Annotated in this window: 178 protein-coding genes and 2 tRNA genes (1 of these 180 running past the window's edge); 108 read left to right on the top strand and 72 right to left on the bottom strand. The window is 63.2% G+C overall.

Going from position 1 to position 194,444, the window contains the following annotated elements:
* The coding region (locus GJV18_RS14380; RefSeq protein WP_160346769.1) for a retention module-containing protein at window positions 1-1,192 on the bottom strand (1,192 nt) is incomplete at its 3' end.
* Between the two features lie 324 nt (window positions 1,193-1,516).
* Between GJV18_RS14380 and GJV18_RS14375 the strand changes: the two genes are divergently transcribed.
* Genes GJV18_RS14375 through GJV18_RS14365 form a run of 3 tightly spaced genes read left to right on the top strand, consistent with a single transcriptional unit; the run spans window position 1,517 to window position 6,407 of the window.
* A complete protein-coding gene (locus tag GJV18_RS14375) occupies window positions 1,517-2,857 on the top strand; it encodes a TolC family outer membrane protein (protein ID WP_160346767.1) in 1,341 nt (446 codons plus the stop codon).
* A 30-nt stretch (window positions 2,858-2,887) separates the two neighbouring features.
* A complete protein-coding gene (locus GJV18_RS14370; protein ID WP_160346765.1) occupies window positions 2,888-5,044 on the top strand; it encodes a type I secretion system permease/ATPase in 2,157 nt (718 codons plus the stop codon).
* A gap of 16 nt (window positions 5,045-5,060) precedes the next feature.
* A complete protein-coding gene (locus GJV18_RS14365; RefSeq protein ID WP_218572134.1) occupies window positions 5,061-6,407 on the top strand; it encodes an HlyD family type I secretion periplasmic adaptor subunit in 1,347 nt (448 codons plus the stop codon).
* Window positions 6,408-6,487: 80 nt separating this feature from the next.
* Here the strand turns inward: GJV18_RS14365 and mmsB are convergent, their stop codons facing one another.
* The 6 genes from mmsB to GJV18_RS14335 all read right to left on the bottom strand — a co-directional run bounded on the left by mmsB (window position 6,488) and on the right by GJV18_RS14335 (window position 13,683).
* Window positions 6,488-7,372 carry a 3-hydroxyisobutyrate dehydrogenase gene (gene mmsB, locus GJV18_RS14360; protein WP_160346761.1) on the bottom strand — a complete coding sequence of 295 codons (885 nt, stop codon included), beginning with the start codon at window positions 7,370-7,372 and terminating at the stop codon, window positions 6,488-6,490.
* A 103-nt stretch (window positions 7,373-7,475) separates the two neighbouring features.
* The gene (locus GJV18_RS14355; RefSeq protein ID WP_160346759.1) at window positions 7,476-8,579 is read right to left on the bottom strand and encodes an enoyl-CoA hydratase/isomerase family protein; all 1,104 of its coding nucleotides are present in this window, start codon (window positions 8,577-8,579) and stop codon (window positions 7,476-7,478) included.
* 88 nt (window positions 8,580-8,667) lie between these two features.
* Entirely contained in the window at window positions 8,668-9,486 is an 819-nt protein-coding gene (locus GJV18_RS14350; RefSeq protein WP_160346757.1) for an enoyl-CoA hydratase, read from the bottom strand.
* A 166-nt stretch (window positions 9,487-9,652) separates the two neighbouring features.
* Complete coding sequence (locus GJV18_RS14345; protein ID WP_160346755.1) at window positions 9,653-10,816, bottom strand: acyl-CoA dehydrogenase family protein; 1,164 nt, start codon at window positions 10,814-10,816, stop codon at window positions 9,653-9,655.
* Window positions 10,817-10,822: 6 nt separating this feature from the next.
* Window positions 10,823-12,070, bottom strand: a complete 1,248-nt coding sequence (locus tag GJV18_RS14340) for an ABC transporter substrate-binding protein (protein WP_160346753.1) — start codon at window positions 12,068-12,070, stop codon at window positions 10,823-10,825.
* A gap of 119 nt (window positions 12,071-12,189) precedes the next feature.
* Complete coding sequence (locus tag GJV18_RS14335; protein WP_160346751.1) at window positions 12,190-13,683, bottom strand: CoA-acylating methylmalonate-semialdehyde dehydrogenase; 1,494 nt, start codon at window positions 13,681-13,683, stop codon at window positions 12,190-12,192.
* 170 nt (window positions 13,684-13,853) lie between these two features.
* Between GJV18_RS14335 and GJV18_RS14330 the strand changes: the two genes are divergently transcribed.
* The 5 genes from GJV18_RS14330 to ung all read left to right on the top strand — a co-directional run bounded on the left by GJV18_RS14330 (window position 13,854) and on the right by ung (window position 19,333).
* Window positions 13,854-14,735 (top strand): AraC family transcriptional regulator, encoded by an 882-nt coding sequence (locus GJV18_RS14330; RefSeq protein ID WP_160346749.1) that lies wholly within the window; start codon window positions 13,854-13,856, stop codon window positions 14,733-14,735.
* A gap of 275 nt (window positions 14,736-15,010) precedes the next feature.
* The gene (locus GJV18_RS14325; protein WP_160346747.1) at window positions 15,011-16,924 is read left to right on the top strand and encodes a phospholipase effector Tle1 domain-containing protein; all 1,914 of its coding nucleotides are present in this window, start codon (window positions 15,011-15,013) and stop codon (window positions 16,922-16,924) included.
* Entirely contained in the window at window positions 16,921-17,823 is a 903-nt protein-coding gene (locus tag GJV18_RS14320; protein WP_160346745.1) for a DUF2931 family protein, read from the top strand. Before GJV18_RS14325 ends, GJV18_RS14320 begins: the two co-directional genes overlap by 4 nt.
* A 10-nt stretch (window positions 17,824-17,833) precedes the next feature.
* Window positions 17,834-18,475: a DUF2931 family protein gene (locus GJV18_RS14315; protein ID WP_160346743.1), complete on the top strand. Its 642-nt coding sequence runs from the start codon at window positions 17,834-17,836 to the stop codon at window positions 18,473-18,475.
* Between the two features lie 162 nt (window positions 18,476-18,637).
* The gene (gene ung, locus GJV18_RS14310) at window positions 18,638-19,333 is read left to right on the top strand and encodes a uracil-DNA glycosylase (RefSeq protein WP_160346741.1); all 696 of its coding nucleotides are present in this window, start codon (window positions 18,638-18,640) and stop codon (window positions 19,331-19,333) included.
* Between the two features lie 77 nt (window positions 19,334-19,410).
* Here ung and GJV18_RS14305 read toward each other — a convergent pair whose 3' ends face one another.
* The 6 genes from GJV18_RS14305 to GJV18_RS14280 form a co-directional block, all read right to left on the bottom strand.
* On the bottom strand, window positions 19,411-20,262 hold the full coding sequence (locus tag GJV18_RS14305) for a DUF6279 family lipoprotein (protein WP_160346739.1): 852 nt from the start codon (window positions 20,260-20,262) through the stop codon (window positions 19,411-19,413).
* Between the two features lie 73 nt (window positions 20,263-20,335).
* The gene (locus GJV18_RS14300; RefSeq protein ID WP_160346737.1) at window positions 20,336-21,379 is read right to left on the bottom strand and encodes an AbrB family transcriptional regulator; all 1,044 of its coding nucleotides are present in this window, start codon (window positions 21,377-21,379) and stop codon (window positions 20,336-20,338) included.
* On the bottom strand, window positions 21,372-22,880 hold the full coding sequence (locus tag GJV18_RS14295) for a tripartite tricarboxylate transporter permease (protein WP_160346735.1): 1,509 nt from the start codon (window positions 22,878-22,880) through the stop codon (window positions 21,372-21,374). The genes GJV18_RS14300 and GJV18_RS14295 overlap by 8 nt, the downstream gene beginning before the upstream one ends.
* A 1-nt stretch (window position 22,881) precedes the next feature.
* The gene (locus GJV18_RS14290; protein ID WP_160346733.1) at window positions 22,882-23,325 is read right to left on the bottom strand and encodes a tripartite tricarboxylate transporter TctB family protein; all 444 of its coding nucleotides are present in this window, start codon (window positions 23,323-23,325) and stop codon (window positions 22,882-22,884) included.
* Window positions 23,326-23,447: 122 nt separating this feature from the next.
* Window positions 23,448-24,425 carry a Bug family tripartite tricarboxylate transporter substrate binding protein gene (locus GJV18_RS14285; RefSeq protein ID WP_160346732.1) on the bottom strand — a complete coding sequence of 326 codons (978 nt, stop codon included), beginning with the start codon at window positions 24,423-24,425 and terminating at the stop codon, window positions 23,448-23,450.
* Window positions 24,426-24,454: 29 nt separating this feature from the next.
* Window positions 24,455-25,720, bottom strand: coding sequence for an OprD family porin (locus tag GJV18_RS14280; RefSeq protein ID WP_160346730.1), 1,266 nt, complete (start codon window positions 25,718-25,720; stop codon window positions 24,455-24,457).
* 287 nt (window positions 25,721-26,007) lie between these two features.
* On the opposite strand from GJV18_RS14280, the gene GJV18_RS14275 reads away from it, so the two are divergent.
* Complete coding sequence (locus GJV18_RS14275; protein ID WP_160346728.1) at window positions 26,008-26,679, top strand: response regulator; 672 nt, start codon at window positions 26,008-26,010, stop codon at window positions 26,677-26,679.
* Window positions 26,672-28,066 (top strand): sensor histidine kinase, encoded by a 1,395-nt coding sequence (locus GJV18_RS14270; protein ID WP_160346726.1) that lies wholly within the window; start codon window positions 26,672-26,674, stop codon window positions 28,064-28,066. The genes GJV18_RS14275 and GJV18_RS14270 overlap by 8 nt, the downstream gene beginning before the upstream one ends.
* On the opposite strand, the gene GJV18_RS14265 is transcribed toward GJV18_RS14270, so the two are convergent.
* The 3 genes from GJV18_RS14265 to ygfZ are packed head-to-tail and all read right to left on the bottom strand — an operon-like array spanning window position 28,049 to window position 30,682.
* Entirely contained in the window at window positions 28,049-28,810 is a 762-nt protein-coding gene (locus GJV18_RS14265) for a substrate-binding periplasmic protein (protein WP_160346723.1), read from the bottom strand. The genes GJV18_RS14270 and GJV18_RS14265 overlap by 18 nt on opposite strands.
* 58 nt (window positions 28,811-28,868) lie before the next feature.
* Complete coding sequence (locus tag GJV18_RS14260) at window positions 28,869-29,705, bottom strand: HDOD domain-containing protein (protein ID WP_160346721.1); 837 nt, start codon at window positions 29,703-29,705, stop codon at window positions 28,869-28,871.
* A gap of 35 nt (window positions 29,706-29,740) precedes the next feature.
* On the bottom strand, window positions 29,741-30,682 hold the full coding sequence (ygfZ, locus tag GJV18_RS14255; protein WP_160346719.1) for a CAF17-like 4Fe-4S cluster assembly/insertion protein YgfZ: 942 nt from the start codon (window positions 30,680-30,682) through the stop codon (window positions 29,741-29,743).
* A gap of 256 nt (window positions 30,683-30,938) precedes the next feature.
* On the opposite strand from ygfZ, the gene GJV18_RS14250 reads away from it, so the two are divergent.
* Both GJV18_RS14250 and GJV18_RS14245 read left to right on the top strand, forming a co-directional pair.
* The gene (locus GJV18_RS14250; protein ID WP_160346717.1) at window positions 30,939-31,193 is read left to right on the top strand and encodes an FAD assembly factor SdhE; all 255 of its coding nucleotides are present in this window, start codon (window positions 30,939-30,941) and stop codon (window positions 31,191-31,193) included.
* Window positions 31,177-31,629, top strand: a complete 453-nt coding sequence (locus GJV18_RS14245; protein WP_160346715.1) for a protein YgfX — start codon at window positions 31,177-31,179, stop codon at window positions 31,627-31,629. The genes GJV18_RS14250 and GJV18_RS14245 overlap by 17 nt, the downstream gene beginning before the upstream one ends.
* Here the strand turns inward: GJV18_RS14245 and nadB are convergent.
* Complete coding sequence (nadB, locus tag GJV18_RS14240) at window positions 31,598-33,214, bottom strand: L-aspartate oxidase (RefSeq protein ID WP_160346713.1); 1,617 nt, start codon at window positions 33,212-33,214, stop codon at window positions 31,598-31,600. The genes GJV18_RS14245 and nadB overlap by 32 nt on opposite strands.
* A gap of 366 nt (window positions 33,215-33,580) precedes the next feature.
* On the opposite strand from nadB, the gene rpoE reads away from it, so the two are divergent.
* The 12 genes from rpoE (at window position 33,581) to pdxJ (ending at window position 43,992) form a co-directional block, all read left to right on the top strand.
* Entirely contained in the window at window positions 33,581-34,162 is a 582-nt protein-coding gene (gene rpoE / locus GJV18_RS14235) for an RNA polymerase sigma factor RpoE (RefSeq protein WP_160346710.1), read from the top strand.
* 28 nt (window positions 34,163-34,190) lie between these two features.
* Window positions 34,191-34,778, top strand: a complete 588-nt coding sequence (locus GJV18_RS14230) for a sigma-E factor negative regulatory protein (RefSeq protein ID WP_160346709.1) — start codon at window positions 34,191-34,193, stop codon at window positions 34,776-34,778.
* An 8-nt stretch (window positions 34,779-34,786) separates the two neighbouring features.
* Entirely contained in the window at window positions 34,787-35,734 is a 948-nt protein-coding gene (locus GJV18_RS14225; protein ID WP_160346707.1) for a MucB/RseB C-terminal domain-containing protein, read from the top strand.
* The gene (locus tag GJV18_RS14220) at window positions 35,731-36,204 is read left to right on the top strand and encodes a SoxR reducing system RseC family protein (RefSeq protein ID WP_160346705.1); all 474 of its coding nucleotides are present in this window, start codon (window positions 35,731-35,733) and stop codon (window positions 36,202-36,204) included. The genes GJV18_RS14225 and GJV18_RS14220 overlap by 4 nt, the downstream gene beginning before the upstream one ends.
* Before the next feature lie 14 nt (window positions 36,205-36,218).
* A complete protein-coding gene (locus GJV18_RS14215; RefSeq protein ID WP_160346703.1) occupies window positions 36,219-37,646 on the top strand; it encodes a DegQ family serine endoprotease in 1,428 nt (475 codons plus the stop codon).
* Between the two features lie 150 nt (window positions 37,647-37,796).
* Window positions 37,797-39,596, top strand: coding sequence for a translation elongation factor 4 (gene lepA / locus GJV18_RS14210; protein WP_160346701.1), 1,800 nt, complete (start codon window positions 37,797-37,799; stop codon window positions 39,594-39,596).
* A gap of 5 nt (window positions 39,597-39,601) precedes the next feature.
* A complete protein-coding gene (lepB, locus tag GJV18_RS14205) occupies window positions 39,602-40,456 on the top strand; it encodes a signal peptidase I (protein ID WP_160346699.1) in 855 nt (284 codons plus the stop codon).
* A 94-nt stretch (window positions 40,457-40,550) separates the two neighbouring features.
* Entirely contained in the window at window positions 40,551-40,928 is a 378-nt protein-coding gene (locus GJV18_RS14200; RefSeq protein ID WP_160346697.1) for a DUF4845 domain-containing protein, read from the top strand.
* Window positions 40,925-41,614: a ribonuclease III gene (gene rnc / locus GJV18_RS14195; RefSeq protein ID WP_160346695.1), complete on the top strand. Its 690-nt coding sequence runs from the start codon at window positions 40,925-40,927 to the stop codon at window positions 41,612-41,614. The genes GJV18_RS14200 and rnc overlap by 4 nt, the downstream gene beginning before the upstream one ends.
* Window positions 41,607-42,509, top strand: coding sequence for a GTPase Era (gene era, locus GJV18_RS14190; RefSeq protein ID WP_160346693.1), 903 nt, complete (start codon window positions 41,607-41,609; stop codon window positions 42,507-42,509). Before rnc ends, era begins: the two co-directional genes overlap by 8 nt.
* Before the next feature lie 45 nt (window positions 42,510-42,554).
* Window positions 42,555-43,253 carry a DNA repair protein RecO gene (gene recO, locus GJV18_RS14185; protein WP_160346692.1) on the top strand — a complete coding sequence of 233 codons (699 nt, stop codon included), beginning with the start codon at window positions 42,555-42,557 and terminating at the stop codon, window positions 43,251-43,253.
* Window positions 43,246-43,992 (top strand): pyridoxine 5'-phosphate synthase, encoded by a 747-nt coding sequence (pdxJ, locus tag GJV18_RS14180; protein ID WP_160346690.1) that lies wholly within the window; start codon window positions 43,246-43,248, stop codon window positions 43,990-43,992. The genes recO and pdxJ overlap by 8 nt, the downstream gene beginning before the upstream one ends.
* A 108-nt stretch (window positions 43,993-44,100) precedes the next feature.
* Here pdxJ and cmoB read toward each other — a convergent pair whose 3' ends face one another.
* The 8 genes from cmoB to GJV18_RS18935 form a co-directional block, all read right to left on the bottom strand.
* Complete coding sequence (gene cmoB, locus GJV18_RS14175) at window positions 44,101-45,069, bottom strand: tRNA 5-methoxyuridine(34)/uridine 5-oxyacetic acid(34) synthase CmoB (RefSeq protein ID WP_160346688.1); 969 nt, start codon at window positions 45,067-45,069, stop codon at window positions 44,101-44,103.
* Window positions 45,066-45,809: a carboxy-S-adenosyl-L-methionine synthase CmoA gene (cmoA, locus tag GJV18_RS14170; protein WP_407692364.1), complete on the bottom strand. Its 744-nt coding sequence runs from the start codon at window positions 45,807-45,809 to the stop codon at window positions 45,066-45,068. Before cmoA ends, cmoB begins: the two co-directional genes overlap by 4 nt.
* Window positions 45,810-45,873: 64 nt before the next feature.
* A complete protein-coding gene (locus GJV18_RS14165; RefSeq protein ID WP_160346685.1) occupies window positions 45,874-46,446 on the bottom strand; it encodes a hypothetical protein in 573 nt (190 codons plus the stop codon).
* Window positions 46,447-46,491: 45 nt separating this feature from the next.
* Window positions 46,492-47,142, bottom strand: coding sequence for a lysoplasmalogenase (locus tag GJV18_RS14160; RefSeq protein ID WP_160346683.1), 651 nt, complete (start codon window positions 47,140-47,142; stop codon window positions 46,492-46,494).
* A gap of 93 nt (window positions 47,143-47,235) precedes the next feature.
* Window positions 47,236-47,634, bottom strand: a complete 399-nt coding sequence (locus GJV18_RS14155; RefSeq protein WP_160346681.1) for a protease inhibitor I42 family protein — start codon at window positions 47,632-47,634, stop codon at window positions 47,236-47,238.
* A 58-nt stretch (window positions 47,635-47,692) separates the two neighbouring features.
* Window positions 47,693-48,400 (bottom strand): hypothetical protein, encoded by a 708-nt coding sequence (locus GJV18_RS14150; RefSeq protein ID WP_160346679.1) that lies wholly within the window; start codon window positions 48,398-48,400, stop codon window positions 47,693-47,695.
* Window positions 48,401-48,582: 182 nt separating this feature from the next.
* Window positions 48,583-49,281: a hypothetical protein gene (locus tag GJV18_RS14145; protein WP_160346677.1), complete on the bottom strand. Its 699-nt coding sequence runs from the start codon at window positions 49,279-49,281 to the stop codon at window positions 48,583-48,585.
* A 3-nt stretch (window positions 49,282-49,284) separates the two neighbouring features.
* Window positions 49,285-49,857, bottom strand: coding sequence for a methyl-accepting chemotaxis protein (locus GJV18_RS18935; protein WP_233280191.1), 573 nt, complete (start codon window positions 49,855-49,857; stop codon window positions 49,285-49,287).
* 652 nt (window positions 49,858-50,509) lie between these two features.
* On the opposite strand from GJV18_RS18935, the gene GJV18_RS14135 reads away from it, so the two are divergent.
* The 5 genes from GJV18_RS14135 (at window position 50,510) to GJV18_RS14115 (ending at window position 55,715) form a co-directional block, all read left to right on the top strand.
* The gene (locus tag GJV18_RS14135) at window positions 50,510-51,262 is read left to right on the top strand and encodes a helix-turn-helix transcriptional regulator (RefSeq protein WP_160346674.1); all 753 of its coding nucleotides are present in this window, start codon (window positions 50,510-50,512) and stop codon (window positions 51,260-51,262) included.
* A gap of 179 nt (window positions 51,263-51,441) precedes the next feature.
* On the top strand, window positions 51,442-52,119 hold the full coding sequence (locus GJV18_RS14130) for a methylamine utilization protein (RefSeq protein ID WP_233280179.1): 678 nt from the start codon (window positions 51,442-51,444) through the stop codon (window positions 52,117-52,119).
* On the top strand, window positions 52,106-54,445 hold the full coding sequence (locus GJV18_RS14125) for a putative bifunctional diguanylate cyclase/phosphodiesterase (RefSeq protein WP_160346672.1): 2,340 nt from the start codon (window positions 52,106-52,108) through the stop codon (window positions 54,443-54,445). The genes GJV18_RS14130 and GJV18_RS14125 overlap by 14 nt, the downstream gene beginning before the upstream one ends.
* Window positions 54,445-55,293 (top strand): DUF3034 family protein, encoded by an 849-nt coding sequence (locus GJV18_RS14120; RefSeq protein WP_160346989.1) that lies wholly within the window; start codon window positions 54,445-54,447, stop codon window positions 55,291-55,293. The genes GJV18_RS14125 and GJV18_RS14120 overlap by 1 nt, the downstream gene beginning before the upstream one ends.
* 2 nt (window positions 55,294-55,295) lie before the next feature.
* Entirely contained in the window at window positions 55,296-55,715 is a 420-nt protein-coding gene (locus GJV18_RS14115; protein ID WP_160346670.1) for a group I truncated hemoglobin, read from the top strand.
* A gap of 86 nt (window positions 55,716-55,801) precedes the next feature.
* Here GJV18_RS14115 and GJV18_RS14110 read toward each other — a convergent pair whose 3' ends face one another.
* Both GJV18_RS14110 and GJV18_RS14105 read right to left on the bottom strand, forming a co-directional pair.
* Window positions 55,802-56,017, bottom strand: a complete 216-nt coding sequence (locus GJV18_RS14110; RefSeq protein WP_160346669.1) for a hypothetical protein — start codon at window positions 56,015-56,017, stop codon at window positions 55,802-55,804.
* Between the two features lie 69 nt (window positions 56,018-56,086).
* Window positions 56,087-56,947, bottom strand: a complete 861-nt coding sequence (locus GJV18_RS14105; RefSeq protein WP_233280178.1) for an HDOD domain-containing protein — start codon at window positions 56,945-56,947, stop codon at window positions 56,087-56,089.
* 332 nt (window positions 56,948-57,279) lie between these two features.
* Here GJV18_RS14105 and putA point away from each other — a divergent pair, with 332 nt between their 5' ends.
* The 5 genes from putA (at window position 57,280) to GJV18_RS14080 (ending at window position 65,114) form a co-directional block, all read left to right on the top strand.
* A complete protein-coding gene (putA, locus tag GJV18_RS14100; protein ID WP_160346667.1) occupies window positions 57,280-60,456 on the top strand; it encodes a bifunctional proline dehydrogenase/L-glutamate gamma-semialdehyde dehydrogenase PutA in 3,177 nt (1,058 codons plus the stop codon).
* Between the two features lie 187 nt (window positions 60,457-60,643).
* Window positions 60,644-62,128, top strand: coding sequence for a sodium/proline symporter PutP (gene putP, locus GJV18_RS14095; protein WP_160346665.1), 1,485 nt, complete (start codon window positions 60,644-60,646; stop codon window positions 62,126-62,128).
* Window positions 62,129-63,012: 884 nt separating this feature from the next.
* Complete coding sequence (locus GJV18_RS14090) at window positions 63,013-63,252, top strand: VF530 family protein (RefSeq protein ID WP_160346663.1); 240 nt, start codon at window positions 63,013-63,015, stop codon at window positions 63,250-63,252.
* Between the two features lie 39 nt (window positions 63,253-63,291).
* A complete protein-coding gene (locus tag GJV18_RS14085; RefSeq protein WP_160346661.1) occupies window positions 63,292-63,771 on the top strand; it encodes a hypothetical protein in 480 nt (159 codons plus the stop codon).
* Entirely contained in the window at window positions 63,768-65,114 is a 1,347-nt protein-coding gene (locus GJV18_RS14080; protein ID WP_160346659.1) for a GAF domain-containing protein, read from the top strand. The genes GJV18_RS14085 and GJV18_RS14080 overlap by 4 nt, the downstream gene beginning before the upstream one ends.
* On the opposite strand, the gene GJV18_RS14075 is transcribed toward GJV18_RS14080, so the two are convergent.
* The 5 genes from GJV18_RS14075 to GJV18_RS14055 form a co-directional block, all read right to left on the bottom strand.
* On the bottom strand, window positions 65,115-65,486 hold the full coding sequence (locus tag GJV18_RS14075; RefSeq protein ID WP_160346657.1) for a hypothetical protein: 372 nt from the start codon (window positions 65,484-65,486) through the stop codon (window positions 65,115-65,117).
* Between the two features lie 128 nt (window positions 65,487-65,614).
* Window positions 65,615-66,343 (bottom strand): glutathione S-transferase family protein, encoded by a 729-nt coding sequence (locus tag GJV18_RS14070; protein WP_218572113.1) that lies wholly within the window; start codon window positions 66,341-66,343, stop codon window positions 65,615-65,617.
* Between the two features lie 105 nt (window positions 66,344-66,448).
* A complete protein-coding gene (locus GJV18_RS14065; protein ID WP_160346655.1) occupies window positions 66,449-69,595 on the bottom strand; it encodes an efflux RND transporter permease subunit in 3,147 nt (1,048 codons plus the stop codon).
* Between the two features lies 1 nt (window position 69,596).
* Window positions 69,597-70,676 (bottom strand): efflux RND transporter periplasmic adaptor subunit, encoded by a 1,080-nt coding sequence (locus tag GJV18_RS14060; protein ID WP_160346653.1) that lies wholly within the window; start codon window positions 70,674-70,676, stop codon window positions 69,597-69,599.
* Window positions 70,677-70,682: 6 nt separating this feature from the next.
* Complete coding sequence (locus tag GJV18_RS14055; RefSeq protein WP_160346651.1) at window positions 70,683-71,333, bottom strand: TetR/AcrR family transcriptional regulator; 651 nt, start codon at window positions 71,331-71,333, stop codon at window positions 70,683-70,685.
* Window positions 71,334-71,556: 223 nt separating this feature from the next.
* Between GJV18_RS14055 and GJV18_RS14050 the strand changes: the two genes are divergently transcribed.
* The 4 genes from GJV18_RS14050 to GJV18_RS14035 all read left to right on the top strand — a co-directional run bounded on the left by GJV18_RS14050 (window position 71,557) and on the right by GJV18_RS14035 (window position 77,933).
* Window positions 71,557-71,886, top strand: coding sequence for a hypothetical protein (locus GJV18_RS14050; RefSeq protein ID WP_160346649.1), 330 nt, complete (start codon window positions 71,557-71,559; stop codon window positions 71,884-71,886).
* Window positions 71,887-71,977: 91 nt separating this feature from the next.
* Window positions 71,978-73,228 (top strand): TolC family protein, encoded by a 1,251-nt coding sequence (locus tag GJV18_RS14045; RefSeq protein ID WP_160346647.1) that lies wholly within the window; start codon window positions 71,978-71,980, stop codon window positions 73,226-73,228.
* The gene (locus GJV18_RS14040; protein ID WP_160346645.1) at window positions 73,225-74,757 is read left to right on the top strand and encodes an efflux RND transporter periplasmic adaptor subunit; all 1,533 of its coding nucleotides are present in this window, start codon (window positions 73,225-73,227) and stop codon (window positions 74,755-74,757) included. The genes GJV18_RS14045 and GJV18_RS14040 overlap by 4 nt, the downstream gene beginning before the upstream one ends.
* On the top strand, window positions 74,754-77,933 hold the full coding sequence (locus GJV18_RS14035) for an efflux RND transporter permease subunit (RefSeq protein ID WP_160346643.1): 3,180 nt from the start codon (window positions 74,754-74,756) through the stop codon (window positions 77,931-77,933). The genes GJV18_RS14040 and GJV18_RS14035 overlap by 4 nt, the downstream gene beginning before the upstream one ends.
* 134 nt (window positions 77,934-78,067) lie before the next feature.
* Here the strand turns inward: GJV18_RS14035 and GJV18_RS14030 are convergent, their stop codons facing one another.
* The 5 genes from GJV18_RS14030 to metR all read right to left on the bottom strand — a co-directional run bounded on the left by GJV18_RS14030 (window position 78,068) and on the right by metR (window position 82,674).
* Window positions 78,068-78,487 (bottom strand): hypothetical protein, encoded by a 420-nt coding sequence (locus GJV18_RS14030; RefSeq protein WP_160346641.1) that lies wholly within the window; start codon window positions 78,485-78,487, stop codon window positions 78,068-78,070.
* 20 nt (window positions 78,488-78,507) lie between these two features.
* Entirely contained in the window at window positions 78,508-80,790 is a 2,283-nt protein-coding gene (locus tag GJV18_RS14025) for a heavy metal translocating P-type ATPase (RefSeq protein ID WP_160346639.1), read from the bottom strand.
* A 95-nt stretch (window positions 80,791-80,885) separates the two neighbouring features.
* On the bottom strand, window positions 80,886-81,101 hold the full coding sequence (locus tag GJV18_RS14020) for a DUF2933 domain-containing protein (protein WP_160346637.1): 216 nt from the start codon (window positions 81,099-81,101) through the stop codon (window positions 80,886-80,888).
* Window positions 81,102-81,193: 92 nt separating this feature from the next.
* Window positions 81,194-81,580 carry a hypothetical protein gene (locus GJV18_RS14015; protein ID WP_160346635.1) on the bottom strand — a complete coding sequence of 129 codons (387 nt, stop codon included), beginning with the start codon at window positions 81,578-81,580 and terminating at the stop codon, window positions 81,194-81,196.
* A 176-nt stretch (window positions 81,581-81,756) separates the two neighbouring features.
* Window positions 81,757-82,674: a transcriptional regulator MetR gene (metR, locus tag GJV18_RS14010; RefSeq protein WP_160346633.1), complete on the bottom strand. Its 918-nt coding sequence runs from the start codon at window positions 82,672-82,674 to the stop codon at window positions 81,757-81,759.
* Between the two features lie 198 nt (window positions 82,675-82,872).
* Here metR and metE point away from each other — a divergent pair, with 198 nt between their 5' ends.
* Together metE and GJV18_RS14000 are read left to right on the top strand one after the other, a co-directional pair.
* The gene (metE, locus tag GJV18_RS14005) at window positions 82,873-85,161 is read left to right on the top strand and encodes a 5-methyltetrahydropteroyltriglutamate--homocysteine S-methyltransferase (protein ID WP_160346631.1); all 2,289 of its coding nucleotides are present in this window, start codon (window positions 82,873-82,875) and stop codon (window positions 85,159-85,161) included.
* Window positions 85,162-85,336: 175 nt separating this feature from the next.
* Window positions 85,337-86,338: an alpha/beta fold hydrolase gene (locus GJV18_RS14000; protein WP_160346629.1), complete on the top strand. Its 1,002-nt coding sequence runs from the start codon at window positions 85,337-85,339 to the stop codon at window positions 86,336-86,338.
* On the opposite strand, the gene GJV18_RS13995 is transcribed toward GJV18_RS14000, so the two are convergent.
* Window positions 86,262-87,344 (bottom strand): GlxA family transcriptional regulator, encoded by a 1,083-nt coding sequence (locus GJV18_RS13995; protein WP_160346627.1) that lies wholly within the window; start codon window positions 87,342-87,344, stop codon window positions 86,262-86,264. The genes GJV18_RS14000 and GJV18_RS13995 overlap by 77 nt on opposite strands.
* A gap of 137 nt (window positions 87,345-87,481) precedes the next feature.
* Between GJV18_RS13995 and GJV18_RS13990 the strand changes: the two genes are divergently transcribed.
* Both GJV18_RS13990 and GJV18_RS13985 read left to right on the top strand, forming a co-directional pair.
* Window positions 87,482-88,312: an alpha/beta hydrolase family protein gene (locus GJV18_RS13990; RefSeq protein ID WP_160346625.1), complete on the top strand. Its 831-nt coding sequence runs from the start codon at window positions 87,482-87,484 to the stop codon at window positions 88,310-88,312.
* 38 nt (window positions 88,313-88,350) lie between these two features.
* Window positions 88,351-89,145 (top strand): acyl-CoA thioesterase, encoded by a 795-nt coding sequence (locus GJV18_RS13985; protein ID WP_160346623.1) that lies wholly within the window; start codon window positions 88,351-88,353, stop codon window positions 89,143-89,145.
* 220 nt (window positions 89,146-89,365) lie between these two features.
* On the opposite strand, the gene GJV18_RS13980 is transcribed toward GJV18_RS13985, so the two are convergent.
* From GJV18_RS13980 to GJV18_RS13965, 4 genes are all read right to left on the bottom strand, one after another.
* Window positions 89,366-89,872, bottom strand: a complete 507-nt coding sequence (locus GJV18_RS13980; RefSeq protein WP_160346622.1) for a DUF1993 domain-containing protein — start codon at window positions 89,870-89,872, stop codon at window positions 89,366-89,368.
* A gap of 98 nt (window positions 89,873-89,970) precedes the next feature.
* Window positions 89,971-90,441 (bottom strand): MaoC family dehydratase, encoded by a 471-nt coding sequence (locus tag GJV18_RS13975; RefSeq protein WP_160346620.1) that lies wholly within the window; start codon window positions 90,439-90,441, stop codon window positions 89,971-89,973.
* Window positions 90,438-91,400, bottom strand: a complete 963-nt coding sequence (locus GJV18_RS13970; protein ID WP_160346618.1) for an alpha/beta hydrolase — start codon at window positions 91,398-91,400, stop codon at window positions 90,438-90,440. The genes GJV18_RS13975 and GJV18_RS13970 overlap by 4 nt, the downstream gene beginning before the upstream one ends.
* Before the next feature lie 69 nt (window positions 91,401-91,469).
* Window positions 91,470-92,219, bottom strand: a complete 750-nt coding sequence (locus GJV18_RS13965; RefSeq protein WP_233280177.1) for a substrate-binding periplasmic protein — start codon at window positions 92,217-92,219, stop codon at window positions 91,470-91,472.
* A 153-nt stretch (window positions 92,220-92,372) separates the two neighbouring features.
* On the opposite strand from GJV18_RS13965, the gene fadD2 reads away from it, so the two are divergent.
* The gene (gene fadD2, locus GJV18_RS13960; protein ID WP_160346616.1) at window positions 92,373-94,061 is read left to right on the top strand and encodes a long-chain-fatty-acid--CoA ligase FadD2; all 1,689 of its coding nucleotides are present in this window, start codon (window positions 92,373-92,375) and stop codon (window positions 94,059-94,061) included.
* A gap of 217 nt (window positions 94,062-94,278) precedes the next feature.
* Window positions 94,279-95,967, top strand: a complete 1,689-nt coding sequence (gene fadD1 / locus GJV18_RS13955) for a long-chain-fatty-acid--CoA ligase FadD1 (RefSeq protein ID WP_160346614.1) — start codon at window positions 94,279-94,281, stop codon at window positions 95,965-95,967.
* Between the two features lie 305 nt (window positions 95,968-96,272).
* Here fadD1 and GJV18_RS13950 read toward each other — a convergent pair whose 3' ends face one another.
* The 3 genes from GJV18_RS13950 to dapE all read right to left on the bottom strand — a co-directional run bounded on the left by GJV18_RS13950 (window position 96,273) and on the right by dapE (window position 98,751).
* Entirely contained in the window at window positions 96,273-96,644 is a 372-nt protein-coding gene (locus GJV18_RS13950; protein WP_160346981.1) for a hypothetical protein, read from the bottom strand.
* 2 nt (window positions 96,645-96,646) lie between these two features.
* On the bottom strand, window positions 96,647-97,450 hold the full coding sequence (locus GJV18_RS13945) for a putative RNA methyltransferase (protein ID WP_160346612.1): 804 nt from the start codon (window positions 97,448-97,450) through the stop codon (window positions 96,647-96,649).
* Window positions 97,451-97,596: 146 nt separating this feature from the next.
* On the bottom strand, window positions 97,597-98,751 hold the full coding sequence (gene dapE, locus GJV18_RS13940) for a succinyl-diaminopimelate desuccinylase (RefSeq protein WP_160346610.1): 1,155 nt from the start codon (window positions 98,749-98,751) through the stop codon (window positions 97,597-97,599).
* 158 nt (window positions 98,752-98,909) lie between these two features.
* On the opposite strand from dapE, the gene tcdA reads away from it, so the two are divergent.
* Together tcdA and GJV18_RS13930 are read left to right on the top strand one after the other, a co-directional pair.
* On the top strand, window positions 98,910-99,719 hold the full coding sequence (gene tcdA, locus GJV18_RS13935) for a tRNA cyclic N6-threonylcarbamoyladenosine(37) synthase TcdA (protein ID WP_160346608.1): 810 nt from the start codon (window positions 98,910-98,912) through the stop codon (window positions 99,717-99,719).
* A 112-nt stretch (window positions 99,720-99,831) separates the two neighbouring features.
* Window positions 99,832-100,611, top strand: a complete 780-nt coding sequence (locus GJV18_RS13930) for a substrate-binding periplasmic protein (RefSeq protein ID WP_233280176.1) — start codon at window positions 99,832-99,834, stop codon at window positions 100,609-100,611.
* On the opposite strand, the gene GJV18_RS13925 is transcribed toward GJV18_RS13930, so the two are convergent.
* The 7 genes from GJV18_RS13925 to map all read right to left on the bottom strand — a co-directional run bounded on the left by GJV18_RS13925 (window position 100,608) and on the right by map (window position 108,564).
* Window positions 100,608-101,021: a SufE family protein gene (locus GJV18_RS13925; RefSeq protein WP_160346605.1), complete on the bottom strand. Its 414-nt coding sequence runs from the start codon at window positions 101,019-101,021 to the stop codon at window positions 100,608-100,610. The two genes, GJV18_RS13930 and GJV18_RS13925, sit on opposite strands and share 4 nt — an antisense overlap.
* Window positions 101,018-102,223 (bottom strand): aminotransferase class V-fold PLP-dependent enzyme, encoded by a 1,206-nt coding sequence (locus GJV18_RS13920; protein ID WP_160346603.1) that lies wholly within the window; start codon window positions 102,221-102,223, stop codon window positions 101,018-101,020. Before GJV18_RS13920 ends, GJV18_RS13925 begins: the two co-directional genes overlap by 4 nt.
* Window positions 102,224-102,391: 168 nt before the next feature.
* Window positions 102,392-103,426, bottom strand: a complete 1,035-nt coding sequence (dapD, locus tag GJV18_RS13915) for a 2,3,4,5-tetrahydropyridine-2,6-dicarboxylate N-succinyltransferase (protein WP_160346601.1) — start codon at window positions 103,424-103,426, stop codon at window positions 102,392-102,394.
* Between the two features lie 3 nt (window positions 103,427-103,429).
* A complete protein-coding gene (locus GJV18_RS13910) occupies window positions 103,430-103,813 on the bottom strand; it encodes an ArsC family reductase (protein WP_160346600.1) in 384 nt (127 codons plus the stop codon).
* Between the two features lies 1 nt (window position 103,814).
* Entirely contained in the window at window positions 103,815-105,011 is a 1,197-nt protein-coding gene (dapC, locus tag GJV18_RS13905) for a succinyldiaminopimelate transaminase (RefSeq protein WP_160346598.1), read from the bottom strand.
* A 41-nt stretch (window positions 105,012-105,052) separates the two neighbouring features.
* Window positions 105,053-107,755 carry a [protein-PII] uridylyltransferase gene (locus GJV18_RS13900; RefSeq protein WP_160346595.1) on the bottom strand — a complete coding sequence of 901 codons (2,703 nt, stop codon included), beginning with the start codon at window positions 107,753-107,755 and terminating at the stop codon, window positions 105,053-105,055.
* 26 nt (window positions 107,756-107,781) lie between these two features.
* Window positions 107,782-108,564, bottom strand: a complete 783-nt coding sequence (gene map / locus GJV18_RS13895; protein ID WP_160346593.1) for a type I methionyl aminopeptidase — start codon at window positions 108,562-108,564, stop codon at window positions 107,782-107,784.
* 276 nt (window positions 108,565-108,840) lie between these two features.
* On the opposite strand from map, the gene rpsB reads away from it, so the two are divergent.
* The 23 genes from rpsB (at window position 108,841) to ispD (ending at window position 134,648) form a co-directional block, all read left to right on the top strand.
* The gene (rpsB, locus tag GJV18_RS13890; protein ID WP_160346591.1) at window positions 108,841-109,584 is read left to right on the top strand and encodes a 30S ribosomal protein S2; all 744 of its coding nucleotides are present in this window, start codon (window positions 108,841-108,843) and stop codon (window positions 109,582-109,584) included.
* A gap of 132 nt (window positions 109,585-109,716) precedes the next feature.
* Window positions 109,717-110,580: a translation elongation factor Ts gene (gene tsf, locus GJV18_RS13885; RefSeq protein WP_160346590.1), complete on the top strand. Its 864-nt coding sequence runs from the start codon at window positions 109,717-109,719 to the stop codon at window positions 110,578-110,580.
* 182 nt (window positions 110,581-110,762) lie between these two features.
* Window positions 110,763-111,506 carry a UMP kinase gene (gene pyrH / locus GJV18_RS13880; protein WP_160346588.1) on the top strand — a complete coding sequence of 248 codons (744 nt, stop codon included), beginning with the start codon at window positions 110,763-110,765 and terminating at the stop codon, window positions 111,504-111,506.
* Window positions 111,503-112,060, top strand: coding sequence for a ribosome recycling factor (gene frr, locus GJV18_RS13875; protein WP_160346586.1), 558 nt, complete (start codon window positions 111,503-111,505; stop codon window positions 112,058-112,060). The genes pyrH and frr overlap by 4 nt, the downstream gene beginning before the upstream one ends.
* 15 nt (window positions 112,061-112,075) lie before the next feature.
* Entirely contained in the window at window positions 112,076-112,828 is a 753-nt protein-coding gene (gene uppS / locus GJV18_RS13870; protein ID WP_160346584.1) for a polyprenyl diphosphate synthase, read from the top strand.
* Between the two features lie 8 nt (window positions 112,829-112,836).
* Complete coding sequence (locus GJV18_RS13865) at window positions 112,837-113,652, top strand: phosphatidate cytidylyltransferase (protein WP_160346582.1); 816 nt, start codon at window positions 112,837-112,839, stop codon at window positions 113,650-113,652.
* The gene (gene ispC / locus GJV18_RS13860) at window positions 113,649-114,839 is read left to right on the top strand and encodes a 1-deoxy-D-xylulose-5-phosphate reductoisomerase (RefSeq protein ID WP_407692363.1); all 1,191 of its coding nucleotides are present in this window, start codon (window positions 113,649-113,651) and stop codon (window positions 114,837-114,839) included. Before GJV18_RS13865 ends, ispC begins: the two co-directional genes overlap by 4 nt.
* 18 nt (window positions 114,840-114,857) lie before the next feature.
* Window positions 114,858-116,210, top strand: coding sequence for a sigma E protease regulator RseP (gene rseP / locus GJV18_RS13855; protein WP_160346579.1), 1,353 nt, complete (start codon window positions 114,858-114,860; stop codon window positions 116,208-116,210).
* Between the two features lie 90 nt (window positions 116,211-116,300).
* Window positions 116,301-118,649: an outer membrane protein assembly factor BamA gene (gene bamA, locus GJV18_RS13850; protein ID WP_160346577.1), complete on the top strand. Its 2,349-nt coding sequence runs from the start codon at window positions 116,301-116,303 to the stop codon at window positions 118,647-118,649.
* A 35-nt stretch (window positions 118,650-118,684) separates the two neighbouring features.
* Window positions 118,685-119,188, top strand: a complete 504-nt coding sequence (locus GJV18_RS13845) for an OmpH family outer membrane protein (RefSeq protein ID WP_160346575.1) — start codon at window positions 118,685-118,687, stop codon at window positions 119,186-119,188.
* 2 nt (window positions 119,189-119,190) lie between these two features.
* The gene (gene lpxD, locus GJV18_RS13840) at window positions 119,191-120,249 is read left to right on the top strand and encodes a UDP-3-O-(3-hydroxymyristoyl)glucosamine N-acyltransferase (protein ID WP_160346573.1); all 1,059 of its coding nucleotides are present in this window, start codon (window positions 119,191-119,193) and stop codon (window positions 120,247-120,249) included.
* 47 nt (window positions 120,250-120,296) lie between these two features.
* Entirely contained in the window at window positions 120,297-120,737 is a 441-nt protein-coding gene (fabZ, locus tag GJV18_RS13835; RefSeq protein WP_160346571.1) for a 3-hydroxyacyl-ACP dehydratase FabZ, read from the top strand.
* Window positions 120,734-121,510, top strand: coding sequence for an acyl-ACP--UDP-N-acetylglucosamine O-acyltransferase (lpxA, locus tag GJV18_RS13830; RefSeq protein WP_160346570.1), 777 nt, complete (start codon window positions 120,734-120,736; stop codon window positions 121,508-121,510). The genes fabZ and lpxA overlap by 4 nt, the downstream gene beginning before the upstream one ends.
* A 4-nt stretch (window positions 121,511-121,514) precedes the next feature.
* Window positions 121,515-122,648 carry a lipid-A-disaccharide synthase gene (gene lpxB, locus GJV18_RS13825; protein ID WP_160346568.1) on the top strand — a complete coding sequence of 378 codons (1,134 nt, stop codon included), beginning with the start codon at window positions 121,515-121,517 and terminating at the stop codon, window positions 122,646-122,648.
* The gene (gene rnhB, locus GJV18_RS13820) at window positions 122,648-123,244 is read left to right on the top strand and encodes a ribonuclease HII (protein WP_160346566.1); all 597 of its coding nucleotides are present in this window, start codon (window positions 122,648-122,650) and stop codon (window positions 123,242-123,244) included. The genes lpxB and rnhB overlap by 1 nt, the downstream gene beginning before the upstream one ends.
* 154 nt (window positions 123,245-123,398) lie before the next feature.
* Window positions 123,399-126,926, top strand: coding sequence for a DNA polymerase III subunit alpha (dnaE, locus tag GJV18_RS13815; protein ID WP_160346564.1), 3,528 nt, complete (start codon window positions 123,399-123,401; stop codon window positions 126,924-126,926).
* Window positions 126,927-127,088: 162 nt separating this feature from the next.
* Entirely contained in the window at window positions 127,089-128,039 is a 951-nt protein-coding gene (accA, locus tag GJV18_RS13810; RefSeq protein WP_160346562.1) for an acetyl-CoA carboxylase carboxyl transferase subunit alpha, read from the top strand.
* Window positions 128,040-128,099: 60 nt separating this feature from the next.
* Window positions 128,100-129,422 (top strand): tRNA lysidine(34) synthetase TilS, encoded by a 1,323-nt coding sequence (tilS, locus tag GJV18_RS13805; protein ID WP_160346560.1) that lies wholly within the window; start codon window positions 128,100-128,102, stop codon window positions 129,420-129,422.
* A gap of 176 nt (window positions 129,423-129,598) precedes the next feature.
* Window positions 129,599-131,230: a CTP synthase gene (locus GJV18_RS13800; RefSeq protein WP_160346558.1), complete on the top strand. Its 1,632-nt coding sequence runs from the start codon at window positions 129,599-129,601 to the stop codon at window positions 131,228-131,230.
* A 3-nt stretch (window positions 131,231-131,233) separates the two neighbouring features.
* The gene (gene kdsA, locus GJV18_RS13795) at window positions 131,234-132,079 is read left to right on the top strand and encodes a 3-deoxy-8-phosphooctulonate synthase (RefSeq protein WP_160346556.1); all 846 of its coding nucleotides are present in this window, start codon (window positions 131,234-131,236) and stop codon (window positions 132,077-132,079) included.
* 123 nt (window positions 132,080-132,202) lie between these two features.
* Window positions 132,203-133,492, top strand: a complete 1,290-nt coding sequence (gene eno / locus GJV18_RS13790; protein ID WP_160346554.1) for a phosphopyruvate hydratase — start codon at window positions 132,203-132,205, stop codon at window positions 133,490-133,492.
* A gap of 167 nt (window positions 133,493-133,659) precedes the next feature.
* Window positions 133,660-133,938, top strand: a complete 279-nt coding sequence (gene ftsB, locus GJV18_RS13785) for a cell division protein FtsB (protein WP_160346552.1) — start codon at window positions 133,660-133,662, stop codon at window positions 133,936-133,938.
* A 2-nt stretch (window positions 133,939-133,940) separates the two neighbouring features.
* A complete protein-coding gene (gene ispD, locus GJV18_RS13780) occupies window positions 133,941-134,648 on the top strand; it encodes a 2-C-methyl-D-erythritol 4-phosphate cytidylyltransferase (RefSeq protein ID WP_160346551.1) in 708 nt (235 codons plus the stop codon).
* Here the strand turns inward: ispD and GJV18_RS13775 are convergent.
* Both GJV18_RS13775 and GJV18_RS13770 read right to left on the bottom strand, forming a co-directional pair.
* A complete protein-coding gene (locus GJV18_RS13775; protein WP_160346549.1) occupies window positions 134,641-134,955 on the bottom strand; it encodes an HPF/RaiA family ribosome-associated protein in 315 nt (104 codons plus the stop codon). The genes ispD and GJV18_RS13775 overlap by 8 nt on opposite strands.
* Window positions 134,956-135,048: 93 nt before the next feature.
* Entirely contained in the window at window positions 135,049-135,936 is an 888-nt protein-coding gene (locus GJV18_RS13770) for a LysR substrate-binding domain-containing protein (RefSeq protein WP_160346547.1), read from the bottom strand.
* Window positions 135,937-136,064: 128 nt separating this feature from the next.
* On the opposite strand from GJV18_RS13770, the gene GJV18_RS13765 reads away from it, so the two are divergent.
* The 9 genes from GJV18_RS13765 to rpoS all read left to right on the top strand — a co-directional run bounded on the left by GJV18_RS13765 (window position 136,065) and on the right by rpoS (window position 144,111).
* A complete protein-coding gene (locus GJV18_RS13765; RefSeq protein ID WP_160346545.1) occupies window positions 136,065-137,177 on the top strand; it encodes an S-(hydroxymethyl)glutathione dehydrogenase/class III alcohol dehydrogenase in 1,113 nt (370 codons plus the stop codon).
* 82 nt (window positions 137,178-137,259) lie between these two features.
* Window positions 137,260-138,105 (top strand): S-formylglutathione hydrolase, encoded by an 846-nt coding sequence (gene fghA, locus GJV18_RS13760; protein WP_160346543.1) that lies wholly within the window; start codon window positions 137,260-137,262, stop codon window positions 138,103-138,105.
* 89 nt (window positions 138,106-138,194) lie between these two features.
* On the top strand, window positions 138,195-138,668 hold the full coding sequence (gene ispF, locus GJV18_RS13755; protein WP_160346541.1) for a 2-C-methyl-D-erythritol 2,4-cyclodiphosphate synthase: 474 nt from the start codon (window positions 138,195-138,197) through the stop codon (window positions 138,666-138,668).
* Window positions 138,665-139,723, top strand: coding sequence for a tRNA pseudouridine(13) synthase TruD (gene truD, locus GJV18_RS13750; protein WP_160346539.1), 1,059 nt, complete (start codon window positions 138,665-138,667; stop codon window positions 139,721-139,723). The genes ispF and truD overlap by 4 nt, the downstream gene beginning before the upstream one ends.
* Window positions 139,711-140,460: a 5'/3'-nucleotidase SurE gene (gene surE, locus GJV18_RS13745; RefSeq protein WP_160346537.1), complete on the top strand. Its 750-nt coding sequence runs from the start codon at window positions 139,711-139,713 to the stop codon at window positions 140,458-140,460. Before truD ends, surE begins: the two co-directional genes overlap by 13 nt.
* Before the next feature lie 41 nt (window positions 140,461-140,501).
* Complete coding sequence (locus GJV18_RS13740) at window positions 140,502-141,137, top strand: protein-L-isoaspartate(D-aspartate) O-methyltransferase (RefSeq protein ID WP_160346979.1); 636 nt, start codon at window positions 140,502-140,504, stop codon at window positions 141,135-141,137.
* A gap of 23 nt (window positions 141,138-141,160) precedes the next feature.
* Window positions 141,161-142,099 carry a DUF368 domain-containing protein gene (locus tag GJV18_RS13735; RefSeq protein ID WP_160346535.1) on the top strand — a complete coding sequence of 313 codons (939 nt, stop codon included), beginning with the start codon at window positions 141,161-141,163 and terminating at the stop codon, window positions 142,097-142,099.
* A gap of 95 nt (window positions 142,100-142,194) precedes the next feature.
* Window positions 142,195-143,004, top strand: coding sequence for a peptidoglycan DD-metalloendopeptidase family protein (locus tag GJV18_RS13730; protein WP_233280175.1), 810 nt, complete (start codon window positions 142,195-142,197; stop codon window positions 143,002-143,004).
* A 102-nt stretch (window positions 143,005-143,106) separates the two neighbouring features.
* Complete coding sequence (rpoS, locus tag GJV18_RS13725; protein WP_160346531.1) at window positions 143,107-144,111, top strand: RNA polymerase sigma factor RpoS; 1,005 nt, start codon at window positions 143,107-143,109, stop codon at window positions 144,109-144,111.
* A 512-nt stretch (window positions 144,112-144,623) separates the two neighbouring features.
* Here the strand turns inward: rpoS and fdxA are convergent.
* The 4 genes from fdxA to GJV18_RS13705 form a co-directional block, all read right to left on the bottom strand.
* On the bottom strand, window positions 144,624-144,947 hold the full coding sequence (fdxA, locus tag GJV18_RS13720; RefSeq protein ID WP_160346529.1) for a ferredoxin FdxA: 324 nt from the start codon (window positions 144,945-144,947) through the stop codon (window positions 144,624-144,626).
* Between the two features lie 277 nt (window positions 144,948-145,224).
* Window positions 145,225-147,807 carry a DNA mismatch repair protein MutS gene (gene mutS, locus GJV18_RS13715; RefSeq protein WP_160346527.1) on the bottom strand — a complete coding sequence of 861 codons (2,583 nt, stop codon included), beginning with the start codon at window positions 147,805-147,807 and terminating at the stop codon, window positions 145,225-145,227.
* 149 nt (window positions 147,808-147,956) lie between these two features.
* Window positions 147,957-148,469, bottom strand: coding sequence for a sterol desaturase family protein (locus tag GJV18_RS13710; RefSeq protein ID WP_218572112.1), 513 nt, complete (start codon window positions 148,467-148,469; stop codon window positions 147,957-147,959).
* 34 nt (window positions 148,470-148,503) lie between these two features.
* Window positions 148,504-149,610, bottom strand: coding sequence for an AraC family transcriptional regulator (locus GJV18_RS13705; protein WP_160346525.1), 1,107 nt, complete (start codon window positions 149,608-149,610; stop codon window positions 148,504-148,506).
* Between the two features lie 166 nt (window positions 149,611-149,776).
* On the opposite strand from GJV18_RS13705, the gene GJV18_RS13700 reads away from it, so the two are divergent.
* Window positions 149,777-150,091, top strand: a complete 315-nt coding sequence (locus tag GJV18_RS13700; protein WP_160346523.1) for a hypothetical protein — start codon at window positions 149,777-149,779, stop codon at window positions 150,089-150,091.
* Window positions 150,092-150,094: 3 nt separating this feature from the next.
* Here the strand turns inward: GJV18_RS13700 and GJV18_RS13695 are convergent, their stop codons facing one another.
* Window positions 150,095-150,436, bottom strand: coding sequence for a pilin assembly protein (locus tag GJV18_RS13695; protein ID WP_160346521.1), 342 nt, complete (start codon window positions 150,434-150,436; stop codon window positions 150,095-150,097).
* 139 nt (window positions 150,437-150,575) lie between these two features.
* On the opposite strand from GJV18_RS13695, the gene ppc reads away from it, so the two are divergent.
* The 5 genes from ppc to GJV18_RS13670 all read left to right on the top strand — a co-directional run bounded on the left by ppc (window position 150,576) and on the right by GJV18_RS13670 (window position 156,203).
* Window positions 150,576-153,212: a phosphoenolpyruvate carboxylase gene (gene ppc / locus GJV18_RS13690; RefSeq protein WP_160346519.1), complete on the top strand. Its 2,637-nt coding sequence runs from the start codon at window positions 150,576-150,578 to the stop codon at window positions 153,210-153,212.
* 248 nt (window positions 153,213-153,460) lie between these two features.
* Complete coding sequence (adk, locus tag GJV18_RS13685; RefSeq protein ID WP_160346517.1) at window positions 153,461-154,108, top strand: adenylate kinase; 648 nt, start codon at window positions 153,461-153,463, stop codon at window positions 154,106-154,108.
* Between the two features lie 80 nt (window positions 154,109-154,188).
* A complete protein-coding gene (gene tsaB / locus GJV18_RS13680; protein ID WP_160346515.1) occupies window positions 154,189-154,869 on the top strand; it encodes a tRNA (adenosine(37)-N6)-threonylcarbamoyltransferase complex dimerization subunit type 1 TsaB in 681 nt (226 codons plus the stop codon).
* 119 nt (window positions 154,870-154,988) lie between these two features.
* Complete coding sequence (locus GJV18_RS13675; protein WP_160346513.1) at window positions 154,989-155,330, top strand: hypothetical protein; 342 nt, start codon at window positions 154,989-154,991, stop codon at window positions 155,328-155,330.
* 12 nt (window positions 155,331-155,342) lie between these two features.
* Window positions 155,343-156,203: a DUF72 domain-containing protein gene (locus GJV18_RS13670; protein ID WP_160346511.1), complete on the top strand. Its 861-nt coding sequence runs from the start codon at window positions 155,343-155,345 to the stop codon at window positions 156,201-156,203.
* Between the two features lie 7 nt (window positions 156,204-156,210).
* Here GJV18_RS13670 and GJV18_RS13665 read toward each other — a convergent pair whose 3' ends face one another.
* Complete coding sequence (locus tag GJV18_RS13665; protein ID WP_233280174.1) at window positions 156,211-156,975, bottom strand: hypothetical protein; 765 nt, start codon at window positions 156,973-156,975, stop codon at window positions 156,211-156,213.
* A 106-nt stretch (window positions 156,976-157,081) separates the two neighbouring features.
* On the opposite strand from GJV18_RS13665, the gene GJV18_RS13660 reads away from it, so the two are divergent.
* Window positions 157,082-157,864, top strand: coding sequence for a class I SAM-dependent methyltransferase (locus GJV18_RS13660; protein ID WP_160346510.1), 783 nt, complete (start codon window positions 157,082-157,084; stop codon window positions 157,862-157,864).
* On the opposite strand, the gene GJV18_RS13655 is transcribed toward GJV18_RS13660, so the two are convergent.
* A complete protein-coding gene (locus tag GJV18_RS13655) occupies window positions 157,861-158,496 on the bottom strand; it encodes a TetR/AcrR family transcriptional regulator (RefSeq protein WP_160346508.1) in 636 nt (211 codons plus the stop codon). The two genes, GJV18_RS13660 and GJV18_RS13655, sit on opposite strands and share 4 nt — an antisense overlap.
* A 90-nt stretch (window positions 158,497-158,586) precedes the next feature.
* Between GJV18_RS13655 and GJV18_RS13650 the strand changes: the two genes are divergently transcribed.
* The 5 genes from GJV18_RS13650 (at window position 158,587) to recX (ending at window position 164,962) form a co-directional block, all read left to right on the top strand.
* Window positions 158,587-159,690, top strand: coding sequence for an efflux RND transporter periplasmic adaptor subunit (locus GJV18_RS13650; protein WP_160346506.1), 1,104 nt, complete (start codon window positions 158,587-158,589; stop codon window positions 159,688-159,690).
* A 5-nt stretch (window positions 159,691-159,695) separates the two neighbouring features.
* Window positions 159,696-162,767 (top strand): efflux RND transporter permease subunit, encoded by a 3,072-nt coding sequence (locus tag GJV18_RS13645; protein ID WP_160346504.1) that lies wholly within the window; start codon window positions 159,696-159,698, stop codon window positions 162,765-162,767.
* Window positions 162,768-162,844: 77 nt separating this feature from the next.
* Complete coding sequence (locus GJV18_RS13640; protein ID WP_160346502.1) at window positions 162,845-163,357, top strand: CinA family protein; 513 nt, start codon at window positions 162,845-162,847, stop codon at window positions 163,355-163,357.
* Window positions 163,358-163,445: 88 nt separating this feature from the next.
* Window positions 163,446-164,483, top strand: coding sequence for a recombinase RecA (gene recA / locus GJV18_RS13635; RefSeq protein WP_160346500.1), 1,038 nt, complete (start codon window positions 163,446-163,448; stop codon window positions 164,481-164,483).
* 11 nt (window positions 164,484-164,494) lie between these two features.
* Complete coding sequence (gene recX, locus GJV18_RS13630) at window positions 164,495-164,962, top strand: recombination regulator RecX (RefSeq protein WP_160346498.1); 468 nt, start codon at window positions 164,495-164,497, stop codon at window positions 164,960-164,962.
* Window positions 164,963-165,096: 134 nt separating this feature from the next.
* On the opposite strand, the gene GJV18_RS13625 is transcribed toward recX, so the two are convergent.
* Both GJV18_RS13625 and GJV18_RS13620 read right to left on the bottom strand, forming a co-directional pair.
* On the bottom strand, window positions 165,097-166,167 hold the full coding sequence (locus GJV18_RS13625) for an LOG family protein (protein ID WP_160346497.1): 1,071 nt from the start codon (window positions 166,165-166,167) through the stop codon (window positions 165,097-165,099).
* Between the two features lie 91 nt (window positions 166,168-166,258).
* On the bottom strand, window positions 166,259-167,662 hold the full coding sequence (locus GJV18_RS13620; protein WP_160346495.1) for an MBL fold metallo-hydrolase RNA specificity domain-containing protein: 1,404 nt from the start codon (window positions 167,660-167,662) through the stop codon (window positions 166,259-166,261).
* A 125-nt stretch (window positions 167,663-167,787) separates the two neighbouring features.
* Between GJV18_RS13620 and GJV18_RS13615 the strand changes: the two genes are divergently transcribed.
* A complete protein-coding gene (locus GJV18_RS13615) occupies window positions 167,788-170,190 on the top strand; it encodes a phosphoketolase family protein (RefSeq protein WP_160346494.1) in 2,403 nt (800 codons plus the stop codon).
* A 66-nt stretch (window positions 170,191-170,256) separates the two neighbouring features.
* Entirely contained in the window at window positions 170,257-170,457 is a 201-nt protein-coding gene (locus GJV18_RS13610) for a hypothetical protein (protein WP_160346492.1), read from the top strand.
* A 2-nt stretch (window positions 170,458-170,459) separates the two neighbouring features.
* Here the strand turns inward: GJV18_RS13610 and GJV18_RS13605 are convergent, their stop codons facing one another.
* On the bottom strand, window positions 170,460-170,861 hold the full coding sequence (locus GJV18_RS13605; protein ID WP_160346490.1) for a PA3611 family quorum-sensing-regulated virulence factor: 402 nt from the start codon (window positions 170,859-170,861) through the stop codon (window positions 170,460-170,462).
* Between the two features lie 363 nt (window positions 170,862-171,224).
* Here GJV18_RS13605 and GJV18_RS13600 point away from each other — a divergent pair, with 363 nt between their 5' ends.
* The gene (locus tag GJV18_RS13600) at window positions 171,225-171,941 is read left to right on the top strand and encodes a tRNA-uridine aminocarboxypropyltransferase (protein ID WP_160346488.1); all 717 of its coding nucleotides are present in this window, start codon (window positions 171,225-171,227) and stop codon (window positions 171,939-171,941) included.
* Here the strand turns inward: GJV18_RS13600 and GJV18_RS13595 are convergent.
* Window positions 171,883-172,839: a DMT family transporter gene (locus GJV18_RS13595; RefSeq protein WP_160346486.1), complete on the bottom strand. Its 957-nt coding sequence runs from the start codon at window positions 172,837-172,839 to the stop codon at window positions 171,883-171,885. The genes GJV18_RS13600 and GJV18_RS13595 overlap by 59 nt on opposite strands.
* A 140-nt stretch (window positions 172,840-172,979) precedes the next feature.
* Between GJV18_RS13595 and erdR the strand changes: the two genes are divergently transcribed.
* Entirely contained in the window at window positions 172,980-173,630 is a 651-nt protein-coding gene (gene erdR, locus GJV18_RS13590; protein ID WP_160346484.1) for a response regulator transcription factor ErdR, read from the top strand.
* Window positions 173,631-173,635: 5 nt separating this feature from the next.
* On the opposite strand, the gene GJV18_RS13585 is transcribed toward erdR, so the two are convergent.
* Entirely contained in the window at window positions 173,636-174,562 is a 927-nt protein-coding gene (locus GJV18_RS13585; RefSeq protein ID WP_160346482.1) for a LysR family transcriptional regulator, read from the bottom strand.
* Window positions 174,563-174,670: 108 nt separating this feature from the next.
* On the opposite strand from GJV18_RS13585, the gene fpr reads away from it, so the two are divergent.
* The gene (gene fpr, locus GJV18_RS13580) at window positions 174,671-175,450 is read left to right on the top strand and encodes a ferredoxin-NADP reductase (RefSeq protein ID WP_160346480.1); all 780 of its coding nucleotides are present in this window, start codon (window positions 174,671-174,673) and stop codon (window positions 175,448-175,450) included.
* Between the two features lie 59 nt (window positions 175,451-175,509).
* Here fpr and GJV18_RS13575 read toward each other — a convergent pair whose 3' ends face one another.
* The 6 genes from GJV18_RS13575 to GJV18_RS13550 form a co-directional block, all read right to left on the bottom strand.
* The gene (locus GJV18_RS13575; protein WP_160346478.1) at window positions 175,510-176,835 is read right to left on the bottom strand and encodes a GGDEF domain-containing protein; all 1,326 of its coding nucleotides are present in this window, start codon (window positions 176,833-176,835) and stop codon (window positions 175,510-175,512) included.
* Window positions 176,836-176,916: 81 nt separating this feature from the next.
* On the bottom strand, window positions 176,917-177,333 hold the full coding sequence (locus tag GJV18_RS13570; RefSeq protein WP_160346476.1) for a VOC family protein: 417 nt from the start codon (window positions 177,331-177,333) through the stop codon (window positions 176,917-176,919).
* A 117-nt stretch (window positions 177,334-177,450) separates the two neighbouring features.
* Window positions 177,451-178,143 (bottom strand): tRNA (N6-threonylcarbamoyladenosine(37)-N6)-methyltransferase TrmO, encoded by a 693-nt coding sequence (tsaA, locus tag GJV18_RS13565; RefSeq protein WP_160346474.1) that lies wholly within the window; start codon window positions 178,141-178,143, stop codon window positions 177,451-177,453.
* Window positions 178,144-178,184: 41 nt separating this feature from the next.
* Window positions 178,185-178,955: an SDR family oxidoreductase gene (locus GJV18_RS13560; protein ID WP_160346472.1), complete on the bottom strand. Its 771-nt coding sequence runs from the start codon at window positions 178,953-178,955 to the stop codon at window positions 178,185-178,187.
* Between the two features lie 100 nt (window positions 178,956-179,055).
* Window positions 179,056-179,517, bottom strand: coding sequence for a YehS family protein (locus tag GJV18_RS13555; RefSeq protein WP_160346470.1), 462 nt, complete (start codon window positions 179,515-179,517; stop codon window positions 179,056-179,058).
* 102 nt (window positions 179,518-179,619) lie between these two features.
* Window positions 179,620-180,330, bottom strand: a complete 711-nt coding sequence (locus GJV18_RS13550) for an rRNA pseudouridine synthase (RefSeq protein WP_160346468.1) — start codon at window positions 180,328-180,330, stop codon at window positions 179,620-179,622.
* A gap of 295 nt (window positions 180,331-180,625) precedes the next feature.
* On the opposite strand from GJV18_RS13550, the gene GJV18_RS13545 reads away from it, so the two are divergent.
* From GJV18_RS13545 to GJV18_RS18590, 13 genes are all read left to right on the top strand, one after another.
* A complete protein-coding gene (locus tag GJV18_RS13545; RefSeq protein ID WP_160346467.1) occupies window positions 180,626-181,846 on the top strand; it encodes an aspartate aminotransferase family protein in 1,221 nt (406 codons plus the stop codon).
* Window positions 181,847-182,008: 162 nt separating this feature from the next.
* Entirely contained in the window at window positions 182,009-183,025 is a 1,017-nt protein-coding gene (gene aruF, locus GJV18_RS13540) for an arginine/ornithine succinyltransferase subunit alpha (RefSeq protein WP_160346465.1), read from the top strand.
* A gap of 11 nt (window positions 183,026-183,036) precedes the next feature.
* Complete coding sequence (gene astA, locus GJV18_RS13535; protein ID WP_160346463.1) at window positions 183,037-184,053, top strand: arginine N-succinyltransferase; 1,017 nt, start codon at window positions 183,037-183,039, stop codon at window positions 184,051-184,053.
* Between the two features lie 94 nt (window positions 184,054-184,147).
* Window positions 184,148-185,611, top strand: coding sequence for a succinylglutamate-semialdehyde dehydrogenase (astD, locus tag GJV18_RS13530; RefSeq protein WP_160346461.1), 1,464 nt, complete (start codon window positions 184,148-184,150; stop codon window positions 185,609-185,611).
* The gene (gene astB / locus GJV18_RS13525) at window positions 185,611-186,957 is read left to right on the top strand and encodes an N-succinylarginine dihydrolase (protein WP_160346459.1); all 1,347 of its coding nucleotides are present in this window, start codon (window positions 185,611-185,613) and stop codon (window positions 186,955-186,957) included. Before astD ends, astB begins: the two co-directional genes overlap by 1 nt.
* Window positions 186,958-187,051: 94 nt before the next feature.
* Window positions 187,052-187,336: a topoisomerase II gene (locus tag GJV18_RS13520; protein ID WP_160346457.1), complete on the top strand. Its 285-nt coding sequence runs from the start codon at window positions 187,052-187,054 to the stop codon at window positions 187,334-187,336.
* A gap of 153 nt (window positions 187,337-187,489) precedes the next feature.
* Window positions 187,490-188,497, top strand: coding sequence for a succinylglutamate desuccinylase (gene astE, locus GJV18_RS13515; protein ID WP_160346455.1), 1,008 nt, complete (start codon window positions 187,490-187,492; stop codon window positions 188,495-188,497).
* Between the two features lie 151 nt (window positions 188,498-188,648).
* Window positions 188,649-189,650 carry a low-specificity L-threonine aldolase gene (ltaE, locus tag GJV18_RS13510; protein ID WP_160346454.1) on the top strand — a complete coding sequence of 334 codons (1,002 nt, stop codon included), beginning with the start codon at window positions 188,649-188,651 and terminating at the stop codon, window positions 189,648-189,650.
* A gap of 165 nt (window positions 189,651-189,815) precedes the next feature.
* Window positions 189,816-192,440, top strand: a complete 2,625-nt coding sequence (alaS, locus tag GJV18_RS13505; protein WP_160346452.1) for an alanine--tRNA ligase — start codon at window positions 189,816-189,818, stop codon at window positions 192,438-192,440.
* 111 nt (window positions 192,441-192,551) lie between these two features.
* Entirely contained in the window at window positions 192,552-193,790 is a 1,239-nt protein-coding gene (locus tag GJV18_RS13500; RefSeq protein ID WP_160346450.1) for an aspartate kinase, read from the top strand.
* A 187-nt stretch (window positions 193,791-193,977) separates the two neighbouring features.
* On the top strand, window positions 193,978-194,163 hold the full coding sequence (gene csrA / locus GJV18_RS13495; protein WP_069899380.1) for a carbon storage regulator CsrA: 186 nt from the start codon (window positions 193,978-193,980) through the stop codon (window positions 194,161-194,163).
* 61 nt (window positions 194,164-194,224) lie between these two features.
* A tRNA-Ser gene (locus tag GJV18_RS13490) sits at window positions 194,225-194,315 on the top strand.
* Between the two features lie 107 nt (window positions 194,316-194,422).
* Window positions 194,423-194,444, top strand: a tRNA-Arg gene (locus GJV18_RS18590) (it continues 155 nt past the right edge of the window).

Raw genomic sequence — 194,444 nt, 5'->3', positions numbered from 1 at the left:
CGGAAGCCGGCGTGGCGGTGCCGGTGTCGAGGCTCCAGTTGCCGCTGCCATCGACAGGGACATTGGTGTAGGTCGCGCCGTTGACGGTGACGGTCAGGGTCTCGCCGGCGCCCAGGGTGGCGCTGCCGGTGATGACCGGGGTGGTGTCGTTGGTGACCTGAGTGTTGACCACCGGAATCACGGGCGGAGTTGTATCCAGAGTGAATGTAAGTGTAGAAGGTCCCGAGGTGTTGCCGGCGACATCGGTCTGACGGACCTGAATGCTGTTACTGCCTTCGACGGTGGTGGGAGCGGTGGTACTCCAGGTGCTGCCGTCGGTGCTGTACTCGACCAGGGCGCCAGGCTCGGTGCCGCTGACGCTGTAGGCACCGTTGTTGGTAATCGCATCGGTATTGCTGCTGCCGGAGTCGGTGGTCAGGCTGATGATTGGCGCAGCGACCAGGGTGTCGAGTACAAAACTCAGGCTGCTACTCGGCGACGTATTGCCCGCACCATCCGTCTGGCGCACAAAAATGGTATTCGGGCCTTCCTCGGCTACCGGAAGCGTGGTGCTCCAGGTGCTGCCGTCTGTGCTGTATTCAACGGTGGCGCCGGGTTCGATGCCGCCGACACTGTAGTTGCCGTTGTTGGTGATCAGGTCGCCGGCCAGACCGCTATCTACCAGCAAGTTCAGTGTCGGTGCTGGTGGTGGAGTAATGTCGGTAAACGCGGTGTCGTCGGCATCGCCGCCCAAACTAAGCAGTTCATCCTGCCCGTTACCTCTAACTCCCAGGCCGGAAGTTTCAAAGCCAATGGTCGGATCCAGCTGCCCGCCCACGGTGTCCAGCATCACAAAACTATGGCCGCCACCTGCGCCACCACCCGCGCCGCCGCCGGCGCCTGGGCCCGCAGCGGTGGCCTCAAGGTCGGTGGTGGGGTCGAAGCCGGCGGCCAGGGCCTGTTCAAGGTCGGAATCGACAGCGGCTTCGCCGGTGTCCTCGTCCGCTGTCGGCGCCTGCCAGCTGCTGCCCTGAGCAACATTAATAACCTCGCCCGAAGCCAGTTGCAGGGTGACTTCGCCGCCCAGGCCGGTCATGACCTGTTCGCCGCCGAGCAGGCGTTCGCCTTCGAAGATTTGACGCTTGAGGCCGTCGAGGGAGACGGCGAAGACTTGGCCTACAAGATTCTTAACGATGGCGGCGATGTTGCTCATAGATACGACTCCATGTACTCGGACTTAGGGTATGGGCAAGGCGAGTAAAGCTTTTAGTTCAAATTCTTATGGGTCGCGCGACAAAATTACGTCGCCATAAAATTGGCTTATTCCTTTTGGGAATTACCGCTATGCCAATCTATTGACCGCTTGGTCGCGATCATAAAGAATGCCGCCCGCGATGTCACTTTGATATTGACGGCTGGCTGATGAGAGGTTACGGCCCCCATTCCAGAGCCCCGCGGATGTGCCTGTGCGTGCCTGCAGGTTGTCCTCACTTCATGTAGAACGGGTCTTCCCCGACTTGAGAAGGAACTTTTTTCAATGCGTTTCCTGGCGGTTCTTCCCCTCGCTTTTGCAGTATCCCTCGCGGCCCACGGCCAGACTCTTACTGAAGCCATGCAAAGCGCTCTGGAGGCCCATCCGGAGGTTCAGGCCGGTATCCATGCGCGTTTGTCTGTCGAGGAGCAGATGAAGGCGGCCCGGGGTGGTTACCTGCCGCAGGTGGATGTGCTGGCCGGCTATGGTCGCGAATACACCGACAGCCCTGGCACCCGTGGTGCTACCCACAACACCGAAACCCTGACCCGTGGCGAGTCGACGCTGCGCCTGCAGCAGATGGTGTTCGATGGTTTTGCCACGCAAAGCGAAGTGGGGCGCCAGCGGGCCACGGTCAATGCCCGCGCTTATGAGCTGCTGGGCACCAGCGAGCGCACCGGGTTGAGCGTGGCCCAGGCCTATATAGAAGTGCTCAAGCGCCAGGAACTGGTGCGTCTGGCCGAAGACAATCTGCTCAGTCATGAACGTATCTATGATCAGATCACCTTGCGCAGTCAGAGTGGGGTAGGGCGTACCGCCGATCTGGATCAGGCCGAAGCCCGTCTGGCCCAGGCGCGCAACAACCTGATTACCGAGCAGACCAACCTGGCCGACGCTCAGGTCAACTATTTCAGCCTGGTCGGTCGCGAGGCCCGCGATCTGAGCATGCCTCAGGGCTTGGCTGGCATGCTGCCGCAGAGCCTGCAGGCGGCCCGCGAGGAAATGCTGGCCAACAACCCCTATCTGAGTTCGGCCGAGTCCGACGTGCAGGCCACCGAGCAGCAGTATGCGGCGGCCAAGTCCAGTTTCTACCCGCGCTTCGATGTGGTGCTGGAGCAGAACATTGACAACAACCTCGACGGCACGGCCGGTCACAACACGGGTTGGCAGGCGATGCTGAACATGCGCTACAACCTGTTCGCCGGTGGCAGCAACAAGGCCGACCTGCAGTCCAAGGCCTACCAGACCAACCAGGCCATGGACATCCGCAACAATGCCCTGCGCGTGTTGATCGAGGATCTGGGCCTGGCCTGGAATGCCCTGGAAAACGCTCGTCAGCAACTGCCCATCGCCCAGCAGTATGTGGACTACAGCACCCGGGTGCGCGAGTCATACCAGCAGCAGTTCCAGCTGGGCGATCGCACTCTGCTGGATCTGCTCGACAGCGAGAACGAGCTGTTCACTGCCTCGCGCCGCCTGGAGGAGGTGCGCTACACCGAACTGTTTACTCAGTATCGGATCAAGGCCACCATGGGCTCCCTGCTCAAGAGCCAGGGTGTGGTCGCGCCGATGGCGGCCGCACCGCTGGATGAGGTCAAGGCCAGGGTCAGCCTGCCCGCCTTGTAACTGAGTGCCGCCTGAAATGAGTGAGACCCGGTGACCGTCGACATCAGTCAGACCCAGAACCGTAGCGATCCCCGGGATCGCTACGATGATCCATTGCTCGACAGCCTGCTGTCGCTGTGCAGCCTGCACCAGAAGTCGGTCAGCCGGGCCATGCTCACCGCGGGGCTGCCGCTGCCCGAGCAGCGCCTGAGTCCCGAGTTGCTGCCCCGGGCTGCGGCGCGCGCAGGCTTGCAGGGGCGCTGGCTGCGTCGTGGCCTGCAGCGTATTCCGGAACTGGCCATGCCGGCCCTGTTGCTCTTGCAGGATGGCCGCAGTGCGTTGCTGCTGGGCTGGGATGAGCAGGGTCGTGCTCGCATCATGCCCAGTGAAAGCGAGGGCGGCGAGGTCAGGGTCGATGCCGATGTATTGGCCAAGGACTACAGCGGCCAGGTGTTCTTCGCCCAGCCGCTGCACAAGTTCGACTTCAATCGCGGTGAGCTGGTCCCCCGCGCTGCCTCCTGGTTTCGCGACACCCTCAAGCGCTCACGCTGGCTGTATATCGATGCCGTGGCGGCGAGCTTTCTGATCAACCTGATCGGTCTGGCCACGCCGCTGTTCGTCATGAACGTCTACGACCGTGTGGTGCCCAACCAGGCCGAGGCCACCCTGTGGGTGCTGGCCGTCGGCATCACCGGGGTGTTCTTTTTCGATCTGCTGCTGAAAACCCTGCGTGGCCTGTGCCTGGATCTGGCCGGCAAGAAGACCGATCTGATCATCAGCGCCACGCTGTTCGAGCGCATCGTCGGCATGGCCATGAAGTTCCGTCCGGCGCGGGTCGGCAGCTTCGCGCAGAACATCCATGAGTTTCAGAGTCTGCGCGATTTTCTCGCTTCGCTGACCCTGGCCAGTGTTATCGATCTGCCGTTTACCCTGTTGATTCTGGCGGTGATCGCCATGATTGGCGGCCATCTGGTGTGGATCCCGATCCTAGCCTTCCCCCTGGTGGCGTTGATCGGCTGGCTGTTGCAAAAGCCCCTGGCCGATACCATGCAGCGCACCATGGCCCTGGCGGCCGAGCGCCAGTCCAGCCTGATCGAGAGCCTGGCCGGGCTGGATGCGGTCAAGGTCAACAACGCCGAGAGTGAGCGTCAGTACATCTGGGAACAGACCATCGGCACCCTGGGGCGCCTGGAGCTGCGTGCGCGCATGCTCTCCAGTCTGGCGATGAACTCGACCATGCTGCTGCAGCAACTGGCCGGGGTGGTGGTGATCGTCCTCGGGGTTTACCAAATCATGGCCGGCAACCTGAGCATGGGTGGGCTGATCGCCTGCTATATGCTCAGCAGCCGCGCGCTGGGGCCACTGACGCAGATTTCCGGGCTGCTGACCCGCTATCAGCAGGCCAAGGTGACTCTGGATTCGGTCAATCAGATGATGGAACTGCCCCAGGAGCGTCACGAAGACGAGCGCCCGCTCAAGCGCCAGTCGTTGCAGGGCGCGGTGGAGTTCCGCCAGGTGGAGTTCCACTATCCGGAGCAGCAGCAGGCGGCCCTGCACAAGGTCAACCTGGTGGTCCGCCCCGGGGAGAAGATCGGCATCATCGGCCGCAGCGGCTCGGGCAAGAGCTCCCTGGCCAAGCTGATCGTCGGTCTTTATCAGCCCGACGGCGGCAGCCTGTTGGTCGATGGTATCGACGTGCGTCAGCTGGACGTCAGCGACCTGCGCTACAACATCGGTTATGTGCCCCAGGACATTCAGCTGTTTTCCGGCACCCTGCGCGACAACCTGGTATCCGGTGCCCGTTACGTCGAGGACGAACTGGTGTTGCAAGCCTCCGAGCTGGCGGGCGTGCATGAGTTTGCCCGCCTGCATCCCAAGGGCTATGAGCTGCAGGTGGGCGAGCGTGGGCAGAACCTCTCCGGCGGCCAGCGGCAGAACGTCGCCCTGGCTCGGGCGTTGCTGCTCGACCCGCCGATCCTGCTGCTCGATGAACCCACCAGCTCCATGGACAACACCGGCGAGGAGCGCCTCAAGCAGCGCCTGGGCAAGGTGATCGGCAACAAGACCCTGCTGCTGGTGACCCATCGGGCCTCCATGCTCAGCCTGGTGGATCGACTGATCATTGTCGACCGTGGGCAGATCATCGCCGACGGGCCGAAGGGCAGCGTGATGGAAGCCTTGAAGAAGGGGCAGATCAGTGTCAGCTAATACCTCTGAGAAGGGCTTGCGCCAGGCCATTGGCGCCTACTTCGGCAGCCGCGATGCCATTGGCGACGAGCCTCTGCCCGAAGTCAGCAAGGCGCTGATCGAAGATGCGCCACGGGTGATCCGCCTGACCATCTGGAGTCTGATCGCCTTTGTGGTGTTCTGCCTGTTGTGGGCCCACTTCGCCGTGGTCGATGAGGTGACCCGTGGCGATGGCAAGGCCATCCCGTCCTCGCGCCTGCAGAAGATCCAGAACCTGGAAGGTGGCATCGTCGCCGAACTGTTCGTGCGCGAGGGGCAGATTGTCGAGGCGGGTGATCCGCTGCTGCGCCTGGACGACACCCGTTTCGCCTCCAATGTTGGCGAAACCGAGGCCGACCGTCTGGCCTTGTTGCTGCGGGTAGAACGCCTGAGTGCCGAGGTGCAGGAACGTGAACTGGTGGTCAGCGATGAGGTGCGGCAGAAGGCGCCGGGGCAGGCCGATAACGAGATAGCCCTGTTCAATAGCCGCAAGCAGCAGTTGCTGGATGAAGTGGCGGGGCTGGAGGAGCAACTGATCCAGCGTCAGCAGGAACTGCGCGAGTTTGTCTCCAAGCAAGGGCAGTTTCGCAACAGCCTGAGCCTGCTGCGTCAGGAGATCCAGATGTCCGAGCCCCTGGTGGCCCAGGGCGCGATCTCCCAGGTGGAGGTGCTGCGCCTCAAGCGTTCCGAGGTCGAAGCCCGTGGTCAGCTGGAGGCCACCACCCTGGCCATTCCCCGGGCCGAGTCGGCGATCAAGGAAGTGGAGCGCAAGATCGATGAGACTCGCGGGCGCTTTCGCAGTGATGCCCTGGCCGAGCTTAATGAGGCGCGCACCGAGCTGAGCAAGATCCAGTCCACCGGCAAGGCCCTGGAGGATCGGGTCAACCGCACCCTGGTCACCTCGCCGGTGCGGGGGATCGTCAAGCAGTTGCTGGTCAACACCATCGGCGGGGTGATCCAGCCCGGCAGCGACCTGGTGGAGATCGTGCCGCTGGATGACAACCTGCTGGTGGAAGCGCGTATTCGCCCACAGGACATTGCCTTTCTGCATCCGGGGCAGGAGGCCATGGTCAAATTCACCGCCTATGACTACACCATCTATGGCGGGCTCAAGGCCGAGCTGGAACAGATCGGTGCGGACACCGTAACCGACGATGAGGGCAACAGCTTCTACGAGATCAAGCTGCGCACTGAACGCAGCCATCTGGGCACCGAGGAAAGTCCGCTGCTGATTATCCCTGGCATGGTGGCGTCGGTGGATATCATCACCGGCAAGAAGAGCGTGCTCAACTACCTGCTCAAGCCGATTATCCGCGCCCGCGCCGAGGCCCTGCGCGAGCGCTAGGATGCGGCGCTGTAGGGTGTGCTGTGCGCACCAAGGTGCAGCTGGGTTTCCCTGGCGCGCACGGCGAACCCTACGTCGACCTATTCGACAAACAGCTGTTGCACCACCGAGAAGTCCTGCTTGCCCTTGCCCTGCTTCAGCAGCAGGCGATACAGCTGAAGGGCCAGGGCGCCCATGGGGGTGCTGCTGCCGCTGTGCTGGGCGGCTTCCTGGGCCAGGCCCAGGTCCTTGGCCATCAGCTCGGCCATAAAGCCGCCGCTGTAGCCCTTGGAGGCGGGAGCGTTTTCCATCACCCCGGGCCAGGGGTTGTACTTCTCCAGTGTCCAGTTGCCGCCCGAGCTCTGGCGCATGATCTCGGCCAATACCGCCGGCTCCAGGCCATTGGCCACGCCCATGGCCATGGCCTCGGCGGTGGCGATCATCTGCACGGCGAGCACCTGGTTATTGCACACCTTGGCCACCTGCCCTGCGCCATCGGGGCCGGCGTGGAAGATATTCTTGCCCATGGCTTCGAAGATCGGACGGGCCTTTGCCAGTGCGGCCGCTTCGCCGCCGATCATAAAGGTCAGGGTGCCCGCCGCCGCGCCAGCCGTTCCGCCGGATACCGGCGCGTCGAGTAGTGCGATGCCGCGCGCGCTAGCCGCCTGATGCACCTTGCGCGCCGATTCCGGGGCGATGGTGGAGCATTCCAGCACCAGGGTGCCGGGCTTGAGCCTGGCCAGCAGGCCGTCAGCGCCCAGGTACAACCCTTCCACATGGCGGCTGGCCGGCAGCATGCTGACCACCACCTGAGCGCCCGCGGCCGCCTCGGCGGCGCTGCTGGTGGGCAGGGCACCTTCGCCTGCCAGCTCATCCATGGCCGCCTGGACCAGGTCGAATACCTTGAGGGCGAAGCCGGCCTTGAGCAGGTTGCGGGCCATGGGCAGGCCCATATGGCCGAGGCCGATAAACGCGATCTGGTACATTGTTATTGTTCTCCTCGTAGGGTGCGCCGGACGTAGGGTGGATGGCGCTTCATCCATCCACCGGCTGGTGTGTTATTGGTGGATGAAAAAAACGTCATCCACCCTACAGATCTGCCAGGGGATGCTCACCGTCCCAGACCGGGGCGAAGTGGGCTTCGATCACCTCGTCCGCGATATTCGCCACATCCGGCCAGTGCCAGCGCGGTGTCTGGTCTTTGTCGATCAGACGGGCGCGCACGCCTTCGGGGAATTCCGGGTGGCGGCAGCAGTTCAGGCTCAGGGCATATTCCATGCGAAACACCTCGGCCAGGGACAGTTGCCTGGCGCGGCGGATCTGCTCCCAGACCAGGTGCCCGGTCAGCGGGCAGCCGCCGGCCAGGGTTTTGGCCGCGCGGGCCAGCAGCAGGTCGCTGTCGCCATGCAGAGCGGCGATGGCCTGCCAGGCCTGGGGCAGGTCGGCCACATCCAGCAGCGCGTCGATCTGCGCGCGGCGCGGCAGCCACTGAGCCTGGGGCAACTCGCTGCGCGCTTCGGCCTCCAGAGCCTTGAGCAGGCTATGCAGCTGCAGCTGGGTTTGCGCCTGCCAGTTGAGCTGGGCCAGGCCTTCGATCAGGGCGTCCTGCTGGTCGTCGCGCAGAAAACGGTCGGCCAGGTTCAGGTCCAGGGCATCCGTGGCGTTGATGCTGCTGGCAGTCAGACCGAGGAACAGACCGAGCTTGCCCGGCAGGCGGGCGAGGAACCAGCTGCCGCCGACATCCGGGTACAGGCCGATATTCACCTCCGGCATGCCCAAACGGCTGCTGGGGGTGACGATACGGATGGCCGCACCCTGCATCAGGCCCATGCCGCCGCCCAGCACATGGCCATGGGCCCAGCAGATAAAGGGCTTGGGATAGGTGTGGATCAGGTAGTCCAGGCGGTATTCGTCGGCAAAGAAACGCCGCGCCAGGGGCGGAATTTGCCCCGGGTGCTCGCGGCACTGCTGCACCAGCTGCACCACATCGCCGCCGGCGCAGAAGGCCTTGGGCCCGTTGCCGCGCAGCAGCACGCAGGCGATGGTCGGGTCATTTGCCCAGGTCTTGAGACGGTCGGCCAGGGCCTCGATCATCGGCAGGGACAGGGCATTGAGACTCTTCTCGGCATCCAGGCTGGCGATGCCGATACGCATACCCTGCTGGGCGGGGCGTTCTTCGAATTGCACGTTCATGGGCGGTTCCATCGTAGGGTGGATGGCGTTTTAACCATCCACCGCATGCGGTTCTGGTGGATGTAAAAAGCGACATCCACCCTACGGATCACTTGTTACGCCACTGGGCGTCGCGTTTTTCCAGAAAGGCGTTGACCCCTTCGCGGGTGTCGTCGGCGTCGAACAGGTCGACAAAGCGCTCGCGCTCCTCGCTTAGCCAGCTGTTCGGGCTGCGTTCGCGGGCGCCCTGGATCAGCGGCTTGATGGTGCGCACCGCCACCGGGCTCTGCCGCGCCACCTTGGCCGCCAGCAGCAGGGCATGGCCGCGGGACTCGCCGCTGTCGACCACCTGCTCGACCAGGCCGATGCGCAGAGCCGTCTCGGCATCCACCCGCTCGCCGCAGAGAATCATGCGCTTGGCCCAGCCTTCGCCTACCAGCCAGCTCAGGTGCTGGGTGCCGCCGGCGCAGGGCAGCAGGCCCACCGTGGCTTCCGGCAGGGCCAGCTGGGCCTGGCGCTCGGCGATACGGATATCGCAGGCCAGGGCACATTCCAGGCCGCCGCCCATGGCGTAGCCGTTGATTGCGGCAATCGACACCCCGCGGAAATCGCGCAGCGCCTCGAAGGCTTCGCCAAAGCGCCGGGCCATTTCCCGGGCGCGGGCCTTGTCGCCATCGGCAAACAGCTTGAGGTCGGCGCCGGCGCTGAAGAACTTGCCGCCCTGGCCGGTGATCACCAGGGCGTAGATGTCATCGTCGTGGTTGAGGTGTTCGACCAGTTGTTTGAGGCCGATCAGCGAGTCGCGGTCCCAGGTGTTGGCCGGCGGCTGGTTGATGGTGATCAGCGCGGTATGGCCGTGCTTTTCCACGGTGAGCTTGTGGGTCAGGTCGAATACACCGGGCTTGTAGGGTTCGATGGCAGTGCTCATAAACGTCCTCGTTTCTGCAATTGCTTAGGAGCTATTAAGGATTTAGCGAGCTAGAGCCATGCAAGGCAAAAAGAGGCGAGGAAGCGGAGTGTACTTTTGTACATGAGCATTCCGAGCCTGTTTTTAACGCAGCAGGGCCGACGCGCAGCAAATCCTATGCGGGTTCTTACAGCAAGCGATCCAGCATGCCGCCCTGATCGAGCAGGCGGCGGGCAATGATCACCCGCATGATCTCGTTGGTGCCTTCCAGAATCTGGTGCACGCGGCTGTCGCGCACCCAGCGCTCCAGCGGATAGTCATTGAGATAACCGTAGCCGCCATGCAGCTGCAAGGCCTCGTTGCATACCGTGAAGCAGTGGTCGGTGGCAAAACGCTTGGCCATGGCGCAGTACAGGCTGGCTTCGCCGTGGCCCTGGTCCAGCTTGTGCGCGGCCAGGCGCACCATCTGCCGGCTGGCGGTCAGCTCGGTGAGCATATCGGCCAGCTTGAACTGCAGGGCCTGGAAGGCGCTGAGCGGCTTGCCGAACTGCTTGCGTTCCTCCACATAGCGCAGGCTCTGTTCCAGCGCCGCCTGGGCGGCGCCGAGGGAGCAACTGGCGATATTGATCCGCCCGCCGTCCAGGCCCTTCATGGCGTAGACAAAGCCCTGGCACTCGGGGCCGATGCGGTTGCCAGCGGGGATACGCACGCCTTCGAAGCTGATGGTGCGGGTAGGCTGGGCGCGCCAGCCCATCTTCAGTTCGTTGCGACCGTACTTCACACCCTCGGCATCGGCCGGCACCAGGAAGCAGGACACCCCCTTGGCGCCATCTTCGCCGCTGCGCGCCATCACGATCAGTACATCGGTACTTCCGGCGCCGGAGATAAAGCACTTGCTGCCGTCGATCACGTACTCGTTGCCGTCACGGCGGGCGCGGGTACGCAGGTTGGCGGCGTCGGAGCCGGCATCCGGCTCGGTCAGGCAGTAGGAGGCCAGCAGCTCGCCGCTGGTCAAACGCGGTAGCCAGGCATCCTTCAGGGCCTGATCGGCGAAGGACGCGAGCATCCATGACGCCATATTGTGGATGGTGAGAAAGGCCGTGGTGGCGATGCAGCCCGCCGCCAGCTGCTCGAAAATCAGCGATGAGGACAGCCTGGACAGGCCCAGGCCGCCGTCTTCTTCCTTGATATACAGGGCCAGGTAGCCCTGTTCGGCGGCGCGCTTGATCACCTCCACCGGGAAGTGATGGTCACGGTCCCAGTCGGCGGCATAAGGCGCCAGCTCCTTGGTGGCGAAGGCGCGGGCGCTGTCTACCAGCAGGCGTTGTTCATCGCTGAGTTCGAAGTCCATAAGTCCTCATTGCAGGGTCGGGGGTTGTCCGGCGGCCTTTCGTTCGGCCTGCCATTCGGCAAGGCTGGGGGCTGCCTGGGAGGCGTCGAGGCGATCGACGATGGCGAAATAGTCCTGTTTGAACGGATCCTTCATCACCTCGGCACGGGGTTTGACCTGCACCACATAGACGGTCTGCAGGTTCTGGTGATCGAAGGCGCGCCACTGCTGTTGATCCTTGAGCAGGCTGTAGCTGTGACCTTCCAGGGCCTTGATCAGCGCCTGGCTGTCCAGGCTCTTGGTGCGTTCGGCGGCATCGGCCCACTGCTGGACGATGCTGTAGGCCGAGGCGGCTGAGCTGGACGGGTACATCTGGTAGCGCTGGCTGAACTGCTCGACGAAGGCCTGGCCGCGCTCGGATTTCTCCAGGGCCGGCACGCGCCAGGTCCAGGGTTCGGTGCCCAGCACGCCCTGCATCAACCCGGGACCGGCCTGCTCGACCATATGCTGGGTCAGGTTGGGCGCGACGATCTGCATGCGCTTGGTCAGGCCCAGGTCCTGGGCGATGCGCATGGCGCGCACCAGGTCCTCGCCGAACAGCACCAGTACCAGAATCTGCGCCTTGCTCGCGGCGGCCTGGGTCAGTGCATTGTGATAGTCGGCCATGCGCGCGCCGGGGAAGGGCACCTTGACGCCGGGGTGCTGGCCGAGCGCTTCGCTACCGGTGGTCTGGCGCAGGGAGCTTTCCGTGGTGTGGCCCCAGGTGTAGTCGGCGGTGACGTAGAAGTAATCCTTGTTCGGCAGCTCCTTGTTCAGGTACTGGCCGAGGGCGCGGGCGCTCATCCAGGCGTTGTTGCATTCGCGGAACATATGCCGGTGGCCGTCCTTGCCGGTGGTGTCATTGGAGTAGGTGAGGGTGCCGAAGTACAGCAACCCGCGCTCGGCCGCACGCTTGCTGGCGGCGATGGCCACGGCGCTGCTGGACCCGCCGAACAGCATGGCGGCGCCTTCGGCGGCCAGGCGGTCGACATTGCGCACGGCCTTCTCCGGGCGCGAGGCGGTGTCGCGGCTGGACAGGCGCAGGGGCCGGCCGAGCACGCCGCCGCGCTCGTTGAGCTCGTCGATGGCCAGTAGGGCGCCGCGCATCTGGGCCAAGCCTTCTTCCTTATAAGGGCCGGTGCGCGGGTAGTTGAGCCCCAGGGTGATGGGCTCGGCAGCCTGTGCAACGGCGGTGATCCCGGCCCACAGGGCCAGGCTGGCAGTCAGTTTTTTCATCGCAATCCTCCATGTTTTTTGGTGTGCCGGGGCCGACTGTGAGGCCCCGGCGCGCAGGGAGGCATTGTCTTTTGGTCTAAGGGACCGGGTATTGCAGTGCGTCAATAGAGGGCCAGTTCTTACTTCAACTGAATAGTCATATTCGCCCCGGCCACCGAGTCCTCATCAAACCAGCGGCTGGTCACCGTCTTGGTCTCGGTAAAGAAGCGTACGCCCTGTTTGCCGTAGGCGTGCAGGTCGCCATAGAACGAGCCCTTCCAGCCGGTAAAGGAGAAGAACGGCAGCGGCACCGGCACCGGTACGTTGATGCCCACCTGGCCGACTTCCACCGCGTGCTGATAATGCCGCGCCGCGCCGCCGGAGCGGGTGAAGATCGAGGTGCCGTTGCCGTAAGGGCTGGCGTTGACCAGTTCGATGGCTTCTTCCAAGGTGTCGACCTCCATGCACACCAGCACCGGGCCGAAGATTTCCTCGCGGTACAGGCCCATCTTGGACGTTACGCCGCGGAACAGGGTGGGGCCGACCCAGTTGCCGTTGGGGTAGCCCTCGACGGTGCAGTGCGAGCCATCCAGCAGGCACTGGGCGCCTTCGGCCTTGCCCTCGGCGATCAGGCGCAGCACGCGCTGCTTGGCCTGCTGGCTGATCAGCGGGCCGAAGGCGGCGTGGCCATCGGTCCAGTAGCCGGGTTGCAGATCGGCCATCTGCGCCTGCAGCTCGTCGATCCATTGCTTCGACTCGCCGACAAACACCGCCACGCTGATCGCCATGCAGCGCTGCCCGGCGGCGCCGCAACTGGCGCCGACCAGGTTGCTCAGCACCTGCTGTGTATTGGCGTCGGGCATGATCACCATATGGTTCTTCGCCCCGGCAAACGCCTGCACGCGCTTCAAGTGAGCGGTGCCGGTGCGGTAGATATGCTGGCCCACCGGAACCGAACCGACGAAGGAGATGGCGCGGATATCCGGGTGGGTCAGCAGGCTGTCGACCACCTCGCGGGCGCCGTGCAGCACCTGCAGCACGCCCTTGGGCGCGCCGGCCTCGATAAACAGCTCGGTCAGGCGATTGGGGGTCAGTGGGTCCTGCTCCGAAGGCTTGAGAATAAAGGTGTTGCCGGCAGCGATGGCCAGGGGAAACATCCACAGCGGAATCATCGCCGGGAAGTTGAACGGGGTGATGCCCACGCATACGCCGAGCGGCTGAATCCAGCTGGCGGTGTCGATATCGCGGGCGACGTTCTCCATGGTCTCGCCCATCATCAGGCTGGCGATATTGCAGGCCTGCTCCACCACCTCGATACCGCGCCAGACATCGCCCTTGGCATCGGCCAGGGTCTTGCCGGTTTCCCCGGCGAGAATCTCCGCCAGCTCGTCATGGTGTTCCTTGAGCAGATGCTGGTAGCGCAGCATCACCCGCGCCCGATCCGACACCGGCACCTCGCGCCAGGTGACAAAGGCTGCCTTGGCACTGGCAATCGCCGCTTCGATCTCCTCGGCGGTGGCCTTGGGTGCCAGCGCCAGGACTTCCTGGGTGGCCGGGTCGGTGACTTCGATAAATTCGCGGGCGCGGCTTTCGCGCCATTCACCGTCGATCAGTTGCGGGATTGCCTTGGCCATCGTTGTCTCCACGGGAGTGGTTGTTGTTTTGTCAGTGTTATAGACGCCTGGCGCGGCTTTGTGGATTGACGATCTTGGTCTGACGATGGACTATCTTGGGATTGACTATTGAGTCATAAATCTCTCTTTGACCCTTATCCGGATCAACTTCGGGCTCTTCAGGCGTTCCTATGCAGGCCGATATCCATACCTCCAACTGGCCCTTGCCGGCCAACGGCGTGCGCTTTATCACCCCGCCCAGGCTGCGTCGCCTGCTGGCCAAGCATGCGCTGACGGCGGGCTGCTACCCCCTGGCCCTGGGCTTCTACCCCGACGCCTTGGGCCACCTGATGCAGCGCGCCCAGCCGGAGGATCATCTGCTGATCTACTGCCGCGCCGGCCAGGGTTGGCTGGAAACGGGGGATGGACGATTAGCTGTTAGCGGTGGTGATCTGCTGCTGCTGCCCAAGGGCGCTGCCCACGCCTATGGCGCCGATGCGCACAAACCCTGGACCCTGTACTGGGTGCATTTCGATGGCGAGCTGGTGACGGACTTTCTCAACCCCCTGGGGCCGGGACCGCTCTGGCGCATCGGCGTGCAGCCACGGCTGCTGGCCGAGTTCGATGCGCTGCTTAACCTGCGTAAACAGGGCCTGAACCTGGCCCACTTTATCCACGCCGCCCATCAGCTGCAGGTGCTGCTGACCTCCCTGGCGGTGCTGCCGGCGCGGGCCACCCTGAAATCCGGGCGGGTGCTGGATGTGGACGCGGTGCAGGCGGTGATGCGCGCCCATCTGCACGACAACCTGAACCTGGACGAGCTGGCGGCGCAGTTCAAGCTGTCGCGCTTTCACTTTGCCAAAACCTACCGCGCCCTGACCGGCCATGCGCCGATTCAGGACTTTATCCAGCTGAAAATGGCCCACGCCTGCCGCCTGCTCGACGAAGGCCGGCAGAGCATCCGCCAGGTGGCGGAGCAACTGGGTTATGAGGACGTCTATTACTTCTCGCGGCTATTTCGCAAGGTGGTGGGTATGGCGCCCAGTCATTACCGGGCGCTGCATCGGGGGTAAGTCAGGCATGTGTCACGAAGAAATGGCTACTTCCGGCAAAGCGGTTGTTAGGGGTGAAGTGATTTGGCCATCGTTTCCCTGTCTATACATACGTCCCTTAGTCTGGTCGCATCTTTAGGCTGAAGATGTGCGGTGCTTAGTGTTGTGGCCGACTGCGCAAGACATTGCACATAGGGTGCAGGTTAGGATTCGCACCAGCCCCGAAGTGGGGCACCTAACTCGAATTCAAGGATGCTCGACTCGCGAGAAGCGAGTGACTCACAAGGAGTGTGCACATGAGCGGAAAACCCGCCGCACGTCTATCAGACCCAACGGCCTGCCCGATCCCTGGTCATGGCGTCAATCCGATTGCCAGCGGTTCGCCGAACGTCCTGTTCGATAACCTGAGTGCTGCGCGCCAGGGGGATAGCTCCGCCTGTGGCGGTGCTCTCGTAGGCAATGTAATTCCGAACGTACTAATCAATGGAATGCCCGCCACTACCCTTGGCAGCATCGGCAGCCATGGCAATGTCGTGATTGGTGGCTCGGGGACTGTACTGATCGGTACGACCCACAATGCCGCCGCGTTCAGTGCGCCGGTAGCGCTGGCGATAGGTAGCGGCGCAGCACATGCGTCAGGCACAAGTGCTCCGAATAGCTTAGCCCCGCTCACTGACACTCTCGCGCGAACCTGGCAGGAAGAACCTGGCGACCCCGCGCCACTTGGCCTTGAAGAAGAGGACGAGGAGGAAGAACTGGAAGAACAAACGCAGCAGGGCATTACCTTGCGCGTGGGCTTCTTCTTCGATGGAACCGGCGACAATGCTTCCAACGTTGCACTGGGGGCTCAATGCCGCGCCAACCAACTTGGTTACGATGCAGCCGATGAACAAGCCCTTCTGGATTACTGCCCTCCTCATCAGATGGACCCAATGAGTAGCTATGCACGGGAGCGGACTAACATTGCCCGGCTGCATGATTTATACGGCGATGATGTAACGAGAAGGCTTGCTGATACTGAGCAAAAAGCTGAGCTGCGCATCTATATTGAGGGTGTCGGCACAAGAACAGATCAACCTGATCAGCAGTTCCCAGATATGGCTCTTGGTGCTGGTGATACCGGGGTCATAGCCAAAGTAGAGGCCAGTGCTGAGAGGTGCTCAAACGCACTAAAAACCTTCTTCGATTTAAATCCCTACAAGCAAATTGCCAGCATCGAAATTGATGTTTTTGGCTTCAGTCGAGGAGCTGCCGCCGCCCGCCATTTCGTCAATGACCTTCAACGGGGAGGCTCGTCACTTTTAGCCCAAGCTATGCGCAAGTTTAAAACGCCGCTAACCGGATGCTTTGCCTGGCGGTTTGGTCAGGACATACAAGTGACTCTCGTCGGGTTGTTTGACACTGTTGCAGCCATCGGCGGCCTGAGTGACGGGTGGGACGTGAACGATGACCAGAACGGTGACCTCAAATTGCATTTGGCCAAAGACAGTGCAAAGCGTGTAATCCACTTGGTGGCAGGCGACGAGTACCGCCATAACTTTTCGCTCAACAGTACCCAGCCAAACTTTACCGAAATCGTCCTGCCCGGCTCGCATGGCGACATTGGCGGCAACTACCCACTGGAAGCAGAGGAAAAACTGTTTCTAACTCGCCCCTTCCGCGATGAAATTGATAACCGCTTGCCCAATGAAGAAAGCCAAGCCTGGAAGCAAGCCAGCCAAGCTCTTCAGTCCTGGTTGCAACGGGGCTTGATCGACTTAGTCCATCCTAATGGCAAGCTATTTATCGACTGGAGACAAGTACGTTCCACCGACAATCCTGGCCGCCGAAAAGTGATTTATGCCCAAGTAAAACTTGAGCGAAAAGTGCGTGGTGAATATGGGCGCATTCCCTTGCGCATCATGCATGCCTTGGCTAAAGACACCGGGACACCACTTCGGCCAATCCCTAATACAAGTGAGCTACGGCTACCTGTGGAGCTAACTCTTATTGCGGATAAATTGATGGCCTACGCCCAGGGCAAGACGCCATTAAATCTTGAGTTCGAAGAGCAAGATTTACTCTACGCCCATTTCCTGCACCAAGCGGCGCACTGGAATGTGTACCCCGGTGAGAGTGGCGCATTGAGCGTTCACTTCGTCAATCGCCCAACAAGAGACGGGCAGCGTACCATCCACCCGAACAAACCAGATTCGGTAACCCTGCTATGAAGCATTACCTCTTTATTCTGCTAACCCTTATTCCGTTACTAGCAAGCGCGAAACCGGCCACCGAGCTAGCTGGCCGCTATGTGCTGCAAGGCGCACGAGAAACAGGCTCCACACTGGTCTTGAAAGACAAAGGCCGCTTCGAGGCAACCTTTGCCTATGGCAACTTAGATGGCCGTGTTCAAGGCCACTGGCAACGAAATAAAGACACGGTCACCCTGACTGCCGAAGGGCACTCTGATGTAGCTGAATTATTCAAAAGCGTGCCCCTGGCTATCGGCAAACATTGCTTGATCCGGGATATGGGGGATCACAAAGCCTGTTACCTGCGCCAACCGCAACTACCTTACAAAGCCTGGCATCTAGGTTTCTTTACCCCAGAGCATATGGATATTTGGCTCGAAACCGCCGATGTAACAGATGCTCGTGGTATCACCGTCACTCAAGCGATGTCTGGGACCGTTTCCAGCACGGGCGAAGTATCAGGCTGGCCTACAAAAATCGGTATGGGTTCAGGGAAGTACATGAGTCAACTGGAGCTTCCCCAAAGCATATTTGTCCGCTGGCAGTCTCTATCTGAACCGCAAACCTATCGAGCGACGTTGGAAATCCCCGAGTCAGCTCGCAACTTAATGCTTCAGCAAGAAGAGGTTGACTGCGTCATGGGCGGACGGCAGTCCGCTTATCGAGATGCAGTCGTTATCGGTCTAGCGCCTGGTGGTATCGTAAAACTTTGGGTTAGTGGTTCCTGCTTCAAAGGCTCTGAAGTTTTGCGTGTTCAGGCTGAAATTGAACCAAAGGGACCTGACCAAGGGCAAAGCGATGGGCAATATGCTTTACCACTTGAACCCGCAGCGAAGGCTTATATAGACCAGCACGGCATCCCGTATGGTTCGTGGTAGTGCATAGCCCATGAAGTGTTTGCTACTTGCTGTCGTTTTACTTAGTCAAGTTCCTGGAGTTTGTAGCGGTACCGAGACGCACAGTAGGCCGCAGCTACCTTACAAAGCCTGGCATCTGGGCTTCTTTACACCTGAACACATGGATATTTGGTTAGAGACCGCCGACGTTACGGATGTTCATGGAATTACCGCCACCCAAGCGATGTCTGGCACCGTTTCCAGTACGGGCGAAGTATCAGGGTGGCCTGCAAAAATCGGTATGGGCTCTGGGAAGTACATGAGTCAACTGGAGCTTCCCCAAAGCATATTTATCCGCTGGCAATCCTTGTCTGAACCGCAAACCTATCGAGCGACGCTGGAAATCCCCGAGTCAGCTCGCAACTTAATGCTTCAGCAAGAAGAGGTTGAATGCGTCATGGGTGGACGGCAATCCGCATATCGAGATGCAGTCGTTATCGGTCTGGCGCCTGGTGGTATCGTAAAGCTGCGGGTTAGTGGTTCCTGCTTCAAAGGCTCAGAAGTCCTTCGCGTTCAAGCTGAAGTTGAGCCAAAAGGGCCATACCAAGGGATGTCGAAGGGGAGGCATCGTTCGTTAAAGCCCGCTGCCAAGGCGTACATCGAACAACACGGCATCCCGTATGGCTCGTGGTGAATGTATAGGTCATGAGTCCCTTGCTACTAGCTAGCTGTGCCTGTCTTTATCTCGTTGCGTGCAAGCGGCAAGCCTGACAGCCAAGTCGAACAGCATTCGCCTTGACTTGCCCTGATCCCTTCCTTAGCGTGCCGTCTCCGTTGATATAAGCAGGATTCAGGCATGAGCGCCGCCGATAAGGTCAAACTCGAAGCAGGCTGGAAAGCGGCTTTGCACGAAGAATTCGACAAGCCCTATATGCGCCAGCTGGGGGATTTTCTGCGGGCGGAGAAGGCAGCCGGCAAGGTGATCTACCCGCCAGGGCCGCTGATCTTCAATGCGCTCAACTCCACGCCGCTGGACCAGGTGAAAGTGGTGATTATCGGCCAGGACCCCTACCACGGCCCGGACCAGGCCCATGGCCTGTGCTTTTCGGTGCAGCCGGGGGTGAAGACGCCGCCGTCGCTGGTGAATATCTATAAAGAGCTTAAGCGTGACCTGAATATCGATATGCCCAATCACGGCAACCTGCAGCACTGGGCCGAGCAGGGGGTACTGCTGCTCAATACCTCGCTGACGGTGGAGCAGGGCAACGCCGGCTCCCATGCCAAGATTGGCTGGCAGACCTTTACCGATAAGGTGATCGAGGTGGTCAGCCAGCAGCGCGATCATCTGGTGTTTCTGCTCTGGGGTGCCCATGCCCAGGGCAAGGCCGGGCTGATCGACAGCAGCAAGCACCTGTTGCTGAAATCCGTGCATCCTTCGCCGCTGTCGGCCCATCGCGGTTTTATCGGCAATGGCCATTTCAGCCGCACCAACAAGTTTCTCGACCAGCATGGGCTGGCGCCTATCGATTGGCGCTTGCCGGAACTGAGTTAGCAGGGCTTGCCTGGTGGGAGTAGAGTGCGCTGTGCGCACCCATAAGGGTTGCGAATGATCGGTGCGCACGGCGCACCTTACCCGCAGCGCTGTCCCTCAAGATCCTCGCGCAGATCGGCCAGACGCTTGCTCAGGCGCTGGCGTTGCTCGGGCTCGGCGCTGGCCAGCAGGTCGCTGAACAGTTGGGCCAGGGCCTGGCGGGAGTTACTCGCCGCCTGGCGGTAGGGCTCGGTATAGAAGCGTTCGCGTTCTTCCAACAGCGGTTTTAGACGCTCGGCAAAGTCTGCCTGCTGCCGGCTTTGCAGGGCTTCCAGCAGCAGGGCTTGCCAGTGCCTGCGATTGTCCAGCCACAGCGGGCTCTGGCCTTCCAGGCGCTGCGCCCAGGTCTGCACATGGGCCTTTTGCGTGGCGTTCAGCTTGCCCAGCCAGGGCCGCAGGCGTTTTTCCATGCGCGTGGTGCGCTGGCTCAGCAGGGTGGCGGCTGGCGGCTCGATATAGTCCTGGTGATCTTCCTGATTGCGCTCTTCCATGGCCTGACGCAGATGCTCGACCTGCGCGGGGCTTAGCCCCTGCAGCAGCTCGATGGCGTCCGAGGTGATCTGCCGGTAGAGGCGATCAATGGCGCTATCGAACTCGGCGAACTGGGCCAGCAGCTGCTGCGGCTTGGGGTCAGCGCGAAAGAGCTGTTCGCTGCGCTGCAGCCAGTCGATATAGCGTGGCAACTCGGCGCTGCAGTGCCATTGCAATTGGTTTTGCAGGCGCGGCTTGAGCCAGCGCTTCTGCTCGGCGTCGAGGGCCAGGTAGTGGTCCAGACGCCAGGGAATCAGGCGGTCGAGGTTGCGGTAGGCCAGATCAACCCGGCTGCAGGCGACCAGCAGGCTGGTCAGCAGCAGCAGGATCAGACCGGTTTTGACGGGCTGCCATCCCATGCTCGGTGCCTCTACACAAGAAGCCCCGAGCTTACGCCAGACATGAGCCTTTGGGCGGCCCTGGACATATCCGCTAAAAATCTGCCCGACGCCGCTGCCAGCAGGCAAACAGTGGTTCGGCCAGAAACATCACCAGAAACAGGCGCAGCACCTGCACGGCGGTGACCAGGGCCACCGACAGCTGCAGGGCTTCGGCGCTCAGGCACAGTTCGGTAATGCCGCCGGGCATCATGCCGAGCATCAGCGCGTGCTGATTTTCCCCGGCCAGCGCGCCCAGGCCGTAGCCAAACAGTGCGGCGGCGAGCATGGCCAGCAGGCTGAACAGCAGGATGCGGGCGAGAAAGGCCGGGGCGCTGCGAAAGAAGCGGCGGTCGAAGTGGCAGGCCAGGGCGCAGCCGAGCAGCCATTGCCCGGTCTGCCCGAGCCAGGTGGGCAGGCCCAGGTGCAGGTCGAAGCTTACACTGGCCACCGCGCACAGGGTCAGCGGGCCGAGCATCCAGGGGTTGGGTTGGCCGAATCGAGCCCATAGCCAGGCCAGCAGGGCGCCACCCGGCAGCAGCAGGGCCAGCCAGGGCCAGTCAACGGCGGCGGGGGCGGGCGCCTCGATCGGGGCCAGGCCCCAGGTAAACAGCGCCGGTACCAGCAGCACCACCAGCAGCAGGCGCAGGCTGTGGGCAGCGGCCACCTTGGCCGGTTCCGCCTGGTTTCGGTTGGCCAGGTTGACCATCTCGCTGGCACCGCCCGGCATGCTGGCGAAGAAGGCGGTGGCGCGATTTTCCCCGGCCCGGCGCAAAATCAGGATGCCGATCAGGCTGAGCAGGCTGGTGCCGATGGCGGCGCTGAGAATCAGCGCCAGGTGGCTAAGCACCTGGGCCAGCACCTCGCTGGTAAAGTGCAGGCCGATGCCGCTGGCCACCAGCCATTGCCCGCCTTTGCGCCCGCCCGGCAGCTCAGTGATCAGCCAGCCGCTGCAGCGGGCGGCGATGACCGCCAGCAGGGCGCCGATCAGCCAGGGCAAAGGCCAGCCGAGCAGGCTGGCCAGGTAGCCCCCGGCCAGGCCGACCAGGGGGGTGGCCCACCAGCTGGGCCAGTGGGCCGGATGCCAGTGCTTAGGCATTGGCCGGTTGGGCGCTGCGACGGGCGCGCCACTTGCGCAGGGCCGGCATGCCCAGCATCAGCGCAGTCAGGCCCCACAGGCACAGGCTGATCGGGCTGCTCCAGAGGATGCTCAGTTCGCCAGCGGAGATCGACAGGGCGCGGCGCAGGTTGTCTTCCATCAACTCGCCGAGGACGAAGCCGAGGATGATCGCCGACAGGGGGAAGTCCAGCTTGCGCAGGATATAGCCGAACACGCCGAGGCCGATCATCAGCACCAGGTCGAAGGTGGTGCTGTGCACCGCGTAGACACCGACCATGCTGATCGCGGTGATGGCCGGCACCAGCACCCAGTTGGGCACGCTGAGCATCTTGGAGAACAGCCCGACCAGGGGGATGTTCATCGCCAGCAGGATCACGTTACCGATCAGCAGTGAGGCGATCAGGCCCCAGACCACATCCGGTTGCTGTTCGAACAGCAAAGGACCGGGGGTGATGTTGTACAGGGTCAGGGCGCCGATCATCACCGCGGTGGTGCCCGAGCCCGGCACGCCGAGGGTCAGCATGGGGATCAGGGAGCCGCAGGCCGAGGCGTTGTTGGCCGCTTCCGGCGCGGCCAGGCCGCGCAGATCGCCTTCGCCGAACTTGCCGCTGGCGCCGGCCATGCGCTTCTCGCTCATATAGGTCATGGCGCTGGCGATGGTGGCGCCGGCGCCGGGCAGGGTGCCGATAACGAAACCGGCCAGGCCGCTGCGCACCATGGTGGCGAAGGTGAAGCAGAACTCCTTGAAGTTGAACAGCAGACGCCCGCCGGCCTTGACCGCCTGTTGCCCGCTGTGGGTTTTCTCCAGCATCAGCAGCACTTCGCTGACGCTGAAGAAGCCGATCACCACGATGATGAACTGGATGCCGTCGGACAGGCTGACGCTGCCGAAGGTGAAGCGGTACACCCCGGTGGTGGAATCCACCCCGACCGTGGCCAGGCCCAGGCCGATCAGGGCGGCCATCAGGGTTTTCACCGGTTTGTCACCGACCATGCCGCCGAGGCAGGCGATGGCGAAGATCATCATCACGAAGTATTCGGCCGGGCCAAAGGCCACGGCCCACTTGGCCAGCAGCGGGGCGAACAGGATCACGCCGCAGGTGGCGATCGTGCTGCCGACGAAGGAGCTCATCGCCGACAGCGACAGGGCGATGCCGGCCTTGCCCTGACGGGCCAGGGGGTTGCCGTCCAGGGAGGTCATTACCGAGGCGGCACAGCCCGGCACGTTGAGCAGGATGGCGGAGATGCGTCCGCCGTATTCACAGCCCAGGTAGACGGCGGCGAGCAGGATCAGCGCGGTTTCCGGCGGCAGGCCGAGGGCAAAGGCCAGCGGCAGCAGCAGCGCCACGCCGTTGATCGGGCCCAGGCCCGGCAGCATGCCCACCACGGTGCCGACAAAGGCGCCGAACAGCGCCACCAGCAGGTTGGTCGGGCGGGTGGCGACATCAAAGCCTTGCATTAAAAAATTCAGGGTTTCCATTTCAGCTCTCCACAAAGGCTTCGAACAGGCCCAGGGGCAGGGGCACATCCAGCAACAGGTCGAACAGGCTGTAGAGCAGCACGCCCATCAGCAGGCCGCTGATGGCGCAGGGCAGCAGGCGGCCGGTAAACAGCAGGCCGAGGACGAAGGCGGCCAGGGCAGTGGCAATGACAAAGCCCAGCACCTCGAACAACAGAGCGTAGGCCAGCAGCGTGAGCACGCAGAGCAGGGCGCGGCCGGCGGCCTGGGGGTTGAAACGCTGCTCCAGCAGATCGGGCTTGCACAGCAGCCACAGGCTGGCGGCGGCCATCAGCGTGAGCAGCAGCAGGGGATAGGCCCGCGGGCCCACCGGGTCATAGGCGAAAGGTGCCTGGAAACCCCAGGCCAGCACGGCAAGACAGGCGCACAGCAGCAGCCAGCTCGCGGCAAACAGGCGAACGTACATAGAGGATTACCTCAGAGGTTATGAGTGCATGCGATGCCGTTTTTTTGTAGGAGCCAGCTTGCTGGCGATTCCAGATGGCGGATCGCCAGCAAGCTGGCTCCTACAGGGGGCAAGGAAACCGCTTACTGGATCAGGCCGAATTCGCCGGCCAGGGCCTTGTATTCTTCAACCTGCTTGAAGACCAGGGCCTGCAGTTCGTCGCCAGTCACGGCCAGGGGCAGCAGGTCGCGCTGCTCACGCAGTTTGGCGAAGTCCTCGCTGGCCAGCAGGGTGTCGAACTGCTGTTTCCACCAGTTGTACTGCTCGTCGCTGACTTCCGGGCCCATATAGAAGCCACGGATCACCGGCCAGGTGATGTCGTAGCCCTGTTCGCGGGCGGTGGGGATCTGCGCCAGGGTGCCGGGCAGGCGTTCCTCGGACAGCACGGCGAGGATGCGCACCTTGTTCGCCGCCAGTTGCGGGGTGACTTCGCCCAGGCCGCTGGAGGTGACCTGGACATGGCCGCCGAGCATGGCAGTGAGGGTTTCGCCGCCGCCTTCGAAGGCCACATAGCGCAGGTTTTTCGGGTCGATACCGGCCAGGCGGGCGATCAGGGCGGTCTGCATCCAGTCCTGGCCGCCGATGGTGGCACCGGCGCCGAAGACGATGCTGCTCGGGTCTTTCTTCAGGGCCTGGACCAGGTCATCCAGGTTCTGGAAGGGCGAGTCGGCGCGCACGGTGATGGCGCCGTAGTCGGTGCCCACGGCGGCCAGCCAGCGCACACCGGTTTCGTCGTAGCGGCCGAACTTGCCCTGGGCCAGGTTGAGCAGGGAACCGCTGGAGAAGGCGGTGATGGTGCCTGGGTCCGCCGCGCGCTGGGCGATCACCGAGTTGTAGGCCACTGCACCGACGCCGCCGGGCATATAGGTGACGCGCATCGGGGCCTTGAGCAGGCCCTCGTCCTTCAGGCCGCTCTGGGCCAGCTTGCAGGTCAGGTCGAAGCCGCCGCCGGGCTTGGCCGGGGCGATGCATTCGGGGCGCTTGGGTTCAGCGGCCAGCAGCTGGCCGGCGAAGGTCAGGCAGGCGGTGGCCAGGGCGATGCGGGTAAAGGCAGTTTTCATTTTTGGTTCCTCGCGGTTTTTATTGTGGATTACCAAATCGGCAGTGTGTAGCCGACGATGATGCGGTTCTCGTCCGCATCACGGGCGAAGTCGGAACGGAAGCTGGCGTTGCGCAGGCGTACATAGACATCCTTGAGCGCACCGCTCTGCACCACGTACTTGAGTTCGATATCGCGCTCCCATTCGCCGCCACGCTGGTCGCTGCCGGCAATGCGCGCGTCAGTACCTTTGACGTAGCGGGTTAGGAAACTCAGGCCGGGCAGGCCCAGGCTGGCGAAGTTGTAGTCGTAGCGGGCCTGCCAAGAGCGCTCGTCGGCGTTGGCGAAATCGTTGATCTGCACGAAGTTGACCAGGTAGGGGTCGCTGCCATCGATATAGGCGTAGCCGGTGTCGCCACTCATCTTCTGATAGGCCAGGCTGAGCTTGTGCCCACTGTGGGCGTAGCTGAACACGCCATTGAGCGCGCGGTTGTCGATCTTGCCGGCGTTGGCCTGGCCGGAATCATCGCTGAGCATCAGGCGCAGATCGGCGGCCAGGGTGCCGCCGGCCAGGGGGTAACTGGCCAGCAGGTTGAAGAAGTTCTGCCGGTAGATGTCCTCAAGCTCGGCATGGAAGTAGCGCGCCTTGAGGTTTTTATTGAGCTGGTAGTCGAGGCCGAGCAGGTCCAGGTGATCGGCGCTGACCCCGGCGGTGAAGCGCTTGTTCTTGCTGTTGAGCACCAGTTCCTCGGAGTTGGTCGAGGCGCGGTCGATCACCTTGTCCAAGCGTCCGCCGGTGACGGTCAGCCCTTCCAGCTCGCTGGAGGTCAGCAGGCCACCTTCGAATACCTGGGGCGTCAAGCGGCTGTCACTGGCCTTGACCACCGGCAGCTCGGGGATATGCGAGCCATAGCGAAACTCGGTGGCGGAGACCTTGACCTTGGCCGTCAGGCCCAGGCGGGCGAACTGGTCGGGGGTGCCGCCGTCATCCTGCACAGGCAACAGGTCGGTGCCGGTGCGGCCGCCGCCGGAATCCAGCTTGACCCCGAGCATGCCCAGGGCATCGAGGCCGAAGCCGACGGTGCCTTCGGTGTAGCCGGACTGGATATCGAGGAGGAAACCCTGGCCCCACTCTTCGCGCTTGTTCTGTCCGTCGCCTTCGCGGAAATCGCGGTTCAGGTAGATATTGGTGGTGGTCAGGCTGGCTGTGCTGTCTTCGACAAAAGCGGCCTGGGCGGCAGGGGCGAGCAGCGTCGCGGCTACGGCTAGACTGAGCAGGTGAGCAGGCGGCAGGGCCTGACGGGATGCCTTGAGCATCTTGTGGTCTCCATTGTTGTTTTTGTCACGCCTGCGCACCACTGCGCGGGTCGTTCTGGTCGGTGGATCGAGCCACCTGTCAGCGATCCTAGGGGGTCAAACTTTCACCAGGCTTTCAGCGCTGAAAGAAAACCCCTGGAGCACGGGCGCTCGGGTCTGTGGCGCTCAGGCTTGCCAGGCGGCAAGGATTTTCCTGAGGTTCGGCGCCGGCATTTGGGCAATTCACAAGCGAGTGCGGCGCTGTACACTCCGGCCCTCTGGAGAGCCGGCTTGGCTGGGGAGGTAGGGTGCGAATTCTATTGGTCGAGGACCATCTGCAGCTGGCGGCCAGTGTGGCCCAGGCGCTCAAGGGCGCAGGCTGGACGGTGGATGTGCTGCATGACGGGGTGGCCGCCGACCTGGCTCTGGCCAGCGAGGACTACGCCCTGGTCATTCTCGATATCGGCCTGCCGCGCCTGGACGGTTTTCAGGTGCTGGCGCGCCTGCGCGAGCGTGGCAAGACCCTGCCGGTGCTGATGCTCACCGCCCGTGGCGAGGTCAAGGATCGGGTGCATGGCCTCAACCTGGGCGCCGACGATTACCTGGCCAAGCCTTTCGAGCTGTCCGAGCTGGAGGCGCGGGTCAAGGCCCTGCTGCGCCGCAGCATGCTGGGCGGCGAACAGCAGCAGCGCTGCGGCAACCTGCTCTATGACCTGGGCACCCGCCGTTTCACCCTGGATGGCGCAACCCTGAGCCTGACGGCCCGCGAGCAGGGGGTGCTGGAGGCGATGATCGCGCGGCCCGGGCGGGTGATGAGCAAGGAACAGCTGGCCGCCCAGCTGTTCGGTCTGGACGAGGACGCCAGTCCCGACGCCATCGAGATCTATGTCCATCGCCTGCGCAAGAAGCTGGAGGGCGGTGGCGTGCGCATCGTCACCTTCCGCGGCCTGGGTTATCTGTTGGAGGCCGTCGATGGCTGAGACGGGTAGCCTGCGTGGGCGGCTGCTACGGCGCCTGGGGCTGCTGCTGGCGCTGATCCTGCTGGTCAGCAGCCTGAGCGCCTATTGGAGTGCCCGCCAGGCCGCCGACACAGCTTATGACCGCACCCTGCTGGCCTCGGCCCGGGCCATCGCCGAGGGGTTGTATACCGAGGACGGCAGGCTCAAGGCCAATGTGCCCTATGTGGCTCTGGACACCTTCGCCTATGACAGTGCCGGGCGCATCTACTACCAGGTGCTGGATCTGCAGGGGGCCTCCGTATCCGGCTACGAAGATTTGCCGGGCGCGCCCGCAGGGACGCCACGTACCGATGATTACCCGGCCCTTGCACGCTTCTATGATGCCGAGTACCGCGCCCAGGGCGTGCGGGTGGTCAGCCTGCTGCAGCCGGTGAGTGAGCCCGGTAGCAATGGCATGGCGGAAATCCGCGTGGCCGAGACCCAGGGCGCCCGCGAGCGCATGGCCCAGGCCCTGCTGCTCGGCACCCTGCTGCGCATGGGGCTGTTGGCACTCTGTGCCCTGCTACTGGTGTGGCTGGCGGTGACCCTGGCCCTGCGCCCGCTGGAGAGCCTGCGCCGCAGCGTGGCTGCGCGCACCAGCGATGACCTGCGGCCTCTGCCCGATGCTGATCTGCCGCGGGAATTGCGGCCATTGGTGGGCGCGCTGAATCAGTTCAACGAGCGCCTGCGTAATCTGTTCGAGCGCCAGGCGCAGTTTATTGCCGATGCCGCCCATGAACTGCGCACGCCCCTGGCGGCGCTCAAGGCGCGGGTCGAACTGGGCCTGCGCGCACAGGAGGCCGATGTGTGGCGCAGCACCCTGGAGGAGGCGGCGCAGAACACCGACAAACTCACTCATCTGGCCAACCAGCTGCTGTCCATGGCGCGGATCGAGAGTGGCGCCCGGGCGATTGCCGAGGGCGGTGCCGAGCGCCTGGACCTGAGCCAGTTGGCCCGGGAGCTGGGCCTGGCCCTGGCGCCTCTGGCCCATGCCCGCGGTATCGATCTGGCCCTGGAAGCCGAGCAGCCGGTGTGGCTGCTGGGCGAGCCGACCCTGCTCAACGAGCTGCTGTGCAACCTGCTGGACAACGCCCTGGCCCATACCCCGGCCGGCGGTCAGGTGATTCTGCGGGTATTGCCGGGGCCGTTGCTGGAAGTGGAAGACAATGGGCCGGGCATTCCCGCAGATGAGCATGAAAAGGTCTTTGCCCGCTTCTATCGGCGCCGTGTGGGTGGTTCGGGGGCCGGGCTGGGCTTGGCCATAGTCGGGGAGATCTGCCGCGCCCATCAGGCGCAAATCAGCCTGCACCAGGCTCGACCCCATGGCCTGCTGGTGCGGGTGGAGTTTGCCTCAGGGGCCCAGGCTTAGCGGCCTTTGCATTTCCAGCAGGTACTGGGCGATCTTGCCGCTGGCACGTAACTGCTCCAGACCACGGTTGAACCGTTCGATCAGCTCGGCGTTTTCCGCGACCTCACGGCTGAGCAGCAGGTGCAGGCTGTCGGCGCGCAGGGGCTTGGGATGAAAGCTCAGCTGCGCCCGCTCGGCGGCGCTGAAATGCTGATGGAGCATGTCGAAGCCCACCACCTTATCCATCGGGAAAAGGTCGATGCGCCGGGCCAGCAACTGGCGAAAGGCGATTTCATCACTATTGACCCGGTTGACCTTGAGCTGCCCTGCGGCCTCGGCCTGCTGAAAGGCTTCGCCATAGTCATAGCCGCGGGTGCCGGCCAGGCGCCGACCCTGCAGGTCGCTGACCTGCTGCCAGTCAAAGGCATAGTCCTTGCGGTGAAACAGGTAGTAGCCGCTCTCCACCACCGGGTCGCTGATAAAGAACTTGGCTTCGCGTTCCGGGCTGCGCAGCCACACCGCGCTGCCGTGGCGCTTGCCGCGTTCGGCCAGTTGCAGCGAGCGTGCCCAGGGATGGAACTCCCACTGCACCTGGACCCCTTCCAGGGCAAAGGCTTCGACGACAATGCGTGAGGCCACGCCCTGGTGGGGGAGCTGTTCGCCGAGATAGGGCGGCCATTCGCCATTGGTCAGGCGCACTGCATCCGCCGCGACCGGCAGGGCAGTGAGCAGGCTGAGCAGCAGGCAGCTAAGCAGTGCGCGCATTTGAGGGGTGCCGATGCAGATATTCATTTGAGCTTAGCTGCAATCGGCACGGCGGGGATTACTGCAGCATGCTCATGGCCGCTTCCATGGCGGCCGAGAGGTCTTCGTCCTCGTTGAGGTTATGGCTCGGGTCCAGGCCCAGCTTGCGGAATGCCGGGATCTGGCTCCAGTCCAGCTGGGTATAGGGGTGTTCGCTGCCCATGTAGCTCTGCAGGGTGGCCACCTGAACGATGTCCACATAGTCGACCTTGGCGCTGTCGCGGCTGAAGTCCAGGTACTGGCTGGGCACCATGGCAATCTGTTCGGGGAACTCCCAGGTGCGCAGAATCTTGTCGCCGATGATCGGGTGGATCTTCTCGATCACATGGTTGAGGCTGATGGAATCGGCCAGCAGCTCGCTGTGTTCCTCGGCATAGGTGAGGATCGGCAGCACGCCGATCTGATGGACCAGGCCGGCGAGGGTGGCCTGATCCGGCAGCAGGCGGGTGTAGTGCTTGCACAGCACATGGCAGATGCCGGCGATTTCCGTGCTTTTGTTCCACACTTCGCGCATCTTGCGGTCGACCACGTCGCTGGTGGCCTGGAACATCTGCTCCATGGCCAGGCCCGTGGCCAGGTTGCAGGTGTAGTTGATGCCGAGGCGACCCACGGCCATCTGCAGGTCGGTGATTTCCTTGTTGGTGCGCAGCAGTGGGCTGTTCACCACCTTGATGATACGTGCGGTGAGGGCGGCGTCGTTACCGATCACCTTGCTAAGCTGGGCCACGCCGATATCCGGATCTTCGGCCGCCTCGCGCACCTTGAGCGCCACTTCCGGCAGGGTGGGCAGAACCAGCTCATCGTTGTCGATGGCCTTGATCAGGTCCTTCAGGACTTTCTCGGCAAGCATGCTCATGGGTCATTCTCTTTAAGCTGTCAGCATTGATTAGGTTAGCGCTGGGTCTCGCGGTTTGAGTCCAGTGTATACGGCAAATCCAGCAAATTCAGGGTGGGGCCATCGCTTGCGCCCAGATGGATGCGGCCATCCTCGCTGGCGTCTTGTTGCAGCACCGCCAGTAGCTCGCAGCCCTGCTCGGCCTGGGCAGCCAGCACCACTTCGCCAACGCTGGAGCCATGGACCGGTGAGAACAGCTCTGTGCCCGGTGCCGGAACTTCACCGCCGGCCAGGCTCAGGCGGTACAGGCGGCGCTTGAGCTTGCCCAGGTATTGCATGCGCGCGACGATTTCCTGGCCCGTATAGCAGCCCTTCTTGAAGCTGACGCCGTCCAGGGCCTGCAGGTTGATCATCTGCGGGATAAACAGCTCACGGGTCGGCCCCGTGACCTGGCCGATGCCGGCGCGGACCTGGGCCAGCAGCCAGGCATTGAGCGGTGCCTGGGGCAACTGCTGGCTGAGTTGCTGTTGCAGGGGCTCGCGCTGTGCCGCGGGGGCCCAGAGCTCGGCGCGGCCATCGTGCAGGCGCAGGGCCAGGCGCCCGTCGGCCTGCACCAGGCTGCCTGGCTCGTGCGCCAGCATCAGGCCAAGCTCGTGCAATACGGCATCGCCACCGCTCAGGCCAAAGCGTACCCAGGCCGCACTTTCATCGGTGAGTTTGGATTTACTGAATACCGCATATTTCTGCAGGTCGGTCAGTTGCGCGGCGAGCAGTTCGCTGGTCATGGCCAGCAGGTAGCCGTCCTCGACGTTGACGATGCGAAAGCTCGATTGCATGCGGCCCTTGGGTGTGCAGCGGGCGCCCAGGCTGGAGTAGCTGGCGCCGAGGTAGTTGAGGTTGCAGGTGACTTGGCCCTGCAGAAACTTGCTGGCATCCGGGCCGCGCACGGCGAGGATGCCTTCGTGGCTGAGGGAGCAGTAAAACGCGGTATCGGCCATGGGTTATTGGGCATCGCTGGAGAAAAGTTCGGGTGTCCATCATAAAAGCAGCGGTAAGCCGCAAGCTACCCGCTTCAAGTAAAAGCCTGGAAAAAATGGCCGGGCGCCATCGCTTGCTGCAAGGCTGTTGGTGTGGCGGCCAAGGGGTTAGGCCATATAAGTTTCACTGTCCGGTTGAGCGGGCTGTTTGTAGCGCTCGCCGCTTGAGGCTCGCTTGCGCCTGTTATACTGCGCGTCCCTATCTAGGAGCATTCCCATGGTCGACTCGGTTGAACTCAATCGTCTGTTCTGGCACAGCCGGCGCGGCATGCTGGAGCTGGACGTGTTGCTGGTGCCCTTTGTTCGGGAGGTCTACCCGAATCTGGATGAGGACGATCGGGCGCGCTACCGCAAACTGCTCGAATGCGAGGATCAGGACATGTTCGGCTGGTTTATGCAGCGGGGTGAGCCCGAGGATGCCGATCTCAAGCGTATGGTTCGCATGATTCTGGATCGTGTCCAGCCGCAGTGAAGCCTTCGAATGTCACTGGCAGCCTTCGCTGGGGTTGCTGCTGGCCTATGCTGCCGTGCAGGGGTTGGCGTCGCTGAGCCTGCTGCTGTTGGATCTGCCGGTCTGGGGCGTACTGCTCGGTTTGCTAGGTTGCCTGGGACATGCCCTGTGGGTGATGCCGCGGCAGGTGCTGCTGACGTCTCCTGCCGCCTACCGTGGCCTGCGCCATGATCAGGACGGTTGGCAGCTGTTCAGTGAGGGTGCGGGCTGGCAGGCTGTCCAGTTGTGTCCGGATAGCCTGGCCCTGCCGCTTATAGTGGTGCTGCGCTTTCGCCTGGCCGGCCAGCGTCGGGTGCATGCCCTGTGCATTCCCCGCGATAGTCTGCCGCGGGATCTGCATCGGCGCTTGCGGCTGCGCCTGAAATTCAGTCGACGTAGGTGGGCGGCTGCAGAATAGTGTCGCGCGCTTCGCTCAGCTGCTCCGGGTAGTCCAGGGTGTAGTGCAGGCCACGGCTTTCCTTGCGCTGCATGGCTGAGCGAATCATCAACTCGGCCACCTGGGCCAGGTTGCGCAGCTCGATCAGGTCGCGGCTAACCTTGTAGTTGCTGTAGAACTCATCGATTTCATCGAGCAGCAGGCGCACCCGGTGCTCGGCCCGCTGCAGGCGCTTGTTGGTGCGTACGATGCCTACGTAGTCCCACATAAAGCGCCGCAGTTCGTCCCAGTTGTGCGCAATGATCACGTCCTCATCCGAGTCAGTCACCTGGCTGGCGTCCCAGCCGGGCAGGTTGCTCGGCATCTCGACCCGCTCCAGTTGGCTGACGATATCCTCGGCGGCCGCGCGGGCATAGACGAAACACTCCAGCAACGAGTTGCTGGCCATGCGATTGGCGCCGTGCAGGCCGGTAAAGCTGGTTTCGCCGATGGCATACAAACCGGGTATGTCGCTGCGGCCCTGCTGGTCGACCACCACGCCGCCGCAGGTGTAGTGGGCGGCGGGCACCACCGGAATGGCTTGCTTGGTGATGTCGATGCCAAAGGTCAGGCAGCGCTCGTAAACGGTGGGGAAATGCGTCTTCACGAACTCAGCCGGTTTGTGGCTGATATCCAGGTACACGCAATCTATCCCTAAGCGTTTCATTTCGTGGTCGATGGCGCGGGCGACTATGTCGCGCGGTGCCAGTTCGGCGCGGCTGTCGAAGCGCGGCATAAAGCGCTTGCCATTGGGCAGCTTGAGCAGGCCGCCTTCGCCGCGCACCGCTTCGGTAATCAGGAAGCTCTTGGCCTGGGGGTGGTACAGGCAGGTAGGGTGGAACTGGTTGAATTCTAGGTTGCCGACCCGGCAGCCGGCACGCCAGGCCATGGCAATACCATCGCCGCAGGCCCCGTCCGGGTTGCTGGTGTACAGATAGACCTTGGCCGCACCGCCGGTGGCGAGCGCCACGAAACGGGCGCTAAAGGTGTCCACCTCGCCTGTGCTGCGATCCAGTACGTAGGCGCCCAGGCAGCGTTGGCCGGGCAGGCCCAGCTTGCGCTCGGTGATCAGGTCGACCGCCACCCGCTGTTCCAGCAGTTCAATATTGGGGCGCTGCCTGGCCTGTTCCAGCAGGGTATTGAAGATGGCGGCGCCGGTGGCGTCGGCGGCGTGGATGATGCGGCGGTGGCTATGGCCGCCCTCGCGGGTCAGGTGGAACTCGAAGCCACCGTCTTCGCGGTCCGTTTCGTCGTCGCGGGTAAAGGGCACGCCCTGGTCGATCAGCCACTGGATGGCTTCGCGGCTATGCTCAACGGTAAAGCGCACGGCGTCTTCACGGCACAGGCCGCCCCCGGCATTGAGGGTGTCGGCGACATGGGACTCGACGGTGTCCGTATCATCCAGCACGGCGGCTACGCCGCCCTGAGCCCAGTAGGTGGAGCCGTTGGCCAGGTTGCCCTTGCTCAGTACGGCAATACGCAGGTGGCTGGGCAGGGTCAGGGCCAGGGTAAGGCCGGCGGCGCCGCTGCCGATGACCAGAATGTCGTGTTGGTGGTGTTGGCTCATGTCCGGATTCCGCGAAAGGCGGCCCCTAGTATATAGAGGGGGTGGGCGGCACAATAGCTTCCTTATTCCCAGGCGGCTTGCTCAGGAACTTATTACCTGCGCGACGTTCTATAGGCGGGCGTGTCGTGTGCGGCTCTTACCGTGCCGGCTGGTGCTTAACAGGTCTGGCGTCTATTGCGTCATGGGCAATAAAACAGATCACAGGTGCAGCGGGCAGGTCATGGCTGCACCTTGTATGTCGTCCCGCCACCGGATTGGCAGGAGGCACGTTTGAAGGAGAGAACTTTTGCGCAATGCCCGAGTCTACTTTTGCAAGGTGATTGACTGGTGGCAAAAGCACTCCTGCAAACCTATCGAGGAGTGTTCATGCTAACCCAGGAAGAAGATCAGCAGCTGGTCGAGCGCGTGCAGCGTGGGGACAAGCGCGCCTTCGATCTGCTGGTGCTGAAGTATCAGCACAAGATACTCGGGTTGATTGTGCGTTTTGTGCATGACAGCCATGAGGCTCAGGATGTTGCCCAGGAAGCCTTCGTCAAGGCTTATCGGGCGCTGGGGAATTTTCGCGGGGACAGCGCGTTCTATACCTGGCTGTACCGCATCGCCATCAATACGGCGAAGAATCATCTGGTGTCCCGCGGTCGGCGGCCGCCAGAAAGTGATGTAAGTGCCGAGGATGCCGAATTTTATGACGGCGACCACGCACTCAAGGATATCGAGTCGCCCGAGCGTGCCTTGTTGCGCGATGAGATCGAGGCCACGGTGCATCGCAGCATCGAGCAGTTGCCCGAGGATTTACGTACGGCCCTGACCTTGCGTGAGTTCGACGGCTTGAGTTATGAGGATATTGCCAGCGTGATGCAATGTCCTGTGGGAACGGTGCGGTCGCGGATTTTCCGTGCTCGCGAGGCTATTGATAAGTCGCTGCAACCCTTGTTGCAGGAAGCTTGAGGCGGCGTCAGCCAAGAGAGGAACAGCCATGAGTCGTGAAACTCTGCATGAATCGCTGTCTGCGGTGATGGACAATCAAGCGGATGAACTGGAGCTGCGTCGCGTGCTGGCAGCTAGTGAGGACGCGGATGTGCGTGCCACCTGGAGTCGCTATCAGTTGGCCCGGGCCGTGATGCACAAGGAGTTGCTGGAGCCACGTCTGGATATTGCTGCCGCAGTGTCGGCAGCTCTGGCCGATGAACCAGCGCCGGCACTGCAGCCGCGTGCGCCGGCTTCCTGGCGTACGCTGGGGCGCCTGGCTGTGGCGGCTTCGGTGACGCTGGCGGTGCTGGTTGGCGTGCGTTTCTACAATCAGGACGCGATTACCGGTGCGCAGATGGCGCAGCAGGCTGCTCAGCCCATGTTGAGTCTGCCTCAGGTGCAGGGGCCGGCGCTGTTGGCCGGCTTCAGCAGTGAGTCCGAGCAGGCCCAGGCATCTGGTCAGCCCGCGCAGCCCTCTACCTGGCATGAACAGCGTCTACCCAGCTATCTGCGCCAGCATGCCCAGCAGGCTGCCATGAGCGGCGCCGACAGTGCGCTGCCCTATGCCCGGGCGGCCAGCCTGGAAAGCCGGTAAGCCGGCCTATGCGCTTTGCTCCCTTAGCTGCCTGGATTGTGCTCGGTATCTGGGCCGCACCGGCGGTGGCCGACGAGGCTCATGACTGGCTCGAACGCCTGGCGCAGGCCGAGCGTGCCCAGAGCTACCAGGGCACCTTTATCTACGAACGCAATGGCAGTTTCTCCACCCACGCCATCTGGCGTCGCGTTGAGGGTGAGGGGTCGCACGAGCGCTTGTTGCAGCTCGATGGGATGCCGCAGGAAGTGGTGCGAGTCGATGACCAGATCAGCTGTGTAACTGGCAGCCTGGCGGATCAGCTGAGTACCGGTCCGCTGTGGCCGTCCAGGCAACTGATTGCCGCTCAGTTGCAGCAGTCCTATGAATTGCGCTTGGTCGGCAAGTCTCGCGTGGCCGGTCGTGCTGCGGTGGTGCTGGCGCTGTTGCCCCGTGATCAGCACCGTTATGGCATTGAACTGCATGTGGATATGCAGAGTGGTTTACCCCTCAAATCCCTGTTGTTGAGCGATAAAGGCCAGTTGCTGGAACGTTTCCAGTTCACCCGGCTGAACACCTCTATGCCCGCCACCAAGTCCCTGCAAGGCGGCGCGGGTTGTCAGCCGTTGCGTCCTGCTGTGACCCAGATAGAGACGGACCCGGTCTGGCAGTCGGATTGGCTGCCACCAGGTTTTGCCCTGCATGCCAGTACCCAGCGGCGCAGTCCGGCTTCGGATGAAGCAGTGGCGTGCTTGGTCTACGGTGATGGTCTGGCCCGCTTTTCCGTCTTCCTTGAGCCCCTGCGCGGTGCGGCGGCAGAAGATCTGCGCAGTCAGGTTGGGCCGACCACGGCCGTGTCGCGTCGGGTGCAGACCGAGCAGGGCGATGTGATGGTGACGGTGGTGGGCGAGATCCCCATGGGCACGGCCGAGCGCGTGGCCCTGTCGATGCGTGCCTTGCCCGCCGAGGAGGCGCCGTGATCGAGGAGCAGGGGCGGGTGGTCGCTGTGGAGTCTGGTGCTGTCTGGGTCGAAACCCTGCGCAAAAGCACCTGCTCGGCCTGTTCGGCCAAGGCGGCCTGCGGTCAGGGACTGCTCAACCAGCTGGGCGCCGGTGCCCGTCGTGGCTATGTGCGAGCCTTGAGTGGATTGTCGCTGCAGGTGGGGGATGCGGTGGTCATCGGCGTGCGTGAAGACCTGCTGGTGCGTGGCTCCATTCTGGTTTATCTGCTGCCCCTGCTGGGTTTGTTTATGGCCGCGGGGCTGGCTCAGTGGTTGGCCCTGGGGGAGCCACTGGTTATCCTGGCGGCCTTTGCCGGGCTGCTGGCAACGTGGTATGGGGTGCGCCGCTACAGCTTGCGCAGCTCGGATGATCCAGCGGCGCAACCTGTGGTGTTGCGTGCATTGTTGGCGGCCGAGGGTCGAACTGAAACTTTGCCTGTAAGCAAATAGGGAGCCGTATGTTGATGCCTAGCCTTAAGAAGTCCTGTTCCGCCTTGCTGGCCCTGTTGCTGCTGGGGCAGGTGTTGGTGGCACAGGCCAATTTGCCTGACTTTACCGAACTGGTGGAGAAGGCTTCGCCGGCGGTAGTCAATATCAGCACGCGCCAGCGCATGCCGGAACGCATGGCGGCTGGTGGGCAGCTGAATATTCCTGACCTGCAGGGACTGCCACCGATATTCCGCGAATTCTTCGAGCGCAATATTCCCCAGGTGCCACAGAACCCGGGCGGTGGGCGGCAGCGGGAGGCTCAGTCCCTGGGTTCGGGCTTTATCATTTCTGCCGATGGCTATGTGCTGACCAATAACCATGTGATCGCCGATGCCGATGAAATCATCGTGCGCCTGTCCGATCGCAGCGAGCTGGAAGCCAAACTGGTGGGAGCTGACCCGCGCAGCGACGTGGCCCTGCTCAAGGTGGAGGCCAAGGGCCTGCCTACCGTCAAACTGGGTAAATCCGAAGACCTCAAGGTCGGAGAGTGGGTGCTGGCCATTGGCTCGCCCTTTGGTTTCGACCACTCGGTGACCGCCGGTATCGTCAGCGCCAAGGGTCGCAGCCTGCCGAACGAGAGCTATGTGCCCTTTATCCAGACCGATGTGGCGATCAATCCGGGCAACTCCGGTGGGCCGCTGTTCAATCTGTCCGGCGAAGTGGTGGGCATCAATTCGCAGATATTCACTCGCTCCGGTGGCTTTATGGGGCTGTCCTTCGCCATTCCCATGAGCGTGGCCATGGATGTCGCCGAGCAGCTCAAGGCCGATGGCAAGGTCAGCCGCGGTTGGCTGGGGGTGGTGATTCAGGAAGTGAACAAGGATCTGGCCGAGTCCTTCGGCCTGGATCGTCCGGCCGGTGCTCTGGTCGCCCAGGTGCTGGAAGACGGCCCGGCCGCCAAGGGTGGTTTACAGGTCGGTGATGTGATTCTCAGCCTGGATGGCAAGCCGATCGTCATGTCGGCGGATCTGCCGCACCTGGTGGGCGCGCTCAAGCCGGGTAGCAAGGCAACCCTGGAAGTGGTGCGTGAAGGCAAGCGGCGCAAGCTGCCCCTGACCATTGGTGCGCTGCCCGAGGAGGGTGAAGAGCTGGCCAGTGCCGCGCAGCCAGGCGCCGAGCGCAGCAGCAATCGCCTGGGTGTCAGGGTGGTGGAGCTGACCGCGGAGCAGAAGAAGAATCTGGATCTGCGCGGTGGTGTGGTGATTTCCGAGGTGATGGAGGGGCCGGCGGCGCTGATCGGCCTGCGCCCGGGGGATGTGGTGACCCACCTGAACAATCAGGCCATCGACTCGGCCAAGACCTTTACCGAGGTGGCCCAGGCGCTGCCGAAGAATCGCTCGGTGTCCATGCGGGTACTGCGTCAGGGGCGCGCCAGCTTTATTACCTTCAAGCTGGCTGACTGATCGGTCGAGCAGGGTAAAAGGGCGACGTTGGTCGCCCTTTTACGTGGTGGCCTTTGCGTGGGGCCTGGATGACGGACAAGGTGGCTTTCGGGTACACTTCCCGGCTATTTTCGGCGGGCAGTCGCCTGCGACCTTTTTGAGTGTTGATCCGTGAGTGATTTGAGTCATATCCGCAATTTCTCCATCATCGCCCACATTGACCACGGCAAGTCGACCCTGGCTGACCGTTTTATCCAGATGTGTGGCGGCCTGGCTGATCGTGAAATGGAAGCCCAGGTGCTGGATTCCATGGACCTTGAGCGCGAGCGCGGGATCACCATCAAGGCGCACAGCGTCACCCTGTATTACAAGGCCCGTGATGGCATCACCTATCAGCTGAACTTTATCGATACCCCGGGGCATGTGGACTTCACCTATGAAGTCAGTCGCTCCCTGGCCGCCTGTGAAGGTGCGCTGCTGGTGGTCGATGCCGGCCAGGGGGTTGAGGCCCAGTCGGTAGCCAACTGCTATACCGCCATCGAGCAGGGCCTCGAGGTCATGCCGGTGCTGAACAAGATCGATCTGCCCCAGGCCGAGCCGGAGCGGGTCAAGGAAGAGATCGAGAAGATCATCGGCATTGATGCCACCGATGCCGTGACCTGCAGCGCCAAGACTGGCCTGGGCGTCGACGAGGTGCTGGAGCGCCTGGTACACACCATTCCGGCCCCCACGGGCGAGATCGATGCGCCGTTGCAGGCCCTGATCATCGATTCCTGGTTCGACAACTACCTGGGCGTGGTGTCCCTGGTGCGCGTGCGCCATGGCCGGATCAAGAAGGGCGACAAGGTGCTGGTCAAGTCCACGGGCAAGGTGCACCTGGTGGACAGCGTCGGCGTATTCAACCCCAAGCACACTGCCACTGCCGACCTCAAGGCCGGTGAAGTGGGCTTTATCATTGCCAGCATCAAGGATATTCACGGCGCGCCGGTGGGCGACACCCTGACCCTGGCTGCCACCCCCGATGTCGAGGTGCTGCCGGGCTTCAAGCGTATCCAGCCCCAGGTCTATGCCGGCCTGTTCCCGGTCAGCTCGGATGATTTCGAGGATTTCCGTGATGCGCTGCAGAAGCTGACGCTGAACGACTCGTCGCTGCAGTATCTGCCGGAAAGCTCCGATGCCCTGGGTTTTGGCTTCCGTTGCGGCTTCCTCGGCATGCTGCATATGGAGATCATCCAGGAGCGCCTGGAGCGTGAATACAACCTGGATCTGATCACCACTGCGCCGAGCGTAATCTTCGAAGTCCTGCTCAAGAACGGTGAAACGATTTACGTCGACAACCCGTCCAAGTTGCCGGATGTGTCCTCGGTCGAGGACTTCCGCGAGCCCATCGTCCAGGCCACCATCCTGGTGCCGCAGGAGCACCTGGGTAATGTGATTACCCTGTGTATCGAGAAACGCGGTGTGCAGCGTGACATGCAGTTCCTCGGTTCTCAGGTTCAGGTTCGCTATGACCTGCCGATGAACGAGGTGGTGCTGGATTTCTTCGATCGTCTGAAGTCCACCAGCCGCGGTTATGCCTCGCTGGATTACCACTTCGATCGCTATCAGTCGGCCAATCTGGTCAAGCTGGATGTGCTGATCAATGGTGACAAGGTCGATGCCCTGGCCCTGATCGTGCATAAGGACAATGCCCATTACAAAGGTCGCCAGCTGACCGAGAAGATGAAAGAACTGATCCCGCGGCAGATGTTCGATGTGGCCATCCAGGCCGCCATCGGCGGGCAGATCGTGGCGCGTACCACGGTCAAGGCGCTGCGCAAGAACGTATTGGCCAAGTGCTACGGCGGTGACGTCAGCCGTAAGCGCAAGCTGCTGGAGAAGCAGAAGGCTGGTAAGAAACGGATGAAGCAGGTCGGCAACGTGGAAATTCCACAGGAAGCCTTCCTTGCCGTGCTGAGGTTGGATAGCTAGGTCTTATGTCGATCAATTTCCCGCTGTTGCTGGTTGTCGCTGTCGCCGTCTGTGGTGCGTTGGCGCTATTCGATCTGATCTTTCTGGCGCCGCGCCGGCGTGCGGCCATTGCCAGTTATCAGGGGCAGGTCGGCGAGCCCGATGAAGCGGTCATTGATCGGCTGAACAAGGAGCCACTGCTGGTCGAGTACGGTAAATCGTTCTTTCCGGTGCTGGCCATTGTTCTGGTGCTGCGCTCCTTTCTGGTCGAACCCTTCCAGATTCCGTCCGGGTCGATGAAACCGACCCTGGAAGTGGGCGACTTTATCCTGGTCAACAAGTTCGCCTATGGCATCCGCCTGCCGGTGCTGGATACCAAGATCATCGAGGTGGGTGACCCGCAGCGTGGCGATGTGATGGTGTTTCGCTACCCCAGTGACCCCAATATCAACTACATCAAGCGGGTAGTGGGGCTGGCCGGCGATCACGTGGCCTACAGCAGCGACAAGCAGCTGTTTATCAATGGTCAGGCGGTGGCCCAGCAGTTGCTCGGTGAAGAACCCGGCAGCCTCGGCAGTGTGACCCTGTACAACGAACGTCTGGGTGATATCGAACACCAGATCCGCAAGGAAATGACCCGCTACCGGGTCGAGCCAGGCCGCGAGTGGGTGATCCCCGAGGGGCACTACTTCATGGTCGGCGACAACCGCGACAACTCCAACGACAGCCGTTACTGGAAGGATCCGCAGATTCCCCAGCCGCTCTGGGGCATGGTGCCGGATCGCAATATCGTCGGTAAGGCCTTCGCCGTGTGGATGAGCTGGCCGGATCCCAAGTCGCGCAACCTGCCCAATTTCTCCCGGGTTGGTTTGATCAAGTAAGGATTTCGCGGCGCGGCGTAAAGCGGCGGCGCGAGCTATATATAGTCTTTGTCGGGCCAAATTGAGCCAGGCATTTCACATATTGGGGGCATAGATGATATTTGCGCGTTCGCAGAAAGGCATGTCGATGCTGAGCTGGATGCTGGTGCTGGTGCTGGTGGCGTTCTTTGCCAGCGCGGCTTTCAAGGTCCTGCCGCATTATTTCGACTATATGTCGATGGAAAAGATCATCACCTCGGTGGAAACCGAAGCATCGGGCGATGTGCGCACTATCAATGCCTTTATGGGGCATGTCAGCCGTGGCATGGAGGTCAACAGCATTCGCGACCTGCCGCTCAAGGACGTCTTGAAGGTCAAACTGGAAAACAACGAGTTTCATGCGCACCTCAAGTACGAGCGCCGTGAGCCCCTGATCCGCAATATCGACCTGGTCGTGCGCTTCGACAAAGAATTCCGTGTGCGCATGCCGTGAGTGAGTCCCTGGCCCGTCTCGAGCGCAAGCTCGGTTATCGTTTCAAGGACCAGGACCTGATGGTGCTGGCCCTGACCCACCGCAGTTTTGCCGGGCGCAACAATGAGCGCCTGGAGTTCCTCGGCGACTCCATCCTCAACTTCGTCGCCGCCGAAGCCCTGTTCGAGCGCTTTGCCCAGGCCCGTGAAGGCCAGTTGTCGCGTCTGCGCGCACGCCTGGTCAAGGGCGAGACCCTGGCGGTGCTGGCCCGTGGTTTTGATCTGGGCGAGTACCTGCGTCTGGGTTCCGGTGAATTGAAGAGCGGCGGATTTCGCCGTGAGTCGATTCTCGCCGACGCGCTGGAAGCCCTGATCGGCGCCATTTACCTGGATGCTGGCATGGACGTGGCCCGCGAGCGGGTGCTGGCCTGGCTGGAAGGTGAGCTGGAAAGCCTGACCCTGGTCGATACCAACAAGGATCCGAAAACCCGCCTGCAGGAATTTCTGCAGTCGCGCAGCTGCGAACTGCCTCGCTACGAGGTGGTGGATATCCAGGGCGAGCCGCATTGCCGCACTTTCGTGGTCGAATGCCAGGTTGCCCTGCTTAATGACAAGACCCTGGGCCAGGGTGCCAGCCGGCGTATCGCCGAGCAGGTGGCTGCTGCGGCTGCGCTGATTGCCCTGGGTGTGGAGAATGGCAATGACTGATACACCCGTTACACGCTGTGGCTATGTCGCCATCGTCGGCCGGCCCAACGTGGGCAAGTCGACGCTGCTCAACCATATCCTCGGGCAGAAGCTGGCAATCACCTCGCGCAAGCCGCAAACCACTCGGCACAACATGCTCGGCATCAAGACCGAGGGTGAGGTGCAGGCCATCTATGTCGATACTCCCGGCCTGCACAAGAACAACGAGAAAGCCCTCAACCGCTATATGAACAAGAACGCCTCGTCGGCCCTCAAGGATGTCGATGTGGTGATCTTTGTGGTCGACCGTACCCGCTGGACCGATGAAGACCAGATGGTTCTGGAGCGGGTGCAGTATGTCCAGGGGCCGGTGATTCTGGCGATCAACAAGACCGACCGGCTGGAAGACAAGGCCGAGCTGATGCCGCACCTCAAGTGGCTGGCCGAGCAGCTGCCGAATGCCGAGATCGTGCCGATCTCGGCCCAGCAGGGGCACAATCTCGATACCCTGGAACAGCTGGTGGGCGAGCGTCTACCCGAAGGCGTGCACTTCTTCCCGGAAGATCAGGTCACCGATCGCTCCAGCCGTTTCTTCGCCGCTGAACTCGTGCGCGAGAAGATCATGCGTCAGCTGGGCGCCGAGCTGCCCTATCAGATCACCGTGGAAATCGAGGAATTCAAGCGCGAAGGGCGCATCCTGCATATCCATGCCCTGATTCTGGTGGAACGTGACGGGCAGAAGAAGATCATCATTGGTGACAAAGGCGAGCGCATCAAACGCATCGGTCAGGAAGCGCGCAAGGACATGGAGGTGATGTTCGACTCCAAGGTCATGCTCAATCTCTGGGTCAAGGTCAAGGGCGGCTGGTCCGATGACGAACGCGCCCTGCGTTCACTGGGTTACGACGATATCTGATCCGTCTGCGGGTGCCCCAGGTGCCCGCTTCTTCGAGTAAGCCCCATGCTCGCCCTCAGTCAGCCCGCTTATGTGTTGCACAGCCGTGCCTACCGCGAGAGCAGTGCGCTGGTGGATTTTCTTACTCCCCAGGGGCGTCTGCGTGCGGTACTGCGCGGTGCCCGGGGCAAGGCGGGCAGCCTGGCGCGGCCCTTTATTCCCCTGGAAGCCGAGTTTCGCGGGCGCGGCGAGCTGAAGAATGTCGGCCGTCTGGAGCCTGCCGGCATTCCCAATCTGCTGGTCGGCGAGGCGCTGTTCAGTGGCCTCTATCTCAACGAATTGCTGATTCGCCTGCTGCCCGCCGAAGATCCCCATCCGGCGGTCTTCGAGCATTACGCCATGACCGTATTGGCCCTGGCCGAAGGCCGTGCCCTGGAGCCCTTGCTGCGTTCTTTTGAATGGCGCCTGCTCGATGAGCTGGGCTATGGTTTCGCCCTGGATCGGGACAGCGAAGGTCAACCCATAGCCGCAGCGGGTCTGTATCGATTGCACACCGAAGCCGGGCTGGTGCCGGTGGGGCATCTGCAGCCCGGTGTGTTTCAAGGGGCCGAACTGTTGGCCCTGGCCGAGGCCGACTGGGCAGCACCCGGCGCCCTGGCTGCCGCCAAGCGCCTGATGCGCCAGGCCCTGGCACCCCATTTAGGCGGCCGACCGCTGGTCAGCCGTGAATTGTTTATGACGCTCAAGGAGCCAAGCCGTGACTGATGCCAATCGTATTCTGCTGGGTGTGAACATTGACCATGTGGCCACTCTGCGCCAGGCTCGCGGTACCCGCTATCCGGACCCGGTCAAGGCCGCGCTGGATGCCGAAGAAGCCGGGGCCGACGGTATTACCGTGCACCTGCGCGAAGATCGCCGGCATATCCAGGAGCGCGATGTGCGCCTGCTCAAGGAGGTCATGCAGACGCGGATGAACTTCGAGATGGGCGTGACCGAGGAGATGCTCGCCTTCGCCGAAAGCATTCGCCCGGAGCATGTCTGCCTGGTGCCGGAAACCCGCCAGGAGCTGACCACCGAAGGCGGCCTGGATGTGGCCGGGCAGGAAGCGCGGATTCGCGCGGCGGTCGAGCGCCTGAGCAAGATCGGCTGCGAGGTGTCGCTGTTTATCGACCCGGATCCGCAGCAGATCGAGGCGTCCAAGCGCGTCGGCGCGCCGGCCATCGAACTGCATACCGGCCGCTATGCCGACGCTCATACGCCCGAGGAGGCGGCTCGCGAACTGGCACGGATTCGCGATGGCGTGGCCTGCGGCCTGCAGCATGGGCTGATCGTCAACGCCGGACACGGCCTGCACTACCACAACGTCGAGCCGGTGGCGGCGATTGCCGGCATCAACGAGCTGAATATCGGCCACGCCCTGGTGGCCCATGCGCTGTTTGTCGGCTTCAAGCAGGCGGTGGCGGAGATGAAGGCCCTGATCGTCGCCGCGGCCAATCGCGGTTAAAACGTAGGATGGGTTAGTGCGTAGGGCGGACATGCAGCAGGCGTGTCCGCCATCTGCGGTGGACAAGCTGGCGCATGTCCACCCTACGGGAGCTGTGATGTATCCGGTTTACGGTTTGCGCGCCACCAGCACGGCGCGGCAGGGTGCCGGCAGGCCCTCCACGGTACGGCTATGGTCGGCCGGGTCGAGAAACTCAGGCAGCGACTGAAAGCGCATCCACTCGGTGGCGCGCTGCTCCTCCACGCTGGTGGTGCTGACATCCACGCAGCGCACATCGACAAAGCCGGCACGGCGCAGCCAGCGCTCCAGGGCCGGCACCGAGGGCAGGAACCAGACGTTGCGCATCTGCGCGTAGCGGTCCTCCGGCACCAGCACCTGCTCCACATCGCCTTCCACCACCAGGGTTTCCAGCACCAGCTCGCCGTCCTTGACCAGGCAGTCCTTGAGGTCGAGCAAATGATCGATGGGCGAGCGGCGGTGGTACAGCACACCCATGGAGAACACTGTATCGAAGCCCTGCAGCTTGCCCGGCAACTCCTCGAAGGCCAGGGGCAGGTGCCAGACGGGCTGATCCGGCAGGTAGTGCTTCATCGCCAGGAACTGGCAGAGAAACAGCCAGTTGGGGTCGATACCCACCACGCTGTGGGCGCCGGCGCCGAGCATGCGCCACATGTAGTAGCCATTGCCGCAGCCCACATCCAGCACGCGCTTGCCCTGCAGCTCCAGATGGGGGGCGACCCGTTGCCACTTCCAGTCAGAGCGCCATTCGGTATCCACATGCACGTCAAACAGATGAAACGGCCCCTTGCGCCAGGGAATCAGACCCTGCAGGGCAGTTTTCAGCGCAGCGCGGGTGGGCTCGTCGCACGGCCCGTTAAAACTGAAACTGTGCTGTAACTCCAGGTGTTCGACGTTCAGTTGTGGCAATGCCTGCACGGCTCCATACCAGCGCGGTAGGTCGCCATGGCCGACCGCCAGCTTGGCGTCGATCTGCCCGGGCAAATCAGCCGCCCAGTCCTGCAGTGGTGTGCCGGCCAGCGCGGCCTGCAGGGCGTCGAGGTCGAGGCGATTGATCATGGCAGGGCAATCATCGAGGCGAAGTTAAGGCACCGGAACCAGGGCACGACCTGGCTGAAACCCGCAGCCAGCAGACGCTCGCGGTGCTGTTCCAGGCTGTCTGGCAGCATCACCTTCTCGATGGCGCTGCGCTTCTGGGCGATTTCCAGCTCGCTGTAGCCGTTGGCCCGTTTAAAGGCGATATGCAGATCGCCCAGCAGTTCCTGTTGTTGCACATCCTCGAAGCGCAGCTTTTCCGAGAGAATCAACGCACCGCCAGGCAACAGGGCCTGGCGAATCCGCGTGAGCAATTCGAGGCGCTGTTCGGGCTGGATAAATTGCAGGGTGAAATTCAGTGCCACCAGGGAGGCGGGCTGGAACGCCAGGCTGAGAATGTCAGCCTCGATCACCTCCACCGGCAGCAGTTCCTGAAACATCGAGTCCTGGGCGTGCAGGTACTCACGGCAGCGCTGGACCATGGCGTTGGAATTGTCCACGGCGATCACCCGGCAATCCTCGATCTGCACATGGCGGCGCAGGGCCTGGGTCACCGCGCCCAGGGAGCAGCCCAGGTCGTACAGCATGCTATGGGGCTGGGCAAACTGTCCGGCCAGCACGCCGATATTCTCGACAATGGTCGGGTAGCCCGGCACCGAGCGCTTGATCATGTCGGGGAAGACCCGCACCACGTCCTCGTTGAAGACGAAGTCGGGTACCTGATCCAGGGGCTGGGCAAAGAGGCGGTCGGGCTGCTGTTTCACGGTGGCGGTACTGGCTGGCAAAGGCGGGCATTCTAGCCAAGTCCGGCGCCCAGCCAAACCTGGATTACTGCATTTGGTCGAGAATAAATCCACCGGCCCCTTGTAACGGTCCCAGTGGATTACGCTTGACTTCGTAGCGGCGGATATTCGGCTCGCCGTTGCTCAACTTATGCACCAGCATGTTGTCCACCAGCACGAATACGGCGCGGAAATTCCAGCCCTGCAGCTCACGTTTCTTGCGAAAGTTGAAGGCATCGGCCCAGAAGTTGCCCACCCGCTTGGTATCGGTTTTATTAAACTCGAAGGCATAGCCGATGCAGCGATCCTTGGCCTGCAGGCATTGTAGTAAACCGTCGGGCAGATAGTCGATGGGCACATTGGCCTGTACGAACATCAGGCGGATGTCGATAAAGGACAACATTTTGCCGTTGCTCTGGGTCAGGGGGTCAAAGCCCAGAGCAAAGAGTTCGGAGCGTGTTGTCTTGCCGGGAATGGCCTTGGAATAACGCATTTCAGAGTCAAGGTAGTCATCGAAGGGCGAACGCGCTTCGGCGTGCTCGCTGGGCAGCAGACTGCTGCATCCGGGTATGCTGAGCAACAGAAGGCATAGGGTGACTGCATGCCTGGACGCTGCCATGGCGGCGGTTCCTTATCAGGTCACTGTTGTACTTGCTATAGCTGATTAATCGCGGGCCTGCTCGTTTGTGGTGGCAAAGGTGGAGGCGGCGATCAGCCATTGGCCCAGCCAGTAACTGATCATGATGGCCAGCGGGGCGGCGGCGAAGGGCTGGACGAAACGGTTGATGCCTATCAGGCTGTCGGAGAGCACGAACAGGGTGGCGCCAAGGGCGGCCAGCCAGGTCGACGTGCGCGACAGATGGGCTTGACCGAGACGGGCCAGGGCGCGCCAGAGCATGGCGCTAATGGCCAGGGCATAGAGACCGACCGGCAGCAGCAGGTCACCCAGGCCGCCACTGGCCAGCAGGCTGAAGATGCCCGCTCCAGTGCTCGCCGCCAGCAGCAGGGCTGGCCACGCGGCGTGCCGGCAGCTGTTCAGGTAGGCACGCAGATAGGCCAGATGGGCCAGCAGAAAGGCGCCCAGACCGAAGACGAACAGATCCGCCGGCCATTCCAGCAGCAGGTCGCCGGCCAGTGAGGCCAGCAGGCCCAGGCTGATCCAGCGGCGATAATGGCCGGCTGGGGCCTGGCGTAGCCACAGCAGCATGGCCAGCACTGGTATGCCTTTGCTCAGCAGGCCCAGTTCCACCAGATCATGCAAGCGGGCGTAGGTAAACAGTGCGGCGCCTGCCAGCCCCAGGAATAACCAGCGCATCAAATCCCTCCTTTCGTCGCAGCCGCACTATGGGCCCGGCCATCGCGGCGGGCAATGCCACAGGCGTCAGGGCAAGGGGTATTTGGCGCCGACTTACTTGACCCGAATCTCGCAGTCGAAGCGTTGGGCGGGCACCACGCCGACTTCCCAGGGGCGCTCATAGGTCAGGTGTAGGCGACCTTCCCCCGCCTGTATGGCCTCGAAACGCCAGGTGGAAACCCCGGCGCTGCCGACCAGCCCTGCATCTTCCGGGTTGCTGTAGACCTCGGGGCCGAGGCTTTGCAGAACGTTGGCGGCCGAGTCGCGCACTAGCCAGCGAAAGCCTGTGGTGGGGTTGCTGGGCATGCGCAGGATAAGTTGCTGGCCCGTGTGCAGGGTCAACGGACACTGGCTCTGCTGTTTCTGGTGCAGGGCCAGGCTGGTGGTGGATTTTTGTGCGCAGGCGCTTAGCAGGGCGAGGCCGAGCACGAGTGTTAAACGCAGAACGGGCATGGCGGGCTCCGGTCAGTAGACAGTAGGCGCCAGCATAGCGGTTTTGCTCGGGTGGTGGTCACAGGCCCAGACCAGGATTGTGCCGCAGCGGCCCCAGGCAGTCGTCGATAAGTGGCGCAAACAGTTCGAAGCAGTCCCGTGGCGCCAGGCGTATCCGGGGAGCGTCGATCAGGTCCTGCTCCAGGCGCTGCAGGGTCTGGTGCAGGGCGGTGCTGGCGCCACTGTGCTCCAGTTTGTGGCAGAGCTGACGCATCTGCTCCTGCAGGCCGCTGGGGCAGCGCTGGTAGTTGGCTGCGCGTACTGCCAGGCCGCGCAGGCGGGCGAGGTCTTCGAGGCTGCGGCAGAGTGCGCCGATGCCCTGCAGGGGCGGATTGCCGGCCAGGCGCAGGCGTTCCTCCAGCTGCTCGATCACCTGCAGCAGGCCCTCGATGACCTGACAGTGGGCTGCGAAGTCGGCCGGATGGCGGCGCAGTTTCGGCCAGTCTTGCTGCAGGGGCGCAAGCTGCAGGCTGGGACCTGGCCAGTTGAGCCAGAGCTGGTCGAGTTGGCGGGCCAGAACATTGCGCTGGCTGACGCTGCTGATGTCCTGCTGGGCGCCCAGGCCGCGGTGCTTTTGCAGGTGTTGCAGCAGGGCAATGGCACGTTGCAGGGTGGCGCTCTGCAGGGCATTGAGATGCTGTTGATGTTGCCGGTGGGCGCGGCGGTTGAGGTAGTGACCCAGCAGATAAAGACCCAGGGCCAGGGCAATGGCAAGACCGAGTTCCATGGTGACTCCTTGCAGCGGCAGTGGCACGAAAAGCGTGCAGGTAGAGCCATTGCAACTCTCCTGCCAGCTGCCTGGAGCCGCTCTATTGCGGACTTATTACTTATCCAGCGGGGGTTGATCTGCCTCCTTGTTGTGCGCAGGCGGCGTCGGCTGGCCAATTTGGTGCGCGCGGCTGCCCGTTTTCAGGCCAGGCGCGCCTGCATGCCTTGCAGGCGTTCATCGATTAGCGGTGTAAGCAGGGCGAAACAGTCCATGGGAGCCAGGCGAATCTGCGCTGCGCCGATCAGTTCGCGGTCCAGGCGCTCGATCACCCGCTGCACAGGCTGTTCGCAGCTGGAACCGGCGAGCCGCTGACACAGGTAGCGCATCTGGATCTGCAGCTCCAGTGGGCAGCGCGAGTGGTTGGCGGCCCGAACCGACAGGGCACGCAGCCGACCGAGGTCTTCCAGGCCGCGGCAGGCCTCGCCGATGCCGGGCAGAGGGCCGCTGTGGTGGGCGCCGAGGCGCAGCTCCAGTAACTGGATGGCTGCCAGCACCTGTTCGATTAGTTGGCAGTGGCCATTGAAGTCGGCGGGTTGGGCACGCAGGGCCGGCCAGCGGGTTGCCAGATCCGGCAGGGCGGCGCTGGCGCCTGGCCAGCGCCGCCAGAGCAGATCCAGCTGGTGAGCGATTTCATTGCGCTGGCGCAGGCTTGGCGCATCGTTCAAGGGGCCGAGACCGCGGTGCTTCTGCAAGTTCTGCAACAGTTCCAGAGCCAGTTGCAGGCTGGCGCTGTGCTGGCGGGCCTGCTGCGCCAGGCGGCGTTGCCGGTGCAGGTGCATCAGGCCCTGGACGCTGATCAGCAGCAGGGCGCCGAGGGCGGGATTGAGCCAGGTATCCATGGTTCACCTCGAAGGGGTAGCGACTGTGGTCAACCGACTCAGGTACTGGGTCAGGCTGTGCAGCTCGTGGGACTGTTCGCGCTGGGCTGCGGTGGCGCTGGCGATGCCATGCAGCTGCTGGTGCAGCACCTGGCTGGCGCTGCCGTGTTCATCCAGGGCCTGTTGCAGGCTGTGCAGCTGATCCAGGCTGAGCTGGTTGTGCTGGGCCAGCTGGTGCAACTCGTTGGCCAGGGCCTGGCTCTGGCTGGCGCCCTGATCCAGCAGCTGGCGATGTTCCTCCACTTCGTGGCGGACGCTGTGCACGGCCTGGCCGATATCGCTCACCACCCGGGTGATCTGCAGCGCGGCCTGGTCACTGGCCTGGGACAGTTGGCGTACCTCGTTGGCAACCACGGCAAAACCACGGCCGTGCTCGCCGGCCCGGGCCGCTTCGATGGAGGCATTGAGGGCCAGCAGCTGGGTCTGCTTGGCCAGGCTCTGGATGCTGTGCAGGGAGCTTTCCACCGCCTGGGTATGGTTCAGCAGCTGGCTCACTGCCTCGGCGGTGCGGCCCAGGCTATGGCGAATGTCGCGCATGGCCGCGCCCACGGATTGGGCGTCCTGGCAGCCAGCTTCACTTTTTTGGTGCGCCAGCTGGAAGGCGCTGGCCGCCTGCTGGCCGAGTTGCTGGATGCGCGTCAGGGTCTGAGCGATGGCAGCGCTGGCCTGGTCGATCTGCTCCACCTGCTGGCCCTGGTTCTGGCTGCGTTGTTCGGCGTCAGCAGCCATGGTTACCAGGGCCTGGCCGGCGAACTGCACCTCGCTGCGCAGGCGTTCGGCACTGCGCTGTTGCTGGCTGTGCTGGAGAATCAGGTCGTGCAGATCCGGGGCGCCGTCGGCGCCCAACTGAACCAGCCCGTGCTGCAGTTGTTGCAGTTGACGCTGCTGGCGCTGGTGCTGCCACTGATAGCTCAGCAGGCCGCCCAGCAACGCCAGCAGAGCCGGCCAGGGCTGGTCGTGCAGGGCCAGCGCCATGCTGGCCAGCCAGCAGGCAATCACCAGCCAGAATAAGCCCTGGGGACGAAGTGCGGGGGCGCTGGAATGGGCGCTGGACATGGGCAGAGGCTCCCTGAAGCGGAAAGGCATAAGCCACTGGTAGCAAGATACTGGCCAGCCACTGGTCGGTGAGGGTGACGAGCGGGGGCGCAACTGGTTAAAGTTCCACCATCGCCTCCGGATTGCCCCTGTCATGTTCAAAGCGCGCCTGCTGCGTCTCGATGATCAAGCCCACGAGCACACCCATGACCACCATCAACTGGTGTTGTCCCTGGCTGGGCGGGCGGAGTTCGAGGTCAACGGGCGCGGCGGCGAGGTGTGCCGCATGCGCGCCTGCCTGGTGCCGGGGGATGCCGATCATCAGTTCGCCGGCATGGGCGACAACCGCATGCTGATCATCGACCTGGACGAGCAGGGCACCCCGGATGCGGACCTGGCCCTGTTGACCCATCTGTTCGAGACGCCACGTTACCCGCAGCTGGATGCCGACTTTCAGAACCTGCTCAGTTATGCCGGCGCCGAGCTGGAACGCTACGGTTCCGACCCCATGCTGGCGCGCTCCCTGGGCGGCGTGCTGCTGCGCGCCCTGCACCTGCGCCTGTTCGGCGAGCAGACCGGACGCACGCCGGGGCCGCTGGATATGGAGCGCATCGACCGTTATATCCTCGAACACCTGGCGCGGCGCATCAGCGTCGCCGAACTGGCCCAGGAAGCCTGCCTGAGCCCCAGTCACTTCCACGCCCAGTTCAAGGACAGCGTGGGCCTGACGCCCCATCAGTACCTGCTGAAAACCCGCCTGGATCGCGCCGCCCGGTTGCTGCGCGAAAGCCCTCTGCCGCTGGTGCGCATCGCCGAAGAATGCGGCTTTTCCAGCCAGAGCGCCCTGACCACCGCCATGCGTCGCTACCTGGGGCTGACCCCCAAGCGCCTGCGCGGTGCCGAGTAAAACGCCGTAACACAAACCTTCCCCCGGAAAAGCCCGTACATCGTACTTGTGTCCTTGTGCTGCTGCTTTGCGGATGACCTGAGGCCTTGGCCCGACTAAGCTGCATGGCACCGGCGCATGAAGTGGTGAGGGCATGCTGTCTGTTGCTGCCCTGCCTGCGTCCCCTATGAGTACCTTTTATGAGCATGTCTGTTTTCCGAGCGCTGTGGCTGGGGCTGCTGGTTCTCGCCGCTCCTTCACTCTGGGCCGCCAGCCTGCAGGCCGAGCTGGTCGACAGTGCCGGTCAACCCTTGGGCAGTGCCGTGATCAGCCTGCAGGGGCCCTTGGGTGAGGCGCCCCAGGCCGCGCCCGGGTTGATGGATCAGCGCGCTCAGCAGTTTGTGCCCCATGTACTGGCGGTGCGCACCGGCACGGCGGTGAGCTTCCCCAACAGCGACGATATCCGCCATCACGTCTACTCCTTCTCGCCGGCCAAGCGTTTCGAGTTGCGCCTGTACAAGGGCACGCCCAGCGCGCCGGTGCTGTTCGATACGCCCGGGGTGGTGGTGCTGGGCTGCAATATCCATGACTGGATGCTGGGCTATGTGTATGTCACCGACGATCCCTGGTTTGCCGTCAGTGACGAGCAGGGCCGGGTACAGCTCGATGCGCTGCCGCCCGGACGCTATCGGGTCAGCCTCTGGCACCCGAAGTTGGCGGATATGTTGAGCCAGCCCGGTGGAGAGCTGCAGCTGGGCGAGGGGCTCAGTACACAGCGCTATAGCCTGGCCGTGCAAGCGGCTGTGGCGGCGCCGGGCAGCGCCCCGAAGAGCAGCTTTGGCGATGCCTTCAAGCAGGCCCGTGATGCTGCGCAATAGTTTCCAGACACGCATCGCCAGTGTGCTGGTGCTGTTGCTGCTGGTGGTGATCGCCGCGTTGTATGTGGCCGTGCAGACCGCCACCAGCGCCGCGGTGCGGGCTCAGGCGCGCGAGCAGCTGGAGGTCGGCAGCCTGGTGTTCCAGCAGTTGCTGGAGGTGCGCGGACGCCAGTTGCACGATGCGGTGCAGGTGCTGGCCGCGGATTTCGGCTTCAAGGAGGCGCTGGCCAGCGACGATCGCGACACCATCCGCTCGGCCCTGGCCAACCACGGCGCGCGGATCAATGCCGCCGCGGTGATGATGCTCGACCTCGATGGCAGCCTGGAGGTCAGCACCGAGCCGCAGATCAGCGGGGCCATAGCCCAGCGCCTGAGTGAGCAGGTGATGCAGCGCCAGCGCGAAGGCGTGACGATTTTTCTGATGCCCATTGCCGAGCGCATCTACCTGCTGGTGCAGACCAGCGTCAATGCGCCGCTGCCGATTGCCCGGGTGATGATGGGCTTTGTCGTGGATCAGGCCTTTGCCGCAGAGCTGCGCGAACTGACCCACCTGGATCTGACCCTGGTGGCCAGCCAGCAGGGCCAGGCGGATATCTGGATCAGCACCCTGAGCGAGCCCCAGCGCCTGCAGTTGCAGGCCTCTCTGTCTTCAGCCACCTTCGATCAGGTGCAGCGTCTGGCCGAGCAGCAGTACCTGGGCCTGCAGCTCTCCCTGGCCGAAGGTGAAGGCTTTGCTGTCCAGGCCTTGCTGCACAAATCCCTGACCCAGGCCGAGCAGGCCTTTGCCGGGCTGGATCGCGATATCCTGCTGATTGCCCTGGCGGCCCTGCTCGCCTCCCTGGGTGGTGCGCTGCTGCTGGCGCGCAATGTGTCGCAGCCGGTCCAGCAACTGGCGGCCGTGGCCGAGCGGGTAGGGCAGGGGGATTATCAGGTGGCCATTGCCATGCAGCGCAGTGACGAGCTGGGCAGCCTGGCCAAGGCCCTGCAGAGCATGCAGACGGGTATCGCCGAACGCGAGCGGCAGCTGGCCCACAACGCCTTGCACGACGCGCTCACCGGTCTGCCCAATCGCACCCTGGCCCTGGAACGTCTGGGTAGCGCCATCACCGCCGGGCGTCGCACCGCGTTGCTGCATCTCGGCATTGGTAACTTCCGCGCGGTCAACGACAGCCTCGGCCAGGAAGGCGGCGATCTGGCCCTGCAGCAACTGGGCCGGCGCCTGCAGGCGGCGCTGCGGCCGGGTGACAGCCTGGCACGGCTGATCGCCGATGAGTTCCTCCTGCAATTGGATAACTGCGACAGTGACAGCGCCGTGGCCATTGCCGACAAACTTCAGCAACTGTTGCTCAAGCCACTGCATATCGGCACCCAGGACGTGATCCTGGACTGCCGCTTCGGCATCGCCGCCTTCCCCGGCGATGGTGACAACCCCGAAGACCTGCTGCGCCGGGCCGGTATCGCCATGCAGGACGCCGCTCAGCAGCCGGGTCGCATGCAGCTGTATCAGCGTGGCCGCGACGATGCCCGACAACGGCAGATGCTGCTGATCCGCGACCTGCGCCGCGCCCCGGAAAGTGGCGAGTTGCTGCTGCACTACCAGCCCAAACTGGATATTGCCAGCGGCCGGGTACGCCAGGCCGAGGCCCTGCTGCGCTGGCAGCACCCGCAGCTGGGCATGGTCTCGCCGGGGGAATTTATCCCCCTGGCCGAACACACCGGCAGCATTCAGGCGCTCACCGCCTGGGTGATCGAAGAGGTGATGCGCCAGCTGGCCGAGTGGGCCGAGCGGGATCTGCGAGTGCAGGTGTCGCTGAATATCTCCACCGCCGACCTGATCGACCCGCAGCTGCCGCAACGGGTGGCGCAGCTGCTGGGGCAATACCAGGTGCCGGCTGAGCAGCTGATCTTTGAAGTCACCGAAAGCGGGGTGATGCTCAACCCCAAGCTGGCCCTGCAGGTGCTGCAGGATCTGCGGGCATCCGGCATCGGCCTGTCGGTGGATGATTTCGGCACTGGCTACTCCTCCCTGACCCAGCTCAAGCGCATGCCCGTGCAGGAGCTGAAGATCGACCAGTCGTTTATCCGCGAACTGGACGAAGCCAGTGAAGACGCGGTCATCGTGCGCTCCACCATCGACATGAGTCACAGCCTGGGCCTCAAGGTGGTGGCCGAGGGGGTCGAGTACGAGCGCAGCCTGAGTCTGCTGCAGCATTGGCAATGCGACACCGCCCAGGGCTATCTGATCAGTCGGCCCCTGGCGGCCCAGGCCTTCGAAAGCTGGCTGGGGCAATACCACGAGGCTGCCAACCGCGAGGTGCACTCATGATGCGAATGCTCAGTCTGCTGGGCCTGGGTCTGTTCTCCTGCCTGAGCCTGGCCGATGGCCGCCTGTTGGCCACAGGGGGCGCCAGCAGTCTCGAGGGTGCAGCCGGCGGCGGCATCACACCCTGGGCGGTGCTGTCCGGCTATGGCGAGCGCGGCGAGTGGGGCGCGGATGTCTTCGCCACCCGGGTCGAGACTGGCGACTATCGCCTGGATGTGGCCGGGGTCGCCGCCTCCTTCGATAACCGCATCGAACTGTCCTATGCCCGCCAGCGCTTCGACCTAGGCAACCTGGCGCGCAATCTGAACCTGCCGGAAAACAGCCTGAGCCAGGATATCTTCGGCCTCAAGCTGCGCCTGTTTGGCGACCTGATCTACGACCGCCTGCCGCAGGTATCTTTGGGCCTGCAGCACAAGCGTCAGCGCGACTTCCTGATTCCCAGTCTGGTAGGGGCGCAGCGCCGCAAGGATACCGAGGGCTATCTGAGCGCCAGCCGGCTGATCCTCGGTGGCGCCTTCGGCTACAACCTGCTGCTCAACGGCGGCCTGCGCTACAGCCGGGCCAACGAGCTGGGTCTGCTGGGGTTTGGCGGTGATCGCCGCGATCGCCACTCGGTGCTCAAGGAAGGTTCAATCGCCGTATTGTTCAACCCGCACTGGGCCCTGGGCGTGGAGTACCGGGAGAAACCGGACAACCTGAGCTTTGCCGGGGAAAGCGACTGGGCCGACCTGTTTGTCGGCTATTTCCCCAACAAGCACCTGGCCGTGGTGCTGGCCTATGCCCGCCTGGGTGAAATCGCCAGCCTGGAGAATCAGGATGGGGTTTATCTATCCATTCAGGGGAGCTTCTAGGTATGCGTCTACCGATCATTGCCCTGCTGCTGGCCCTGAGCGCCTGCGCCCAGCAACCGCCCCGGGACGACAGCCTGTACCGCGCCCTGGGCGATCAGGCCGGCATCGAAGCGGTGGTCGAAGGCATGTTGCTGAAGATCGCTGCCGATCCGCGCATCGTTCACCACTTCGAGGACGTCGATATCCAGCGCCTGCGCGACAAGCTGGTGGAGCAGTTCTGCATGGAGGCGGGCGGGCCCTGCACCTACAGCGGCGACAGCATGGAGGAGAGCCACACCGGCCTTAACCTGACCCCCAGCGACTTCAACGCCCTGGTGGAAAATCTGCAGGCGGCGATGACCGAACAGGGCATCGCCATCCCCGCGCAGAACCGCCTGCTGGCCAGGTTGGCGCCCATGCGCGGGCAGATTATCGATCGCTGAGAACCTGCCTGCGATCTGCTGCGTGTCGGCCCTGCAGCGTCAAAAACGGGCGCTAGCGCGAGCTTAAACAGGCCCAAGGGGGCTGTTCAGGCGCGCTTGAGTTCCTGGCCGGCAATTTCCTCGCGGGCATTGCGCAGTTGGGCGGCGTCCAGGTTCATGCGGTGGATCACGTTAAGCAGCTGCTGCTTGAGCAGTTCATCGCCGATGCGCTCGGCGGCGCGCATCACGGCGATGGCGGCGGATTCGTGGTTGGCGGCAATCATGTCCAGGGTCTTGCACAGGTGGCGGGTCGAACGGCTCACGGCGCGCTCCTCGATCAATAGTGGGCGCACTCTAGGCCAGTTGTATTGCGCTTTGATGGCAGCGCACCGTTAGCGCAGGCTTTCGGCAATGGCCTGGATATCGCCGCGGTGGCTGATCACCAGGCTGAGTTCGCCGTTCTCGCCGATAAAGTCCTGAGGCGGGAGGATCTTCTGGTAAGCGGCCAGTTCCTGCAGCGGTGGCAGTGGGCTGTCCACATGGCGCTCCTTGAGGGCGTGATACAGCGCCAGATTGACCAGATCGAGCAGATCCAGGCGCTGGTTGCGGCTGAAATGCCAGTGGCCGGTTTCGCGGATCACCTCGATATATTCACTGTCCACCGCCCATTTCTTCAGCACGATCACACTCAGTGGCTTGCTGTATTCGCGGCACAGCTTGTAGTAGAGCTCACTGGAGGGAATTACCGCCTCGTCCTTGAAGGCCGAGAGCACCGCCAGGGTGCCCACCTCGCTGAGCAGGCTGGCCAGCAAGGCATGCTCGGGGGTGATACGGCTGAGCAGGCGGGCGAGCATGGCGCAGGTACTGGCCTTGATCACCAGGCGGCCCCAGGCCTCGACGAACAGCTGCTTGTGCGCCGGGCTGTGCAGGGTGAACAGGCTTTTGATGCTGTGGGCCATGGTGATGCGATCCACCTCGCGCATGCCCAGGAGCTGAATCACCTCGTGCAGGCTCTGTGGCTGGCGGCTTTGCCGGTACAGGGCGCTGCAGGCGTGCTTCATCAGCAGTGCGGCCAGGCCCGGATCGCGGCTGATCAGGTGCACCAGGCTGCCGATGCTGGTCTGGGTATCGCTCAGGGCGCGGCGAATATCCAGGGTAATGGAGGGCAGGCTGGGTAGCTGCTCCTCACCCTGCATCAGCTGCGACACCACCCGCCGGTAGATGGAGTAGTCGGACACTTCCTGGCTCAGCATGCCTGCGCTCCTGCATCGCGCCCTTGCATCGATAAGGCCAGTCTAGGTGGCGCCCTGGCGCTTTGCCGGTGCGGCCCGGTTGTGGCGATCAGTGGTGGCCTCATGCCGGCAGGCGGGGCAGGGTCGATTCAAACAGCTGTTCGCCAATAGTTCCCGGTGCTGGAGTTTTTTGCAAAAACTCCAGAGTTTTCAGCAAGAAGCTGTCATGGCTCTGCCACTAAATTCCGTCATCCACTGGCGTGCTGCGCAATCTTTTGCCCAATTAACATTGGTAAGACCAGCGTGGCTGCGCTAGACCCATAACAAACAGTCTCCACAAGAGGATGGGCGTGATGTTCAAAGCCAGTCACGTCTTGCAGGACGAGTTCCTTGACCGGATCTCGGCCGCCAAGGCCGCCGATTTTTTCCCTGTCATCAGCGCCAACTACAGCGTTGACGAGGCAGCCTATCTTACTGAGCTCCTTGAGCTCGCCGACCCCGGTGAGACCGGCATCGAGGCTATCCGCCGCAATGCCCGTACCCTGATTCAGGATGTACGTAGCCGGGACAATGCCGTCGATACCCTCGACGCACTTCTTCGTCAGTACAGCCTCGACACCCAGGAAGGGCTGATGCTCATGTGCCTGGCCGAGGCTCTGCTGCGTGTACCCGACGCCGCCACCGCCGATGCGCTGATCCGCGACAAACTGTCTGCCGCCGAGTGGGAGCGTCACCTCGGCCAGAGTGACAGCGTGCTGGTCAATTTCGCCGCCTGGGGCCTGGTGATGACCGGCAAGGTGGTGGACCCGCAGACCACCGACGGCCGGCCGAAAAACGTGCTGGGCAAGCTGATCCAGCGTTCCGGCGAGCCGGTGATCCGCGCCGCCATGAACCAGGCCATGAAGCTGATGGGCAAGCAGTTCGTGCTGGGCCGCAATATCGGCGAGGCGCTGAAAAACGGCCGTGGCGAGCGCGAGAAGGGCTACACCTATTCCTTCGATATGCTCGGCGAGGCGGCCCTGACCGCAGACGATGCGGCCAAGTACATGGCCGATTACCGCAAGGCTATCCAGACCGTGGGCGCCGAGCCCCAGGTGGGCAACGGGCCCAAGCCGTCCATTTCGATCAAGCTGTCGGCCCTGCACCCGCGCTATGAAGTGGCCCAGCGCGAGCGTGTGTTGACCGAACTGTTCGCAAGCGTACGTGAGCTGGCAGTCCTGGCCCGTAGCCTGAACGTGGGCATCTCGGTGGACGCCGAGGAGGCCGACCGCCTGGAACTGTCCCTGGAGCTCTATGAAAAACTGATGCGCGATCCGGCCCTGAAGGGCTGGGGCGAGTTCGGCCTGGTGGTGCAGGCCTACTCCAAACGCTGCCTGCCGGTGCTGGTGTGGCTGACCCTGCTGGGCAAGGAGCTGGGCGAGAAGATGCCGCTGCGCCTGGTCAAGGGCGCCTACTGGGACACCGAGATCAAGCAGTGCCAGGTCCAGGGCCTGGACGGCTATCCGGTATTTACCCGCAAGGAAGGCACCGACACCTCCTACCTGGCCTGCGCGAGGTTCCTGCTCTCGGAGTTCACCCGTGGGGTGATCTACCCGCAGTTCGCCAGCCATAACGCTCACACCGTCAGCTGCATCCTGGCCATTGCCGCGGAGCAGAAGCAGCCCCGCGAGTTCGAGTTCCAGCGCCTGCATGGCATGGGCGATGCGCTGTACGACACGGTGCTGGAGAAGCACGGCAAGACCGTACGCATCTACGCCCCGGTCGGTGCGCACAAGGATTTGCTGCCCTATCTGGTGCGGCGTCTGCTGGAAAACGGCGCCAACTCCTCCTTTGTTCACCAGCTGGTGGACCCGAGTGTGCCGGTGGAGTCCCTTCTCGATCACCCGGTGACGCAACTGCGCAAGTTCAAGACGCTCGGCAATGACAAAATCTCCCTTCCGCCGGCGTTGTTCGGCAACGCGCGGAAAAATTCCCAAGGCCTCAATATGAATATCCAGAATTCCTGGGCCGAGCTGGAGCTCGCCTACACCCCGCACCTCAACCGTCAGTGGCAAGCCGCGCCGGTGATCAATGGCCAGCGTCTGAGCGGCACCACGACTGCGGTGTTCTGCCCCTATGACCTGAGCAAGCAGGTGGGCAGCGCCGAGTTCGCCACGGCTGCCCAGGCTGCCCAGGCGCTGGATGGGCTGCAGGCCGCCTGGCCGCGCTGGAATGCCACCGCCATCGAGGAACGGGCCGCGATTCTTGATCGCCTGGCCGACCTGCTGGAAGTCAACCGCGCCGAGCTGATGGCGCTGTGCACCGTGGAAGCCGGCAAGTCGATGCAGGATGGCATCGACGAAGTGCGCGAGGCGGTGGACTTCTGCCGTTACTACGCCCAGCAGGCGCGCCTGCGTCTGGGCCGTGAAGAGCTGGTCGGCCCTACCGGCGAGCGTAACGAGCTGTTCCATGAAGGCCGCGGTATCTTCGTCTGCGTCAGCCCGTGGAACTTCCCCCTGGCCATCTACCTGGGCCAGATCACTGCCGCCCTGGTGGCCGGCAACTGCGTACTGGCCAAGCCGGCCGAGCAGACCAGCCTGATCGCTGCCCGCGCCCTGGAGCTGATGTTCGAGGCCGGCCTGCCGAATGATGTGATTGCCTTCCTGCCGGGCGACGGCGCTACCCTGGGCGGCGTGTTCTGCCGCGATGCCCGCGTCGCCGGCGTGTGCTTTACCGGCTCCACCGACACCGCCCGCATCATCAACCGCCAGCTGGCCGAGAAAGACGGCCCGATCGCCGCGCTGATCGCCGAAACCGGCGGGCAGAACGCCATGATTGTCGACAGCACCGCGCTGCCCGAGCAGGTGGTCAAGGATGCCGTGCAGTCCGCCTTCACCAGCGCCGGCCAGCGTTGCTCGGCCCTGCGCGTGCTCTATGTGCAGAGCGATATTGCCGAGCGGGTGATCGACCTGCTCAAGGGCGCCATGGCCGAGCTCAAGGTCGGCCCGACCCACCTGCGCGAGAGCGATGTGGGCCCGGTGATCGACGCCGAGGCCCGCGAAGGCCTGCTGGCGCATATCCAGCAGCTCAAGAACGAAGGCAAGCTGATCGCCGAAGCGCGTCTGCCGGAAGGCCTCAATGGCCACTTCGTGGCGCCGGTGGCCTTCGAGATCGGCGGTATCCATGAGCTCAAGAAAGAGAACTTCGGCCCCATCCTCCACGTGGTGCGTTTCGAGGCCAGCGAACTGGAGCAGGTAGTCGCCGCGATCAACGGCACCGGCTTCGGCCTGACCCTCGGCGTGCACAGCCGCAACGAGGAAACCGCGCGGCGCATCGAGGCCCTGGCGCGGGTCGGCAACCTCTATGTCAACCGCAACCAGATCGGTGCCGTGGTCGGCGTGCAGCCCTTCGGCGGCTGCGGCCTGTCCGGCACCGGGCCCAAGGCCGGTGGCCCGAGCTACCTGCTGCGCTTTGCCAACGAGCGCACCACCTCGGTCAACACCACCGCAGTGGGCGGCAACGCCTCGCTGCTGTCGCTGGGCGACGAATAAGCGCCGTGCCCGGGCCTGGGGGCCGGGCACGCGTTGCCAGTAGAACAGGGGTGGGCCATAAGCCTGCTCCGCCGCACACCGGGCAAACCTTGCGTGTCCGGTGTTGCGGTTTCAGAAAGAGACCGCCTACCGCGGTCGTATCAAACCCAAGTCACGGCCTGAGCCGTGCCAACACGAGAACAACAAGATGAACGAGCAAAACGTTTTTGTTGTAGGGGTGACCTTCGTGGTCTACCTGGTCCTGATGCTCTGGCTGGGCCTGGTGGCCTACAAGCGCACCAGCAACCTGTCCGACTATATCCTCGGCGGCCGTTCCATCGGCCCGACCACCGCGGCCCTCTCCGCCGGTGCCTCGGATATGAGCGGCTGGCTGCTCCTGGGCCTGCCGGGCTATGCCCTGGTGGCCGGTTTCGAAGCCACCTGGATCGCCGTCGGCCTGCTGGCCGGTACCTGGCTCAACTGGCTGTTCGTGGCCCAGCGTCTGCGGATCTACTCGCACTCGGCGAATGACTCGGTGACCATGCCGTCCTACTTCGAGAACCGCTTTAACGACAAATCCCGCGCTCTGCGGGTGGTGTCGGCGCTGATCATCCTGACCTTCTTCCTGTTCTATACCAGTTCTGGTCTGGTGGCTTCTGGCAAGCTGTTCGAAACCGTATTCGGCTTTGACTATCAGATCGCTGTCGTGATCGGTACCCTGGCCGTGGTCTCCTACACCCTGTTCGGTGGTTTCCTCGCCGTGGCCTGGACCGACGTGGTGCAGGGCCTGCTGATGGCTGCTGCCCTGGTGCTGGTGCCGGTGTTTGCCCTGAATGCCGTAGGCGGCGTCGAGGCTGCGCATCTGGCCATCCAGGCCAAGAACCCGGAACTGCTGACCTTCTTCAATGACGCCAAGGGCCAGCCCCTGGGCATCATCGCCATCCTGTCCCTGCTGGGCTGGGGCCTGGGCTACTTCGGTCAGCCGCATATCCTGGCGCGCTTCAAGGCCATCTCCGACGACAAGGACATGCCCACTGCCCGCCGTATCGCGGTCAGCTGGACTGCCCTGACCCTGTTTGCAGCCCTGGCCATCGGTTGGGTCGCAGTAGGCTATCTGGAAACCGATCTGGCCGACGCCGAAACCGTCTTCATGGTGCTGGTCAACAGCCTGTTCCATCCGGTGGTAGCCGGTATCCTGATGGCCGCCGTACTGGCCGCGATCATGTCCACCGCCGACTCGCAGCTGCTGGTCAGCTCCTCGGCCCTGGCCGAAGACTTCTACAAGGCCATTCTGAAGAAGGATGCCGGTGATCAGGAGCTGGTGTGGATCGGTCGTGGCGCCGTGGTGCTGATTGCCATCATCGCCCTGGTGCTGGCCATGAACCCGGACAACACCGTACTGGGCCTGGTGTCCTACGCCTGGGCCGGCTTCGGCGCCGCCTTCGGCCCGGCCATCCTGCTGTCGCTGTACTGGAAGCGCATGAACCGCAACGGCGCCCTGGCCGGCATCCTCCTCGGTGGTATCACCGTGGTGGTGTGGAAGCAGCTGTCCGGCGGCATCTTCGACCTGTACGAGATCATCCCCGGCTTTATCCTGGCGACCCTGGCCATCGTTATCGTCAGCCTGATGACCAAGGAGCCGGAAGCGGCCCTGCAGCAGCAGTTCGACGAGGTCGAGCGCAAGCTGGCCTAAGCAGTAGATACAGCCTGCCTGTGGCTGGTCGTCCGCAGGCCGGTCATGCCGGGGTGGATTCTTATGCTGAGCGCCGCCCCGGCAGCTCCCCCGACGACCCGATAGTGCTTCGCCGGCCCACAGCCTTGCTGTTGGGCCGGTTTTTTTTGAGGCCTTTCATGGGTTAATGCGCAGGGCCAATTGATACCGGACTGGCAAGTTTGTGTGCGGCGCCGCTCATGTCGTGGCATGGCCGATTGTCGCGTGTGCAGGGCGTTTTGGTTGCGCCCCTCACGGGTGCGTTACTTGATTCGCTGCGCTCGGCCTCCTGACGGGACCGGGCCGCGAGCTTGCAAGATTTTCTCCAACACACACAGAGTGGTGTCTGTAGTTTTTGCTTTTGCTCTTTAACTGCAATGGCACAGGCGACGCCCAAGTCCCCATCAGGAGGCCGAGTGGAATCGCTGTGGAAGGGGTTGAGCGGCATGGATGCCGCGAGAGCCGCGATGGGCCAGGGATGGCCCTTCGCGGCGTGCCCCTGGAGCGGTGATGGAGCGAGGGAACCCGGAGCGAAGCGCAGGGCCGGATGGCGGGGTGTGTTTCTTTGCTTACTTTCTTTGCACAAGCAAAAGCTACGAAGCGAAGCGGAGTAACAGCCGCAGGCTGGCCCGCAGGGTGAGCGCAGCGAATCAAGTGAGTCGCCCGTAAGGGGCGAAACCCATCAGATCAGACGACGCGATAATGGATAGTGCCCAGTCATCGGCCACACACACTTAGTTGCCAGTCCGGTATCAAACGCATCCTTCCTGCATGGCTGGATTCTGGCACCGCTGTCTGCCCATGCTTCCCCTGCCAGGCCAGCTTGGCTAAGGTGGCGCCTCTTTCTTTCGCGACATAGGCCTGCCATGAGCCCAACCCCAGCCAACCCCCTGCACGGCATGACCCTGGAAGCCATACTCACTGCCCTGGTCGAGCACTATGGCTGGGACGGTCTGGCCCAGCGCATCGACATTCGCTGTTTCAAGAGTGACCCCAGCATCAAGTCCAGTCTGACCTTTCTGCGCCGCACCCCCTGGGCGCGGGAGAAGGTCGAGGCGCTCTATGTGCGTAGCCTTGGGCGCAGCGGCTTTGCAGGCGGGGCGTAAGGCGGCAAGATTAGTGCTGGCAGTGGCTGACGGGGCGGCATGATGCTGGACGCGGAGCAGATCGACTTTATCCAGAGCGGGGTGTCCATTGCCGTGGCGTCCCGCGATGTGCGCCTGGTGCCGTCGGTGAGCAAGGCCGTGGGTTGTCGGGTGGCGGCTGATGGCCGCCAGGTCACCCTGTTGCTCGATGCCGGTCAGTCCCAGCAGTTGCTGCGCGATGTGGCCGAGTGCGGTGAACTGGCCGTGGTGTTCTGCCGGCCCAGCAGTCACCGCACCCTGCAGCTCAAGGGCCATGATGCCTGCCTGGTTGAGCTTGCGCCCGGCGATGTCGAGCGAGCCAGCGTCCATGTCCAGGCTTTCGCCGAGGATCTGCTGCCCCTGGGCTATGCCGAGCCCTTTGCCCGTGCCACCCATGGTTTTTGCACCGAGCAGCTGTGTGCCCTGCGCTTTACCCTGAGCGACCTGTTCGATCAGACCCCCGGCCCCCGCGCGGGGCAGCGTCTGGAGCCCCAGGCATGAACCGGCGGCCGACCCTGGACAGCATCCGTCCCTGCCTGGAAGGCGCGGTGCCGGCGGCGGTGGCCACCTGCGATGCCCAGGGCATACCCAACGTCACCCTGGTCAGCCAGGTGCATTACGTGGATCCGGGCCATGTGGCGCTGTCCTTCCAGTTCTTCAACAAGACCCGCGAGAACATCCTGGCCAATCCCCAGGCCACGGTTTTTCTGCTGCATCCGCAGAGCAGCGCGCGCTATCGTCTGGCGTTGCTGTATCGGCGCACGGAAACCAGCGGCCCGCTGTTCGAGAGCATGAAGGCCAAGCTCGCCGGCATCGCCTCCAATGCCGGCATGAGCGAGGTGTTTCGGCTGCAGGGCGCGGATATCTATCAGGTGCTGGCCGTCGATTATGTGCCCGGGGCAGAGGTGCCGGTCAGTCAGGAGGGAGCCTGTCATATCGCTCGCCTGCGTCAGCTGAGTGAGCGCCTGGCGACCTGCGCCGAGCTGGCCGGACTGCTGGAACAGTGTCTGCAAGGGCTGGCTGCACAGCTGAACATGCCCCAGGCCATGATCCTGCTGCTCGACCCGACTGCAGAGAAGCTCTACACCGTGGCCAGCCATGGCTATGCGCAGTCCGGGGTGGGGTCCGAGTTCCCCGTTGGACGCGGCATCATCGGCATGGCGGCGCAGTGCCGCACGCCCATCCGCATCGCCCACCTGGCCTCGGAGTATGCCTATCGACGGGTGATTCACGAGCACCTGGCTGCAGCCGATGGTAGCGCGCTGGAAACCGAAATCGCCTTTCCCGGTCTGGACGAGCCCCACAGCCAGCTGTCGGTGCCGATCCTGGCCGGAGCGCGCCTGCTCGGGGTGCTGCATGTGGAAAGTGCCCAGCCCCATCGCTTCGGCTATGACGAGGAAGATGCCCTGATGCTGCTGGCGGCTCAGCTCGGGGCCTCGATCCTGGCCCTGCAGCAACTGGCCGAGGATACGCCGGAGCCGGTCGAGGAGGGTGCGGCTCCGCTCGTGCCGCCGGGACCGCCGCTGCAGGTGCGCTACTACCCGGTCAACAGCAGTCTGTTTGTCGATGACGACTACCTGATCAAGGGCGTGGCCGGGGCCATCTTCTGGCGGTTGCTCAATCTGTATCAGCAGGGCCGGCGCGAGTTCAGCAATCGTGAGCTGCGCCTGGATCCGACCCTGCGCTTGCCGGAGCTGGACGACAATCTGGAGGCCCGGCTGATTCTGCTGCAGCGTCGTCTGGCCGAGCGCAGTACCGATATTGAGCTGCACAAGTGTGGGCGCGGACGCCTGCGTCTGCAGCTCAACCGGGCGGTTGTGCTGCAGCAGGTGGAGGCGGGCTGATCAGGCGCGGCGCCAGAACAGGTTGCCGGCAAACAGCAGCACGGCCAGCAGTAGCACCATGGCGGCGACACCCAGCACCGGGCCGGCCTGGAGCGTGCCGGTGATCTTCATGGCCAGGGCCACCATCATCACCGGCAGGGCCAGGTTGTGCAGCCAGAACTGCAGGCTGGCCAGGCGGCTGGCGGCGGCGCGGGGGAAGTAGTGGTAGATGATGCCCACCAGGCTCAGGGTGACCCAGCCCAGCAGGTTGAGGTGGGCATGCACGCTCATCATCCGGTGGTCGCCGCTGGCCCCCATAAATACGCCCAGGCCAACGGCCAGGCAGAAGTACACAACGGCGACATAGATCCAGCGGCGGGACAGGGCATTCATGGTGGGGCTCCTTGAGGTAAAGGCCCGGTGCTACCGGGCCGTGACAGGGGCTCCATCCTAGGTGGGCGCTGTTCGGCGCGTTGCGAAATAGACCCTAGGCAAATCCTAAAAATCTACTAAAGCGGCTGTCAGCGATCCGCGGCATAGCGGCGCAGCACCCATTGTCCGGCGGGGTGGGCGTGCAGTTCGTCGAGAAAGGCCTGGGTCTTGCCATCGTGCCCGGCGATACCCGCCCAGGGCGTTCCGGCCGGGGTGAACAGCGGGGCGAACAGGGCAGCGGCGCTGATATCGGCCAGGCTCAACTGCTCACCGACCAGATAGCGCGACGGGTCGCCCTGGATGCGTGACTCGATCAGGGCCAGGCCTTCCAGCAGTTCGGCCTGGGACTGGGCGACCCGCTGCGGGGTGACGCCATAGAGCTTTTGCACGCCGTTGATCAGCACCGGCTTCATCAGATCGCGCAGGCCCAGCAGGGGGCGATAGACCTTGAGCATGGCGTGCATCACCGACTCCCAGTCCTTGATCTGGCCATACAGCCAGCGTCGCACATGCACGCCGAGGCGGTCGAAGCGTTCCTCCAGCTCCAGCACCTGCTGGCGTTCTTTGGCATCGGTAGGTAGCAGCGGCTTGTCGGGGTAGTGCTGTTCCAGATACAGGGCAATCTGGGTCGAATCGCCGATGCTCTGGTCACCGTCCTGCAGGATGGGCAGGGTACGGATGCCCGCCAGCCGTTGGCTCTTGAAACGGTGCAGGCCGGGGAAGAGGTTGTCGACCCGGTACTCCAGACCCTTGTGCTCCAGGTGCCAGCGGGTCTTTTCGCAGTAATGGGAAATCGGAAACTGGTACAGGGTGCGCATGGCGTGCTCCTCGCTGATGATGGCGCGAGTGTACGCAGCTTGGGCCTGACCACCCAGTCGCCCGGCACCGCCCCGACTTTGGCTGGGGCGGCGCCAGGTTAGCGTTCACGGCACCCGCTGCAGCTCGACCTTCTGTTTGGCGCTGGCCAGCAGATGCTCGGGTAGGTCCAGCAGGTCGTCGTCGAAGGTTTCCAGCGGCGGCGGGCGTCGCTCGAAGCGCGAGCCGAGCACCAGCAGGCAGGGGGTCAGCAGCAGGGTCAGCACGGTGGCAAAACTCAAGCCGCCGGCGATGGCGCTGGACAGCTGGGTCCACCACTGGGTCGAGGGCGCGCCGATGCCCAGGCTCGGGGTGAGCAGGTCGACGTTGACGCTCAGCACCATGGGCATCAGCCCCAGCACCGTGGTCACCGCGGTGAGCAGCACCGGGCGCAGGCGCAGGCTGCCGGTTTCCAGGGCGGCCTGGTAGGGTTCCAGGCCCTGGCGACGCAGCTGGTTGTAGGTGTCGATGAGGATGATGTTGTTGTTCACCACGATGCCGGCCAGGGCGATCAGGCCCATGCCGACCATGACGATGCCGAACGACTGGCCGTTGACCAGCAGCCCGGTCAGCACCCCGGCAGTGGACAGGACGATGGCCGAGAGCACCAGCATGGCCTGGTAGATGCTGTTGAACTGGGTCACCAGGATGATAAACATCAGGAAGATCGCCACACCGAAGGCGGTCATCAGGAAGGTGGCGGCCTCGCGCTGGTCGGCATCCTCGCCGGCAAACTTCAGCTGCACGTCGCTGGGCAGTTCCTTGAGGCTGCCGCGCAGGGCCAGCAGACGCTCGTCCAGGCGCGCGCCTTCGGCCAGGTCAGCCTGCAGGGTGATGGTGCGATCGCCGTCGACCCGGCGCAGGGTGCCGACCTTGGGCGCCGGCTCCAGGCTGACAAAGTTGCTCAGCGGCACCTGGCCCGCTGCGGTGCTCAGGGTCAGGCGGCCGAGCTGGTCGAGGGAGCGCCAGTTGGCCGGCAGGCGCACGCGGATATCCACCTCGTCGGTGGCATCTTCCGGGCGGTAGGTGGCCAGTTTCAGGCCGTTGGTGATCATCTGCACCGCGTTGCCCACGCTCAGCACGTCGGCGCCGAAGCGCGCGGCGGCCTCGCGGTCGACCTTGATCCGCCATTCGATGCCGGGCAGGGCGCGGTCGTCTTCGATGTCCTTGAAACCGCCGAGTGTGGTCATCTCGCCACGGATGCGCTCGACCCACAGCTCGGCCTGGGCCGGGTCGAGGGCACTGATCTGCAGCTTGACCGGCTTGCCGCCGCTGGGGCCCTGCTCCTGCTTGCGGAACTCCAGCACGATGCCGGGGATATCGGCGGTGCGTGCACTCATGTCTTCGAGGATTCGATTGGCCGGGCGCCGCTCATGCCATTCGACGAACTGGAACTGCAGGGTGCCGATCACGTCGGCGCCCAGCTGGCCGTCGGGCTGGGCCAGGGAGCGGGCGTACAGGGCCTTGACTTCGCTCATGCCGAGCAGGCGTTTTTCCACCTGCTGCAGCAGCACATCCTTCTCCTGCACCGACAGATCGCCCCGGGCGCGCAGCCAGATCTGCGCACTTTCCGGCTCCACATCGGGGAAGAATTCCACGCCATGGTTAAAGCGGCCGTAGGCGGTGTAGATCAGCGCGATCAGCGCCAGCATGCCGAGCAGGGTCAGGCCCGGACGCTTGAGCAGGCGGGCGAGCAGGCGGCGATAGGCGCTGCCGGCACGGCTGGTATGGCTGGGCAGCGGTTTGGCGCTGCCGCCGGTCACGGCGCCCAGCACCGGCAGAAACACCAGGGCCATGGCCAGGGAGGCCAGCAGGCAGAGAATCACCGTGGCCGGCAGGTATTTCATAAACTGCCCGACTACCCCGGGCCAGAACAGCAGCGGCAGGAACACCACCAGGGTGGTGGCGGTGGAAGCGATCACCGGCCAGGCCATCCGCGTGGCGGCATTGGCCCAGGCCTGGCGGGGCGTCTGGCCCTGATGCAGGTAGCGGTCGGCCAGCTCGGAGACGACGATGGCACCGTCCACCAGCATGCCGGCCACCAGAATCAGGCTGAACAGCACGACGATATTGAGGGTGAAACCTAGCATCCAGATCATCAGGATGCCGGCCAGAAAGGCCCCGGGGATGGTCAGGCCCACCAGCAGCGCCGAGCGCAGGCCCATGCTCGCCACCACCAGGATCAGCACCAGGGCGATGGCGGTCATCACGTTGTTGAGCAGGTCGCCAAGCATGTTCTTGACCTCCTGCGACTGATCCATGATGTAGCTGACTTCCAGCCCTTCCGGCAGCAGGGGCTGGGCCTGCTGCATCAGCGCCTTGACCTGCTCGATGGTCTCGATGATGTTGGCGCCGCTGCGCTTGGACACTTCCAGCACCACCGCCGGCTGGCCATTGATGCGGGCAAAGCCGGTGGGGTCCTTAAAGGTGCGGTGGATGGTGGCCACATCGCCGAAGGTCACCACGCTGTTGCCCACCACCTTGATCGGCATGCTCAGCACGTCTTCGAGGTTTTCGATCACCCCGGGCACCTTCATGCTCATGCGCCCGGCGCCGGTGTCCAGGCTGCCGGCGGCGACCAGGCGGTTGTTGCGGCTGACCAGGGTAAACAGCTCATTGTAGTCGATGCCGTAGCTGTCCAGCACCTGCGGATCGACGACGATCTCCAGCAGGTCTTCGCGGTCGCCACCGATCTCCACCGACAGCACCTCGGCGATGCCCTCGATGTTGTCCTTCAGGCGCCGGGCGATATACACCAGCTCGGTTTCGGCAATCGGCCCGGACAGGCCCACCGAGAGCACCGGGAACAGCGCCACGTTGACCTCGTTGACGCTCGGCTCGTCGGCCTCCTCGGGCAGTTTGCTGCGGGCGGTGTCGACCTTCTCGCGCACATCGGCCAGGGCCTGCTTGGCGTCAAAGCCGGCGTCGAACTCCAGGGTCACCGAGGCGTGGCCTTCGCTGGCCATGGAGCGCATTTCCTTGATCCCTTCCAGGCTGCGCAGCTCCTGCTCCAGGGGGCGTACCAGCAGGCGTTCGGCGTCTTCCGGGCTGATGCCTTCCAGGCTCACCGAGACGTAGATGATGGGGATGCTGACATCCGGGTTGGCTTCCTTGGGGATGGCCAGATAGGCCCCCAGGCCGCCGATGATCAGAAAGGCCAGCACCAGCAGGCTGGTACGGCTGCGATCCAGGGCGGCGGCGATCAGGCTATGCATCTCAGCTGCCCTCGACCGTCTGGCTGATGACCTGCTGGCCCGGCTCGACAAAGCCCTGACCCAGGGTGATCAGCGCCACCTTCGGCGGCAGGCCGCTGACCCAGGCCCCCTGGTTGTCGACGCTGATCAGCTCGACCGGGGTGAACTCCACCCGCTGCTGGTCGTTCACCCACTTGACCCCGTGGCGGCCGCTGGCATCCAGGCTGAGCAGAGCCGGCGACAGGCGATGGGCCAGGGCCTCGCCGGTGGCGATATGCAGGGTGGCGCTGGCCCCGGCCAGGCGCAGGCCCTCGGGGTTGGCCACCTTGACCTCGATGCGGAAGCTGCGCGAGCCGGGGTCGGCGGCGGCGGCGATAAAGTGCAGCTCGCCTTCCATGCTGCGGCCGTCGAGCAGTTCAACCCGCACCGGCTGGCCCAGCTTGAGCTGGATCACCTCCTGCTGGGCAATCTGCGCGCTGACCTTGAGCTGGCTGATATCCACCAGGCTCAACAGGCTCTGGCCGGGCTGAACGAAGTCACCCAGTTCGACCATGCGCTGGTCGTAGATACCGGCAAAGGGCGCACTGATCGCGGTGTTCTGCAGGCTGATGCGGGCCATGTCCAGCTCGGCGCGGGCCTTGGCCAGCTCGCTCTGCAGGCGCGCCAGCTCATTGGCCGAGATCAGGTTGCGCTCGCGCAGGCGCTGGGCCGCATTGACCTCGGCCTCGCGCTGGCGCACCTCGGCCTCGCCCTTGGCGACCTGGGCCGGGCGGTTGTCGGCGGACAGGCTGAGCAGCCGCTGACCCTGTGTGACCGGGCTGCCCTTGTCCTGATCCAGGCGGGTGACGCTGCCACTGATCTGGGCGCGCAGTTCGACCCGACGCCAGGCTTCGATCTGCCCCTGCACCACATGCTGGCGCTGCATGGGCTGGGCCTGCAGCCACTGCACCTGGACCTTGCTCAGGCCCATCTCGGCAGGGGCTTGTTCGGCGCCGACTTGCTCCCGGGCGCGGAAGGCATCGCCGCTCAGCAGCCAGAGCAGCAGCAACAGGCTGATGGCGACGGCGATCAGCCAGGGGCGTTTGGACAGTTGGCTAAACATAAAGGCTTACTCGCAGGATTGGGCAAGAAGGTCGGCGGCCTGGGCGCGCAGACCGGCAATGATGAAGTCGGCGACCCGGGCGAAGTAGTCGTCCAGGGCAATGGGCTCGGCCCAGTGGGCAAAGCCGCCGGCGGCGATGCGGCCGATGACCCCGTTGACGCAGGCTTCCACCCCCCACAGCAGGTTCTGGCAGTCGGCCTGACTCAGGGCATGGGTGCCCAGAACGTCACCCAGCAGCTCGCCGAAGAACAGCTGGTAGTCGCGTTCCAGATCGAGAAACTGCTGGGGGTAGGGGGCCTCCAGGCGCTCCTGGAATTCCGGGCGGTCACAGTGGCGACACAACTGGGCCTGGATGGGGTTGCCGAGCATCTGCGCGAAGGCGCGCAGGATCACCTGGCGCATGGCCTGGCCGGCTGGGCTTGCGGCCTGCACGGCCCGCAACTCGGCCAGGTCGGCGCGGGAGCGCTCCAGCACCAGGCGCGCATAGAGCGCCTCCTTGCTGGGGAAGTGCTTGTACACCGTGCCCTTGCCGATTCCGGCAGCGATGGCCACCTCGGCAATGGTCACCCGATCCCAGGGCTGCTCGCTGAACAGCTGGCGGGCGGCGGCGAGAATGGCAAGTTCGCGCTGCTCGAAGAGACGATCCTGTAGGCGCATGGCGGCTGTATCTGCAGTTGTGACCGGTGGTCATGCTATGACTGCTGGTCACAATCGGCAAGCGGGCAGATGTAACAGGGCGTGCCCCGCCAGGCTTGCCGGGTGAGCCGTTCACCCTCTGCTGTCGCTGTGAGCTGCGGTTGTCCTGAGTACATCTCGCCGTGCCATGGTCCTTGACCTTGGTCAATTGCTCCTGTCCCGGCACGGAGCTAGACTTCCGATCATGAACGCTCTCCCTCGTCTCTGTCTGGTCGTGCTCCTGGCTCTGGTTCTGCCCTTGCAGAGCCTGGCGGGTACGCTGCTGGTCGTCGAACCTTGTCCAATGAGCCAGGATGCGCCGCAGGCGAGCGACTGCTGCGACGAGGCGGCGATGCAGGTTGGCGCTCAGCTGTGCCCGGATATGAGCAAATGCCCCAGCGCCAGCCTGCCCTTGGCCGATGGCTATGGATTGAAACTCAAGTTGTTGCCGGCCGCCGTCAGCGCCCCGCTGTACGGGCAGGCCGAACCCCTGTCCCGACCCTCGCTTGCTCCCTGGCGTCCACCCCGCGCCTGATTCCCGTCCCGTTGCCACCCCATCGTCTAGCCCTGGCGGCTCGATGGTCGTTGCGCGTCCATAGCGCGCGATATCGACAGGAATCTTCCATATGTACCGTTGTATTTCCTTTTCCGGCCGGTTGGCGGCCGGCGCGCTGGCCGCTGCCCTGCTCAGCATGCCGGTTGCGGCGCTGACTCTCGACCAGGCGTTGACTCTGGCCGAGCGCGAGGCGCCTTCGCTGGCAGCCCAGGTTGCCAATGTACAGGCCGCGCGCCATGCCGCAGTGCCGGCCGGCGAGTTACCTGATCCGAAACTGACCCTCGGCGTGCAGAACCTGCCGATCGAGGGCGACAACCGTGGTCGTCTGGATCGCGAGCCGATGACCATGCAGATGATCGGGTTGATGCAGGAGGTGCCTAGCCGAGCCAAACGTCGCGCCCGGGTCGAGGCTGCCGAGGCCGGTGTACTCAGTGCCGCCGCTCGGGAGCGGGTCGAACGCCTGCGGGTGCGGCGGCAAACCGCGCTGGCCTGGATTGCTGCACGCGCCGTGGAGGAGAAGCTGAGTCTGTTCAAAGACCTCTACGGCGAAAACGAACTGTTGGCTAAAGCAGTGCGCGCCAGCATCGCCGGTGGCCGTGGCCAGGCCGCCGACAGCGTTGCGCCCAGGCAGGAGGCGGCCTTGCTCGCCGAAGTCGAGGACCAACTGCTGCAGAGCCGCGCGCAGCAGCGAGCGGCCTTGCGCCGCTGGATCGGTCCGCGCGCCGATGAGACTCTGGCAGGTCGCCTGCCGCACTGGCCGGTGGATGCCGAGCACTATCGGCATAACCTGCAACACCATCCCGAGCTGGAACTGTTCGGCTCGATGACTGAGGCGGCCCAAGCCGAGGTGCGCCAGGCCGTGGCGGACAAGCAATCCGATTGGAGCTGGCAGCTGGCCTATCAGCAGCGCGACCCGGCCTTCGGCGATATGGTTTCGCTGCAGTTCAGCTTCGATCTGCCACTGTTTCCGGGCTCCCGGCAGAACCCCAGGATAGCCGCCAAGCAGGCTTCGCTCAGCCAGCTGCATGCCGAACGCGAGGCGGCGGAGCGTGAGCATGCCCAGCAGTTGGCCGACGACCTGGCCGAGTACCAGCGTTTCGACCGCGCGCTGCGCCGCAGCCAGGAACTCCTGCTGCCACTGGCAGAAGAGAAAGTTGCCTTGACCCTGGCGGGTTATCGAGCGGGTGAAGGCGACTTGGCCAGTGTGATCGCTGCCCGCCGCGAGCTGATCGAGGCACGCCTGAAAGACATCGACTTCGAACAGGCGCGCGCGCTGAGCAGCGCTCGCCTGCATTTCGCTTACGAAGGAGTTAGCCAATGAGTGCGACAAGTGCAAAAGGCGCGCTGCTGGCGACGCTGGTATTGGGCATAGGTGCGGCGGGCGGCTACTGGTTCGCCCAGCAATCGATGAACCATGAATCTGCGGTTACTCAAGGGCTGCCCCAGGCCAGTAAGGCCGACGAGCGCAAGGTGCTGTATTGGTACGACCCCATGGTGCCGCAGCAGAAATTCGACCAGCCGGGCAAATCGCCCTTTATGGATATGCAGTTGGTGCCGCGCTATGCCGACGAAGGTGGCGACAGCGCCGTCGTCAGCATCGATGCGAGCATCACTCAGAACCTGGGCATGCGCCTGGCCCCGGTGACCCGCGGGGCGCTGGCCAACAGCCTGGAAGCGACCGGTAGCCTGACCTTCAATACCCGCGATATCGCCGTGGTGCAGGCGCGTACGGGCGGTTTCGTCGAGCGCGTCTATGCCCGCGCACCGGAGGATCTGCTCGAAGCCGGCGCGCCCCTGGCCGATCTGCTGGTGCCAGAGTGGGTACGTACCCAGGAAGAGTATCTGGCCCTGCGCGATGCCGGCGATCCTGCCTTGCTGGCCGCAGCACGCCAGCGTCTGCGCCTGGCCGGCATGCCCGCGGCGCTGATCACAAGGTTCGAGCGTAGCGGCAAGGTCCAGGCGCTGTGGACGGTGACCAGCCCGATTGCCGGCGTATTGCAACAACTCGATGTGCGCGAGGGCATGAACCTGATGGCGGGTGACACCCTGGCGACCATCAACGGCTTGCGCAGCGTCTGGCTGGATGTGGCAGTGCCCGAGGCCCAAATCCTGGGCCTGCATCCAGGTCAGGTGGTCGAGGCGCGGTTGCCGGCGTTTCCCGGCGAAGTGCTTGGCGGCAGCATCGAAGCCATTCTGCCCCAGGCCAACCTGGACAGCCGCACCCTGCGCGTACGGGTCGTGCTGGACAACCCCGATGGCCGCCTGCGCCCGGGCCTGACCGCCCAGGTACGGCTGGCCCGGTCGGCCGAACTCGATGCGCTGTTCGTACCCAGCGAGGCGGTGATCCGCAGCGGTCGCCGCGCCCTGGTGATGCTTGCCGAAGGCGAGGGGCGCTACCGCCCGCTGGAAGTCCGCCTGGGCCAGGAGGCCGCGGGCAATACGCAGATACTTGAGGGCCTGCAGGAGGGCCAGCAGGTGGTCGCTTCCGGGCAGTTTCTGCTCGATTCCGAGGCCAGCCTGCGCGGCATCCCGGTTCAGGAACTGGGCGCGCCGGCGGCCGAGGTCAAGCTTGAGTCGGCTCTGCATGAAGCCGAGGGGCAGATCGACTCCATCGAAGACGATGGGGTGATGCTCACCCATGGCCCGTTCAAGACCCTGGGCATGCCGGGCATGAGCATGCTGTTTCCGATCGTCGATGCGGCGCTGCTGGAAGGCTTCAAGCCCGGCGACCGGGTGCGGGTCGGGGTGCGCGCCGATGACGAGGGTATGCGCATCGAACGCATCGAGCGCCTGGCACCCGTAGCCGAGGAAAACCAAAGCCATGATGACCATCGGGAGGCACAGCCATGATCGCCGCGCTGATTCGCTGGTCTCTGGCCAACCGCCTGCTGGTGCTGCTGGCCAGCCTGTTCGCCACCGCCTGGGGCGCCTGGTCGGTGCAGAACATCGCCATCGATGCCTTGCCGGATCTGTCCGATACCCAGGTGATTATCCGCACGCCTTATGCAGGGCAGGCCCCGCAGATCGTCGAGAATCAGGTCACCTATCCGCTGGCCAGCGCCATGCTCTCGGTGCCAGGAGCCAGCACGGTGCGCGGCTTTTCCTTCTTCGGTGACAGCTTCGTGTATGTCCTGTTCGAAGACGGCACCGACCTCTACTGGGCGCGCTCGCGGGTGCTGGAGTACCTCAGCCAGATCCAGGAGCGCCTGCCGGCCGGGGCCAAACCGGCCCTGGGGCCGGATGCCACCGGAGTCGGCTGGATCTACCAGTACGCCCTGGTCGATCGCAGCGGCCAGCACGACCTGGCGCAGCTGCGCGCCCTGCAGGACTGGTTCCTCAACTTCGAGCTCAAGGCCCTGGCCAATGTCGCCGAGGTGGCGAGCATCGGCGGCATGGTCAAGCAGTACCAGGTGCTGCTCGACCCGATCAAGTTGGCCAGCCGCGGCATCAGCCAGCAGCAGGTGGCGGCGGCCATCGGCGCGGCCAACCAGGAAAGCGGCGGCAGCGTGCTGGAACTGGCCGAGGCCGAATATATGGTGCGCGCTTCCGGCTACCTGCAGAGCCTCGCGGACTTTCGCGCCATTCCCCTGCGCCTGGATGGCGGCGGGGTGCCGGTGACCCTGGGCGAGGTGGCGCATATCCAGCTCGGCCCGGAAATGCGCCGCGGCATCGCCGAGCTGGACGGCGAGGGCGAGGTGGTCGGCGGCGTGGTGATCCTGCGCAGCGGAGCGAACGCGCGCAGCACCATCGACGCGGTCAAGGCCAAACTCGACGAGCTGCAGGCCAGCCTGCCCGAGGGTGTGGAGATCGTCACCACCTACGACCGCAGCCAGCTTATCGACCGCGCGGTGCGCAACCTGGGCGAGAAGCTGGTGGAGGAATTCGTCGTCGTGGCCCTGGTGTGCCTGGCGTTTCTCTGGCACCTGCGCTCCTCCCTGGTGGCCATCGTCTCGCTGCCGCTGGGGGTGCTGATCGCCTTTGTCGTCATGCAGCAGCAGGGCATCAACGCCAACATCATGTCCCTCGGCGGCATCGCCATCGCCATCGGCGCCATGGTCGACGCGGCCCTGGTGATGATCGAGAACGCGCACAAGAAGATCGAGCACTGGCATGCCGAACATCCGGGCCAGCAACTCAAGGGCGAGCAGCATTGGCGGGTGATCGGTGCGGCGGCGGTGGAGGTGGGCCCGGCGCTGTTCTTCAGCCTGATGATCATCACCCTGTCGTTTATCCCGGTGTTCACCCTGCAGGCCCAGGAAGGCCGCCTGTTCGGCCCGCTGGCCTTCACCAAGACCTACTCCATGGCCGCCGCCGCCGGGCTGTCGGTAACCCTGGTGCCGGTGCTGATGGGTTACTGGATTCGCGGGCGCATCCCGGACGAGCAGCGCAACCCGCTCAACCGCGGGCTGATCCGCCTCTACCAGCCGGCCCTGGAACAGGTGCTGCGCCATCCCAAGGCGACCCTGGTGCTGGCCCTGCTGATATTTCTCAGCGCGCTGTGGCCGGCCAGCCAGCTGGGCGGCGAGTTCCTGCCGCCGCTGGACGAGGGCGACCTGCTGTATATGCCCACCGCATTGCCCGGCTTGTCCGCGCAGAAAGCCGCGCAGCTGCTGCAGCAGAGCAACCGCATGATCAAGACGGTGCCCGAGGTGGCGCGGGTATTCGGCAAGGCCGGGCGCGCCGACAGCGCCACCGATCCGGCGCCGCTGGAGATGTTCGAGACCACCATCCAGTTCAAGCCGCGCGAGCAATGGCGCCCCGGCATGACCGCGGAAAAGCTGGTGGAGGAGCTGGACCGCGCGGTGCAGGTGCCGGGCCTGGCCAACCTGTGGATTCCGCCGATCCGCAACCGTATTGACATGCTCGCCACCGGGATCAAGAGCCCGATCGGAGTCAAGGTCGCCGGCAGTGACCTGGCCCAGATCGACGCTGTGGCCCAGGCGGTGGAGCGGGTGGCGCGTACGGTGCCCGGCGTCAGCTCGGCGCTGGCTGAACGCCTTACCGGCGGGCGCTATATCGACATCGACATCGACCGGGTGGCGGCTGCCCGCTACGGCCTGAATATCGCCGAGGTGCAGGACCTGGTGGCCGGCGCCATCGGCGGGATGAACGTCGGCGAAACCGTGGAAGGCCTGGCGCGCTTCCCCATCAACCTGCGTTACCCGCGTGAATGGCGCGATTCATTGAGCCGTCTGCGTGAGTTGCCGATCTACACCCCCCAGGGTAGCCAGATCACCCTGGGCACGGTGGCCCAGATCGGTATCAGCGACGGCCCGCCCATGCTCAGAAGCGAGAATGCGCGGCCCTCCGGCTGGGTCTATATCGACACCCGCGGCCGCGACATGGCCTCGGTAGTGAGGGACCTGCGCCAGGCCATCGCCGAGCAGGTGCGCCTGCAACCCGGCATGAGCCTGAGCTTCGCCGGTCAGTTCGAATTTCTCGAACGGGCCAATGCGCGGCTCAAACTGGTGGTGCCAGCCACCCTGCTGATCATCTTCGTGCTGCTCTACCTGTGCTTCTCGCGCTTCGACGAGGCGTTGCTGATCATGGCCACGCTGCCGTTCGCCCTGACGGGTGGCATCTGGTTCCTCTACTGGCTGGGCTACAACCTGTCGGTGGCCACCGGGGTGGGCTTTATCGCCCTGGCGGGTGTAGCGGCGGAGTTTGGCGTGATCATGCTCTTGTACCTGCGCAACGCCTGGGCCGAGCGCCAGGCGGCGGGGCAGGGCACACCGGCGGCATTGTTTGCGGCTATTCGCGAGGGTGCGGTGCAACGGGTGCGGCCCAAGGCGATGACAGTGGCGACCATCATCGCCGGTCTGTTGCCGATTCTGCTGGGCAGTGGCAGCGGTAGCGAGATCATGAGCCGCATCGCCGCGCCCATGGTCGGCGGCATGCTCAGTGCGCCGCTGCTGTCGTTGCTGGTGCTGCCGGCGGCCTATCAGCTGTTGCGCCTGCGCGAGTTGCGGCGTCAGGGTGAGGGCGCTGGGGCCGTGTCTGCTTTATCCGAGCAGGAGCGCAGTTAGTGGGCAGGTGCCTGGCGATCAGCGTTCAGGCTTAAGTTATGGCAGGGAGTAGGCGGCTGGCTGTCTGGGTCACAGCAGCTCTGATGTAACCCGGATGGCGAGTTCACTCGGCCACCCGGGCGGGTTCAGCTGTATCACTGGCCTTGCTGCATGCCTTGGCTTTCCAGCATCTGCTCCATCATCTGCATCATGCCCTGCATATTTTCGTGCATGTCCTTCATGCACTGTTGCTGGGCGGCATCATCCTTGGCCATGGGGCACTGACTGTTCTGCATGCCTTGGCGCATCATGCTCATCTTGTCCTGCATGGCCTTGTGGTGTTCGGCGCGGATTTTCTGTTTTTCCTCCGGGGTTTTGGCAGCGTGCATCTGCTGCATCATCTCGTGCATCTTGCCCATGTCCATGCCGCCCATCATGCCCATGCCTTGGCCTGCGGTGGCGGGTGGGGTGGCGGCACCTTGGGGGTGATGGGCCTCCTCGGCAAAGGCCGGGGCGGCCAGCAGTGCGCCGGTCAGGGCGAGGGCGGTCAGGGTCTTGTAGGTGAATGTGTGCATGGTGTTTCTCCTGCTGGGTTTTATTGGGTTTTGCGGATAACGCTCAAGGAAGCTCGCTTGAGCAGTAGGGAATTGGCGATCACCGACAGCGAACTGGCGGTCATGGCGATCACGCCGATCATCGGGTGGAGCAGGCCGACGGCGGCGATGGGAATGGCGGCGACGTTGTAGGCCGAGGCCCAGATCAGGTTTTCGACGATCTTGCGGAAGGTCAGGCGCGACAGCTGCGCGGCCTCCACCAGGCCTATCAGGCGTCCGCCGACCAGGATCACGTCGGCGGCTTCCATGGCTACGTCGGCGCCACTGCCGATGGCAATGCCGACATTGGCCTGCTTCAGGGCCGGGGCGTCGTTGATACCGTCGCCGACCATAGCCACCCACGGGCCGTATTCGGCTTGTAGCTGGCGAATCACTTCGACCTTGCCGCTGGGCAGGACACCTGCGTGTACGCTGTCGATGCCCACTTGCGCGGCGATATGGGCGGCGGCGCGCGGGTTGTCGCCGGTCAGCATCACGGTGTGGATGCCCAGGGCGCGCAGTTCGGCGATGGCGGCCTGGGCGTCCTCCTTGAGGCTGTCGGCCACCGCCACCACGCCGATCAAGTATTCGGCGCGGGCCACATAGAGGGCGGTCTTGCCCTGGTTTTCCAGGGCTTCCAGCTGGCTGGCCAGGGCGGCGGTGTCCACCTGGCATTGCTGCATCCAGCGCGCATTGCCGACGCGGATCAACTGACCGTCCACCTGGCCCTGCACGCCCAGGCCGTTGAGCGCCTGGAATTCGCTCAGGGCACCCAGTTCCAGGCCGAGTTCCTTGGTGCGTTCGACCATGGCCTGGGCAATCGGGTGCTCGGAGCCGTATTCCACGCTGGCCGCCAGGCGCAGCAGCGCCTGTTCGTCGACTCCGGCGCTGGGCAGGCAATCGGTGACCACCGGCTTGCCCAGGGTGATGGTGCCGGTCTTGTCCAGCACCATCACCTTGATTTCCTTGAACATCTGAATGGCGGTGCCGGAACGGTAGAGAATGCCGCGCTCGGCGCCGCGCCCGGCACCCACCATCAACGCGGTCGGGGTGGCCAGACCGAGGGCGCAGGGGCAGGCGATCACCAGCACCGCGACCGCCGACAACAGCCCCACCAGCCCCGGCGACAGCTCTGGGTTGACCCAGGGCAACCAGGTTGCGCCCCATACCAGCACGCCGCGCAGCGACTCGCCCCAGAGCAGCCAGACCACCAGGCTGGCCAGGCTGATCAGCAGCACCAGGGGCACGAAGCGCCCGGTCACGCGGTCGGCGAACTCCTGGATCGGCACCTTGGAGCTTTGCGCGTGCTCGACCAGGTCGATCACCTGGGCCAGGAAGGTGTCCTGGCCGACCCTGGTGGCGCGCACGGTGAGCAGGCCTTCCTTGTTCAGGGTCGCGCCTATCACCGCATCCCCCGGGCCTTTCTCCTTCGGCAGCGATTCGCCGGTGGCCAGGGACTCGTCGACATGGCTGTTACCCTCGACCACTTCGCCGTCGCTGGGGATTTTCTCGCCGGGGCGCACCAGCATCAGGTCGCCGACCGCCACGGCTTCGATTGGCACCTGGACTTCCTTGCCGTCGCGCAGCAGCACCGCGCTCTTGGCCCCCAGTTCCAGCATCTTGCGGATCGCTTGGGAGGCGCGCCCCTTGGCGCGGGCCTCCAGATAGCGGCCGATCAAGTGGAAGGTGGTGATGGTGGCGGCCATCTCGACGAAGGAGGTCATGGGGTAGATAAACCCTACCAGGCCGATAAAGTAGGGCGGCAGGCTGCCCAGGCTGATCAGCACATCCATATTGGCGGTGCGGTTGCGCAGCGCCTTCCAGGCCGATACATGGGTGCTGGCTCCGGCGATAAACACCGGAATGGCGGCGAGCACCACCACGATGGCCAGGTAGCCGGGCACCGCTACACCGGCCATGGGCAAAACCATCAGCAGCATGATCAGGGTCGCCGGTACGCCGGCTATCCACATGCGTCGCCAGGCGTCGCGCAGGTACTGCTCTTCCTCTGCGGCCCCTGTGGGTTCGCCCTCGGTAGTGGCCAGCACCGCCTTGGCCACCTGATAGCCGGCTTGCTCCACGGCCTGCTGGAGGGCGGCAAGGCTGGTCTGCTCGGCATCGAACTCGATCCGCACCTTGTGGCTGGCAATGCTGGTGCTCAGCTCGGCGATACCCGGCAGGCGCTTGAGCGACTGGCTGACCAGGCCGGCGCAATGGTCGCTACCCATGCCGGGCACTATCAATATCGCAGTCTGGCGACTGCCGATTGATTCGATCGCATTCATGGCCTGGGCTCCTGTTGAGCAGGCTTAGTGGCGGCAGTGCCGAACAGTTGTGGGATCAAGGCTGGCATTCGCGTCATCTGCTGGCGCCTCCTGGCTTAGTGCCGGTGATCGTCGTGCCTGCCATGGCCGCTGTGCATAAACAGATGCATCAGCGGGCACAGCAGCAGGATCAGATAGGGCAGGGCAGCGAGCAGATGGGTTTCGTGCTCTTCCCAGAGGAGAAACAGGGCGATGGTTGCGAAAAACACCAGTGCAGGCCAGAAGCGCCAGGGGTTGTTGGCGGCATGGGCGCGATGCGGGTCATGGGGCATGTGGGCACTCTCCAAAAAACCGAGGGGCGCAGGGCTAGGCACGGCGTGGGCCGGCACAGCGCGGCTGCGGGTTCTAGCGGGGGAGAGTGGCGCTATTCGTTATAGCGATGCAGCCGCTTGCGAATAGGCGCAGGTAGGCCGGGGCTGAATAAGGGTATGAGCAGTAAGCGGCCGATGCGCCGCTGCAGGTCGTTGAGCAGGCCCAGGTTACCAGCCAGGGCAAACAGAGCGGTCAAGGCCAGGAGCGTCAGTAGTTGCTGGTTGAACGGCGCGTTCTGTACGGCGCTGCAGCTATCTGTTGTGCCGTGATCCTGGCTGGCATGCTCGTGGCCGCTGTAGATGGCGACCTCGGCGGCGTCGTGGGCGTGGGCGCTGGCGACTTGAATATGGGCGAAGGAGCAGGCGATAAGCAGCACACACCAGAGCGCCAGCAGATGTCTGCTGAATGCTCTATAGCGGCTGCGCATCGCCTGGATCATGGGGTTCGGTTTCCGCGTCTATGGGTGTTGTCGTTTTGATTAAAGCGCAGGAGCGCTCAGACGCAATTGATCCAGGTCATAGGTGGGCGGGCGACTTTATCCTGGCCGCCGGCATTTGGGCCGGGGTGATCCTGATCTTTGCTCGGGACATAGGCCACATGCGCGGCGGCGGCCATCTAGCGCGCCACGCTGACCCCTTCCAGATTGGCGAAGGAGGTGTCCTTGGCGGTGAGCAGGAAGTCGCGCATAAAGGGCGCATCCAGCATATCGGTGCGGATGCCGGCGTACAGGGTGGCGAACAGGCCCTTGTCGCCCAGGCGCTTGGCCGTGACATAGCCGCGCGAGCTGTATTCGTGCAGCGCCCAGTTGGGCAGACCGCAGACGCCCCGGCCGCTGGCCACCAGCTGCATCATCATCACCGTCAGCTCCGAGGTGCGTACCTGGGCGGGTTCCACATCTGCAGGCTCCAGAAAGCGGGTAAAGATATCCAGGCGGTCCCGTTCAACCGGGTAGGTGATCAGGGTTTCCGTGGCCAGGTCTTCGGGCTTGATGCAGGGTTTGCTGGCCAGCGGATGCTGGTTGGCCACCGCCAGCATGGCCTCGTAGGTAAACAAGGGCACATAGGTGATGCCGGCCAGTTCCAGCGGGTCCGAGGTTACCACCAGGTCCAGATCGCCTCGGGCCAGGGCCGGCAGTGGGGCGAAGGAGAAGCCCGAGGCCAGGTCCAGTTCCACCTCCGGCCAGGCGTCGCGGAACTGGTCGATGGTCGGCATCAGCCACTGGAAGCAGCTGTGGCATTCGATGGCCATATGCAGGCGCCCGGCCGTGCCGCCGGCCAGGCGCGCCAGGTCGCGCTCGGCGCCGCGCAGCAGCGGCAATACCGCGTCAGACAGCTGCAGCAGGCGCAGGCCGGCACTGGTAAAGCGCACCGGTTTGGTCTTGCGCACGAACAGCGGCATGCCCAAGCGTTCCTCCAGTTCCTTGAACTGATGGGACAGCGCCGACTGGGTCAGGTGCAGGCGCTCGGCAGCCTCCACCAGGCTGTCGCTTTCGCGCAGGGCATGCAGGGTTTTCAGATGGCGCAGTTCGAGCATGGGGGCCTCGGCGGGAGGGTAGGGTGGATGACGTTGTTTTCATCCACCATTGGCAAACACAGGTGGTGGTGGATGGATGAAGCGTCATCCACCCTACATGAGAAAAACTATAGATCAAGACGAATATCTTGAGTTTGTCTCACTCGCAAAGGCTGCCGAGAATGGCTCCATCGAATTGATCTGATGGAGCGTTTTGACATGGCCTTGTCCCATTCCCTGGGTTTCCCCCGCATCGGCGCCGACCGTGAACTGAAAAAAGCCCTTGAAGCCCACTGGAAAGGCGAGCTGGACGAAGCCGGGCTGCGCGCCGTGGGCCGCCAGCTGCGTGCCCGTCATTGGCAGCTGCAGAAGGAGGCCGGTATCGACGTGCTGCCGGTGGGCGACTTCGCCTGGTACGACCAGGTGCTGACCCATTCCCTGAGCTTTGGCGTGATCCCCGAGCGCTTCCGCCCGGCAGACGGCAAACCGAGCCTGGATACCCTGTTTGCCATGGCCCGGGGTGTGTCGAATAGCTGCTGTGGCGCTGCTCACGCCCAAGAGATGACCAAGTGGTTCGATACCAACTATCACTATCTGGTGCCCGAATTCAGTGTCGATCAGCAGTTCGCCCTGAGCTGGGAGCAGTTGTTCGAGGAAGTGGACGAAGCCCATGCCCTCGGCCACAGGGTCAAGCCGGTGCTGATCGGCCCGCTCACCTATCTATGGCTGGGCAAGACCAAGGGCAGCGATTTCGACAAGCTGGAGCTGCTCGAACGCCTGCTGCCGGTCTACGGCGAAATCCTCCAGCGCCTGGCCGCCCAGGGCGTTGCGTGGGTGCAGATCGATGAGCCGATTTTGGTGCTGGATTTGCCGCAAGACTGGAAGAACGCCTTCGAGCGGGCCTACAACCTGCTGCAGCGCGAGCCGTGCAAGAAGCTTGTCGCTACTTACTTCGGTGGCCTGGAGGACAACCTTGGCCTGGCCGCCAGCCTGCCGGTGGATGGCCTGCATATCGACCTGGTGCGTGCCCCCGAGCAGTTCCCCACCATCCTCGACCGCCTGCCGGCCTACAAGGTGCTGTCGCTCGGTGTGGTCAACGGGCGCAACGTCTGGCGCACCGACCTGCAGCAGGCCCTGACGGTTTTACAGCAGGCCCGGGAGCGGTTGGGGTCGCGCCTGTGGGTGGCGCCGAGTTGCTCGCTGTTGCACAGCCCGGTGGACCTGAGCCGCGAGGACAGCCTGGATGCCGAGCTGAAAAGCTGGCTGGCCTTCGCCGTGCAGAAGTGCGAGGAAGTTGCCGTGCTAACCCGCGCGCTCAACACCCCCGAGGATGCCCAGGTGCAGGCCGCTTTGGCGGCAAGCCGCGCGGTGCAGGCCAGCCGCGCGCAATCGCCGCGCATCCACAAACCGGCGGTGCAGGCGCGTTTGGCCGCTATCACCGCTGCCGACAGCCAGCGCCAGTCGCCATTTGCCACGCGCATCGAGCAGCAGCGCGCACGCCTGCAGTTGCCGGCATTGCCGACCACCACCATTGGTTCTTTCCCGCAAACTGCGTCGATCCGCCTGGCGCGTCAGGCGTACAGGGCCGGCAAGTTGTCCGCTGTCGAGTACAGCGAAGCCATGCACAGCGAAATCCGCCACGCCGTCGAGGTGCAGGAAAACCTCGGTCTGGATGTGCTGGTGCACGGCGAGGCCGAGCGCAACGACATGGTCGAGTACTTCGCCGAACAGCTGGACGGCTATGCCTTTACCCGTTTCGGCTGGGTGCAGAGCTACGGCTCGCGCTGCGTCAAACCGGCGGTGATCTACGGCGATCTGAGCCGGCCCAAGGCCATGACCGTGGAATGGATTGCCTATGCGCAATCCCTCAGCAAGAAGCTGGTAAAGGGCATGCTGACCGGCCCGGTAACCATGCTGATGTGGTCCTTCCCGCGCGACGATATCTCCCGCGAGCAGCAGGCGCGCCAGCTGGCGCTGGCCATTCGGGATGAAGTCGTGGATCTGGAGGCGGCCGGCATCCGGATCATCCAGATCGACGAGGCCGCCTTCCGTGAAGGCCTGCCACTGCGCAAGGCGCAGTGGCGCGAGTACCTGGATTGGGCCAGCGAAGCCTTCCGTCTGACGGCCAGCGGTGTGCGTGACGAAACCCAGATTCACACCCATATGTGCTACAGCGAGTTCAACGATGTGATCGAGTCCATCGCCGCCATGGATGCCGATGTGATCACCATCGAGACCTCGCGCTCGGATATGGAGTTGTTGCAGGCCTTCGAGCGCTTCGACTACCCCAACGATATCGGCCCCGGGGTCTACGACATCCACTCGCCACGGGTGCCGGACAGCGGCGAAATGCTCAAGCTGCTGCGCAAGGCGGTCCAGCGTATCCCGGTCGAGCGGTTGTGGGTCAACCCGGATTGCGGCCTGAAAACCCGCGCCTGGCCGGAAACCGAGGCGGCGCTGGTCAATATGGTGGCCGCGGCCCGCCAGCTGCGTAGCGAACTGGCGTAGGTTGGAAAACCGCGCTGCGTTTTCCACCCGTGCAGCCTGGATTTAGCCGCCCTCAAGACGAACGGCAGCCTGCCGTTCGTCTCCCTTCATCAAACTGTCACGCTTGTGTGGCAGCGCGCTCGCACAAAGATCACCACACTCGCCACTCAATGGGGTTCTGCGTTCTGGTGTTTCTATGCGTGCGTTGATTGTTCTGCTGGCGCTGTGCAGCGCGCTGTGCAGCGCGCTGTCAGCTATGGCTGCTGAGCGCTGCACGGCGCGGGTGGCCACCGATCTGGTCGAGCTGGGCGAGGTGCGCCTGGCCTATCAGAGCATCGGCCGGGCCAGCGACCCGGCGCTGTTGCTGGTCATGGGCCTGGGTGGGCAGCTGATCCATTGGCCCGATGAGGTGGTCGAGCGCCTGTGCCAGCAGGGTTTTCGGGTGATTCGTTTCGATAACCGCGATGTCGGCCTGAGTAGCTGGCGTGCCGAGGCGCCGAGCAGCAACCTGGCCTACGAGGTGCTGCGCTACCGCCTGGGCCTGGGCGCCACGGCCCCCTACAGCCTGCGTGATATGGCCAGAGATAGCCTGGGTTTGATGGACGCCCTGGGCGTGCAGCAGGTGCATGTGCTGGGGGCCAGCATGGGCGGCATGATCGCCCAGCATATGGCCGATCTGGCGCCTGAGCGGGTGCAGAGCCTGACCCTGATCATGACCAGCTCCGGTGCCCAGGGCCTGCCCGCGCCGGACGAGCGACTGCTGCGCCTGCTGGCTCGACGCGAGGCCGCCAGCCGCGAGCAGGCCCTGGCACAACAGGCCGACCTGCTGGCGGCTTTGGGCAGCCCGGCGGTGACGGATGATCGTGAACTGCTGATGCGGCAGGCCCGGCAGGCCTATGAGCGCGCCTTCAATCCTGAAGGCGTGCAGCGTCAGTTGCTGGCGATTCTGGCTGAGCCCAGCCGGGTCGAGCTGTTAAATCGCCTGCGGGTGCCGACCCTGGTGGTCCACGGCACCGCCGATCCGCTGCTGCCGGTGATGCATGGCGTGCATGTGGCGGCGCATATCAAGGGCAGCGAACTAAAGCTGATTCCGGGGCTGGCCCACCGTTTTCAGGAGGCCTTCAAGGAGCCGCTGCTGGCGGCGGTGCTGCCCCATCTGCAGGCGCAGCGCCAGGACGAGCGCTGGGTGCGGCTGTAATGGCTGCCTGGGCGGGCCTGCTGGCGAAACGTTTGCGGTAGGCGCTGGGGGCCAGCCCCACGCGCTGTTTGAACAGGCGGCGAAAGGAATTGCCGTCCTCGTAGCCCACCTGCAGGGTGATCTGCTCGAAGGCGTCTTCGCTGGTCTCCAGCAGCAGCTTGGCTTTTTCGATACGCAACTCCTGCAGGTACTGCATGGGCGTCTGCCCGGTGGCGTCCTTGAAACGGCGGATCAGGTTGCGTGGGCTCAGGCCGAACTGCTCCGCCAGTTGTTCCAGCTGAACAGGGCTGCTCAGGTGCTTCTCCAGCCAGATCTGCAGGCGCAGAACTTCGGCATCGCTGTGGTTCTTCTTGAAGGTGGTGCTGGCGTAGGGCATCTGGCTGCGGGCCGTGACATCCACCAGCAGTTTCTTGGCGCATTCGGCGGCCAGTTGCGGCGAGGCGAACTTGCGGATCAGGTGCAGCAACAGGTCGCTGCAGCTGGTGGAGCCGCCCGAGCACAGCAGCTGGCCGTCATCGGTGACGGTGCGTTCGGTGTGCAGCCTGACCTTGGGAAACCGCCGGGCGAACTGCTCGCTGAAGGCCCAGTGGGTGGTGGCGCTGCGCCCGTCGAGCAGACCGGCCTGGGCGGTGACAAAGGCGCCGGTGCACAGGCTGGCGATATAGCGGCCCTGTTGGTGCTGCTGGCGTAGCCAGTCGATCATCGTGCTCAGCCGCGGCAGTACGCCGAGGATATTGAACATAAAGCCCGGCACCACAACCAGCTCGCAGGGCGGCAGATCGGCGATGGCCCAATCCGGAGTCAGGCGCAGGCCGCCGGTGCAGGCCACGGGCTGGCCGTCCAGCGATGCCGTGTGCAGATGAAACAGCGGCGTGCTGCCTGCCTGCTGGCGCGCCTGCTTATCCTGGGCGTAATGGTGCAGCACATTGGCCGTTTCGAAGAACTCCAGGGCAGCGGCCACGCTGGTGGAGGAACACTGATCGGCCATTAGCAGCGCCACATTCATCGCAACAGCTCCCTGTGTTGTTCAGGCGGGGAAAACTCGCATGTTATTTGTCATTTCTCGCCATGGCTGCCGCAGCGGGGGCTCGGTAGCCTGCATGGACTCGGGACGATAGCAAATAATTCAAGGGAGTTACCCGCATGAAGCACGCGGCTTATCGGTTGTTCAAGAAACCCTTCTTCGGCCGTTTCGCGCGCCCCTGGCGTTGGCCGGAGGAGGCGCAGCAGAGTCACTGGCGCAGGTTGCAGCTGCGCAGCCAGTCCGGCGCACGCCTGGCCGCCCTGCTGGCGCCGGCCCATGGCAGTCAGGCCAAGGGCGCGGTGCTGCTGTGTCACCCCATGGGCGTGGCGGCCAAGGGGTTCTGGATCAAGTACGGCCATGCCGAACTGCTGCGCCAGGCCGGTTACCACGTGATGCTGTTCGATCTGAACGGCTTTGGCGAAAGCAGCTCCAGCACCATGGACTTTCACCTGGATGTGCTGGCCGCCGGCCAGGCTCTGCAGGCCGAATACCCGCAGCTTCCGGTGGCGGTGCTGGGGGCCTCCATGGGCGCGGCGATGAGCCTGTGCGCCATGGCCGATGAGGCCCATCCGTTCAAGGCGGCGGTGCTGGAGGCGGCCTTTCCGACCCTGCTGCACTTCTGGTCGCGCTACCCCATTCCTCGTTTGGGCATTCAGCTGTCCAGGCTGGTCTATCCCGCCGGCGAGCGGCGTCTGCGCCCGCTGCATGCGGCCGAGCAGTTGCAGGGCAGCCCGGCGTTGCTGCTGATCTACGGCGAGGCCGATGAATTCACCCCGGTGCGCGATGGCCAGCTGCTCTGGCAGGCGCTGCGCGAGCGCACTCCGACCCGCTTCTGGCAGGTGCCCGAGGCCCGCCATACCCATGCCTATGCCGCTGCGCCCGAGGCCTACGCGCAGCAGGTGATCGGCTTTCTTGACGAGCAACTGGGTGGCTGGCGGCAGGTTGCCTGAGGCAGGACTGCAGTTGGAATAATGGATTGGAGGCTGGTATGGATTTCAATGATGTATTGGTTGCCGTACGCGATAGCGTCGGGCAGAGCCTGGATATTCCGCAGAACTGGGGCCAGGGGCGGGCCACCTTTGGCGGGCTGGTGGCGGCCGTGATGCTGCAGCGGATAGAGGTCGAAGTCGGCGTGCAGCGGCCACTGCGTTCGCTGTCGCTGTCCTTTGTCGCGCCAGTGGTGCCGGGAGCATTGCAGGTGCAGGTGCGCCTGCTGCGCGAAGGCAAGGCCGCGATTCAGGTGCAGGCCACGGCCTTGCAGCAGGAACAGGTGTGCGCGGTGATGCTGGCCAGTTTCGGCAGTGATCGCGAATCCGTGGTGCAGGTGGAGCACCCTGGCGCACCGGCCTTCACGGCGCCGGATCAGGTGCAGGCCTTTCCCTTTATCCCCGGTTTGACGCCAGACTTTACCCAGTATTTCGACTACCGCTACACCCTGGGCAAGATGCCCTTTATGGGTGGGCAGCAGACCGAGATGGGCGGCTGGATTCGCCTGCGTGAGGCTTCGCCGGCAGTGGTATGCTCCAGCACCCTCTTGGCCCTTGTGGATGCCTGGCCACCGGCGGTGTTCAGTCTGTTGAAAAAGCCCGCGAGCGGCAGCTCGCTGACCTGGACCCTGAGCGTGGCAGAGCTGCCGACAGACTGCAGCGGCAATGACTGGTGGCAATATCGCGCGGCAATCCAGAGTTCGGCCAACGGCTACAGCCATATCGACTCAACCCTGTGGGACAAGCATGGCCGGGCCTGTGTGCTCAGTCGGCAGACGGTCAGTGTGTTTGCCTAGCAGGCTGTTGAAAAACGTTGGCGAGGCCGCCAGCGCAAGGCAAAAACAGGCGAAAAAGCGCAGTGTACGAGTCGTACATGAGCATTTGATTCGCTTCGCTCACCCCTCCGGGGCCGTGCTAAAGCACGTTCAGTCTTCGGCTGTGAGCCTGTTTTTAACGCTGCGATGGCAACGCAGGTAGTTTTTCAACAGCCTGCTAGGCGACCGAGCAGGGCCGTGCTTAACGGGTGCCGAGGAAATCGCGCTTGCCGATGCTGACACCGTTGTGGCGCAGGATGGCGTAGGCGGTGGTGTAGTGGAAATAGAAGTTCGGCAGGACGTGATCAAGCAGAAAGGCCTGGCCCTGGAACTGGGTTTCCTTGTCGCGGCGCTTGAGGGTGATGGTGCGTGCTTCGCTGCCGTCGATCTGCGCAGCATTCAGGCTGGCGAGAAAGTTCAGGGTGGTGGTGATACGGGCCTGCAGTTCGGCGAAGCTGGTTTCGTCGTCGGCCTGGCTCGGCGCTTCGACCCCGGCCAGCAGGGCGGCGCCGGCCTTGGCACCGTCGCAGGCGATCTGTACCTGGCGGCTCAGTGGGAACATGTCGGGGGCCAGGCGGGCGTTGAGAAAGACGCTCTGCTCGATCTTCTTCTCTTCGGCGTGGGCGGCGGCGATACCCAGGATGGTCGACAGATTGTTCAACTGGCGGGTAAACACCGGGATGGACGCTTGGTACATGGACAGGGACATAGAAATCTCCAGGGGCGCCGAAACGGATTGTCCGAGCGCGAGGCTGTAGCAGGGGCTTGCACCGCTGCGGTCGGCGGCGGTGCAATGAGCGGCCAGGATTAGCCGACTGTGATTGGGGGCAGTTTGGTCAGTTCGACCGTTTGCGCCTTGCGCGGCGCGAGGATTTCCGCTTCGCCGTCCACTACCAGCTCATCGTTCTGGTTGAACACCCGGGTGGCCATGCGTACGCGGAATTTCGGCAGTTTTTCCAGCACTTCCAGGCGTACGGTGAGGGTGTCGCCGAGCTTGACCGGGGCGGTAAAACGCATGCTCTGGCCCAGGTAGATGGTGCCCGGGCCGGGCAGCTCGCAGGCCACGGCGGCGCTGATCAGGGCGCCGCTGAACATGCCGTGGGCAATGCGCTCCTTGAACATGGTTTCGGCGGCGTAGGCCGCATCCAGGTGCACCGGGTTGTGGTCGCCGGAAACTTCGGCGAACAGCTGCACATCGCGCTCACTGACGGTCTTGCTGTAGCTGGCGGTCTGGCCGACTTCCAGGGCGTCGTAGGGGGTATTGCTGCTTTGCGTCATGGATGGCTCTCTTGAGTCTTGGGGTGGGGCTGGCGCGGTTGGCTCAGGGCCTGGTGCAGCCAGTCGATAAGGAAGGCGGTGACCTCGTCGCGGTTGCGCTCGTTGAGCAGTTCGTGACGGGCCTCGGGGTAGAGCTGCAGGTGTACCCGCTGATTGCCGGCGCGGCGCAGGGCTTCGGCCAGGTCGCGCTGGCGTTTGCCGTCGCTGACCGGGTCGCACTCGCCGCCGATCACCAGCAGCGGCAGTTGGCTGTCGATCTGTGCCAGGTTCTCCACTGGAGTGATCTGCTGCAGGCCGCCCAGCAGGTCGATCCACAGCTGGTTGACGCAGCGGAAGCCGCACAGCGGGTCGTTCACGTACTTGTCCACTTCATCCGGGTCGCGGCTCAGCCAGTCGAACTCGGTGCGGTTGGGTTTGAAGCGTTTGTTGAACGAGCCGAAGCTGGCAAATTCGAGCAGGGCGCTGCGGCCCTGCGGGCCCTGGCGCCAGCGTTCGAAGCGGGCCATTAGCTGGGCGATGCGGTACAGCGCCATCGGCTGGTAGTTGGAACCGGAGAGGATGGCGCCCTGTAGGCTGCTGCTGTGCTGCATCAGGTAGGCCTGACTGATATAGCTGCCCATGCTGTGACCCAGCAGGAAGATCGGCGCCTGGGGATGCTGCTGGCGGATATGGTGATTGAGCCGGGCCAGATCGTTTACCACCAGGCTCCAGCCGTCGCGCTCGGCATATTGGCCGAGCAGGCCGTGCTCGGCGCTTTTGCCATGGCCGCGCTGGTCATGGGCATAGACGTCGAAACCGGCGCCCGTCAGGGCCTCGGCCAGGCGGGCGTAGCGGCCACTGTGTTCGGCCATGCCATGGGCCACCATCAGCACCGCTTTGGGCGGCTGCTCGGCATGCCAGCGGTTCACGTAGAGGGGCGGTGCATCGGTGCTGGTGAGCCAGAACGCTTCGTGGAGCATGGCGAGTCCCTTGAGCCTGCAGGAATTGCGCATTGTGCACGGCGTCGGCGTTCAGGCAAAGCCTGGTGCTCAGCGATTGTGCGCACGCAGGATCTGCATGTACTCGCCATTGGCGTGCAGCTGGCGCAGGCCCTGTTCGAAGATGGCAATCCAGTTGGGCTGGCCTGCCTGGGGTGGGGTAAAGCCGACCAGCAGGGGGATGCGTTCCAGCACCGCGCCCTGCCAGACCAGTTGACCGCGCAGCTGTGGGGTGTGGGCAATCAGGTGTTCACCGACAACACGCTCCAGCAGCACCAGGTCGAAACGGCCGGCCTGCAGCTTGCGCAGGTTGCTGATGTCGTCCACGGCCTCTTCCAGCACCAGGCCGGCCTCCAGAATGTGCTGGGGGTAGCCGTAACCTCGAACCAGCCCGAGCTTGTGTCCGGCCAGTTGGCGCAGGTCGCGAAACTGCAGCCCGTGATCGCGGCGCACAAACAGGCCCAGCTCGCTGTAGAACAGTGGCCGAGAGGCAATCAGACGCTCTTCCTTGACCTCCTTGGGCCACAACGCCAGGGCGCCCTGATAGTTGCCGTTGCGCAGGTCGGCGCGGACCCGTGCCCAGGGCAGAAAGTCGATCTGCGCGTCATAACCCTGCAGGGCAAAGGCGCGCCGGGTCAGCTCGACTATGCTGCCGCCGGCGGGCAGGTGCTCGGAGCTGTAGGGCGGGTATTCCAGGGTGGCCAGGCGCAATTGTGGCGTGGCCCAGGTGCTGGGGCCGAGCAGGAGGAGGGCAAGAATGCCGAGCAGACGCTGAAGCATGGGCAGGGGATCTACAGTCATAGGGGTTATGACCCATTAGTCACAGAGTGAGGGGCGAGATTCAGCTCGTCAATGACGTTAGTCGATCTATTTGCGCGCCTTGTGTTAGCTGTTACTTTCCTGGCAGCTCCGCGATGCGGATTAGGATCATTTCAGGGCAAGAGGATAAAAATAATGCAGCCTGATTTCTGGAACGACAAACGCCCGGCTGGCGTACCCAATGACATCGACCTGGCGAGCTACAAGTCGGTGATCGAAGTGTTCGAGCGCTCGTGCAAGAAATTTGCCGATCGTCCGGCCTTCAGCAATATGGGCGTAACCCTGACCTATGCCGAGCTGGATCGCCTCTCCGGGGCCTTTGCCGCCTATCTGCAGAAACACACCGACCTCAAGCCGGGCGAGCGCATCGCGGTGCAGATGCCCAATGTGCTGCAGTACCCGATTGCCGTGTTTGGCGCCCTGCGCGCCGGGCTGATCGTGGTCAATACCAACCCGCTGTACACCGCCCGCGAGATGCGTCACCAGTTCAAGGACGCCGGGGTGCGTGCCCTGGTCTACCTGAACATGTTCGGCAAGCTGGTGCAGGACGTGCTGCCCGATACCGAAATCGACTACCTGGTCGAAGCGCGCATGGGGGATCTGATGCCCAGCCTCAAGGGCTGGCTGGTCAACACCCTGGTGAAGAAGGTCAAGAAGATGGTGCCGGATTACCAGCTGCCTCAGGCCGTCTCCTTCAAGCAAGCACTTAAACAGGGGCAGGGGCAGGCGCTCAAGCCGGTCAATGTTGGCCAGGCCGATATCGCCGTGCTGCAGTACACCGGCGGCACCACTGGCGTGGCCAAGGGCGCCATGCTTACCCATGGCAATCTGGTGGCCAACATGCTGCAGGTCGATGCCTGCCTGTCGCAGCTGGGGCCGGACGGCAGCCCGCTGATGAAGCAGGGCCAGGAGATCATGATCGCGCCGCTGCCGCTCTACCATATCTATGCCTTTACCGCGAACTGCATGTGCATGATGGTCAACGGCAATCACAACGTGCTGATCACCAATCCGCGGGATATTCCGGGTTTTATCAAGGAACTGGGCAAGTGGCAGTTCTCCGCACTGCTGGGGCTCAACACTCTGTTTGTCGCGCTGATGGATCACCCGGAGTTCAAGAACCTCGACTTCTCCAGGCTCAAGGTCACCAACTCCGGTGGTACGGCCCTGGTCAAGGCCACCGCCGAGCGCTGGCAGCAGATGACCGGCTGTACGGTGGTGGAAGGCTATGGCCTGACCGAAACCAGCCCGGTGGCCAGCACCAACCCTTATGGCGATAAGGCGCGTCTGGGCACCGTGGGCATTCCAGTGCCGGGCACGGCATTCAAGGTGATCGATGATGAGGGCGTGGAGCAGCCCCATGGCGAGCGTGGCGAACTCTGTATCAAGGGGCCGCAGGTGATGAAGGGCTACTGGCAGCGCCCCGAGGCCACCGCCGAGGTGCTGGATGCCGATGGCTGGTTCAAGACGGGCGATGTGGCGGTGATCGATCCCGACGGTTTCGTGCGTATCGTCGATCGCAAGAAGGACATGATCATCGTCTCCGGCTTTAACGTGTACCCCAACGAGATCGAGGATGTGGTCATGGCTCACCCCCAGGTCGCCAGTTGTGCGGCTATCGGCGTGCCGGACGAGAAGTCCGGTGAGGCGGTCAAGCTGTTCGTGGTGGCCCGCGAGGGCGGGGTGACGGAGGCGGAGCTCAAGGCCTTCTGCAAGGAAAACTTCACCGGTTACAAGGTGCCCAAACACATCGTGTTCAAAGATGCGTTGCCAATGACCCCGGTGGGCAAAATCCTGCGCCGTGAGCTGCGCGATATCGCCTGAGGTGCTGTGTTGAACTGGGGTAAATGAAGATGACCGGATCTTGTGATCCGGTCTTTTTTTGACTGTTTATACTTTCTTTGGTGCTGGTCGCTGTTCGGCAAAGCTGCTACTCTCGGCCGGCTTTTGGCCCCGTGCAGCGGGTCAAGAACGGGCACACCTACAATAAACAATCGCCTTGCGCGGTGAAGATCAAGCTGTTGCTGAAGGAGAGGGCTCCATGACCGAGAACTTTTGGAAGGATAAGTATCCTGCCGGGATCGCTTCCGAAATCAATCCTGACCAGTACCCGAATATCCAGGCGGTCCTGAAAGAATCCTGCCAGCGCTTTGCCGACAAGCCTGCGTTCAGCAACATGGGCAAGACCCTGACCTATCGCGAGGTCTACGAGCTGTCCGGGCACTTCGCCGCCTACCTGCAACAGCATACCGACCTGCAGCCGGGCGACCGCATCGCCGTGCAGCTGCCCAACGTCCTGCAATATCCAGTGGTGGTCTTCGGTGCCCTGCGTGCCGGTCTGGTGGTGGTCAACACCAACCCGCTGTACACCGCCCGGGAAATGGAACACCAGTTCAACGACTCCGGTGCCAAGGCCCTGGTCAGTCTGGCCAACATGGCCCACCTGGCCGAACAGGTGCTGCCGAAAACCGGAATCAAGACCGTCATCATCACCGAAGTCGGTGACATGCTGCCGCCGCTCAAGCGCCTGCTGGTCAACAGTGTGGTCAAGCATGTGAAGAAGATGGTGCCGGCCTACAACCTGCCCCAGGCCGTTAAATTGACCGCTGCCCTGGCCAAGGGCCGTGGTCAGGCGGTCAAGGAAGCCAGCCCGAGCAATGGCGATATCGCCGTGCTGCAGTACACCGGCGGCACCACCGGTGTGGCCAAGGGCGCCATGCTCACCCACCGCAACCTGATCGCCAACATGCTGCAGGTCAAGGCGCTGATGGGCGCCGAGATGAGCGAGGGCAGCGAGGTGCTGATCGCGCCGCTGCCGCTGTATCACATCTATGCCTTCACCTTCCATTGCATGGCCATGATGCTGATTGGCGGGCACAACGTGCTGATCACCAACCCGCGTGATCTGCCGGCGATGACCAAGGACCTGGCCAAGTACAAGTTCACCGGCTTTGTCGGCCTCAACACCCTGTTTGTCGCCCTGTGCAACAACGAGGACTTCCGCAAGCTGGACTTCTCCAGCCTGAAAGCCACCTTCTCCGGCGGCATGGCCCTGCAGCTGGCCACGGCCGAGCGCTGGAAGCAGGTGACCGGTTGCTCGATCTGCGAAGGCTTCGGCATGACCGAAACCAGCCCGGTGGCCTCGGTCAACCCGTTCCGCAATATCCAGATCGGCACCATCGGCATCCCGGTGCCCTCGACCCTGTGCAAGGTGATCGACGACGAGGGCGTCGAACAGCCACTGGGCGCCATTGGCGAACTGTGCGTCAAGGGCCCGCAGGTGATGAAGGGCTACTGGCAGCGCCAGGAAGCCACCGACGAAATCCTCGATGCCGATGGCTGGTTGAAGACCGGTGATATCGCGGTGATCCAGGAAGATGGCTATATGCGCATCGTCGACCGCAAGAAGGACATGATTCTGGTGTCCGGCTTCAACGTCTACCCGAACGAGCTGGAAGACGTGCTGGCCACCCTGCCGGGCGTGCTGCAGTGCGCTGCCATCGGTGTGCCGGACGAGAAGTCGGGTGAGGCGATCAAGATCTTCGTGGTGGTCAAGCCGGGCGAAACCCTGAGCAAAGAGCAGGTCATGGAGCATATGCGCGCCAACGTCACCGGCTACAAGGTGCCCAAGGCCGTGGAGTTCCGCGACGTGCTGCCGACCACCAACGTTGGCAAGATCCTGCGCCGCGAACTGCGCGACGAAGAGCTGAAGAAACTGGGCCACAAGTAACAGTCGCCCCGTTAAAACAAAACCCCGCCTAGGCGGGGTTTTTTGTGCTTATTTGAAAACCGGGTGTTGAAAACGTAGCGAGCGATGGCTAAGCAAGGCGGAAGTAGCCGAAAAGCGGAGTGTACGTCTGTACATGAGCATTTGATTCGCTGCGCTCACCCCTTTGGGGTCGTGAAAGCACGTTCAGCCTTCGGCTGTGAGGTTGCTTTACTCGCATCGCTCGTCCTTCGGATCAGCCTTCGGCTGTTACTCCCGTTGGTCGTTGCAACGCAGAATAGCCGAGCGCAGTAGTTTTCAGCGGTCGGTTAGCCGGTGCGCCAGGTGATTTCTTCTACCCCATCGGCGCTGATACGCATCCAGCGGTCGGCCTGCTCGTCGCTTTCCTCTTCCTGCCAGCCACCCGGTGCGCAGCGCACTTCCACATTGAGCGCGGCAAAGGCAGCCCGGGCGCAGGCCAGGTCGTCGGCCCAGGGAGTGGCATCGCTTTCCAGGTAGAGGCTGTGCCACTTGCCCACGGCCTTGGGGGTCCAGGTCACGGGGACGCCGCCGGCCGTGCACTTGTAGGTCTGGCCTTTCTGCTGCCAGGGCGTGCAACTGCCCAGGGCGCTGCTCAGCCAGTCGGCGATGGCCGGGTGTTCGGCATCCTTGAGGTAGATCTCGATATCCGGTTGGCGCATGGTCATAGTCTCTCGATCCAGTCATAGCGGATGGCTACGGTGACGCTCAGTGGCTCGGCGATTACCGCAGCGCGACGTTCGGCGCTGGCACGCCAGCCGTGGGGGGTCATGGCCAGCAGGTCGGCGCGGGCCTGTTCGCTGTCCAGTTGCAGGGTGAAAGTCAGGGTTTCACTGTAGGCCAGGCGCATACCTTCGGGGATCAGCTCCAGGTGCTTCTGATCATCGTAGTCGCGCACTTCGTCATACAGCTTTTGCCGAAGTTCCATCAGATGCTCACGGGTCGGGCCCATGCGCAGCAAACTGCCGCCGGGGGTGAGCAAGCGTTTGGCTTCCTGCCAGTCCAGCGGGCTGAACACGCTGGCCAGCAGGTTGCAGCTGGCGTCACCCAGTGGCACCCGGGCCATGCTTGCCACCAACCAGTTGAGCTGGGGGGCGCGCTTGCAGCCGCGTTTGATCGCCTCGCGGGAGATATCCAGGGCATAGCCGCAGGCATCGGGCAGGGCGTCGGCGATCTGCGCTGTGTAATAGCCCTCGCCACAGCCGATATCCAGCCAGGACCGCGGGCTGCGTTCGGCCGCCAGTTCGGCCAGACGCCGGGCCAGCGGCGCGTAGTGGCCGCCATCGAGAAAGCGTCGCCGCGCCTCGACCATGGCGGCATTATCGCCGGGGTCACGGCTGTTCTTGTGCTGCACCGGCAGCAGGTTCAGGTAACCCTGGCGCGCACGGTCGAAACGATGGTCGGCCGGGCAGACCACGCCATTGTCGGCGCTACTCAGCGCGCCCTGGCAGATGGGGCAGGTCAACATGCGAAAAATCCATTAATAGGCCGTCGCGAGCGTCCCGAGAGCAAGGCGGACGGAACGCAGCGACGAGACATATCGAATAGATAGGCGAGGAGCGAGTACCGCCCAACGCAGCTATCGGGGTGTATAGCAGGCATATTCATGGATTTTCATGCGAGCAGCTTGACCAGGGTCTGATAGTAAATCTCGGTCAGCAGGTCCAGATCGCTGGCCAGCACCCGCTCGTTGACCTGGTGAATGGTGGCGTTGACCGGGCCGAGTTCCACCACCTGGGTGCCCAGGGTGGCAATAAAGCGGCCATCCGAGGTGCCGCCGGTGGTCGAGGCTTGGGTGTCGCGACCGGTGACCTGTTTGATGCTGGCCGATACCGCATCGAGCAGCGCGCCCGGTTCGGTGAGAAACGGCAGGCCGGACAGCGCCCACTCCAGGTGGTAGTCCAGGCCGTGCTTGTCGAGGATGGCCTCGACGCGCTTCTGCAGGCCTTCGACGGTGGACTCGGTGGAGAAACGGAAGTTGAACACCGCCTGTAATTCGCCCGGAATCACGTTGGTGGCGCCGGTGCCGGCGTTCAGGTTGGAGACCTGGAAGCTGGTCGGCGGGAAGAAGGCGTTGCCGTCGTCCCAGTGCTCGGCGGCCAGTTCGGCCAGGGCCGGGGCGGCCAGGTGGATGGGGTTCTTGGCCAGGTGCGGGTAGGCCACATGACCCTGTACGCCGCGCACCGTCAGCTTGCAGCCGAGGGAGCCGCGGCGACCGTTCTTCACCACGTCGCCGACCAGGCTGGTGCTCGACGGCTCACCGACGATGCACCAGTCCAGGCGTTCGCCCCGGGCGCCCAGGCGCTCGATAACGGCCTTGGTGCCATGCTGGGCCGGGCCTTCCTCGTCGCTGGTGATCAGGAAGGCGATACGCCCCTTGTGGTTCGGGTGGTCGGCGACAAAACGCTCCACGGCGATGATCATCGAGGCCAGGCTGCCCTTCATATCGGCGGCACCGCGGCCGCAGAGCATGCCGTCCTCGTCGATCAGGGCGTTGAACGGCTGGTGCTGCCAGGCCTGCAGGGGGCCGGTGGGCACTACATCGGTATGGCCGGCGAAGCACAGCACCGGGCCCTGCTCCTGGCCGCGGCTGGCCCAGAAATTATCCACTTCCTCGATGCGCATGGGCTCCAGCTGGAAGCCGGCTGCCTCCAGGCGCCGCATCATCAGGGCCTGGCAGCCTTCGTCGAGGGGCGTGACGGAGGGGCGACGGATCAGGTCGCAGGCCAGTTCCAGGGTGGGGGACAGGGTCGGGGCGGGGGGGGTCATCGCAGCTCCAGGGGGCATCAGGCAAAGGCGCCTATCTTAACGTGGAAATCACTGCGTGATGAGGCTCCGTCGGCCAGTTTGTCGGGGACCGGGCGCGACGCTTGGGTGTGGCGCGGTGAGTTCCTATAATGCGCCGCCCAGTTTCCGAGAGAGCAGCCATGGCCTTCGATGCGCAACGTTTTGCCGGTATTGCCCGCCTGTACGGGGTGACGGGCGCCGAACGCCTGGCCGCAGCCCATGTGGCGGTGGTGGGGATTGGCGGGGTGGGCAGCTGGGCGGCCGAGGCCCTGGCCCGCAGCGGGGTGGGGGAAATATCCCTGTTTGACCTGGACGATGTCTGCATCAGCAACAGCAATCGTCAGCTGCATGCCCTGGACGGTACGGTGGGGCAACCCAAGGTGGAGGTCATGGCAGCGCGCATCCGCGCCATCAACCCGGCCTGTGTGGTGCACGCCGTGGCGGATTTCGTCACCCGCGAGAGCATGGCCGAATACATCACCGAGCAGCTCGACGGGGTGCTCGACTGCATCGACAGCGTGGCGGCCAAGGCGGCGCTGATCGCCTGGTGCAAGCGGCGCAAGATCGCCATCATCACCACCGGTGGCGCTGGCGGGCAGATCGATCCGACCCAGATCCAGGTCGCCGACCTCAACAAGACCTTCAACGACCCCCTGGCGGCCAAGGTGCGCAGCACCCTGCGCCGCGACTACCAGTTCTCCCGCACGCCGGGGCGCAACTACAGCGTGCCTTGCGTGTTCTCCACCGAGCAGCTGCGCTATCCGGATGCCAGTGGCGGCGTGTGCCTGAGCAAGGGCTTTGTCGGGGAAGGGGTCAAGCTCGACTGCGCCGGCGGCTTTGGTGCGGTGACCATGGTTACCGCCAGTTTCGGCATGGTGGCGGCGGCGCGCATGGTGGACAAACTGGTGGCCGGGGCGCGGCGTCCAGCGGAACGTCTGTCGGCTGGCTGATGCAGCCGGGCCAGCTTTGACTAGGCTCAAGTGGCAAGGCGTCTGTTGTGTGGGGCGCCGGCCTTTCTTCTGCGAGTCGAGGTGAGCCCCCTCCATGCGCTGGTGTCCGAGATTGAGCCTGCTGTTGCGCTGCCTGCTGCTGGCGCTGCTGAGTACGAGCGTTCAGGCGGGGGACAGGGTGGTGCGGGTCGGTACCGGTGACTGGGTGCCCTATCTGGATCAGCATCAGGCCGATGGCGGCGCTCTGGGCCGCCTGGTGCAGGCAGTCTTTCAGGCGGCCGGCTATCGGGTCGAGATTCTCTTTCACCCCTGGGATCGCAATCTGTTGCTATTGCAGCAGGGCAGTCTGGATGCGGTGATGCCTTACAGCTGCAATGAGGCACGTCGACAGATCAGCCAGTGCAGTGATGAGGTGCTGCGCGGCGAGGTGGTGCTGTTTCATCGGGTTGACAAGCCCTTTGACTGGCAGCAGCTGGAGGATCTGCGGGCCTTTCGCATTGGCAGCAACCTGGGTTACTCCTATGGGCCGCAATTTGATGCGGCGGTGCAGGCTGGTGCGTTACAGGTGCAGCAGGCCAGCAAGGAAGAAACCAATTTCCGTCTCTTGCTGCTTGGCCGCATCGATCTCCATCCCCAGGATCGGGCGGTGGGCTATGCCATGTTGCGCCGGCTGTTTTCTGCCGATGAGCAGGCGTTGATCACCCACCACCCTCGGGAGTTGAATCGCGAGCCTCTGCATCTGCTATTTCGCAAGTACGATGACAGGGGGCGCCGGCTGATGGCGCTGTTCAACCAGGGGGTGCAGCGCCTGGCCGCCAGTGGCGAGCTGCAGGCTCTGCAGCAGGCGCTCTATTCCGGGCGTGCCGATAGCTGGATCCCGCAGCAGCCTTAGCCTTCTGTCTGAATCAGCTGGCGCATCCGCTGCAGCACGGCCTGCAGGCCATTGCTGCGCGAGGGCGTGAGCTGGCGAGCCAGGCCCAGCTGGCTGAACCAGTCATGCAGATCGACGGATGTTAGCTCGCTGGCCTTCAGACCGTTGACCCGGGCCAGCAGCACGGCCAGCAGGCCCCGCAGCAGGCGGGCATCGCTATTGGCACGAAACTTCCAGCTCTCGCCCTGTCGTTCGGCCAGCAGCCACACCTGGCTTTCGCAGCCATGTACGCGGTTGGCCTCACAGCATTCGGCCTCGCTCAGGGTTGGCAGTTGCTGGCCCCATTGCAGCAGCAGGCGGGCGCGCTGTTCCCAGCCGGGGCAGGCCGTGAAGGCCTCCAGGGCCTGCTCGGCGGCGGCTGGCAGCTTCATCGCAGCAGCTCCAGGGCCTGATCCAGGGCGTCAAAGAAATGCGTCAGGTCCTCGCCATCGTTGTACAGCCCAAGGGACACGCGAATGGCCCCGGACAATCCCAGACTTTTCAGCAGCGGCATGGCGCAGTGATGCCCGGCACGTACGGCGATGCCCTGTTCGGTCAGCAGATGGGCCAGGTCGGCGTTATGGATGCCGTCGATGGTAAAACTGGCCAGGGCCAGCTGTGGTTGGCCCAGCAGGCGGACACCTTGGCGAGCGGCCAGCCCCGCCAACAGCTCGGCATGCAGCGTGGCTTCATGCTGCGTCACTGCAGCCTGGTTCTGGGCGCTGAGCCAGTCCAGCGCTGCACCCAAAGCGATCACCGCGGACACCGGCGGGGTGCCGGCCTCGAAGCCCAGGGGCGCGGGGCGGAAGCGGGCGCTCTGGTAATCGGCGTCCAGCACCATCTCGCCGCCGAACTGCCAGTGACGCAGCTGCGCCAGGGCCTGGTTGCGGCCATACAGCAGGCCGACGCCATCCGGGCCATAAAGCTTGTGCCCGGAGCAGACATAGAAATCGCAACCCAGGGCCTGCATATCCGGGCGGCCATGCACCGCGCCCTGGGCACCGTCCACCACGCTGAGGGCGCCGTGGGTGCGGGCCATGGCCAGCAGTTCGCGCAGCGGCTGCCAGCGGCCGAGCACATTGGACAGCTGCGACAGCGCCAGCAGGCGGGTGCGCGGGCCGATCAGCTGGGCGGCGTGGGCCAGATCGATACTGCCTGCAGCGTCCAGTGGCAGCACCACCAGCTTCAGCCCACGACGTAGGGCCAGCTGCTGCCAGGGCAGCAGGTTGGCGTGGTGCTCCAGAGCGCTGATAACGATCTCATCGCCGGGTTGCAGCAAGTGCTCAAGGCTGTAAGCCAGAAGATTGAGGGCTTCGGTTGAGCCCCGGGTAAAGAGAATTTCCTCGCGGCTGGCGGCATTCAGCCAGGTCGCCGCCTTGTCTCGGGTGGCCTCGAAGGCACGGGTGGCACGTTCGCCCGGCAGATGCTGGGCGCGGTGCACATTGGCGGCGCCGCCGGCCAGGTAGCCGAGCAGGGCGTCCAGCACCGCCTGGGGTTTCTGCGCGGTGGCGGCGCTGTCCAGGTAAGTCTGGCCTTCGGCGGCGAGGGCCAGAATGCCGGGGAAGTCGGCACGCCAGGGGGAAATCAGCGACATGGATATTTCCAGAGATTATCTGGCGGTTAAAAGTTGGGTTTAGCGCGTTGCGAGCGAAGCTCAGACAAGGCGCAATAAGGCGAGGACGCGGAGTTTACTGATGTAAATGAGCGTCCGAGCCTTATTGCAACGCAGTATGGGCGAGCGCAGCCGCGCTAAACCAACTTTTTAGTTGTGGGCGTGCAGGGCTTCGTTAAGCTCAATAGCCGACTTGTGGGTCTTGCACTCCACGGCGCCGGTCTGCGAGTTGCGACGGAACAGCAGGTCCGGCTGGCCGGCCAGCTCGCGGGCCTTGACCTGCTTGACCAGTTCGCCCTTGTCATCGAGCAGCACCACCTTGGTGCCGGCGGTGACATACAGGCCCGATTCCACGGTGTTGCGGTCGCCCAGGGGGATGCCGATACCGGCGTTGGCGCCGATCAGGCAGCCTTCGCCGACGGAAATGACGATATTGCCGCCACCGGACAGGGTGCCCATGGTCGAGCAGCCACCGCCCAGGTCGGAACCCTTGCCGACGAATACGCCAGCCGAGACGCGGCCTTCGATCATGCCCGGGCCTGCGGTACCGGCGTTGAAGTTGACAAAGCCCTCATGCATGACCGTGGTGCCTTCACCGATATAGGCACCCAGGCGGATGCGCGCGCTGTCGGCGATACGCACGCCGCTCGGCACCACGTAGTCGGTCATCTTGGGGAACTTGTCCACGGAGAACACTTCCAGCAGCTCGCCCTTCAGGCGGGCTTCCAGTTGACGCTCGGCCAGCTCGGCCAGGTCGATGGCGCCGCTGCTGGTCCAGGCCACGTTGGGCAGCAGGGGGAAGATGCCGGTCAGGTTCAGGCCATGGGGCTTGACCAGGCGGTGCGACAGCAGGTGCAGCTTGAGGTAGGCCTCGGGGGTGCTGGTCAGCGCCGCGTCTTCCTGGATAAAGGTGGCCACCAGCGGGTTGTGGCTTTCGGCCAGGCGGGTCAGCAGGGCGGCCTGGGTGGTGTCCAGGCCTTTCATGGCGTCGGCCAGTTCGCCGGCCTGGGCACTGGTAAAGGCAATGGCCTGGTTGCCGCCCTGGTAGCCGAGAATGGCAGCGGCCTTGTCGCTCAGCTCGATGCTGGGGTTGAGCAGGGGTTGGGCGTAGAAGACTTCCAGCCAGTTGCCCTGGCGATTCTGGGTGCCGACGCCGAAGGCGATGCTGAAGAGTTGGGTGCTCATAGGTTAAGTCCTTGCAACGAAATCGAGTAAGTAAGGGGGGCAAGCCAGTTCGGCGGCGTAGCGCTCGGGCTTGAAACCGATCAGGGTCTTGTTGCCGAGATCCAGCACCGGGCGTTTGATCATCGACGGTTGGGCGAGCATCAGTTCGATGGCCTTGGCTTGGTCAAGGTCGGCCTTCTGTTCATCGCTCAGCTTGCGGAAGGTGGTGCCGGCACGGTTGAGGACGGTTTCCCAGCCATGCTCGTCGCACCACTTCTGCAGGTTGCCGCGGTCGATGCCGCAGGCTTTGTAGTCATGAAAGGCGTAGCTTACCCCGTGCTCGTCGAGCCAGGTGCGGGCTTTTTTCATGGTGTCGCAGGCTTTGATGCCAAACAGGGTCTTGCTCATCTTAAAGTCCCTTCACAAAGTCGCGGATACGTTCGGCGGCCGCAACGCACTCGGCCAGGGGCGCAACCAGGGCCATGCGCACGCGATTGGCGCCGGGGTTGGTGCCGTTGACCTCGCGCGACAGGTAGGAACCTGGCACCACGGTGACATGCTGGCGGGCGAACAGCTCGCGGGTAAAGCGTTCATCCTCTACCGGGGTTTTCGCCCACAGGTAGAAACCACCGTCGGGGCGCTGCACATCCAGTACGCCGTCGAGAATGGCCAGCACGGCATCGAACTTCTCGCGGTACAGGTCGCGGTTGGCGCGCACATGGGCCTCGTCGTTCCAGGCGGCCACGCTGGCCAGCTGGGTCTGCACCGGCATGGCGCAACCGTGGTAGGTGCGGTAGAGCAAAAAGGCCTTGAGGATATCGGCATCGCCGGCGACAAAGCCCGAGCGCAGGCCCGGCAGGTTGGAGCGCTTGGACAGGCTATGGAACACCACGCAGCGCTTGAAATCATGCCGGCCCAGTTCGGCGCAGGCCGTCAGCAGGCCGGCCGGCGGGTTGGCCTCGTCGAAATACAGTTCGCTGTAGCACTCATCGGCGGCGATCACGAAGTCGAATTTATCGGCCAGGGCGATCAGCTTCTTCAGGGTTTCAAGCGGGACCAGGGCGCCGGTGGGGTTGCCCGGTGAGCAGAGAAAGAGGATCTGGCAGCGTTGCCAGACTTCATCACCGACCGCGTCGAAATCCGGGTTGAAGCCATGCTCTTCCAGGCACGGCAGGTAGTGCGGCTGGGCGCCGGCGAGCAGGGCCGCCCCCTCGTAGATCTGGTAGAAGGGGTTGGGGCTGACCACCAGACCGTCGATGTCCCGTTGCACCACGGCCTGGGTAAAGGCAAACAGGGCCTCGCGGGTGCCATTGACCGGCAGCACATGGCGCGCCGCATCCAGCACCCCTGCAGGCAGACCGAAACGACGCTGGCACCAGTTGGCGATGGCTTCGCGCAGTGCGGGCAGGCCCAGGGTGGTGGGGTAGACGGCCAGCTGATCGAGGTTGTCGGCCAGGGCCTGGGCGACAAAATCAGGGGATTTATGTTTTGGCTCACCGATGGACAGGGCAATGGGGCTCTTGTCCGCGGCGGGCGTCACGCCGCCAAGTAGGGCGCGGAGCTTCTCGAAGGGGTAGGGCTGTAACTGCTGCAGGGCCTGGTTCATCTGGTTTCCTGTTACGGGCGGGCGGTGCTGGGCGCTCGCGATCAAAATACGATGGGCTTGTGCTCGGTCTGCGGGCTGTTGGCGTCGGACAGCTGGGAGACGATGGCCTGCTGCAGGCGGGCACAGAGTTCAGGGTCGGACAACGGCTGGCCCTCGGCGTCGGTGACGAAGAACACGTCTTCCACCCGCTCGCCCAGGGTGGCGATCTTGGCGTTCTGCAGCGACAGGTCGAAGTCGAGGAAGATGCGTCCGATCCGCGCCAGCAGGCCAGGGCGATCCGGGGCGGTCAGTTCGAGAATGGTCACCGGACGCTGGGCGTCGTTGTGGATGCTCAGCTGTGGCGCGAAGGCAAAATGCTTGAGCTGGCGCGGCACCCGGCGCTGGATGATGGCCGGATACTCGTCCGGGTTTTTCAGCGCGTCGATCAGGCCCTTGCGAATCTGCTCGATACGGGTCGGATTGTTGCCAATGGAGCCGCCTTCGCCTTCCAGCACGATATAGGTGTCCAGAGTGAACTGGCTGGTGGAGGTGAGAATCCGCGCATCGTGAATGTTCAGGTTGAGCTGGGCCATGGCGGCCACGGTCACGGCGAAGAAGTCGTGCTGGTCCGGGGCATAGATGAATATCTGGGTGCCACCCTCGAATTCGCGCTGAGTGGTTTCCTTGATCAGCACCAGGGGCTCGCCGTCATGGGGATGCCGGAGAATCGCTTCGCTGTGCCAGGCCACGTCGGAGGCCGGGTGGCGCAGGAAGTAGTCGTCGCCCAGTTGTGACCAGAGCAGCTCGGCCCGGTCGGTGTCCACGCCGTGCTCTTCGAGAATCTCCAGGGCAGCGTCCTGGGTCAGGCGGATCTGTTCTTCGCGGTCCAGGGGATTTTCCAGGCCGCGGCGCAGGGCACGCTTGGTCTCGGTGTAGAGCTGGCGCAGCAGGCTGGCACGCCAGGAGTTCCACAGGCTGGGGTTGGTGGCGTTGATATCGGCCACGGTCAGCACATAGAGGTAGTCCAGGCGGGTCTGGTCGCCTACCAGGCGGGCGAAGTCGAAGATCACCTGGGGATCGGAGAGGTCCTTGCGCTGGGCCGTGGTCGACATCACCAGATGGTTTTGCACCAGCCAGACGATCAGCTTGGAGTCCCAGCTGGGCAGCTGGTGCCGGGCGCAGAAGGCTTCGGCATCCACCGCGCCCAGTTCCGAGTGATCACCGCCGCGGCCCTTGCCGATGTCGTGGTAGAGCCCGGCCAGGTAGATCAGCTCGGGCTTGGGCAGGCTGTCGATCAGTTCGGCGGCCAGGGGGAATTTCTCCGCCAGCTCCGGCCACTTGAACTTGCGCAGGTGCTTTATCAGGTTGAGGGTGTGGGCGTCCACGGTATAGATGTGGAACAGGTCGTGCTGCATCTGCCCGACGATATGGCCGAATTCCGGCAGGTAGCGGCCGAGGATGCCGTAGCGGTTCATCCGGCGCAGGTTGCGGTGGATGCCCTGGGAGCTTTTGAACAGCTCGATAAACAGGCTGGTGTTGCGAATGTCGCGGCGAAACTCGTCGTCGATCAGGTGCCGGTGCTCGCGCAGCAGGCGGATGCTGTCGGCGCGCATGCCACGGATGTCCGGGTTGTGGGCCATCAGCACGAAGACTTCGAGAATGGCGAAAGGGGTGCGTTTGAAGACGCTGGGGTGGGTGACCTCCATAAAACCGTCACGCAGCTGGAAGCGGCTGTTGATCGGCGTTGCCGGGCCGTACTCACCGTCGCGCAGAATGACTTCGCCGAAGTGCTGGGTGATCAGGTCCGACAGCTCGGCCACGCCCATCACCACCCGGTAGTACTTCTGCATAAAGCGTTCGATGGCGCGCTTGTTGTCGCCATCTTCGAAGCCGAGCAGGGCGGCGACCTTGCTCTGGTAGTCAAACAGCAAACGATCTTCGGCTCGCCCGGCGAGCATGTGCAGGGCGTAGCGCACCTTCCACAGGAACTCCTGGTTCTTGGCCAGCAGGCTCTGTTCGCTTTCCGGCAGCACGCCGGCCTGCACCATGTCCTGCAGGGTCAGGGTGTTGAAGTGGCGGCGGGCAATCCAGAGGATGGTCTGGATATCGCGCAGGCCGCCTGGGGAGCCTTTGACGTTGGGCTCCAGGTTGTATTCGGTGTCGTTGTACTTGGCGTGACGGGCCCGTTGCTCACGGCGTTTGGCCTGGAAAAACTGCTTGCTCGGCCACAGCTGATCGGTGCCGGTAATGCTCTGCATGCGTTGGCGCAGGCTTTCCGGGCCGGCGATGGTGCGGCTTTCCATCAGGTTGGTGACCACCGTCAGGTCGGCGCGGGCCTCCTCGGCGCATTCAGCAATCGAGCGTACGCTCTGGCCCACTTCCAGGCCAATGTCCCAGAGCAGGGTGAGAAAGCGCTCGATGGGGTCGCGAAAGCGTTCGTGGTCGTCGCTGCTCAGCAGGATCAGCAGGTCGATATCCGAGTGCGGGTGCAGTTCGCCGCGGCCGTAGCCGCCCACGGCCAGCAGGGCGATTTCACCGTGCTCGTCCCAGTCCAGGCGCTCCCAGGCATCGCGCAGGATCTGGTCGACAAACCAGGCGCGGTCCTCGATCAGGCGGCGAATATCGGCGCCGGCACGGAAGCGGCTGTCCAGTACCTCCTGGGCGCGACGAATAACCTTCTTGAACGCGGCAATGGGGCTGGCCTTGAGGGCCAGCTCCGCCTGGAACTGGCCGCGATCGAACAGCTCGCTATCTACCTGGGGCATGGGCAGCCTTTCTATATGAAGCGGGATCAGGCCGAGGTGCGCGGGATGCTGTCATCGCTGCGCAGGGTAAAGATCTCATAACCATCGGCGGTGACCAGCAGGGTGTGCTCCCACTGGGCCGAGAGTTTGCGGTCCTTGGTGATGGCGGTCCAGCCGTCGCCGAGCAGGCGGGTTTCCGCGCGGCCCTGGTTGATCATCGGCTCGATGGTGAAGGTCATGCCTTCCTTGAGCTCCATGCCGGTGCCGGCGCGGCCGTAGTGCAGCACCTGGGGTTCTTCGTGGAATACCGCGCCAATGCCGTGGCCGCAGTATTCGCGTACCACGGAGAAACCGTTCTTCTCGGCGTGCTTCTGGATCGCTTCGCCGATATCGCCCAGGCGCGCACCGGGCTTGACCAGCTCGATACCTTTATACATGCACTCCTGGGTGACCTTGATCAGGCGCTCGGCCCATTCCGGTACCTTGCCCACCACGAACATCTTGCTGGTGTCGCCGTGGTAGCCATCCTTGATCACGGTGATGTCGATATTGACGATATCGCCATCCTTGAGCGGCTTGTCATTGGGGATGCCATGACACACCACGTGGTTGACCGAGGTGCAGATGGACTTGGGAAAACCCTTGTAGTTGAGCGGGGCGGGGATGGCCTGCTGCACGTTGACAATATAGTCGTGACAGATGCGGTCCAGTTCTTCGGTGGTAACCCCGGGCTTGACGTGTTCGCCGATCATCTCCAGCACTTCGGCAGCCAGACGGCCGGCCACGCGCATTTTCTCGATTTCTGCGGGGGATTTGAGGGTGACGGTCATATGCAGCTCTCGGGCGCGAACGGGGAAGGGCAACATCTTAACAGCTTCAAGGCACCCACCATAAGCCGCACGTGGGTGTGCCGACGCTTTGCTGTTTGAGGCTTGTAGCTTGCGGCTGCTTTCTGTGGTATAAAACGCGCCGCTTTGCGGGCTGTGCGCCCGAAAGCCTTAAACCCACACACGTATCGACACGGTTTCCTGGGTGCCTGGCGACAAGTTCGCGGGGTTGGAAGCTGGGATACGTGGAGGCCTAACCCGACTTATCAAGGAACTATCATGTCCCAAGTCAATATGCGCGATATGCTGAAGGCCGGTGTGCACTTCGGCCACCAGACCCGTTACTGGAACCCGAAAATGGGCAAGTACATTTTCGGTGCGCGTAACAAGATTCACATCATCAACCTGGAAAAGACCCTGCCGATGTTCAACGACGCCCTGTCGTTCGTTGAAAAGCTGGCCGCTGGCAAGAACAAGATCCTGTTCGTCGGCACCAAGCGTTCCGCTGGCAAGATCGTTGCTGAAGAAGCCGCACGCTGCGCTTCGCCGTACGTCGATCATCGCTGGTTGGGCGGCATGCTGACCAACTACAAGACCATCCGTGCTTCCATCAAGCGCCTGCGTGACCTGGAAACCCAGTCCCAGGATGGTACTTTCGACAAGCTGACCAAGAAAGAAGCGCTGATGCGTCGTCGCGATCTGGAAAAGCTTGAGCGCAGCCTGGGCGGTATCAAGGACATGGGCGGTCTGCCGGACGCGCTGTTCGTGATCGACGTCGACCACGAGCGCATCGCCATCACCGAAGCCAACAAGCTGGGTATCCCGGTCATCGGCGTGGTCGATACCAACAGCAGCCCGGAAGGCGTTGACTACATCATCCCGGGCAACGATGACGCCATTCGCGCCATCCAGCTGTACATGGGTGCCATGGCTGACGCCGTGATTCGTGGTCGTAGCAATGGCGCTGGTGGCACTGACGAGTTCGTCGAGCAGGCCCCGGCTGCTGAAGCGGCACAAGGCTAATCGGTAACTTTAGTTATCTAGCGTTAGTCGCTGCGCAAGAAGGGGGCTAGGCCCCCTTTTTGCCACTCACAGAATTTATCGCCCGCTCAGGTGGGTGGATTGGTTGAAAGCCGATACAAGAGGATTTGCAAAATGGCAGAGATTACTGCAGCCCTGGTTAAAGAACTGCGCGAGCGTACTGGCCAAGGCATGATGGAGTGCAAGAAGGCTCTGGTTGCCGCCGGTGGCGACATCGAGAAGGCCATTGACGATATGCGCGCCTCCGGTGCCATCAAGGCTGCCAAGAAGGCTGGCAACATCGCCGCCGAAGGTTCCATCGCCGTTCGCGTCGAAGGTGGCCGTGGTCTGATCATCGAAGTCAACTCGCAGACCGACTTCCTGGCTCTGCAGGATGACTTCAAGGCGTTCGTAAAAGAGAGCCTGGATGAAGCCTTCGAACAGAACCTGAGCGAAGCCGCTCCGCTGATCGCCTCCCGCGAATCCGCCCGTGAAGCCCTGGTGGCCAAGTGCGGTGAGAACGTCAACATCCGTCGTCTGACCGCTGTGACTGGCGACACCGTGGGTGCCTACCTGCACGGCCACCGCATCGGTGTACTGGTTGTGCTCAAGGGCGGCAACGACGAACTGGCCAAGCACGTTGCCATGCACGTTGCTGCTTCCAACCCGGCCGTTGTTTCCCCGGACCAGGTTTCCGAAGAGCTGGTTGCCAAGGAAAAGGAAATCTTCCTGCAGCTGAATGCTGAGAAGATCGCCGGCAAGCCGGAAAATATCGTGGAAAACATGGTCAAGGGCCGTATCGCCAAGTTCCTGGCCGAAGCCAGCCTGGTCGAGCAAGCCTTTATCATGGACCCGGAAGTCAAGGTCGGTGAGCTGGTGAAGAAAGCCGGTGCCGAAATCGTTTCCTTCGTACGTTACGAAGTGGGTGAGGGCATCGAAAAGGCCGAGACCGACTTCGCTGCCGAAGTAGCTGCTCAGGTTGCTGCCAGCAAGCAGTAATTGAGTGCTAGGCTAGTTGCCCCAAAGAGGCTGCCCGCTTGCGCGTGCGGCCTCTTTGCCGAATAAAGGGGTAACAATGCAGTGGACCTGCTGTCTGCTGTACGGCTGCCTTGGGGTGGCCCGTTCAACGCAGTCGGCCGTTAGCCGGCAAAGAATTCAAATCGCCGCAGGAGAGACTCGCAATGGCTCAGCAGATGAGTGGTCGTCAACCGCGCTACAAGCGCATTCTGCTCAAACTCAGCGGCGAGGCCCTGATGGGCTCGGAAGACTTCGGCATCGATCCCAAGGTGCTTGATCGCATGGCCCTGGAAGTTGGGCAGCTGGTCGGTATCGGTGTGCAGGTCGGCCTGGTAATCGGCGGCGGCAACCTGTTCCGTGGCGCGGCCCTGAGTGCGGCCGGCATGGACCGGGTCACGGGCGATCATATGGGCATGCTGGCCACGGTAATGAACGCCCTGGCCATGCGCGACGCGCTTGAGCGCTCGAATATTCCGGCCATCGTCATGTCGGCGATCTCCATGGTTGGCGTGACCGATCACTACGACCGCCGCAAGGCCATGCGCCATCTGAAAACCGGTGAGGTGGTGATTTTCGCCGCCGGTACCGGTAATCCCTTCTTCACCACCGACTCTGCGGCCTGCCTGCGCGCCATCGAAATCGATGCCGATGTGGTGCTCAAGGCCACCAAGGTCGATGGTGTGTACACCGCCGATCCGTTCAAGGATCCCCATGCCGAGAAATTCGAGCGTCTGACCTATGACGAAGTGCTCGACCGCAAGCTGGGTGTTATGGATCTGACGGCCATCTGCCTGTGCCGTGACCATAATATGCCGCTGCGGGTTTTCAATATGAACAAGCCGGGTGCCCTGCTCAATGTGGTGGTGGGTGGCGCCGAAGGCACTCTGATTGAGGAAGACAAGCAATGATCAACGAGATCAAGAAAGACGCCCAGACCCGTATGCAGAAGAGCCTGGAGTCCCTGGCCCATGCCTTCAGCCGTATCCGTACCGGTCAGGCCCATCCGAGCATTCTGGCGGGTGTGATGGTGCCCTATTACGGCGCCGATACTCCGATCAATCAGGTGGCCAACGTCACCGTCAAGGATTCGCGCACCCTGCAGGTGGTGGCCTTCGAGCGCAATATGCTGGCGGCGGTGGACAAGGCGATCCAGAGCTCTGGCCTGGGCTTTAACCCGACCAACCTGGGTGAGCTGTTGCTGGTGACCATGCCGGCGCTGACCGAGGAAACCCGCAAGGGCTTTACCAAGCAGGCCCGTGATGCCGCCGAAGATGCCCGCGTGGCCGTGCGCAATATTCGCCGCGACGCCATGAGTCAGCTCAAGGAGCTGGTCAAGGAAAAGGAAATCAGCGAAGACGAAGAGCGCCGTGCAGCTGACGAGGTGCAGAAGCTGACCGACAAGTTCGTGGCTGAAATCGACGTGGCGATGAAGCAGAAAGAAGCGGATCTGATGGCCGTTTAACGGCCAGGAATCGTCATGGACAAGAGCAAAGACGCGGGTGCGGCTGTAGTGCCGCGCCATGTGGCGATCATCATGGACGGCAATAACCGCTGGGCCAAGAAGCGCCTGCTGCCGGGTGTGGCTGGGCACAAGGCCGGTGTCGATGCGGTGCGGGCGGTGATCGAGGTGTGCGCCGAGGCCGGGGTTGAGGTATTGACCCTGTTCGCCTTCTCCAGCGAGAACTGGCAGCGCCCGGCCGATGAGGTCAGTGCCCTGATGGAGCTGTTTCTTGGCGCTTTGCGCCGAGAGGCGAAAAAGCTCAACGACAACGATATCAGCCTGCGCATTATCGGTGATCGTTCGCGCTTTCACCCCGAGCTGCAGGCCGCCATGCGTGAAGCCGAGGCGCAGACCGCTGGTGACAAGCGCTTTATCCTGCAGGTGGCGGCCAACTATGGTGGCCAGTGGGATATCGCTCAAGCCGCGCAGCGTCTGGCGCGGGAAGTTCAAGGCGGTCATTTGCGTCCCGAAGATATTACCCCGGAGCTGTTGCAAGGCTGTCTGGTGACCGGTGATCTGCCGCTGCCGGATCTCTGTATCCGCACCGGCGGCGAGCATCGCATCAGCAATTTCCTGCTGTGGCAGCTGGCTTATACCGAGCTGTATTTCTCCGACCTGTACTGGCCGGATTTCAAACACGATGCCATGCGTAAAGCCTTGGCCAATTTCGCCAGTCGCCAGCGCCGCTTTGGGAAAACCAGCGAGCAGGTGGTGGCCGAGACCCGCTAGAGGCTCCGATGCTCAAGCAACGAATCATTACCGCACTGATCCTGCTGCCTTTTGCTCTGGGTGGTTTCTTTCTCCTTGAGGGCGGCTGGTTCGCACTGTTTATCGGTGCTGTGGTCAGTGTCGGGGCCTGGGAGTGGGCTCGCCTGATCGGTTTTACCGCCCAACCGCAGCGCCTGGCCTATGCGGCGCTGGTCGCAATGCTCTTGGTGCTGCTCTTCAATATACCGCAGCTGGCGCCCTGGATGCTGTTGCTGGGTGTGTGCTGGTGGGGGGTGGCCACGCTGCTGGTGCTGGGCTATCCAGGCAGTAGCCGGCATTGGGCGAAACTGCCGGTGCGCCTGTTGATTGGCTTGCTGATTTTGCTGCCGGCCTGGCAGGGGCTGGTGCTGTTCAAGCAGTGGCCCCAGGCCAATGGGCTGATTCTGGCGGTGATGGTGCTGGTATGGGGTGCCGATATCGGTGCCTATTTCGCTGGCAAGACCTTTGGCAAGCACAAGCTGGCGCCTCAGGTAAGTCCTGGTAAAAGCTGGGAAGGGGTGTTTGGTGGGCTGCTGGCTACATTGCTGATCTGCCTGGGGCTTGGCCTTTATCAAGGATGGTCGTTGGGCGCTTTGCTACTGGCCTTGTTGGGTACTGTGCTGGTGGTGTCGATCTCGGTGGTGGGGGATCTCACCGAAAGCATGTTCAAGCGCCAGGCCGGGATCAAGGACAGCAGCAACCTGCTGCCGGGCCATGGTGGTGTGCTGGATCGTATCGACAGCCTGACTGCCGCCATTCCGGTCTTTGCCGCGCTACTCTGGCTGGCAGGCTGGGCTGGCCTGTGAATTCCTCCGTGCAGCAGATTACCGTGCTTGGAGCCACCGGCTCCATTGGGCTTAGCACGCTGGATGTAATCGCGCGTCACCCCGAGCGCTATCAGGTGTTCGCGTTGTCGGGTTTCAGTCGCCTGGGCGAACTGGAAGCGCTGTGCATGCTCTATCGTCCGCGTTTTGCCGTGGTCGCCGATCATGTCGCGGCCGTCCAGCTGCAGAGCAATCTAGCGGCGGCCGGATTGTCTACGCAGGTACTGCATGGCAAGGCCGGGTTGTGTGAAGTGGCTGCTCATGCCGAGGTGGATGCGGTGATGGCGGCCATTGTCGGTGCGGCCGGGCTGGAACCAACCCTGGCGGCAGTGCAGGCCGGCAAGAAGGTCTTGCTGGCCAACAAGGAGGCGCTGGTGATGTCCGGTGCCCTGTTTATGCAGGCGGTCAAGTGCAGTGGTGCCGTGCTGTTGCCGATCGACAGCGAGCATAACGCCATCTTCCAATGCCTGCCGGGTGACTATGCTCGCGGCCTGTCTCGGGTCGGGGTGCGGCGCATCCTGCTGACTGCTTCCGGTGGGCCGTTCCGCGAGATGCCTTTGGCGCAGCTGCAGGGCGTCACGCCAGAGCAGGCCTGCGCTCATCCCAACTGGTCCATGGGGCGCAAGATATCCGTGGACTCTGCCAGCATGATGAACAAGGGGCTGGAGCTGATCGAGGCCTGCTGGTTGTTCGATGCGACGCCAGCCCAGGTCGAGGTGTTGGTGCATCCGCAGAGCGTGATCCATTCTCTGGTCGATTATGTCGATGGGTCGGTACTGGCTCAGCTGGGTAACCCGGATATGCGTACGCCCATCGCCCATGCCCTGGCCTGGCCCGAGCGGATTGACTCGGGGGTGGCGCCGCTGGATTTGTTTGCCATTGCCCGTCTGGATTTCCAGGCCCCCGACGAGCAGCGCTTTCCCTGTTTGCGTTTGGCCCGGCAGGCGGCGGAGCAGGGTGGGACCGCGCCGGCCATGCTCAATGCGGCCAATGAGGTGGCGGTCGCGGCCTTTCTTGAGCGGCGCATTGGTTTCGTGCAAATCCCGAGTATCATCGAAAGCGTATTGAGCGCCGAGGCGGTGTCTTCGGTCGAAGACCTGGATGGGGTGCTGGCGGCCGATGCCCGCGCCCGCGAGCTGGCCGAGCACTACCTGAATCGCTGTCGCTAGGCGATACGGAGAGTTGAGATGAGCATGCTGTATATGCTGCTGGGAACCCTGATTGCCCTTGGGGTGTTGGTGACCTTTCACGAGTTCGGACACTTCTGGGTGGCGCGCCGTTGCGGAGTCAAGGTGCTGCGTTTTTCTGTGGGTTTTGGCAGCCCGCTGCTGCGCTGGCACGACCGGCAAGGCACCGAATTTGTGATTGCCGCCATTCCCCTAGGCGGCTACGTGAAAATGCTCGATGAGCGCGAAGGTGATGTCGCGCCTGAGTTGCTGGGGCAGTCCTTCAATCGCAAGACGGTCAGGCAGCGCATTGCCATCGTGGCTGCGGGTCCTTTGGCCAACTTTCTGCTTGCCCTGTTGTTTTTCTGGGCCGTGGCCATGCTCGGCAGCCAGCAAGTGCGGCCGGTCATTGGTGCGGTGCAGGTTGGTAGCCTGGCTGAGCAGGCCGGATTGCGCGAAGGCCAGGAAATCGTCGCGGTCAATGGCCAGGCCACGCCAGGCTGGTCGGCGGTCAACCTGCAGCTGATTCGGCGCCTGGGTGAAAATGGTGTCCTGCACATCGCTGTGCGTGAGCCGGGCTCCAGTGTCGACAGTCCCCGCCAGGTGATGCTGGATAACTGGCTGCGCGGTGCAGATGAGCCGGATCCGATCTCCTCTTTAGGTATTCGCCCCTGGCGGCCTGCTCTTGCTCCGGTGCTGGCCCATCTTGATCCCAAGGGGCCAGCCGCCGCCGCAGGCTTGTTGGTTGGTGATCGCCTGTTGGCGCTCAATGGTCAGCCGTTGGATGAGTGGCAGCAGTTTGTCGATAAGCTGCGAGAGTTGCCAGGGCAGTCGGTTGATCTGCTGCTGGAGCGTCAGGGTGAGCGACTGGAGAAGACCCTGGTGCTTGGTGTGCGCGGGGAAGGGGAGGCGCGCGTAGGTTACCTGGGCTCGGGTGTACAGGGCGTGGCCTGGCCGCAGGAGATGCTTCGCGAGGTGCGTTTCGGGCCTCTGGAGGCCATTGCCGAAGGCGCCCGGCGAACCTGGGATATGAGCCTGCTGACCCTGGATTCGCTAAAGAAAATGCTCTTCGGTGAGCTCTCGGTAAAAAACTTGAGCGGGCCGATAACCATTGCTAAAGTGGCGGGCGCTTCTGCTGAGTCGGGCTTGGGGGATTTTCTGACCTTTCTCGCTTATCTCAGCATAAGCCTGGGGGTTCTCAATCTGTTGCCCATACCGGTCCTTGATGGTGGGCATCTGCTTTTTTACCTGGTCGAGTGGGTGCGGGGTCGTCCACTGTCCGAACGGGTGCAAGGTTGGGGGATGCAGATTGGCATCAGTCTGGTTGTCGGGGTTATGTTGTTGGCCCTGGTAAATGACCTGAGCCGACTGTAGCCGCTGCTGAATTACGCTCTCAGTTTAAAAAAAGAAGTGTCGCCCCAAGCGGCAGATATTTTATTGTCAGTTGAAATAAGAAAGGACTTCATGAAACGTCTGCTGCTACCTGCGGTACTTTCCGCACTGATGATCGCCGAAGTTCACGCCGAGTCCTTCACCATCTCCGATATTCGCGTCAATGGCCTGCAGCGGGTTTCCGCTGGCAGCGTATTTGGCGTGTTGCCGTTGAATGTCGGTGCCGAGGCGGATGATCGTGCCCTGGTGGATGCAACCCGTGAATTGTTCAAGACCGGGTTCTTTCAGGATATCCAGCTGGGCCGTGATGGCGATGTTCTGGTGATTACCGTAGTCGAGCGGCCGTCGATTTCCAGTATCGAGATCGAGGGCAACAAGGCGATCAGCAGCGAGGATCTGCTCAAGGGCCTGAATCAGTCCGGCCTGGCCGAAGGCGAGATCTTCCAGCGCGCGACTCTGGAGGGGGTGCGTAACGAACTGCAGCGCCAGTATGTGGCCCAGGGTCGCTACTCTGCAGAGATCGAAGCCGAAGTGATTCCGCAGCCGCGTAACCGCGTGGCGCTGAAGATCAATATCAATGAAGGCTCGGTGGCGGCCATTCAGCATATCAACGTGGTCGGCAACACCGTATTCAGCGATGAAGACCTGATTGATCTGTTCGAACTGAAGACCACCAACTGGCTGTCCTTCTTCCGTAACGACGACAAATACGCCCGGGAAAAACTCTCCGGTGACCTGGAGCGACTGCGTTCCTATTACCTGGACCGCGGCTATATCAATATGGATATCAGCTCCACCCAGGTTTCCATCACGCCGGACAAGAAGCACGTCTATGTCACGGTCAACGTCGACGAGGGACAGAAGTACAACGTTCGCGAGGTCAAGCTCAGTGGTGACCTGAAGAACTTTGAAGACGACGTGCGTGCTCTGCTGCTGGTTCGCGAGGGGCAAGTGTTCTCGCGCAAGGTAATGACCACCACCAGCGAGTTGATTACCCGTCGCCTGGGCAACGAGGGCTATACCTTTGCCAACGTCAATGGCGTGCCCGAGCCCCATGATGATGGCACCGTATCCATCACCTTCTTTGTTGACCCGGGCAAGCGTGCCTACGTCAACCGTATCAATTTCCGTGGCAATACCAAGTCCGAGGACGAAGTGCTGCGCCGGGAAATGCGCCAGATGGAAGGTGGTTGGGCGTCCACCTATCTGATCGATCAGTCCAAGGTGCGTCTGGAACGCCTGGGCTACTTCAAGGAAGTCAACGTCGAAACCCCGCAGGTGCCGGGCACCGATGACCAGATCGACGTCAACTACAGCGTGGAAGAACAGGCCTCCGGCAACATCACCGCCAGCGTGGGTTTCGCCCAGAATGCCGGCCTGATTCTCGGCGGCTCCATCACCCAGAACAACTTCCTGGGGACTGGTAACAGGGTCAGCGTTGGTCTGAACCGCAGTGAATACCAGAGCAGCTACAACTTCGGCTTTGTTGACCCCTACTGGACACCGGATGGCGTCAGCCTTGGCTACAACGCCTTCTTCCGTGAAACCGATTACGACGAACTGAACACCAGCGTGTCCAGTTATGCAGTGGACAGCTATGGCGGTGGTGTGAGTATCGGTTATCCAATCAGTGATACCTCGCGCCTGACCTATGGGCTGTCGATTCAGAACGATAGCATCAGTACAGGCATCTACACCGTTGATGAAATCTTCGATTTCCTCGAAGCCGAGGGTGACAGCTATCTGAACCTCAAGGCTTCCATCGGCTGGTCTGAGTCGACTCTGAACCGGGGTGTTCTGGCCAACCGGGGTCATTCCCAGAGCCTGGTATTTGAAACCACTGTGCCGGGCAGTGACTTGTCGTTCTTCAAAATTGACTACCGTGGGCAGTTGTTCAAGCCGGTGAGCGACACCTATACCCTGCGCTTCCATACTCAGCTGGGCTTTGGTGAAAGCTACGGTTCCACCTCTGATATGCCGTTTTATGAGCATTACTATGCCGGTGGTTTCGGCTCGGTACGGGGGTTCAAGGACAATACCCTGGGGCCGCGCAGTACGCCGAGCAAGGGTACTAATCCCGGGACTGCCTTCGATCCGGATCAGGACCCGCTGCCCTTCGGTGGCAACGTTCTGGTGCAGGGCGGTGTAGAGCTGTTGTTCCCCATGCCTTTCGTCAAGGATCAGCGTTCCTTGCGTACGGCCCTGTTCTGGGATGTGGGTAATGTGTTCGACACCAATTGCGGCAAGTCCCAGAGCGACTGTAACAATATCGATCCGGGCCAGCTGGCCAGCTCGGTGGGGGTTGGTCTGACCTGGATTACCGCCCTGGGTCCGCTCAGTTTCAGCCTGGCCATGCCCATCCTCAAGCCGGATGATGCCGACACCCAGGTATTCCAGTTCTCCCTCGGTCAGACCTTTTAAGTGGCCGATTATCGAACATCAGCAGGAGTTGCACCGTGCGTAAGTTGACTCAAGTGGTTCTGTTAAGCGTTGCCATGCTGGCAACTCCGGCCTTCGCCGAAATGAAGGTAGCGGTGCTCAATTACCAGATGGCGCTGCTCGAATCCGATGCCGCCAAGCGTTATGCCGTGGATGCCGAGAAGAAGTTTGGCCCGCAGCTGAACAAGCTGAAGACCCTGGAAAGCGACGCCAAGCGCATTCAGGATCGTCTGGTGAAAGATGGCGAGAAGATGCAGACCGCCGAGCGCGAGCGCCTGGAGCTGGAATTCAAGCAGAAGGCCCGTGACTTCCAGTTCCAGTCCAAGGAGCTGAACGAAGCCAAAGCCGTCGCCGACCGTGAAATGCTCAAGACCCTCAAGCCGAATCTGGACAAGGCTGTCGAGGAAGTGATCAAGACCGGTAACTTTGACCTGGTGCTGGAGCGCGGGGCGGTGATTGATGTCAAACCTCAGTTCGACATTACCCGTCAGGTTATCGAGCGCATGAACAAGATGCGTTAAGCATGACTGCAATCCTCTACACGCTGGAGCAACTGGCCGAACAGTTGGGGGCACAGTTGCAGGGTGATGGCCAGGCGGTGATTATCGGCCTGGCCACGCTGCAGGAAGCCGGTCCTGCTCAGCTGAGTTTTCTGGCCAATGCGCAGTACCGCAAATACCTCGCCGGCTGTAAGGCCGGCGCGGTTTTATTGACAGCCGCCGATGCGGCGGGTTTTCAGGGCAATGCCTTGATCGTGGCCAATCCCTATCTGGCCTATGCCCAGCTGTCCCATCTGTTTGATCCCAAACCTAAGGCTTTGCCAGGTGTCCATCCGACGGCGGTCGTGGCGGCTGATGCCGTTGTTGATGCCTCGGCCAGTATCGGCGCCTATGCGGTGATCGAAAGCGCCGCGCAGATCGGTGCGGGGGTGCGCATCGGAGCTCACTGCGTGGTAGGTGCGCGCTCGGTAATCGGCGAAGGTGGCTGGCTGGCGCCGCGGGTTACCCTTTATCACGATGTGCGTATCGGCAAGCGGGTGGTGATTCAATCCGGTGCGGTGATTGGTGGCGAGGGGTTCGGTTTTGCCAACGAGAAGGGCGTCTGGCAGAAGATCGCCCAGATTGGCGGTGTGACCATCGGTGATGACGTCGAGATCGGCGCCAATACCACTGTCGACCGGGGGGCGCTGTCCGATACCCAGCTGGGTAACGGGGTCAAACTGGATAACCAGATCATGATCGCGCACAACGTACAGGTCGGTGACAACACCGCCATGGCCGGTTGTGCCGGTATCTCCGGCAGTACCAAGATTGGCAAGAACTGCATGATCGCCGGTGGCGTGGGCATGGTTGGGCATATCGAAGTGTGCGACAACGTGTTCGTAACCGGGATGACCATGGTGACTCGCTCCATTACCGAGCCTGGATCCTATTCTTCTGGTACGGCCATGCAGCCCGCTGCGGAGTGGCGCAAGAGTGCGGCGCGTATCCGTCAGCTGGATGACATGGCGCGGCGCCTGCAGCAGCTGGAAAAGCACCTGGCTGCCGTGACCCCGGGTGCAGATGCTTCATCTGATGCCTGAGCCGGCAATTGCTGGTGACTTCTTATTTCTGACGAGCTGCTCTGGATATGATGGACATTAACGAAATTCGCGAATACCTGCCCCACCGTTATCCCTTCCTGTTGGTGGATCGGGTGGCGGAGCTGGATCTCGAAGGCAAGAGCATTCGTGCCTACAAGAATGTCAGCATCAACGAGCCGTTCTTCAATGGGCACTTTCCCGAGCATCCGATTATGCCGGGCGTGCTGATTATTGAGGCCATGGCCCAGGCGGCCGGTATTCTGGGCTTCAAGATGATGGGCGTTAAGCCCAGTGATGGCACCCTGTACTACTTTGTAGGTTCGGACAAGCTACGCTTCCGTCAACCGGTGGTGCCGGGCGATCAGTTGATCCTCGAAGCCAAGTACTTGAGCGACAAGCGCAATATCTGGAAGTTCGAGTGCAAGGCCAGTGTCGCTGGCAAGGAAGTCTGCTCGGCCGAAATCATTTGTGCGGAACGCAAACTATGAGTTTGATTGACCCTCGCGCCATCATTGACCCCAGTGCCAAGCTGGCTGACGACGTGGTCGTCGGTCCCTGGTCGATTGTCGGGGCTGATGTGGAAATAGGCGAGGGTACGGTGATCGGCCCCCATGTCATTCTCAAGGGGCCCACCAGGATCGGTCGGCACAACCGCATCTACCAGTTTTCCTCCATCGGTGAAGACACCCCGGACCTCAAGTACCAAGGCGAGCCTACTCGGCTGGTGATCGGCGACCATAACGTGATTCGCGAAGGGGTAACCATCCATCGCGGCACAGTGCAGGATCGTAGCGAAACCACGCTGGGCGACCACAACCTGATCATGGCCTATGCCCATATCGGTCACGACAGCGTGATCGGCAACCACTGCATTCTGGTCAATAACACAGCCTTGGCTGGACATGTATGGGTCGATGACTGGGCGATTCTGTCCGGCTACACCCTGGTGCATCAGTTCTGTCATATCGGTGCTCACAGCTTTTCCGGCATGGGCACGGCCATCGGCAAGGATGTACCGGCCTTTGTCACCGTGTTCGGTAATCCGGCCGAGGCGCGCAGCATGAACTTCGAGGGCATGCGTCGGCGTGGTTTCAGCGCCGAGGCCATCGCGGCTTTGCGCAAGGCCTACAAGGTCGTTTATCGCCAGGGGCTGACTGTCGAGCAGGCTCTCAATGAGTTGGTCGAGTCGGCGCTGCAGTTCCCGGAAGTAGCGCTGTTTCGTGACTCCATCCAGGCCTCAAAGCGCGGTATAACCCGATAATCCTATGACTCAAACATTGCGTGTGGCGCTGGTGGCAGGTGAAGCCTCTGGCGATATCCTTGGCGCGGGTTTGATGCAGGCGCTCAAAGCTCGTCATCCACAGATCGAATTTATTGGCGTGGGCGGCCCACTGATGCAGGCCGAAGGGCTCAAGTCCTATTTCCCCATGGAGCGCCTGGCGGTCATGGGGCTGGTAGAGGTATTGGGCCGCTTGCCCGAGCTTCTGGCCCGACGCCGTCGTCTGCGCAAGAGCCTGGTTGCGGCCAGGCCCGATGTGTTTATCGGCATCGATGCGCCGGATTTCAACCTGGGCCTGGAGCTCAAGCTGCGACGTGCCGGGATCAAGACTGTGCACTACGTCAGTCCCTCGGTCTGGGCCTGGCGGCAGAAGCGGGTGCTGAAAATCCGCGAAGCCTGCGACCTGATGCTGACCCTGTTCCCTTTCGAGGCGCAGTTCTATGACGCCCATCAGGTGCCGGTTCGCTTCGTGGGTCACCCCTTGGCCGATACCATCCCCTTGCAGGCCGATCGCGCCGCAGCCCGAGTAGGGCTTGACCTTCCTCTGGATGAGCCTGTGGTGGCCTTGCTGCCGGGCAGTCGTGGTGGCGAAGTAGGGCGCCTGGGCGAGTTGTTCCTGGATGCGGCGGTACGTCTACGCACCTTGCGCCCCGGCATCCGTTTCGTCCTGCCTTGTGCCAGTCCCGAAAGGCGGGTTCAGCTGGAGCAGATGCTGATGGACCGTGACCTGCCGCTGACCCTGCTGGATGGTCGCTCTCATGAGGCCCTGGCGGCCTGTGACGCCGTGCTGATCGCATCCGGCACTGCGACGCTGGAGGCGCTGCTGTACAAGCGGCCCATGGTGGTGGCCTACAAGGTGGCGCCGCTGACCTACCGGATTCTCAAGCGCCTGGTGACCAGCGCCTATATTTCCCTGCCCAATTTACTAGCCGAGCGCCTGCTGGTGCCTGAGCTGATCCAGGATGCGGCGACGGCCGAGGCGCTTGCCCAGTCGCTGGCGCCCCTGATCGATGACGGCCAGGTGCAGACCGAAGGTTTCGACGTGATCCATCGGGCGCTGCGTCGCGACGCCTCGCAGCAGGCGGCCGAGGCCGTGCTGCAGCTGGTCGGGCCGCGCTGATGCAGTTGGGCATGGATTTCAGCCAGGTCGAGGAACTGGTGGCCGGGGTTGACGAAGTGGGACGTGGCCCGCTCTGCGGTGCGGTGGTAACCGCAGCGGTGATTCTCGATCCGGCGCGGCCCATTCTTGGTCTGAATGATTCGAAGAAACTGTCCGAGGCGCGGCGCGACAAGCTGTTCGACGAGATCCGCGAGAAGGCCCTGGCCTGGTGTATTGCCCGGGCCGAGGTGGAGGAGATCGATCAGCTGAATATCCTGCACGCCACCATGCTGGCCATGCAACGCGCGGTCGAGGGATTGAGCGTGACGCCCAAACTGGCGCTGATCGATGGCAACCGCTGCCCGAAACTGCAGGTGCCCAGCGCGCCGGTGGTCGGTGGCGACGCCAAGGTGCCGGCGATTGCCGCCGCCTCGATCCTGGCCAAGGTCAGCCGTGACCGTGAGATGCAGGCCCTGGAGCTGCAATACCCTGGCTATGGCATCGGCGGGCACAAAGGCTATCCCACGCCTGTGCATCTGGAGGCCCTGCGCCGTCTGGGGCCGACCCCGATTCATCGGCGTTCCTTTGGTCCGGTGCGCGCGCTGCTTGAGGAGTAGGGTGGATCACGCTTTATCGATCCACCGAGCTCAGGGTGGGTGTAGAGAGCGACATCCATCCTGCGCCGCGATCCCCTGATCCGTATGCTGTTGTTTGCATCCTGGCCCGGTACAATCCGGGCCTGATCGTTTCTGTGTTTTGTATAGGACTGCCATGACCGCCTCCTTCGTCCATCTGCGTCTGCACACCGAGTTCTCCCTGGTCGACGGGCTGGTGCGGGTCAAGCCCCTGATCAAGGCGGTGGCGGCAGCCGGCATGCCGGCGGTGGCGGTCACCGATATGAGCAATATGTGCTCCTTGGTGAAGTTCTATAAGGCCGCCATGGGCGGCGGTATCAAGCCGATCTGTGGCGCCGATATCTGGCTGGCCAGTGCCGAGGATGACGGCCCGCTGAGTCGCCTGACCCTGCTGGCGATGAATGCCAGGGGTTATCGCAATCTGACCGAACTGGTGTCGCGCGGCTGGAGCGAGGGGCAGAGCAATGATCTGGTGATCATCCAGCGCGACTGGGTCAAGCAGGCTGCCGAAGGCCTGATTGCCCTGTCCGGCGCTCGCGAGGGCGAGGTGGGGCAGGCCCTGTTGGCGGGTGAGGCGCAACTGGCCGAAGCACGCCTGCGCGAGTGGATGACGGTCTTCCCGGAGCGCTTCTACCTGGAGGTGCAGCGCACCAATCGGGTGGGCGACGAGGAATACCTGCACCTGGCGGTGGAGCTGGCCGATCGGCTGGAGGCCCCGCTGGTGGCCACCAACGATGTGCGCTTTCTCAAGCAGGATGATTTTGCCGCCCACGAAACCCGCGTGTGCATCGGTGAAGGCCGCAGCCTGGATGATCCGCGCCGACCGCGTACTTATTCCGACCAGCAGTACCTGAAAACCCCGGAAGAAATGGCCGAGCTGTTCAGCGACCTGCCCGAGGCCCTGGCCAACACCGTGGAGATCGCCAAGCGCTGCAATATCGAAGTGCAGCTGGGCAAATACTTCCTGCCCGATTTTCCGGTGCCGGATGGTATGACCATGGACGAGTACTTTCGCAAGGTCTCCTTCGATGGTCTGGAAGAGCGTCTGCAGGTGCTGCTGCCCAGGGATACGCCGGACTACGAGGCGAAGAAGCAGGTCTATATCGACCGGCTGAATTTCGAGCTGGATATCATCATCCAGATGGGCTTCCCCGGTTATTTCCTGATCGTGATGGACTTTATCCAGTGGGCCAAGAACAACGGTGTGCCGGTGGGCCCGGGCCGGGGCTCGGGTGCCGGTTCCCTGGTGGCCTATGTGCAGAAGATCACCGACCTCGACCCGCTGGCCTATGACCTGCTGTTCGAGCGCTTCCTCAATCCCGAGCGGGTGTCCATGCCCGACTTCGACGTCGACTTCTGCATGGATGGCCGTGACCGGGTGATCGACTATGTGGCTGAGAAGTACGGGCGCAATGCGGTGAGCCAGATCATCACCTTCGGCACCATGGCGGCCAAGGCGGTGGTGCGCGACGTGGCCCGGGCCCAGGGCAAGTCCTATGGTCTGGCTGACCGTTTGTCGAAGATGATTCCCTTCGAAGTCGGCATGACCCTGGAAAAGGCCTACGAGATGGAGGAACCGCTGCGCGACTTCCTCAAGGTCGACGAGGACGCCCGGGAAATCTGGGAAATGTCACTCAAGCTTGAAGGCATCTGCCGCGGCACCGGCAAGCACGCCGGTGGTGTGGTGATCGCACCGACCAAGCTCACCGACTTCTCGCCCATTGCCTGCGATGACGAGGGCGGCGGCCTGGTCACCCAGTTCGACAAGGACGACGTGGAGCAGGCCGGTCTGGTCAAGTTCGACTTCCTCGGCCTGCGTACCCTGACCATCATCAAGTGGGCCATGGAAACCATCCACCGCGAACAGCGGCGCAAGGGCGTGGCGGAGGCGGATCTGGTCAATATCGACTTTATCCCCCTGGACGACAAAGCCACCTACGCCATGCTGCAGAAGGCGGAAACCACCGCGGTGTTCCAGCTGGAATCGCGCGGCATGAAGGAGCTGATCAAGAAGCTCAAGCCCGACTGCCTGGAAGACATGATCGCCCTGGTGGCCCTGTTCCGCCCCGGTCCGCTGCAATCGGGCATGGTGGACGACTTTATCAACCGCAAGCACGGCCGTGAGCCGATTTCCTACCCGCACCCGGATTATCAGTACCCGGGTCTGGAACCGGTGCTCAAGCCCACCTACGGCATCATCCTGTACCAGGAGCAGGTGATGCAGATCGCCCAGGTCATGGGTGGCTACACCCTGGGTCAGGCGGACATGCTGCGCCGTGCCATGGGCAAGAAAAAGCCCGAGGAAATGGCCAAGCAGCGCGGCGGCTTTATCGAAGGCTGCGCCAACAACGGCATCGACGCCAACCTGGCGGGCAATATCTTCGACCTGGTGGAGAAGTTCGCCGGTTATGGCTTCAACAAGTCGCACTCGGCCGCTTATGGCCTGGTCTCCTACCAGACTGCCTGGCTCAAGGCCCATTACCCGGCGCCCTTTATGGCGGCGGTGCTGTCGGCGGATATGCACAACACCGACAAGGTGGTGACCCTGATCGAGGAGTGCCGCAGCATGAAGCTGCGCCTCGATGCGCCGGATGTGAATATCTCCGAGTTCAAGTTCACGGTGAACGACGAAGGCTGGATCGTCTACGGCCTGGGTGCGATCAAGGGGGTCGGCGAGGGGCCGGTGGAGGCCATCGTCGAGGCGCGTCAGGAAGGCCCGTTCAAGGACCTGTTCGACTTCTGCGCGCGGGTCGATCTCAAGCGCATCAACAAACGCACCCTGGAAGCGCTGATCCGCAGCGGTGCACTGGATCGCCTGGGGCCGCACTTCCATGAAGAACTCAAGGCCTACAAGGCCAATATCGACCGCAACCGTGCGGTGCTGCTGGCGGCCATGGAAGAAGCCGTACAGGCGGCCGAGCAGACCGCGCGCAGCGCCGAGAGCGGACATATGGACCTGTTCGGCGGGGTGTTCGCCGATGCCGAGGCGGACGTCTACCTCAATCACCTGCGTGCCCGCGAACTGACCCTCAAGGAGCGCCTCAAGGGCGAGAAGGACACCCTGGGTTTGTATCTGACTGGCCACCCCATCGATGAGTATGAAGGTGAAGTGCGGCGCTTTGCCCGCCAGCGCATCGTCGACCTCAAGGCCGCGCGCGGCGATCAGACCGTCGCCGGCCTGGTGGTCAACCTGCGGGTGATGAAGAACAAGAAAGGCGACAAGATGGGCTTTATCACCCTGGACGACCGCTCCGGGCGGATCGAGGCTTCGCTGTTCGCCGAAGCCTTCAATACGGCCCAGGCCCTGCTGCAGACTGATGCCCTGGTGGTGGTCGAAGGCGAGGTGAGTAACGATGACTTCTCCGGTGGCCTGCGCCTGCGCGCCAAGCGGGTAATGAGTCTGGAGGAGGCGCGTACCGGACTGGCCGACAGTCTGCGTCTGCAGGTGGCCGGCGAGGCGCTCAAGGGCGATCGGTTGCGCTGGCTGGCCGAACTGTGCAGCCGTCATCGCGGCGCCTGCCCCATTACCCTGGAATACAGCGGCAGCGATGCCAAGGCCCTGCTGCAGTTTGGCGAGCAGTGGCGTATCGAGCCGGCCGATGGCTTGATTCAGGCATTGCGTGACCAGTTCGGCCGCGACAACGTCTTTCTGCACTACCGCTGATTTGCGGGGTTCGCGCCCCGCATCGCAGTTGCGATGCCTTGATGGGCTGCACGGTTTTCCCTGCAGTCCGGTGTCGACCTGAATGCGCCTGCTGCTATAAGGTAGGGCGCGAAACGGATACAGCTCCCCGGCCACTTGGCCGTCGACGCAAGACGGATGACTATGAACCCGAATTTTCTCGATTTCGAACAGCCGATCGCCGACCTGCAAGCCAAGATCGAAGAGCTTCGCCTGGTCGGTAGTGACAACTCGCTGAATATCAGCGATGAAATCGCCCGCCTGCAGGACAAGAGCAGCACCCTGACCGAAAGTATCTTCGGCAACCTGACCAGCTGGCAGATCGCCCAGCTGGCGCGCCACCCGCGTCGCCCCTATACCCTGGATTACCTGCAGCACATCTTTACCGAGTTTGACGAGCTGCACGGTGATCGGCATTTCTCCGATGACCCGGCCATTGTTGGCGGCGTGGCGCGTCTGGACGGTGAGCCGGTGATGGTCATTGGTCACCAGAAGGGTCGCGAGGTACGCGAGAAGGTGCGCCGCAATTTCGGCATGCCGCGCCCCGAGGGTTATCGCAAGGCCTGTCGTCTGATGGAGATGGCCGAGCGCTTCAAGATGCCGATCCTGACCTTTATCGACACCCCGGGCGCCTACCCGGGCATCGACGCAGAAGAGCGTGGGCAGAGCGAGGCCATTGCCTGGAACCTGCGGGTGATGGCGCGGTTGAAAACTCCGATTATCGCCACCGTGATCGGTGAGGGTGGTTCCGGTGGCGCCCTGGCCATCGGTGTATGCGACCAGTTGAATATGCTGCAGTACTCCACCTACTCGGTGATCTCGCCGGAAGGCTGCGCCTCGATTCTGTGGAAGACCTCCGAGCGCGCCCCGGATGCCGCCGAGGCAATGGGCATCACCGCAGAGCGTCTGAAAGGTCTGGGGATTGTCGATCAGGTGATCAATGAGCCCCTGGGCGGCGCCCACAGCGATCCGGCAGCGGCAGCCGAGGCTATTCGTCAGGCCCTGCAGGCCCAGCTGAAAACCCTCAAGACCTTCGACACCGCCGAGCTGCTGGCGCGTCGTTATGAGCGTCTGATGAGCTATGGCATTGCCTGATTGCCGGGCCGCTGTACAGACAACGGGCCTTCGGGCCCGTTGTTGTTTTAAGCTTGGCCAATGAATTCTCTGCAGACTCGTCTAAGCGATGCCCTGCAGCCCTGGCGTGATGCCTCGGGCTGGTGTGTCGCTTTGTCCGGTGGTCTGGATTCCACGGTGCTATTGCATCTGCTGGCCAGTTGGGCGCGCCAGGAGCCTCTTCCGCCGCTGCGCGCCCTGCATATTCATCACGGTCTGCAGGCGATAGCCGATGCCTGGCCAGCACACTGTCAGGCTGTTTGTGCCGCCCTGGGTGTGCCGCTGCAGGTGCTCGCCGTGCAGGTGGACGCGGGCGCCAGTATCGAGCAAGCAGCCCGTCGAGCCCGTTACAGTGCTTTTGCCAATAACCTGACAACGGGTGAGCTGCTGTTGACCGGTCAGCACGCTGACGATCAGGCCGAGACCCTGCTGTTTCGTCTATTGCGTGGCGCCGGGGTGCAGGGTTTGGCCGCCATGCCGGCCGGTCGCGCCCTGGGTGACGGTCATCTATTGCGCCCGCTCTTGGGTTGCTCCAGGACCGAGCTGCAGGCCTATGCCCAGGCCCATGGCCTTGCCTGGGTGGAGGACCCGAGCAACGCTGATATTCATTTTGCTCGCAACTTTCTGCGTCAGCGCGTTATGCCGCTGCTGGCCGAGCGCTGGCCCCGGGCGCAGGCGAGTATGGCGCGTAGTGCCGAGCACCTGCGTGAGGCGACGCAATTGCTGGCCGAACTGGCCGAGCTGGATCTTGAGGCCGCTGTGATGGAGGCGCCTGAGTACGCTTGGTTGGGGGTGCCGAATCTGCCTTTGGGGCCGCTGGCGGCCTTGAGCGAGGCGCGTCAGCGCAATGTCTTGCGCTACTGGTTGCGGCCGTTGACCCGCATGCCCGATACGGAACACTGGGCTGGCTGGCAGGCGCTGCGAGATGCCGCAGTCGATGCGGCGCCTGTCTGGGTTGTGGGGCAAGGGCAGTTGCGGCGAGGTGATGCGCGTATCTGGTGGCTGGCCGGTGAGTGGCTGGTGGAGCCAGGGGTGCTGCCGATGACAGAGCCGGACGAGGATTGGTTGGAACTGCCGGCTAACGGCCGGGTGCGTATCGAGGGGCATTTACCTGCCGGGCAATGGCGTCTGACCTATCGTGTCGGCGGTGAGCAGATGCTGCTGCCGGGGCGTGGTCACCGTGATCTGAAACGCCTGCTCAATGAGCGGCGCGTGCCGGCTTTTGTGCGGACGCGCTTGCCCTTGTTATGGCGCGACGGGCAACTGCTGGCGCTGGCCAACCTGCCCGGCCTGGATGGGCCGACGGATGGCGCCTGGCGATTAATCTGGCAGCCGCCGAGCAGTGATCAAGGTTTGAGCTGCTAAGGCCTTTCCGGTAGACTACGCTCCCGTCTTACTACTGCTTTTGTCGACTCCCCAGGGAATCGGCACGGCTAGCCATTTGCCTATATAGAATAGAAAGGTAAGTGGCGGCCTGTTTGGCTTACCTTCGCTTTCCCCGGCGGCATTGGCCGCTTAAACGCAGACTTCTAGGGTTTTTCATGACGCGCTACATATTCGTCACGGGTGGTGTTGTTTCTTCATTGGGGAAAGGCATCGCCTCGGCTTCATTGGCGGCTATCCTGGAGGCGCGGGGCCTGAAGGTCACCATGCTCAAGCTGGATCCCTATATCAACGTCGATCCGGGTACCATGAGCCCGTTCCAGCACGGTGAGGTGTTCGTCACCCACGACGGCGCCGAGACCGACCTCGACCTGGGCCACTATGAGCGGTTTATCCGCACCACCATGACCCAGAACAACAATTTCACCACCGGTCGCGTCTATGAAGACGTGCTGCGCCGCGAGCGCCGGGGTGACTACCTGGGTGCGACCATTCAGGTCATTCCGCACATCACCGACGAGATCAAGCGTCGCATCATCAAGGGTGCCGGCGATGCCGACGTGGCTCTGGTGGAAATCGGCGGCACCGTGGGCGATATCGAGTCCCAGCCGTTCCTCGAAGCCATCCGCCAGCTGCGCGTGGAAGTGGGCGCCAAGCGCGCCATGCTGATGCACCTGACCCTGGTGCCTTATATCGCCACCGCCGGCGAAACCAAGACCAAGCCGACCCAGCACTCGGTCAAGGAACTGCGCTCCATCGGCCTGCAGCCGGACGTGCTGGTATGCCGCTCCGATCATCCGATCGATGTCTCCTCGCGGCGCAAGATCGCCCTGTTCACCAACGTCGAAGAGCGTGCGGTGATCAGCCTGGAAGACGTCGACACCATCTACAAGATCCCCGGCGTGCTGCATGCCCAAGGCCTGGATGACTATGTGGTGGAGCGCTTCGGTCTGGAGTGCGGCGGTGCCGACCTGTCCGAATGGGACCGCGTGGTGGATGCCAAGCTGCATCCGGAGAAGGAAGTCACCATCGCCATGGTCGGCAAGTACATGGAGCTGCTGGATGCCTATAAGTCGCTGATCGAGGCCATGAGCCACGCCGGTATCCAGAACCGTACCAAGGTCAACCTGCGCTATATCGATTCCGAAGATATCGAGAACAAGGGCACCAGCCTGCTCGAAGGTGTGGACGCCATCCTGGTGCCGGGTGGCTTCGGCTTGCGCGGCGTGGAAGGCAAGATCAAGACCGTGCAGTACGCCCGCGAGAACAAGATCCCTTACCTGGGCATCTGCCTGGGTATGCAGGTGGCCGTTATCGAATACGCCCGCAATGTGCTGGGCTGGAGCGATGCCAACTCCACCGAATTCGATGCCGCCAGCACTCATCCGGTGGTCGGCCTGATCACCGAGTGGCAGGACGCCACCGGTGAGGTGGAAAAGCGCAGCGATGCTTCCGATCTGGGCGGCACCATGCGCTTGGGCGCCCAGGACTGCCAGCTGCAGGCCGGTTCGCAAGTGCATGCCTGCTACGGCAAGGATGTAATCGTCGAGCGTCATCGTCATCGCTACGAAGTGAACAACAACCTGCTGCCGCAACTGATCGAGGCTGGCCTCAAGGTGACCGGTCGTTCTGGCGACGGTGCCCTGGTCGAAGTGGTGGAGAGCCCGGATCATCCCTGGTTCGTCGCCTGCCAGTTCCACCCGGAATTCACCTCTACGCCGCGCGATGGCCACCCGCTGTTCAGTGGCTTCGTCAACGCCGCCCTGGCCCAGCAAGCGAAGAAGGCTTAAGGCATGAGTCAGAAGATCATCAAGGTTGGCACTATCGAGATCGCCAACGACAAGCCCTTCGTGCTGTTCGGCGGCATCAACGTCATCGAGTCCCGCGACCTGGCCATGCGCGCTTGCGAGGAATATGTACGGGTCACCGAAAAACTCGGCATCCCCTATGTGTTCAAGGCCAGCTTCGACAAGGCCAACCGTTCCTCCATCACCTCCTTCCGTGGTCCCGGCCTGGAAGAGGGCATGAAGGTCTTCGAGGAAGTGAAGAAGACCTTCGGCGTGCCGGTGATCACCGACGTGCATGAGCCCCATCAGGCCCAGCCGGTGGCGGATGTGTGCGACATTATCCAGCTGCCGGCCTTCCTCTCACGGCAGACCGATCTGGTGGTGGCCATGGCCAAGACCGGCGCGGTGATCAATATCAAGAAAGCCCAGTTCCTTGCACCCCAGGAAATGAAGCACATCCTGACCAAGTGCATGGAAGCCGGTAATGATCAGCTGATCCTCTGCGAGCGCGGTTCCTCCTTCGGTTACAACAACCTGGTGGTGGATATGCTCGGCTTCGGCATCATGAAGCAGACCCACTTTCCGGTGTTCTTCGACGTGACCCACGCCCTGCAGATGCCCGGCGGTCGCGCCGATTCCGCCGGTGGCCGTCGCGCCCAGGTGACCGACCTGGCCAAGGCCGGCATGAGCCAGGGCCTGGCTGGTCTGTTCCTGGAAGCCCATCCGGATCCGGACAATGCCAAGTGCGACGGCCCCTGTGCCCTGCGCCTGGACAAGCTGGAGCCCTTCCTCACCCAGCTCAAGCAGCTGGATGATCTGATCAAGAGTTTTCCGCCGATTGAGACTGCCTGAACGGCAAATTCTCCGGTAAAGTGCGCGGCAGATATTTTTTGACCTTTGGGTCAGGTGTTGCCGCCTGCGACCGTTGATCCGGTCGGCATCCTTTTACAGCAATAATCTGGAGTGCTTAACGCGATGGCAAAGATCGTCGATATCAAGGGTCGTGAAGTTCTCGACTCCCGCGGCAATCCCACGGTGGAAGCCGATGTAATCCTCGAAGGCGGCATCATCGGCAGCGCCTGCGCGCCGTCCGGTGCTTCCACCGGTTCGCGTGAAGCGCTGGAACTGCGTGACGGTGACAAGAGCCGTTACCTGGGCAAGGGCGTGCTCAAGGCCGTGGCCAACATCAATGGCCCGATCCGCGACCTGCTGCTGGGCAAGGACGCAACCGACCAGAAGGTCCTGGACCGCGCCATGATCGAACTGGACGGCACCGAGAACAAGGCCAAGCTGGGCGCCAACGCCATCCTCGCCGTGTCCCTGGCTGCCGCCAAGGCCGCCGCCACCGCCAAGGGCGTGCCGCTGTACGCGCATATCGCCGACCTGAACGGCACCCCGGGTGTTTACTCCATGCCGGTACCGATGATGAACATCATCAACGGCGGCGAGCATGCCGACAACAACGTCGATATCCAGGAATTCATGGTGCAGCCGGTTGGCGCCAAGACCTTCTCCGATGCCCTGCGCATGGGTACCGAGATCTTCCATCACCTCAAGGCTGTACTGAAGGCCCGTGGCCTGAGCACCTCGGTCGGTGACGAAGGTGGTTTCGCACCGAACCTGGCCTCCAACGAAGATGCCCTGGCCGCCATCGCCGAGGCTGTGGCCAATGCCGGCTACAAGCTGGGCACTGACGTGACCCTGGCCCTGGACTGCGCCTCCAGCGAGTTCTACAAGGATGGTCAGTATGACCTGGCCGGCGAAGGCAAGGTGTTCAGCGCCGAAGGCTTTGCCGACTACCTGGCCGGCCTGACCCAGCGCTACCCGATCATCTCCATCGAAGACGGCATGGATGAGTCCGACTGGGCGGGCTGGAAAGTGCTGACCGACAAGATCGGCGCCAAGGTGCAACTGGTCGGCGACGACCTGTTTGTCACCAACACCAAGATCCTCAAGCGCGGCATCGACGAGTCCATCGGCAACTCGATCCTGATCAAGTTCAACCAGATCGGCTCGCTGACCGAAACCCTGGAAGCCATCCAGATGGCCAAGGCCGCCGGTTATACCGCGGTCATCTCGCACCGCAGCGGCGAAACCGAAGACAGCACCATCGCCGACCTGGCCGTAGGCACCGCCGCCGGCCAGATCAAGACCGGTTCGCTGTGCCGTTCGGATCGCGTGTCCAAGTACAACCAGCTGCTGCGCATCGAAGAGCAGTTGGCCGGCAAGGCTCCCTACAAGGGCCGCGCCGAGTTCCGCGGCTAAGCGCCGCGTGATAAAAAAGGGCGACGCAAGTCGCCCTTTTTTATAGTTTTCAGGGAATCGAAGCATGGATGCAGTAATCGATAATGTCCGTCCGCCCATCAGTCGGCTTCTTCTCAAGCATGTGCGCAGCCCCTACCATGCCGATGACTCAAGCCGCGAGCCGCCCCATGCGTAATTACCACTGGTTATTCGTCGTACTGATCCTGCTCCTGGCAGGGCTGCAGTATCGTCTGTGGGTGGGTGACGGCAGCTTGGCTCAGGCCAGCCATCTCAAGCAGCAGATTGCCGACCAGCGCGCCGAGAATGAACGGCTGCTTGAGCGCAACCGCATCCTCGAAGCGGAAGTGCTGGAACTCAAGCAGGGCATGGAAACCGTGGAAGAGCGTGCCCGCCAGGAACTGGGCATGGTCAAAGAGGGTGAAACCCTCTATCTGCTGACCGAATGAGCATGCAACAGCGCCTGCCATTCTGGGTGGTGATTCCGGCCGCCGGTATCGGCGCACGGATGCAGGCCGACCGCCCCAAGCAATACCTGGAGCTGGCCGGCAGGAGCATTCTCGAACACAGCCTGCAAGGCTTTCTGGATCATCCCGATCTGCTGGGCCTGGCCCTGTCTTTGGCTGAGCATGACCCCTACTGGCCGCAGCTGGAGTTGGCCAGTGACCCGCGTATCCAGCGCTGTGCCGGTGGGCGCGAGCGTGCCGACTCGGTACTTTCCGGCCTGCAGGCGCTGCAGCAACAGGGCGCGGCCGAGCAGGACTGGGTGCTGGTGCATGATGCGGCCCGGCCCAACCTGGCGCGCAGTGATCTGGACAAACTGCTTGGCGAGCTGGCAGACGACCCGGTGGGTGGCCTGCTGGCGGTGCCGGCGCGGGATACGCTGAAACAGATTGGCCGTGATGGACGGGTGGCAACCACCCTGGACCGCGCGCAGATCTGGCAGGCCTATACCCCGCAGATGTTCCGTCTCGGCCCGCTGCGCGAGGCGCTTGGTGCTGCGCTGGCCGCAGGTGTGCCGGTAACCGACGAGGCCTCGGCCATGGAATGGGCGGGCCACGCGCCCCGCTTGATCGAAGGGCGCGCGGATAACCTCAAGGTCACCCGGCCGGAAGATCTGAGGCTGCTGGCCGGGCTTTGGGATGCATCCCCTAGCTGATCCGATGCTTGCTGATATCCCTTTCCAGTACGGTACCCAGTTTGTCGAGGGCACCGTCGATCGCCTTTTCCAGATGGTCGGCATGGTGGGACACCGAGACCGGCTCACGTCCTTTTGGTCTGGCCTCGATCAGGCAGCGTTTGTCATGGCTGCCTGCCTTGTGGGCGTTCTCATCGCGTAGATGCACTTCGACCCGGGTCAGGTGATCGTCGAAACGCTTGATCTTGTCCGTTACACGCTTGCTGATGCTGCTCATAAAGTCTTGCGACGCGCCGATATGGTTGTCGCTGTTGACCAGTACTTGCATGGTATCGACCTCTCTGGGTGAGTGAGTCCTATTCAGAGGCGTTGCAGGCGGGGGCGGTTCCGCCTGAGCTGTGACATTCCATTGCACAAGCTTCTACTGGTATTCCGGACGCTGGGCCAGCCCCTGCTTGAGAACGTCCACCAGTTTTCGCACTTTCGGCGACAGATGCCGCTGTTGCGGGTACAGGGCCCACACTGCGGTATCAGGGGGCTGCTGATTGTCCAGCAGGGACACCAGGGCGCCGCTGCGCAGATGCTCCAGTACATAGTAGTCCGGCAGCTGACACAGCCCCAGGCCACGTAGCGCAGCCTCCAGCACCGCCTGGCCGCTGTTGCAGCGCCAGTTGCCCTGCACCCGCAGGCTGGCGTCGCGGCCGTCCAGCTGAAAGCTCCAGTGATCGGAACTGCCGATCAGGCAGTTATGCCGCGCCAGTTCCGACAATGAATGAGGGCGGCCATAACGCTGCAGATAGTCCGGTGCGGCGCACAGGTACATCTGCCTGGGTGCCAGGCGTGTGGCCACCAGGCGTGAGTCCTGCAGGCGGCCCAGACGAATGGCCAGGTCCAGCCCTTCATGGAGCAGATCCAGGGTGCGGTTGCTCAGTTCGATCTCCACCCGCAGTTGCGGGTGTCGGCACATAAAGTCGGTCACCAGGGGCACGATAAAGCGTTCGCCATAGGCCACCGCGCAGGTCATGCGCAGCAGCCCCTTGGGTTCGCTACCCAGGTCACTGACTGCGCGCAGGGCTTCCTCGCGGGCATCCTGCAGGCGCCGGCAATGCTGCAGAAAGGTTTGCCCAGCTTCGGTCAAGGCCACTCGCCGGGTACTGCGATAGAACAGGCGGCTTTGCAGGCGTTCCTCCAGGCGCGCCACCTGGCGGCTGACCTGAGAGGACGACAGTCCCAAGCGCTCAGCGGCAGCAGTGAACTGGCCACACTCGGCCACGGCAACGAACTCGTCCAGACCTTCCCAGCGGTTCATGCTGCTTCTCCTTGTTGGGTGCTGATCATTGTCCCTATATAGCAATAATGTTTTGTTTATTGCTGGATTATCTATCTTGAGCACTGATCTACACTCTGCGCCACCGTTGAATCCGCTGGAGAGCGATCATGATCAAGTCCCGTGCCGCCGTAGCCTTTGCCCCCAATCAGCCGCTGCAGATCGTCGAAGTCGATGTGGCGCCGCCCAAGGCCGGCGAGGTACTGGTGCGCATTGTGGCCACCGGGGTGTGCCACACCGATGCCTACACCCTGTCTGGCGAGGACAGCGAAGGCGTCTTCCCCTGCATCCTCGGCCATGAGGGGGGCGGTATCGTCGAGGCGGTGGGTGAGGGGGTCACCTCCCTGGCGGTGGGCGATCATGTGATCCCGCTCTATACCGCCGAATGCCGTACCTGCAAGTTCTGCACCTCCGGCAAGACCAACCTGTGCCAGGCGGTGCGTGCCACCCAGGGCAAGGGCCTGATGCCTGATGGCACCAGCCGTTTCAGCTACAACGGCGAGCCGATCTACCACTATATGGGCTGCTCGACCTTCTCCGAGTACACCGTGCTGCCGGAGATTTCCCTGGCCAAGATTCCTAAGGAGGCGCCGCTGGAGAAGGTCTGTCTGCTCGGCTGTGGCGTCACCACCGGTATCGGTGCGGTGCTCAATACCGCCAAGGTCGAGGAGGGCACGACTGTGGCCATCTTCGGCCTGGGCGGCATCGGTCTGGCGGCGATTATCGGCGCCAAGATGGCCAAAGCCGGGCGCATCATCGCCATCGATATCAACCCGGCCAAGTTCGCCATCGCCCGTGAGCTGGGCGCCACCGACTGCGTCAACCCCAAGGACTTCGCCAAACCAATCCAGGAGGTCATCGTCGAAATGACCGACGGTGGGGTGGATTACTCCTTCGAATGCGTCGGCAATGTGCAGCTGATGCGTGCGGCGCTGGAGTGCTGCCACAAGGGCTGGGGCGAATCGACCATTATCGGTGTGGCACCGGCCGGTGCGGAAATCAGCACCCGGCCGTTCCAGCTGGTCACCGGGCGGGTCTGGCGCGGCAGTGCCTTCGGTGGGGTCAAGGGCCGTACCGAGCTGCCCAGCTATGTGGAGAAGGCGCAAAAGGGTGAGATCCCTCTGGATACCTTTATTACCCACAACCTGCCGCTGGACGAGATCAACACCGCCTTTGACCTGATGCACGAAGGCAAGAGCATCCGTACCGTTATCCATTTCTGATAGCTGCACACCGGCAGTTCGTAGGGTGCGCCGTGCGCACCGCAAACCCCTGGTGCGCATGGCGCACCCTACGGAGATTGGCATGACCCTGGAAATTGTCTCCAGCAACAAGAGCTTTGGCGGCTGGCACAAGCGCTATCGCCACCGCTCCAGCACACTCAACTGCGCGATGCAGTTCGCCGTCTACCTGCCGCCCCAGGCCGAGCAGGGCGCGAAGCTGCCGGTGCTGTACTGGCTGAGCGGCCTGACCTGCACCGACGAGAACTTTATGCACAAGGCCGGAGCGCACAGGCTGGCGGCCGAGCTGGGGCTGGTTATCGTCGCGCCGGATACCAGCCCGCGCGGCGAGGGGGTGCCGGATGACCCGGACGGTGCCTGGGATTTTGGCCTGGGCGCGGGGTTTTACCTCAACGCCACCCAGGAGCCCTGGGCGCGGCATTACCGCATGCACGACTATGTGGTGCAGGAATTGCCGGACCTGATCGAGGCCCACTTCCCGGTATCCGAGCGGCGCGGTATCAGCGGTCATTCCATGGGTGGGCATGGGGCGCTGGTGTGCGCCCTGCGTAACCCCGGGCGCTATCAGTCGCTGTCGGCTTTTGCGCCGATCAGCAATCCGCTGAACTGTCCCTGGGGCGAGAAGGCCTTCTCCCGCTATCTGGGCGACGACCGCGCCCGCTGGCGTGAATGGGATGCCTGCGCGCTGCTGGCCGAGGCGACGGAACGTTTGCCGATTCTGGTCGATCAGGGCGATCGCGACGACTTTCTGCCCACCCAGCTTAAAGCCGAGGCATTGCAGGCAGCGGCCGAGGCGGCGAACCATCCGCTGACCCTGCGTCTGCAGCCGGGCTACGACCACAGCTACTACTTTATCGCCAGCTTTATCGATGACCACCTGCGGCATCATGCCAAGGCGCTGCTGGTCTGATCGGGCGACGATGAACGCCGTTTGGTTCGCCAGCAACGCGGCTCCTGCATGTAGAATCACGCCCTGACTTTTTCAGGGCGTTGTTTTATATGCGTATTGGCCATGGTTATGACGTACACCGCTTCGGTGAGGGCGATTTCATCACCCTGGGCGGCGTGCAGATTCCCCACAAGTTCGGCCTGCTGGCCCATTCCGATGGTGACGTGCTGCTGCATGCCCTGAGCGATGCCCTGCTCGGTGCCGCGGCGCTGGGCGATATCGGCAAGCATTTTCCCGACACCGACCCGACTTTCAAGGGCGCCGACAGCCGCGTGCTGCTGCGTCATGTACTGGATCTGGTGCACGCCAAGGGTTGGGCGGTGGGCAATGTCGACGCCACCATCGTCGCCCAGGCACCGAAAATGGCGCCGCATATCGAGACCATGCGCACGCGGATTGCCGAGGACCTGCAGGTAGGTCTGTATCAGGTCAACGTCAAGGCCACCACCACCGAGAAGCTCGGTTTTACCGGGCGTGAAGAAGGCATTGCCGTGCACGCCGTTGCGTTGTTGGTTGCCCGATGAGCGAACTCGAATTGCTCGGCCCGCGCGCCTATGGCGAACCCTGTGGTACGGCGGTGCTCAAGGCCGTGGCGGAAGATTTCCAGGTCGACGAGGTGCTGGATATCGCCTTGAGCGGTGAGGGTGAACACCTCTGGCTATGGGTAGAAAAGCGCGAGCTGAATACCGAGGAGGCGGCCAAGCGCATCGCCCGCGCCGCCGGTGTGCCGCTGAAGCTGATCAGCTATGCCGGCCTCAAGGATCGTCAGGCCCTGACCCGTCAGTGGTTCAGCCTGCACCTGCCGGGCAAGCTTGATCCCGATCTGAGCGCGGCCGAGGATGGCGGTCTGCGCATCCTCAAACAGCTGCGCCATAGCCGTAAACTGCAGCGCGGCGCCCATGCCGCCAACGGCTTTACCCTGCGCCTGACTCAGCTGGCTGCCGATCGCGAGGCACTGGATAAGCGCCTGACGCAAATCGCTGCCCAGGGCGTTCCCAACTATTACGGCCTGCAGCGCTTTGGCTTCGAAGGCGGCAACCTGGCCCATGCCCGCCATTGCGCGGCGAACCAGAGTCTGCCGGACAAGCGCAATCTGCGTTCGCGGCTGCTTTCGGCAGCGCGCAGTTACCTGTTCAATCGGGTGCTGGCCGAGCGGGTCGCCGCCGGTACCTGGAATCAGGCGCTGCCCGGTGATCTGCTGGCCTTTACCGACAGTCGCAGCTTCTTCCCCGCCGGCGAGGCGGAGTGCAGCGATCCGCGCCTGGCGATTCTCGATCTGCATCCCACCGGCCCGCTGTGGGGCGCTGGCGCCTCTACGGCAGCTGGTGTAGCGCAGGCGCTGGAGCAGGATCTGGCCGGGCGCGAAAGCGTCCTGGCCGATTGGTTGACAGAAGCGGGCATGACGCACGAACGGCGCATCCTGCGCCTCCCCATTGGCGGCCTGTCGTGGCATTATCCCGAGCCTGACATTCTGCAACTGGAATTCGTCCTGCCGGCTGGATGCTTTGCCACCGTCTTGGTGCGTGAACTGGTCGACCTATTGCCTGCAGGGCAGACGGACAACCCATGCGTATTCTGATTTCCAATGACGACGGCGTGGCCGCACCTGGCCTGGCCGCGCTGCATGATGCACTGAGCGATTATGCCGAGTGCACGGTGATCGCCCCCGATCAGGACAAGAGTGGTGCCAGCAGTTCGCTGACCCTCGACCGTCCGCTGCATCCCAATACCTTGCCCAATGGCTTTATCAGCCTGAACGGTACACCCACCGATTGCGTGCATCTGGGCCTCAATGGTCTGTTACCGCAGGTGGCGGATCTGGTGGTGTCGGGCATCAACCTGGGCGCCAATCTGGGCGATGACGTGCTCTATTCCGGCACAGTCGCTGCGGCTCTGGAGGGGCGCTTCCTGGCCCGCCCTGCCTTTGCCTTCTCGTTGCTGTCGCGCCTGCCGGACAACCTGCCGACTGCCGCCTATTTTGCCCGCAAGCTGGTGGAGGCCCATGAAAGCCTCGATCTGCCGCCGCGCACCGTGCTCAACGTGAATATCCCCAACCTGCCGCTGGAGCATATCCGCGGTATTCAGCTCACGCGCCTGGGCCATCGCGCTCGCGCCGCCGCGCCGGTCAAGGTGGTCAACCCGCGCGGTAAAGAGGGTTACTGGATTTCGGTGGCCGGAGATGCCGAAGATGGCGGCCCCGGCACGGATTTCCATGCGGTGATGCAGGGCTATGTCTCGGTCACCCCGTTGCAGCTGGATCGCACTTTCCAGGAAGGCCTGAACCGCCTGCAGCCCTGGCTGGAGGCTTTGTTGTGATGCGCCGCGAGCAGGACGAACTGCACCATCGGGGCATCGGCATGACCTCCCAGCGTACTCGCGAGCGTCTGATTCAGCGCCTGTACGAAGAGGGCCTGTCCAATGCCCATGTGCTGGAGACCATTCGTCGTACCCCGCGCCATCTGTTTGTCGATGAGGCCCTGGCCCATCGTGCCTATGAAGACACCGCGCTGCCCATCGGCAACAACCAGACCATCTCCCAGCCCTATATGGTCGCGCGTATGAGCGAGCTGCTGCTGGCCGCCGGCCCCTTGGACAAGGTGCTGGAAATCGGCACCGGTTCGGGCTACCAGACCGCGATTCTGGCCCAGCTGGTGGAGCGGGTCTTTACCGTGGAGCGTATCCAGAGCCTGCAGGACAAGGCCAAGGAACGCCTGGCTCAGCTCAATCTGCGCAATGTGGTGTTCCGCTGGGGCGATGGCTGGGAGGGCTGGAATGCCCTGGGCCCCTACAACGGCATTATCGTCACCGCCGCTGCCGCCGAAGTGCCCCAGGCGCTGCTGGAGCAGCTTGCACCCGGTGGTCGTCTGGTGATTCCGGTCGGCGCGGGTGCGGTTCAGGAGTTGCTGCTGATCGTGCGCGAGGAGGACGGTTTCTCCCGCCAGGTCCTCGACGCTGTGCGTTTTGTGCCTTTGCTCAACGGCCCCCTGGCCTGATTTCAGTTGATATGGATGGAACCATGAAGAAGTACTTCCTGCTCTATGGCAAAGGTCTGGCCATGGGGGCGGCCGATGTGGTGCCCGGCGTTTCCGGCGGCACTGTAGCTTTTATCACCGGTATCTATGACGAACTGCTGCGCTCCATCGCCAGCATTCCGGCAGCGGCTCTGATGCTGTTGCGCGGACGTATTGTCGATGCCTGGCGGGCGGCCAACGCCACCTTTCTGCTGGTGCTGCTGCTGGGTATCCTCACCAGCGTGCTCAGCCTGGCGCGGCTGATCACCTACCTGTTAGCCGAGCAACCGATACCGGTCTGGTCGTTCTTCTTCGGCCTGATTCTGGTGTCCTCCCATTTGGTGGGGCGGGAGATTCAGCGCTGGAACTGGAGCCGGTGCCTGAGCTTTATCCTCGGTGCCGGTTTCGCCTACTGGATTACCGTGGCCTCACCGGTGCAACTGGGCAGCGATCCGCTGAGCCTGTTTCTAGCCGGTGCCATCGCCATTTGCGCCATGATCCTGCCGGGCATTTCCGGCAGTTTTATCCTGGTGCTGCTGGGGTTGTATGCCGTGGTGCTGGGGGCGGTGAAAAGTCTGGATGTGTTGCTTCTGGCGGTCTTTGCCAGTGGCTGCCTGGTCGGTCTGATCTGCTTTGCCAGCCTGTTGCGCTGGCTGCTGGTGCGCTGGCGCGATCTGAGTCTGGCCTTTCTTACCGGTTTGATGCTGGGTTCGCTGAACAAGATCTGGCCCTGGAAGGAGACCCTGACCTGGCGCACCGATCGCCATGGCGAGCAGTTGCCCATGTTGCAGGCTAACCTGCTGCCAGGACGTTTTGCCGAAGTCAGCGGCCAGGATCCGCAGTTGCTGCTGGCCATCGCGCTGGCCCTGGGGGGCATTGTTCTGGTGCTGGGGCTGCAATGGCTGGCCGCACGTCACCAGTCCGATACCGATGGCGTACAGTAATTGCGGCAAAATCGTGGTCTTATCGCCAGAGTAGGGAGAGACGGGTGAGTTCTCGGGGGATGCAAATGGGCAGAGGCCCAAGCAAGATTGCTGCGATGCGGGTTGCACTGCTGTGCATGGCCGTATTGGCCGGCTGCGCCAGTCCGCCTCCCGGTGGTGTGCAGGTGGTTGATCGCAGTGGTAATCGTCCGATCGCGAGCGTTGCCCAGTCACGTCAGCCGGTGACCTCCGGGCAGTATGTGGTGCGCCGCGGCGATACCCTGTATTCCATCGCCTTTCGTTTCGGCTGGGACTGGAAAGCCCTGGCTGCGCGCAATGGTATCGTCGAGCCCTATCTGATTCGGGTGGGGCAGGTCATTCGCTTCGACGGCCAGCCACCGGCCCGTTCCACCCAGGTCGCCAAAGCGCCTGTGGTGATCCCGGCCCCTGCGCCAAGACCCAGTCAGCCGGTTCAGCCGGCAACCAAACAAGCACAGCCCGCGCCGAGTAAAACGCTGCCTGTCAGCACGCCCAAGACACCGGTAGAGCGTTCAGCCAGTGGCTGGAGATGGCCTGCGCAAGGCACGGTCATCAGTCGATTTTCCTCAAACGGTAGTTTGAATAAAGGCATTGATATCGCCGGTGAATTGGGCCAGCCTGTTTCTGCTGCGTCTGATGGGTCGGTGGTGTACGCCGGGAGTGGTTTGCGGGGCTACGGCGAGTTGCTGATCATCAAGCATAGCGATACCTATGTAAGCGCCTACGGACATAACCGCAGGTTGTTGGTGCAGGAGGGGCAAAAGGTCAAGGCCGGGCAAACCATTGCCGAGATGGGCTCCACGGGTACTGATCGGGTGAAGCTGCACTTTGAGATTCGCCGTCAGGGGAAACCCGTAGACCCGCTGCAATACCTGCCGCGCCGTTGACCCTTGCATAGCCTGTTCCTTCACATAGGGGGACGGGCTCGGTGTTGCCAGGGAATCGGTCACGCTTGAGCTTGCTGTCGAACTCAGCAAGGAATAACAACAATGGCTCTCACTAAAAAAGAAGCGCCGGAGTTTGACGTCGACGATGAAGTGCTCCTGATGGAGCCGGGTATCATTTTTGACGAAGACTCAAGCGATGAAGCGCCTGCTTCTCGCACTAAGACCAAGACCGCGAGTAGCAGCACCAAGCAGCACAAATACATCGATTACACCCGGGCGCTGGATGCCACGCAGCTGTACCTCAACGAAATCGGTTTCTCCCCCCTCCTGACCCCCGAAGAAGAAGTGCATTTTGCCCGTCTGGCGCAAAAGGGCGATCCTGCGGGCCGTAAACGCATGATCGAAAGCAACCTGCGCCTGGTGGTGAAGATTGCTCGTCGTTACGTCAATCGTGGCCTCTCTCTGCTGGACCTGATTGAAGAGGGCAATCTGGGCCTGATCCGCGCGGTGGAGAAGTTCGACCCCGAGCGCGGTTTCCGCTTCTCGACTTATGCCACCTGGTGGATTCGGCAGACCATCGAGCGGGCGATCATGAATCAGACCCGTACCATTCGTCTGCCCATCCATGTGGTCAAGGAGCTCAATGTCTATCTGCGGGCGGCCCGTGAGCTGACCCAGAAGCTGGACCATGAACCGTCCGCCGAAGAGATCGCCAACCTGCTGGAAAAACCCGTGGGCGAGGTCAAGCGCATGCTCGGTCTGAACGAGCGTGTGTCCTCGGTGGATGTTTCCCTGGGCAAGGATTCGGACAAGACCCTGCTCGACACCCTGACCGATGATCGACCCACCGATCCCTGTGAGTTGCTGCAGGACGACGATCTGTCCCAGAGCATTGACCAGTGGCTGGGGGAACTCACCGACAAGCAGCGTGAGGTGGTGATTCGCCGTTTTGGCCTGCGCGGCCACGAAAGCTGCACCCTGGAAGAGGTAGGCCAGGAAATCGGCCTGACCCGCGAGCGGGTTCGGCAGATTCAGGTGGAAGCGCTTAAGCGCCTGCGCGAGATACTGGAAAGTAACGGGCTGTCCAGCGACTCACTGTTCCAGTGAGGTCCATACACCTATGGAAACCCGGCTTTGGCCGGGTTTTTTATTCTTTGCCGGATAGGGCTGACAGTTTCGGCAGGGGGCGATGGCAAAAGGGCTCTCGGCCGTTTTCGATGCGCACTATGTAAGTCATTGCTTACATGATGCGTAAGCCGATGCTGGGTCGGCCGGCCAGAATACATCTATTTTGGGTTCTTAAATTTTGTATCTATTTGATATTTAAGGGTTTTAATTTTTATCTTGAGTGGCTGGAGTGGTGTCTGAAGGCAGAATGCCAGCCTTGAGCTTGGGCTTTGGCGCGCTAGTATTGCACCTGTGTTTAGGGAAAAGCACAGATTGCCAGGACGGCAATCAGGAACCTCGCAGGATGCGAGTCATCAGGATGATGAGCAGGAAATAGAGGGATTAGGGACAAAAGAGTGGGCGGCGCAAGCCGCCCCTTTTTTTTGCCTGCAATTTGCCTGCGCCCATAAAAAGACCCGCACTGTGCGGGTCTTGGTCGTACAGCCTGGCGCTTACCGCTCCAGATACTGCAGCTTGTCCTTCACCCCATCCCACTCTTCGGCGTCCGGCAGGGCTTCTTTCTTCTCGGTGATGTTCGGCCAGATTTCCGCCAGGTCGGCGTTCAGCTCGATATATTCCTGCTGATCTTCCGGCACCTCGTCTTCGGAGAAGATGGCCTGGGCCGGGCACTCGGGCTCGCACAGGGCGCAGTCGATGCACTCGTCCGGGTGGATCACCAGGAAGTTCGGGCCTTCGTAGAAGCAGTCAACCGGGCAGACTTCTACGCAGTCGGTGTATTTGCATTTGACGCAGTTGTCGGTAACGACGAAGGTCATGTCTGATTCTCTCCTCGGGGCCAGTCTTCCCGTTCTATGCGGGCTTGAGCAAGCAGGGTAATGGTCACGGCTCAGGCTTTAACAGGCTGTTGAAAAGCTACCTGCGTAGGCAATCCAGCGTTAAAAGTGGCCTCAAAATGCTCATGTACAACTCGTACACTCCGCTTTTTCGGCCCCTTTTGCCTTGTCTTGCCTGCCTCGCCTACGTTTTCAACGGTCTGTTAAGCCGGGCAGTCATAAAAATGCGCGCGATTCTAACAGTTTGTTCGCGGCTGCGTTAGAAGCGTGTCTTCCATGTATATAACAGTTCCAGCGCTTTGCGCGGAGTCAGATCATCCGGGTTGATCTTGTGCAATTCCTCCAGCAAGGGATGCGGCAGGCTGGCGAACAGGTCGCTCTGTAACGGCGCCGGGGTCTGGCCATTGCTCGCGGCCTGCGGCAGGTCGTGGGGCAGGCTGGTGGTTTCCAGGCGCGCCAGGTGTTCGCGGGCACGCAGGATGACCTGACTGGGCACGCCGGCCAGTTGCGCCACGGCCAGGCCGTAGCTCTGGCTTGCGGGGCCGGGCAGGACATGGTGAAGGAAGACGATGCGCTCGTTGTGCTCGGTGGCGTTGAGGTGCACGTTGGCCACCCGCGGCTGGCTTTCCGGCAAGACCGTCAGCTCGAAATAGTGGGTGGCGAACAGGGTCCAGGCGCGCAGGCTGGCCAGTTGTTCGGCGGCGGCCCAGGCCAGGGACAGGCCGTCGAAGGTGCTGGTGCCGCGACCCACTTCGTCCATCAGCACCAGGCTGCGCTCGCTGGCGTTGTGCAGGATATTGGCGGTTTCGCTCATCTCCACCATAAAGGTCGAGCGGCCGCCGGCCAGGTCATCACTGGAGCCGATGCGGGTAAAGATGCGATCCACCAGGGACAGTTCACAGGCAGCGGCCGGCACATAGCTGCCGATATGGGCCAGCAGCACGATCAGCGCGGTCTGGCGCATATAGGTGGATTTACCGCCCATGTTCGGCCCGGTGATGATCAGCATACGCTGGTCATCGTCCAGGCTCAGGTCGTTGGCCACAAAGGGCGTGCTCAGCACCTGCTCGACCACCGGGTGGCGGCCCTGCTCGATGCGCATGCAGGGCTCGTCGACAAAGCGTGGGCGATTGAAGTCCAGGTTCAGCGCGCGTTCAGCCAGGTTGCTCAGCACGTCCAGCTCGGCCAGGGCCGCGGCGCTGTCCTGCAGTGGTCCCAGGTGGCCGATCAGGTGTTCCAGCAGTTCCTCGTAGAGCATCTTCTCGCGGGCCAGGGCGCGGCTCTTGGCCGACAGCGCCTTGTCCTCGAACTCTTTCAGCTCTGGGGTGATAAAGCGTTCAGCACCTTTGAGCGTCTGGCGGCGGATATAGTCGGCGGGGGCCGACTCGGCCTGCTTGCTGGGCAGCTCGATAAAGTAGCCGTGCACCCGGTTGTAGCCGACCTTGAGGTTGGCCAGGCCGGTGCGGGCTTTTTCTCTTGCCTCTAGATCAATCAGGAACTGGCCGGCGTTCTCGCTCATGGCCTGCAGTTCGTCCAGCTCGGCGTCATAGCCGGTCTTCAGCACGCCACCGTCGCGGATCACCGCCGGCGGGTTGTCGATAATGGCCCGGGCCAGCAGTTCGGCCAGCTCCGGGTAGGTGCTGACGCTGGCGGCCAGGGCGCCCAGGTGCGGCGCCTCCAGATTGGTCATGGCCATCTGCAGTTCAGGCAGGGCGGCCAGGGCATCGCGCAGGCGTGCCAGGTCGCGCGGGCGGGCATTACGCAGGCCGATACGGGCGAGGATGCGCTCCAGATCGCCGATTTCCTTGAGCAGCGGCTGCAGGGTCTCGAAGCGGTAGCGCTCCAGCAGGCAGGCAATCGACTCTTGGCGCGCTTCGAGAATACTGCGATCGCGTAATGGGCGATTTAGCCAGCGGCTGAGCAGGCGGCTGCCCATGGCGGTCTGGCAGCGGTCGACCACCGATTGCAGGGTGTTGTCGCGCCCGCCGGCCAGGTTGATATCCAGTTCCAGGTTGCGCCGGCTGGCGCCGTCGAGGATCACCGTGTCGTCCAGGCGCTCATGGCGCAGGCCGCGCAGGTGCGGCAGGGCAGTTCGCTGGGTTTCCTTGGCGTAGGCCAGCAGGCAGCCGGCAGAGCCGATGGCCAGGGTCAGGTTCTCGCAGCCGAAACCCTTGAGATCCTGGGTGCCAAACTGCTGGCAGAGACTCTTGAGCGCACTGTCGCGCTCGAAGTCCCAGGGCGCGCGGCGACGGGCCCCCCGGCGTTTTTCCGCCGGCAGATCCTGGGGCCAGTCGTCGGGGATCAGCAATTCTGCAGGGTTCAGGCGCTCCAGCTCGGCCAGCAGGTTCTCCCAGCCCTTGATTTCCATCACACTGAAACGGCCGCTGGTGATGTCCAGCACCGCCAGGCCGAACAGGCGCTCATCGCCCAGCACGGCCGCCAGCAGGTTGTCGCGGCGCTCATCGAGCAGTGCTTCGTCGCTCACCGTGCCGGGGGTGATGATACGCACCACCTGGCGCTCCACCGGGCCCTTGCTGATGGCCGGGTCGCCAATCTGTTCGCAGATCACCACCGACTCGCCGAGCTTGACCAGCTTGGCCAGATAGCCCTCCAGGGAATGGAAGGGGATGCCGCACATGGGGATGGCCTGGCCGGCGGACTGACCCCGGGCCGTCAGGGTGATATCCAGCAACTTGGCGGCTTTTTTCGCATCTTCGTAGAAGATTTCGTAGAAATCGCCCATGCGGTAGAACATCAGCTCGTTCGGATGCTGATTCTTCAGCTTCCAGTACTGCTGCATCATCGGGGTGTGTGCGGAGAGGTCTGCGGTCGATTTGCTCATCGGGGGCTGACAGGGGCTCGGCAATGCGGGGCCGCATCATGGCGGCCAGCCGCAGGGTGGGTTGGGGGTGCCGAGATGGCTGGAACGCCTGGGGCACCCGCGAAAGCCGGCAAGATTAACATGGCTGACGCGGGGCCGCAGTGCAGCTCTTAGCGGGCTGTCAGGCTGTCGTTGGCGGATTTTTTCAGGAAGTGTTCGCGGGTGCCGAACAGCCAGTCGCTCCAGGGTTTGGTTACACACCAGTTGGCATGGGGGTTGGGCCCCATATGGTGGTCGTAGTGCCAGGGCAGGTGCTGCATGGCCCACTGGGGTTGTTCGTGGGACTTCTTGTGGGTCAGGTAATAGTTGAGGGCGCAGTACCACAGGGTCAGGCACAGCCAGGGTGCCCAGAGCAGCAGCGGGCTGATCAGCAGGCTGGCGCCGATCAGGGCCCAGGCCTCCTTGCCCTGGGCATGCAGAGCCAGGGGCGAGCGCTGGTAGCTGGGGTCGTGGAAATTGTGGCGGCGGGCGTTGCGGTGGTGCTCATGGAAGTGAAAGCTCCAGAAGGTGCCACGTTTGCGCCCCAGGCCGTGCAGTACCCAGCGGTGGAACCACCATTCGGTGAAATTGCCCAGGGCCAGGCCCAGGGGGATGCAGATCAAGGCTTGCAGGTACCAGGGCATATGCGCTGCTCCTATCAGGGTCGGGGCCCCGACTTTACGGAGTCCCCCTGCGGGACTCTTGGCCCGGGTAACTCCTGTTGGTGCTGGCTGAAGACAAATTTGCCGTGCGCCTGCGGCGCCAGGCGCTGGGGGCGCAGGCCTGCCAGCGGCGAAAGGCCCGGGTGAAGGCGCTCTGGTCGGCGAAGCCGAGCAGGCAGGCGATTTCCATCAATGAGCGGGAGCTATGCCGCAGATGGGCCAGGGCCAGGTCATGACGTACCTCATCGAGCAACTGTTGCAGGCTCAGCCCTTCAGCTTGCAATCCCCGGCGCAGGCTGCGCAGGTTCAGTCCCAGTTGGGCGGCCAGGTGTTCGGCATCGCAGTCTGCATAGGGCAGGTTTTGCAGCAGCAGGCCACGTACCTGCTCGGCCAGACTGCTGCGCCTGCTCAGGTGGGCCTGGGCTTGACTGTGCATCAGCTGGTTAAGCAGCGGATCGGCCTGACGCAAGGGCATGCTCAGCAGCGTCTTGGGCAGCAGCAGGGCATTGCGCCCGGCGCCGCCGCGTACCGGACAGCCCAGTATGTCCTGGTAGTGTTGCGCGTCCTCGATCAGGCGGTGGCGAAACTCCACGCGCAGCTCGCTGAATGCATCGCTGTACGAGCTCAGCTGGCGGCCCAGGGCGAGCCAGCCACTGATGGCCATTTCCACCACCTGACGGGGCAACCAGGCCAGCTCGGGTGCTTGCCAGGTCAGGGCCAGTGTCTCGCCTTCATCCACTGATTCGATATGGCCAATGTCCCAGACCAGGGTCTCGAAACGCTGCAGGCGCTGGATAGCCTCGCCCAGGGTGGCGCAGCTGATGCAAATGTAGCCGAGCAGTTGAAAGGAACGTGGCTGCACCTGCTGAGCCAGGCGCAGGGCCAGCAGCGCATCAGCGCTTTGTTGCTCGGCCCGTAGCAGCAGGTCGAAGGCCTTGAACAGTGACAGGCGGTAGAGGGGTGAGCGCAACTGGGCCAGATCCAGGCCGACCTCTGCCAGCAGGCTGGGGATGTCCAGGCCCATCTGTGTGGCTGCGGGCAGTAGCGAATCGATATAACTGGCGGTCAGACCGGCAGGAGTGTGGGCCAGCTCAAGCAGGGCCGGGGACCAGGGCAGGCTCATGGGCAAACCTCTTGTGGGCGGTTACGCACACTTATAAGCAGGATTGCCGGTGGCGCTTGCCTAACTTTCGCTGGGCTGGCAGCGCGTTCTACCTGTCAGAGCGCCCCCGCTAAGCGGCAAAAGGGCATAGAATCGCGCAGCTTTCAGCCTGTGTGAGAACTCAACCATGCAAGACGTGAATCCCATTCCCCTGATTCTGACTGCCATCGCCACGGTCTGCGCCACGGTAGCCGCCCTGGGTTACTACGGTTACCTGCATTTTGCCAAGGAGGAGGACGCTCTGCTGCTGGCCGACTTCACCATGCTCAAGACGGTGCCCGGCGAGGACTACCGTATCTCCCTGAAACCGGCCGATCAGGTTGGCCAGTGCGTTGATGGCGTACTGGTACTGTTCGACCTGAAACAACGCGGGCTGACGGGCGTACTGGTGGACAACAAGAAGCGCGCCGTACGCTGCAATGCCGGTGAAACCGAGGAATAAGCCTCAGCTGGCCTGATCAAGCTGCTGACTCAGGCGCGCCAGATGCTGGCGCGACAGGGCCAGAAAGCGCGGGGTCAGGCCAATATCCTCATGGATAGGGTCGCCCTGCTCATCAAGGGCCACCACCTTGCTGCCTTTTACATAGGGCAGGCTGCTTTCCAGCTCCTCCAGGGCGGCGCCGATCAACTCGCCCAGCAGCTCCTCGATATGGTGCTTGGGGTACATCTCCTGCAACGCCGCCAACCGTGCAGCGGCTTCCAGCTCCAGGCGTATCTGGTAGGGCGTGGGGCTCAGGCGCCCCTTGCCATTGCGTTCCCAGTGCGGGATAAGCTCACGAATCTTCATGGCGACCTCCGTTGCGCCTGCTCTTCGATGCTTTAAGCCTAGCCCTTTGCGAGCACTCTGTCGGGTGGTGTCGCGCCCTTGTAAGAACTCGCCGCGCTGGGCACTCTAAGGGCATGGATGGACAGCGGAGGCATCGGACATGGCAGAGATAGACGCACGTTTGCGCGAGGATGTGCATGAGCTTGGCGAGCTGCTGGGGCATACCATCAGCAACCAGTTGGGCGCGGATTTTCTCGACAAGATCGAGCGTATCCGCAAAAGCGCCAAGGGTGCACGCCGGGGCTCCCGGGAGGGCGCTGAACAGCTCAGTGCCAGCCTCGATCAACTGGCTGACGACGAACTGCTGCCGGTGGCGCGGGCTTTCAATCAGTTTCTCAATCTGGCCAATATCGCCGAGCAGTACCACCGGGTGCGCCGCCGTGAGCCGCAGGAGGGCGAGCCCTTCGAGGCCTGTGTGCTGAGCGAGCTGCTCCAACGTCTGCTCGCCAGTGGGCACAAGGGGGAGGCCCTGGCCCGCCAGTTTGCCCGCCTGGATATCGAACTGGTGCTGACCGCCCACCCCACCGAGGTGGCGCGGCGTACCCTGATCCAGAAGTACGATGCCATCGCCGAACAGCTGGCCGCAGGCGATCACCGCGACCTGTTGCCGGCCGAGCGCGAGCAGATTCGTACCCGTCTGCAGCGCCTGATTGCCGAGGCCTGGCACACCGAGGAAATCCGTCGCAGTCGGCCCAGCCCGGTGGATGAAGCCAAGTGGGGCTTTGCGGTGATCGAGCATTCGCTCTGGCATGCCGTGCCCAGGGTGTTGCGCAAGGCCGACCAGGCCCTGCAGGCCGCCACCGGTATGCACCTGGCTTTGGATGCCGCGCCGATTCGTTTCGCCTCCTGGATGGGCGGCGACCGCGATGGCAACCCCAATGTCACCGCCGCCGTTACCCGCGAGGTGCTACTGCTGGCGCGCTGGATGGCGGCCGACCTGTACCTACGTGATATCGACCAGCTGGCCGCCGAGCTGTCCATGCAGCAGGCCAGCGCCGAGTTGCTGGCGCGGGTGGGGCCGAGCGCCGAGCCTTACCGGGCACTACTGAAACAGCTGCGTGAGCGCCTGCGCACCACCCGCAGCTGGGCCGAGGCCGCCCTGCACGAGCGCCTGGAGGCGCCCGCGATGGTGCTGCAGGACAACCGCGAGCTGATCGAGCCCCTGAGCCTGTGTTACCAGTCCCTGCATGAATGCGGCATGGGCGTGATCGCCGATGGCCCGCTGCTCGACTGCCTGCGCCGGGCCGCCACCTTCGGCCTGTTTCTGGTGCGCCTGGATGTGCGCCAGGATTCCAGCCGGCACGCCGCCGCCCTGAATGAAATCACCGATTACCTGGGCCTGGGGCGTTACGCTGAGTGGGATGAAGAGCGGCGCCAGCAGTTTCTGCTGACCGAGCTGGATAACCGCAGGCCGCTGTTGCCGGGTCATTTCAAGCCCAGCGCGGAAACCGAAGAAGTGCTGGCCACCTGCCGCGAAGTGGTGGCCGCGCCTGCGGCCTCCCTGGGTTCCTATGTGATCTCCATGGCGGGTGCTGCCTCCGATGTGCTGGCGGTGCAGTTGCTGCTCAAGGAGGCCGGCTTGCAGCGGCCCATGCGTGTGGTGCCGCTGTTCGAGACCCTGGCCGATCTGGACAACGCCGGCCCGGTGATCGAGCGTCTGCTGGGGCTGAACGGCTACCGCGCGCGCCTGCACGGGCCGCAGGAAGTGATGATCGGTTACTCCGACTCGGCCAAGGATGCCGGCACCACTGCAGCCGCCTGGGCCCAGTACCGTGCCCAGGAAACCCTGGTGCAGGTGTGTCGTGACAAGCAGGTCGAGCTGCTGTTGTTCCACGGTCGCGGCGGTACGGTTGGCCGTGGCGGCGGCCCGGCCCATGCGGCCATCCTCTCGCAGCCGCCGGGCTCGGTGGCGGGGCGCTTTCGCACCACCGAACAGGGCGAGATGATCCGCTTCAAGTTCGGCCTGCCGGATATCGCCGAGCAGAACCTCAATCTCTATCTGGCCGCCGTGCTGGAGGCCACCCTGTTGCCACCGCCGGCTCCGGAGCCGGCCTGGCGCGAGCTGATGGATCGTCTGGCCAGCGATGGCGTGGCGGCCTACCGCGCGGTGGTGCGTGAGCATCCGCAGTTCGTCGATTATTTCCGTCAGGCCACTCCAGAGCAGGAGCTGGGCCGCCTGCCGCTCGGCAGTCGCCCGGCCAAGCGCCGTGAGGGAGGGGTGGAAAGCCTGCGGGCCATTCCCTGGATCTTCGCCTGGACCCAGACCCGCCTGATGCTGCCGGCCTGGTTGGGCTGGGAACAGGCGCTGGATGCGGCCCTGCAGCGTGGTGAAGGCGAGCTGCTGGCGCAGATGCGTGAGCACTGGCCGTTTTTCCGTACCCGTATCGACATGCTGGAAATGGTCCTGGCCAAGGCCGACGGCAATATTGCCCAGTTGTATGACGAGCGCCTGGTGCAGGCGAGCCTGCGACCGTTGGGTGAGCACCTGCGCGGCCTATTGTCGCAGGCGGTGGCTTCGGTGCTCAGCTTGACCGGGCAGTCGCAACTGCTGGCCCATAGCCCGGAGACCCTGGAATTTATCAGTGTGCGCAATACCTATCTGGACCCTTTGCACCTGCTCCAGGCTGAATTGCTGGCCCGTGGCCGGCAGCGGGAAAATCAGACCGACAGCCCTCTGGAGCAGGCCTTGCTGGTCAGTGTGGCGGGGATCGCGGCGGGCCTGCGCAACACCGGGTAGTGCCCGGGAAAGCGTCCCGGCAGCGTTTTTCCATCGCCTGACAGGGCGTACCTGTGGCGCTTTGTCCAGTCTGCTTGGGACCTGGCTCTATCCGACTTTTGGTGGCTTGTGCGCCAGGGGTGCGCTGTGTATCTTGATCGACCTTTCGGCAGCCTGGCCCCCATTGGCACTGCTGCCTGAACAATTCTGAGATTGGCCCCACGAGGCGAGTCCGACGATTTTTATTCAAATCTTGAGGAGCACATCAGATGCGCGTGATTCTGCTGGGGGCGCCAGGTGCCGGTAAAGGTACTCAGGCTGGTTTCATCACCAAGAAATTTGGTATTCCGCAAATCTCCACTGGCGATATGCTGCGCGCCGCGGTCAAGGCTGGCACCGAACTGGGCCTGAAGGCCAAGAGCGTGATGGATGCCGGTGGTCTGGTGTCCGATGAGCTGATCATCAATCTGGTCAAGGAGCGCATTGCCCAGGCCGATTGCGCCAACGGCTTTCTGTTCGACGGTTTCCCGCGCACCATTCCCCAGGCCGAAGCCCTCAAGCAGGCCGGCGTGGCCATCGATCATGTGGTGGAAATCGCCGTAGACGACGAGGAAATCGTCGGCCGTATCGCCGGTCGTCGCGTGCATCCGGCTTCCGGTCGCGTCTATCACACCGAGCACAACCCGCCGAAAGTCGCCGGCAAGGACGACGAAACCGGTGAAGAGCTGATCCAGCGCGATGACGACAAGGAAGAAACCGTACGTCACCGTCTGTCGGTCTACCATTCGCAGACCAAGCCCCTGGTGGACTTCTACCAGAAGCTCGCAGCGGCCGACGGCACGCCGAAGTACAGCGCCATCGCCGGTGTCGGCTCGGTGGATGAAATCACCGCCAAGGTCCTGGCTGCCCTGAGCTGATCCTGCTGTCTGCGTTCAACGGCCCGCTTGCGGGCCGTTGGCGTTTATAATGCCCGCCTTTTTCTTGACCGGATGCCCCGATGACCACGCTGCTGGCCCTGGATACCGCCACCGAAGCCTGCTCGGTTGCCCTGCTGCATGACGGCAAGGTCACCAGCCACTATGAAGTGATCCCGCGTCTGCACGCCCAGCGCCTGCTGCCGATGATCAAGCAGTTGCTGGCCGAGTCCGGTGTGCCCCTGAGCGCGCTGGATGCCATCGCCTTCGGCCGTGGCCCGGGAGCCTTTACCGGGGTGCGTATCGCCATTGGCGTGGTGCAGGGCCTGGCCTTTGCCCTGGAACGCCCGGTGCTGCCGGTGTCCAACCTGGCCGTGTTGGCCCAGCGCAGTCTGCGCGAGCATGGCGCGCAGCAGGTGGCGGCGGCCATCGATGCACGGATGGATGAGGTCTACTGGGGTTGCTATCGCGCCGAACAGGACGAGATGCGCCTGCAGGGCCTGGAGGCCGTGTTGGCGCCGGAGCAGGCCTGTCTGCCGCGGGATGCCACGGGTGAGTGGTTTGGCGCCGGTACCGGTTGGGGCACCTTTGCCGCGCGTATTCCGCTGACAGTCAGCGCTCAGTCGCCAGCCATGCTGCCCCATGCCGAAGACCTGCTGAGCCTGGCCCGTTTCGCCTGGGGGCGTGGTGAAGGCGTGGCCGCCGATCAGGCCCAGCCGGTGTACCTGCGTGATCAGGTGGCCACACCCAAGGCGCCACAATAGATGCCTTTTGTCGCGTTGGCCGAGCACTGTCGTCAGGGGCGATTGCCAAGCGTGCGGCGCACGGCTAGATTGCCTGTACCTGCGTCCTTCAACCTTGCGTCATTGCCGAGCAGTATCTGATGCGTATCGACGGCTTCACGCCTGCCTATTTGCCTGATCGCAGCCCCCGGGGTGGGGCGGCGGTTACGCCGTTTCGCGAAGCCCAACGCGAGATTGAGGAGCGCCGTGAGCAACCAGCCAGCCCTGCCAGTACTCAGGGCCTGGAGCAGACGCCGCAGGTACGTACCGTGCAGGCCAGCTCCGCCAGCAGCGATAACCTGCCTGCACGCCCGCAGGACCAGCTCTACCAGCCGCAGCTGAACAACCGCGCCGCCCAGGCCATTGCCAGTTACAGCAGCACTGCGAGCTTTGCCGGTGAAGCCGACGCGCAGCAGGTGCTGGGGCTGGATCTTTACGCCTAAGCCTGCACATTGATGTTGCCCTATTTTCTTGGTTGCCCGTCCTGGAGCGAGCCGGCCTGGCGTGGCTCGCTCTACCCTGAAGGCAGCTCCAGCACCCATTTTCTTGCCCTGTACGCTGGCCTGTTCAATGCCGTTGAAGGCAATACCACTTTCTATGCCGACCCCTCGGCGGCCAGTGTGGCGCGTTGGGCCCAGCAGATGCCGGCGCATTTCCGCTTCTGCGCCAAACTGCCGCGCCGCATCAGTCATGCCGCCGATCTGCGCGAGCAGCTCGACCCGGCCCAGGCATTTCGCAAACTACTGGCGCCGCTGGGTGCGCGGGTCACGCCTTACTGGTTGCAGTTGCCGGCCAGCTTCGGCCCGCAGCGCTTGCCCGAGCTGATCGGCTTTATCGAGCCCTGGTCGGCCGGGGAGCTGGCGGTCGAAGTACGTCATCCGGCGTTTTTCGCCCGGGATGAGGAAGAGCGCCGGCTTAACCGGCTGCTGCATGAACGCGGCATCGAACGCATCTGCCTGGACTCCCGGGCGCTGTTCAGCTGCACCTCGCGCGATGCGGCGGTGCTGCACGCCCAGGCCAAGAAGCCGCGTCTGCCGCCACGTCCGACAGCCTTTAGCCAGGCCCCGCAGCTGCGCTTTATTGGGCACCCCGAATTGCCGGCCAATGACCCCTTTATGCGGCCCTGGCTGGACAAGGTGGCGGCCTGGATCGAAGTGGGGCGAACGCCTTATGTGTTTCTGCATACCGCAGACAATCGCCTGGCTCCGCAGCTGGCGCAGCGCTTTCATGGGCAGCTGATGGCGCGCTTGCCCGGCTTGCCGGCGTTGCCCGAGTGGCCGGAATGCGTGTCGCAGGCGCAGCTGGGGCTGTTATAGGCGCAGGTTAGCGCTGGGCCAGCAGCAGGTCGGCGGCCTGGCCGCTGCGGCCATCGCTGAAGTCGAAACGCCCCAGCTGGGCGATTTCATCATAGGCCCCCAGCGCCATCTTGACGTCGCGGGCCTCCAGGTGGATGGCGCTGACCCCGGCCTGGCCCAGGCTCTGGGTGCTTTGCCGGCCCTGGGCATCGAAGCGCAGCAGCAGGAGCTGATCGAAGATGGCGTCGGCGGCGTCGATGCGACCATCCTGGTTGTCGTCAAATTTACTCAGCTCGGCAAAGCCATTGGCGGCGCCGTGTTGATCGCCGAACAGCTCGCGGCCATTGTCGATGCGTCTATTGCCGTTGCGATCCCAGGCCAGCAGGGCGTCGTCGCCGGTGGGCACGCTGATCTGCTCGGAGCGGCCATCACCATCGAGGTCGAACTGCACCGGGCGTTGCAACCCGCTGGTGCTGAAGCCGTTACCGGCCAGATCCAGCACAAGCGGGTCGGTTTTCTGCGGCTGTGCCGGGGCGCTGATATTCAGCTCCAGTTCGCGCTGCGCCACCACCTGCTCGAAAGCACTGGCCTGGCTGGCAATAGCGGGTGGTTCTGCGCTGGACTCGGCAGCGGGGGGCGGTGTGGATGAGGGCTCGTCCTGCTCGATCATCAGGGTGCGGCGCAGGATCTGGTAGTCCAGGGAGGCGCGCTTGCCTTCATCCAGGGTCTGGTCGATTGAATCGTGGTGGGCGGGCGAGGGGTTGGCCCGTGGTGCGGAAAGAACATCGAACATGGCGAACTCGTTGCGGCTCTGGGCTGCCGGGTCTGGCAAAATGCCGCCTGTATAGGCTATCGGCCATTTCGCCAGCCAATTGAGTGTTTTTTGAGCATATTTTCTGATGACTGATGTTGGGCATATAACCAGAGTCCGGGTCGAGGCCCTGGCCGATCACCTGCAGATCGCCGCCGCAGCCTGGGCAAAACGCCTGGATTTACCACTGGACGGCGACAGCGAGTTTGCCCTGCAGCTGGGCGAGGCAGGCTTGCAGCTGGTCGAACTCGGCCCCCAGGCGCCGGGACCGGTGCGGGTGGACTTTGTCGAAGGCGCGCTGGCCCATCGGCGTCAGTTCGGCGGTGGCAGTGGGCAGATGATTGCCAAGGCCGTGGGGATTGCCCCTGGTGTGCGTCCGCGGGTGCTGGATGCCACGGCGGGCCTGGGACGCGATGCCTTTGTCCTGGCCAGCCTGGGTTGTCATATGACCCTGATCGAGCGTCAGCCGCTGATCGCCGCGCTGCTGGACGATGGCCTGGCGCGGGCCGCCCGGGATGCCGAGGTGGCGGGTATTGTGGCGCGCATGCAGCTGTTGACCGGCAATGCCATCGAGTTGATGGCCGCCTGGCAGGGCGAGCCGCCCCAGGTGATCTACCTGGACCCCATGTTCCCGCATCGTGACAAGAGTGCGCTGGTGAAAAAGGAAATGCGCCTGTTCCGCCCCTTTGTCGGCGACGACCTGGATGCGCCGGCGCTGCTGCAAGCGGCCCTGGCACTGGCCAGCCACCGGGTGGTGGTCAAGCGCCCACGCAAGGCGCCGCCCATTGACGGCGTCAAGCCGGGCTATGTGCTGGAGGGCAAATCCAGCCGCTACGATATCTATCCGAAGAAAAAGCTCACAGCCGATTAAGCCTGATAGGCGCGCAGAAATACCTGCACCGCTTCCTGCACATGCTGTTCGGCGGCATCTCCCTCCAGTGCCGGGGAGCAGCCAATCAGCAGGCGGAAATTGGCCCCGCCCTTGATCAGGCAGAAGAACTGGTCGGCGGCACCTGCCGGGTTGGCGATACGCAGCTTGCCGGCCTGGTTAGCCTGCCTGAGCAGATGCTCCATCTCGTTGAGCACGCGCTGGGGCCCGGCGTCGAAGAACATCTTCGACAGCTTGGAGTCCTGGGCCGCCAGGCTGATCATCAGGCGATGCAGCTCCACCGATTCGCGGCTGTTTATCAGGCGGTGGAAGCCGCGACCGATATTCAGCAGCACCGTTTCTATCGGTGTCTCCGCTGGCAGCTCGAACAGCAACTCCGGCAACTGCTCCTCGCACTTGGACTTCACCGCAGCGGCGAACAGGGTCTCCTTGTCGGTGAAATGGCTGTACACCGTGAGCTTGGATACTCCAGCTTCGGCGGCGATCGCATCCATGCTGCTGCCGTCATAACCATTGCTGAGGAAGAGGGTCTTGGCCGCTTCCAGAATGGCCTGGCGCTTGGCCAGATCCTTGGGGCGGCCGGGGCCGCTGGGTGGCAACACTTTGTTTGACATGGCTCGTTTTAATACTGGACTGATGAGTTTGCTATTTTTACTATACCTGTCAGTTCAAATATTCCATAGCCTCCACAAAGGTTAGTCATCATGTTTCGTCATGCCCTGTCTGTCGCGTTGCCTGCCAGTCTAATTGCGTTGCTTGCCGCCTGTGGCAACGGTGAGTCGACCGAGGTCGCCGTGCGTCCGGCCATGGTGGTGCAGCCGCAGCTGTCGGCTGAACTGATGGATGCCTACCCGGGCGAGGTGCGGGCACGGCTGGAGCCGGAACTGGCTTTCCGTATCGGCGGCAAGGTGGCCAAGCGCCTGGTGGAGGTGGGTGAGCGGGTAAAGAAGGATCAGCCCCTGGCTGAACTGGACCCCCAGGATGTGCGCCTGCAGCTGGAGGCCATGCGGGCCCAGGTGGCGGCGGCCGAGGCCAATCTGCAGACGGTGCGCGCCGAGCGTGAACGCTACAAGACCCTGCTGGCGCGCAACCTGGTCAGTCGCTCGCAGTACGACAATACCGAGAATCTCTATCGCGCCGGCGAGGCCCGCCTCAAGCAGGTGCGCGCCGAATTCAACGTGGCCAACAACCAGGCCGGCTATGCCGTGCTGCGTGCTTCGGATAACGGCGTGGTGGCCCGCCGCATGGTGGAAGTGGGGCAGGTGGTGGCGGCCGGACAAACGGTCTTCACCCTGGCTGCCGATGGCGAGCGCGAGGTACTGATCAGTCTGCCGGAGCAAGCCTTCGAGCGCTTCAAGGTGGGCCAGGAGGTCGCGGTGGAGCTCTGGTCGCAACCGGATCAGCGTTTTCCCGGCCGTATCCGCGAGATGTCGCCGGCGGCCGATCCGCAGTCGCGCACCTTTGCCGCCCGCGTGGCCTTCAGCGCCGGAGATACCCCGGCCGAGCTGGGCCAGAGCGCCCGGGTGTTTATCGCCCACAACGGCGAAGTGCCCTTGGCAGTGCCGCTGTCGGCCCTGAGCGCCGAGCAGGGTCAGCCCTATGTCTGGGTGGTCGATCCCGCAGACTCCAGTCTCAAGCGCAGGCTGGTGCGTATTGGTGCCTTCGGCGACAAGACCGTGCCGGTGCTGGAAGGCCTTGATGCCAGCGATTGGGTGGTGGCCGCTGGTGTGCAGGTATTGCGTGAAGGACAGCGCGTGCGCCCGGTGGATCGGGACAACCGCACCGTGCAGCTGGCGGCCAAGGAGTAAGCCTGATGGATTTCAACCTGTCCGCCTGGGCCCTGCGCAACCGTCAGATCGTGCTCTATCTTATGCTGCTGCTGGCCGTGGTCGGCGCACTGTCCTACACCAAGCTGGGCCAGAGCGAAGACCCGCCCTTCACCTTCAAGGCCATGGTGGTACGCACCAACTGGCCGGGGGCGAGCGCCGAAGAGGTGGCGCGCCAGGTCACCGAGCGGATCGAAAAGAAGCTGATGGAGACCGGCGAGTACGACAAGATCGTCTCGTTTTCCCGCCCCGGCGAGTCCCAGGTGACCTTTATCGCCCGTGACTCCATGCGTTCCAAGGAGATTCCCGACCTCTGGTATCAGGTGCGCAAGAAGGTCAGCGATATCCGCCATACCCTGCCGCCGGGTATCCAGGGGCCATTTTTCAACGACGAATTCGGCACCACCTTCGGCAATATCTACGCCCTGACAGGCGAGGGCTTCGACTACGCGGTGCTCAAGGACTACGCCGATCGCATCCAGCTGCAGCTGCAGCGGGTCAAGGATGTGGGCAAGGTGGAGCTGCTCGGTCTGCAGGACGAGAAGATCTGGATCGAGCTGTCCAATACCAAGCTGGCCACCCTGGGCCTGCCGCTGGCCGCTGTTCAGCAGGCGCTGGAAGAGCAGAACGCGGTGGCGGCCGCGGGTTTCTTTGAAACCGCCACGGATCGCGTCCAGCTGCGCGTGACCGGGCGTTTCCAGACGGTACAGGAAATTCGCGATTTCCCCATTCGCGTGGCCGAGCGCACCTTCCGCATCGGTGATGTGGCCGAGGTCAAGCGCGGCTTCAACGATCCGCCCGCGCCGCGCATGCGCTTTATGGGTGAGGATGCCATCGGTCTGGCCGTGTCGATGAAGGCCGGCGGCGATATTCTGGTCCTGGGCAAGGCCCTGGAAGGCGAGTTCGCGCGCTTGCAGGAAACCCTGCCGGTGGGCCTGCAGCTGCGCAAGGTGTCCGACCAGCCGGCGGCGGTGAAAACCGGTGTGGGCGAATTCGTCCGGGTGCTGACCGAGGCGGTGATCATCGTCCTGCTGGTGAGCTTCTTCTCCCTGGGTTTGCGTACCGGCCTGGTGGTGGCGCTGTCGATACCCCTGGTCTTGGCAATGACTTTTGCCAGCATGTATTACCTGGGGATTGGCTTGCACAAGATTTCCCTCGGCGCCCTGGTGCTGGCGCTGGGGCTGATGGTGGATGACGCGATCATTGCCGTGGAGATGATGGCGATCAAGATGGAACAGGGCTATGACCGGCTCAAGGCCGCCAGCTTCGCCTGGACCAGCACCGCCTTTCCCATGCTCACCGGCACCCTGATCACCGCAGCAGGCTTTCTGCCGATTGCCACCGCGCAATCCGGCACCGGTGAATACACCCGTTCGATCTTCCAGGTGGTGGCCATTGCCCTGCTGGTGTCCTGGATCGCGGCGGTCATCTTCGTGCCCTATCTGGGGGCCAAGCTGCTGCCGGATCTGGCCAAGTTACATGCGGCCAAGCATGGCGGTGCTGACGATGGCCATGACCCCTACGCCACGCCCTTCTATCAGCGCGTGCGCAGCGCCGTGCAGTGGTGCGTGCGCCGGCGCAAGACGGTCATCCTGCTGACCATCGGTCTGTTCGTGGCGTCCATCCTGCTGTTCCGTTTCGTGCCCCAGCAGTTCTTCCCGGCTTCCGGGCGTCTGGAACTGATGGTTGACCTGAAGCTGGAGGAGGGTGCGTCCCTGGTTGCGACCGAGGCCCAGGTCAAGCGTCTGGAGCAAATGCTCAACCAGCACGAAGGCATCGACAACTATGTGGCCTATGTCGGCACCGGCTCGCCGCGTTTCTACCTGCCGCTGGATCAACAGCTGCCGGCGGCCAGTGTGGCGCAGTTCGTGGTCCTGGCGAAAAGCATCGAGGAGCGCGAGCAGATTCGTCTGTGGCTGATCGACACCCTGCATGAGCAGTTCCCGACCCTGCGTACCCGTATCTCGCGCCTGGAGAACGGCCCGCCGGTGGGTTATCCGGTGCAGTTCCGGGTTTCCGGCGAGCATATCGACGAGGTGCGCCAGCTGGCCCGTCAGGTGGCCGACAAGGTGCGTGACAACCCCCATGTGACCAATGTGCACCTGGACTGGGAAGAGCCGAGCAAGTCCGTGCGCCTGAATATCGACCAGGAGCGCGCCCGTGCTCTGGGTGTCAGCACCGCCGATCTGTCGCGCTTCTTGCAGAGCTCCCTGACCGGCTCGCCGGTCAGCCAGTACCGCGAAGGCAACGAGCTGATCGAGATCCTGCTGCGCGGCACCGTCAGCGAACGCACCGAGCTGGGCCTGCTGCCGAGCCTGGCGGTGCCCACCGACAGCGGCAAGAGCGTGCCCCTGGCGCAGATCGCCACCCTGGAGTACGGCTTCGAGGAAGGCATCATCTGGCACCGCAACCGTTTGCCCACCGTGACTGTGCGCGCCGACGTCTATGGCGACGAGCAGCCGGCCAGCCTGGTCAAGCAGATCCTGCCGACCCTGGAGCCGATTCGCGCGGTGCTGCCGGATGGCTACCAGCTGGAGGTGGGTGGCACCGTGGAAGATTCCAGTCGCGGGCAGAAGTCGGTCAACGCCGGTGTGCCGCTGTTTGTCGTGGTGGTGCTGACCCTGCTGATGCTGCAGCTCAAGAGCTTCTCGCGCTCGGCCATGGTGTTCCTCACCGCGCCCCTGGGTCTGATCGGTGTGACCCTGTTCCTGCTGATCTTCCGCCAGCCTTTCGGTTTCGTTGCCATGCTTGGCACCATTGCCTTGGCGGGGATGATCATGCGCAACTCGGTGATCCTGGTGGACCAGATCGAGCAGGATATCGCCGCCGGTCTGGATCGCTGGCAGGCCATCATCGAGGCCACGGTGCGGCGCTTCCGGCCCATCGTGCTGACCGCCCTGGCTGCGGTGCTGGCGATGATCCCGCTGTCGCGCAGTGTGTTCTTCGGCCCCATGGCCGTGGCCATCATGGGCGGTCTGATCGTGGCCACGGCCCTGACCCTGTTGTTCCTGCCGGCACTCTATGCGGCCTGGTTCCGGGTCAAGGAGCCGGCGCACTGAGTCTGCGGTGACAAGCCCATCGGGCACTTGTAAGGTACGGCCAGAAGCCCGTTCGGGCCGTACCCTGCGAGATGCCCATGTCCCCTTCCGATGATCGACTGAGTGAGCTGGCCGCCTGTCTGGGCCAGGCCCTGCAACGGGCTGGCGCCCAGGTCAGCTGCGCCGAATCCTGTACCGGCGGCGGCATCGCCGAAGCCATTACCCGCATTCCGGGTAGCTCGGCCTGGTTCGAGGCCGGTTACGTCACCTATTCCAATGCGCAGAAAACCCGCCAGCTGGATGTGCCCGCCGAACTGTTCGGCCGCGTCGGCGCAGTCAGTCGCGAGGTGGTCGAAGCCATGGTGCGCGGTGCTCAGCAGCACAGCGGAGCGCGTTATGCGGTGGCGGTCAGCGGTGTGGCCGGCCCCGACGGTGGCTCGGCTGAGAAACCCGTGGGCACCGTATGGCTGGCCTGGGGCGATGGCCCACAGCTGTTTAGCCAGTGTCGCCAGTTCAGCGGCGATCGCCAGGCAGTCCGCCGACAAACGGTCGAGGCCGCGCTAGAGGGGCTGCTGCGCCTGTTGGCAGAGGAAAATCCAAATGCGGGGTAGGCGGGCGACTTGCCCTGTGGAATAATACTGTCTACTTATACAGTTGTTGGTGGCCGCTGGGGCCCGCAGGAAATAGACGAGGATACCGATGGACGAGAACAAGAAGCGCGCCTTGGCTGCTGCCCTGGGCCAGATCGAGAAGCAATTCGGCAAGGGCGCGGTGATGCGCATGGGCGACCATGAGCGTCAGGCGATTCCCGCCATCTCCACCGGTTCCCTGGGCCTGGACATCGCCCTCGGCATTGGCGGCCTGCCCAAGGGCCGTATCGTTGAAATCTACGGCCCGGAGTCCTCGGGTAAAACCACCCTGACCCTGTCGGTCATCGCCGAAGCGCAGAAGCTTGGCGCCACCTGTGCCTTCGTCGATGCCGAACACGCCCTCGACCCGGATTACGCCGGCAAGCTCGGCGTGAATGTCGACGACCTGCTGGTCTCGCAGCCGGACACCGGCGAGCAGGCCCTGGAAATCACCGACATGCTGGTGCGCTCCAACGCCATCGACGTGATCATCGTCGACTCCGTGGCAGCCCTGGTGCCCAAGGCGGAAATCGAAGGGGAGATGGGCGACATGCACGTGGGCCTGCAGGCCCGTCTGATGAGCCAGGCCCTGCGCAAGATCACCGGCAACATCAAGAATGCCAACTGCCTGGTGATCTTTATCAACCAGATCCGCATGAAGATCGGCGTGATGTTCGGCTCTCCGGAAACCACCACCGGTGGTAACGCGCTGAAATTCTACGCCTCGGTGCGTCTGGATATCCGCCGTACCGGCGCGGTAAAGGAAGGCGACGAGGTGGTGGGCAGCGAAACCCGGGTCAAGGTGGTGAAGAACAAGGTGGCGCCGCCCTTCCGTCAGGCCGAGTTCCAGATTCTCTATGGCAAGGGCATCTACCGTAACGGCGAGATCATCGACCTGGGCGTGCAGCTGGGCCTGCTGGAAAAATCCGGCGCCTGGTACAGCTACCAGGGCAACAAGATCGGTCAGGGCAAGGCCAACTCGGCCAAGTACCTGGAAGACAACCCGGAAGTGGCCCGCACCATCGAAGGTCTGATCCGCGAGAAGCTGCTGGTGCCGAGTGGTCCGGCCAAGGCCAGCGCCGATGAGCTGGCTGAAGCGGACGCCTGATCAGTATTGGCATGACGAGCCTGCTGGATAACCCCGTCGCCGTGCGACGGGCGGCCATGGATCTGTTGGCACGGCGTGAGCATGGACGGGTGGAGCTGACCCGTAAATTGCGTCAGCGCGGCGCCCCGGATGAGTTGATCGAAGCAGCCCTCGAGCGCCTGACGCAAGAGGGATTGCTGTCCGAAGCGCGTTATCTGCAAGCCTATATTGCCTACAAGGCCCGCGCCGGTTACGGCCCTCTGCGCATCCGTGAGGCGCTGAGCCAGCGTGGCCTCAATCGGGGCGATATCGAACAGGCACTGCGCGAGGCACAGGTCGACTGGAGCGAGCAGCTACAGCAGGTCTGGCAGCGCAAGTTCGCAGCTGCACTGCCCCGTGATCCCCGTGAGCGCGCCAAGCAGGTGCGTTTTCTCAGTTATCGAGGTTATCCGTCCGATCTGGTCGCGCGCCTGTTGCGCGGCTGTCTGGATGATGACTGAGCTATTTCCCTGCGCGGCGCTAAAGCGCCAGCAGCCCCGGTCTCGGCACTGCGCTGCTTGGCCCAGGGTGCAGGAACCCGCTTGCTGGCGATCAAGGGCAAGCGAGCAGCGCCGGAACGTCAGCTCACTGGCCCCTAGGCCCAGTGCTGCGGATCGTTAAGCAGATCCAGCAGCTCCCGCAGGCGGCCATGATCCCGGCCGTTGAAGGCAAATACCAGGCGGGTCAGGTCGCACAGTTCCGGTTCATCACGCTCCGCCTCGCTGCGGGCCTGTTGCTGGAAGTCACCACTCTTGCACAGGCTGGCGAACTGCTGGTTGACCAGCTGCACGGCGCTGGCGCTTAGGGCATGGTTGAGGCGAATGACGAAGCGGCCCTCCAGCCAGCGGCTGGAGTGGAAGTTGCGGTAGAAACGGGCGATTTCCTCGGTGGCTTCTTCGGCGCTGTGCACCAGGCGCAGCAGGCGCAGGTCACCTGGCAGGATATAGCCGTTATCCCGTAGCTGGCTGGCGATAAATTCCAGGGCCTTTTCCCAGAAGCTGCCACCCGGTTGATCGAGCAATACCACCGGCACCAGCGGGCTCTTGCCGGTCTGGATCAGGGTCAGCACCTCCAGGGCTTCGTCCAGAGTGCCGAAGCCACCCGGGCAGAGCACCAGGGCGTCGGCTTCCTTGACGAAGAACAGCTTGCGCAGAAAGAAGAAGTGGAAGGGCAGCAGATTGCCACTGCCCTGCACCGTGGCATTGGGGTTCTGCTCGAAGGGCAGCACGATATTGAAGCCCAGGCTGTTTTCCAGCCCTGCACCTTCATGGGCGGCGGCCATGATGCCGCCTCCGGCACCGGTGATCACCATCAGCTCATGTCTGGCCAGGGCGGCCCCCAGCTCCCGGGCCAGGGCGTAGAGCGGGTGGTCTTTGGGGGTACGGGCCGAGCCGAACACCGTGACCTTGCGGCGGCGTTTGAACGATTCCAGGGCGCTGAAGGCATGCTCCATTTCGCGCAGGGTCTGCAGCATGATCTTGGCGTCCCAGCGGCTGCGGTCTGCCTGGGCCATATGCACCACGGTGCTGAGCATCTCGCGGTACAGCGGCAGGTTGGGGCTGCCAGGCGGGGTGACCAGGGTGCTCAGCTCTTCCAGCTTGGTATTCAGGTCGGTGCCGCTGGTTTGAAAATGTCGCGACAGGTAGTCGTCGGCTTCATAGGGCATGGCTTATCTCCTGCTGTGGCCGCGACACCATCCTGTGCGCGGCCTGATCCTCAGTATGGCTGCTTGCAAGCTGCCAGGGGCTGGGACGTTCTCACAGGGCGATTTGTTCACCGGGTTCGGGAATATTGGCGATCCAGTTCAGACGCTCACGCAGGGCCTGCTGCAGCACCTGCATCTTCTCCAGTTCGCCATGCACCAGATACAGCTCCGGATGGTGGTCGAAATGGCTGACCCAGTCGATCAGCTGCGACTGCCCGGCATGGGCCGAGAAGCCGCCCAGGGTGTGGATCTTGGCTTTTACCGCGATGCGCTGGTGCAGAACCTTGATGTTTTCCGCGCCGTCGACAATGGCCCGCCCCGGAGTGCCGCGGGCCTGGAAACCGGGGAAGATCACATGGCAGTCACTGCGCCAGAGGTTGTGCTTGAAATGGTGGCTGATGCGCCCGCCGGTGCACATGCCGCTGCCGGCAATGATGATGGCACCGCTCTTGATGCGGTTGATCGCCATGGATTCATCCGGTGTGGGGGTGCAGCGCAGGATCGGTAGCCAGTCCTCGATGCGCTTGAAGCCCTTGCTCTGGAAAACCGCCTTGTCCTGTGGGTCGAACTGTTCGTGAAAACGCGAGTAGATGGCATTGGCGCGGATCGCCATGGGGCTGTCGAGGAAGACAGCCTGCTGCGGCAGGCGACCCTCCTGGTAGAAACGTCCGAGGTAGAAGATCAGGTCCTGGGTGCGGCCCACGGCAAAGGATGGGATCAGCACATTACCGCCGTCGCGGTGAGCCTGCTGCAGGATTTCCGCCAGCTCGTCCAGGGTGTCTTCGCTGCAGCGATGATCGCGGTCGCCGTAGGTGGACTCCATCAGTACCACATCGGCCCGGCTCAGGGTGCTGGGGTTATGCATCAGGGGTGAGCAGGTGTTGCCCAGGTCGCCGGAAAACACCAGGCGGCGGGTCAGGTGATGATCCTGCACGGCAATTTCGACAATGGCCGAGCCGAGAATATGCCCGGCGTCATGGAAGGTCACCTGCACGCCCTTGGCCACTTCACGGGGTTCGGCATAGCCCATGGCCTGGCGTTGGCTCAGGGCCTGCTCGGCATCGGCGGTGGTGTACAGCGGGCTGATCGGCGGCTTGCCCATGCGCGCGCGCCACTTGTTTTCCCACTCGGCGTCTTTTTCCTGGAGAAAGGCCGCGTCCAGCAGCATCAGCTCCATCAGCTCACAGGTGGCTTCGGTGGCGAAGATCGGCCCGCGATAACCGGCTGCCGCCAGCTTGGGCAACAGGCCGGTATGGTCGATATGAGCATGGGAGATCACCACTGCATCCAGAGCCAATGGGTCGAAGGCGAAGGGCTCGCGGTTGCCTTCCTGTTCCTCCCGACGGCCCTGGCGCATGCCGCAGTCGAGTAGCACCTTGGCGCCGTCGCGGCTTTCGATCAGGTAGCTGGAACCGGTCACTTGCTGGATTGCGCCGAGAAAGTTGAGCAGGGCCATGGAGAGTTCCTTGTCGTGTGATAGGGGGTCAGCTTGGGACAAAAGGTCGGTAACGGTCTTGATACAGGTCACGAGGCTTTCCGATCCCGTCATCTAGACTGCGGCGAAGCCAAGGAGAGTGCCTTATGACCCAGTTATTCCCCAATGCTGCCGCACTGGACGAGCATGCCGCTGAACAACCGCTATTTGCCCAGTGGCAGCAAGGCTATGGTCCCCTCAAGCATAGTCCGCAGACCTGCGCAGCGGTTTATCGTCTGGCCCATCAGCTGGTCAGTGGTGGTGTGCAGCCGGATCTGGCGACCGTCTATCGACACCTGATTGCCCTGGATCGTCTCAGCGCTGCCGGTCTCTGGCTGGTGGCGCATATGACTTACGCCCGCCGCGTGCGCCTGGATGGTCAGGCGCTGCAGGCCGAGGATTTCAAGCCCGTGCCTGAAGGGCATACCGGTGGCGCCCTGAATATGGTGCCGGCCTATGCCGCTTACCTGGCGCTGAACAACCTCACCGGCGAAACCCGTGGCTGGCTGATGGGGCAGGGCCATTGCGTGGCGGCCATCGAGGCGCTCAATCTGCTGGTGGCCAACCAGCACCCCGAGCAGGCCCGGCGCTACCCCTTCAGTGAAGCCGGCATGAGCTCTCTGGTCAGTGATTTCTACAGCTACGCACAGAACGCCCAGGGTCAGGTCAGCATCCCCCTTGGCAGTCACGTTAACCCGCACACGGCCGGTGGGATTGCCGAGGGCGGCTACCTGGGCTTTGCCGAACTGCAGTACAGCCATATGCCGTTGCCGGGGGAGAAGCTGGTGGCCTTTCTCTCCGATGGCGCGGCCGAGGAACAGCGCGGCAGCGACTGGATGCCGCGCTGGTGGCGTGCCGAGGACTGCGGCGTGGCCCTGCCGGTGATGATCGCCAATGGCCGGCGCATCGAGCAGCGCACCCAGTTGGGCACTCCGGATGGCCTGGAGGATTTTCGCGAGCACCTGCGCCAATGTGGGTTTGACCCGTTGAGTTTCGATGGCCGCGATCCGGCTGCCTTTGTCTGTGCCCTGTGGGAGATGGAGCAGCGCCTTGAGCATCGGGTGCAGGAGCTGCACAACGGGGTGATCGGTTACCCACTGCCGATGCCCTATGGCATTGCCGAAACCACCAAGGGCTTTGGTTTTTATGGCGCCGGCAGCAACGCCGCGCACAACCTGCCGCTGCCGGCCAGCCCCTATGCCGATGCTGCCGCTCGTGAGCTGTTCAATCAGCATGTCGCGCCGCTCTGGGTGGCGCCTGCCGAACTGGAACAGGCCTGCGCGCTGTTCGCCCGGCGCGGTCAGCGGCCGCTGGAGCGCGACAATGTGCTGGCTCAGCGTCAGCCAGCGCTGCCGAACATGCCGGCGCTGCATTATGCGCAGCAGACCTGCTCACCCATGGCGGCCCTGGATCGCTTTTTTGTCGATCTGGTGCGAGCCAATCCGCAGCTCAGGCCACGGGTCGGCAACCCCGATGAGCTGGCCAGCAACCGCTTGGGCGGCGTGCTCAAGGCGCTGCGGCATCGGGTGATCAGTCCGGAGAGCGAGCTGGAAGCCCTGGATGGCGCCATTATCACCGCCCTCAACGAGGAGGCCGTGGTCTCGGCCTGCCTGGCCAATCAGGGCGGGCTGAATCTGCTGGCCAGCTACGAAGCCTTCTGCGTGAAGATGCTTGGCGCGGTGCGCCAGAGCCTGATCTTCGCCCGCCAGCAGAAGGAGGTCGGGCGTCCCGCCGGCTGGCTGGGCTGGCCTCTGGTGGCCACCTCCCATACCTGGGAGAACGGCAAGAACCAGCAGTCCCACCAGGACACCACCTTCTGTGAAGCCCTGCTCGGTGAGATGAGCGATATGATCCGGGTGCTGTTTCCGGCTGACCACAACTCGGCTCTGGCGTTGCTGCCGGCGATCTATCAGAGCCGCGGCACCCTGGCCTGCATGGTCATCGCCAAGCGCGACAGGCCGTTTTCGTTCAGCCCGCAGCAGGCCGAGCAACTGGCCCGCGAGGGTGCCATCCAGGTGGCCGAGCAGGGTGCCGGGCAGCCCTTGCTGCTGATTGCCAATGGCAGCTATCAACTGGCTGAACTGCAGCGTGCTGCCGCTCGTCTGAGCGTCGCCGGCCTGGCCTGGCGTCTGATTTACTTACAGGAGCCGGGGCGTTTCCGGGCGCCGCGTGATCGCTGGGAGCAGCAGGTGGCGGCCGACGGCGAGTGTGTCCAGCGACTGTTCCCGGGTGAGTGTCGCCAGCGTCTGCTGCTGACCCATATGCGGCCGGAAGTGGCCCGCGGGCATCTGTGGCCGATTCTGGGCGATGCGGTCAACAGCCGGGTGCTGGGCTACATCAATCGTGGCGGCACCCTGGATGAGGCCGGCATGCTGTTTGCCAATGGCTGCAGCTGGGTGCATGTGCTGCAGGCCGCTGCCGAGCTGCGTGGTGTGCCCGTGGCAAGCCTGCTGCAGGCCGAGGAGCTGGCTGTGCTGCGAGGGCAGGGCGATCCGCGCTGCCTGCGCTGACAGGCTGTTGAGGTGGTAGGGCGCCATGGCCAAGGGGGCCGTGGCGTTGGGATAGGAGGGGCAGGTATGCCTAAGTTGACCCTGGATGTGGAGCTGGAGCTATACCGTCTGCTGCAGCAGGCGGCCCGCAGCAATCAGCTGAGCCTGGAGGATGAGTGCGTTAGGCGCCTGGAAGGTGGCGTCAGGCGTTCGCACTATATGGAGGCCTTGCTGGCGGATCTGCGTGCCGACGATGAGCAGCGCCGCACTCAACAGGGCAGCGGCTGAGCTTATTCCAGGCCGCAGTCGGTTTTGCTGAAACGCTCGTTGGTCACCGGGCGATTGCTTTTGTATTCGCTGAATTCGTAGCGCAGGGTGGCGCCCTGGGCCAGCAGTCGGCGAAATCCCGGGTTGCGGCATACGCTTTCACTCAGCTGAGCGCGTACCAGATCCGGGTTGCCGCGCATCTTGCCGGCATGTTCGCTGCGTACGCTCAGGTGGTTGATCAGTTCATGGCCCTCCACGCTGTAGCCCTTATCGAGAATGTCCGCATTGATCGCTCGCGGTGTGCCCTGGTTGCTCTGCTGGGCGACCTGCGCCAGCAGCTTGCTGAGTTCGAAGTCCTGCAGCGTGGTGCCTTGGGCCAGCAGGGGCAGGGACAGGCAAAGGGTCAGGGCAGTCAGGCGTCGCATGGGCATCTCCACTGTCAGTACGCCGATTCGACCTGGGCCGGGCGCTTGAGGTTCATTACGGCCTATCTTAGCGGCCGGCGCTGGCGGCAGTCATGATTCGCGTGCTCTGCTAGCAGGCCGTTGAAAAACGTAGGCGAGGCAGGCAAGACAAGGCGAAAACGGCCGAAAAAGCGCAGTTTACGTGTTGTAAATGAGCATTTGATTCGCTTCGCTCACCCCTTCGGGGCCGCACTAAAGTGCGTTCAGCCTTCGGCTGTGAGGCCGTTTTCAACGCAGTATTGCCAACGTAGGTAGTTTTTCAACGGCCTGCTAGACTGCGCGCCCCGCGAATCTGTCACTGCTTGCCCTCCAGGTGCATTTCCCATGAGCCATGCCGTTGCCCGTCTGCGCGCCGCCCGTCTGGCCCGCAGCGTCAAACCCTTTGTCGCCCGGGGCAGCAAATCCCAGCGTTGCCCGCAGTGTCGGGTGATTCCAAGCCACTGCCTGTGCGCCTGGCGTCCGCAAGTGCCGGCGAATTCGGCCATGTGCCTGCTGATGCACGATGTGGAGGCGCTCAAGCCGAGCAATACCGGCTGGTTGATTGCCGATGTGGTGCAGGACACCTCGGCCTTCGGCTGGTCGCGGATCGAGGTGGACGCGGCTTTGCCGGCGCTACTGAATGACCCGCAGTGGCAGCCCTATCTGGTGTTTCCCGGGGAATATGCGGCCCCCGAGCGGGTGGTCAGCGAGGTGCGACCAGCGGCGGGCAAGCGGCCGTTGTTCGTGCTGCTGGATGCCACCTGGACCGAAGCACGCAAGATGTTTCGCAAGAGCCCCTATCTGGATCACCTGCCGGTGCTCAGCCTGCAGCCCGAGCAGCTGTCGCGCTACCGTCTGCGCCGCTCCAAGCGCGACGACCACCTGTGTACCGCCGAGGTGGCCGCGTTATGCCTGGAACTGGCCGGCGACGAACGCGCGGCCGAGGCCTTGGATGCCTATCTGGACGTATTCAGCCAGCATTATCTGGCGGCCAAGCGCCAGCTCAGCCTTGACTTGGACGATGCGCTACATCGGCGTCTGCAGCCCTTTCTGCAGCCTTAGGCGGCGTTGCCTGGGGCACCGGGCGCGGCCATAGCTGGGCCAGGAGCATGCCGGCAAACATCAGGGCGCAACCGAAATAGCCCTTGAGATCCAGCGACTCACCCAGCATCCAGGCCCCGGCAACGGCCGCGAACACCGCCTCCAGGGAAAAAATGATCGCCGCGTGGGAGGCAATCGCATCCTTCTGCGCCACCACCTGCAGGGTAAAGCCCACGGCCACGCCGAGGATACCGCCGTAGAGCAGGGCCGGCCCTGCGGCGAGAATGGCCTGCAGGCTGATTTCCTCCAGCACCAGGGCGAGGATCAGGCTGATCGCTGAGCAGGTGGCGAACTGCACCACCGCCAGGCGCAGCGGGTCGTGACGGCTGGCGAAGAACCCCACCAGCAGCACATGAATACCCCAGACAAAGGCCCCGGCCAGTTGCAGCCAGTCGCCGGAGGCCACCACAAAGCCTTCGCCGACGCTGAGCAAGAACATGCCCACCACCGCCAGGCAGGCCCCCAGCCAGATGCCCAGGCCGGTCTTGTGGCCGATAAACAGGCCCAGCAGCGGGACCACGATCACATACAGACCGGTGATAAAGCCGGAGTTGGTCACAGTGGTGAACAGCAGGCCGACCTGCTGCAGATTGATGCCCAGTGCCAGGGCCAGGCCCATCAGCACCCCGCCACGCAGCAGTTGGCGGTTGAGCTTGGGCACGGGGGCAGTCTGGCGGTTGCGTTTTTCCAGCCAATGGATGACTGGCAGCAGCACGACCACCGCCAGGGCGAAGCGCAAGCCGGTATAGAGGAAGGGGCCGATGGCATCCATGCCGAGGCGTTGCGCGACAAATACCGACCCCCAGATCATGGCGGTCAGTAGCATCAGCAGGTCGGCGCGCAGGGTGTTGCTTCGCATTTTCTATACTCGTTTGGGCAAAGCGGCGACTTTGCCGCAAAGTATCGAACTTGACCACCCCGTCACGTCTCGGCATGCTGAGGCGCTTTTTGCCTGGGCCAGCGCGGCTGGCCCCATGAATAACAAGAACAGGATCTGCCATGGCCGCTTTTGAAATCCTGATTGCCGACGATCACCCGCTGTTTCGCAGCGCCCTGCAGCAAGCCCTGACCCTGGGCCTGGGCCCCGATGTGCGGCTGGTGGAAGCCGCCAGTATCGCCGAGCTGGAGGCTCAGCTGGCGCAGAAGACCGACTGGGATCTGGTCCTGCTCGACCTCAACATGCCTGGCGCCTACGGTTTTTCCGGCTTGGTGCTGCTGCGCGGTCAGTATCCGCAGATTCCCGTGGTGATGGTGTCTGCCCAGGAAGAGGCAGCCGTGGTGGCGCGCTCCCGGGAGTTCGGCGCCAGCGGTTTTATTCCCAAGTCCAGTTCCCTGGAAACCATCCAGCAGGCGGTGCGTCAGGTGCTCGATGGTGAGGTCTGGTGGCCGCAGCAGAGCGACGAAGCCGCGGCCCTGAGTGCCGAGGCCAAGGCCGCCAGCGCCGGCCTGGCGAGCCTGACACCGCAGCAGTTCCGCGTGCTGACCATGGTCTGCGATGGCCTGCTGAACAAGCAGATCGCCTATGAGCTGAGTGTTTCCGAGGCCACGGTCAAGGCCCATGTCACCGCCATCTTCCGCAAGCTCGGGGTGCGTACCCGGACTCAGGCGGCGCTGCTGCTGCAGCAGCTGGAGTCGATTCCCGCCAGCTAAGCCGCTCAGGCAATGCTTGGCAGCACGATCTGGTCACTGCGGCTGACATCGGCTGTCAGCGCCTGGCACAACTCGATAAATTCGCGCATGGCGGCGGTCTGGTATTTCTGCTTATGCCAGATAAACCAGAACTGCCGGCGCAGATCCAGCGCCGGGGTTTCCACCGCCACCAGGCTGCCGCGGCGAAAGGCATCGCGCAGGGCCAGGCGCGAGATGCAGCCGATGCCCAGACCCGACTCCACGGCGCGCTTGATTGCTTCGGTATGTTCCAGCTCCAGGCGGATATTCAGGCCGCCGGGGTGATGGCGCATGGCCTGGTCGAAGGTCAGGCGGGTGCCCGAACCCTGCTCGCGGAGGATCCAGGCCTCGCGGCTCAGCTCCGCCAGGCTGGCCTGCCCCTGACGGGCAAGAGGATGCTGGGGCGCGCAGAACACCACCAGCTCATCCTCAACCCAGGGCAGCACCTCGATGTCCGGGTGCTGGCAGTCGCCCTCGATCAGGCCCATATCCAGCTCGAAGTGGGCGATCTGCTGCACCACATGCGCCGTGTTATGCACCTGCAGGCGCACCCGGCATTCGGGATGGTGCTGCATAAAGCGACCGATCAGCAGGGTGGCCAGGTAGTTGCCCACGGTCAGGGTGGCGCCCAGATTGAGCGAGCCGAAGCCGCTCTTGCCGCCGAGCAGGCGTTCGATTTCCCGGGCCTGGTCGAGCAGGGCCACCGCCTGGGGCAGCAGTTGCAGGCCCAGGGCGTTGAGCAGCAGGCGTTTGCCGGCGCGGTCGAACAGCTGGCAATCGGTCTGCCGCTCCAGTTCGCTCAGCGAGGTGCTGGTTGCCGACTGCGATAGCGCCAGTGAGTCTGCCGCCCGGGAGACATTGCCCTGCTGGGCCACGGCGACAAAAACCTGCAGTTGTCTGAGGGTGAATCGCATATCTATATAACCGATAATCTATATCTTGATAATCAACTTAACAGATATTCTGCGCCCCCCTAGAATCCCCCGCAACCACCTATTCGTCAGTGCTTCTGGGGAACCTGCATGAGCAACCTGAATGTCGAGCGTGTACTCAGCGTGCACCATTGGAACGACACCCTGTTCAGCTTCAAGACCACCCGCAATACCGGGCTGCGCTTCGAGAACGGCCAGTTCGTCATGATCGGCCTGCAGCAGGACAACGGCCGTCCACTGATGCGTGCCTACTCCATCGCCAGCCCCAACTACGAGGAGCACCTGGAGTTCTTCAGCATCAAGGTGCCGGATGGCCCACTGACTTCGCAGCTGCAGCACCTCAAGCCGGGTGATGAGCTGATGGTCAGCCGCAAGCCCACCGGCACCCTGATCCTCGACGACCTGCTGCCGGGCAAGCACCTCTATCTGCTTAGCACCGGTACCGGTCTGGCGCCTTTTATGAGCGTGATCCAGGACCCGGAAACTTATGAGCGCTACGAAAAAGTGGTGCTGGTGCACGGCGTGCGCTACGTCAACGAAGTGGCCTACCGCGAGTTCATCACCGAACACCTGCCGCAGAACGAGTATTTCGGTGAGGCGCTGAAGCAGAAGCTGATCTATTACCCCACGGTGACTCGTGAGGAGTTCGAGAACCAGGGCCGTCTGACCGACCTGATGCGCAGCGGCAAGCTGTTCCGCGACATCGGCCTGCCGCCGATCAATCCCCAGGATGACCGCGCCATGATCTGCGGCAGCCCGAGCATGCTCGACGAGACCAGCGCGGTGCTGGACAGCTTTGGCCTCAGGGTGTCGCCGCGCATGGGCGAACCCGGGGATTACCTGATCGAGCGCGCCTTTGTCGAGAAATAGGCCGCCGCCATAGACAGCAAAATGCCGCTGCGCCTCTTGGGGCCAGCGGCATTTTGCATTCAGCTGGCCAGCTGGTAGCGATTGCCGCCGCTGTTCTTGGCCAGGTACATGGCACTGTCAGCCTGGTTGATCAGCTGTTGCGGGTCAGTGGCATGGGTGGGGTAGAGGGCGATGCCGATGCTCGGACGCACCGGGTGCTGGTAGCCCTTGAGGTCGAACGGATGGTTCAGGGCCTGGCGGATCTTGTCGGCGACCTGGGTGGCGTGGTCGCTGCTATGGAAGTCTTCCAGCAGCACGACAAATTCGTCGCCGGCAAAGCGCGCCACCGTATCCACCTCGCGCAGGCACTGGCGAATGCGTTCGGCCACCTGTTGCAGCAGCAGATCGCCCATGGCGTGGCCCAGGCTGTCGTTGATCAGCTTGAACTTGTCCAGGTCGAGAAACAGCAAAGCCAGTTGCCGCCGTTCGCGGCGTGCCCGGGCCATGGCCTGTTGCAGGCGATCCTGCAGCAGGCTGCGGTTGGGCAGCTGGGTCAGTTGGTCGTACTGGGCCATATGCTGCAGGCGGCTGAGCATGCGCTGGCGCTCGATGGCGGTGCTGATCTGGGTGGCGACGAACTGCAGCAGTTCCTGTTCCCGGCTGCTGTACATCGGCTCAAGGGCATCGCTGTTCAAACTCAGGACGCCGCTGCAGCCGGCCTGGGTATGGCAGGGCACCAGCAGCCAGTTCTGCTGACCCAGATGCGCCGCATCGGCAGCGGTCAGGAGCAGGGGTTGGGTGCTGTTCAGCACCTGCTGGCTGAGTTGATGGACATACTGGCTGTGAATGTCATCCGGCGCGCTGCCAAGGATGGCCAGTTGTTGACCGTCCGGCCCCAGCAGGGCCAGGTTGAAGCGGCTGCTGGGCAACTGCTCGGCGAGGGTGTGTTGCAACTGCTGAAAGAGCTGCTGCTCATCGTCGGCCCGGTGCGCCGCCTCTGCGAGGCGGTAGAGGGCGTTCTGCAGGGATTCACTGCGCTTGCGCTCGGTGATGTCGTGGGCCACGGCGATGCGCACCTGCTGATCATCCGACCAGCGCGCCGACCAGAGAATATGCACGGTGCGCCCATCCTTGCGCACATAGCGGTTCTCGAAAATGGGTTTGGCCGCGCCAGCCATGATCTCCCGGGCAGCGGCCAGGGTGCGGGCGCGATCGTCCGGATGGACCAGCTCGATCATCGGGCGGCCGAGCATTTCCTCCGGGCTGTAGCCGAAAATGCGCTCGCAGGCGGCGCTGACAAAGAGGAAATGCCCTTCCTTGTCGACTACACAGATGGCGTCGAGCAGCATGTCCACCAGATTGTCCGCAGGTACATACTGGCGCGCTGGTGTGTGCGTGTGAGGCATCGACAGGCTCTTGATGACGGGGTTGTGCATAGCTGTAGCGCATGGGCACGCTGACCGCCAGCCTTTTTTCGGGGACGGGGGTTATTTGCCCGGCAACTGGCAGCGCTGCCCGGAAATGGCCGGGTGGTAGAGCGGCTGCACCTTGTTACCGGCCGGGTCGAGCAGATGGAAGCTGTGGGCGCCGTCGCCATGGGCGAAGGGGCGATCGAGCAGGGTCACGCCCTGGGCCTTGAGGTAGTCGTACCAGGCATGCAGGTCCTCGATGCTGTCGACCACGAAGCCGTAGTGATCCACCGCCTGTTCGCCGTGGCTCGGCACCGAGGCGCGGCCCAGGGACAGGTTGTCGTTGCCGCAGGTGAGGTAGACCAGGTCCGGGTTGGCGCGGTGCAGCACCTGCATGCCGAGAATATCGACATAGAAGCGTTCGCAGGCTTCCAGATTGGGCACCAGCAGGGCCAGGTGACGCAGGCCGTTAAGGCGATTGGGGCGGGTCGGCATAATGCTGCTCTCACTTTGTATACAATTTGCATCGAATATAAGACAAAAGTGATTGTGTTGTGTATTGCCTGTTGTCTGGTCGTGGCTGGGTAGCGGCTTCAGGCGTGCTGTCCAAGGTTATTCGTGCGTCAGTTCCAGCACGCAGATATGCCCCGGCTGCGGGTAGTGCCAGTGCACATCCACATCCCACAGACGGGCGCCGTAGCGCCGTTCGGGCAGGGGTTGCTGGTAGGCCGGGCGCGGGTCCTGGGCCAGGCACTGCTCGATCAGTTGTACCAGCGGCTCGCCCAGGCGCCGGCCATGCTGCTCGGCCTGCTCAAGGGCGGCCGGCTGCCAGCTGACCGGTATCAGCGGCGGGGCGCTGGCGGCGATGTCGTTGCGGGCTTCGGCTATGCAGTCGGCGTAGGGCACATAGGGCTTGATATCCAGCACCGGGGTGCCGTCGAGCAGATCGATGCCGGACAGCCACAGCTTGCCGGCCTCGACCCGCTCCAGCCTGACCACCGACTGGCCGATGCCGTTGGGCCTGTGGGTGGCGCGGGTGCTGAATACGCCGACCGACTGGTTGCCGCCCAGGCGCGGCGGGCGCACCTTCAAGCGTGGCTTGTCTTCCAGGGCCTGGTGAAAGAGGAACAGCAGCCAGACATGGCTGACCTGCTCCAGCCCCTGTACCGCCTCACCCGTATCGAAAGGCGCGAGCAGCTCCAGCACGCCCCGGGCGGCCGGCGCCAGTTGCGGCTGGCGGGGAATGGCGAACTTTTCCTTGAAGCAGGAGCGGACAAAGCCGATGGGTGAGACGGAGTAGGACATGGCGGTGTGATCGTCTGGAAAACGCCGCCATCTTACCGTGCTTACAGGTGGAAGCCGCCATCGATGGGGATAATCGCCCCGGTCATATAAGCCCCCGCGGTGCTGGCCAGACTGATGGCCAGGGCGGCCATTTCCGCTTCCCGACCCCAGCGCTGCATGGGAATCAGGGCGCAGTCTGCGGCCATGGCTGCATCATCCTGGGCGATAAACCGGGTCATCTTGCTGGGGAAGCGACCCGGGGCGATGACGTTGACGTTGATATGCTCACCGACCAGTTCCCGGGCCAGCAGGCGCGACAGCTGGTGCAGGGCGGCCTTGCTAGGGCCGTAGGCGTAGGCCTGCTCGCCGTGGCTGCTGATGCCGGCCACCGAGCCGATATTGATCACCCGCGCCGGGTTGGCGGCGCTGCCGGCCTTGCGCAGCAGGGGCAGCAACTGCTGGATGCAGCCAAACACCGAGGTCACGTTGAGCTGCATGACCTTGTCCCAGGCCTTGGCCGGATAAGTCTCCAGTGGGGCGCCCCAGGTGGTGCCGGCGTTGTTGACCAGGATATCCAGCTGGCTGATGTGATCCGCCAGCTGCGTCGCCAGGTGCTGTACGCCTTCTTCGCTGGCCAGGTTGGCGACGATGCCGTGGCAGGTGCCCAGGGCCGACAGCTCGGCGGCAGTCTGGGCGCAGGCCTCGGCATCGCGGGCGCAGACATAAACCGTGGCGCCGGCTTCGACAAAGGCCTTGGCGATCATCAGGCCGATGCCGCGGGTGCCGCCGGTGACCAGGGCGGTGCGGCCCTGCAGGGAAAAATAGGGGTGCATGGCGAGTCCTCAAGGGGGAGAGGCCCTTACCCTAACGCCCTGCCTGCTATCCGGCAGGCACTATTGGCCAGGGTAATGGCTCGCCATGCGTGGCGGGCGGTCAGCCGCGCAGGCGCAGGGTCAGGCCCTTGAGGAAGTTGCGCAGAAACTGGTCGCCACAGACCCGATAGTTGCTGTGCCCGGCTTTGCGAAACAGGGCGCTCATCTCTGGCTTGGACACCGGACAGTCGACGCTGTGCATGATGGCGTGCATATCGTCTTCCTTCAGTTCGAAGGCCACCCGCAGCTTTTTCAGCACGATGTTGTTGCTGATCGGCAGCTCGAACGGCTGCGCCGGACGGCTGTCGTCCTTGCCGCGCTTGAAGTACACCAGACCATCGAGAAAGTACGCCATCAGCTCGTCGCCACAGGGGGCAAAGCCCTCTTCGTCATCTTTCTTGAGCAGGGCGCCGAGGCTGTCCACATCGATCTGCTGGCCACCCAGGGCGATGATCTCGGCCAGTTGCCCATCGTTGATGTCGAGGCTGTAGCGCAGGCTGCGCAGGATGTCGTTATTAAGCATGGAGGATCTCATTAAAGGAGGGGCCCCTGGGCGCCCCTGGAAGATGGTAGAGCCTGTTTTTAACGCAGCAGGGCCGACGCGCAGCAAACTTTTGCCGGCCTCTTAGAAGCGTTCCTTGTCGGCCAGATAGCGCCACTGCCCGGCGGGCACCTTGCCCATGGGGACGCCGCCGATGCGGATACGGCGCATGCTCAATACCTTGAGCTCGACGCTGTTGCACATAAAGACGATCTGCCCGGGCTGCGGATTCTTCAGGGCGAAGCGCAGGCGGGTTTCGTTCTGCCAGCTGACCTTGCACGGCGGCAGGGCCACGCCATTGAAGGTCAGGCCATGGTTCAGGCGTTTGAGCTGGCTGTTGCTCAGCGTGCCGATAACCTCGACCACATACTCCTGCTCCAGCTTGCCCAGGTCTTCCTTGAGCTTGCGCTCGATGCGCCAGTCCTGGGTCAGTACGTGCAGGCCATCGGCGCCGGCCTGCAGGGGGATGCAGGCGGTCAGGTTGTTGAAGTGGCTTTTCAGCGGGCGCAGATTGGCAGCGTCTTCCAGCCAGTGGCTGTCAGGGCCGAGGTCGTCCACCAGACGCTGCGGCGAGTGACCATTGGGCACATGCAGCAGCAGGGTGACCGGCTCCACGGGCGCCGCCACGGCGTCCGGCAGCAGTTCGACGCGCTGGTTGCTCACCTTGCGCTGCGGCTCGTCCACCACCTGGCCATCGACCAGCACCCAGCCGCCGGCAATATACAGCTCGGCTTCGCGGCGCGAGCAGCCGGTCAGCTCGATCAGGCGTTTGGACAGGCGGACGGGTTCGGACATAAAGGCATCATCAACAGGCAAGTGGGGCGGCATTGTAACTGTTCGCCGTCCGGGCTGCTTGGCGCGTGCATCTGACTATAGTGAAGGCTTGCCAGAAAGCCGCGCCAAGCTGCGCGCCTGCATTTAAACTGCGCCTTCCCGAAGCTTTCTGTCGCATTTGCGAAAGCCCAGGAAAATCGCGGGTTGGCGCTATAAGAAGTTGTCGCATGGCGACAATGCCGACCCCGGTGCAATCCCTACAATCCTTCTCATCGCCTGCTAGCCGATGCAGGTGTTCCTTGTCAGGAGAGCTCAGATGTCCGTTCAGCACGACCCGGTACAACGCGCCGATTTCGATCAGGTGATGGTGCCCAACTATGCCCCCGCCGCCTTTATTCCGGTGCGTGGTGCAGGTTCCCGCGTATGGGATCAAAGCGGTCGCGAGCTGATCGACTTCGCCGGCGGCATTGCCGTGAACGTGCTGGGCCACTGTCATCCGGCCCTGGTCGGTGCCCTGACAGAACAGGCCAATACCCTCTGGCACGTGTCCAACGTCTTCACCAACGAGCCGGCCCTGCGCCTGGCCAAGAAGCTGCTCGACGCCACCTTTGCCGAGCGGGTGTTCTTCTGCAACTCCGGCGCCGAGGCCAACGAGGCCGCCTTCAAGCTGGCCCGTCGCGTCGCCTTCGACAAATTCGGCGAAGACAAGTGCGAGATCATCGCCGCCACCAACAGCTTCCATGGCCGCACCCTGTTTACCGTCAGCGTCGGTGGCCAGCCCAAGTATTCCGACGGCTTCGGGCCGAAGATCCAGGGCATCAGCCATGTGCCCTACAACGATATCGAGGCGCTCAAGGCGGCCGTTTCGGACAAGACCTGCGCCGTGGTTCTGGAGCCGATCCAGGGTGAGGGCGGCGTGCTGCCGGCCGATCTCGCCTACCTGCAGGCGGCCCGCGAGCTGTGCGACAAGCACAATGCCCTGCTGGTGTTCGATGAAGTGCAGAGCGGCATGGGCCGCAGCGGTTCGCTGTTCGCCTATATGCACTACGGCGTCACCCCGGACATCCTCTCCAGTGCCAAGAGCCTGGGCGGCGGTTTCCCCATTGGCGCCATGCTCACCACCAGCGAGCTGGCCAAGCACCTGGCCGTCGGCACCCACGGCACCACTTACGGCGGCAATCCGCTGGCCTGTGCAGTGGCCGAGGCGGTGATCGATGTGATCAACACCCCCGAGGTGCTGGCCGGGGTGCAGGCCAAGCATCAGCGTTTTGCCGCGAAGCTCACCCAGATCGGCGAGCAGTACGGCGTATTCAGCCAGGTGCGCGGCCTGGGCCTGCTGATCGGTGCGGTTCTCAGCGATGCCTGGAAGGGCAAGGCCAAGGCCATCCTCGATGCTGCTGCGGTGGAAGGGGTAATGGTGCTGCAGGCCAGCCCGGACGTGGTGCGTTTTGCCCCGAGCCTGGTGGTGGAAGACGCCGATATCGATGAAGGTCTGGCCCGTCTGGAAAAGGCCGTGGCCAAGCTGGTACAGGGCTAAGCGCCCAGGCCTGCCCCAGTGGCGGGCCCTCTCCGGCTCAGGGATGAGCGGGAGCCATAGCAAGGATGATCGTCTCTGTGTGCGCTGCGGGTGTTGCCCGCGGCTTTCTCTGGGCAGCCGACACGCGGGTTGTCCGGAGCTTTTCTTAGAAGGAGTGACACCATGCTGGTGATGCGCCCCGCGCAAATGGCCGACCTTGCTGAGGTGCAGCGTCTGGCCGCCGACAGCCCGGTAGGTGTCACCTCGCTGCCGGACGATACCGAACGTCTGCGCGAGAAGATCGCGGCCTCGGAAGCCTCGTTCGCCGCCGAAGTCAGCTTCAATGGCGAGGAGAGCTACTTCTTCGTCCTCGAAGACAGCGAAAGCGGGCGCCTGGTCGGTTGCTCCGGCATCGTCGCCTCGGCCGGCTACTCCGAGCCGTTCTACAGCTTTCGCAACGAAACCTTCGTGCACAACTCCCGCGAGCTGAAGATCCACAACAAGATCCATGTGCTCTCGCTGTGCCATGACCTCACCGGCAACAGCCTGCTGACCAGCTTCTACGTGGAGCGGCCGCTGGTGGACACCGCCTGGTCCGAGCTCAACTCCCGCGGCCGTCTGCTGTTCGTCGCCAGCCACCCGGAGCGCTTTGCCGATGCGGTGGTGGTGGAGATCGTCGGGCACAGCGACGAGGCCGGCGACTCGCCGTTCTGGGATGCGGTGGGGCGCAATTTCTTCGACATGAACTACGCCGAGGCCGAGCGCCTGTGTGGCCTGAAGAGCCGCACCTTCCTCGCCGAGCTGATGCCCCATTACCCCATCTATGTGCCGTTGCTGCCGGACGAGGCCCAGGAGGCCATGGGCCAGGTGCATCCGCGCGCGCAGATCAGTTTCGACATTCTGATGCGCGAGGGCTTCGAGACCGATCACTACATCGACATCTTCGATGGCGGCCCGACCCTGCATGCGCGCACCTCAGGCATCCGTTCCATCGCCCAGAGCCGCGTGGTGCCGGTACGCATCGGTGAGCCCGGCAAGGGCGGCCGGCAGTATCTGGTCAGCAACGGCCAGTTGCAGGACTACCGCGCCATTGTCGCGGATCTCGACTGGGTGCCGGGTAAGCCGGTAACCCTGAGTCTGGCCGCCGCCGAAGCCCTGGGCGTTGGCGAGGGTGTCAGTGTGCGCCTGGTGGCGGTTTAAGGAGTGAGTTGATGATCGTTCGTCCCGTTCGTAGCGCCGACCTGCCAGCCCTGCTGGAACTGGCGCGCAGCACAGGCGCTGGCCTGACTACCCTGCCGGCCAACGAAGAGCGCCTGGCGCACCGGGTTGGCTGGGCCGAGAAGACCTTTCGCGGCGAAGCCGAGCGCGCCGATGCCGACTACCTGTTCGTGCTGGAAAGCGACGAAGGCCAGGTCGTGGGTATCTCTGCGGTGGCGGGTGCGGTGGGCCTGCGCGAGCCCTGGTACAACTACCGGGTGGGGCTGACCGTCAGCGCCTCCCAGGAACTGAATATCCACCGGCAGATTCCCACCCTGTTTCTGGCCAACGACCTGACCGGCAACTCCGAGCTGTGCTCGCTGTTCCTGCATGCCGAGCACCGCAGCGGCCTCAATGGCCGCTTGCTGTCCAAGGCGCGCTTTCTGTTTATCGCCGAGTTCCGCGAGCTGTTCGGCGACAAGGTGATCGCCGAGATGCGCGGCATGTCCGACGAGCAGGGCCGTTCGCCGTTCTGGGAGAGTCTGGGCCGGCATTTCTTCAAGATGGAATTCTCCACCGCCGACTACCTCACCGGCGTGGGCAACAAGGCCTTTATCGCCGAGCTGATGCCCAAGTTCCCGCTCTACACCTGCTTTCTCTCTGAAGATGCGCGCAGCGTGATCGGCCGTGTGCACCCGGACACCGAACCGGCCCTGGCCATGCTCAAGGGCGAGGGTTTCAGCTACCAGGGTTATGTCGATATTTTCGATGCCGGCCCGGCCATCGAGGCGCAGACCGACAAGATCCGCGCCGTGCACGACAGCCAGAATCTGATCCTGGCCATCGGCACCCCGGGCGATGATGCCAGCGCCTTCCTGATCCATAACCGCAAGCGCGAAGACTGCCGCATCACCGCCGCCCCGGCGCGCATGGCCGCCGGCAGCCTGGTGGTCGATGCCCTGACCGCCAAGCGCCTGCAGCTCAATGCCGGCGACCAGGTACGCGCCGTCGCGCTGTCGGCCCGCGGCTGATTTTCCGTGGCCGCGCCGCCGTGCGGCGTGGCTCGATCCTTGTGGGTGTCCGCGTCTGCGCGGGCCCATCCTTTGCTGGGAGTGATAAAACAAGATGAGCACTCATTACATCGCCGGTGCCTGGCAGCCAGGCCAGGGCGAGCCGCTGCAATCCCTCGATCCGGTCAGCCAGGCCGTGATCTGGCAGGGGCAGGGCGCCACTGCCGCGCAGGTTGACGCCGCTGTGGCCGCCGCCCGTGCCGCCTTCCCGGCCTGGGCCGCGCGCTCGCTGGATGAGCGCATTGCCGTGCTGGAACAGTTCGCCGCCACCCTCAAGGCCCACGCCGAGGAGCTGGGCCACTGCATCGGCGAGGAAACCGGCAAGCCGCTGTGGGAAACCGCCACGGAAGTCACCAGCATGGTCAACAAGGTGGCCATCTCCATTCAGAGCTACCGCGAGCGTACCGGCGAGAAGAGCGGGTCCCTGGCCGATGCCACTGCCGTGCTGCGGCACAAGCCCCATGGTGTGGTGGCGGTGTTCGGCCCCTACAACTTCCCCGGTCACCTGCCCAATGGTCATATCGTCCCGGCGCTGCTGGCGGGTAACTGCGTGGTGTTCAAGCCCAGCGAACTGACGCCGAAAGTCGCCGAGTTGACGGTCAAGTGCTGGATCGAAGCCGGCCTGCCGGCAGGTGTGCTCAACCTGGTGCAGGGCGCGCGTGAAACCGGCGTGGCTCTGGCCGCCAATGCGGGCATCGACGGCTTGTTCTTTACCGGTTCCAGCCGCACCGGCAACCTGCTGCACGCCCAGTTCGCCGGGCGCCCGGACAAGATCCTGGCTCTGGAAATGGGCGGCAACAACCCGCTGATCGTCGATCAGGTCGAGGATGTCGAGGCTGCGGTCTACACCATCGTGCAGTCCGCCTTTATCAGCGCCGGGCAGCGCTGCACCTGCGCCCGCCGCCTGCTGGTGCCGCAGGGGGAGTGGGGCGATGCCCTGCTGGCGCGTCTGGTGCAGGTGGTCGGGCAGATTCGTGTCGGCCGCTTCGATGCCCAGCCGGCGCCCTTTATGGGCTCGGTGATCTCCCTGCAGGCCGCTGCCCAACTGCTGCAGGCCCAGCAGGATTTGCTGGGCAAGGGCGCCACCGCGCTGCTGGCCATGACCCAACCCGAGGCCAATGCCGCGTTGCTGACCCCGGGTATTCTGGATGTCACGGCCGTGGCCGAGCGCATCGACGAGGAATTCTTCGGTCCGCTGCTGCAGGTGATTCGCTACGCCGACTTCGATGCCGCCATTGCCGAGGCCAACGCCACCCAGTACGGCCTGGCCGCCGGCCTGCTGTCCGATTCCCAGGCGCGTTATGAGGACTTCTGGCTGCGCAGCCGCGCCGGCATCGTCAACTGGAACAAACAGCTGACCGGCGCCGCCAGCACCGCCCCCTTCGGCGGTATCGGCGCCTCCGGCAACCACCGCGCCAGCGCCTACTACGCCGCCGACTATTGCGCCTACCCGGTCGCTTCCCTGGAATCTGCAAGCCTGAATCTGCCTGCCACCCTGACCCCCGGAGTGACGCTGTAATGAATGCCTATGAGATGAACTTCGACGGCCTGGTGGGCCCGACCCACAACTACGGTGGCCTGTCCTACGGCAACGTCGCTTCGCAGAGCAACAGCCAGGCGGTCTCCAATCCCAAGGAAGCCGCCAAGCAGGGCCTGGCCAAGATGAAGGCGCTGATGGACATGGGCTTCAAGCAGGGCGTGCTGGCGCCGCAGGAGCGACCTAATGTCGCCGTGCTGCGTAGCCTGGGCTTTAGCGGGACTGACGCCCAGGTGATTCAGCAGGCGGCGAAGGAGGCCATGCCCTTGCTGGTGGCCAGCTGCTCGGCTTCGAGCATGTGGACGGCCAATGCCTGCACCGTCAGCCCCAGTGCCGACACCGCCGATGGTCGCGTGCATTTCACCGCCGCCAACCTCAACTGCAAGTTCCATCGCTCCATCGAGCATCCCACCACCAGCCGTGTGTTGGGCGCCATGTTCGCCAATGAGCAGCACTTCGCTCACCATGCCGCGCTGCCCGCCGTCGGCCAGTTCGGCGACGAAGGCGCGGCCAACCACACCCGTTTCTGCAAGGGCTATGGCGATGCCGGGGTGGAGTTCTTCGTCTTTGGTCGTAGCGCCTTCGACGCCCGCTTCCCGGCTCCGCAGCGCTACCCGGCGCGCCAGACCTTGGAGGCTTCCCAGGCGGTGGCCCGCCTGCATGGCCTAAGCGATGAGGGCGTGGTCTATGCCCAGCAGAACCCGGACGTGATCGATCAGGGCGTGTTCCATAACGACGTGATTGCCGTGGGCAATGGCGAGGTGCTGTTCTATCACCAGGACGCCTTCCTGGAGACCGACAAGGTGCTGGCCGAGCTGCGCGACAAACTGGCCCGCCGTGGCGGCAACTTCCAGGCCGTCTGCGTGCCCCGCGAGGCCGTAACGGTGGAGGATGCGGTCAAGTCCTACCTGTTCAACAGCCAGCTTCTGACCCGTGCTGATGGCGGCATGCTGCTGATCGTGCCGGAGGAGTGCCGCAACAACGCCAATGTGTGGAACTACCTGCAGCAGCTCACCAGCAGCCAGGGGCCGATTCGCGAGGTCAAGGTCTTCGACCTCAAGCAAAGCATGCAGAACGGCGGTGGCCCGGCCTGCCTGCGCCTGCGCGTGGCGCTCAAGGACAACGAGCTGGCAGCGGTCAATCCGGGGGTGATCATGACCCCGACCCTGCATGACAGCCTCAATCTCTGGGTCGACAAGCACTACCGCGATCGTCTGAGCGAAAACGACCTGGCTGATCCACAATTGCTTAACGAGTGTCGCACGGCCTTGGATGAACTGACCCAGATCCTTAAACTGGGCGCGGTTTATCCCTTCCAATTAGCTTAAGTAGGGTGGATCACGCTTTATCGATCCACCAAGACTGAGTTGTGGTGGATGTAGAAAACGACATCCACCCTGCGCCCAGAACTGTGGAGATTTTATGAGCGACGCCCTGCAACTGATTCTCGAAGACACCGACGGCACCCAGCTGGAGACTTCCTGCACCCGCTTTGCCGTGGTCTGGCAGGGCAAGGAAGTGTGGATTCAGCAGGTCGGCAATGGCCAGCTGATGATTGGTGTGGACGTGGAGGAGGGCGATACCGAGTACGCCAACCTGCTGCTGCGTCCGTTGGCCACCAACCTGGTCAGCCTGGAACTGGAAATGGAACCGGCCGAGCTGGCCGATGAAGAGGGCCATGTGCATGGCCCGGACTGTAACCACTAAGAGCTTGCTTACGATCTGCTGCGCGTCGGCCCTGCTGCGTTAAAAGCAGGCTCGGACTGCTCATTTACAGCTCGTAAACTCCGCGTCCTCGCCTGCTTTTGCCTTGCATGGCTCTAGCTCGCGAGATCGTAAACACGTTCGGAGGTATTCCCTATGCTTGCCCTTGGCAAACTGCTCGAACTGACCCTGGCTGGCCATGAGCCGGCAGCTAAGATTCAGCTGACTCCCGAGGGCACGCGCCTGCGCTGGCTGGCCGAAGGCGCCGTGGAGGTCACCCCCGCGGCCGGGCGTGACAATGGCATGGACCTAATGCTGTCCGCCGGTATCCACGGCAACGAGACCGCCCCCATCGAGCTGCTCGACCACCTGTTGCGCGGCATTGCCCGCAGCGAGCTGCAGCCGCGCGCGCGGATTCTCTTTCTGTTCGGCAATCCCGAGGCCATGCGTCGTGGCGAGCGCTATATCGAGCAGGACATCAACCGCCTGTTCAATGGTCGCCACGATGAACACACCGGCCCCGAAGCTCTGCGCGCCTGCGATCTGGAACACCTGGCGGCGACCTTTTTCAGCCAGCCCGAGCGCAGTCGCCTGCACTACGATCTGCATACCGCCATCCGCGGCTCTAAGATCGAGCAATTCGCCCTCTACCCTTATCAGGAGGGGCGTCCGCGCAGCCAGCGTGAGCTGGCGCGACTGAATGCGGCGGGCATCGAGGCGGTGCTGCTGCATAACAAGAGCTCGGTGACCTTCAGCGCCTACACCTACAGTCAGCTGGGCGCCGAGGCCTTTACCCTGGAACTGGGCAAGGCGCGGCCCTTCGGGCAGAACCAGCAGGTCAATCTGCAGCGTCTGGAAGTGCAGCTGCAGCGCCTGATCGAAGGGCACGATGAAGACGAATCGGGTGAGCTGGGTGAGCTCAAGCTGTTTGCCGTGTCCCGGGAAGTGATCAAGCACAGCGATGCCTTCCAGCTGCACCTGCCGGCAGACGTGGAAAATTTCAGCGAGCTGCCCCAGGGCTATCTGCTCGCCGAAGACCTGGCCAGCACCCGCTGGGTGGTGGACGAGCCCGGTGCGCGCATCATCTTCCCCAATCCCAAGGTCAAGAACGGCCTGCGCGCCGGCATCCTAGTCGTCCCCGCTGAAGATGTGAACCTGGCTTAGGTCCATCGTAGGGTGGATGGCGCCTTATCCATCCACCAGCAGCGCTGCCATGTTCGCGCAGCTGTCCTGGGCTTTCTTGCCCGATCTGTACCTTGTATGCCCTTCGGGCGGCCCCTAGGATCGTTGCTATCTCAATAAAGGATTATCCGCCATGGCCATCATTGATCTGCGCAGCGATACCGTGACTCTGCCCACCCCTGGCATGCGCGAGGCCATGCTGGCCGCCGAGCTGGGCGACGATGTGTATGGCGAAGATCCCACGGTCAACCGCCTGGAGCAGTACCTGGCGGCCGAGCTGGGGTTTGCCGCCGCGCTGTTCGTGCCCACCGGCACCATGAGCAACCTGCTCGGGCTGATGGCCCACTGCGAGCGGGGTGACGAATACATAGTCGGGCAGCAGGCCCACACCTATAAATATGAAGGCGGCGGCGCCGCGGTGCTGGGTTCCATCCAGCCCCAGCCCGTTGAGGTGGAAGCCGATGGCTCCCTGGATCTGGCCCGGGTCGAGGCGGCAATCAAACCGGACGACTTTCACTTTGCCCGCACCCGCCTGATGGCGCTGGAAAACACCATGCAGGGCAAGGTGTTGCCGCTGGCTTATCTGCAGGCCGCCCGTGAACTGACTCAGCGTCATGGCCTGGCCCTGCACCTGGATGGCGCCCGGCTGTATAACGCCGCCGTCAGGCTGGGCGTGCCGGCGCGGCAGATCACCCGGCATTTCGACTCGGTTTCGGTCTGCCTGTCCAAGGGCCTGGGTGCACCGGTCGGCTCGGTGCTCTGCGGCAGTGGCGAGCTGATCGGCAAGGCCCGGCGCCTGCGCAAGATGCTCGGTGGCGGCATGCGCCAGGCCGGGGTGCTGGCGGCGGCCGGGCTCTATGCCCTGCAGCATCAGGTCGCGCGTTTGGCCGAGGATCACGCCAATGCCGAACGCCTGGGCGCCGCACTGGCCGAGTTGGGTTATGACGTCGAGCCGGTGCAGAGCAATATGGTCTATGTGCAGCTTGGCGAGCGTGCTGCCGAGCTCAAGGCCTTTATGGCCGAGCGCGGTATTGCCGTGACTGCAGCGCCGCGTTTGCGCCTGGTCACCCATCTGGATGTCAGCGGCGAGGCGATCGAACAGGTGATTCAGGCCTTTGCCGCCTTTCGCCGTTAGGATTGGCTTATGTGCGGCCTGGCGCCAATCTCGGCTTTATGCGGCAATTTGCCCGCTGCCATAGCCACCATCTATCAATAAAGGCACTAGCCCCATGGCCAAGGCCCGATATAATGCGGCCCTTTGCCGGCTTTGCCGTGGCCGCTGGTTTTTTGGAAGAGTCCTATGAAAAGCGCAGAAATCCGTGAAGCCTTTCTCAGCTTCTTCGAACAGAAGGGGCATGCCCGTGTCGCTTCCAGCTCCCTGATTCCGGGCAACGATCCGACCCTGCTGTTCACCAACGCGGGGATGAACCAGTTCAAGGACTGCTTCCTCGGCCTGGAAAAGCGCGCCTATACCCGCGCCACCACCAGCCAGAAGTGCGTGCGCGCCGGCGGCAAGCACAACGACCTGGAAAACGTCGGCTACACCGCCCGTCACCACACCTTCTTCGAGATGCTCGGCAACTTCAGCTTCGGTGACTACTTCAAGCGCGACGCCATTCACTACGCCTGGGAATTCCTCACCAGCGACAAGTGGCTGAATCTGCCCAAGGAAAAGCTCTGGGTCACCGTCTACGCCACCGACGATGAGGCCTACGACATCTGGCACAAGGAAGTCGGCATCCCCGCCGAGCGCATGATCCGCATCGGTGATAACAAGGGCGCGCCTTACGCCTCCGACAACTTCTGGGCCATGGGTGATACCGGCCCCTGCGGCCCCTGCACCGAGATCTTCTTCGACCATGGCGAGCATATCTGGGGTGGCCCGCCCGGCTCGCCTGAGGAAGATGGCGATCGCTATATCGAGATCTGGAACAACGTCTTTATGCAGTTCAACCGCACCGCAGACGGTGTACTGCACCCGCTGCCGGCGCCCTCCGTGGACACCGGCATGGGCCTGGAGCGCATCAGTGCGGTGCTGCAGCACGTCAACTCGAACTATGAGATCGACCTGTTCCAGAGCCTGCTGGCTGCCGCGGCCAAGGCTATCGGCTGCGCCAATGAGGCTCAGGCTTCGCTCAAGGTCGTGGCCGACCATATCCGTTCCTGCAGCTTCCTGATTGCCGATGGCGTGACCCCGTCCAATGAAGGGCGCGGCTACGTGCTGCGCCGCATCATTCGCCGCGCCTGCCGTCACGGCAACAAACTGGGGGCCAAGGGCGCCTTCTTCCACCAGATCGTCGCCGCGCTGGTGGCCGAGATGGGTGAAGCCTTCCCCGAGCTCAAGCAGCAGCAGGCGCATATCGAGCGCGTGCTGAAAACCGAGGAAGAACAATTCGCCAAGACCCTGGAGCAGGGCCTGAAGATCCTCGAACAGGATCTGGTCGAGCTCAAGGGCAGCGTCATTCCCGGTGAGGTGGTGTTCAAGCTGTATGACACCTACGGCTTCCCCATGGACCTGACCGGCGATATCGCCCGCGAGCGCGAGCTGACCCTGGACGAAGAGGGCTTCGAGCGCGAAATGCAGGCCCAGCGCGAGCGTGCCCGTTCCGCCAGCGCCTTCGGCATGGATTACAACGCCTTGGTCAAGGTCGACAGCGACACCGCCTTTCTGGGTTATACCGGCACCAGCGGCAGCGGCAAGATCATTGCGCTGTTCAAGGCAGGCAGCGCCGTCGAAAGCCTGGCCGAAGGCGAGGAGGGCGTGGTGGTGCTGGATCAGACCCCGTTCTACGCCGAGTCCGGCGGCCAGGTGGGCGACTGCGGTTACCTTGAAGGGGCCGGCGTGCGCTTCGATGTGCGCGACACCACCAAGGCCGGCGGTGCATTTTTGCACCACGGCGTTGCCGTTAAAGGTGGCTTGAGCGTGGGGGCTTCGGTCAAGGCCGAAGTCGACGCCAGCGTGCGCCAGGCCACGGCCCTCAATCATTCGGCTACCCACCTGCTGCACGCCGCACTGCGCCATGTGCTGGGTGAGCATGTCACCCAGAAGGGCTCCCTGGTCAACAGCCAGCGCCTGCGTTTCGACTTCAGCCATTTCGAGGCCATCAGCCCGGCGCAGATCAAGGCGCTGGAGGAGCTGGTCAACCGCGAAGTGCGTGGCAATACAGAGGTCGAAACCCTGGAAACCGATATCGAAACGGCCAAGGCCAAGGGCGCCATGGCGTTGTTTGGTGAGAAGTATGGCGATCAGGTGCGCGTGCTGAGCATGGGTGGCGATTTCTCCGTCGAGCTGTGCGGCGGTACCCACGTCAAGCGCACCGGCGATATCGGCCTGTTCAAGATCATCAGTGAAGGCGGTGTGGCGGCCGGTGTGCGCCGTATCGAAGCGGTCACCGGGGAGGCGGCCTTCGCCTACCTCAATGGCGCTGAAGAGCAGCTCAAAGAAGCCGCGGCCCTGGTCAAGGGCAGTCGCGACAACCTGCTGGACAAGCTGGCCGGCGTGCTGGAGCGCAACCGTCAGCTGGAAAAGGAGCTGGAGCAGCTCAAGGCCAAGGCCGCCAGCGCGGCGGGCAATGATCTGGCCGGCTCGGCGGTCGAGATCAAGGGCGTCAAGGTCCTGGCTGCGCGCCTCGATGGTCTGGATGGCAAGGCCCTGCTGGCCATGGTCGACCAGCTCAAGAACAAGCTGGGCAGCGCGGTGATCCTGCTCGGCGGTGTGGCGGACGACAAGGTGGTGCTGGTGGCCGGCGTTACCCAGGACCTGACCGCCAAGCTGAAAGCCGGCGAGCTGATGAAGCAGGCGGCGGCGGCCGTGGGCGGCAAGGGCGGTGGTCGCCCTGATATGGCCCAGGGTGGCGGTACCGATGCGGCAGCGCTGGATACTGCCCTGGCACTGGCTGCCAGCTTTGTTGAGCAGTCTGTCTAGACCAGCTCCGACGGCTTTACGACCAAGGTCTGGAATACGCCCGACGGGCCTTGGCAGCTGATTGTGTTATCTGTTTAATGGGCGCCCTTCACGGGCTGAGGCGGCTTTGAAATGGCTTTGATCGTACAGAAATTCGGAGGCACCTCCGTCGGCACCGTTGAGCGTATTCAGCAGGTGGCCGAGAAGGTGAAGAAGTTCCGCGAAAACGGCGACGACATCGTGGTTGTGGTGTCGGCCATGAGTGGCGAGACCAACCGTCTGATCGATCTGGCCAAACAGATCAGCGACGGCAATCCTGTCCCGCGCGAGCTGGATGTGATGGTCTCGACCGGTGAGCAGGTGACCATCGCCCTGCTGGCGATGGCCCTGATCAAACTGGGCGTGCCGGCGGTGTCCTATACCGGCAACCAGGTGCGCATCCTTACCGACAGCGCGCACAACAAGGCGCGTATTCTGCAGATTGATGACCAGAAGCTGCGCGCCGACCTCAAGGCCGGTCGTGTAGTAGTGGTCGCCGGTTTCCAGGGCGTCGACGAACACGGCAATATCACCACCCTCGGTCGTGGTGGTTCCGATACCACGGGCGTGGCTCTGGCCGCGGCGCTGAAAGCCGACGAATGCCAGATCTACACCGATGTCGATGGCGTCTATACCACCGATCCGCGCGTGGTGCCGCAGGCCCAGCGCCTGGAGAAGATCACCTTCGAGGAAATGCTGGAAATGGCCAGCCTCGGCTCCAAGGTGCTGCAGATTCGCTCGGTGGAATTCGCCGGCAAGTACAATGTCCCGCTGCGCGTCCTGCACAGCTTCAAAGAGGGGCCGGGTACCCTCATTACCCTTGATGAAGAGGAATCCATGGAACAGCCGATCATTTCCGGCATCGCCTTCAATCGCGACGAAGCCAAGCTGACCATCCGTGGCGTGCCGGACATCCCGGGCGTGGCGTTCAAGATTCTCGGCCCGGTCAGCGCCGCCAATATCGAAGTGGACATGATCGTGCAGAACGTGTCCCACGATAACACCACCGATTTCACCTTTACCGTGCACCGCAATGACTACAACGCGGCCCTGGCCGTGCTGCAGAAGACCGCCGATGAGCTGGGTGCCCGGGAAGTGATCGGTGATACCAAGATTGCCAAGGTGTCCATCGTGGGTGTTGGCATGCGTTCCCACGCTGGCGTGGCCAGTCGCATGTTCGAGGCCCTGGCCAAGGAGGCGATCAATATCCAGATGATCTCCACCTCGGAAATCAAAGTCTCGGTGGTAATCGAAGAGAAATATCTGGAGTTGGCGGTGCGCGCCCTGCACACTGCTTTCGAACTGGATGCCCCAGCCCGACAGGGTGAGTGAGGCATGACTCCAAAAGGCGCGGTTTATCCGCGCCTTTTGTCTTTTTGCCTGGTGCGGGCTGAAACTTTCTTTCTGCCGGCACTGGTCAATACTTAGGTGTAGGCTGTGCTGTAGCTTGGCGTGGCTGTAGCCCTTTTACTTTTGCAGACTGCTGTTGTCCTGAACTGAAATCCGTAAGGAGAAAGGAATGCTGATTCTGACTCGCCGGGTCGGAGAGACCCTGATGGTAGGTGACGAAGTAACCGTCACCGTATTGGGTGTGAAAGGTAACCAGGTGCGCATTGGCGTCAACGCGCCGAAGGAAGTTGCCGTGCACCGTGAAGAGATTTACCAGCGCATCCAGAAAGAGAAAGACGACGAACCAAGCCACTAATTTTATTGAAATTTTGGCTTTGCAAACGGGGAAAACATGGTTATCATGCGCCCCGTGTTGCGGAGAGGTGGCCGAGTGGCCGAAGGCGCTCCCCTGCTAAGGGAGTACACCTCAAAAGGGTGTCGGGGGTTCGAATCCCCCCTTCTCCGCCATATTTAGTGTTGTAAGGAATGGTCGCTTTAGAGTGATAAGTTATTGAAACTTAAAGGTTTTAATACTTGATTCCAAAGTTTTTATCCTTATAATGCGCACGCTCTACGGACTCATAGCTCAGCTGGATA

The sequence above is a fragment of the Pseudomonas xionganensis genome, from assembly GCF_009763245.1.
Lineage (GTDB): Bacteria > Pseudomonadota > Gammaproteobacteria > Pseudomonadales > Pseudomonadaceae > Aquipseudomonas > Aquipseudomonas xionganensis.
This window is presented reverse-complemented; position numbering and strand designations above follow the sequence as displayed.

Bases quoted from the DNA above. Each gene is read 5' to 3' on its own strand.
- GJV18_RS14375 (WP_160346767.1), top strand. From the start codon at position 1,517: ATGCGTTTCCTGGCGGTTCTTCCCCTCGCTTTTGCAGTATCCCTCGCG.
- mmsB (WP_160346761.1), bottom strand. From the start codon at position 7,372: ATGTACCAGATCGCGTTTATCGGCCTCGGCCATATGGGCCTGCCCATG.
- GJV18_RS14355 (WP_160346759.1), bottom strand. From the start codon at position 8,579: ATGAACGTGCAATTCGAAGAACGCCCCGCCCAGCAGGGTATGCGTATC.
- GJV18_RS14350 (WP_160346757.1), bottom strand. From the start codon at position 9,486: ATGAGCACTGCCATCGAACCCTACAAGCCCGGTGTATTCGACCTGACC.
- GJV18_RS14345 (WP_160346755.1), bottom strand. From the start codon at position 10,816: ATGGACTTCGAACTCAGCGATGAACAACGCCTGCTGGTAGACAGCGCC.
- GJV18_RS14340 (WP_160346753.1), bottom strand. From the start codon at position 12,070: ATGAAAAAACTGACTGCCAGCCTGGCCCTGTGGGCCGGGATCACCGCC.
- GJV18_RS14335 (WP_160346751.1), bottom strand. From the start codon at position 13,683: ATGGCCAAGGCAATCCCGCAACTGATCGACGGTGAATGGCGCGAAAGC.
- GJV18_RS14330 (WP_160346749.1), top strand. From the start codon at position 13,854: ATGCAGGCCGATATCCATACCTCCAACTGGCCCTTGCCGGCCAACGGC.
- GJV18_RS14325 (WP_160346747.1), top strand. From the start codon at position 15,011: ATGAGCGGAAAACCCGCCGCACGTCTATCAGACCCAACGGCCTGCCCG.
- GJV18_RS14320 (WP_160346745.1), top strand. From the start codon at position 16,921: ATGAAGCATTACCTCTTTATTCTGCTAACCCTTATTCCGTTACTAGCA.
- GJV18_RS14315 (WP_160346743.1), top strand. From the start codon at position 17,834: ATGAAGTGTTTGCTACTTGCTGTCGTTTTACTTAGTCAAGTTCCTGGA.
- ung (WP_160346741.1), top strand. From the start codon at position 18,638: ATGAGCGCCGCCGATAAGGTCAAACTCGAAGCAGGCTGGAAAGCGGCT.
- GJV18_RS14305 (WP_160346739.1), bottom strand. From the start codon at position 20,262: ATGGGATGGCAGCCCGTCAAAACCGGTCTGATCCTGCTGCTGCTGACC.
- GJV18_RS14300 (WP_160346737.1), bottom strand. From the start codon at position 21,379: ATGCCTAAGCACTGGCATCCGGCCCACTGGCCCAGCTGGTGGGCCACC.
- GJV18_RS14295 (WP_160346735.1), bottom strand. From the start codon at position 22,880: ATGGAAACCCTGAATTTTTTAATGCAAGGCTTTGATGTCGCCACCCGC.
- GJV18_RS14290 (WP_160346733.1), bottom strand. From the start codon at position 23,325: ATGTACGTTCGCCTGTTTGCCGCGAGCTGGCTGCTGCTGTGCGCCTGT.
- GJV18_RS14285 (WP_160346732.1), bottom strand. From the start codon at position 24,425: ATGAAAACTGCCTTTACCCGCATCGCCCTGGCCACCGCCTGCCTGACC.
- GJV18_RS14280 (WP_160346730.1), bottom strand. From the start codon at position 25,720: ATGCTCAAGGCATCCCGTCAGGCCCTGCCGCCTGCTCACCTGCTCAGT.
- GJV18_RS14270 (WP_160346726.1), top strand. From the start codon at position 26,672: ATGGCTGAGACGGGTAGCCTGCGTGGGCGGCTGCTACGGCGCCTGGGG.
- GJV18_RS14265 (WP_160346723.1), bottom strand. From the start codon at position 28,810: ATGCGCGCACTGCTTAGCTGCCTGCTGCTCAGCCTGCTCACTGCCCTG.
- GJV18_RS14260 (WP_160346721.1), bottom strand. From the start codon at position 29,705: ATGAGCATGCTTGCCGAGAAAGTCCTGAAGGACCTGATCAAGGCCATC.
- ygfZ (WP_160346719.1), bottom strand. From the start codon at position 30,682: ATGGCCGATACCGCGTTTTACTGCTCCCTCAGCCACGAAGGCATCCTC.
- GJV18_RS14250 (WP_160346717.1), top strand. From the start codon at position 30,939: ATGGTCGACTCGGTTGAACTCAATCGTCTGTTCTGGCACAGCCGGCGC.
- nadB (WP_160346713.1), bottom strand. From the start codon at position 33,214: ATGAGCCAACACCACCAACACGACATTCTGGTCATCGGCAGCGGCGCC.
- rpoE (WP_160346710.1), top strand. From the start codon at position 33,581: ATGCTAACCCAGGAAGAAGATCAGCAGCTGGTCGAGCGCGTGCAGCGT.
- GJV18_RS14230 (WP_160346709.1), top strand. From the start codon at position 34,191: ATGAGTCGTGAAACTCTGCATGAATCGCTGTCTGCGGTGATGGACAAT.
- GJV18_RS14225 (WP_160346707.1), top strand. From the start codon at position 34,787: ATGCGCTTTGCTCCCTTAGCTGCCTGGATTGTGCTCGGTATCTGGGCC.
- GJV18_RS14215 (WP_160346703.1), top strand. From the start codon at position 36,219: ATGCCTAGCCTTAAGAAGTCCTGTTCCGCCTTGCTGGCCCTGTTGCTG.
- lepB (WP_160346699.1), top strand. From the start codon at position 39,602: ATGTCGATCAATTTCCCGCTGTTGCTGGTTGTCGCTGTCGCCGTCTGT.
- GJV18_RS14200 (WP_160346697.1), top strand. From the start codon at position 40,551: ATGATATTTGCGCGTTCGCAGAAAGGCATGTCGATGCTGAGCTGGATG.
- era (WP_160346693.1), top strand. From the start codon at position 41,607: ATGACTGATACACCCGTTACACGCTGTGGCTATGTCGCCATCGTCGGC.
- recO (WP_160346692.1), top strand. From the start codon at position 42,555: ATGCTCGCCCTCAGTCAGCCCGCTTATGTGTTGCACAGCCGTGCCTAC.
- cmoB (WP_160346688.1), bottom strand. From the start codon at position 45,069: ATGATCAATCGCCTCGACCTCGACGCCCTGCAGGCCGCGCTGGCCGGC.
- GJV18_RS14165 (WP_160346685.1), bottom strand. From the start codon at position 46,446: ATGGCAGCGTCCAGGCATGCAGTCACCCTATGCCTTCTGTTGCTCAGC.
- GJV18_RS14160 (WP_160346683.1), bottom strand. From the start codon at position 47,142: ATGCGCTGGTTATTCCTGGGGCTGGCAGGCGCCGCACTGTTTACCTAC.
- GJV18_RS14155 (WP_160346681.1), bottom strand. From the start codon at position 47,634: ATGCCCGTTCTGCGTTTAACACTCGTGCTCGGCCTCGCCCTGCTAAGC.
- GJV18_RS14150 (WP_160346679.1), bottom strand. From the start codon at position 48,400: ATGGAACTCGGTCTTGCCATTGCCCTGGCCCTGGGTCTTTATCTGCTG.
- GJV18_RS14145 (WP_160346677.1), bottom strand. From the start codon at position 49,281: ATGGATACCTGGCTCAATCCCGCCCTCGGCGCCCTGCTGCTGATCAGC.
- GJV18_RS18935 (WP_233280191.1), bottom strand. From the start codon at position 49,857: ATGCGCGACATTCGCCATAGCCTGGGCCGCACCGCCGAGGCAGTGAGC.
- GJV18_RS14135 (WP_160346674.1), top strand. From the start codon at position 50,510: ATGTTCAAAGCGCGCCTGCTGCGTCTCGATGATCAAGCCCACGAGCAC.
- GJV18_RS14130 (WP_233280179.1), top strand. From the start codon at position 51,442: ATGAGCATGTCTGTTTTCCGAGCGCTGTGGCTGGGGCTGCTGGTTCTC.
- GJV18_RS14125 (WP_160346672.1), top strand. From the start codon at position 52,106: ATGCTGCGCAATAGTTTCCAGACACGCATCGCCAGTGTGCTGGTGCTG.
- GJV18_RS14120 (WP_160346989.1), top strand. From the start codon at position 54,445: ATGCGAATGCTCAGTCTGCTGGGCCTGGGTCTGTTCTCCTGCCTGAGC.
- GJV18_RS14115 (WP_160346670.1), top strand. From the start codon at position 55,296: ATGCGTCTACCGATCATTGCCCTGCTGCTGGCCCTGAGCGCCTGCGCC.
- GJV18_RS14105 (WP_233280178.1), bottom strand. From the start codon at position 56,947: ATGCTGAGCCAGGAAGTGTCCGACTACTCCATCTACCGGCGGGTGGTG.
- putA (WP_160346667.1), top strand. From the start codon at position 57,280: ATGTTCAAAGCCAGTCACGTCTTGCAGGACGAGTTCCTTGACCGGATC.
- putP (WP_160346665.1), top strand. From the start codon at position 60,644: ATGAACGAGCAAAACGTTTTTGTTGTAGGGGTGACCTTCGTGGTCTAC.
- GJV18_RS14090 (WP_160346663.1), top strand. From the start codon at position 63,013: ATGAGCCCAACCCCAGCCAACCCCCTGCACGGCATGACCCTGGAAGCC.
- GJV18_RS14085 (WP_160346661.1), top strand. From the start codon at position 63,292: ATGATGCTGGACGCGGAGCAGATCGACTTTATCCAGAGCGGGGTGTCC.
- GJV18_RS14080 (WP_160346659.1), top strand. From the start codon at position 63,768: ATGAACCGGCGGCCGACCCTGGACAGCATCCGTCCCTGCCTGGAAGGC.
- GJV18_RS14075 (WP_160346657.1), bottom strand. From the start codon at position 65,486: ATGAATGCCCTGTCCCGCCGCTGGATCTATGTCGCCGTTGTGTACTTC.
- GJV18_RS14070 (WP_218572113.1), bottom strand. From the start codon at position 66,343: ATGCGCACCCTGTACCAGTTTCCGATTTCCCATTACTGCGAAAAGACC.
- GJV18_RS14065 (WP_160346655.1), bottom strand. From the start codon at position 69,595: ATGCATAGCCTGATCGCCGCCGCCCTGGATCGCAGCCGTACCAGCCTG.
- GJV18_RS14060 (WP_160346653.1), bottom strand. From the start codon at position 70,676: ATGTTTAGCCAACTGTCCAAACGCCCCTGGCTGATCGCCGTCGCCATC.
- GJV18_RS14055 (WP_160346651.1), bottom strand. From the start codon at position 71,333: ATGCGCCTACAGGATCGTCTCTTCGAGCAGCGCGAACTTGCCATTCTC.
- GJV18_RS14050 (WP_160346649.1), top strand. From the start codon at position 71,557: ATGAACGCTCTCCCTCGTCTCTGTCTGGTCGTGCTCCTGGCTCTGGTT.
- GJV18_RS14045 (WP_160346647.1), top strand. From the start codon at position 71,978: ATGTACCGTTGTATTTCCTTTTCCGGCCGGTTGGCGGCCGGCGCGCTG.
- GJV18_RS14040 (WP_160346645.1), top strand. From the start codon at position 73,225: ATGAGTGCGACAAGTGCAAAAGGCGCGCTGCTGGCGACGCTGGTATTG.
- GJV18_RS14035 (WP_160346643.1), top strand. From the start codon at position 74,754: ATGATCGCCGCGCTGATTCGCTGGTCTCTGGCCAACCGCCTGCTGGTG.
- GJV18_RS14030 (WP_160346641.1), bottom strand. From the start codon at position 78,487: ATGCACACATTCACCTACAAGACCCTGACCGCCCTCGCCCTGACCGGC.
- GJV18_RS14025 (WP_160346639.1), bottom strand. From the start codon at position 80,790: ATGAATGCGATCGAATCAATCGGCAGTCGCCAGACTGCGATATTGATA.
- GJV18_RS14020 (WP_160346637.1), bottom strand. From the start codon at position 81,101: ATGCCCCATGACCCGCATCGCGCCCATGCCGCCAACAACCCCTGGCGC.
- GJV18_RS14015 (WP_160346635.1), bottom strand. From the start codon at position 81,580: ATGATCCAGGCGATGCGCAGCCGCTATAGAGCATTCAGCAGACATCTG.
- metR (WP_160346633.1), bottom strand. From the start codon at position 82,674: ATGCTCGAACTGCGCCATCTGAAAACCCTGCATGCCCTGCGCGAAAGC.
- metE (WP_160346631.1), top strand. From the start codon at position 82,873: ATGGCCTTGTCCCATTCCCTGGGTTTCCCCCGCATCGGCGCCGACCGT.
- GJV18_RS14000 (WP_160346629.1), top strand. From the start codon at position 85,337: ATGCGTGCGTTGATTGTTCTGCTGGCGCTGTGCAGCGCGCTGTGCAGC.
- GJV18_RS13995 (WP_160346627.1), bottom strand. From the start codon at position 87,344: ATGAATGTGGCGCTGCTAATGGCCGATCAGTGTTCCTCCACCAGCGTG.
- GJV18_RS13990 (WP_160346625.1), top strand. From the start codon at position 87,482: ATGAAGCACGCGGCTTATCGGTTGTTCAAGAAACCCTTCTTCGGCCGT.
- GJV18_RS13985 (WP_160346623.1), top strand. From the start codon at position 88,351: ATGGATTTCAATGATGTATTGGTTGCCGTACGCGATAGCGTCGGGCAG.
- GJV18_RS13980 (WP_160346622.1), bottom strand. From the start codon at position 89,872: ATGTCCCTGTCCATGTACCAAGCGTCCATCCCGGTGTTTACCCGCCAG.
- GJV18_RS13975 (WP_160346620.1), bottom strand. From the start codon at position 90,441: ATGACGCAAAGCAGCAATACCCCCTACGACGCCCTGGAAGTCGGCCAG.
- GJV18_RS13970 (WP_160346618.1), bottom strand. From the start codon at position 91,400: ATGCTCCACGAAGCGTTCTGGCTCACCAGCACCGATGCACCGCCCCTC.
- GJV18_RS13965 (WP_233280177.1), bottom strand. From the start codon at position 92,219: ATGACTGTAGATCCCCTGCCCATGCTTCAGCGTCTGCTCGGCATTCTT.
- fadD2 (WP_160346616.1), top strand. From the start codon at position 92,373: ATGCAGCCTGATTTCTGGAACGACAAACGCCCGGCTGGCGTACCCAAT.
- fadD1 (WP_160346614.1), top strand. From the start codon at position 94,279: ATGACCGAGAACTTTTGGAAGGATAAGTATCCTGCCGGGATCGCTTCC.
- GJV18_RS13950 (WP_160346981.1), bottom strand. From the start codon at position 96,644: ATGCGCCAACCGGATATCGAGATCTACCTCAAGGATGCCGAACACCCG.
- GJV18_RS13945 (WP_160346612.1), bottom strand. From the start codon at position 97,450: ATGTTGACCTGCCCCATCTGCCAGGGCGCGCTGAGTAGCGCCGACAAT.
- dapE (WP_160346610.1), bottom strand. From the start codon at position 98,751: ATGACCCCCCCCGCCCCGACCCTGTCCCCCACCCTGGAACTGGCCTGC.
- tcdA (WP_160346608.1), top strand. From the start codon at position 98,910: ATGGCCTTCGATGCGCAACGTTTTGCCGGTATTGCCCGCCTGTACGGG.
- GJV18_RS13925 (WP_160346605.1), bottom strand. From the start codon at position 101,021: ATGAAGCTGCCAGCCGCCGCCGAGCAGGCCCTGGAGGCCTTCACGGCC.
- GJV18_RS13920 (WP_160346603.1), bottom strand. From the start codon at position 102,223: ATGTCGCTGATTTCCCCCTGGCGTGCCGACTTCCCCGGCATTCTGGCC.
- dapD (WP_160346601.1), bottom strand. From the start codon at position 103,426: ATGAGCACCCAACTCTTCAGCATCGCCTTCGGCGTCGGCACCCAGAAT.
- GJV18_RS13910 (WP_160346600.1), bottom strand. From the start codon at position 103,813: ATGAGCAAGACCCTGTTTGGCATCAAAGCCTGCGACACCATGAAAAAA.
- dapC (WP_160346598.1), bottom strand. From the start codon at position 105,011: ATGAACCAGGCCCTGCAGCAGTTACAGCCCTACCCCTTCGAGAAGCTC.
- GJV18_RS13900 (WP_160346595.1), bottom strand. From the start codon at position 107,755: ATGCCCCAGGTAGATAGCGAGCTGTTCGATCGCGGCCAGTTCCAGGCG.
- map (WP_160346593.1), bottom strand. From the start codon at position 108,564: ATGACCGTCACCCTCAAATCCCCCGCAGAAATCGAGAAAATGCGCGTG.
- rpsB (WP_160346591.1), top strand. From the start codon at position 108,841: ATGTCCCAAGTCAATATGCGCGATATGCTGAAGGCCGGTGTGCACTTC.
- tsf (WP_160346590.1), top strand. From the start codon at position 109,717: ATGGCAGAGATTACTGCAGCCCTGGTTAAAGAACTGCGCGAGCGTACT.
- pyrH (WP_160346588.1), top strand. From the start codon at position 110,763: ATGGCTCAGCAGATGAGTGGTCGTCAACCGCGCTACAAGCGCATTCTG.
- frr (WP_160346586.1), top strand. From the start codon at position 111,503: ATGATCAACGAGATCAAGAAAGACGCCCAGACCCGTATGCAGAAGAGC.
- uppS (WP_160346584.1), top strand. From the start codon at position 112,076: ATGGACAAGAGCAAAGACGCGGGTGCGGCTGTAGTGCCGCGCCATGTG.
- GJV18_RS13865 (WP_160346582.1), top strand. From the start codon at position 112,837: ATGCTCAAGCAACGAATCATTACCGCACTGATCCTGCTGCCTTTTGCT.
- rseP (WP_160346579.1), top strand. From the start codon at position 114,858: ATGAGCATGCTGTATATGCTGCTGGGAACCCTGATTGCCCTTGGGGTG.
- bamA (WP_160346577.1), top strand. From the start codon at position 116,301: ATGAAACGTCTGCTGCTACCTGCGGTACTTTCCGCACTGATGATCGCC.
- lpxD (WP_160346573.1), top strand. From the start codon at position 119,191: ATGACTGCAATCCTCTACACGCTGGAGCAACTGGCCGAACAGTTGGGG.
- fabZ (WP_160346571.1), top strand. From the start codon at position 120,297: ATGATGGACATTAACGAAATTCGCGAATACCTGCCCCACCGTTATCCC.
- lpxA (WP_160346570.1), top strand. From the start codon at position 120,734: ATGAGTTTGATTGACCCTCGCGCCATCATTGACCCCAGTGCCAAGCTG.
- lpxB (WP_160346568.1), top strand. From the start codon at position 121,515: ATGACTCAAACATTGCGTGTGGCGCTGGTGGCAGGTGAAGCCTCTGGC.
- rnhB (WP_160346566.1), top strand. From the start codon at position 122,648: ATGCAGTTGGGCATGGATTTCAGCCAGGTCGAGGAACTGGTGGCCGGG.
- dnaE (WP_160346564.1), top strand. From the start codon at position 123,399: ATGACCGCCTCCTTCGTCCATCTGCGTCTGCACACCGAGTTCTCCCTG.
- accA (WP_160346562.1), top strand. From the start codon at position 127,089: ATGAACCCGAATTTTCTCGATTTCGAACAGCCGATCGCCGACCTGCAA.
- tilS (WP_160346560.1), top strand. From the start codon at position 128,100: ATGAATTCTCTGCAGACTCGTCTAAGCGATGCCCTGCAGCCCTGGCGT.
- GJV18_RS13800 (WP_160346558.1), top strand. From the start codon at position 129,599: ATGACGCGCTACATATTCGTCACGGGTGGTGTTGTTTCTTCATTGGGG.
- kdsA (WP_160346556.1), top strand. From the start codon at position 131,234: ATGAGTCAGAAGATCATCAAGGTTGGCACTATCGAGATCGCCAACGAC.
- eno (WP_160346554.1), top strand. From the start codon at position 132,203: ATGGCAAAGATCGTCGATATCAAGGGTCGTGAAGTTCTCGACTCCCGC.
- ftsB (WP_160346552.1), top strand. From the start codon at position 133,660: ATGCGTAATTACCACTGGTTATTCGTCGTACTGATCCTGCTCCTGGCA.
- ispD (WP_160346551.1), top strand. From the start codon at position 133,941: ATGCAACAGCGCCTGCCATTCTGGGTGGTGATTCCGGCCGCCGGTATC.
- GJV18_RS13775 (WP_160346549.1), bottom strand. From the start codon at position 134,955: ATGCAAGTACTGGTCAACAGCGACAACCATATCGGCGCGTCGCAAGAC.
- GJV18_RS13770 (WP_160346547.1), bottom strand. From the start codon at position 135,936: ATGAACCGCTGGGAAGGTCTGGACGAGTTCGTTGCCGTGGCCGAGTGT.
- GJV18_RS13765 (WP_160346545.1), top strand. From the start codon at position 136,065: ATGATCAAGTCCCGTGCCGCCGTAGCCTTTGCCCCCAATCAGCCGCTG.
- fghA (WP_160346543.1), top strand. From the start codon at position 137,260: ATGACCCTGGAAATTGTCTCCAGCAACAAGAGCTTTGGCGGCTGGCAC.
- ispF (WP_160346541.1), top strand. From the start codon at position 138,195: ATGCGTATTGGCCATGGTTATGACGTACACCGCTTCGGTGAGGGCGAT.
- truD (WP_160346539.1), top strand. From the start codon at position 138,665: ATGAGCGAACTCGAATTGCTCGGCCCGCGCGCCTATGGCGAACCCTGT.
- surE (WP_160346537.1), top strand. From the start codon at position 139,711: ATGCGTATTCTGATTTCCAATGACGACGGCGTGGCCGCACCTGGCCTG.
- GJV18_RS13740 (WP_160346979.1), top strand. From the start codon at position 140,502: ATGACCTCCCAGCGTACTCGCGAGCGTCTGATTCAGCGCCTGTACGAA.
- GJV18_RS13735 (WP_160346535.1), top strand. From the start codon at position 141,161: ATGAAGAAGTACTTCCTGCTCTATGGCAAAGGTCTGGCCATGGGGGCG.
- GJV18_RS13730 (WP_233280175.1), top strand. From the start codon at position 142,195: ATGCGGGTTGCACTGCTGTGCATGGCCGTATTGGCCGGCTGCGCCAGT.
- rpoS (WP_160346531.1), top strand. From the start codon at position 143,107: ATGGCTCTCACTAAAAAAGAAGCGCCGGAGTTTGACGTCGACGATGAA.
- fdxA (WP_160346529.1), bottom strand. From the start codon at position 144,947: ATGACCTTCGTCGTTACCGACAACTGCGTCAAATGCAAATACACCGAC.
- mutS (WP_160346527.1), bottom strand. From the start codon at position 147,807: ATGAGCAAATCGACCGCAGACCTCTCCGCACACACCCCGATGATGCAG.
- GJV18_RS13710 (WP_218572112.1), bottom strand. From the start codon at position 148,469: ATGCCCTGGTACCTGCAAGCCTTGATCTGCATCCCCCTGGGCCTGGCC.
- GJV18_RS13705 (WP_160346525.1), bottom strand. From the start codon at position 149,610: ATGAGCCTGCCCTGGTCCCCGGCCCTGCTTGAGCTGGCCCACACTCCT.
- GJV18_RS13700 (WP_160346523.1), top strand. From the start codon at position 149,777: ATGCAAGACGTGAATCCCATTCCCCTGATTCTGACTGCCATCGCCACG.
- GJV18_RS13695 (WP_160346521.1), bottom strand. From the start codon at position 150,436: ATGAAGATTCGTGAGCTTATCCCGCACTGGGAACGCAATGGCAAGGGG.
- ppc (WP_160346519.1), top strand. From the start codon at position 150,576: ATGGCAGAGATAGACGCACGTTTGCGCGAGGATGTGCATGAGCTTGGC.
- adk (WP_160346517.1), top strand. From the start codon at position 153,461: ATGCGCGTGATTCTGCTGGGGGCGCCAGGTGCCGGTAAAGGTACTCAG.
- tsaB (WP_160346515.1), top strand. From the start codon at position 154,189: ATGACCACGCTGCTGGCCCTGGATACCGCCACCGAAGCCTGCTCGGTT.
- GJV18_RS13675 (WP_160346513.1), top strand. From the start codon at position 154,989: ATGCGTATCGACGGCTTCACGCCTGCCTATTTGCCTGATCGCAGCCCC.
- GJV18_RS13670 (WP_160346511.1), top strand. From the start codon at position 155,343: ATGTTGCCCTATTTTCTTGGTTGCCCGTCCTGGAGCGAGCCGGCCTGG.
- GJV18_RS13665 (WP_233280174.1), bottom strand. From the start codon at position 156,975: ATGTTCGATGTTCTTTCCGCACCACGGGCCAACCCCTCGCCCGCCCAC.
- GJV18_RS13660 (WP_160346510.1), top strand. From the start codon at position 157,082: ATGACTGATGTTGGGCATATAACCAGAGTCCGGGTCGAGGCCCTGGCC.
- GJV18_RS13655 (WP_160346508.1), bottom strand. From the start codon at position 158,496: ATGTCAAACAAAGTGTTGCCACCCAGCGGCCCCGGCCGCCCCAAGGAT.
- GJV18_RS13650 (WP_160346506.1), top strand. From the start codon at position 158,587: ATGTTTCGTCATGCCCTGTCTGTCGCGTTGCCTGCCAGTCTAATTGCG.
- GJV18_RS13645 (WP_160346504.1), top strand. From the start codon at position 159,696: ATGGATTTCAACCTGTCCGCCTGGGCCCTGCGCAACCGTCAGATCGTG.
- GJV18_RS13640 (WP_160346502.1), top strand. From the start codon at position 162,845: ATGTCCCCTTCCGATGATCGACTGAGTGAGCTGGCCGCCTGTCTGGGC.
- recA (WP_160346500.1), top strand. From the start codon at position 163,446: ATGGACGAGAACAAGAAGCGCGCCTTGGCTGCTGCCCTGGGCCAGATC.
- recX (WP_160346498.1), top strand. From the start codon at position 164,495: ATGACGAGCCTGCTGGATAACCCCGTCGCCGTGCGACGGGCGGCCATG.
- GJV18_RS13625 (WP_160346497.1), bottom strand. From the start codon at position 166,167: ATGCCCTATGAAGCCGACGACTACCTGTCGCGACATTTTCAAACCAGC.
- GJV18_RS13620 (WP_160346495.1), bottom strand. From the start codon at position 167,662: ATGGCCCTGCTCAACTTTCTCGGCGCAATCCAGCAAGTGACCGGTTCC.
- GJV18_RS13615 (WP_160346494.1), top strand. From the start codon at position 167,788: ATGACCCAGTTATTCCCCAATGCTGCCGCACTGGACGAGCATGCCGCT.
- GJV18_RS13610 (WP_160346492.1), top strand. From the start codon at position 170,257: ATGCCTAAGTTGACCCTGGATGTGGAGCTGGAGCTATACCGTCTGCTG.
- GJV18_RS13605 (WP_160346490.1), bottom strand. From the start codon at position 170,861: ATGCGACGCCTGACTGCCCTGACCCTTTGCCTGTCCCTGCCCCTGCTG.
- GJV18_RS13600 (WP_160346488.1), top strand. From the start codon at position 171,225: ATGAGCCATGCCGTTGCCCGTCTGCGCGCCGCCCGTCTGGCCCGCAGC.
- GJV18_RS13595 (WP_160346486.1), bottom strand. From the start codon at position 172,839: ATGCGAAGCAACACCCTGCGCGCCGACCTGCTGATGCTACTGACCGCC.
- erdR (WP_160346484.1), top strand. From the start codon at position 172,980: ATGGCCGCTTTTGAAATCCTGATTGCCGACGATCACCCGCTGTTTCGC.
- GJV18_RS13585 (WP_160346482.1), bottom strand. From the start codon at position 174,562: ATGCGATTCACCCTCAGACAACTGCAGGTTTTTGTCGCCGTGGCCCAG.
- fpr (WP_160346480.1), top strand. From the start codon at position 174,671: ATGAGCAACCTGAATGTCGAGCGTGTACTCAGCGTGCACCATTGGAAC.
- GJV18_RS13575 (WP_160346478.1), bottom strand. From the start codon at position 176,835: ATGCCTCACACGCACACACCAGCGCGCCAGTATGTACCTGCGGACAAT.
- GJV18_RS13570 (WP_160346476.1), bottom strand. From the start codon at position 177,333: ATGCCGACCCGCCCCAATCGCCTTAACGGCCTGCGTCACCTGGCCCTG.
- tsaA (WP_160346474.1), bottom strand. From the start codon at position 178,143: ATGTCCTACTCCGTCTCACCCATCGGCTTTGTCCGCTCCTGCTTCAAG.
- GJV18_RS13560 (WP_160346472.1), bottom strand. From the start codon at position 178,955: ATGCACCCCTATTTTTCCCTGCAGGGCCGCACCGCCCTGGTCACCGGC.
- GJV18_RS13555 (WP_160346470.1), bottom strand. From the start codon at position 179,517: ATGCTTAATAACGACATCCTGCGCAGCCTGCGCTACAGCCTCGACATC.
- GJV18_RS13550 (WP_160346468.1), bottom strand. From the start codon at position 180,330: ATGTCCGAACCCGTCCGCCTGTCCAAACGCCTGATCGAGCTGACCGGC.
- GJV18_RS13545 (WP_160346467.1), top strand. From the start codon at position 180,626: ATGTCCGTTCAGCACGACCCGGTACAACGCGCCGATTTCGATCAGGTG.
- aruF (WP_160346465.1), top strand. From the start codon at position 182,009: ATGCTGGTGATGCGCCCCGCGCAAATGGCCGACCTTGCTGAGGTGCAG.
- astA (WP_160346463.1), top strand. From the start codon at position 183,037: ATGATCGTTCGTCCCGTTCGTAGCGCCGACCTGCCAGCCCTGCTGGAA.
- astD (WP_160346461.1), top strand. From the start codon at position 184,148: ATGAGCACTCATTACATCGCCGGTGCCTGGCAGCCAGGCCAGGGCGAG.
- astB (WP_160346459.1), top strand. From the start codon at position 185,611: ATGAATGCCTATGAGATGAACTTCGACGGCCTGGTGGGCCCGACCCAC.
- GJV18_RS13520 (WP_160346457.1), top strand. From the start codon at position 187,052: ATGAGCGACGCCCTGCAACTGATTCTCGAAGACACCGACGGCACCCAG.
- astE (WP_160346455.1), top strand. From the start codon at position 187,490: ATGCTTGCCCTTGGCAAACTGCTCGAACTGACCCTGGCTGGCCATGAG.
- ltaE (WP_160346454.1), top strand. From the start codon at position 188,649: ATGGCCATCATTGATCTGCGCAGCGATACCGTGACTCTGCCCACCCCT.
- alaS (WP_160346452.1), top strand. From the start codon at position 189,816: ATGAAAAGCGCAGAAATCCGTGAAGCCTTTCTCAGCTTCTTCGAACAG.
- GJV18_RS13500 (WP_160346450.1), top strand. From the start codon at position 192,552: ATGGCTTTGATCGTACAGAAATTCGGAGGCACCTCCGTCGGCACCGTT.
- csrA (WP_069899380.1), top strand. From the start codon at position 193,978: ATGCTGATTCTGACTCGCCGGGTCGGAGAGACCCTGATGGTAGGTGAC.